The organism is Pseudoalteromonas maricaloris, from assembly GCF_024746855.1.
GTDB lineage: Bacteria > Pseudomonadota > Gammaproteobacteria > Enterobacterales > Alteromonadaceae > Pseudoalteromonas > Pseudoalteromonas maricaloris.
This window is the reverse complement of the sequence record NZ_CP024625.1, coordinates 1,135,001-1,365,686: the sequence shown is the minus strand read 5'-3', so window position 1 is coordinate 1,365,686 and position 230,686 is coordinate 1,135,001. Positions and strand designations below refer to the sequence as shown.

Below are 230,686 nucleotides of genomic sequence, written 5' to 3'. Positions count from 1 at the left end.
GCCTTTGTAGCAGCCTTTGGAGGGCATAATATATTATCGGATCTGTAATATATTTTGTTGTAATGTTGAGTTAACCTCAAGCGCTCGAGAGTTCGCTTGGAAGTTACGCTGGGCACTGATAAGGTCAACTAACTCGTTTGTGAGGTTGACGTTCGATTGCTCTAACGCCGATGAACTAATACCACCAAGCGTACCTGTGTTTGGCTCGCCTGCTAGTGGCTCACCGGAAGATAGACTTTTCTTCCACTCAGTATTACCAATCGCTTGGAGGCCCTGAGAATTCGGGAAGCGTACGAGCGCGACTTGCCCTAGGAAAGTCGAGTCACCGTTAGTGTATGAAGCTACTACTTTGCCATCAGTACCAATATCAATACCAGCTAGTCGACCTACGGTTGCACCGTCTTGTTCCAGAGCTTTCACTTCAAATCGACCTGATGAATATTGTGTCGGTAACTTCTGAGCCGTGTTTGCTTCATCACGCCAGTTAACAACAATATCATTCGGGAAGGTTGCGCCGTTTTCTAACAAGTTTGACATACCAATAGTTGGATCGACCGCATCTTGAGGACCTGCAAGACTAAGCGGGTTAAACGTCGTACCCGTATTGTTACTAAATGTCAGTGGTGAAGCTGATGGATCATCCGCTGTTTGTGAAGGAATACCACTTGCGTCAAAACGAAATACGCTTACTGGAGTGTATGGCACAGGTGGTGTAGCGGTTGGGTCAATTTGCTGCGCATTGTGGTTAAATGGCTTATCGTCCATTGTTGCGTAAGTTGACCATTCATTATCCGCCGTTTTTCTGAAGAATAGCTGCAGTGTATGTGATTCACCCAGTGAGTCATATACCGTAATTGCCGTTCTTGAGTTATACGATGCACTTTGCGTAGGATCGAATGCAATCGTAGGTGGCTGCGCCGTTGCATCTAGATTAAATGATGTATAAATTTGCGATGTTGCTCGAGGAGACCCTGATGCATCTGGAATTTGAATTGGCGATGTTGTGCTTAGACTCAAAGACGTTGTATCACCTGTTGATGGATCAACAGGGAAGCCTTGCAAGTAGTCACCTTTTGCATTCACGATAAAGTTGTCTTTATTTAATTTAAATGCACCAGCTCGAGAATACGTAAAATCCTGTGATTGAAGAGAATTTGACATGGCAAAATAGCCTTCGCCCTCAATCGCCAAGTCTAGCGAGTTCTGCGTGAACTTTAATGACCCTTGGTGAAACTGCTGCGCTACCATAGTAGTTTGTACACCATCACCATTTTTCGTTTTGCCAGAGCTAAAAACCGAAGACGCGTAAACATCAGCAAATTCTGCGCGAGATTCTTTAAAACCCGTCGTGTTCACGTTAGCAATGTTATTTGCTGTTACGTCCAAGTCTTTTTGCGCGGCGGCAATACCTGTCAGTGCTATATTGAAACTCATACTCTCACCTCTAAGTTCTTAAGGTTAATTCTTTAAAACTACTATGCTATTTCAGCAATATCAGTTAAGCGCACCGCGCCTTCTTTGGTATTAATGACGATGCCGTTAGCACCATTAACATTAACACTGTCAATATTTCTAAATGTGGCCGAAGGTAAAGTCTGATATTCACCTTCAATCATGCCTTCGGCTTTTATGGTGTATTCCCCAGGGGGCATCATCTCGCCATCTTTATTCTTACCATCCCACTCAAAACGCACAGCGCCTACACTTTGCTCACCAAACTCAAGCGTCTTAACAATCGCTCCAGATTCGTCATAAATACCCACAGATAAATTCTGCACAGGCTCTTGGACAATCACCGAGCCCTTTGTAAGTGCATCATCACCATGTTCTAACGTCGTTGATTCGAGTAATGCTTTTTTACCAATCAGCGTTGATGCTTGAAGCGCTGAGTTAGAAGTCATTGATGCAGCTAACGAGTCAAAATTCTCATTTAGCTTTGAGATCCCCTCAGCCATAGTAAAGCTTGTCATCTGCGCGATCATTTGATCGTTGTCCGCAGGCTTACTTGGATCTTGGAAAGAGAGCTGTTGAGTAAGCAGCGAGAAGAAATCTTCTTGCGATAGCTCATCTCTGGGCTTTTTCTCCTCGGCCTGTTTTTGCCTATCCCAGTAGAGTGAATCTACACCCGTTGAAGAAGTGGCATTTACATTATTACTCATCAGCTGTTACTCCCAATTTAGCGCTGGCCTAGTTGCAATGTTTTACTAAGCATTTGCTTTGCAGCGTCTGCAACTTGAACATTGGTTTGGTAAGAGCGAGAAGCAGAAATCATGTTTGCCATCTCCTCTACCACATTCACATTCGGTTTATAAATGTAGCCATTTGCGTCAGCACTTGGGTGGTTTGGGTTGTACTCAACTTGAAGCGGCTTGTCGCTTTCAACCACACCTAAGACTTTTACTCCAACTGAAGATCCCGCAACATTGTTCTGGGAAGCTGCAGCTTTGGAAAGTTCAGCGGCAAATACAGGGTGTCTAGCGCGATACACAGTATCCTGACTAGAGCTCACTGAGTTTGCGTTTGAGATATTACTTGCGGTGGTATTAAGTCGCACATTCTGTGCGCTCATTCCTGAACCCGCAATATCGAAAACGTTATATAGACTCATTGTTATGCCCCTTGCCCGCCGAGTGCCTTTTTAAGGCTACTGAACTTACCACCAAGAAATTGCAAACTGGCTTGGTACTCTAATGCATTCTGTACATACAAGTTTCGTTCCACTTGTATATCAACTGAGTTACCATCACCTGTATCTGCTTGATTTGGCGAACGATATAGCTCAGATGAATTACTCATTTTGGTACCACCAGTGAGGTGTTTTGCATCTGTTCTAACCATATCATTGCCGCTTCTTTGCATTGTCTTTGCCGCTTTTAAAGCACTAGCAAAGTCAATATCTTTAGCTTTGTATCCTGGAGTGTCTGCGTTTGCGATATTGCTTGCTAGAATTTCAGCGCGCTGTGAGCGCAGCAGCATCGTATGCTGATGTATACCCAACGCTTTATCGAAACTAATTGCCATTATCTGACTCCAAAAAATTGACTCAGGTATGACAAAGCAATCTTTAGGCCAGTTTTAAAACAAGATTTATTCATTAAATTTCAATGTTTTACATTGTGTTTTTGGAATAATTAAACTTGAGCCAATATTGATGAGTGAAATAAATAAGAGGAAGCGTCTGAAGAGTCAGCGGTTGAACTTAGAAAATCCAAGGTTAATTAGTGTAGACACTGGAACTGCGACTGAGTACAAATATTCAATACCTAATTATAGCGAACGTCCCTGCCGCTATATGTGAATATTAAGTCTTTTTCTGATAGATAATACCAGGATTACAACGGATCATATTAAAGTCGTCACTTAAACCCGCCATCGATTCTGACGCACCTAAAAACAAATAACCATTAGGATTTAACGACTGAGCAAATTGCGAAATGATTTTGGCCTTCACTTCAGGTGAAAAATAGATCAGGACGTTACGGCAGAAAATAACATCAAACTTACCCATCAACGCATAAGAATCTAGCAGGTTTAAATGTCTAAAGCTGACCATTTTACGGATCGGTTCAACTACCTTAGCCATTCCATTGCCACTATCCATAAAAAACTTCTTTCTGCGCTCAGGCGATAACCCCCGCGCCAACGCCAACGCGTCATATTCAGCATTCTTACACATATCCAGCATTGTATTAGAAATGTCCGTACCGATAATCTGAACACCCATTTTCAGCGCACCAGGGCTTTTACTCACATATTCACTCGCAGACATCGCGATTGAATATGGCTCTTGTCCTGATGAACTTGCCGCCGACCAAATCTTAACAGGGCGTCTCAAGTCTTTAAACTCTGGTAAGATTTTCGATTTAATTAGCTCGAACGGATAAGTATCCCTAAACCAAAGTGTTTCATTCGTTGTCATCGCATCCACCACAGCGGCACGCAATTGCCGCTCATGGGGACTGAGTGTCTTAGCTACTAAGGACGAAAGTGTTTCCACACCAAAGCGAGCCATCAGAGGAGCAAGCCGGCTTTTGACCAAGTACAATTTATTGTCACCCAGTACAATACCGCACTGTTGCTCCAAAAAGGTTCTAAATTGGTCGTACTCTTTTTGCTCTAAATGCTTATTTTCCAAGTGCTACCACCAGCTTTAATCACAATGAACCCATTTTTTAACCGCTGAAGCTAATTCATCTGGGTTAAACTTAGCAATAAAATCATCAGCGCCCACTTTCTCAATCATAGCCTGATTAAATACGCCACTCAGTGAAGTATGGAGTATCACATGCAATGGCGCTAATTTTGGATCAGCTTTTATTTCAGCCGTTAACGTATAACCATCCATTTCCGGCATTTCAACGTCAGAAATTAATAGCCCTACTCGCTCGGTGACATTATTTTGACAGTCCATTTCCGCAATTTCGCGAAGCCTGATAAGTGCTTCTTTGCCGTTCTTCGCAAGCTCAGTCTGAACACCTAATGGCTCCAATGCACGTTTGACCTGATTACGAGCAACCGCAGAGTCATCAGCAATAAATACAATACGTTCGCCTAAATCTTTTTGCATTTCACCATCAGAGACAATATCAGCACTGACTTCTGTGTTGATTGGGCAAATTTCATTAAGGATCTTTTCTACGTCCAATATTTCAACTAGCTCATTTTCAATTTCTGTAACCGCTGTCAAATAGGAATAACGACCTGCCCCTGATGGCGGTGGCATTATTTTTTCCCAGTTCATATTCACAATGCGTTCTACTGCACTGACTAGAAAACCTTGGACTGAACGGTTGTATTCTGCAATCACAATAAAACAGTTACGAATATCTTGAATAGGAGGTCCACCTACCGCAAGTGACATATCAATTACGGATATAGTTTGGCCTCGAATATGAGCAACCCCTCGGATAAGCGGGTTTGACTTGGGCATGCTTGTCAATGCTGGACATTGAAGCACTTCTCGGACTTTGAAAACATTAATGCCGAAGCGCTGTCGACCTTGAAGTCGAAAAAGTAATAGCTCGAGACGGTTTTGTCCAACCAGCTGTGTACGTTGGTTAACCGAGTCTAAAATACCTGCCATTTCAATCTCCTACTGTATAAACCGCTAATCGGAACGATCTTTGCTTCGACTCTGATATGGTTTACCACCCTTGATTAGGTGCAGTTATTAAAGCAGAATCTTTATACCTTGTTTCACCCCATAAGCATAGTCGAAACATCATGAGTTTGTTAAAAAAAACCCATTACATTCAGTTTTTTTGTTTGTTCGCTTATTTTATAGGCGTTGACTATGGTTATTGTCAGCAATATGACAACAAAACTTTAGAACAAAGCGCAATAGAATTTGTTGAACCAAATGTAGAGCAGGATCCCGATAGTCAGCTGTCACTGACTGCTATACCACTTGATTCAAGAATTCCAGCACGGGATTGTCAGTCACCGTTGCAATATAGTACAGCGATGGCTCCGCCTTTTGATACTCAAGTGACAGTACAAATTAGATGCAACGATACCCTCAGCTGGACTCAATACGTCCACGTACGTATCGATCACCTCTTCCCCATATTAGTTAGCGCAACCATGTTAGAAAAAGGCCGTGTTATTCAAGATGAAGATGTAAAAATAGAGTATCAGCCAAAACGTTTTCGCAGAGTTTCTTATGTTGAAGATAAGTCGATACTAATAGGTAGTCGCAGCAAACGTAATATAAGAGAAGGCCAAGCCTTTACTCAAGCCCATATCTGCATGGTCTGCAAAGGCGATACTGTGACGATTATTGCTAAATCAGGTGGACTCGTGATCAAAACTCAAGGAGAAGCGCAGCAAGATGGCAACCGTGGTGAACTGATTAATATTAAAAACTCTCGCTCTGGCAAAACCTTACGTGCTAGAGTAATAGAAGTGGAAACAGTAGAGGTGAATTTATAAAAAATTTGCTAAAGTAATACTATTAAACGCCGATAACAAGGCTGAGAGTATAATTTTATTGGGTCTACAATCATGGTTAATCAAGTTAACGGTCAGAATCAGTCTACATCCGTTGCTAATAATGTTAAGCAACAGAAAGCTGAATTGCAAAGAAATGATGCCAACAGCGCATCAGTTAAATCACCTGCTACACCAAAAGCAGCTGCGGATTCAGTCAGTCTGACTCCACAAGCGCAACAGCTGAAAACAGTCAACGAAAAAGCGCAGCAATCATCAGGCTTTGACGACAAGAAAGTCGAAGAATTGAAAAAAGCGATTGCAGAAGGCAAGTACCAAGTTGACGCGGAAAAACTCGCCAAAAACATAGCTGCATTTGAGTTCGAAATATATGGATGATTTGGTTCGGCTTTGCCACCACAAACTTTCAGAACAAATCTCAACGCTAGAAGCGATGGCCCAGCTTCTAGCGCGTGAGCTTGACGAGCTTGCGTCCCGACGTGGCGACAATTTAAAAGAAATCGCTCGTGAAAAGCTAACTCTCATTTCAAAACTGCAAAAGCTCGACAATGAATTGTCAAAAACTGAGTCTCACGTCTTTGAACACAATGAAGTAGCCCCGCTCGTCGCTAAAGTGCGAGCATTACTCAGTGAGTGCCAAACCAAAAATGAAATCAATGCTAAAACGGCTCATCAGGCCAATGTAAGCACACGTGAACTAAAAGGGATCTTAATTGGCGCACCAACTTCGATTACATATGGTCAGGATGGTAGTGTGAAAAGTAGCGACAGTGAGTTAGTACGTAACCTAAAGGCGTAGCCACGCCAGCCATATTTTAGTTTTGAAGAACAACCGAAATGAAGCGCATTAAGTAAGCAACATGCGATGGGCGCTTACTTAAAGCTGTAAGATATCTTCTTAATTTTCTGCGGCTTGACTTGAGTAATATACAAATCATAAACGCGCTTCATATCAAGCTCCAATTCCGTCGCGTAAGTATCACCAACAGCGTAACTTTTCAGCACCTTAGCCCCTCGAACGAGTCCATTCACTTGACTCTTAAGACCATCGTTTTGCGCAATAGCACCTTTTACCGTAATAGTGGATGTCAAATTTTGGCCATACAGTTGCTCAGCCAATTCACGATACGCTTCTAATTTTGAGACTTTAATAGCCATCAGCTGCTTCTCACCCGCAGTTTTACCCGGCTGAGCACTCAAAGGCGCGTACCCCACAGCCCGTAAAACAGGAAAGGTTTCCGGTTGCACCGTTTCATATTCAATGTGCTTGTCAACGAGGCTTGAACAGCCACTGAGTCCCGCTAGCGAGCAAACCATAACAACTGCACTGATAGAATTAGTGATACGCATTTCACTACACTCCGCTACAATAAATACCAATCAAAATTTAACACTTCCCCAGCATCTTGGTCTCGCAAGGGTTGTTGTGGTTTCATCTAGTATTGGCAATAAATAAAATTAACTTTCATAAAATATGATTATGCACGAACCTTGCCAAAATTTGGCACAGGTATTGCTGAGTTAAAGGGTAGTTTTTGATCTGGGCATTTAAACATGAAAAAGCAATTCGCGACCAGTCTATCATTGTTGTGTATCACCTTAACTAATCCCGCTTATGCTGAATGGTTTGAAGTTACCGGCATGGCTGACGTTAAAAATGGCGATCATCAAAAAGCAAAAAGAAAGGCCGTAAATGACGCCATCACACAAGCATTGCTGTTTTCTGGCGCTTCGGTGAGTAGTGTACAAACCGTCACCGATGGTGTGCTCACCCAAGATCAACTTAAGATCCGCTCAAATGCTGAAATCCAGAGCGCCAACGTGATTGCTGAAGCAAAAGTCGGTGACTCATGGCAAGTAACATTGCATATCGATATTACCCCACAGAGTGCTCAGTGCCCAACGAGTGCTTACAATAAACAGGTTGCAGTCACACAAAGCCAGCTAAAAAATAAACATCAAGCAACTTTAGGTCAAATTTTTGACATAAATAAAGCCGTGAGCGAGCGCCTATATCAAACAATGACCGAACAAAAGTCGAGCTTAGAACCCGTTCCCTATTTTGCACAGACCATAGATGTTAGCCGTTTTTTCAGTCAGCGTTTTGATTATAATGAACAGCTAATCGAGACCATTACAGCAAATACCAACAGCCAATTTGTACTACTGAGTCAAATTACTGATGTTGCTAGTGTCGATAAGCTTAATAGTGACCTCGCATTTTGGCAAAGCGATAAATACTTAAGAAGCTTCAAGGTAGACTTTGCGCTGTTTGATGCACTTTCTCATGAAAGGGTATGGCAAAAACAATATGCCACTCAAGGCGTGTGGCCGTTTAAGAAAACCAAATTAATTGATGTGTACAGTGAGCGCTTTTGGCAGACAGATTATGCTGATGAGATCCAAGCCACGCTGACACAAATCGCAACTGATTTAAACGCAGCGGTCGCCTGCTTACCAACCAATGGCAAAATCCTACATATCGATGATGAACAAGTCGTTATTAATTTGGGCCGTATGCATGGCTTAGAGAATGGCCAGATCCTTAACGTAGCGCATAGCAATCCGCTGACTAATGTCGATGGTAAAGTGTTTATGCATCAAATTAAAACCATCAATAAACTGCAAGTGATCCAAGTGAATGCGCAAAACGCCATTGCGGTAAATATCAGCAACCGCCCACTTCACAATGTGCAAATTAACGATTTGGTTGAAATTCAAATAGAAAATGAAAATGAGTTTGAATTGTAAGTGCTGAGCCTTCCTGTAGCAAAAGGCAAGATTTTCGATGACTTTACACCCTCTGCATCATGCTTCCATCACCCATTTACTTTGGTCATTCCACGCAGAAGTGAATACCAATGGCGTCCCCAGTAGGAATCGAACCTACATCTAAGCCTTAGGAGGGCCTTGTTTTATCCATTAAACTATGGGGACAATCTCTAAAGTCAGATAACAATCGCCTTTTTTGACCTTCACTAGCGGGATCTGCGGAACTTAATACCAATGAAAGTCGAGAATTGTTGATTCTCTGTTGTACTGCATCTCAGTGACTTCGCTTTAGTATACTGATCTTAATGAACTTTTAAAGATTAATAGTCAATTTATTCGCGGTAATAAATGAGCTGGTTCAGTAGGTGAATACGCAGCAGTTAAGACCCACTACTGCGCTATCAGTTACTTCGCTTGAGGTGTGAATAAGAAGTAGGATAGTTCTTCGTTTAATAAAACCTAAATGGTATTTCTTTTAAAAAACGCTATTTGAAGTACTACCTTGAAGCGGTCGCCTGATCATCAAGGATAAAATACGGGATGGTCACCACCGTGCTTGCGATCACTAAGTTAGTGTTAAACTCTAACAATCTTGCATTTACCTCCACGCCTCGTGGACGATAAACCATAGTGCCTGTGAGCAAATGACTGGGCGATTGCGTGTTTTTCAAGCGGCTTGTGTTACGCGAAAAAGTCAAATCACCACTGGATGTCACTTCAATTTTCCCCAATGCTTTAAAGTCTAATGCTTGATAACCCAGCTTTTGCATTTGATGCATTAAAGACTCAGCCAATTGGTTTCCTAGCTGGTTTGTATCCCTTAATGATTCATTAAAGTTGACAAAACTGGCTACCGCTATCGACTCAGGCTTTTGCCCTAACACAGTATCTGACAGTTCCAACGCAATTTGATTGGCGTAGTTAGCAATTTCTTTCCGATGACGATAGCTAATGAAGCCAATATCTTGCGATACCACAGCTTGTGAATCTTCATTACGCTCTTGCTCTTCCATCATGGCATATAATATTTCCATATCGGATTGCTGCGTTTCTGTAGATTCGGAAGCCGTCTGTTTTGTCATTTCGCAGCCACCGAGTAATGCGAGTGTCGTCGCGAATAGCACTACATTTTTCATCATCGCCTCCGAATTAGTTCGCACGCTCTATACGAATGCCATCGTATGCCGCACCATCTTGTAGGGCGTTAACTACGTTTTGCGGTAAAAAGCCTTGAGCAGAACCCACGACACTTTTACTTCTAAGCCCAACCACTCTGGCATTAACCATAACTCCACCCTGATGATTCACCAAAGTACCACCTAGCACGTACAAAAAAGGATGGTCGTCAGATAGCTCTAAAAAGTCACGGCTGAAAATAAAATCGCCTTCAGGTGTCACCCGGATATAGTCTGTTGTTTTAAAGTCCACAACAGGGATCCCAAATGCATGAAGCTCATGGATAAAGCTTTCAGCCAACTGATTACCCAGCAAGGAACCTTTATCAAATTCTTTATCTAAAAATACAAAGCTTGTCACTGCTACCGGCGTTTTCTCATTCACGTGTTTCAAGTTTGCAACCATGTCTTGCATAATAGACTGGACATAGTGAGTGACATTTTTACCAGCCATTTGCTGAGAAACAGAAAATTGCTTCATACCGTTTGGATTACTTTGATACATCGAAGATTTTTCAAAGCCATTACGCACGGGCTCAGCCTGAGCATTATCCACCGCAAAAAAGTTACTCTGAGCACAGCCAACCATCAATGAAAGCGGCAAAACCAAACTTAATACTTTTTTCATTACTTTCATCTCCACTAATATTGGCTTCGTATAATCTGACCGTCACGATTTGAGACACGCTCCGTACCCCACATCACAGCTTTAGGAATACTGATTGATGCGGCTGAAACGGCTCGATTATGTAACGTATCAACCAGCCGCGCATTGACCAAATAGGTATCTCGACTTTCTACGATTGTCCCGACCACCACGAGGTCAATTTTCTGGCGCTGATTCAGCACATTCAATTCTCGACTTAACATACTATCGGCAGAACTTTGTAAAGATAAAGCGTTTCTGAGTCGATATTCTACGACATCTGCCCCCATTTGACTTAAATGGGTCATGAGGGATTCTTGCAAGGCCACGCTCAAGCCAGAACCTTGCCCAGCAACGGTATCATCCAGCTGATTTGCTTTAAAAAAGCTCGTCACAGCAAGCGTTGAATTCGGCTTGAACGGCCGTACATACTGCCCGAGTTCCGCGGCTAACTGAGCGCCAAACCCATCTAAGTCAGGTAAGATTTCTTGCTGCTGGGTCACTTCTCTTTTGCCAACCTGTTGGCTGTTTGTACACCCCGCCAACAACATAATCACTATGAGTGCTAGATATTTCATTTCACCAAGCCCACGATAAACTTATTGGATAAAATGCAAAATACGCACCAAGTTTTAAAGTCGATGACTGGTGTAATGGCTAACCAAGCAGCTTAAACCTGCACGCTTAAGCTGCTGGCAACCTTTGTATGCAGAGGCCTTATCTGCAAATGCACCTAATTTGAGCCGATAATATTTCGTATTTTGAATATCTATTTGCTCGATATTCACTTCGCTTGTTGCAAAGTCTTGCGGTAACTTATCCTTGAGTTGCTCGTAGGTTTGCCTAAGCTTGGTATATTCCGTTGTAGAGGCCAATTGAATTGCAAATTCAGCTATCTCTACAGGCTGTTCTGGTTTCTCGGTGGGCTTTGTTTTTTGCTCTATCACTTGCTCGGGTTGCTCTGCTAAAAGCTCAGCATCCTTTTGCTTTGCAAGCGAATTTGATAGCTGCATCGCAATAACATCTAAATCTTCCTGCACTTCTTCAAACCTAGCAACCTGCTGTTTTAGCGCTCTGAGCTGCTCTACTTCTTGTTGTAAGGTGCTTACCTGCTGTTCCAATAAAGATATTTGCTTCTTCATTTGTAATGAGTCAAGTTGACTCTTGCTCGCAGTTGCTTGGCAACCACTTAACGCAACGAAACTGAGCATAAGAAGGTGCCACTTAATTGATTGCATTGTTTTCTCTTTCATAAATAGTTAAGACTTCCACTGTGCAAGAAACTTTGAAGGGAAGTAGATTTTGGCAAATATTTGCCGCATTTTGTGTGGCGTCATCTCTTAATATGAGTAAATAAGTGGCGTCGCCTTCTTTTTGCGCATACCCAAAACCACCACTTAATAACGCGGGATAACGCTTAGCCAAAATCGCCGCATACACTTTTAATATCGTTAATGTCTTGAAGCGTCCAGCTACAGCAAACTCTTGCGTGGTTGCGCGCTGTCGTTGTAGTTCGTGATTTACATCAAGCAGTAAGTCTCCCTCTGCACTTAACTCCACTTCTATCTGTTGAGTACTGGCTACCGCGAGCCTTTTCGCATCACTTATCGCTGTACGGTAAGTCCCAGGCTTCAAACCAGTAAATACATAGTAGCCGTCATATGCCGTCTGAGTGCGCGCGACTTCGTTACCCGTTTCATCAAGTAAACTCACGGTAGTGAATCCTGCAGGTCGGCGCTCAGTACCCTCATTGATTTCAACAATACCTTCAACTTCCGACGAGTTTACAAATGGTATTTCAACATATTCAATATGACCGGGTCTTGGAGTGAATGAAAAGCCATCGTTAGCGGGAATTAAAAAGGGTTCTGGGATCGTTTCTTTGTCAACAATAATATCTGTTCGTTTGTAATTAACCATTGCGGGTAATAGAGCGACACCGTCGTCGTCAGTTTTACCTTGTGCAAAGTTTTGTAATGCTTTTATAGTTACCCCCTTCAGCGGTAACTCCCCGTCGTCAAGATAGCCGTTATTATTTTGGTCGATAAAAGCACGAACCATCAAAGAGCCAAACTGCGACAAGCGTTTGCCAGTTAAAAAAACCTGATCTACGGTTTCGCCTGCTCCAATACTTACTTGTCCAGAAAGGCCTAGTTGCCAGTTATCATCGTTATCGTATTGCAAGTCTGTTAACAACCTAAACTTATCATGGTTCCAGCTCAATCCAAGTTCGGTTTTATAGTAATCTGCAGCCAAGTCTTTGTATAAGGTAATGCCAAAATCAAGCTCAGGACTTAGCTCTTTGCTCAACTCTAGCTCAGCGGCTGTAATTTCATTAGAAGGTTTTATGTCATACCAAGTAGTAAAGCGACTATATATCCCAAAAATCCTTCGCTGCCAGCGCAAGTAGCCACTCATATCGCTGGCTTGATTTGTCTGCTCTTGCCACACAAATTGGTTACTGAAAGTGCCCCAATAATTACCCGTACTAAACAGTAGCGACGCTTGCTCGGTGGTGTCTATATTAGCTCTATTAAGCTGAAAGTATTCAGCACGATAGTAAATTTTAGCGGCATCAAAAAGAGACCAATCTCCCGCCGCCGTTAATTTTATCTCGGTCGCATTTTCATCCCGTTCTATATCTTCCTTTAGCTCAAATTTAGCACCTACCTGCTGGCCAAATAGACGGGTTCGAGTATTTGCAGAGAGACGTTGGTTCGTTTCGCTCTTACTATAGTCAACATCCAGTAATAGTCGTTTATTAATATTAGTGTTAAACCCTGTAGAAAAGTATTGTTCTGAGGCGCTATTTTTTACACCTTGACGATGCTGCAAACCTGCATACACCGCAAAGTTTTTAGTAAGACCGTAGTCAAATCGACCATTTACTTGCCAGCTTGATGCTTCTGATACCGCAGTCTTGTCGCCCAGTATACTTTTGCCCGTCTCAGTAATTGATACGGCAAAAAAGCCTTCACCTTCGTTTACAGTGCTCTGTTCAACATAATAGGTCTGCACTTCTTTTGATACTTGACCTTGGCCTCCATACATCACCAGTTCAAAGGTATTTTCGCCAAATAGTAAATCAATATTTTCAAACTCATAGCGCCCAGATTGGACATTATTTTCTTGCCCTATTAGCAATCCATTTCGATAAAGCTCTACGTCCCACCCTACCTGAACAGGACCTGAGATGACAATGCGCTGACGGTTCGTACGCCTATCTAGCGGCGCGTTACTGAAGCTCACTCCTCGCCCTTCTTCATTTAGCGCATCGACTCCAACTTGAACACTCTGGACATCACCGAGCGATACCTTGGTAAAATTCCCAAACGGTAAAACATCGGCCTTTTTAGAAGCACGGTTGAGAGATAATCGTGAGCGATTAATCACATCCCCCTCTCTACCAGCAATAAAATACTGAGCTTGCCAATAGGCGATGTCTTGCGAACCAATAAGGGAATAAGACGTCTGACTAATGTCTTCAGTCAGCTGCGTATTTATCTGAGCATCCAGCACTGGTTTACCGATGCTTTGATAAGGACTTGGTCGCCACGGTAATGTTGCGCTAGCATTGCGGTCAAAACTGACAACCTCTCTTCCTAATCGCTGTTGCTGTGCTTCTATTGGCAGAATTTGCCTACTTTTAACCGTAAGAGATAAATCCTGTATATCGGTAAACAGGCTCACATCGAATAAGGTCGCAACGATATAATCGGCGAGAAATACCTCACCATTGATAACTTGAACGTCCTTATCACTCAATTGCGTTCGCTGGCCTTTGCTCTCAACTAAATGCGCTTTGGCATGAAGACTAAAGGTGTTTTCAGGAGTGAAGAACCAGCCATCAAAAGTTCCTGATACATCTTCTGATACCACAAACCCCAAAGCTGAAAACAAGCTCAAGAGTTCCACATTGACGCCTTGTTCCGACGTCACCGCGATCACTTCACCTAAATATAAATTTCCTTTATAGGCGGATAAAAACAGTTCCGCACCAACATCAACCCGAGAGACCACCCGCTCACTTTGCTGTATCGCAAGTTTTGCTTTCACTCGTTCAACCCGTTCTAATAGCTGTTGCAAAGTATCAACCTGCGATGCCATAGCAGGTTGATAGCATAGCATGCCTATTAGTAACGCGCGCCAAATAACGTGGGCTCTCATTACGTTCGCTTACCCTAAACTACAAAGATACCGAATCATCTACAAAGGTGCGGTCAGTGTACTCATCATCACCCACATACTTGATTAAGACCTTGCCTGATGGCCCGAGCTTAATTGCAGGGTCTATCAAGAATTCTACACTCCTTTGATTAAGCTCTGGATATACGGCAAACTTATTTAATACTCCGATCCGCACTGGTTTAACGTCATTTTTCCCCTGCCAATAAGCGGATAATTCGCCAAAGCTACTATATTTCCCAGTTCGATTAAGTAGTACCGTAATTGCCTGACGACCATTTTTTGCGTTGCTTACAATGACATCCTCAAGCTGTACTTGCGGGTTCGCATCACCAACTCGTAGCATCACCGGAATGCTATAACTCATCAGCACGTCAATATTGATACCTTCTTGCAGCTTGCCTTTATTATTTGGCAGCTCCCTAAAGAGCAAATGTGAGCGATACTCTCCTTGTTCCATATTCGCCCTTCTGCGTACAGCCAGCTTTATTACCTGACGCTCACCAGGCCCCAGTGTTACTTGCCTAGGTGAAATACGGATGAAATGGCTTGCAGCCATAGGGTTTATTTTTTGCTCGGCAAAGTTGGCATAACCACCTTCTTTAAGTGCTAGCTTCTCTTGAAATTCAAGTCGATAAGATTTGGTCACCTCACCATTATTAATGATTGTAACCCTCTCAATTCTCTGACGCTCTTCGAAAGCAACCCGTGTTGGGGTGATCATCAGATTGGCGCTTACTTTACAGCAACAAAACAAAAGCAGCGTTAATATTAATTTATTCATAATTTAGGGCCTGTTTATCTTTCAAGTTTGTTTTTGCAGCAGTTTGATTGCCATTTATACAAGGCAGAGCCTGCGTAGCATAGTTATTCTATGTGAGTCAGGCGATAAAGACTTTGTGCTCCTGCAAAGTCACCTTACCCCACATCCTTGTGGGGCAACACAGAAGAAATGCCAATCAAGCGCTGCCCTTTGGGTTCCCCTGAGTGCGCTTTGTTCATTGTTGCTCAACTTTTGCTTAGATTACTAGGCGGCAAATCGAGCGCCGCGACCAAAACCCACTCAGGGGAACAAAAATCAAACAGCAAAGGTCAACAGACCCTAGTAAGACAAAGTTATTTCAACGTTCAAGGTTTGCACCCCATCCGATAGCGATTTACCGTTGCCAGCAAAGCGCAATTGACCACCGACCTTAAACTCACCAGACCCAACACTATCGGTGTAAATAGCCTTCTCGTGATACAGCTCAGTCAATTGGAAGGCATCGGATGCACCAAGATTCCAATAGCCAAACCAGTCGTTGTAAACGGTAGATTGGACGCTAATTTGGCGATTATGAGGAAAATCGGTCAAGAGGATTTCTGCCGCATGACCAAACTCTACGAATAGAATATTGCTTGAGGTTTGTGGCCTAACATTAGGTTCTATCGTCACTGTGCCTGCGCTATTTTGGTCAATAATCGCAATCGTGCCAAAGCTCAATTTCTTAACGACCGATATATCTTGAGCTTTGGCCAAGTGACTGGCAAAAAGCAATGCCAGTACCATGTAACGCCACATGTTTTAGTAAGCGATTTCGATATCAACTTTACTGGTGTATACACCACCGCCATACGTATCTGTTCCAGAAAGTACTTTCGTACTTAACGTCGCACCAACTGAAAGCGTTGCGGCACCATTTGCATCAACCCTAAACTTGTTGTTTGTCACTTCACTGTTAGGCTGCGCACCGCTTACTACATAAAACTCAAAATCCTTTAAATCAAAAGAGGCATTACCTACGCTATCAACCGTAGTTGCGGCCGGAACCGTAATCGTTAACTCAGTGTTTGGCGCAGCATCGGTGATATTGATAGAGCCAGCTCCACCTGTACTAATAAGGTTTATTACTGCGTCACCAGTATTCTTAATTTCAGGATCGGTCAGTGTTGGATCCGCCTCAATCTTCATCGTGGCGACATCAGCTGCATCACCCTGCACTCGAATGATACCGAAATCAAGCGGATCACCGGCTTCAGCTGAAAATAAGTTTTTAACTTCTACTTTTACTTCAAGACGAGCAGTATCCTTAGCAATTGCTGAAGAAGTAAGTAAAGCAGCGGAAATAGAGCTTGCAATAAGCGCAGATTTAATCAGTGTTTTCATCTTTAAATTCCTTTAGAGGTCATTTTTATCATCACCGCAATGCCGTTTTTTTGGTGACTTATTGTTTATCGTTCCCAAATGGGAAAACTTTAGTAAAAATTAAAGCATTAATCTTCTACAATCAAAGCTTTGGATAGAAAATAGTCTACAGTAGATTTTTGCTTCTTGAGTTGATCTTAATCCAGAAACTGTTGCCCAATTTCGCATTTCAAACGCTTGAATTTGCAATTCTGCCTCAGAAAATATACTAGGAAACTTTCGCTTTACTGCCGCTAATAGCGCTTGATGCTGCTCAACTTGAGGCATGGAATTGATAGATAGGGGAAACAACTTGAGTTGAATTCCAGTCGTTTGATTCGCCTTTTGTTTACTCGCGGAATAACGCTTAACCTCTACGTCAATATTCGATGTTGCTTGGATATTATCGACGCTAGCTTGAGACTCTAACAAAGTCAGCAAGTTTGTGAGATCCTGCTCTAACGAGCTCAATCGCTCAATACTTTTGAGCTGCTGCGCACTTAACAGCGAAGGCTCTTTAGATGAATGACTACAGCCACCTAAGGTGATTAAAGAGCCGAGGAGTAAGAATTTAAAAAACCGAATATCCACAATAAGTTATAACAAAAATCCATTTTCAGCTATGGTACATAAATCGCGGTAAATAACCAAATGCTTTTACCGCAAATATCGGTACATTTAACTTTATGTAATTACCTTTTAGCAATTAAATCGATAAGAGAAGCAAGCTCAGTTGAATACTCGTCTCTTCTCATCGCATGCTCAACGATGGCTTTTAAATAGCCGATTTTACTTCCACAATCATGGCTTTTTCCACGTAACGAATATGCATCGACTTGCTCTTGCTCCATCAACATGGCAATCGCATCGGTCAATTGAATTTCACCACCAGCACCTAGCGGTGTTTTTGCCAAAAGTGGCCAAATAGATTTATTTAACACGTAACGACCAACAACGGCTAAGTTTGAAGGTGCACTTTGCAGTTCAGGCTTTTCGACAATAGACTGCATCGCGCCTGACTCTCCTTGCGCGAGTGCCGCTCCTCCCAAGTCCACAATACCAAACTGAGAAACGAGCTCAGGCGCTACCGCTTCTACCATCACTTGGCTATTACCTGACGCTTTAAAACGCGCGATCATATCAGCAAGATTATCTTTTGTTAGATCGCATGCAGCGTCATCGACTAATACGTCAGGCAGCATAACCACAAAGGGCTCATCGCCAATCACAGGGGCAGCGCAATTGATGGCATGACCAAGGCCACGAGCCTCACCTTGACGCACATGGATCAGCGTAACGCCTTTGGGGCATATAGATTGTACTTCCTCTAACAATTGACGCTTCACCCGTTTTTCCAGTGTCGCTTCCAGCTCAAAGCTCTTATCGAAGTGGTTTTCAATTGAGTTTTTACTTGAATGGGTTACCAGTACAATTTCTTTGACGCCAGCCGCCGCAGCTTCATCTACTACATACTGGATCAAAGGCTTATCGACAATTGGCAGCATTTCTTTTGGAATGGCCTTCGTCGCGGGTAACATGCGAGTGCCAAGACCCGCCACTGGAATAACGGCTTTCATAAATGCTCCTAAATCGCGACCGGTGCCTTTATATGCGGATGACATTCGTAGTTCACCAACTCAAAGTCTTCAAACTTAAAACCAAATATGTCTTTTACTTGAGGGTTGATCTGCATTTGTGGCTTCGCAAACGGCGCTCGGCTTAGCTGCGTTTCAACTTGTTCCATGTGGTTTAGATATAAATGGGCATCGCCGAAAGTATGTACAAAATCACCCACTTCTAAGTCACAAACTTGTGCAATCATCATCGTTAACAGCGCATAGCTTGCGATATTAAAGGGCACACCTAAGAAAATATCCGCACTGCGCTGATAAAGCTGGCAAGAAAGCTTGCCATCTAGTACATAAAATTGGAATAACGTGTGGCAAGGTGGCAACGCCTGTTTGCCCATCGCTGCATTTTCTTTCGGTGAATAGTTAGTATCAGGTAAAAGCGCAGGGTTCCAAGCACTCACAATCAGGCGACGAGAGTCTGGGTTGGTTTTGATTTGCTCTACAACGTCTTTGATTTGATCTATCACTTCACCATTTGGCCCCGTCCAAGAGCGCCACTGGCTGCCATAAACTGGCCCTAAGTCCCCTTCATCCGTTGCCCAGCCATCCCAAATGCTAACGCCATTTTCCTTTAGGTATTTGATGTTAGTATCGCCTTGCAAGAACCAAAGTAGCTCGTGGATAATCGAGCGTAGATGACACTTTTTCGTCGTTACAAGTGGGAAGCCTTCTTGCAAGTTGAAGCGCATCTGGTATCCAAAAACACTCACTGTGCCAGTGCCCGTACGGTCTTCTTTTTTTGTGCCATTATCACGCACGTGGCGCATCAGTTCTAAATATTGCTTCATTGTTCGCTACTCTTTAACTTTTAACTTGCCCGGTAGATGGGTTGCTACCTTCTCGCTTATATGCCCACACCATAAGGATAGCGCCTGCAATCACCATAGGGAGAGATAAGATCTGACCTTGAGAAATAAAGCCACCATATAAGCCAATATGTGCATCTGGTTCACGGAAATACTCGATTGAGAAGCGGAAGACACCGTAACCGGCTAAAAATAGACCTGCTACACTGCCCGCTGGGCGCGGTTTCTTCCTAAACCATACCAGCATCACAAACAATACCAACCCTTCAAAAAACGCTTCATAAAGTTGTGATGGGTGGCGCGGCTGTGGTCCGCCCGTTGGGAAAATAAATGCCCAAGGAACATCCGTTACGCGACCCCATAATTCGCCATTAATGAAGTTACCGATACGACCAGCACAAAGCCCAACAGGCACCATAGGAACGACAAAGTCACCTACCGATAAAATCGAACGTTTGTTTTTAAGCGCATACACGATAATCGCCGTGATAACGCCCAATGCACCACCATGGAAAGACATACCGCCTTGGTCCACCCTAAACAAATAAAGCGGGTTTTCAATAAAATGAGAGAATTGATAAAACAGCACGTAACCAATTCGTCCGCCCAAGATCACACCGAGCATACAGTAAAAAACTAGGTCGCCAACTTGGTCTTTATTCCAACCAGAGTTTGGTTTTTTTGCTTCTTTCCCTGCCCACCACATGGCGAACATAAAGCCGATCAAATACATTAATCCATACCAACGAACACTTAACGGTCCGATGGAAAAAATCACAGGGTCTATCTGTGGAAACTGCAAAGCCATAGCCTTTCCTTAATTCATTAACATATTGCCAGCGATAACAATGAGTAACGCCGCAAACACTTTCTTAATCGTTGTGACTGGTAAGTGGTGCGTAGCTTTAGCACCAATAGGCGCCATAAACCATGAAGTTGCCACTATACCAAACAAAGCCGGTAAATAGACAAAACCTAAAAATCCATGTTCAATATCCACATGTTGGCTGCCAGAGGCGATATAGCCAAAGGAGCCAAAGATAGCGATAACAATACCACTGGCAGACGCACATCCTATCGCTTTTTTCATATCAACAGAGAAAAATGTCAGTAGTGGGACGATTAATGCTCCCCCGCCGATACCAATCATTGCAGACAGCGCCCCCGTTACCGAGGTTAGCATCGCAAGTATCGGTCCTTGCGGTATAACTCTGGTTGATTGTGGCGGTCTTCTGGAACTCCACGCCATTTTCAATGCAATGCCCACAACACTAACCACAAAAATAATTCTGACCAGTTTTTCAGGCAACATCACTGCGGCAAAACCACTGCCCAACGCGCCGACTGCCACACCTAACATCACCCATGGAGCAATGTGCCATGGAACATTGTCATTTTTATGATGCGCTTTGGCTGAAGATGTCGAAGTGAAAATAATGGAGGCGAGAGACGTCGCGATTGCAACTAACACCACTTGATCTGTGGGTATAACATTAAATTTGGTCAAGATGACAGATAAAATAGGGACTATCAGCAGCCCGCCGCCGATACCAAGCAGACCTGCCAAAAAGCCAACTGCACAGCCGAGCAAAGCGCAAAGTACAACGATGAGTATAATAGTTTCCATCAACAAGCTCTTATTCTTATAGCGCCGTAATGGTAGCGTAAATAGCTTTAAGAAGCACCCTTTGCTTGGTGGCTGGTATAGAGTAATTCTGCAAAATGATGCTCAATCATAAATTCTTTAATAATGCGGCGCACTTGCTTAGATGAGGGTTGTGCTAAACAATTTTCAAGTAAAGCTTCCATATCCGTTACTCTCAGTCTGCGTAGCACCCATTTCACTTTGTTCAGTGATGAAATATTCATACTCAAACGGCGATACCCCATTGCAATAAGCAAGATCGCTCCCTCAGGCTCACCACCTAACTCTCCACATAGGCTAAAAGGCAGCTCGTGTAGTTCACACTGCTGTGCAATCTGGTTTAACACTCGCAATACACTGGGATGATAAGGGTCAAAAAGATCCGCCACTTGTGCGTTGGTTCTATCAACGGCTAATAAATACTGCGTCAAATCATTACTACCCACAGAGCAAAAATCGATTTTTTTCGACCACTCAGGTAACAAATACACGCTAGACGGTACTTCAAGCATTACGCCGATTTCTGGCCGGTCGATGGTATAAAAAGGATCAGCCCATTCGTCTTGCAGCTCAAAACAAGCCTGCTCAATGAGTGCCATCGCTTCATCTATTTCCTCACTATGGCCCACCATAGGCAACATGATCTGTAAGTTGCCAAGACCCGCGTTTGCTTTGATCATGGCTTTGATTTGATCCAAAAAAAGCTCGGGATGATCCAACGATACACGAATGCCCCGCCACCCTAAAAAAGGGTTTTCTTCTTTGATATCAAAGTAATCTAGAATTTTGTCGCCACCGATATCTAAAGTCCGCATCACTACGGGCTCAGGGTGATAACGTGATAGCACCTCGCGATACCAGACTTCTTGCTCCGATTGTGTTGGGAATTGGCCTTTTTGCATAAACCAAGACTCAGTACGATAAAGACCAACGCCATCGCAATAACTGGCGCTTAATGTCTCGGTCGATAGATCAAGCCCAGCATTTAAGAGTAAATTTATACGCTCACCATCGAGTGTAATAGGCGGCAAATCATGTTCCGCTTCAAACTTATCATGCAGAATGTTGTCTTTACGTTTGATTTCAACGTACTCATTGACCAACATTTGCGAAGGCGAAATATAAAGCCGCCCAGAATACGCATCCATGATCATGGACTTACCATCAAACTGTAATAATGGAATGTCTTCTATGCCCCAAATAGCGGGGACGCCCATCGCGCGAGTCAGAATGGAAGCATGAGAGTTGGCCGAGCCATGCACACTGACTACCCCTTTGAGCTTTTCTTTTGGTACTTGCGCTAACATAGTCGGGGTCAAGGTATGGGCGATTAGAATCGTATTATCTGGATAGTGTTTAACAGCTTGCTCAGTCGAGACTAAATGTTGGAGCACGCGCAGGCCAATATCATTAACATCAATCGCACGCTCTTTGATATAAGGGTCACTCATCATATCAAACTGAGCCACAAGCTTTTCGATAACAAGCTTTAGCGCGGTTTTTGCGTTCCAGCCTTGTTGTATCTCAGACTCAACTTGTTTACCTAAACTCTTGGCATCCAAAAGCTGTTGGTAAACCTCAAACACAGCTACCGCTTCTTTTGGAATATCATCACTCAGAGTTTTGGCTAAAATATGAAACTCTTGCCGAGTCGCGGCCACCGCTTGATGAAACAGCTGAATTTGCTGCTGAATATTGTCACTATGCTGCGGTTCAATACTCGCAAAATCAATATGGGGTAACACCACATAACCATCACCTAAGGCAATACCTGGTGCACTCGATACCCCTTTTAACACTGAAGTTCTGTGACTGCTTGCATCTTGTTGAAGTAAAGTTTGAATTTCGGTGTTGGCAAGCTGTGAAGCCAATTGCGCTGAAAGCGTAATAAGAAAGGACTCTTCATCATGGCTAAATACACGAGCAATCTTTTGCTGCACCACAATAACCCCAAGTACTTTACGCTGATGTACAACGGGCACTGATAAGAAAGCATTGTAGCCTTCTTCATTGACCTCAGGTGACAATTTGAATCTTGGGTGTGATTGGGCGTGGGCAACGTTAATTGGCTCTTCACGCTGGGCAACAAGACCGACTAGGCCTTCGGTAAATCCCATTCGGAATTTTCCGATTGCTTCAGGGTTTAAGCCATCCGTTGCCATCAGGATAAAGTTATCTTGACTGTAATCGGCAAAATAAACTGAGCAGCATTCAGTGTGCATGGCATCTTTGACCATAGTAACAAAGCAATTTAACGCGCTTTGTAGGTCACTTTGCTGTGCCACTGACTCAGCAATCGATCTTAACGTTGCTAACACCTGCTGCTCCTATTTTTATCGTTTTGTGCGCCAGAAATCCTTCTGCCCTTGCTGTTCACGTTTACCAAATGGCATCGCAAACGGAGCGAATTCCTTCATCACTCGACGATAGACATCACGCTTAAACGATACAACTTGACGTACTGGATACCAATAGCTGACCCAGCGCCAATCATCAAACTCAGGGTGATGCGTACGTAATAAGTCTACGTCTTCATCTTTACACCTAAGTTTCAATAAAAACCATTTCTGCTTTTGCCCGATACAAACTGGGCTTGAATCTCGTCTAATTAACCTTTTTGGTAGTTTGTAACGTAACCAATGTTTAGAACTTGCTACTATTTCAACATCTTCTGGCCTAAGTCCAACTTCTTCATGAAGTTCACGATACATCGTTTGCTCAGGTGTTTCCCCTTGATCTATTCCGCCTTGAGGAAATTGCCAAGAGTGTTGTCCGTAACGACGGGCCCAAAAAACCTGCCCCTGATTATTACAAATCACTATTCCGACATTGGCACGAAACCCTTCGGCATCAATCACCTTAGTGCCTCATTTATAAGTCGATTTTTAATGATTGTTCCACAACTCCCGCGTCACGGCAAATTTAATTCCATTCTATACCTAAATTATCTCAGCATACTCTCAACTTACCCACAACTTGTGCATAACTAAGTATTTTTCAGTTCAAATTACGAACAAATCCACAATTACACACTTCAAACCCTAGGTTTTCCACATATTCTGTGGATAATTATGTTTATAGTCTTGTATTTATCCAAAGCCATAAGATTTTCAAGCCACTCTGACTGTAGCAAAATAAAAATAACTTCATATTTATCATATAGATAATAAAGTTATTACTTTAACCATATGTTGAAATAACAAGCCGCACTTAAGTTGAGCGTAAAATAACCAACTTACTTCACCACATGATTTCTTTTATAATCGTGTTTTTAGGGGATAGACTCAGGAGTATCGCTTGCCACCAGTTACACCACCACGCTCTGTGGGCGAACTTATGCAACGTGTTGAAAACATAGCCGGCTTAACATTGGGTGAACTCGCTCAGCAGCTCTCGTTTAAAACACCACAAGACTTGCTCAAAGAAAAAGGCTGGGTAGGACAACTCATAGAAGCAGCCTTAGGTGCTACCGCGGGCTCAAAGCCTGTGCCTGATTTTGAGCATATTGGCGTTGAACTCAAGACTTTACCAATAAGCTATCAAGGCAAACCGCTAGAAACCACCTATGTTTCTGTCGTGCCGCTGACTCAGTTAACAGGATTAACGTGGGAAGCGTCGAGTGTTAAAAAGAAATTAGCTCACGTTCTTTGGCTACCCATATTAGCCGAACGAGAAATTCCTTTAATAGATAGGGTTATTGGACACGGCTTCTTATGGCGGCCAGACGCGCATCAAGAACAGTTGTTACGAAGAGACTGGGAAGAGCAAATCGAGTTAATCGCTACGGGTCACGTAGACCAAATCTCAGGGCATCTTGGAGAAGTCATGCAGATAAGGCCAAAGGCGGCAAATGCCAAAGCGCTCACCGACGCCATAGGGCCGAACGGTAAAATAGTGCAAACTTTGCCAAGAGGTTTTTATTTGAAAATCAATTTCACTCAATCGATATTAGCGCAAGAGTTTGGTGCTTAAAAACACCTGTTGACTTTTTGTACAAAAAGTACAAATGTAAAACAACCAACATCTTGTATAGATTTGGTTAACATTTATATTTTTTATAGAAGGAGACGACAATGAAATTAAAGTTCAACAAAAAATCGATTAAAGAACTTAGTGTGAACAAAACACTTGCTACTAAGATGACGCCGGCTGTTGCTGGAGGTAATGGTCCTGCAACGATGGATGATGCTTGTAATTCACTTCGAGTCTGTTGGACATTTAGAAATGGCCAAGCAAATTGTGAGATTTGGGGTGATGACCGCTAGCAATAAAAAACGCCAGTAGCTAAACTGGCGTTTTTACAATACATCAAGTAATGCTAATTACTGACCTTTGATTTCACTACGGCCTTTGTATACTGCTTTTTCACCTAGCGCTTCTTCAATACGTAGCAATTGGTTGTACTTAGCTACACGATCCGAACGGCAAAGTGAACCTGTCTTAATTTGACCTGCAGCTGTCGCCACTGCTAAATCAGCAATGGTAGCGTCTTCGGTCTCACCAGAGCGGTGTGAAATAACGGCAGTAAAGCCAGCATCTTGCGCCATTTTGATGGCATCAAGCGTTTCAGACAGTGAACCAATCTGGTTGAATTTAATCAAGATTGAGTTACCAATGCTTTCTTCAATACCACGCTTTAAGATCTTAGTGTTAGTAACAAAAAGATCATCACCCACTAGCTGAACTTTATCGCCAATTTTATCTGTTAGGACTTTCCAGCCAGCCCAGTCACTTTCGTCTAGACCATCTTCGATTGATACAATTGGGTAACGTGCTGCAAGATCGGCCAAGAAGCCTGCAAAACCTTCCGAGTCGAATGTTTTACCTTCCCCCTTTAGGTCATACTTGCCATCGACATAAAACTCAGACGCTGCACAGTCAAGTGCTAGTGTTACGTCTTTGTTCATTTCGTAGCCAGCTGCTGCAACCGCTTCAACAATCACTTCTAGCGCTTCTTCATTTGATTTAAGGTCTGGAGCAAAACCACCTTCATCACCAACCGCCGTATTTAGGCCACGGGACTTAAGTACATTTTTCAGGCTATGGAAGATTTCAGCACCCATACGTAGTGCTTCACGGAAGCTCTTTGCGCCAACAGGCTGAACCATAAACTCTTGAATATCAACGTTGTTATCCGCGTGCTCACCACCATTGATAATGTTCATCATCGGAACTGGCATTGAGTACTGACCTGCTGTACCGTTGATGTCTGCGATATGCTCGTATAGCGCCACGCCTTTGTCTTGTGCAGCTGCTTTTGCTGTTGCTAGAGATACCGCAAGGATGGCATTCGCACCTAGTTTTTCTTTGTTTTCAGTGCCGTCTAAGTCCAACATGATTTGGTCGATTGCACGTTGCTCTAGCGCGTTTTGACCTTCAAGTGCTGCCGCGATTTCGTTATTTACGTAGTTTACCGCTGTTAATACACCTTTACCTAAGTAACGAGACTTATCACCATCACGTAGCTCTAGTGCTTCACGGGTACCCGTAGATGCACCTGATGGCGCACATGCACGGCCCCATGCACCTGACTCTAGGTGTACGTCCGCTTCTACTGTTGGGTTACCGCGTGAGTCCATAACTTCACGGCCAATCACTCTAACGATTTTTGACATCTTGATTCCTCTTATTCCCAAAGTGGTGTGTGTTGCACTGCTTCTGTCGCAGGCGAATTCAGGGTCAATAAACCCGCTTTAAAGTTTGCCTTATCTCTGTTGCTTCGCAAAGTGAAGAATTTACACGTATCACATTGACGCGCCGGCAGATAAGAAAAAGTTTGGCGATAAACACTACTCTTAGCGCCTATTGCAAAACCTTCTGCAACAAAAAAGCCGTGCAAGAGCACGGCTTTTTCTTATTACGAAGATGCTTTTTGGTGGCTGTATGCCGCCGCAACAAAGCCTTCAAATAACGGGTGACCATCACGAGGCGTTGACGTGAACTCAGGGTGGAACTGAGCCGCGATAAACCAAGGGTGATCTTTATTCTCGATAATCTCAACTAGTTTCTTGTCTTCTGACAGACCAGTAAATTGCAGACCCGCTTTTTCAAGCTCAGCAACATAGTTGTTGTTTACTTCGTAGCGGTGACGGTGACGCTCAACGATTTCGGCATTACCGTATACTTCACGCACCTTAGAGCCCTCTTTTAAGTGGCAAAGCTGCGCGCCAAGACGCATAGTGCCACCAAGATCAGAGTCGTGGTCACGTACTTCAATCTTACCGTCTGCATCTAACCACTCAGTGATCAGACCAACTACTGGGTGTGGGCTTTCAAGATCAAATTCAGTTGAGTTAGCACCAGTCAGACCTGCAACGTTACGCGCATACTCGATTAACGCAACTTGCATCCCTAAACAAATGCCTAGGTATGGTACTTTGTTTTCACGTGCATATTTTGCAGCTAAAATCTTACCTTCAACGCCACGGTTACCAAAGCCACCTGGTACTAAGATAGCATCAAGGTGTTCAAGTAACTCAGTGCCTTTGCTCTCGATATCTTGAGAGTCAACATACTCAATATTCACCGTTAAACGGTTTTTCAAGCCAGCATGCTTCAATGCTTCGTTAACTGATTTATATGCGTCCGGTAATTCGATGTATTTACCAACCATACCAATTGTCACTTCACCAGTAGGATTTGACTCTTGATAAAGTACCTGTTCCCACTCAGATAAGTCCGCTTCTGGACGTTCAAGGTAGAAACGACGACAAATGATGTTATCAAGCTCTTGCGACTTCAATAACGCAGGGATCTTATAAATACTGTCTACGTCTTGTAGCGAGATAACTGCTTTTTCTTCAACGTTAGTGAATAGTGCAATCTTCGCGCGCTCGTTCGCTGGTAGTTTACGATCTGAACGACATATCAAAATATCAGGTTGAATACCGATTGAACGAAGCTCTTTCACAGAGTGCTGAGTTGGCTTAGTTTTCACTTCACCCGCAGGGCCTAAGAAAGGCACTAGCGTCAAATGCATAAACAAAGCGCTCTCACGACCAAGCTCTGTGCCTAGCTGACGAATTGCTTCTAGGAAAGGTTGTGACTCGATATCACCAACCGTACCACCGATCTCTACGATAGCAACATCATGGCCTTCCGCGCCTTCAAGCACGCGACGCTTGATGTCGTTTGTGATGTGAGGAATAACCTGAATAGTGGCACCTAAGTACTCACCTCTACGCTCTTTGCGCAACACGTCTTCAAATACACGGCCCTGTGTAAAGTTGTTACGCTTGGTCATTTTAGTGCGAATAAAACGCTCGTAGTGACCAAGATCAAGGTCGGTTTCCGCGCCGTCTTCGGTTACGAATACTTCACCGTGTTGGATAGGGCTCATGGTCCCAGGGTCAACATTGATGTAAGGATCCAGCTTTAGAATCGTTACTTTCAAGCCACGTGCTTCTAAAATAGCGGCTAAAGAAGCAGCTGCAATACCTTTACCCAAGGAGGATACTACTCCGCCCGTTACGAAGATAAATTTTGTACTCATGCGAACCCTAGAAATTTCAGGAAAATTGGAATTTAAATAAGAATCAAGACGGGGCGATAGTATAGCAAAAGCACCTAAGTCATTCCAGCTAAAAATGACTTAGCGCGGTAATATATTTTATCAGGAGGTCGTTTTAAGTAACGAACAAACCGTAAAATCAGTCTCAGTTTTTACTGCGCTGACGACGTTTCACTGTCTCCCAAGCATCATCCATCTCCTCCAAGCTCGCATCTTTAAGTGATAGTGAGGACTCATTCAAAACGGCTTCGACTTGCACAAAGCGATTTCTAAATTTCTCGTTGGCTTGACGTAGCAGCTGCTCCGGATCTCGTTTTATATGTCGGCTCACATTTACAGTTGCAAACAACAAGTCGCCCACCTCTTCCGCCGTATGTTCAGAGAGTGGATCAACTTGCAGCGCCTCGCTCACCTCTGCGACTTCCTCTTGTACTTTATCCCACGCGCCGTGGTAACTTGGCCAGTCAAATCCAAGTTTGGCTGCTTGCTTTTGAATTTTGTAGGCTTTTGATAATGCAGGCAAGCTGCTTGGAATATCTGCCGCGAACGCCCCTTGTTTTTGTGCCTGTTTTTCTTGCTGTTTAATGGCGTGCCATTGCTGTTCAAGCTCTGCTTCGCTTAAGCTTTCCTGATTTTGAAATACATGAGGGTGACGTCTCACTAATTTGTCATTGAGGGTTTGCACTATGTCAGCAAAATCAAACAGCCCCTGCTCTTTTCCAAGCTGAGCATAAAAAATCACTTGGAACAGCAAGTCCCCCAACTCTTCTTTTAAGTGAGCAAAGTCGCCTTGCTCGATAGCATCGGCAACTTCATGTGCTTCTTCTAACGTGTGAGGGACAATGGTTTTAAAGGTTTGCTTTTTATCCCAGTCGCATCCAGTGCTTGGGTCGCGCAGCTGCAACATAATCTCTAGCAGCTGCTCTATCCCCGTTGCTGTAGAAGGCTTAGAGTCGTTTGGCATCAAAAACACCTTCGATTTGCATCAATTTAGTCAGCAGGCGATGCATAGCAGAAAGGTCATCCACCTCTACCTTCATCATAAATACTGCTACGTTTTTATCGTCTTGTGTTTGTACGTTCATATTGAGCACGTTGACTTTTTCATTGGCAAGCACAGAGCTAATGTCTCGGATCAGCCCTTGGCGGTCGTGCGCTTCAATTTTTAATGTAATGGCATACGACGCTTTAACATCATCTGACCAACTGACCGCAATCTCACGCTCTGGATGTACATCCGTAATATGAGCAAACGACTCACAATCAGAGCGATGCACAGCAATACCTCGCCCTTGCGTGATGTAACCCACAATTTCATCGCCCGGTACCGGCTCACAGCATTTCGCCATATGACTCATCAAGCTGCCAACCCCATCAACGACCACGGCGTTTTTGTCGCCTTTAGTGTGTTTTGGCGAGGAGATTTTTAACTTAGGTGTATCCTCAGGTTTATCTTGAACGTAGTTCAGAAATTGGTTGATACGAATATCACCGGCACCAATCGCCACCATTAAATCGTCGAGCTCTTTAAAGTTAAAGCGGTCAATCGCAGGTTCTAAATCTTTATAGGTAATATCTAGTTTTTGCAGATGACCATCTAAAATTTCCTTACCCGCTTGAAGATTTTTGTCTCTATCTTGCTGCTTAAACCAGTGATGGATCTTACTACGCGCTCTTGAAGAATGAATATATCCCAGCGACGGGTTTAACCAATCTCGACTTGGTGAAGCATTTTTCTGGGTAAGAATTTCTACCTGATCGCCTGTGCGCAATGTGTAAGTGAAAGGCACTATTTTACCAAACACTTTTGCACCAATGCAGCGATGTCCAACATTGGAATGAATGTAGTATGCGAAGTCGAGTGGCGTCGAGCCTAGCGGCAAATCAAAGATATCGCCCTTGGGCGTGAATACATAAACACGGTCTTCGACAACCTGATTCTTCAGCTCATCTGCTATTTCACTGCCATCTACCACTTCTTCTTGCCACTGCAACAGTTTGCGTAGCCAGCTAATTTTTTGCTCGTATCCTGAGTTTCTGCCCGGCAATGCACCTTCTTTGTACATCCAATGTGCCGCCACCCCAAGTTCTGCATCTCGATGCATGGCCTCAGTACGGATTTGGATTTCTACCGTTTTGCCCTCAGGACCAAATACCACGGTGTGGATAGACTGATAGCCGTTTTGCTTAGGCGTAGCAATATAGTCGTCAAACTCTTTGTTTAAATGCCGCCAGCTGGTGTGCACAATACCCAAAGCGGCGTAGCAATCTTGAATTTCATCTACCACCACACGCATCGCGCGAATGTCGAACAACTGTTCGAATTCATAGCTTTTCTGCGCCATTTTTTTATAAATGCTGTAAATATGCTTAGGGCGACCGTAGACCTGCGCTTTAATGCCTGCATCCGCAAGTTTTTGTGCCACCGAATTAACCATATTTTCCATATAAGCTTCGCGGTCTAGGCGTTTATCAGAAAGCTTCTTGGCAATAGACTTATACGTATCCGGATGCAAATAACGGAAAGAGAGATCTTCAAGTTCCCATTTTAATTGGCCAATCCCCAAACGGTTCGCAAGTGGCGCAAAAATATTGGCTGCGGCTTTTGCAGCAACAACTCTTTCTTCTTCCGATGCTTTCTTAACCGCACGTAAATGGCAGATTTGCTCAGCAAGCTTAATCACCACGGCACGCACATCTTCCACCATAGCGAGTAACATACGGCGGATGTTGTCGACTTGTACCTTACCCGAGCTTTGGTGTGCTAAAGTGCTGATGGTGTCCATATTCTCCACCCCTCTTAAAAGCAGAGAGATATTTTTGCCAAGCGCTTCCTCTACTTGCTCAAGGGACAACTTTCCAGCAACAAAATAAGGAGTTAAAAACGCAGTTGCTAAAGATTCGCTATCAAAATTTAAGTCTGCAAGGATCTCGACCATTTCGATGGCATTATTGAGATGTTCCGTTGACTCATCCGCGGGACAAAGTTCATAGGCCTTTTGCAGCCAGTCCCTTTGATCCTCTGACAAGTTTAAGATAGTGAGTCGCGCATCAAACTCTAGTGGCAAAGTGGTTTGATGCGACTGCCGAGTAGCAACCATGTTTTGATACCTCCTTAAAATTACTTACCCGCCTCATTTTCGGGTAAATTATCTAGCCTAATGCTCGGGCAATAACGGCCTCAAAGCTCAGGTTATTTACACTGTTTTTTAAACAGCGCCATGGTTTCGATATGTCCCGTGTGGACAAACATATTCATTAAGCCAAGCTTCTCTAATTCAAAGCCTGCCTGTGCTATTACCAAAGCATCGCGCGCCAGTGTCACAGGATCACATGACACGTATAAAATACGGGTAAACTGCGTCAACGGTAATTGCTGTAGAACCTCAAGTGCACCAGGCCTTGACGGGTCAAGTACCAACACATCCAGATTTGCGTCGAACCAAGCAGCTTCTGTAATCGACTGAGTTAGATCAAAACAGTGAAACTGAACATTACTGATTTGATTAGTTTGCGCATTTTGCTGAGCCATTGCAACCGATTGCGCTTCACCTTCTACGCCAATCACATTTTTTGCTTGTTTTGCGAGCACCAAAGAGAAATTTCCCACCCCACAGAAAAGGTCGAGCACACTTTCATCGTTACTCAGCTGTAGCCAGTCTGTGGCTTGGCGCAGCATTGCTTCGTTTACAGATTGATTTACTTGAATAAAGTTGTTCAATTTAAACTCAAGTGTTAAGCCAAATTCATTAAGGTGATAGAATGGCAACTGAGAGTACACAACTGGCGTCTCGCCATCGTCAAACAGGACCTGACAATTTTTCAGCTCGTTTTGTAACGTTTCGCGAGTCAAAGCGGACAGTGGCTTTGTATGACGACACAACACATAATTATGATTGTCGGCCTGACAAAGCTGAATATGACTGATCAACCTAAACTCACTTAGCGACTGTGCAAGCGCACTTAACGTGTTAACAATACGATCAAAAGGCGACACCAATATATCACACTGCGCTATTTCGATAATCTGCTTCGACTGACTTGCTCTAAAGCCTAACTTCATGCTTTTGCTTTGTTTATCATAAATACATGCCAAACGAGCTGCACGACGATAATGAAGCTGCATAGAGGTGATCGGTGCTTGCCAAGGTAAGTGTTTAATGTTGGCAAAACGCGCAAAAAGTTTTTCAACTGCATGTTGCTTTTCATTGAGCTGACCATCAACACTTTGATGCTGCAAGCTACAGCCACCACACTGCTGGTAATGCGGGCAAAACGGCTTAACACGCTCTTTAGAGGCATTAAGTACTTTGGTCATCTTCGCTTCCAAGAGTTTAGACTTGGCCTGTACAACCTGTGCTCTCACTCGCTCACCAGTCAAGGCACCAGCCACAAAACAGACTTTACCTTCATGGCGAGCAACACCTCGCCCCTGATGATCCATTGACTCTATGGTTAATTCTATTTGCTTTGACGGCTTAGCAGCTTTCTTAGCACGAAAAATCTGTGCCATTGGGTTCCTCATTTGTTTGCTTATCACGTCGGTAAAAGATAATCTTAGTTACAGATTTCTCTGCACTTTTTTGACCCTATGACAAAATTAAACCTGCGTGACAGTATTTTACTACTCACTCTTTTGCCAACCCTTTTGGTTGGCTTGCTACTTGGTGGTTATTTTACTATAAATCGCTACGTAGAGCTTGAGGAAATTCTGATAAGTCAGGGAAATCGCATTGCAGATTCTCTGGCCATGTCAGTAGAATACCCAATAGAAAAACAAGATAAAGCGCATTTACACCGCATTTTAAGCCAAGCACACAATAAACACGCACCACTGGTAAAAAGTATCGCGCTGTTTGATAACCAAAATCAGCTTATTCTTACCAGTAATTATCATAGTGAATTCGACAAATTACATTATTTTGGTGAAGTGCAAAAGCTACAAACCACCGAAGTTACTACACTAAAAAATACCTTTGTGTTTTATTCACCAGTTAAAAACCATTTAGCCAAAAAAACCGATTGGCATAGTGCTGAACCAGCTACGCTCGCGGTTTTAGTTGTAGAGATCAGTAAAGACCAAGCGTTGATATCGCAGCAGCGCGCGCTAATCTTGAGTGCTATTGTTATTATTTTCTCCTTTTTACTTAGTGTTATGTTGGCCATGCGATTATCACGTATGCTGACCAAGCCGATTGCCAGTTTGATTTTAGCTACAGACAAACTCAACGAAGGTAAACAAGACATCGCTATCAATGAGCCGATGCGGGGTGAGTTTGAGCTGTTGCGCCAAGGCTTGATAGTGATTGGCAGAAAGATGGCCAATCAAAAAGACGAAATGCAAAAGCACATTGATCAGGCAACTAGTGATTATCGCGAAACCCTAGAGCAGTATGAAACGCAGAATATTCAGCTCAATATTGCCAAAAAAGAAGCACAAGACGCTAACCGCGTAAAATCGGATTTCTTGGCTAAGATGAGTCACGAACTCAGAACGCCGCTCAACGGGGTCATTGGCTTTACTCGTCAACTTTATAAAACACCATTAAATAAACACCAAAAAGATTATTTAGATACCATAGAGCTATCCGCAAATAGCCTGCTTACCATCATTAGTGACATCTTAGATTTCTCAAAACTAGAAGCCGGTGCTATGGAGCTGGAGAATATCCAGTTTGAATTACGCGACGCCGTTAATGAGGTCATGACCTTATTAGCGCCAAGTGCCCACGACAAACAGCTAGAGTTTTCGATTTCTGTTAATCGCCAGGTGCCGGATAACTTAATTGGCGACCCAACGCGATTTAAACAGGTATTGACCAATCTAATTAGTAATGCCATCAAGTTCACGGAGAAAGGCTCAGTCAAAGTGGATATTAACCATCGCTTGATGGATGAATCTCAATCCTCGTTGTTAGTGTCTGTCAGCGATACTGGGGTCGGTATTGCGCAGGATAAGCAAGACGCGCTATTTACACCGTTTGCTCAAGCCGATACCAGTATCACCCGTAAATTTGGCGGCACCGGCCTAGGTCTTATCATCACAAAGCACATTGTTGAGGCGATGAATGGCCGTATCACTCTGAACTCGGCACCTGGAAATGGTACCTGTTTCTCATTTAATGCCGTCTTTGCCCTGCCAAACCGTCTCTACAACGATGACTTACCAAGTAAGCCGCTGGAAAATAAGCGCGTGCTTTACTTTGAACCGCAAGAGCATACTCATCATGCTGTTATGGCTCAGCTACAAGCATGGGACATGCAAGTAACACGCTGCCTCACCGAAGAAGAGTTTGATACAGCCTTGGCGCAGGATTTTAATTACGATATCTGTCTAATCGGCTCTATGGCAAGCGTCGATCAAATGCAGACGGTTAAGAGTTACATCAAGCAAGCTCGCGGCTCCGCAGACTACTTATATTTGATGGTTAATACCGTGTCTCATAATATGCGTGAGGCGCTTATTGGCAGTGGTGCTGACGCTTGTTTAAGCAAACCGCTTAATCACAGAAAACTCTGCGAAATGCTTGCAGCACCTTATCGTTTAGACCACCCAGACATGGGTGCCAATGAAATCGAAGCTACCAGTTTACCACTTAAAGTGCTCGTTGCAGACGATAACGATGCTAACTTGAAGTTGATCTGTACTTTGTTAGATGAGCAGGTAGAGGCAATAGATACCGCACATAATGGCGCTCAAGCAGTCAGTTTATGTAAATCAAGGAAATACGACCTGATATTTATGGATATTCAAATGCCCATAATGGATGGTATAAGCGCCTGTAGAAGCATAAGAGATTCGTCCTTAAATGAGGATACTCCTATCATCGCCGTCACCGCACATGCACTTGCTGGCGAAAAAGAGCAACTGCTTAAAGATGGCTTTAGTAACTATATGACTAAACCCATAGATGAAGATATGCTCAAGCAAATTATTTGCGACCATAGCGCATCTTCACCAGTCGCGAGACAAAAAAATATCGAGAGTCATCAGCACAGCGTGCCGCCATTTAATAGCCAAATGTTAGATTGGGGATTAGCATTACAGCGAGCGGGTAATAAACCTGATTTAGCATTGGAGATGCTCAACATGCTGCTTTCTAGCGTGCCCGAAACGTTGCAGCAGTTGGAGTCTGCACAAGACGCAGAGGATCTCCCTACGCTGCTCAAAGTAGTGCATAAGTTTCACGGGGCATGTTGTTACACAGGCGTACCAACCCTGAAGAAATTGGCCGAAACCATCGAGACGGGATTAAAACAAGAAAAACCACTCAGTGATATCGAGCCTGAGCTATTTGAGCTGGTTGATGGACTCACTTTATTGCTTTCTGATTCCGAGCCCGCACAATCCAGCTGATCTTTATGTTCACACTCTTCTATTCGCTACTTTCTATGCTAACAACCATGGAAATAGCGAATAGATAGGAAATGTGACACATAGCTCCTAACACACCAGACAACGCTTCCCGACAATTTATTACACTTTCTAACAGCACTTTCCCAAGTCTTGTAACAAACTTCTTACATTCTAAATTCTCGCAATCTTTAACTTACGAAAGGAATTCTGTATGTATCTCATCAAGTCAGCTCTTACGTCTGCTGCCATCTTCACTCTCGCTTTTGCTTCTTGTAGCCACGCCATTGAAACGTCATCTGACGAATGGCAAGTTCGTCTTGGAGGAGGAGCAGCCGCTGCAGATTTGCCATGGAAAGGCATTGAAAGTGAGCTGATCTCAATTCCCATTATCGATATCCAAAAAGGAAACTGGTTTATCAACAAAGACAGCTTAATTGGCTATCGCTTTCCTATTACCGAAGATTTATCTGTCTACTCCGGATTGGGCTATCGTCAAGACGGCTATGACGGTGTGTTCCGAGATGCTAAATCCGAGGACGAGGTTTTTGAAGGGTATGACGCACCGGATGGCGATGTTACCGTTAACTATGGCGTCACCTATCTGTGGTTTACGCTCGCTGGTCACAGTGATATTTCCGATAATTCCGATTCAACCACGGCTACTTTTTCGGTATCAATCCCACTGTACAACGATGGTCGAGGATTTAAAATCTCAGCAGTAGGTAACGTAGAATGGCAGCAATCTGATTACGTCAATTATATTTACGGGGTGAGCGGGAAAAACATCGATATAAGCCGTGGTCGAGTGGGCTATTTAACTGCTGATGACGCCGTGAACTATTCGGCAGGGTTTACCGCACATTATCAGTTAAAAACACAACTCAGTTTAGTTGGTGGAATAACACGAACTAAGCTCGATGATGTTATTGCCAATAGTCCTTTGCTAGACAGAGACACCAGTGACCTCGCTTATGTTGGCCTAGTCTATCAATTTTAGGCTGTTGCCCGGGTTAAAATTAAATAAAAAACCCAAGTTAAACTTGGGTTTTTTTATCTTAATGCTTATGCACATCATCAAATAGTTTAATCGCTTTCGGCGCTTTCCGCTTCTTGATTATGTAGCTCAAGGCTTGCAGACATCGCAGCTTCACGATTAGACTTTGCCGAATCATTGCGCAGTTCATCAATGTGATTGAGGTAGTTTTGATCAACATCACCTGTGATGTATTGACCATCAAATACCGAAGTCTCAAAGCGAGCGATCTCCGGGTTTTCTTGACCAACGGCTGCAATCAAATCGCTTAGGGATTGGTAGATCAAACCGTCCGAGCCAATACTCGCATTGATATCTTCCACTTCACGACCATGAGCGATTAGCTCTGATGCAGAAGGCATATCGATGCCATATACGTTCGGGAATCTTACCTCTGGTGCTGCTGATGCAAAGTACACGTTCTTCGCACCCGCTTCACGCGCCATCTCAACGATTTGCGCTGATGTAGTGCCTCGCACAATCGAATCATCGACAAGTAGCACGTTCTTACCAGCAAACTCTCTGTCAATTGCATTAAGTTTACGACGTACAGACTTCTTACGCAGCTCTTGGCCAGGCATAATGAAAGTACGGCCAATGTAGCGGTTCTTAACAAACCCTTGGCGATAAGGAAGTCCTAGCACGGAAGCAATTTCAAGTGCGATATCACATGATGTTTCAGGGATTGGGATAACCACGTCGATATCTTTATCGCCCCACTCAGTTGCGATTTTCTCACCGAGCTTGGTACCCATATTCACGCGAGTCGCATAAACAGACATTTTATCAATGTTTGAATCTGGACGAGCAAAATATACAAACTCGAAGATACAAGGTGCAAGCGTCGTTTTAGCAGCGCAGATCTGAGAGAAAAACTCACCTTTTTCGGTTACGTAAATAGCTTCACCTGGTGCAACATCTCGCACAAACTCAAAGCCATCCGTTGCCAATGCAACACTCTCTGAAGCGAACATGTATTCCATGCCACGCTCAGTTTCTTTCTTACCGAAAACAAGCGGACGAATACCGTGAGGGTCTCTAAATGCCAAAATACCATGGCCGATGATCATCGCGATACTCGCGTAACCACCAGAAACAATAGACACAACCTCAGTTACTGCCGTAAACATATCTTCCGCGTCTAATTTCATCTTGTCTGTTTTGCCAAGCTCGTGAGCTAGGATATTCAGCAGGATCTCTGAATCAGACGTAGTATTAACGTGCCGACGCGCTTGAGTAAACAAACGCTCCTTTAATTTTTCTGCATTGGTTAAGTTGCCATTGTGCGCAAGGGCAATACCAAATGGAGAGTTTACGTAGAAAGGTTGAGCTTCTGCTGAACTTGAAGAACCAGCAGTAGGATAACGTACATGACCAAGACCAATGTTGCCCTGTAGGCGTTTCATGTGTCTTGTATGAAATACGTCTTTCACTAGACCGTTTGCTTTTCGTAAGCTAAACGTATTGTTGTCAATGGTAATAATGCCAGCCGCATCTTGGCCGCGGTGTTGCAAAACAGTTAAGCCGTCATAAATCGCCTGATTAACAGGAGATGTTCCGACTATCCCAACGATACCACACATTAAAAATTTCCTCGCCGATTAACGGTTTACTGAATCTAAAAAGCTCGAGTTATGTTCAAGATAGGAGAAAAACCACTCTATCACAAAGCCAAATTCAGGAATTAAGTTTGATGTTTTCCACCACTGCGTGTCTGGTGCACTGGTAAACGCATCAAGGAAAAAGAGTAAGGCGCTAACGACCAACACACCTCGAAGTCCACCGAATACAATCCCAAAGATCCTATCGGTGCCTGAGAGCCCAGTTCTTTGAACCAGTTCACTCAAGACATAATTAACAAGCCCGCCTAACATCAAGGTCGCAAAAAAGAGTATGGCTATTGCGGCTGCATTTCTTAAAAGGGGTTCTGAAATGAATGTTAGGAAGGTTGCGAGATATTGGTAAAAAATACTAGAGATGAAAAAAGCGCCGATCCATACGACAAGTGACATCGCTTCTTTGACAAAGCCTCGAAGCAAGCCAAAGATAGTCGATAAACCAACAATACCAAGAATGGCGTAATCAACCCAGATCATAGTAACCAATAAGTCGTTAATGTGGGGCGCATTCTAAAAGGTTTGGCATCTAAATGCCAGATCATTTTGTCACTTCAAATTGTGTCAAACGACCATTTAACTTAGTTAATTTCTTTAATTCTGGTAACTTAGCTTCAAGTTCAGCTTTATTTAAAGCTGGTCCGACAAACACTTTTGTCAGTGTACCATTGGGCGTTTTAACGGGTTTAGTAAAGGTTTTAAAGCCATTATCTGCAAGCTTCTTCGTCAATGCATCGACGTTCGACTTATGTGAAAAGCTACCAAGCTGAATGACATAGGCCATTTTTGAAAAGTTAGCAGTCTCAGGACGCGTTAATTTCGCCACCTCAACTTTGTCGGTCGTTGCGACGGGTTTCGCCTCAACGTGTGTAGGTGACGTATCTGATTGCTGCGTATTGGCTAGCGTTGTCTCTTCTGTGCCTTCTAGCTTAGCATCATCGGCGTCAATATCTTCCAGCGGCTCAGAGGGCAACTCAGGCGCAAGCTTGGCTTGCGCATCCACTTTTTCTTGCAGATCAATTGTTTTGAACTCAGGTCTTTCAGGGATCGCTTGAAATCCTTCCTTGTAGTGGACCTTTTCACCATCAAGGATATTTGGAATAAAGATCACCGCAGCTACGACGACGATACTTGTTCCAACAAGGCGATTTATAAATACTGAGTTCACAACTTTACTCTCTACTTTACATTAAATCATCTATAACTATTTTCGCCAGTACTCCATTGCCTCAGCAACGGTAAAGAACGAACCAAATATCACTAGTACCTGCTCGCTCGCAAGTGTATCGAGCTGAGTATCAAGTGCTGCTGTAACGCTATCGAATAAGGTGACATTGCAACTTGAGTCAAGCAATGGCTTAAGGTTTTCCGCACGCTCTCCACGAGGTCCAGAAAGCGAAGCGAAGCTCCAGCTATCTACATATTGGGTGACTTCTTTCAGCACACTGGCTTTGTCTTTATCCGCAAGCATAGCGACTAAGGCATGAATTTTAAACCCTTTTTGCTTGAGTTCTTGTAACTTAGTTGCCAAATATCTTGCAGACTCTGGATTATGAGCAACATCTGTATACACTAACGGCGTGGCATTGAGTTGCTGAAAGCGACCCTCTACTTGCAAATTTGCCAAACAAGTCTTCACGGCATCATAGCTAGGTAGCAACTCAAGTTTAGCTAATACCGTTAACGCTGTCGCAGCATTTTGTGCTGGAATGGCTGGTTTGTCGAAGTGCCAATCAAAATCAAGATATTGCCATCTAAACTGAGAATCTAGCGGGGTAAAATAAAAATCGCGCTTTGATAACACCATATCTGCCGCAATTTCGTTGCCATAGTCTGTAACCGTATGTGGAATATTTAAATCACCAACGATTGCAGGCTTACCACTGCGGAAAATGCCAGCTTTGTCATAGCCTACCAGTTCTCTAGTATCACCCAGATACTCTTTATGATCTAAGTCGACAGTCGTGATAACAGAGGCAAATGGCGAGACTATATTCGTCGCATCAAATCGCCCGCCTAAACCAACTTCAAGCAAAATATAATCAACCTTACAGCGCTTGAAAATACTGAGCGCACCAAGCGTACCAAACTCGAAGTAAGTTAGCTGAGTGTCTTTGCGGGTGTCGTCGAGGAATTTAAATGCATCGATATGATACTGATCTTCAAGCTCTGCCCCATTCACTCGGACACGCTCATTGTAGCGTACTAAGTGTGGTGAAGCGTAGGTACCAACCGAAAACCCTTGTGCGAGCAACAACGATTCCAAGCACCTGGCTGTTGTGCCTTTACCATTGGTTCCACCAATTAGAATTATTTTACTGAAAGGCTCAAGTAATCCGGCTTGCTCGGCAACTTGCGCTACACGCTCAAGTCCCATTTCAATGGTGGCTGGATGAATTGCTTCTAAATAACAAAGCCAATCATCAAGGCTTGATGATTGGCTAGGCTGTTTAACCGTCATAAGTTGAGTAGCTCAATTTGAAAAATTTACGCTACTCTATGCTCTTGTTCAGTGGAAGGCAAGTCCATAAACTTCGCCAAAATACGCGCTAACGTATCGCGCATTTCACGACGGTCGACGATCATGTCAATCGCACCGTGCTCTAATAAGAACTCACTGCGCTGGAAACCATCAGGTAGAGTTTCACGTACAGTTTGTTCGATAACACGTGGACCCGCAAAACCGATAAGTGCTTTTGGCTCTGCCACATTGATATCACCAAGCATCGCCAATGATGCAGAAACACCACCCATTGTTGGATCGGTCAATACAGAGATAAATGGCAAGCCTTTGTCACTCATTTTTGCCAATGCAGCACTTGTTTTCGCCATTTGCATCAATGACATAAGTGCTTCTTGCATACGTGCACCACCAGATGCAGAGAAACAGATTAATGGCATGTTATGTTCTAAACAAACGTTAACTGCATCAACAAATCTCGCACCAACAACTGACGCCATTGAACCACCCATAAAGGAGAATTCAAAAGCAACAGCAGCAACAGGAATACCCTTTACGCGACCTTTCATTGCAACTAAAGCGTCTTTCTCACCGCTTGCTTTTTGCGCTTGAACGATACGATCCGAGTACTTTTTAGAGTCTTTAAACTTTAATACGTCTTGTGGCTCATGCTCTGTGCCAAGCTCTTGACGATCTGCATCATCTAAGAAACTTTCAAGACGTTTACGTGCCGTAATACGCATGTGATGATCACACTTAGGACATACGTTTAAGGACTTTTCTAATTCCGCTTTGTATAGGATTGAATCACAATCTGTACACTTTGCCCAAACCCCTTCTGGGATCTCTTTTTTACCAGAAGATTTAGTGGTTTTAGGTAAGATCTTTTCTAACCAACTCATTTGCAACTCTCTATCGTGCTTTATTCTGTTCCGTCAGCAAAGACAGACATCTTTTCCCAATTAAATCATGATTTAGCTATAGGTGATATAAAAAACTGGTCTTAAGAGTATAAGGTACTACATAAATATGACCGTTACACTAATTCCTCAGGCAAGAATAAAGGCCCAAGCGGCATCTTTTCTATTTGCCATTGTTCAGGGTAGTCCACATCAACTAAATACAATCCGTTAGGTTTTGCCGTAGCACTTGCTAAGGTGCGGTCTTTGGCAACAAGCAGTTCCGCCATCCACTCAGGCTCTTGCTTGCCAACACCAATATCAAGTAAACAACCTGTAATATTGCGCACCATATGATGCAAAAACGCGTTTGCTTTAATATCAATGACAATATATTTGCCAATGCGTTTCACCTCTAAGTGATGGATATTACGAAACGGTGTATTAGACTGACAATGCACCGCCCTGAAAGAAGTGAAATCTTGCTCCCCTATCATCACAGGGCATGCAGCTTTCATTCTTTCAACATCAAGCTCGTGGTGAAAATGCGTTACGCCACTGCGTAAAATGCCCGGTCTGTAGGTGTGATTATAAATAACGTAGCGGTATCGACGAGCTGTCGCAGAAAAACGAGCATGAAACTCAGGGTCGACTTCTTTAGCAAATCGTACCGCAATGTCGTCGGGAAGCTGAGAGTTCATTCCTAATGTAAAAGCGCTCATATCGCGAGCAGAATCCGTGTCAAAATGCACGAGTTGACCCGTAGCATGAACCCCCGCATCAGTGCGCCCTGCGCAAGTTATCTCAACGGGATGATTACAGATATTCGATAGCGCTTTTTCTATTTCTTCTTGGACACTGCTGACATGATTTTGCCTCTGCCAACCACTATAATTTGCACCATTATATTCAATGCCTAACGCTACTCGCATACTTTTTCTATCGCAACCCATAACAAAAACGACATTTTATGCGATTGGCGATGTGAATTAAAGCGCTTAAGCTAAGAAGTAGATGATGATACCGGCCAAACAAGGCAATTACTTTGTTTGGCCGGTATCGTTGATGTGAGTATTAAGACTCTGTAAGACTTGATTTAAGCGACTTAGCCTCAGCTTGCACCGAATCTGGGCCGTTCTCAATAACATCGTTGAGCGTTGATATAGCCGAGTCATAATCTTGAATTTCGATGTAAGCTTTTGCTAGATCTAATTTAGCGGCGAATCCTTCATCCTCTAAATCAACATCCGTGGTATTTTCACCCGCTAATAGCTCTTCAAAATCGCCAAGCCCAACGTCCATATTTGCGCCAACGTAAGGTTCAACATCGCTATCAAGATCGTCGCTTTGTTCAAGTAGGTCTTCAATTTCTAAGTAGTCTTCTGAACCTTCGGTGTCCGTAGGTAGCGCTTGGGCTTCCCCTGCGACCAATTCGTCTTGTAGCAAGCTATCGAAATCGACTTCAAAATCTTCTGCATTTCCGGCGTCAAAGTCACTGGGATCGTCCAGTTCGCTAAGTAGAGCATCGAAGTCTGCTTGGGTAAAGTCAGCCATAAATTCTTTTTCAATCTCGGCTTCATTGACCTCTGGTAATTCAGATTCAGTTTGTGGCTCAGAAAGTAGAGTTTCCAAGTCATCTTCATCGTTTAACTCAGGCAGAGCCTCTTCAATTTCAAGCTCAGGCTCGTCTTCAAGCAAAGTTTCTTCATCGAAATCTGCAGTTAATTCTGGCAGCTCGTCTTCGATTTCAAGCTCAGGTTCAGACTCAAGCGTGTCGCTTTCTGCGGCTTCGACTGGTGCTTCAGGCTCATCAGCAAGCAAAGTCTCTTCATCGAAATCTGCGTTTAATCCAGGCAGCTCGTCTTCGATTTCAAATTCAGGTTCAGACTCAAGCGCATCACTTTCAGCTTCGTCGACTGGCACTTCAAGCTCATCTTCGAGCAAGGTTTCTTCGTCAAAATCTGCGTTTAATTCTGGCAGCTCGTCTTCGATCTCCAGTTCAGGTTCAGACTCAAGCGCATCACTTTCAGCTTCGTCGACTGGCGCTTCAAGCTCATCTTCGAGCAAGGTTTCTTCGTCAAAATCTGCGTTTAATTCTGGCAGCTCGTCTTCGATCTCCAGTTCAGGTTCAGACTCAAGCGCATCACTTTCAGCTTCGTCGACTGGCGCTTCAAGCTCATCTTCGAGCAAGGTTTCTTCGTCAAAATCTGCGTTTAATTCTGGCAGCTCGTCTTCGATTTCAAGCTCAGGTTCAAGCGTGTCACTTGCAGCTGCTTCGACTAGCGCTTCAGACTCATCTTCGAGCAAAGTTTCTTCATCGAAATCTGCGTTTAACTCTGGCAGCTCATCTTCTATGCCCAGTTCAGGTTCAGAGGCAAGCACGTCACTTTCGGCTGTTTCGACTGGTGCTTCTGGTTCGTCTTCAAGCAAAGTTTCTTCATCGAAATCTGCAGTTAACTCTGGCAGTTCGTCTTCGATTTCCAGTTCAGGTTCAGACTCAAGCGCATCACTTTCAGCTTCGTCGAGCGGTGCTTCAGGTTCGTCTTCAAGCAAAGTTTCTTCATCGAAATCTGCAGTTAACTCTGGCAGCTCGTCTTCAATGCCCAGTTCGGGTTCAGACTCAAGCGTGTCACTTTCAGCTTCGTCGAGTGGTGCTTCTGGTTCGTCTTCAAGCAAAGTCTCTTCGTCGAAATCTGCACTAAATTCAGGCAAATCATCTTCATCAAAGCCAGAGATTTCATCGTCGAGAAGATCGCCATCAAGCCCGTCCTCTATATCAAATTGAGCGTCATTGGATAATGCTTCTGATAATGCTTTTTCGGTTTCACTTTGCGAGTCAGTAGTTTCAAGTTCTTCGCCGAGCTCCAGCTCAGGGTAACTCTCTAGCTCTGCGCTTGGTTGCAGATCTTCTTCGTCAAGAAACTCTTCTTCTGCCAGTAAATCCACTTCGTCATTAAGTGGATCATCTCCCAGCTCAATTTCAACTTCTTCATCCGAAAAGTCGTCTTCAAGTTCAGCATCCAACTCAAACTGTTCTTCGGCTTGAAGCTCCTGTAATAGCTCATCAACACTTTTTAAATCAGGATCTTCAAATTCGCTGTCTTCGTCAGCTTGAACATTTTCATCACTAAAATCTGCTTCATTGGCTAGATCGGACTGTAATGTATCTTCCACCGGTTCTTCAGATGATTCCGGAATAGCATCCTCTTCATCCAACATACCAGACAAGTGTCCTGACTCCGTTTGCTCAGGCTCAGCTAAAGGCTGTTTAGACTCCAGTTCAGACTTGTCAGATTCTTCTTCCAGCTCCGACAAAGCATCTTCTGGCGCTTCGTCTAGTAATGCATCGAGATCGTCATCGGCCAGTTCATCAGATTCTTCTTCCAGCTCTGGCAAAACATCTTCTGATGTTTCGTCAACTAATGTATCTAGTTCGTTATTTGCCAGTTCATCAGATTCTTCTTCTAGCTCTGGCAAAACATCTTCTGGTGTTTCATCAACTAATGCATCGAGATCGTCATCGGTCAGCGCATCAGATTCTTCTTCCAGCTCTGGCAAAACATCTTCTGGTGTTTCGTCAACTAATGTATCGAGTTCGTCATTTGCCAGTTCATCAGATTCTTCTTCCAGCTCTGGCAAAACATCTTCTGGTGTTTCATCAACTAATGCATCGAGATCGTCATCGGTCAGCGCATCAGGTTCTTCTTCCAGCTCTGGCAAAACATCTTCTGGTGTTTCGTCAACTAATGTATCGAGTTCGTCATTTGCCAGTTCATCAGATTCTTCTTCCAGCTCTGGCAAAACATCTTCTGGTGTTTCATCAACTAATGCATCGAGATCGTCATCGGTCAGCGCATCAGGTTCTTCTTCCAGCTCTGGCAAAACATCTTCTGGTGTTTCGTCAACTAATGTATCGAGTTCGTCATTTGCCAGTTCATCAGATTCTTCTTCCAGCTCTGGCAAAACATCTTCTGATGTTTCGTCAACTAATGTATCGAGTTCGTCATTTGCCAGTTCATCAGATTCTTCTTCCAGCTCTGGCAAAACATCTTCTGATGTTTCGTCAACTAATGTATCGAGTTCGTCATTTGCCAGTTCATCAGATTCTTCTTCCAGCTCTGGCAAAATATCTTCTGGCGTTTCGTCAACTAATGCATCGAGTTCGTCCTCGGCCAGTTCATCAGATTCTTCTTCCAGCTCTGGCAAAACATCTTCTGGTGTTTCGTCAACTAATGTATCGAGTTCGTCATTTGCCAGTTCATCAGATTCTTCTTCCAGCTCTGGCAAAATATCTTCTGGCGTTTCGTCAACTAATGCATCGAGTTCGTCATTGGTCAGTTCATCAGATTCTTCTTCCAGCTCAGGTACTGTATCTTCCTGTGCTTCATCTAATAAAGCATCAATATCGTCACCAGCTAAATCATCGGACTCTTCTTCTAATTCCGGCAACGTATCTTCTTGCGCTTCATCTAATAAAGCATCGATATCATCACCAGCGAGAGCATCTGACCCTTCTTCTAATTCCGGCAACGTATCTTCTTGCGCTTCATCCAATAAAGCATCGATGTCGTCACCAGCAAGATCACTAGGCTCTGCTTCTAATTCCGGCAACGTATCTTCTTGCGCTTCATCTAATAAAGCATCGATATCATCACCAGCGAGAGCATCTGACCCTTCTTCTAATTCCGGCAACGTATCTTCTTGCGCTTCATCCAATAAAGCATCGATGTCGTCACCAGCAAGATCACTAGGCTCTGCTTCTAATTCCGGCAACGTATCTTCTTGCGCTTCATCTAATAAAGCATCGATATCGTCACCAGCAAGATCACTAGGCTCTTCTTCTAATTCCGGCAACGTATCTTCCTGTGCTTCATCCAATAAAGCATCAATATCGTCACCAGCGAGATCACTAGGCTCTTCTTCTAATTCCGGCAACGTATCTTCCTGCGCTTCATCCAATAAAGCATCGATATCATCACCGTCGAGCGTATCTGACTCTTCGTCAATTTCAGCTAACGTATCGTCTTGCACTTCATTTAACAGGGCATCAATATCATCACCCGCAAGCTCAGTGCTTGGTTCCTCAAAATCAGGCAATGCATCATCGTCAGCATCTTGAGAGGCATCAAGTAGCGCATCGATATCATCAGCATCGACTAAGCTCTCACTATCAAAATTACCGCTAAATTCGGGCTCTTCATCTAGCGCACCATCAAGAATTGAATCGATATCATCATCGTTTGCACCAGCATCCGCTTGCTCATCTGCGAGTTCCTCGCTCAGAGCGGCAAGGGCATCATCGCTAACATCAATTTCTTCATCTTGAGACTCATTGAACAAATCATCAAGATCGCTGTCACTTAAAATATCTTGGCCATCATCAACATCAAGCGAAACTTCATCACCAGCCTCGTCAAAGCTCTGTTGCATAAAGTCTTCGTCATGATCATCATCAAACGAAATATCTTCGTTTAGTAAGCTATCCAATTCATCTTGGTCTAACGTATCACTTCCTTCATCGAAGTCGTCATCAAGTGAGTCAAAGGTAATCTCATCGTCTTCAGGTAAGATATCGTCATCTAACTGTACGCTTGCGCCCAGTGCGTCTTCATCGTCGCCCATTCCGATATCAAGTGGGTCTGGCTCAGGGTCAAATGCAGTCGCAGCGGTTGCAGCTCCCGCCGCCGCAGTGCCTGCAGCCACCGATGGTGTTTGCGGAAGAAAATCGTCGTCATCTGTCGACGTTTGAGATTGGTTTCTTCGGCGTAGGTACATTACTAATCCAGCAATTGCCAGTAGCGCTGGTAATGTGGCAAGTAATGCAATGCCAGCTGGTGAGCTAAAGAATGTGCTTAACTCGCTACTTTCTTGCGCTTTTGCCTGAGCCGCCTGCTGGTCAATCATTTCATTTTGCAAGTCAATAACAGCCTTGAGCTGTTGCTGGATTTCGCTGTCTTTACCAAGTTGGGTACGAACCGTTTGAAGTTCAGTAGAAATAGCACCGAGCTGCTGTTTTAATTTATTGTTTTCGGATAGGATTTCTTCAACATTACGCACCGAGGATTTGAACTCTTTTTGTAAGTCCATCAGGCGCATGTCCTGTTCCATCTTTAAAGAACGCAGTTGATTAGTTAGGTCTTCTTTAGCTTCTTCTACATCGACTTTACGAGCTTGTGTAACCTTTTTTTCAGCTTCGTTTATTGCATTTGGATTCAATAATCCCTTACGCTTCATTTCCCAAAGTTTGTCATCTTGATCTGACTTCTGCTTTGCCAACTCAGGGTTTACACTGCGAATTTCATTGATGGTAGGAATACGTAAATACGCCCCATCCTGCATATGGTTGAGGTTTTTATCTAGAAATGAATTAGGATTTTTATCGTAAAGCGCCTTCATCACCTGATAAATGGTGACCGAGTCATCTGGTCGCACTTTTTGTGCTATACGCCACAATGTATCCGTGGGTCTGATAGGCCCTATTGACCGACCTTGAGCCCCATAATCAACCCCTTTAGGGCCTTTTAGCACTACCCCCTCTTGGGTATATACTGGTGTGGCAATCAGTGCGAATACAAAGATACTAAATAAGGCTAAACCGCGCATGCCGATCCTTTACTCAAATGTTTAACACCCGTTAAACGACATTTTATTATTATGGCTTTGAAGCAAGCTCTATTCCAAATGCAAACTATAAACCAGATATGTTGGAATATCCATTGCAACGTATTGAAAGTTAACATGGTTATAATGCTTTTTACTGATTCTGGAATAGTTGATATAGGTGAAGAATAGTCAAGTATTTGACCTAACGGCAAACTTCTTGGCAGAAGTTTGCCGTTATAACGCAGAATAGTAAGCAAAATTTTGCTTACTTTGCGATATCAAAGGGTGCTTATAGATAGCTTTCTATCAGGGCTTCTGCAATTTGAATGCTATTTGTTGCGGCACCTTTTCTGGTGTTGTCTGATACCACCCATAAGTTTAAGCCCAATGGATGTGAAATATCTTGCCTTACACGGCCTACATAGACGGTATCGTTACCACTTGCATCACTTACCGGTGTTGGGTAATCGTTTTCGTCTTCAATTAGCTCAACACCCGGCGCATCAGCAAGTAACTGCTTAACATGTTCAAGATCATAAGGCATGCGCGTTTCAAGATGAATGGCTTCAGCATGACCGAAAAACACGGGAACTCGAACCGCAGTAGGGTTAACCAAAACACTCGAATCGCCCAAGATTTTTTGCGTTTCCCACACCATCTTCATTTCTTCTTTGGTGTAACCATTTTCTTGGAATGCATCAATTTGAGGAATGACGTTAAAAGCGATTTGTTTGCTAAATACTTCGTTTTCCATTGGTCTTGCATTCATTAAGTTTGCAGTTTGCTTAGCCAACTCATCTACCGCTTCTTTACCTGCGCCAGATACCGCTTGGTATGTTGAAACATTAATTCTGTCAATGCCATAGGCATCATAAATTGGTTTAAGCGCCACTAGCATTTGGATTGTAGAGCAGTTTGGGTTAGCAATGATGTTACGATTTCTAAAATCTGCAAGGCTGTCTTTATTCACCTCAGGAACGACTAATGGAATATCAAAGTCGTATCTAAAATGTGAGGTGTTATCTATCACAATGCAGCCAGCTTCAGCGGCGATTGGTGCATATTTCTCCGACACGGAACCACCCGCTGAAAACAAACCGATATGGGCATTAGAAAAATCAAACTCTTCAACATCCAGAACTTCGATTTTTTCACCCATAAAGTCAATTTCTTCACCCGCGCTTCGGCTACTCGCGAGTGGGTACAATGTGTCTACAGGAAATTTTCGTTCCGCTAGTAATTCGATAATTTGCTTGCCAACAAGACCTGTTGCGCCAAGTACCGCAACATTATATTTTTGCGACATTATTTTTCCTCATTCTGTAATATACCAACCACAGCACTTAACTCTTGTGCTCAGAAAAGCCAAGTTGGTAAAGCTTTTCACTGATTGGTGAGTCATTATTGACTGCAATTGTACTAAATTCTCGACGCACGGGATATGCTTTACGCAAGGTATCAAAGCCCAATGTGTTTAGCTGTTTTCTCATGATGCCATCATCACGACGAATGTCATAAACAAGATGCGCTAAATTGACAATATCTTGCTCATTGGCAGTGCTTTGCAACTGGCAGCCAGTGACACTTGGTTTAGGGAGAAAATCACTAATCGTTTTGCTGGCTGGTAAATCGAATTCTCGGCATACAGCTTCGTATAACATTTGCGTGCCTCGCGCCTTCCCCTCTAGCGTATGGCCGGCAATATGCACAGAGGCAAAGCGAGTATATTGCAATAATGGCTGCAAAATATTCGGCTCATTTTCCCAAACGTCTAAGATCAGCTCAAGCGTTTGCCCACCTTCTATCGCGTGCAAAAGCGCTTGATTATCGATAACATCTCCACGGCTTGCATTGATTATCACCGTACCCGGCTTTAATGCCGCTATCCGCGATGCATCAAGTAGATGAACCGTTTTATGCGGGCCCTGCTTAACTAATGGAACGTGAAATGTCACAATATCCGCGCGAGCCAAAGCTTCATCTAACGCTACATGTGAATCCAATGTCCCCGCTTGCTGCCTTACGGGATCACACAATAATATCGTAAGACCAAGCCCTTTAAGCTTTGATGCTAAACACGCGCCAATATTACCAACACCAATGATGGCAATCGTTTTATCTTGAAGTGGTGTGGAGGTTTCTTGTGCGTATGCAAGTAGAGCGCTTATCACGTACTCGGCAACAGCTATCGCATTACAGCCTGGTGCGCTGCTGAACGAGATATTGGCGCTGGCCAACAATGAGGTATCAATATGATCAATCCCTATTGTCGCAGTCCCCACAAACTTCAGTTTATCGGCTTGTGCTAACAGGATCTTGTTGACCTTAGTGACTGAGCGAGTCAACAGAATATCGACGTTTTTCAGCTCGTCAGGTTGAAGGTTACGGCCATCAAACCGAGTTACCTCACCAATTTCGCAGAAGAATGACTCAACTAAGGGCATATTTTGATCGGCTAATATTCGCATGCGGGTTTCCTGTCACCTATTGTCTCGAGTACTCAGGCGATAACACATCGCCTGAGTCGAGTTTAACATGGCAAGGTAGGCGACTAATAATAAAACCTTTTATTTTGTGTCACCGCTTTATTGCAACCAAACGCTATTGCAAAAAACATCACACAGCATACAAAAACGACCGCTCCCTTGAGACTTAACCAGCCACCTGAATCAAGCAAAGGACAAAACGTCATGGCCAACACGTTAATACAACACAATAATAAAGCCCAACGGGTATAAGCTCGGTAGCCAAGTAATGCAGCAAACAAACTGCTAAAAACATTAAAAATTACCGCTTCAGGAAAGAGGTGAAAGGCCGACAACATAGCCGCAAAGGCCAAAATAGTGACTAGATAAAAAATACTCTGCTGCATCTTGTTTCTCCTTAACATGGACAGCAATATCAACCGCGACACTAGGTCGTGGCGGTAAATCCTAACTCACATAGCGACTAAGAAAATGGACTGCATTTGCTACTCCTTAGCAATTCTTAAAGCACCATTTTGTCGCTATGCTTAACCCAATTGTAGAAACATTAACGTGTATTTCAATGCAAATCAGACATGAAGTTTTGGCAATTATAATGCACATATTAGGCACTTCGCTGAAAGAAAATTCATGTGCAGTTTCGCCACATTGCACTATGTTCATTACACTTAAATATCGTTCAGTAATTAATAACGTTGAAAATCCTCTCAGGTTGTAGATGGGGTTTAGTCAAAGTAACCTTCAAATTAACAACAAGAGAGGCATGAGTCATTTAACACTCAGATTAAGTACAAACGTAAATAATATGTCACAACAAGGCATCAACTAATTCGCATAGAGGGTATGAAGACGCTTGAAATATCAGCGTTAACCAGCTAGTCTAACTGGGTGGTCAGACCTCTTATAAGGAAGAACAACATGACACTTATATTTGTTCTCGCGTTGTTAGCCTTGCTCAGTGCAGCAAGCTATCATCGCGCAAGCTGGAATACCGCTCTAGGTATTGCAGCAGTTACAATGCTAGTTGGCACCTTTGCTGGTGCGTTTGGCATTATCTCTTGGTTAATTTTCTTAGCGATTGTTATTCCGCTTTCAGTAACGAACCTGCGTCAGCAGTACATCGTGGCTCCAGCATTTAAAGCGTTCAAAAAAGTTACGCCGACAATGTCAGAAACCGAGAAGTCAGCGATTGATGCTGGTACTACTTGGTGGGAAGCCGATCTATTTTGTGGTAACCCAAACTGGGATAAACTTCATCAGTTTCCAAAGCCACGCTTGAGCGTTGAAGAGCAAGCGTTTTTGGATGGTCCGGTGGAAGAAGTATGTGCCATGCTTAACGACTGGGAAGCAACACACGAGCTGACTGACTTACCGCAAGACGTGTGGCAATACTTAAAAGACAACAAGTTCTTTGCGATGATCATCAAAAAGCAATACGGTGGTCTTGAGTTTTCAGCTTACGCGCAATCTTGTGTACTACAAAAGCTTACCAGTAAATCAACTTTACTTTCGTCTATCGTGGGCGTACCTAACTCGTTAGGCCCAGGTGAACTACTTCAGCACTACGGTACTGACGAGCAAAAAGAACACTACTTACCTCGTCTAGCAGCGGGTGATGAAATCCCTTGTTTTGCATTAACGTCACCAGAAGCGGGCTCTGATGCTTCATCTATCCCTGACTTTGGTGTGGTATGTAAAGGCGAATGGGAAGGTGAAGAAGTATTAGGTATTAGCCTAACGTGGAACAAACGTTATATTACTTTAGCACCTGTTGCGACTGTACTTGGCCTAGCGTTTAAGATGCGCGATCCGGACGGTCTATTAGGTGATAAAGAAGAGCTAGGTATTACTTGTGCGCTTATTCCTACAAACATGCCTGGCGTAAAAATTGGCCGCCGTCACTTCCCACTGAATGTGCCATTCCAAAATGGTCCTACCCAAGGCGAAAACGTGTTTGTACCACTCGACTTCATTATCGGTGGCGCAAAAATGGCAGGACAAGGCTGGCGCATGCTGGTTGAGTGTTTGTCGGTTGGTCGTGTTATTACGCTACCTTCAAACTCTGCCGGTGGTATTAAATCCCTTGCAGTTGCAAGTGGTGCATACAGCCGCATTCGTCGCCAATTCAAACTTCCTATCGGTAAGATGGAAGGGATTGAAGAGGCACTAGCGAAACTTGGTGGCTATGCGTATAGCTCTGATGCTGCGGTGACTATGTCAACTGGCGCGGTAGATTTAGGTGAAAAACCTTCGGTTGTTTCTGCCATTTTGAAGTACCACTTAACCGAACAAATGCGTGCTTCAACCATCCATGCCATGGATATTCATGGTGGTAAAGGGATTTGCCTAGGTCCAAACAACTACGTTGGCCGTGGTTACCAAGGTGCACCAATTGCAATTACGGTAGAAGGTGCAAACATCCTAACCCGTAACATGATCATCTATGGTCAAGGCGCTATTCGTTGCCATCCTTTTGTACTGGCTGAACTTGAGGCTTGTTCTATCAAAGATAAGCAAGAAGCGCTTGATAGTTTCGATAAATCCTTGATGGGTCACATCGGTTTCACTATGTCGAACTTGGTAAGAACTAAGTGGTTAGCCCTAACCGGTGCACGTTTCACCAAAGTACCATTTAACGATGAAACTGCGGTTTATTATCGTAATGCTGCTCGTTACAGTGCATCATTGGCATTAATGTCTGATATTTGTATGGCTGTATTTGGTGGTTCACTGAAGCGTAAAGAGCGTATTTCTGCACGTTTAGGCGACTTATTAAGCTACCTTTATCTGGTTTCTGCAACGCTTAAGCGCTATAACGATGAAGGTCGTCGTAAAGAAGACTTACCGTTTGTGCAATGGTCTTGTCAGGAACACCTGTACCTTTGTCAACGTGCCCTTGCTGACTTAATCAACAACATGCCTTCTGCTGCATTACGTGGTTTGTTGAAAGTGGTACTGTTCCCATTTGGTCGTCCGGTTCGTAAACCAACCGACAAAATGGAGCACAAGCTTGCTCAGCTACTTCAAGTACCTAGCGAAACGCGTGATCGCCTTGCAACACACATCTACTTAAAGGATGAGCCACTGTGCTTGCTTGGTAAGCAAGAGCAAACGCTAAAAGACATTCTTGCCGTAGAGCCGTTATTTGAAAAGGTATGCCGTGGTACTGGTAAAAAGTTACCGTTTATGCAACTTGATAAAGTAGCAGCAATGGGGCTTGAAGCAGGTGTACTGAGCGAAGACGAAGCAGCTAAATTGACTGCCGTTGAAGCAAAACGTCTTGCCGTTATCAACGTTGATGACTTTGACCCTGAAGAGTTACTTGCTGGTAAAGCAAGAACTAAGGAATCAAGTAAAGCAGACGCAGCATAACTATTTTTGTTTAGGTAGTGTTATCCATACTACCATAGCAATTAGCGTGGATATAAAGGTCAGAATTTTCTGACCTTTTTTCTTGGCAGATTAGAGCCGGGGGAACACAGCTCTAGTGATTTAAAATAAATATCGCACCTTAAACGTCACTAAGTCTTGCACTGGTTGTTGCCATAAATCGGCGACACTCCCAAACCAGTCTCTTCGCCCGACCTGCGACTTTTCAAGTGTCGAAAAGTTTGCACCTCCTCGTTGATACACTAAAAAAATATCTGAATATGCACCCATGCGATAACGCAGTTTTAGCTGGCTTGCTAAGCGCCTGTCGTCAAAACTGGTGTCACCATGAATTTCGCGAAGCTCGCCATTGGTAATTTGATAAATCGTCTTACTTTGCGCTTCAAGTATCGTCCACTGTAACGAACCACTGAGTTCAAGGTTGTCGGTGATCCGGCCATTAAATTCCAACTTATTGGAAAACTCATCTCTGTCGTATTCACTCAAGCGGTTTTGCCCGTTCGCCATCAGCCAGCCATCACCACTTCTAAAGAAATTACTCAACTTAAGGTTCCAGTTGTAATGTGGCATCCACGTCAAATCCACAGCGTATTGCTGTGCTGAGCCTGATATTCCTTCTTGGTCAAGCTCTATACTTGCTGCCCAAGAAAAATCTCCCACATAAGGGCTTTGATAAAATACTCGAGACTCCACACGGCTGGGCACCTCAAACACCTCAGTGCCTCGCCCTAAGTTGTCTTGTTTACCGCTAGTGTAATAATCTAGCCCGAGGTTGAGCTGACCACCATTTGCCAACAAAAACTGCGCTAAATATGCTTGTCTGGCCGCTAAACCTGTTCCAGCATTATTTTGCTCATGCCTCAGTGTGAGTGACTGCTTTAATCTGGTAAACCAGCTGTCTTTTGGGTGCATCGAGTATTCACCATAAAGCTCGCTCACCTGCCAGTCATTGCGTTTCATATAGCCGAGATCACGGTTATCAAATTCGTCATCCACAGCAAAATAGCGCGCAGCGAACTTCGTCTGTAAAGAAAGTTGATACTCCGCGTCTAGCGATACACCTTGACCTGTAACACTTTGCTTTTGTGTTTCTACCTCAGTTTGTAATAGCGCGCCTTTGAAAGACCAAGTATCACTACGATACTGTCCATCAAGGGCATAACTCATGGCATCGCGCTCAAGAAACGGTCGGTCTGTTTTGGTCGCAAGTACACCGGCCTGCCAATCTTGCGTGCGATAATTAGCTCTTGCTGCAAAAAACTGTTTACCAATATCGTCCGAAAAGTCCGACTCGGACACAGCAAAAGTACCAAATTGCACCGACTTTCCTTTATGTACAAATCGTAGCGCCGCATCTATGGGAGTGATTGCACGTGCACCATCATCACTTGATGCCCCTATACGACGAGTATGAATAAGCTTAGTGCTCTCAAGTGCAGCAACTTCAAAAAGGCTGATATCTTGGGTGAAAAATGGACGTTTATCGGTGCGAAGCGTTTCTACGGCTGAATAATTCACGTCAACATCATCGATATCCACCTGACCAAAGTCAGGATTCACGGCAAGACTCACCTTCTGATGATGAGAAGGCTTGTAAAACAAATCAAAGCCAACATCGGACTGATGCTGGCGCTCGGAAGGCGAAGTGCTTAGAGGTGCAAATTGAGCCTGATGCGCAAAGTAAGGCACAAATGCCAATTGAGAATGTGCGGGGATCTGTGCTGCGATCTTTGGCATAGTCAGGAAGAAATCGCTATTTGCTGTTGTATCCTCATGGTTTGCATAGATAAAATTACTTTTAAGTTCATACAACTGTACCGAAACGCCAATCTTTGTAAGCCCCTGCTCATCTCCTGGCTGAAACGACACGGTATGCCAAGGGATCAATAATTCCGTGGTCCAATACGTATCGTCAATATGATTGGCATAGTGCCAATCCCCATCCCAATCGTAATCCACGTTTAAGCTTGGGGTTACAACACCATCTTGCGAGCCGCCACCTAATGTCACCGAAAATTGATATGCACTACTACCGTCGCCTGAAAAGTCCACAACTACCCGATTGAAGTCAGCTTGCATAAAACGGTCATGGATATTGAATTGTCGCTTGCGCTCGGCTTTATTCTGAAAGTTTTTAATACCAATATAAACGCCGTCGGCGGTTGCAAAGGCTTTTGCGGTAATTTTGTCATTAGCAGATGCCAAAGTTACAGGCACAACCTGAACAAATTGTTCAAAGTGCGTGGCAGAACCCCACTGCGCTTCATTCAACTTACCATCAACCACGATAGGTTCCGCAAGTGCAGCGCCTGCCATCATGGGATAACTTAAACCGAGCCAAAATTTATTGCTTTTATTCATACATACTTTCCTCAGAGTTATGCCTGCTATTGCAACAAACTTTGCCGTAAAAAGTTCTTAACTTTTTCTGAAGAAAGCTGACTTAACCTTTATAAACATTGACTTAATCTTAAGAAACGCTAACGTTATGGGAACAATTGGTTTTGATTATTGAAATTGGTACTCGGCGTGCAGGCACAGGAAGTAGAGATGGTTTGTTTTGGACATTGGCAGTTTGATCTCCAGCAAGATTGCCTAACACATAGGCAAAGCCAAGAAACCGTAAAACTTGAGCCACAAATGGCAAGATTACTCGCGCTTTTTATTGAGCATCATAACGAAGTGCTAGAGAAATATTGGCTTACCGAGCAGCTGTGGCAACACGCGGTTGTCGAACCCAATAGCCTTTATCAGCTTCTGACTAAACTGCGAAAAGTGCTCGGGGACGACCCTAAAAACCCAATTTACATCAAAACCATTCCAAAGCGGGGCTATCGCTTCATCGCGCCACTAGAAAGGCATGAAATAGCGCCTCGTCATACGACAAAACCAGTCAAAGCAATCGCCAAGTCCCGTATTTTTTCACTCAGTGCCGTCGCAATGGCAGTGTTATGCTTTGGCGCAATCGCCTTTTTTAATCAAGCACCGACTGAAAAAACACCATCACGCTACGAAACCTCGAGCCTCAGTCATGAGCTTGGCCTTGAATTTGACGTTGATGCCCACCAAAGCAAAGATCTCATCGCCTATGTAAAAGACTTTACCCACCTTATTATTGCCAACAAACAAGGCTTTCAATTAAATGAACACCGCTTTGATTCGCGGATCAGTTTTCCAAGTTGGAGCCCCGACTCAGACAAACTGGCTTTTTGGCAATATCAAGGTAGTGGCTGCCAACTTCATGTTATGACTGCCGCAGGGCAATTTTTCCATAGCTCGCAAACTCTTCCGTGCCAAGTTGGTACTAAACCAGTTTGGAAAAGTGACAAAGAGCTTATCTTAACGTTCGGCCAATATAATGCCAAAGCAGCACACCTTTACCGACTTGAGTCCCATCAAATGGTTAAGCTGCCACTTGCTTTGGCAGCCAATGAACAGTTAAAAATGGCCCTTCGAGCGTGGCAAGACAAAACCTTTTATTTGGTTCAAGATAAACAAGGGTTAGCAAGGCTACAAACGCTTGATGGCACGGTACATCTGAAGTGGTCAGCTCCAGTCACTTCCGTTGCGTTTGATGTTTATCATCAAGCCGTGATTGCGAGTCAATATGGCAGCCTATCGCGACACTTTAGAGACGGTGACAGTCAAGCCATCAAAGAAACGGAAATTGGCTTATACACGAGCTTCTCAAGCGATAATCGCGGCGATATATTCGCGGCATTGGAGAGCTTTCAAGTTAATATCAAAGACCGAGACGATCTCCCCTTATTTTCAAGCTCAAGCATCGATTATTTACCACTGACCAACAGCTTGGGAGAAACGGCATTTATGTCGAGACGCAGCGGCGTATGCGAGGTGTATCTATATCGCGATGATAAAATCAGTCAGCTTTCCTTTCATCAGGGGCATGAGTACGTTGGTTTTTTAGTATGGAGTCCAGAGCTGAGCTATTTGGCCTCAAACCGTGATAACGATTTAGTGATATACGACCGAAAACGCCCACTCACCCAGTTCAATTCACAGCTGAGTCAGCCCGTCAAAAGCATGGGCTGGATAGATGAGCAAACACTATGGGCTTATGACGGCGAAACATTAAACCAATACAGCTTGTCTGGGGCACTTATCAGCAGCCATGACAGTACAGCTGACTTTGTCTTTTATCACCCCGAGAGACAAACTTGGTTTGTGCTACAACAAAACCTACTGCTGGAGTACGAGACGCTCTTCGAAAGCGACTCTGAAGCGTTAAATAAATATGCGCTAAGTCAAAAGCAAACCAATCAATTTAGTAACTTAAGAATTCGCGGCAACGACATCTACTGGCAATCCGCTTGGTCAAAAGAGGACTACATTTGGCAACTCACCTTGATGCCAGAGCAAAACCCTACGCTTAAAAAAGTCGGCCACTTGATTTGGCACTACGATATCGACGCGCTTGGGGATTTACTCATAGCAAAAATGGAAAGTGTAGAAGGCGATATCAAGAAACTGACTCGCCTACCTGAAGCGGCTAACTAACGATTATCGTTACAAAAGTACATACGTGGTATAGCTCAGCACTAAGGTGCTGAGCCAAGTCATAGCTAAATGCTGTGGACTTTTTAATGCACTTAACACTAAAAGTGGTAGAAAGACATAAGGTAATAGGCTCACCGCACTCAGTCCTAATAACATATAGACAGGCACTGAAAAACAGACGGCAGCCGTCAGCACAATAATCCAGATACTCTGCTTTGCCGATTGCAGCTTATCTATACTCAACCAATATGCAGTGCGGTCGTAGACTTCAGGTTTGAGATCAATGGCAAGACTCGACCACCATAATAGATTTAAAGTCACCAGACCTGGAACGTAATTTGCCATCAGATCGGGGCGCTCTGCACTTAAGATCGCGCCAAACCATAGCACCAACACACTCATCACAATGCGCCAAAGCAACACAAAATAGTGGTTGTAAGCAAAGCTCAGCCAAAATGTCGTCAACCCTTTAACCATTACCGATAACGTCACTTTACGCGGTAGCAAAGCAGCACAGCCAAACACTATTAGGTTTACAGCAATCAAATACCAAGTAATTTCGACAACAGCAAAACTGATAATAGCTGTTATCAATAACCCAATACTGGTCCCCAAGGGTCGATAAATAAAACAAAGGGCAATGAAGAATTGCGTCACCGCAAAAAACAGTAAGTGCCACGCTTGCGTGATTTTCTCAATTCCAATCGAGTAGCAGAGAATTAGCGTCATCAATAATAAGGGATGAACAACCAGTACGGACAACCCATCCGCCACTTTTTGATGGATGGCACGATGGAGGATCGTGTGATGGTAACTTCTGTGCGCTTTGTCCAAAACCGCATCTCGAAACACAAATAGAATAAAGCTTTGCGCCGCAAGTAATCCCCATGCAATTTGTACCTGTGCAATGGGATTATCACTTTCTACAATTTTACCTATACCCATAAATAGTATTGCGATAAAACCTAACAGATAAACTTGAAACAATGCAGCTATCATCAAGCCAAATTGCTGAAGTTGCTGGCCTATCGCTTGCAGCGATAGGGAAAGTGATGCCTTTCTGTAACGATAGTAATAAAGCATATTAACTACCCTGCTTTGATGTTAAGGGAACAGAATGAAATCCAACTTGTAAAAAAGGTTCAGGCTCATGACTTGTCATCAGCACCATGCCAGCGTAGTTTTGCGCGAGCTCAACGATATACTCGCAGCCTGCCGCGTCCAAAGCCGCAGTAGGCTCATCGAGCAATAAATAAGGGGTATTACGCATCAAGGCATTAATAAGCTGAAGCTTCTTTTTGTTACCAGAGGAGAGATCCGCATAGCGCGTCATTAAAAAGGTTTCAAACTGAAAGTCGTTTACCAGCTGAGAAGGAAAATCACATTGCCATGCGGTTGATGTGAGAGTTAATAACTCTTTTGCACGCAAAAAAGCAGGAAATGGAATGTTGTCTGACGCAAGTGCAACAAGTGTTTGGCGTTTATCGATTTTCTTGTCTTGTAAAAGAATGTCGCCATTGAACGCATCATCAAGTCCAGCAATCATACTCAGTAAGGTGGTTTTCCCTACGCCATTCGGTGCCGCTAAACAAATCCTATTATGGTCAAACTGTTGTGAATAATTGTCAAACAGTACCTCTTTGGAGAAGCTTTTACTTAGAGATTTTATCGTTATCATTTTGCTCTACACTATAAATCCAAATAGAGATTTATATTTATGTTTAAAAATGTAGTTGTCATAAAACTTAACTTATTACAAAAGCTAATATTTATCACCTAGTTAGAAAGTAAAATGGCGTATTTTACGTACCTTATTTTGTAACAAAGCCTTACACACTACATTTTTTAACATCTTATAAACATCATTAAGTAACCTTTCATTTTTCCATCCTATACTCTTGCTCCGAAATCGCTTGAATAACGACCTATGTTCAAAATATTGATAAAGGAGATCAACTATGAACTTTCGTATCCTAACTGCAGCCACCCTATCCCTATTAGCGGTTGCATGTTCGTCTGAAGATGTCGAGACCGCTAACTTCGGTTCTGACATCTATAAAAACCAATATAACTTGGTTAATGCCACCGATTATGAAATTGCATTTCACCTTGCTAACACTGAGCTAGACGGTGATGAACGAAATGTCGCTGACGATAAATATCGCGTCAAAGTACTAGCTTCCGGTTCAGAACCCGTACGCATAACACACGAACATAACACCAACCGTGAAATCAGTTTTTATGCTGAGTCAGTCAACAAGCTTGGCATGGTAGAACAAGAAAAAATTAAGGTAAGTAATGACCGAGATTATCACTTTGTTGTAATGCAGGATAGCAACGATACCTTAGATATAAAGGTGGTTAGAAAGTCTAAAGATGATCACGATAATAAATTTACCGTACGAGTATTAGCTTCCAAAACAATGACATTAAATATTAACGGTTCAGACGTTGAATTTGATAAAGGAGAAGTCAGTAGCTGGTATCAAGTGGATGACTGTAATCAAGATATTATGATGGGTGATGAGGTTATAAGTCTTTGCAATGCATCACTAGACCGCTCTTACTTACTCGTCGTCGGTGAAACTGGATTAATGAGCACCGTTTTAGAATACTAATTAATCATCGCTTTTGAGGCTGCCGATATTCCGGCAACCTCAACGGTTAGCCGTCTAGATTTATATTTATAACGCATTTTTTATTCACAAAAAATTCAACTTTCTGCCGAAATAAGTCAATTCTATTCATTTTCAGATCCGACCATACAAAATAGTGACATTTGTCATAAGTCAGTTTTATTAAACTTTCCACGCGCAATAAAAATAGAGTTTTAGCTTTAAAAATCAATTAATTCTTTATATCTCATAGAGATAAAAAATAGCTATTAACAACTCCATATTGCAATCATTTTATAACATTTCAATTATGTTAACGTTAGATTTAATTAACATTAAAATGTCAAATTTTTCGTGTTGACACCCTGAAAACTCGGGCTTAACCTAGCCGCCGTTCTTAAAACACAACAATCAAAAAATCACATTTAATATTTTTTATTTACAAATAAAATAATCTTGTAACAAAGATAGCGACAATAGTATCGCGACAAAGCCGACCAAGTTAACGGATTGGCACACACGGGACGTTGGTTAAGTAGTACTCGCCTCTAACAAGTATGATTGGGTTTTCTAAACAGTTTCCCGTCATACAAAAATATAAGCATTGTGAAAATCACAATCGGATTCATTATTTTAGTCAGAGTAGGAAAGTCATGAACCAGTACAACACAGAAAAGGAAGCAATTCAGGTCGAGAAAAAGCTCGGTAGTATTGTTTTCATCTCGCAAGATCAATCACTTTCTCTGGAGTCAGTGCAAGATTACGCAGCTCAGCCCTTATCCAAAGTAAAATTGGACGAGTTGGCACTAAAAGCTAGAATCGAGCAAAACCGTCAATACCTGGACAATAAATTAGCAAATCAAGAAGATATATACGGCGTGACGACTGGTTTTGGTAACTCAGCAAGTAACCGTATTTCGACTTCTCTCTCTGAAGAATTACAACAAAACCTCATTGCTTATCATGGCTGTGGCGTTGGTGACTACCTTTCAGAGTCTGATTGTGCCGCGACTTTATTGATCCGTATGAACTGTAATGCCAAAGGCTTTTCAGGCGTTAGTTGGGAATTGCTGGCGCAGATGGAAACCTTCCTAAACAACCGCATCATCCCGGCTATCCCTTCTATGGGTTCAGTAGGTGCGAGCGGCGACTTAACACCACTTTCTTATGTCGGTGCCGCACTTGGTGGTAAGCGTAAGGTGTACTATCAAGGACAACTGCGTGAAACCGCTGAAGTATTAGAAGAGCTAAACATTGCGCCATACAAGCTAAAGCCGAAAGAAGGTTTAGCTATCATGAATGGTACTTCGGTTATGTCTGCCATCGCCACGAATGCGCTAAAAGACATCCGCCGCGGCATTGATTTAAGCTGCAAACTGATCGCGCTTTATGTCGAACTTATCGAAGGTCGTGCATCGCCATTCCATAAACGCGTACACGAACTTAAACCACACCGCGGACAGCAGATCTGCGCAGAGAAAATTCTAGAGCGCTTAACTAACGTCGATCAGCGTTTAGGTCGCAGAAACCGAACCGATGACAACATTGAGTTTGGCAAGCAAGAAACGTTCAGGTTACAAGATAGCTATTCAATTCGCTGCTCTCCGCAAGTGTTAGGTCCATTAATTGATGCTGAGATGTGGGCATCACAGATCCTAACGACTGAAATCAACTCAGTGAACGATAACCCACTATTTGATGATGAGAACGACCTTATCCTCAACGCGGGTCACTTCTACGGTGGTCACGTTGCAGCGGTGTGCGATACTCTCAAACCACTCGTTGCAAACATGGGCGCGTTACTAGAGCGTGAATTAGGCATTTTGGTTGATGATCGCCTTAACGGTGGAATTTCTAACAACTTGGTTGCGCGTGAAGATCTTGGCGACAAAGCTTGGGTACACCACGGTTTCAAAGCAATGCAAATTACCTCTTCTTCTCTTGTTGCAGAAGCACTTAAAAATGCAGGACCTATGTCAGTATTTTCACGCACAACAGAAGCACTAAACCAAGACATCGTCAGCATGGGCACTATCGCTGCACGTGACCTTCGTCGTATTACAGATCTTATCAAGCCAGTTATTGCTATTCAGGCAATGGCGATCCGCCAAGCATTTTATGTTGACGGGAAAGATGCGAAAGCAGAGAAACTCAACGCGCTTTCTCGCGAGTTTTTCGACGAAATTAGCAGCAACTTCCAACCAGTCATTGAAGATAGACCGATGGATGTCGAAATCAACAATATGGTTAACGCCCTATTTAATGAGCAGTAACCCTCTCTAAGTCATTTTTGAGATGACGATAACGCTATAGCTGGCAGCTTCACTGCAGCCAGCTAGGGCTTGTTGTTGCTCAAAAACCACTAATGAGACGTAAACTACACACCAAAGAAACTAAAAAGGATATAAAAATGAGTAGCTTAGAATCAATAACACAATTTATTAAACAAGACATCATTGTAGACAATTTAGAAGTGGTAGATAGCATTGATGAAATCGAAGATGATGCTCAACTTATCGGTGACGGTCTAGATCTAGACAGCATCGAGGTGCTCGATCTTGTGGTATCTATCGAGAAAAAATACAACCTTAAGTTCAAAGATTACCCAGAACAAACCATTCAAGAAAAAATGAAAAGCGTCAGTACCTTAGCTAGCTTTGTTCACGAACAAGTTGAAGCACAAACAACAGCTGAAGCTTGTTGATCTGACCGTAACCATTTTCGCTTGGAAGGACACCATGCAAACATACAGTGCCATTCGTTCAACACTCATGCAACTGATTGAAGCTGAGTTAGAAGTAGATAAAGAACAACTAGACGTACTAAGTGACGACGCCAATTTAATTGAGGCGCCACTGTTTCTCGACTCGGTCGACCTTATGCAGTTATCTGCTGCATGTAAAAAAGCGTTCCAATTAAAAGACTTGGGCGAATTGAGCACTGTAACTTTGGCGACACTAACACGTCAAATAGCGTTAAACTTAACGCAACAAAAACAAGCAACACCCTTAGAGACTTGGGCAGATCAAGTCACCTCTCTCAAAGAGACCGATTTACTAGCACTGATACAGCGTAGTCTAGAGTGTGAGATCAACGGTCAGGCTCGTCTTATCAAAGACAGTACGCCATGCGATATCATTGTGAGCACTATGGTGTTATTAGCACACAATATCACTCCGGTATTAAGTGCGAATACAGCCGCGAACACCAATGCGTTTAGCTGGCGAGAGCTCACGCTTGCCAATCAAGAGGTGGAAATTCCGTTTCATTCCATGACGGCATTTTTACAGCACCATAGCGATAAGACAATTGGCTTTGAAACGTCAGGCAGCACAGGTAAGCCACAAACTTGGCATAAATCCATCGCCTCACTCCATGCAGAAGCCGTCACCTTTGCTGACACTTTCTCGTTTGACGCAGTAGATTATTTCTGTGCTTGCGTAGATATCCGCCACATGTTCGGTTTTATTTGGGCATTTATGCTCCCTCTGCAGCTAGGCAAACCGGTGTGTTACGAACTCGGTTCAACACCGGATTTACAACCTGTAAAAGACAAACAGGTAGGTGTGATCTTAACGCCAACTATGTTTGACTTTGTGGCCGATCAGTTAAATCAAAACCACTGTTATTTAATAAGCTCAGGTGCACCATTCAAAGGTGAGAAAGAGCAAAAACTTGCCGACCTTATTTCTTACCTATCACTTTCAATACAAGCTTTTGAAGTACTAGGAAGCACTGAAACCGGCGGTATCGGCTATCGTCCATTAGGCAACAACGAAACGCACTTTACTAAGTTCACTGCCGTCGACATTTATCAAAATGGCGAGCACAAAACCATGTTGAGATCGCCGTTTTTAGTGGCTAATTGTGAAGAGTTTGAGCTCAAAGATAAGCTGATTTTCAGCAATGAAAATCAATTCACACACGGTGGGCGCGCAGACCAAATATTTAAATATGCAGGTAAACGCTACTCGCTACAAAGTATAGAAAAAATCCTCCAAGAACGCTTTGTGGGACTTCGCCATCGCGTGTTTTTTATCGAGGACAATAACAATAATAAAGGGGGCGAGCTGGTCGCCTTTGTCGAAGGACTATCTTGCATCCCTACCCTTCAGGACATCAGAAGTTGGTTTAAAGATTTACCCACGCCGCAGGTTCATTTTTTGGCGCAATTTCCAGAAAACGAACTCGGCAAAATCACCCTCTCGGCACTACAGGAATGCGTACATGAATAATAAACAACAAACTTTCATTACTGGTTATGGTGTGCTCTGTGCAGCAGGCGAAAATCGCCAAGCGCTGCTAACTAGCATCAAGGAAAACCGCACTGGTATTGACCGCATTAATCGTTTCGACACACAGGGACTAACACACAATGTTGGGGCGCTCGCTATCAACTACGAGAACCACAGCGCAGAACATTTTGATATGGATCTGGCGAGCCAATACGCTATCCATGCCGTTACAGAAGCACTTGAGCATGCAAATTTAGCCTTAACTCAGATGGACAACACCCGTGTGGCATTTCTTCTCGGTAATGCAAACTGCGGTATGTTTTCATTGATGGAGAGCCTTAAAGGTCAGCACCAACTGGGGTTTAAGTTTTATCCACCACATCAAATTGCAACCGATGTCAGCCGCCACTTCGGTATTCAGGGCCCTGTAATGACTTTCACCTCGGCCTGTACCGCAAGTAGCAGTGCCATTGCTTTTGCAAAACAACTTATCGAAAACGACCAAGCAGATGTCGTCATTGCTGGCGGTGCGGATGCCCTGAGCGAGCTGGTTTACGGCGGCTTTCAGTCGGTACAGTCCTTGAGTCCTGAACCTTGTGCTCCGTACAGCGAAAAAATGGGATTAAGTTTAGGTGAAGGCGCAGGCTTTTTAGTATTTGAATCACAAACACATGCTAATCAGCGTAACGCAACGCTGCGATATCAGTTGCTCGCGACAGGGTCGAGCTTAGATGCTCACCACGCTACAGCGCCTAACCCCGAGGGCGATGGTGTACGCCGCGCTTTTACGCAGACATTGTCCTATGCGCCCGTTGCAGCAAGTGCTATTGAATATATCAACAGCCACGGGACTGGTACGCCAGCAAATGATGGCGCAGAACTAAAAGGGCTCCAATCAGCCATTGGTGAACAGGCCATGCGCGACGTCTCGGTTTCAAGTAGTAAATCTTACTTTGGTCATACCCTTGGTGCCGCTGGTGCCGTAGAACTTATTTCAACTTTGGTCAGCCAGGATGAAGGACTTCTACCAGCAACACTGGGTGTCGACTCAATAAGGTCGTGTTGCCAAGCGTATCAATTAGTGACAAATCAGGCCAGATCTCAGGTTGTTGATGTTTTTGCGGTGACTAACTCAGCGTTTGGTGGTCACAACACCAGCATGCTACTCAGTAAACACCAGAAAACGTCGATTAACACGGCGACAAAACCGGTGTATCTACTTGCCGCCACCAGCCTGTCTGATACTGAAGTGTACAATGCTAGACAAAATAGTACCGACCACTTTGCTGAATTTAACTTAAAACAGCAGTTCCCAGCACTTTTCCAGCGCCGTACACCGTGTGTTGCACAATTTGCCTTGGGTGCCTGTCAATTTACCTTACAAGACAGCGATCTCGATCTAGCGCAATTACCACTGCCAGAATTCGCAGCCTACTATGCTAATCCCATTGGCTCGCTGGAAACCTTAGATAAAAACCTTGCATCATTTCAAGATGGCATTGCAGAGCTAAAAAGTACGCATTTCCCCAATACCGTCGTCAATGCCACATTAGGGCAACTGGCGCTCGGCTTTGGCTTTAAAAACTCGGCCACTTGTGTGAGTGATTTAGGCAATGACTTTTTACATGCACTTTGGAGCGCAGCACTTGATATGCGTGAAGGTCGAAGTCGATATGCGATGGTATGTAGCTCGCAAGACGATACTGCGCTCTCGCAGCAAGTCTGGGCTGCACATCAATTCCAAGCAGATATCGGTCATTATTCCAGCGCAGCACTCTTGGCAACCAGCGAGGTGTTACCGGCAGGCTACCAACCTCTCGCAGAAATTATTGATTTCATTCAAATCAATGATGCGCAGCAGCATCAAGCACTAGACAGATTATTGGCAAGCAATGCTAGGAAGCTAAGCCAAGTGGGCAATGTCGTGTTAAGTACTCATCACGACGAAGCGTTTGCCACCATTGCCGCAAGCTTGGACAGCCATTTACCACAAGCTCAACTTATAAAATATCAACCACAAAACATGCCTCTACACAGTACAGAATTAGCAGTGCGTGCGCTAATGCATGCACTCAACACCCCAGCTGGTGATACCGAGTTAGATCAAACCCTACTCCTAAGCGTTAATCTCGCGGGAAGTATGACGGGATGTATTTTACGAACAGTAAGGAAATAAGATGACGACCGTGATCGAAGTGAAGAACTTAAGGAAGGTCTACAAAAGAACACGAAAAGTTGCCGTCGACGACGTCTCTTTTAGCGTTAGCGAAGGCGAATGTTTTGGACTCCTTGGGCCCAATGGCGCCGGAAAAACCACGACGTTGGAAATACTTCAGGGCTTGCGTAGTGCAACATCAGGTGAAGTGACGTTATTCGGTCTTAATTGGAAGCAACACGAAACCAAACTTCGCAGCCTTATGGGTGGCGTGATGCAACACAATAACCTCTACGAAAAACTCAAAGTAAAAGAGTGCGTCGAGCTATTTGCCAGCTTTTACCCAAGCTACACGCCAATTGATACGCTGCTTGAGCGCTTCAATTTAAGCGAGAAAAAGGACGCTTGGCTAAGCGAGCTCAGTGGTGGACAAAAGCAACGCGTATTTTTGGCGATGGCAGTGGTTGGCCAGCCCAAGTTGGTGTTTTTAGATGAGCCAACTACGGGACTTGACCCCACGAGTCGCCAAGAGTTTTGGCACATCATTAAAGATCTCAAAGAAGCCGGTACCTGTGTGATGTTAACGACGCACTACATGGATGAGGCAGAGTTCTTATGCGACAACTTAGCCATCATTAATTCAGGTCAAATCATAGAGTCAGGCGCGCCAAGCGACATTATTAATCGCACCTTTGAGACTCCGGTGATTAAAGAACCCAGAAAAGCCACACTCAACGACGTATTTTTGAAACTCACAGGTTCCACGATGGAGAGGGAAAGTTATGCCTGAGTTAAGTCAAACTAAGCTATATCCATTTTGGCAATTAATGATGGTCAATATTCGACCTTTTTTCCGTGATAAAGCGGTATTGCTATGGACATTCGGTTTACCTATTTTCATCGCCCTATTGTTGATCCAAGCCTTCTCAGGTGGACCAAAAATGTCACCTATGAATGTGGTGGTGATGCATGGCGAGCAAATTGAACAGAAATGGCTAAAAGCGATGGAAGAAGATCCACTCGTTACCGTTACCCGCCTCTCACAAACCGATTCAATTGTGCTGGAAGACAGTTTTGCTTCTGCTCAGCTGGCGGAAGTGATCAGCTCACCAGGCTCGGTGCTACGTAAGCTGCAAAATGAGGTGAGCCCTGAAGTCTACCTTGCCCCCAACGCTATGTTTTCTACTCATAACTCCGATGAGTCGTTAATGGCACGTAACTATCTATTGCGTCTTAAAGCGCAAGCTAACGGCGAAGAGATGCGAAGCAATGTCATTAGCGTCAAAGGTTATCGTTACACTGACTGGTTGATCCCTGGGATCATCGTGTTACAAGTCCTTGGTTTAGCACTGGTGTCGATTGCCAACAGTTTAGTTTCGGACAGACAAAACGGCTTTTTTAAACGTCTACGCCTTTCTCCTTTCAAGCGCCGTGATTACATCATTGGGATCGTACTCGCACGCTTATTCTTACTGGTGTTCCAAATGCTGATTCTGTTCGTCGCCTTTCACTTTTTATTTGGTTACACGCTGCAAGGAAACGTGCTGGATATCATTGCGGTAATGGCACTCGGTTCATTTTGTATCTGTATGCTCGGCGTGTTGGTCGGCGCCCGTAGCCAACGGGTTGAAGTCTCATCAGGGATAGCTAACTTACTTTACTTTCCGTTGATGTTCTTATCAGGCATTTATTTCGACACTGCTAACTTTCCCACTCTACTGCGAGAAATAGTTTCGTTACTGCCAACCACTGCGTTTTTGGATGCACTGCGCTTAGTCGCAAACCAAGGCGTTGAACTGGCTGCGGTAAGTCGTCAATTGATTATTTTAGGCGTCACCAGCGTGGTGTTCTTCCTCATCGTTTACTTCTGCTTTGACTGGGGAGATGAAAAATCATGATCACCGATAACTTGCCGCACAAGGCACCATTTAAGTTTGCAGACAAGATAATCGAACACTCTCCAGGAGAGATGATTGTTGGATTGAAGTTCGTCTCGCATAACGAGCCTGGCCTGCAAGGACATTTTCCGGATGAGCCTATTTTCCCAGGTGTGTTAATCATTGAGACCATGGCGCAGATCAGCGGCTTGTGCTGCAACAACACGCACACAGGAGGCATGCTGTCTTCCATAGAAAGAGCCAAATTTAGTCGCCCTGTTCGCCCCGGTGAAATCATTAAAGTAACGGCAAAACTAGAAACTGAATTTGGTGCGATGGCACGCTTTAAAGCACAAGCACACGTTGAAGATGAGTTGGTTGCAAAAGCCGAACTCACGATTGTTTACACGGATTAAGGAACTTGGTTGTGTTAACTGGAAAGACAGTAGTAGTGACTGGCGTATCCAAAGGGATAGGCAAAGGGATCGCACTCGCCTTTTTGCAAGGTGGTGCTCGAGTATACGGTATTTGTCGCACACAAACCCCCATCGCGGAGTTACATAAACCTGAGTATCAAGCTCGTTTCACTCAACAAAGCGGCAATATTACCGACAGTGAGTTCGTCAATTCCGCTATTCGCCAAGCGATAAGCGACACGGGTCGGGTTGATGTGTTGGTGAATAATGCTGGGATCACGGATGATAGCTTGTTCTCTCAGATGTCGTACGACGCTTTTCATAACGTGTTAGATATCAACTTCAAGGGTACATTGCTGTGTTGCCAAGCGGTATTGCCAGTCATGACTAAGCAAGGTGCAGGCAAGATTATCAACATGGTGTCGCAAAGCGGAATAAGCGGACGAGAAGGCCAAGCCAACTACGCGACCTCAAAAGGCGCAATTATTGGCCTCACTCGGACTATTGCACGGCAATATGGTCACTGTGGTATTTACTGTAACGCACTCGCTCCGACGTTTATTGCAACCGATATGATTGATGATATTCCCGCAAGCATTATCAACCCGGTGCTTAAACATACCGCACTAGGTCGTGTTGGGAGTGTCAAAGAAATTGCCGATGCCACGCTATATCTCGCTTCTAGCGCCTCAAACTACCAAACTGGAAATGTGCTTCGTTTGGATGGAGGGCTTGCGGTATGAATGCTCAAGCGTTTATTTTACTTTATCCAACAAGTGAGTTTGATAGCCACTTCGTTACCCATTTGCTGTCGCAAAAACATCCGTTACTCCTTATCAATGCAAGTGCTGAAGTGCTCGCGCATAATCCAGAAGCGAGCCATATCCAACTTTGCGCTCCCCTCTCGGAGTTAAATACCAATGCATTACTAGATTGGTTTGAAATCAATAATAATCAGCAAGAAGTGATGGTACTGCATTGTGCCAATCGCCTTGATGAAAGCAACCTACTCGAAGACATTGCCGTTGGTGAGCAAGTGATCGCACGCCTAGAAAGCGCATTTTCGGCACTCAGAGTCATCGCCGACAACCTCAGAGTGAGTGGTGGAAACCTCGTCTTTTTAACGCAATCCGACACCTTAAATTACGAGTTAGAGGCCACCGCTAGTGTCTGTAACCACGCTCATAACGCATTGATGATGACGCTCGCGCGCGAATATCAAGGTAGCAAGCTGGCAGTTAACAGTTTTGTGTTACCGCTACTGGCTACCGATAGCAAAGCCGCAAGGATCCAAAAGCGCAACCTAAAAGGAGGCGTACTGGGTGCACGACCTGCGGTATACAGCTATCAAGACTTGGTGGAATACCTAGTCAACTTTATGAAAACCAACTCCATGCTCACCGGTCAATCCATCGCATTCACACCAACGCTGGAGCTCAAGCTATGATGCCGGTTGACTTATACTGTTTCCATCACGCAGGTGGCTCTTCTTTGTTTTTTAGGGAATGGGCCAAACATTTACCTGCGCATTGGCAACTCCACGGCATCGACTTACCGGGCCGTGGTACTAAAGCAGGTATGCAATCTTTACGGGACTGGGATGAGGCACTTGGTCACCTAAGTAGTAGCACGCAACTTCAGCCGCGTAGTGAGCGGCTGTGCGTTTTTTTTGGTCACAGCCTTGGCGGAATGGTGGCTTATAAGCTTGCCGATCATCTTGCTAAACATGCACTGACAACACCGGATTTACTCTGTCTATCTGGGTGCCGCGCGCCAAGTATTCCCTCAGCTACCCAGTACTCAAAATTGACTGACTCGGACTTGCTCACGACTTTATATCATCTCGACATGCTGCCTAAACATCGATTAACGAAGGATGTAGAAGCGGTTGTGGCTGCCATGTTTAAAGACGACTTTATGTTAGCCGAGCAACCCGTCAGTACAGACATTACGTTGACGATGCCGGTCGAACTGATCCTCGCCACACAAGATCACTTGGTTAAGCCTGAGTCACACCAAGCTTGGTCTGAGTACTGCGAGAACCATTTTCAGCACCATCATGTCGATGGTGGTCATATGTATTTACAACAACGCCCAACGCTGGCGTGTGAGGTGATTGTCGCCGCAGTAGCGCGACACCTAGCACGCTTGCAGCAAACAAAATACCAAAAAGCAAACTGGCAAAAGCCGTTGTGTTAAGGCGAAAAAACAAGGATCACGCAATGAACTCACTGTCCAATTCCGCCAATTTCAAGTCTCTGACAACGAGGCAACTTCACGTATGGCAAGCCCAACAGCTTGATTTGGCAAATCCAGTATATAACATCGCTTGCGCGGTACAATTTACCGGCGGGCTCACACCCGAGGCACTAGAGCAAGCCTTGGTGTTGCTATTTGCAAGGCACCCTGTTTTATCGAGTCGTATTGATGAGGCTCAAGGCGAACCACAACTCGAATTATTAGCCAGTGCCCCTAAGTTATTAGCCGTGCCCGATGAGCTTGCCGCTTTTAGTGACTCTATCACCGCCAAAACCTTAATTGAGCAAGCCATCGATATCACTAAAGAGACCTTTCAATTCTACGCTTGTAGCTCGGAAACTCGGTTGCTATTGACCATCAAAGGGCATCACATCAACTGTGACCAGTGGGCATTGCAAGTACTGATGAGCGATTTACTCGCATGTATAGAAGCGGTGCTTGATAACTCTGAACTTGATCTCGCCCCCCTTGATTATCAAGTGATGTTTGAAGAAAAGCCTGAGCGTGCAGCAACCTCACAAAAGAGCGAACTCTATCCTATCGATTTTTACCAGAGTAATACTGAGGCACTAGCGCACCATTATGACGGCATCGCGTTTCGTGAAGAAAATCCAGAGGCACTCAAACAAGTAAAACAGGTGGCCTCTCAAGCTGGTGTTACGAGTTTTAGCGTCGTGCTTGCCAGCGTCTTTTTGACTTTATTTCATACCACTGGGCAAACCGATTTGACCATAGGGATCCCGATGGCTCGCCGCACCCGTAAAACACGCGCGATCTTAGGTCATTACTCAGACGTTGAAACGGTTTCTATTTGCGATATTGAGCAGTACACAGGTGCATCGCTTATCAGTGAAGTCAGTAACCAGCTCACCCAATTACTGCTTTCAGGAAATAATAATAAAGACGCTGCAAAGCATATTAATGTCACCTGTAACTACTTAGCCAAGCTAAAAAGCAATGGCATTCGTCCAGGGATCACCCCGTTGATGATTGGTCGCCAAGGGTACGAACTTGCTTTGGGCACAGCGGGAGATACCATTATCAAAGGGGTATCCATTGAGCCTGGTGTTTCACAATTTGATATCGAATTTACGCATTTTGAAACAGAAGGAGGCCTTTGTCGTAAAGTGGTCGCCGCTAAGTCTGTCTTTTCTCGCGTGGCAATGACACGGATCACCGATATTCAGGCGCGCTTTATTGAATTACTTACCCACTCTAGCGACCTTAATATTGCCGAACTGCCGGTACTGGATGAAGAAGAGCAAAAGCTTATCTTGGCGCGCAGCAATCAAGACAATGAAACGTTCTTTTCCGACACCACTTTAAATCACTGGTTTGAACAAACGGTAAGTAAGCACCCAGATCAAATCGCGCTACAAACCCAAACACAATCTATCGATTATAAAACCCTTAACGCCAGAGCCAACGCCCTTGCCTTGCATTTACGGGAGCAATATCAGTCTCAGTATCAACAACCCCTCACTGCCGATACGTTAATTGCGCTGTACATGCAGCCTTCTATCGAGATGCTGATTGCAATTCTTGCTGTCACTAAAGCGGGGGCGGCATATGTGCCGCTGTCTCCCGACCATGCCAGCGAGCGAACAACCTTTATTCTAAGTGATACCAACCCAAGCCTGTTGATCGTCGACGAGCAAGAGTATGCCGCCGCACAAGACAAATGCAGTTTGGCGGAGGTGGCTTGCCCATTAATTACGCCACTTAATGCCCAGCAACAAAGCGACACAGTACCTGCCATCAGCCAATCACCGCAGGACTTGGTATACATCATTTATACCTCAGGTACGACTGGCCAACCAAAAGGCGTGATGCAAACTCATGAAAACGTCGCTCGATTGTTCACGGCGACGGAGCAAGATTATGGCTTTGACCATCACGATATCTGGGTGCTTTACCATGCCTATACTTTTGACTTTAGTGTATGGGAAATGTGGGGTGCCCTACTTTATGGCGGTAAACTCTGTATTCCTGACAACAGCCTGATCCGCGATTTTGAGGCCTTTGCAGACTACTGCTCAGACAATCAAGTGACTGTGCTTAATCAGACTCCTGCCGCATTCTATGAATTTAGTGCAGCGGCACTAAACGCAAAATTGAATTTTGACAAACTGAGGTATGTGATTTTCGGCGGTGACAAACTCAACCCCGAAATGCTCAACCCTTGGTGGAACTGCTACGGCGATGAACAGCCGCTATTGGTCAACATGTATGGGATCACTGAAACCACGGTGCATGTCACCTATAAAGCACTCACGCAACAATCAAGTTCTAAAGCCTCTCATATCGGTAGACCCATATTAGATATGAAAGCGTACGTGCTAAATTCCAAATTGCAGTTGGTCGAACCCGGCGCCTGCGGTGAGTTATATATTGGCGGTGCGGGTCTTGCTCGTGGTTATTTAAACCGCGAAGCGCTCAGTCAAGAACGCTTTATTAGCAGCCCATACGCAAGCGAACAAGACATTCAACAAGGACGAGCCAGACTGTATAAGACCGGTGACTTGGCAAGACGCCTACCGGATGGTGAGTTGGAGTATATCGGTCGTAACGATAATCAGGTGAAGATCCGTGGCTACCGTATTGAACTGGGTGAAATCGAAAGCGTGATCAACCAATTGCCAGAAGTTGCCCAAGCGGTGGTTATCGACCGTACCTTACAAAGTGTTCCCTACCTAGCCGCTTATATTAAGTTTAAGCCACAACATCACGGCCAAACTGCCCAAGTGAAAGCCCACGTAAGTCAAGCGCTCCCCAGTTATATGCAGCCAAAAACGTGGACTGAGCTTGCGGAAATACCTTTGACTGGCAACGGTAAATTAGACCGTAAAGCGTTGCCAGAGCCTGAATTGGTGAGCCAAAGCGAATATGTGGCGCCGCAAGACGAAACGGAAGCGCAACTGTGTGAAGCATTTAAAACTTTGCTTGGTGTTGAGCAAGTGAGCACCAAAGATGATTTCTTTGCCATCGGCGGCGATTCTATTCTCACGATTCAACTCGTTGCTTTACTCAGAAAGCAAGGCATTGAACTGCAAGTAAAAGATATCTTTGACTGTCCAACTGCAGCGGCGTTGAGTCAACGTATTGTTAGCGTACAAGCGACTCAACGAGAGATAACACAAGAGCAAGGCCTACTGAGCGGACGCTTTGATCTACTGCCAATTCAACAATGGTTTTTCAATAAAGCACTACCGGAGGAGAATCATTGGAATCAAGCATTTGCAATTAGGATCCCAAGCGGCTTTAGCCAAATTCAATTACAAGAGGCACTACACAGTTTAAGTGATCAACATGATATGTTGCGCACAACCTTTATGGAATTTGAAGGCCATATTACGCAAGAATATAACGATGTTAGTACGATGGCGCCACTCAACGTCCTTAACGGCAAGTCACACGATGTACAAGCAGAGCTCAACGCGCGACAAAGCCAGTTCGATATTTGTAATGGCCCACTTTGGCAAGTTACACATATCGAAGCGTTTTGCGAAGACTACGACCTGCTTCACTTTGCGCTTCACCACTTAATCATTGATGCGGTTTCTTGGCGGATCATCGCGCAAGATCTGCAAACCCTTTTAGCACAAGGTGAGTTGCTGAGTAAACGCACCAGCTATCGACAGTGGGTAGAAATGATGCAAGCTTACCCGGCAGCACACCCACAAGAAATGGCATTTTGGCAGCGTTTAGCAACCAACTTGCCAAGCTATCCGCCAAGCATGGCTGCAACACCGTCAACCGCGTGGTTAGAGCTAGACGCGCACACCACGGCCCGCTTAATACGTGACGCGAATGCTGGCTTCAATACGCAAGGTGAAGAGTTACTACTGGCAGCTTTGTGCCAAGCATTGAGTAAAACCTTTAAGCAAACTCAGCATGCTATCACGTTGGAAAGTCATGGTCGTGAAATGTGGCGTGATGATGCTGATATCAACCAAACAATTGGCTGGTTCACTTGCTTGTACCCGCTACGCCTGACTCAACAAGCGACACTAAGCGACACCATTATTGATGCCAAAGAAGCGCTACGCCAGATCCCAAATAAAGGTCTTGGTTTTGGTAGTGCACAACTGCAAGACACCAGCTTAACGTTGCCAAGTATCAGCTTTAACTACCTGGGCCAAATGGGTGGGCAAAGCGATGCGCTTTGGCAGATAGACAACCAACTGCAAACCGAGACAAGTTCTGCACAAAACGGCTCGGATCTGATCCTCGATATCAATGCGCTAGTTCAGGGCGAACAACTCAGGATCAAAGTGGATTCATTACTAGATGGCAATCTTACCGATGCCTTCGCTACTCACTTAACACAAGCGCTGCATGATGTATTGGATACGGCGCTCGAGGCGAAAAAGCGCGGCGGTGTAAGCACCCCTAGCGACTTTGGCGCGGGCTCACTTTCTCAGGATCAACTAGCTGCACTGCAATCCCAGTTAAGTGAAACACAACTAGAACAAACCACGACTCAGTCTGAAAAAACACAAGAATTAGAGATTTAAACCATGTTGAATTTATGCCAATCACTTGCAAAGGATAACATTGCGCTTTGGGCCAATGGAGACAAACTTAAAATTGTCCATGGTGAGCAAGGACTCAGCCAACAATGGGTTGACTACCTCAAAGCAAATAAAGCCGCATTATTAGATTACCTTGTATCGCAGCAAGTTTTTTCCGAACAAGACTTTGAACAGTTACTAGCGACTGAGCATAAAAAGGCATCTGAGATCCGTGCCATCTTCGATGCTAACAGTATGCAAAAAGGTTTTGTTTATCATCATCTTGCCCAACCAAATGACGATGCTTACCGCGTTCAGTTAGTCATCGATTACCATCAAGCACTCGATGTCGATGCTTACCAACAGGCTTGGATCTTGGCATCAATGCGTTACCCTGCGCTACGTACCGCGTTCAACTGGGAAAATGAAATCATCCAAGTGATCAAAGGAGGGGCCGGATTTACCCCAAATCACTTCAGTTTTCAAGACTTCAGTACGTTAGACCACATTGAACAACAGACACGTATCGATAAGCTCATTCACGACGACCGTAATACACCTTTCGATTTGACTCAACCGGGATTAATGCGTTTTGCTATCGTTAAACGCGCTGATGCACATTACACCCTAATTAAAGCAGAACACCATAGCATCAGCGATGGCTGGAGCTTTCCGGTGATGCTGCAAACCGTGCATCAAAACTACGCCAAACTAACCAAAGGCGAGCCGGTCATTGTTGAAGAAGAAACGGCTTACCTACAAACACAAGCGCGCTATCAGCAAAATCAAAAATCTAGCGATAGATATTGGCAAAACCAAAAGGCACAATTTGGTGAGCCCAATGATATCAACCGCTTATTGAGTAAAAATATTGACCAATCTGGCTCGTCACAGATCCAAAAAGCAGCGGCGAGCGAATTAAAGCTCTCTTCAGAGCGCCATCAACAGCTCAAAGCATTTGCTAAACAACACGGACTCACGCTGAACGTCTTAATGCAATTTGCTTGGCATAAAGTACTGCAATATTACTGCGACGCTGAGCAAACCATAGTAGGCACAACGGTCTCGGGTCGTGAACTACCCATTGACGGGATCCATGCCAGTGTTGGTTTATATATCAATACCCTACCTCTTTCCCTTGATTGGCAAGAAACGGCCAGTATTCGCACCCAGCTTACAGCGCTGAAAGAAAAAATTGCAGAACTTAACGGCAACAGCAGTGTTTCACTGTCGCAACTACAAGAGCCGAATACTCGCCTGTTCAACAGTCTATTTGTATTTGAAAACTATCCGACGCCAGCGGGACAAGACGTACTCGAATGGTCGTTCGATAAGATGATTGAAAAAGTAGACTATCCGCTCACCATCAGCATTGTTGAACAACAAGATATCTTGCTACTTAAGTTGAGCTTCTGCGAAACCATGCTGGCACCAAGCAAAGCACAGCGATTGCTCACCCAAATGACATTGGTGTTAGATGCCATTATTGCTGATGAAAACCAGCCGCATAGCCAAATTTCTTTGTTAAGTAATGATGAGCGAGCACCAATGGTTGAGATAGACGAGCATGCGGATTATTTGCACTCTACTATTCATGAATTGGTTGCTCAGCAAGCACAAAAAACGCCAACTCGAATAGCGCTAGTTGAAGACGAAATGCAGCTGACCTATCAAGAATTAGAACAAAGCGCGAATAAGCTTGCCGCCTACATTAAAGATCATGTGGACGTTAGCGCTAGCCATCGCTTTGTTGGGCTTTTCTGTGAACGCTCTATTGCAATGGTAATCGCAAAACTGGCTATCCTAAAAGCGGGTTGTGCTTATGTACCGCTTAACCCTGATTATCCAGATCAGCGCATTGAGTATATGCTCAACGACACGCAACTTGGTTTGATTTTAACACAAAGCGAGCTGCGCCCGCGTATCGAAACACTCGTTGCAAATTGTGATGCAGAGCCGCAAATTACTTGCTTAGATAGCTTGTCTTTGTCTGATGCAGCGCCCGTACTGTCAGGTGCACATGCGCAAACCGAAGCCTATGTGATCTATACATCGGGTACGACAGGTGAACCAAAGGGCGTGGTCGTTCCACACCGTGGCGTTGTTTCTTTGGTACAAGATACTGATTTAATAAACACGTCAGAAAACGACGTGTTTATTCACCTATCTAATCCAAATTTTGACGCCGCAACGTTTGAAATTTGGACACCACTGATAAACGGCTGCAAATTGGTTGTAGCAAGTGCGCAACAAGGCGCGGATCCTGACAGCCTATCAAGGTTAATTAAACAACACGGTGTTAGTGTACTTTGGCTAACGCGCACACTGTTTGATTCGCTATATTTACAACAACCTGATATTTATGACAATGTCCGCTGCGTACTAACAGGCGGTGAGGCAATCACTCCAAGCATAGTCAAACGCATTCTCGCCAGAGATACGCGACCAGAGTTGGTGATCAACGCGTATGGCCCAACTGAAAGCACGACATTTACCACTTTCTATCCATGCGCCAATATTGATGGCCCGGTGCCCATCGGCCAAGCCATTAATCATCGCCAAGTATTATTGCTTGATAAATATCTTAATCCAGTGCCATACGGCGCGACAGGCGAGATATTTATAGCAGGAGCCGGACTTGCATGTGGCTACCTTAATAAACCCGAAATGAGTGCTGCGCGCTTTATCGATAACCCCTTTGCAAGCGCAAAGGCCAAACAACTCGGGCTAGATAAACTGTATAAAACGGGAGACTTAGGACGTTGGTCCGAGTCTGGCGTACTAGAGTTTTTAGGCCGTAACGATCACCAAGTGAAGGTCCGCGGGTTTAGGATTGAGCTTGCTGAAATAGAAGCACAACTCAACGAATTGGCGCAAGTGAAAGTCGCCGCTGTGGTGGTATTCGAACAAGCGGGCAACAAGCAACTTGCCGCATATGTGGTACCAGAGCACGGCGAGTTAGACCTAAATGCAGTAAAACAGGAACTGGCTCAGGTTTTACCTAGCTATATGATCCCAAGCTACTTTGAAGTGATGTCGGCGTTACCGTTTAACAACAATGGTAAGCTGGATCACAAGCAATTGCCTACTCCAACCGTGGTGGATGAAGACAACTATCAAGCACCGAGCAGCGAATTAGAAAAACAATTGTGTGGTATTTGGCAGTCAGTATTGGGCCTAGAGCAAGTGGGCGTTAATGATGACTTTTTCAAAGTCGGTGGCGATTCTATTGTCAGTATTCAACTTGTGTCTGCGCTGCGTAAAGCTGGCTTTAACCTTCAGGTTAAAGACATCATTGACGCCCCAAGCGTGGCAGCGCAGGCCTATTTAATTCAACACGTTAGCACTGAAACCATTGAACTTATCACGGAGCAAGGTAGGTTAAGTGGTGAGTTTGCACTACTGCCTATCCAACAGTGGTTTTTCGATTTAGGGCTACCAAATCCACACCATTGGAACCAAGCATTTACCCTTAACTTACCTGAACACATTGAACACCCGGGGCTGACTCAAGCTATTCAAGCGCTGAGCGAGCATCATGACATGCTACGTTGTCACTTTGTTCAGACCAGCAACGGGGTAAAACAAGCGTACCAAGCGGCAATAGAGCTTGAAGTCCCATTACTTGATGCAACGGCTCTGAGTAAAGACGCGTTATTTAACGAATTGACCAAACTACAAAGCCAATTTGATTTATTCAATGGCCCCCTGTGGCAGGCAGCGTTGGTGAAAACGGCCGAGGGCAGTCAGGTATTCTTTGCCTTCCATCATGCCATTATTGATGTGGTATCGTGGCGGGTGTTAAGCCAAGACTTACAAACCCTATTAAATGGCGAAACGCTGACAGACAAACTCACCAGCTATCGTCAATGGGTAGATGCCATTGCCACCTACCCTGCGACTCACCCAGAACAGGCACAGTATTGGCAGCAAGTACAAAAAAGCTTTACCAGCCAACCTACTTACTCAGCGCAGTCACAATACAGCATAAGCTTTGAACAAGAGACGACCGAAAAGCTGCTACGAGATGCCAACCTTGGTTTGAATACTGACATTAACGACTTGCTTTTGGCGGCACTCAATATTGCCCTACACAGCACTTTTGACAGTACCGTTAATCATATTCAACTTGAAGGTCATGGTCGTGAAAATATAGATCCGCGCTTGGATGTGTCGCAAACCTTAGGCTGGTTTACCAGTATGTATCCTGTGCGCCTTGAACATCACGACGACGTGATTGCAACCATCGCAAACACCAAAGAAATGCTGCGCCAAATCCCGGATAAAGGCGTGGGTTATGGCGCTTTTGTGCAAGCAGGCAAAGTCAGCGCAATTCGCCCTCAGGTGAGCTTTAACTACCTAGGTCAATTGAATCAGCAACAACAGCAAAGCCGAGACTGGCAGCTGGATGATACTCAAGCAGGCTATGTGATGACTGCGGCAAACGCTCAGGCTGACAATGCACTGCTACTCAACATCAATGGCGCAGTTCGCGGTGACAAGCTTCACTTTGATGTGGTTTCGAGGTTGAACCAATCACAGTCGCTGGCATTTGTTGAGCACTTTGAAATGGCGCTTCACCAGGTCATTAATGCAAGCTGCGAACTAGCCGTACAAACACCGCAGCAAACTCCTAGCGATTTGGGGTTAAGCGACTTGTCTTATGGGCATTATCAAGCGCTGAGCAAGCACTATAATATCGAAGCACTTTACCCAGCAAATAGCTTGCAACAAGGCTTTATCTATCATGCTGTTAACTTCCCAACGGATGATGCCTACCGAGTGCAATTGGTCATGGATATTGAACAAGCGCTAGAGGTTGAACACTTTATTCATGCCTGGCGTTTAGCGTCGCTTCGCTTCCCTATTCTACGCACCGCTTTTGATTGGCAAGAATGTCTACTCCAAGTGGTGTGTCGCGACGCCAGTATTGATGACAGTCACTTCACCATAGTAGATCTATCATCCCTTGACGAGCACGGCCAACAGCAAGCCATCAGCAAAGCTCAAGCCGCAGACCGACAAGTTCCGTTTGACCTAAGTCAACCGGGGCTTATTCGCTTCACCTTGTTTAAGCGCAGTGAAAACCTCTACACACTTATCAAAACCGAGCACCATGCCATTAATGATGGCTGGAGTGGACCGTTAATGCTGCAAGCTGTCGCGGGGTATTATCGCCAGCTTTGTGCAGGGAAAACACCAGAGGTGCAAGCGCAGCAAACCTATTTAGAGGCGCAAGCTTATTACCTTAAAAATACCAAGCAAACTCAAACATACTGGCAGCAACAACAAGCCGAATTTGACACCGCAAACGATATTAACTTGTTGCTTGGTGGCCAATATGACTTGTCGCAAAGTCGAATTGTTGAACAAGTGCAATCGGTACAGTTTAGCCTTCAAGGCGAGGCGTTTAGGTCGCTACAACATACTTGTCAACAAGCTGGCGTAACCCTCAACGTTGCATTGCAATTTGCTTGGCATAAGTTACTGCAAACCTATTCTGGTGATAGCCAAACGATTGTTGGTAGCACAGTTTCCGGTCGTGAAATTCCAGTCAATGGGATTGAACAAGCGGTCGGTTTGTTCATCAACACCTTACCTTTAGTGGTGAATTGGCAAGCAGAAGCAAGTTGTAATGACATTCTCAAAGCCATTCAAAAAGGCGTAGCTGCACTCAATAGCCACAGCGACATGAGCTTGTCGAAACTGCAACGTGATGGTCAACGCTTGTTCCATACCCTCTTTGTATTTGAAAACTACCCGACTCCAGAAAATACCGGCAGCTGGAAGTTTAGAGAATCAATAGAAAAAGGCGACTATCCGCTTTCTGTGGTGGCTCAAAGCGAGCAAGACCGCTTAGACTTTGTGATGCATTACAACGGGGAATGGCTGAGCACCGCACGGGCAGAGTGGATCCTTGACCAAGTACAAGCTATTTTGGTTCAGCTTGGGGAGCGACTGACACAAAGCCATCAAAGCATTAGCTTGGTCAATAACCAAATGCAGACAACGCTAAGCCAATGGCACAACAACGCCGAGTCGTTTGCCACCGATAAAGATCTGGCCAGCTTAGTAGAGCAGCACGCCGCTAACACCCCAGAGCAAGCGGCCATGTTAACCAGCAGCGGTGAAACGCTGTCTTATGCCGAAGTGAACGGTAAAGCCAATGCCCTTGCACAGCAAATCCTTGCTCAGCACCCCAAAGCCCAAGCTGGCCTATTGCCTGCCGATACCCCTATCGCTCTCTACTTTTCTCGCAGTAGCGAGATGCTTATTGCTATTTTGGCCGTGCTCAAAGCCGGTGGTGCCTATGTGCCTGTTTCACCGGATTACCCAGAAGCTCGGGTTGAGTTTATTTTAACCGACACCAACACCGACTTAGTGCTAACGCAGGAAAGCCACTTGCCATCTCTTGAGCCTGTACTTGGAAAAGCCACAGCGCTCGGCGTGAAGGCGCTCGGCGTAAACACCCATGCGCTGGCGGTGGAGCACGAGAACTTAGTGCGTCCAACCGCGTTGGCTAACTTGGCTTATATCATCTACACCTCAGGGACAACCGGACAACCAAAAGGCGTAATGCTCACGCAGCACAATGTGCTTTACTATCTTCACGCCTTAACCAGCCAGTTAGGTGACAAGTATCGTAATATCGACTTTTCTTCTAACTACTGTTTTGACCTGTCGGTGACCACCACCTTATGCCCGCTCCTTGCTGGACAAACGGTGTGTGTCTATGAAGGCGATATTCTTGATGCCGCCGCTTTTAGAGCTCACCTAAATGCCGCGAACGTTGGCTTTGTGAAAACCACACCCAGTCTTGCCATGGCGCTATTGCCTGGCAGCGATGCACAAGTTGATGCCCTAATGCTCGGTGGTGAGGCGCTGACTGAGCAGGCCATTGCCGCATTAAGCGACCATGTGAACGCTATTTTCGATGAATATGGCCCCACGGAAGCCACAGTCGGTGCGATGCTCGCGCAGGCCTATCCACGTCTTCATCAAGGCATAGGTAAAGCCTACCCTAACGTTAATCTTCATGTGTTATCTGAGTCGCTGCAGCCCATGCCCATTGGTGCACCTGGTGAGTTGTACATTTCAGGCCTTGGGGTTGCCCGTGGTTACTTAAACCGCCCTGAGCTCAATGCCGAGCGTTTTATTGATAACCCGTTTAGTCATGACCCCGCCCATAGCAAGCTTTACAAAACCGGTGACCTTGCCCGTTTCCTAGACAACGGCGACTTGGTGTACCTTGGTCGCAACGATGAGCAGGTGAAAATTCGTGGTTATCGTGTCGAACTAGGCGAGATTGCCGCTGCTATTGTCGACCAGCAAGGCGTACAAAACGCAGTGGTGATTGATGTGCCTGCACCGCAAGGCAAAGCGCTGGCCGCTTACCTTGTTGCAGAGCCTGACCTTGAAATTACCGAATTAAAGCTCGCCCTAAGTGCTGCTTTACCTGAATACATGGTGCCAAGTCACTTTACCTTAATCGAGCATATTCCACTTACGGGTAACGGTAAGCTTGACCGCAAGGCACTCCCTGCGCCAGAGCTTCAAGCCGACAACCTTTATGTGGCACCACGCAATGCCTTAGAGACCCAACTTTGTGAGATTTGGCAGCAGGTACTTGGCCTTGAACAAGTGGGCATTGAAGATAATTTCTTCAGTATCGGGGGGGACTCTATCTCGGCTATCCGGTTGATGAATGCATGCAATAAAGCACTGGATTTAAACATCCCAATTTCAGCCTTGTTTGAACATACCCATATTGCCGCAATCGTCGACAACTTAGAGACGCTGAGTGTGGATATCGAAATTAAAGCAGACTCCGGATCACAACAAGAACAAACTAATAGCATGAGGATTTAACCATGTTGTCATTGCTCGCTGAACTGAAAGATCACAATCTCTCAATCTGGTTGCAAGACGGCGGACTAGAGCTGTCATTTGGCGCGCAAGCGCCAGATGCTGCGCTTGTTGCAAAGTTAAAGTCAAACAAAACGCAGCTAATGGATTACCTTGAAGCAAAAGCAATTTTTTCAAAGGATGCATTTAATACACTGCCAGAATTAAACCGCCATCCGCTTTCATTTGCGCAAGAGCGTTTATTATTTATCGAACGGTTAGAAAATGGCACTAACGCTTATCACATTCCGTTTTTGGTTAAACTCTCTGAGCACACAGAGCTTGCGCGATTAACGCAAGCACTAAATATCGTGTTAGATAGGCATGAAGTACTTCGCAGTGTCTATCGTCAAGACGAGCAAGGCCACGACTATCAAGAAGTGTTGAGCGCTTGTATTGAAATTACGCCTAGCCCTGTGGCTGACTTAGCTGCGCTTAATACGGCCGTTAAACAAGCGATCAGTACACCATTTGACTTAGCCAATGAGCCTATGTTCAAGGTTTGCTGTTGGACAGTAGGCGCTGAACGTTACGTGCTATTTATGTGGCACCACATAGCGTTTGACGGCTGGTCCACCGAAATCTTTATGCGTGAGCTACACCAAGCCTATTTTATGCTAGCTTCAGGCAAAACGCCTGAGCTACCAGCGCTTGAGTTACAGTACCAAGATTACGCAAAATGGCAGCGCGAGTACCTTAGCGGCGATACCTTAACTAAGCTTTTAGACCACTGGACTGATGCACTTGCAGGCGCTGAGCAGCTTGAATTACATTCGCCACTACCAAGGCCAAATGAATATCAATATCACGGTGCAGACCACCGTATTCGTTTGGGTCAGGAACGAAGCGAAGCCCTAAAGGCCATAGCCAAAACGCAACAAACCAGTCTTTATGTAGTACTGCTCAGCAGCTGGGCATTGACATTACAAGCAACCAGCGGTCAGTCAGATTTAATCATAGGTACACCATCTGACAACCGTCATCTAAGCCAGACACAAAATCTTATTGGCTTTTTGGTCAATAGCTTAGCCCTGCCAGTTCATATTGATAACGCACTCGACTTTAATGCCTTAATTCAACAAGTGCACCAAACCCTAAAAGCGGCAAAGGCGCACCAAGATCTGCCATTTGATAAATTGGTCGACGCCCTAAAATTACAACGGGATCCGTCTCGCCATCCGCTATTTCAAATGATGTTTTCACTTGAACAATTTAAAAATAATAGTGATGACAGCAGCCAACAGCTGTTTACGCCAGTGGATGAGTCACAAGTAAAAGCGCTCCATAAAGTGGCAAAGTTCGACATTAGTTTGCTGCTACAAAATGGGGACGAAGAAGTATTTGGTGATATTAACTACGCCACTGCGCTATTTCCAAGCGACTGGATCGCAACCCTTGCTGAGCGCTTTATCAATATTATCGATCAGGTGATCGCCAGAACCGCACAGCCACTTGCAAAAGTAGCCCTACAAAATAGAACTGAGACTGACACAATACGTGCTTGGCATGACAACGCAGCATCGTTTGCCATCGATAAAGATTTGGCCAGCTTGGTAGAGCAACACGCAGCTAATACCCCTGAGCTGACGGCCATGTTAACCAGCAGTGGTGAAGCACTGTCTTATGCCGAAGTGAACGGTAAAGCCAATGCCCTTGCGAAGCAAATCATTGCTCAGCACCCCAAAGCCCAAGCAGGCCTATTGCCTGCCGATACCCCTATCGCCCTCTACTTTTCTCGCAGTAGCGAGATGCTTATTGCTATTTTGGCCGTGCTCAAAGCCGGTGGTGCCTATGTGCCTGTTTCACCGGATTACCCAGAAGCTCGGGTTGAGTTTATTTTAACTGACACCAACACCGACTTAGTGCTAACGCAGGAAAGCCACTTGCCATCTCTTGAGCCTGTGCTTGGAAAAATGGCGGCGCTCGGCGTGAAGGTGCTCGGCGTAAACACCCATGCGCTGGCGGTGGAGCACGAGAACTTAGTGCGTCCAACCGCGTTGGCTAACTTGGCTTATATCATCTACACCTCAGGGACAACCGGACAACCAAAAGGCGTAATGCTCACGCAGCACAATGTGCTTTACTATCTTCACGCCTTAACCAGCCAGTTAGGTGACAAGTATCGTAATATCGACTTTTCTTCTAACTACTGTTTTGACCTGTCGGTGACCACCACCTTATGCCCGCTCCTTGCTGGACAAACGGTGTGTGTTTATGAAGGCGATATTCTTGATGCCGCCGCCTTTAGAGCTCATCTAAATGCCGCGAACGTTGGCTTTGTGAAAACCACACCCAGTCTTGCCATGGCGCTATTGCCTGGCAGCGACGCACAAGTCGATGCCCTAATGCTCGGTGGTGAGGCACTGACTGAGCAGGCCATTGCCGCATTAAGCGACCATGTAAACGCTATTTTCGATGAATATGGTCCAACGGAAGCCACAGTCGGTGCGATGCTAGCACAGGCCTATCCACGTCTTCATCAAGGCATAGGTAAAGCCTACCCTAACGTTAATCTTCATGTGTTATCTGAGTCGCTGCAGCCCATGCCCATTGGTGCGCCGGGTGAGTTATATATTTCAGGCCTTGGGGTTGCCCGTGGTTACTTAAACCGCCCTGAACTCAATGCTGAGCGCTTTATTGATAATCCATTTAGTCACGACCCCGCCCATAGCAAGCTGTACAAAACCGGTGACCTTGCCCGCTTCCTAGACAACGGCGACTTGGTGTATCTCGGTCGTAACGATGAGCAGGTGAAAATTCGTGGTTATCGTGTCGAATTAGGAGAGATTGCTGCAGCTATTGTCGACCAGCAAGGCGTACAAAACGCAGTGGTGATTGATGTGCCTGCACCGCAAGGCAAAGCGCTGGCCGCTTACCTTGTTGCAGAGCCTGACCTTGAAATTACCGAGTTAAAGCTCGCCCTAAGTGCTGCTTTACCTGAATACATGGTGCCCAGTCACTTAACCTTAATCGAGCATATTCCACTTACGGGTAACGGTAAGCTTGACCGCAAGGCACTCCCTGCGCCAGAGCTTCAAGCCGACAACCTTTATGTGGCACCACGCAATGCCTTAGAGACCCAACTTTGTGAGATTTGGCAACAGGTACTTGGCCTAGAACAAGTGGGGATTGAGGATAACTTCTTCCAAATCGGCGGCGACTCAATTGTCAGTATTCAGCTGGTTTCACGCTTAAGAGAAGCTGGGTTAACGGTACAAGTTAAAGAGATATTTGCCGCCCCAACTCCCGCGCGGCTGGCAAAGCTTATCAGTGCGAATGGCGACAAGAAGGTTACGATAAAAACCGAACAAGGCCAGCTTGAAGGCGAGTTCGATCTGCTGCCTATCCAGCAGTGGTTCTTCGCAAATCAGTTTGCTAACCCCGCACACTTTGCCCAAACTTTTGCCACTGTAATGCCAAGCGCAATCAGTGATGAGAGATTAGTTGAGCTATTGTCCGAGCTTGCTGAGCAACATGATGTGCTACGCCTTGTTTTCAATCAAAAGACGGCGCACATTACCCAGCAGTACCAACAAAATAATACCATGGCACCTCTAGTTAAACTTGATGCAGACACACTTAGTGACGACGAGCTTGCCAAGCAATTAACCCGCTTGCAGTCACAGTTTGAGTTAAATTCAGGCCCTTTATGGCAGCCAATTCGTGTCAAACGCCAAAGCCAAGATGTATTGGTACTGGCCTTCCACCACCTGATCATTGACTTTGTCTCTTGGCGGATCCTAATTGAGGACTTAAATAGCCTTTATCAAGGCAAAAAATTGGCGCAAAAAACCTCAAGCTATCGTCAATGGGTTGAGACCTTAGCCCAATATGCACATGTTCAAGCCGAACAAATCGATTACTGGCAAGAAGTACTTGATACTTGTCAAACACACTTAACAGCGAAGAACACACCGACAAACCAAGTGATTAAACTTGACTCTGCATTTACACAAACGCTGCTGTTTGACGCTAATCAAGGCTACCACACAGAGCCTCGAGACCTTGTCGTCGCCGCACTGTCCCTAACTCTCGCTCATATCACTGGTAGTAATGATCAGGTTATTGCGCTTGAAGGACATGGTCGTGAACACATCTCCGAAGATATAGATCATTCACGCACCGTTGGCTGGTTTACGTCATTATATCCACTAGCACTCCATGCGGGTTCTAGTCTCGAAAGCGCTATTGTCAATGCCAAAGAGCAGCTGCGTAAATTGCCAGACAATGGCGTTGGTTTTGGTCAGTTCTACTTTTCCAAACAAGTGACGGGGACTTTACCAACCGTTGCATTCAACTATTTAGGCCAAATCGGTGGCACAAAAACGCAGCAACCCAGTGGTGACTTCTACTTAACTGAAGCCATTACAGGTCAACCAGTCGCAAGCGAAAATAATGGTCATTACGTTCTTGATATCAACGCGGCTATTATTCATGGTCAGCTTGTCTTAAATTGCACCACGGCATTGTCTGAAACCGAATTTGCCCTATTCCAAAGTCAGTTCACTGCCAGTCTACAAGCGGTGCTGGACACGGCATTACATACCAAAGCGCTTGGCGCCAAACAAACGCCGAGCGACTATAACCTGACAGGCGTCAGCTTCGCCCACTTAGATGCACTGCGCACACGCTACGACCTAGCCGCGGTTTATCCCGCAACAAACTTGCAGCAAGGTTTTATCTTCCACCAGCTTAATAGTCCAGAAGATACCGCCTATCGGGTGCAGTCACAGATGCAGTATTTCGATAAAGTTGACACTGCGCTTTACTGTCGTGCGTGGCAACTAACCTCACTGCAATACCCAGCGCTGCGCTGTGCTTTTGATGTTGAAGAAACCATGCTGCAACTTATCGTAGATCACACCTGTGTTGATGAAGATAACTTTAGCGTGATTGACATCAGCCACTACTCAAAAGCAGAACAACAAGCACACATAGAAAAGCTTGCAAACCAAGTGCTAAATCAGCCATTTAATTTTGCAAGACCGGGGTTATTTACACTGCATTTGGTAAAACGCGGTGAAGCGCATTATCACCTAATAAAAACAGAGCATCACAGCATTTGTGATGGCTGGAGTGGCCCGTTAGTTATGCAGACCGTTCACCAGAACTATACGCAATTACTACAAGGTCGAGAACCTGTTTTACCGGTGGATAACGCCTATTTAGATGCCCATGCTTACCTAAGAGATAATCAGGCCGCCACCAAAGCATTTTGGCAATATCATGTCGCTGATTTATCACAGGCAAACGATCTTAACACCCTGTTTAGTCACTCAACAGATTTAGAAACGCTCCGTCATAATCATGAGCCGCAGACGCTGCATTTTGCTCTACCAAACGAGGCGTTAAGTAAGTTGCAGCAAGCGTGTCAGCAACATTCTGTCACGCTCAATGCTGCGGTACAATTTGCCTGGCATAAGCTTATCCAAATCTATACTCGCGACGAATTTACTTTAGTAGGTACAACTATCGCAGGTCGTGACTTACCAATTGACGGCATAGAGCAAAGTGTTGGAGCTTACATCAATACGCTACCGCTTTATCTTGATTGGCCTACAGATGCTACCATCGCGCAACAACTCGAGAAGATCCAAACTGCCATTTTGGACTTAAATAGCCATGCGAATGTGTCACTTGCGTCACTGCAACAAGGTGGTAATCGGCTATTCCAAAGCCTAGTAGTTTTCGAAAACTACCCAAGCCTTGAAAATGAACAAGCAGAGGCACAACAAGCTCGCTGGCAGTTTGACGCAGCACCAGAGCAAGTTGAATACCCACTTGCATTGATAGCAAAGGAGCAAGGAGAGCTACAATTTGAGCTAATGTACGACGCCAGCTTGCTTTCGCCTGCACGTGCCGCACAACTGCAATCTCAACTGCTACTTATCCTTAAGCAAGTCGCTGACAATACTCACTTACCTCATCAGCACATTGAAATTGCTAATACAGTGGAAAAGGCCCGTATTCTCAACGAGTGGAATAAAACCGAGCGCAAGTCATGTGGCTTCGAGAACTTCAACGACTTATTTAGTGAAAGAGTCGCCGTATTCCCGGATGCAACGGCTGTGGTCTGGCAAGATGAAGCACTAAGCTATCAAGCACTCAACCGCCAGGCTCGCCAGCTTGCCCAGCAATTATTGATGATTAAGGCTGAAGTTTACGGCAACGAGTATCAAGGTGATTTCCCAGTCTTATTGCTGCATGAAAAACAGTTGGATTCTATCGTTGCGATCCTCGCTATTCTTAAAGCAGGCGGTGGTTATGTTCCTGTATCACCGGAATTTCCTGACTCAAGGATTGAATATATTGCCAAGGACTGTGGTGCGAAAATTGTGGTCACCCAATCGGGATTAATGGATAGAGTTGCGAGTACAACACTTGCCTCACTGACACATGTACTCAGCGATGCACCAATGGAGGAAACAAGCTTAGACCAAGCGGTATCGGTGAGCACGTCTGATTTGGCTTATATTATCTATACCTCTGGTACCACAGGTAACCCTAAAGGCGTAGAAATCAACCATGCGGCACTATTAAACTATGCCACGGACGACCACTTTATCGATCCCACACAACTGAGCAAGGTCCTTAGCTTATCGAGTATTAGCTTCGACGCGTTTATTTTTGACTGCTTTGTCACACTCAGTAATGGCGCAGCACTACACCTGATAGATAAACAGACTCAACTTGATCCAGAACGACTGATTGAATACTGCCAAGCACAGCAGATTGATACGTGTTTTGTAACCACTGCGCTATTTAATCGTTTAGCTAGCGAAGACTTCTTCTTACACGCCGGACTTAAACAGATTAATTTTGGTGGAGAGGCGGTCGACTTAGCTATGGTTGAGCGAGTAAAGCATCAAGCGCCAGAGCTGATGCTTTACCACGCCTATGGCCCAACAGAGACCACCGTTTATGCGACTTGCTGCTTACTCAACTCTGTAAATCACGGAGCACCTATTGGCCGCGCTATTGCCAATAAATCTGCTTACGTGTTGTCACCTGCTGGAAAAATACTTCCACCGGGCGTGGCAGGAGAGCTTTATATTGGCGGCGCGGGTATGGCAAGACGCTATTTACACCGTTCAGATTTAACCGAACAAGCATTCTTAGTTAATCCGTTCGCATCGGATAGATACCTCGCAAGCGGTTGGAACAAAATGTATAAAACGGGAGATTTGGTTAAATGGCGTGAAGATGGCTTATTAGAGTATGTTGGTCGTAATGATTTTCAGGTGAAAATTCGTGGTTACCGCATCGAACTTGGCGAGATTGAAACTGCGATTAAGCAACAACCGCAAATTCATACTGCGTTTGTAAACGTGAGTGAACAAGATGGGGTTAAACGTATCGTGGCCTACTTGGTCATGGCAAATACTGAGTCACTAGATGAGGCGAAGCTCAAGCAAACACTCTCTCACATGCTACCGAGTTATATGCTGCCAAGTGCATACGTCACATTAGACGCCCTACCGGTTACGGTGAATGGCAAGATTGATGCCCGAGCACTACCGCAGCCCGATTTTAGCCAAACTGAGACTCACCATGCTCCAAACACAGAACAGCAAAAGCATATCGCTAAAATCTGGTGTGCTGTATTGGGAATTAAGCAGATTGGCTTGGAAGATAACTTCTTCCATATTGGTGGTGATTCAATCATGAGCATTCAGCTCATGTCGGCTCTCAAACGTGCTGGCTACTCGCTGTCGACCAAAGACATATTTACGTATCCAACCCTAGAAGCGCTTTGTGCATTTTTGGCAAATAATGAACGGGTAGAAATCGAGGCTGAACAAGGTGAGCTCAGCGGAGAAATCAAGTTATTACCTATCCAGCAATGGTTCCTCAACTCCCATTACCGTCATAAAGCGCATTTTAATCAGTCGGTCATGCTCGCACTTCCGCACAATACCACGCTGGATACTTTGGAGCGTGCACTTGCGCAGCTGCATCAACAACATGACATGTTGCGCGCTCAGTTTAGCAAAACCGAGACTTGGCAATCCCAATATCAAAGTGTTGCTGCTTGTCCAACACCAAAGCTTATCCATTTGGACACCTCGGGGCTTGATGAGCAGCAAACCGCTCTGGCGTTGAGTAAAATACACGCCCGTTTTGAACTCGGTTCAGGTGCTTTGTGGCAACCGGTTTTACTCAGCGATGATACGCCGCTAACTAGGCTTGCACTTATCGTTCATCACCTTGTTATTGATGGTGTTTCGTGGCGTATTTTGGTCGAAGACTTAAGTCGCTTGCTGCAAGGCGACACCTTAAGCGACAAAACCAGCAGTTATCGCCAATGGTCAGACGTTGTGGCCCTGCATCCTTTTGAACAACAAATACCGTATTGGCAAAATGTGCTAAGCACACAACAAAACGTACCTTACGGTAAATCACAACAGCGTCTTACGCATCAATTTGATACTCAGCTTACTGAGCAATTGCTACGCCTTGCTCCTGCTGGGTTTAACACAGAAATCAATGATCTCTTAATGAGTGCGTTTACTCGGGCTTGGTGCAATACCTTTGCTACAAACTATTGCCATCTCACGTTAGAAGGCCATGGCCGAGAACATCTGAGTGACCATATTGATACCTCAAGAACACTAGGCTGGTTTACTAGTATGTTTCCGGTTGCTCTGAAAAATGACACGGATTTATCGACGCTGATTATTCAAAGCAAAGAAACGCTTCGTGCCATTCCAGATAAAGGGCTAGGCTTCAGCGAGTTGGTCAGACGTGGGGAATTTTCCTTCAATCAGTTACCTAAAGTTAGCTTTAATTACTTGGGACAACTTGATAGCAACAATGATGCACAAGATCAGGGCATACGAATGCTAAATGCACACTCAGGCGATGCCAGCAGCAAGGATAATCAGGATGAAATGGCACTCATCGTTAATGCCGAAGTGCGTCAAATGAAACTGCAAGTGAGCATTGCAAGTCAGTTAGATGAGACGCAAACCACCGCATTCATAGAGCAGTTCGATGCTGCCCTTCGAGCCGTCGTTTCACATTCGATTACAGCCGCAAGTCCCCAAGGCATAAAAACCCTAAGCGATATTGAGATCGGCGTATTGGTGAATGAAGCCGATGCTCCTATTGAATGGTTTTTCTTCCCTCCGGGTGGCGGTGGTGCTGAGAGTTACTTGCAATCCATTGCTCCCAAGATTTCCGCGCCTTGTTATTGCTTCAATAACATCTATGCCGCACAGGAAAAACCAAAGGGCTCGCTCGCCTATGACTATTATCAGTTCCAAACATTGGCGTTGCAGTATGCTATTCATCTTAAAAAGCTAAAGCCTAGTGGTCCTTATCGGATTTTTGGTTGGAGTTTTGGCGCAACGCTGGCACTTGAGGTTGCCAAACTGCTGCAAAATGAGGGGGACACAGTCGAACACTTGGTGTTCGTCGACCCTTGTTTTGACTATGCCGCGATGCATGATGAAGTTTTTGCTCTACACCCAGAGTTCAGTCATCTTGAGCCCGATAGAATTAATTATCACTACCAAAATGATCCGGCATTTTCTAGCACCGCAAAGGTGACGCTATTTAGTGCTGGTTGTGCGGTTGAAGTGGCTCAGTCGGATAGCCTAGAGTTGCAACTTTCCAGTCATATAATCAACCGATATATTGATAAAAATCAAAATCTTATCGAAGAAGCAATGCAACCCAGTCAGGTTCAAGTGTTCACCATGAAAGGGTCGCACAACAGTTGGGTAAAAACACCGGAAGACTTAATAAAAATGTCAGAAATTATGAACACTCTTTAACATTTTATTCGTTAATATAATGTTAAATTGGATTTCTAGAGTGAGGCATTAAAGGGAACTCCCCTCTTCACTCTAGGATTAATTAATTGCCACATTTTCTCACAATATATGATTAAGGAATTACAAAATGGCTAAGGAAAATGTAGATGTACTTATTATCGGCGCTGGACCTGCTGGGACAATGACCGCTGCAAAGCTAATTCAAGCAGGATTAACCGTGAAGATCGTTGAACGTAGCCACTTTCCGCGCTATGTCATCGGTGAAAGTCTTCTACCACAAAGTATGCAGCATTTGGAAGATGCTGGATTTATGGATGCGTTAGTTGCACGCAATTACCAAAAGAAAATCGGTGCTAATTTTAAACAAGATGACTTCCAAGAGTTTTTCGATTTCTCTAAAAATTACACCGATGGCTGGACATGGACATGGCAAGTTCCAAGAGATGACTTTGACAATGTACTGGCTGAAGAAGTGCAAAAAATGGGTGCCCCTATCGAATTTGGCACTTCAGTAGTCGATGCCAACATGGATCTAGAAGAGCCTATCATTAAGGTAGTCAATGAGGCCGGTGATGTGCAGGAAATTCAAGCCAAATTCGTTGTTGACTCAAGCGGCTATGGCCGAGTACTCGCAAACCTGCTTGATTTAAATGAACCTTCATCAGCGCCAACTCGCGCAACTTTGTTTGCGCAATTTAAACCTGCTGATGGCATAGAGACTGGGGCTGAAAACAATAAAGTAACGATTCTGGTTCACGAAGAGGATGTATGGGTTTGGCTAATACCTTTCTCTGACGGTCGTGTTTCAGTCGGTTTTGTTGGTAACCCTGAGTATTTGGAAAGTGCCCAGGGCGATGCTAAAACACGCTTTTTAACCTACCTTGCGCGCGATCAACATGCATCAGCAATGTTGGAAGGAATGGCGCTGTGTATGGAGCCAAAGGAAATCAAAGGCTACTCAAAAGGTATTAAACAACTGTTCGGCAAAAACTTTGTGCTAACCGGTAACGCTAGTGAATTTATTGACCCTGTATTTTCAGCCGGTGTTATGTTTGCGATTGAGTCAGGCGCGCGCGCCGCTGATCTCATAGTCGCTCAGTTAAATGGCGAGGAAGCAGATTGGCAGCAAGATTATGAGGCGCATATGCTTAAAGGTATTGCTGTCATGCGCACCTACATTGAAGGCTGGTACGACGGACGTTTGCGCCGCCTATTTTTCTCAGACAACAAGCCTGAAAAAATTAAGAGCCAAATCACTTCTGTGCTTGCGGGCTATGTATGGGATGAGACTAACCCATTTGTAAACCGCAGCGAGAAAACCCTGAACCTGCTATCTGAACTCCATAACAACCCTGAAATGGCGTGATTTTAGCTTTTTAGACCGGCGTGGGAATAGTTTCTCACGCCACATAATATACTAACAAAGATGCGTTTCAGTAGTAGTGAAAGTAGTTGTGTGATGCCTATAGTTTCCCGAATTGATGATTAAGCAAAGTGGGAGAATTTTATTGTAGGCCGACCATAGATGTGGCACTTGGCGCTTTAAAGGACTTAGACAATGAAAACTAACTTTGTATACACTGCTGCACTTTCTGCGTTATTAACAGGCGCTGCACTTGCAACTCCCGCGCAGGCCGCTGAATATAAAACAATTCTAATTCATGGCTTTCAAGCAGACCAACTTAACCGCCCTAACAGTACCAATGTCGAGCTTGAGGGTGAAGAATATTGGTCATCTTTTTGGATAAACCACGCTGATGAACGTATTGATTGGCCTTCTTATGAACGTTTGCAAGGCAAAATCGCAACAGATTATATTTGGCCAAAGCTAAAAGCATTTGCAGAAAATGGCACTTGTAATCCTGGCTGTGTCTTTGTTACCCACTCAACGGGTGATTTGGTTGCGCGCTATATCTTAGATAATCAAGCAACTTGGCTTGAAAATGCGGGCCTTCAACCACTTAATATCGTTGCTACTTTTGACCTTGCAGGTGCGGGTGGCGGAAGCGAACTCGCAGACACTGCTATCAACGCTGCGACTTCTGGTGGTGTAGTTGGTGAACTAACTCGCCAAGCTGTTGAGGCTTGGCTTGGTAGCATGCCTGAAGAGTTTGGTATCATGTGGGATTTAAAAGTAAATAACGCGCGACAAGTTGCTCAGTACCCAAGTGACAACGCACCTCGCCTACGTTTCGTCGCTGATGCAAGCGACTACTACGGCCTCACTTCAGGTTTCTTACCAGGTAATGATGATGGTGTTGTATCAACACACTCTTCTTGTGGTGCATCGACAAAAGGTGACTTTGGTAGTTGTAGTACAAGCGTTGCTATCAACGGTCAGCTAGCCTCTCAAGATGATGCAGTAACTAGCTTTATGCCATACCACTACCCATTACTAATGAGCGCGGAATATAGCCACGGTAACCTGCCAGATGCTGGATACCAAGGCAAAGTAACAGCGGCTCGTACTCAGTTTAACGCGGGTTATAAAACAATTAGCTACAACACCTATGAAGAAACAACGGGTAGCTGGTTTTGGAAAAAAACTTACCGTTATGTTAGCGAGTCTAACTCACAAAGCTTTTCACAGTTAATACTAAACTCACTGTAACTTAACGGTTATTTTGCTAATTTCTATACCCAAGGGACTGCTTCATGCAGTTCCTTATATTAACCGAGTATTGCTATGAAAAAGTTTTTGTTGATTAGTGTCATTCTTATTGTGGTCTGTATCACTGCAGGCTATTTTGCCTTGCAGCGCGAAGCTCTACCCTCACCTGAGTTACCAGCACCACAAGTCACCACAGCTATTTTGACACCACCAACAACGCAACCCACTACACCTAAAACTGCGATAACACAAAAACAATCACTGGTTGAATCACTACCACTGGCACAAGCTGCGCAAACAGCTGCGGCACATTATGAGTATAGTATTTCTCTACCTCCTTATTCACAGCCCCTTGGCAAAGGTGATTTTGATAGGCTCAATCCAAATCATTTTTATGCCGTCGAAATGCCAATTGAAGAAAATAACGAACAGGTGTCTTTGTCGCTGAATCAATATCGCTTTGTGCACCCCGCTACTATCGAGATAAGTTTATCTGGTAGTCAATTTTCTAATGCAACCGCAACGATACTCGACCCTACATCACAGCAAACCTTATCCACCACCCGCCTCAAAGAGTCTGATGGTATTTGGCTTGGTGCAGTCGATGGCGAGACAACATGGCCTCAAGAGCTGAATGTCGTCGTGCGTGCTAAGCCAAGCTCGGCTAAGGCTGTTGCATTAACGGCAAGTATCCGTTATTACCAACCCAGCGCCACACTGCTCGCTATTGCTAAACCTTACCCCGAGCAAGCAGACTTGATAATTCCGTTGCAGCTTGAAGTAAAGCAAAGTGGTACTTATCGTATCCGTGCAAACCTATTTACTCGCGATGGCACACCAATCAGTCATGTGGTTGAAAAACAAAAGTTAAGCGAAGGGAAACAGGTATTCAACTTAAAAGCACATCAGTCGGTGCTTGCTCCTTTTTCAGCTAAATCCGGTCCATCGCAATTCACGTTAAAGACATTTGTGATTGAGAGAATGTCGCCAATGCCCGGAGAGCTTGCGCAGTTTGGTGATAGCAAAATAACCGAATACCACATCACTGATTTCTACTTTGACGCACTGGAGAAGCGCCCATATCAGCCCTCGGCTGCCGAGCGTCAACGTCTGGGTTACTTGCAAAAAATGGCGGGTAAGTAAAGTAACTAACCTTTGCTTCGGATAATTAAACGGTGACCCTTTTTAGGTCACCGAGTTAGCTAAGCTATATCGCTTCAGCCGTCGTCTTAGGCTTCAGCTCAGCAATGCGATAAAACCCAAGCGCGGTGATAGATACTAAGGTCATGATGATAAACAGCATCATGCCGGAGTAAAAATCTAATATAAGTCCGCCTAAAATGGGTGCTAATGCATATCCTAATGAACACAAGCCAGCAGCACCAAAATAGCTAGCTTTCAGGTTATCTGGTGCCAACCTGTCAATATAGACATTGATGTTAGTAAACATAATTGCTTCGCTCAGACTCAACACCATCATGGCTGCAATCCACCCCCAGATATTTTGCACATCATTCAAGGCCATCATGACTTGTGAAATGATCAATATCACGCCACCCGCATAGAGTCTATTTTCAATACGCCAATTACGCATCAGATGTAGTAATGGAAACTGACAAACGATGATCACACTAGAATTTGCGATGATTAAGCTAGAAATTAGCCAAGCCAGATCGGGGACCTCTGCACGCGTCAAATACTGCACTAAGCTAGAGTCACATTGCGCATAAACCAAATACACTAAAGTTGTAGCGATTAGCACAATTAAAAAGACTTTATCTTTTCGTAAGATCCCCAGCCATTTTGCAAACTTGGGTACCGACTGAGCGGCCGACTGCAAAGCGAAAGTCTGCGCTTCACTCAGTTTAGGTCTAAAGTAAAGCAGCGCGAGCAACAAACCAATATACGAAATACCAGTATAGATAAAGCTAAACTGCTCACCATTAAGCCCCGCCCATAGCCCGTACAATGGTCCTAAAGCCGCCCCCACATTCACGAGAAAATAGAGTAAATGCAGTGCAAGCTCTCTGTCTTTTGCGTCGGCGAGTTCTTCAGTAAGTAATGCTTTACTAGGCGCATCCCAAAGCGTCCTAGGTAGACAAGCTAAAAACACTGAGGTTGCAAACAACCACAACGATTCAGCCACAGCCAACAGTGAAAAAGAAATCACACCAACAAACACTGCCGTGTAGAGCATTTTGGTGCGACCAAAGCGATCAGCGAGATTCCCCGTATAAAACCCCAAAAATACGGCAAAAGTCGCTGACACCGTCAGCAATAAACCGACCTCTGTTGCACTCAGTCCATAATTTTCGTAAAGAATAACAGCCAAAAAAGGCCATACCATGTAGTAACTAGCGCGAACGAAAAAGTTACCAACAAGCATTACCCAAACTAAAGGTGTAAAGCGCTTTAACCGCTCAATTGCAGAGCTATTCTCCATTGATGTTCCTTGATTATTATTGATTTACGCAGAACCCTAATTCCTAAACCTTAGTTTAGGTCAAGCGTTTAACTGCATTCTATTATCTTGGAAACTGGAACTCTATAAAGAAAAAATGACGTTATTTTAGCGTTATTTAGTAAGAAAAAATTTCATCCTTGAAATCACAAAGGGAGATAAAACTAAATCAATGACATTAAGCGTTAAAACCGCTTAACGTAGAACACATTTAAAAAATCAAGACCGGGGTTGTGGTCGCTCAAACCTGCATTAGAATAATGCAGATATCGGATCCCAACTTTAGTACTGGGATTCAAATTAACACTAAGCCCAATGCGGTCTTCAAACTGATAGTGAACACCAATGTCTTTGCCCGCAAATCGAGTATCACTGACGTAGGTCATGCCAATCCCAAACTCAAAATTTACCGGCTTTCCAGCAAACTCGGTCAGTGGAACACTAAGCACTGGTGACAGTGCAATAGCAAACGTCGTGTCTGAGCGTTTTGGTTTGCCGTATTCCCAATAGTTGGTGCTCAACTCAAAATAAACATAGGCACCTTCGCCAAAACCATAATCCGCTAAACTATAATGCAAGGGACGATACCCAAGCCGCAGTCCTTTTACATCCCCCTCTCCCATCACATAATCAACTGCAACTTCACTAGCATGTGAGTAAGTAGACACAAACAACATAAGCAAGAATAAAACTAAGCGCATAACAACTCCTCTACAACAAGAGCAATTTTACGCCGTTATTTAATTCTTAAAAGACACCAAAAAACCATATAATAATTGCCAATAAAGCACCAATATGGAATTTTAATGGGTACATTAATTTAACCAAAACCAATAACAAATTATGAGTTATACTGTTAAAAACGATCTTGAGAATGTGGTATGCAGTATATAATTGGGAGCGTTATAGGGATATTTAGTGTATTTAGTGCCTTAGCCGCAGCACCGACAAAAGTAGATATCTATACCGAGCATTTTCCTCCGTACCAGATAGAGCAAAAGAACGGCACCATTACTGGGCTTGCCACTGATATCGTACGCCTCATTATGTGGGAAGCAGAGCTAAGTTATCAAATTTATATGTTGCCTTGGACTCGCGCAAAAGCCTTCTCCAAAAAATCCCCTTATTCATTGCTCTACTCGATCGCCAGAACGGAGCAACGTGAAGAAAACCATGTCTGGATTGCGCCACTTTGTGAGCTAAAGGTCGCCTTTTATAAGCGTGCTGATATCGCCGATCAGCAAGAGTGGGAAATATGGAAAATCAAACAACATGTTGTCGCTGTTGCGGCCGATCAACTTTCCGAAAACTATTTAAAAGCACAAGGCTTTATCGCCGATAAGAACATGCTATCAGTAACTAGTTTGAGTCGTGCAGGTGAGCTGCTTGAAAGAGGTAGAATTGACTTTATTTTTGGTGCCGAAAATTTTGTGGATAGAATGGCTGCTAGAATGGGTTTAGTGGAGCAATGGGACAAAGTGCTAGAAGTTCCAGAGTTAAGTAAAACCCTCTATTTAACCGCCAACCCCAGCGCCCCTCCAGAATATATAAATCGGCTACGCGCCGCCGCTGAACGAGTACAGATGCAACGCAAAAAGGTTGACGTCGGCTGCCCCATAGACGAGTAATTCATCGTTTGCTACTGAACTTTGTACGTCGCTGTGATAGCATCTCAAAAATTGTATACTTTATTCAAAATAAAAATGAAAGTACTCACAGGATTGGTATTACTCATGCTCTTTGTAGCATGCGAAACGTACGCGAGCCCAAAAATCATCAACGCGGTTTCACGCTTTGGTCACCCTCAGGTAATGAAGCCCGCAGACAAGTTTGGCCATAGTCCCTATTCACCACTGTTTGATAACGGCGCATGGCATGGTCACTTACTTCCTGATAGCGCTGCGGAATATGGTGGTTTCACGGGTAACGCGATTATCACCGAAGAGTATTTAACGTATTTATTTGAACGTATTGAGCGCCTACAAATTTTTTATGGTGAGACCAAATTGCAATTTGATGCAGCACTGTACAGCCTGCCCGGAGAGCTGGTGCAAACGCTTAGACATGAGCTCGCGACGGTGACGATCCGCTTACGCTTTGTTAGTGAGCGCGTTTCTCTTATTCAAACCACTATTCATACAAAGCAACGACTTACTTTAAAATTGGACGGCAAATTACTCCACCAGCTTAATGATCAACAAACACTGGACCAACAATACCCTAAGCTCGCACCAACTATGGTTGCCAGCGAAAGTGGGATCAGTACCACTTTTGGTCGTGTTCGCGATCCGTGGGCGCTTCTGACCTCTGGTAGCAACGAGTACTCAATCACCCGCACAATCCCTTTCAAAAATGTGGTGGCAAACAACCGTTATTATAGCGAGACGCAAACTTCTGGTGGTCTGCAGTTTTATACCGCAATAAGCTATGTCCACAATCAACAAGAGCGCATAAAAACAGCAAAGGCCGTTGCCAAAATTCTCTCATCCCCAGTTACGTATTGGCAACGCTCTAAAGCTCGCTGGACGGGCTATTTAGCACGCTATCAAACCTTACCACGAGATAAACAAACATTGGCGATAAAAGCCGTTGAAACCCTCATTGGTAACTGGCGATCTCCTGCAGGGGCAATCGCGTTTGATACCGTATCGCCTTCGGTCACTGCTCGCTGGTTTTCCGGCAATTTAACTTGGCCTTGGGACAGCTGGAAACAAGCATCAGCACTGAGACTATTTGCACCAGATTTAGCCAAGGCCAACATTGATGCCGTATTTTCCTATCAAATAGCAGCGAACGATCCTGTGAGACCCCAAGATAAAGGCTTATTACCCGATTTAATTGGTTATAACCTGCCACCAGAACGCGGTGGCGATGGCGGTAATTGGAGCGAACGGAATTCAAAACCCTCGCTGGCCGCTTGGGCGGTGTTGAATACCTACCATGCCAGCAAAGACAAAGCTTGGCTTGCACAAATTTACCCTAAACTTGTCGCCTATCGTGATTGGTGGCTGCGCAACCGTGATCACAACCAAAATGGTATTCCTGAATTTGGTGCAACCATAGATAAACACCATAATAATCAAGCGGGTGAGTTGTTATTTTATCTACATGAAGGAAAGCAAAAGCATGTCCGCTTTGGGCTAAAAGCCTATCGCGATGCGCAAACACAAGGTAAACAGATAAGTATTCCCGCACAGACCGCAGCGTCATGGGAGTCTGGAAGAGACGATGCTGCTAACTTTGGTTTTATCTCACCACAGCAGCTTGAGATCTATGTGAAACAAGGTGGCAACGCTAAAGACTGGCAAGTCGAATTTGCTAGCAATAAGGACGCCCAAGGCCATCTGCTAGGCTACTCTTTGATGCAAGAATCGGTTGATGGGGCCAGTTATTTTTATTCTGACACCAAAAACTTGAGTATTATCGCCAATATCTTGGCTAAGCCACGGGAAGCCAAAGCCTTTTCAGCACAAGCAAAGCAAGTCGCCGATTATATAAACCGCTGCATGTTCGACGATAACAGTGGATACTACTACGACATTCGCATTGCCGCATCACCGCTTGAAAATGGCTGTGCAGGGCAACCAATCATTGAACGTGGTCGCGGCCCAGAGGGTTGGGCTCCGCTCTTTAATCAGGTAGCAACAGCGTATCATGCTAAACGCGTCTCTGAAGTAATGCTCAGCCCCAGTGAATTCAACACCTATATTCCTCTGGGCTCTGCATCCCAGACCAACCCTGCATTTGGCGCAAACATCTATTGGCGTGGTCGTGTCTGGCTTGACCAATTGTATTTTGGCTTGATGGGACTACGCTATTATGGTTATGAAACTGAAGCGAACACTTTGCTTCAGCGATTTATGCAAAATGCGGATGGTCTACTGCAAAACGCGCCTATTCGCGAAAACTACAACCCACTCACCGGCGAGCAGCAAGGTGCACCGAACTTTTCATGGAGCGCGGCCCATATTTTGCTCATGATAGAAGCATTTGAGATGGACAAGCCCAAAACACCAATTAAAGAAGAAAAGCTAGTTTCGCAGCAAACCACCACAAATTAGCTAGCAATTCAGTGATGATCCGTCTACATTTTTTAAATGATACAAAAACAAAATTAGACGGATCGCAATGAGTTGGTTTTACCGTATTTACCACTTTGCCCTAAAGTGCATTGTTATTTTTATCGGGATCCCGAACCCCAAATTACATCAGGGAAAAACGGGGTTGTTAGACGCCATTGAGGCGCTGGGGTTAAAAAGTGGAGATAACGTCTTAGTCGTGACCGACCAAGTGCTGCTCAAACTCAACTTGCATCAGGTTGTGGAAAACACACTACGTGAGTCAGAGTTAGTCACGCATTATTACGCAGATGTTTTACCCAACCCAACCATAGCAAACGTCGAAGATGGTCTAAAGGTCTACCAACAGCATCAATGTAAAGCAATTATCGCGCTTGGCGGTGGCTCGGTACTCGATACGGGCAAGCTGATCGGCGCTCGGGCTGTCAAGCCAAACAAACCGGTGACTAAACTCAAAGGGTTATTTAAAGTCTTAAAACGCCTACCGCCGAATATCGCGATCCCAACAACAGCAGGAACCGGCTCGGAAACCACCGTTGCCGCCGTCGTCAACGATCCTAGCAATCACGCCAAATATGCCGCGACTGATTTTTGTTTAGTGCCACACCATGCCGTGTTATTACCGGAATTGACCACAAGTATGCCCGCACATATCACCGCGACTACAGCAATTGATGCACTAACCCACGCCATTGAGGCACTACTGAGCATTAACTGTCTTAAGTTTAGCCGCGGTCGTGCTCTTGAGGCCTGTAGAGCTATCTTTGAATATTTACCCAAAACGCAACAAGACCCACAAAACTTAGAAGCAAGAACACAGCTACTACTCGCTTCCCATTACGCAGGACAAGCTTTTACCAGAACCTCTGTCGGCTACGTGCATGCAATTTCACACCAATTGAGCGCTCAATATGGTACGCCACACGGGCTTGCCAACGCAGTGTTACTCATGCCCGTGCTAACCTGGTATGGCGAGCGCATTAACCAGCAACTCGCGCTCATCGCCAGATACTGTGGATTAACCTCGTTAGACTATCCCATCGAGCGCCAAGCAGATGATCTTTTAGAGCACATTGAGCGCTTACTGCTTGATTTACATATCCAAACCACGCTCGCCGAAGTACTTCCTGATGATGCTGCACTACTCGCAGAGCTGGCGCTAAAAGAAGCACATCCGGATTATCCGGTGCCCCATTTTATGGATCCCAGCGCCTGCCAACGCATTATAAAAGGTATCGCTCCTACGCCTTAATAAGCACTGCGCTTAGTGTTTGGAACCAAAGCAATTTAAAATAAAGCTAAGTTTTTTCATAACCTTACAATAAAACATTAAGTAAAAGCACTAAAGACATAAAACCTATTAACGAACAGTTAAAAGCCGACAAACGCAAACGAAAACAATTCTCAATAACAATTTTTAATGCTAGTATGCGCGACTTTTGAAAAGCAAACTGGTGTATTTTGGAACGTTATTACTCAGAAGTATTAAGTTATATCGCTCGTTCAGTGGGGTGCAAAGACAAGGCTCAAAATATAGTCCAAGAGGCGTATACCCGAATACTAAGTTATAAAAACAGCAATCCAAAGCAGGATAACACGCAAGAGCGCGCACTATTTTTTAAAGCCGCGAAAAACATTGTGATTGATCAGTATCGCAAAAATCAAACCGTTGCTGAGCCCGACGACTTCGAATTAGTCGCGCCAAGTTATTATGAGCCCGAGGCTAAGCTCGCAAGTCAACAACAACTGGCATTACTTAATCGAAGTATCGACTCCTTACCCCTAAAAACTAAGCAAGCATTTGTGCTCTATAAATTTAAAAACTTAAGCCAGCCACAAATAGCAGAGCAAATGGGGATATCTGTCAGCATGGTCGAAAAACACTTGGCAACTGCCATGCTCGCTTGCTGTAACGCATTACAAAAACAATAAGAGAATCGCAATGGACCGTCACAATGTATCAATACAACAGCAAGTAAACCACTGGCTGGAACTCGAAAGGCAAGGGCTCAATAAAGCGCAGCAGCAAGCGCTCAGTCGCTGGCTTGGTGAAAGCCGTGCGCACCAAACAGCCTATCAAGAAAGTAAACAGGTTGAGCGACTGTTATCGCAATTTTCAGAGCAAGACATTGCACAATTAGAGAACCCAGTTACACACTCTAAGCTTAAATCAAAGACAACTCAGCGGTACTTCGCCATTGCTGCATGCTTTGCACTTTTTGCGTTGAGTTTCCTTGGTTATCAAACGTGGTTCTTTCAAGTAAACAAAGACACCTTTCACGCCAGCTATCAGTCACCTCGAGGCGAATTACGCACTATCTCACTGCCCGATAACTCTCTACTGACCTTAGATGCCAAAACCTCCCTCGCTGTTGATTTTGATGGCAATCGGCGCCGTAATAACCTATTCAGTGGACGCGTATTGTTTGACGTTGCCAGTGACAAAAGCCGACCATTTGTTATCAGTGCCGGCAGCACAAAGATTACCGTATTAGGTACCCGCTTTTCAGTTGATAAAAAAGCCAATAGCGTTCGCATTGTAGTGGATCATGGCCGTGTAAACGTGCAAAGCCGACATCAGCAAATAACGTTGACAAAAGGTCAAATGGCGGTTGTGGGCAGTGACGGTATTGTTAAGACTAAGTTTGATCCAAACCTCAATCTCGTCGATGCATTTAAGCAAGGGCGATTCGTGTTCGACAATGCGCCACTCAACGAAGTATTTGAGGAATTTAAACGACATCATGCGATAAGTTACACCTTAAGCACTCAATCAACTGAGCAATTGGTAATTTCGGGTACTTTTTTAGCATCAGAGCTCGAAAGCTTTTTAAACTTACTTCCACATGTTCTCCCTGTAGAAGTTAAAGAATCTAATAATCATATAGTTATAGTTAATTCTCGATGACAAGATAAAAATATTCAAATTTTTATTGAGGAGTTCTCATTCTCATTCGTTTTCATCTTAGGTAATTTATTTGGACGCATCACAATGAGAACTCGCTCTGTTTTAAACACAAGACTCACTCCCTTAGCATTTGCACTCGGGCTTAGCCTGAGCCTGCCTGCAACCGCGCAGAGTCAAGTTGCTATATATCAATTTAATCTCGCGCAGCAACCTATTAGCCATACCTTAACGCAGGTAGCTGAGGCTGCGAGTATGAATCTAATTGCCGATGCGAAACTCTTAAATGGCCTGCAAGCCCCAGTACTTAAAGGAGAGGTAAGTTTAACCGAGGCGCTAGAGCGTACATTGAAAGACAGCCCGCTAACGGCGAGTATTATTGACAATAACATCGTTATTAAAGCGGCGATTAGCGAGTTAACGTCAGCAAAAGACCAATCCAACAACACTCAGGCTAAGCACAAGCAAACACCAAATCCGCAAGATAATATTGAAGTCATCACTGTCAAAGGCGATAAACTCAATCTTAATCGTGAACAGATTGCTCGAACCAAGGGTTTATCTAACTCGGATATTTTCTCGACATTTTCTGGTATAGAGGCAAACAATATTCGAAACGAAGCAGGCGCACTTGATATTGGTATTCGCGGCGTGCAAGGCGAAGGCCGAGTGCCGATTTTCATCGACGGTAGTTTGCAATCAACGCACACAAACCGAGGCTATATGGGTTCTTCTGACAGAACCTATATCGATTCAAACTTGATAAGCTCGGTAAATATCGAAAAAGGCGCATCGGCCAAAGCATCACCTTTTGGCTCAGGTGCAATCGGCGGAACAGTCAATATCCGTACCTTAGGCACACAAGATATTCTCCAAGACGGTCAGAATCTTGGCGCTTTAGTTAAGGTAAATACGCACAACAATAATAGAACACCTGAAGTACCTGAAAGCTTTGGCCTGCAAAGTTATTACGAAATCAGCAACCACAATGACACGCTCGACTTTGCAGGCGGTGGGTTTACGCTAGCAACCGCTTATCAACAGGATAACTTACAAGCGGTACTCGCTTACAGCAAGAAAAAGGTTGGTAACTACTTTGCTGGTAAAAATGGCTTTAACGACTTTGTTGAAACCAAGGAGTACGTACGTTGGGTGCCTTCAACTGAACACCAAGGGCAATATGATGAAGTCACAGTAGTCGACTTTATCCCACCTCCGGTTAACCAAAATGGCGAAGTCGTCAATACAAGCTTTGAAAGCGACTCATATCTTGCCAAACTAACTTATGCGTTTACGGACGAACAATCGTTAGAGGTGAATACACGCTACCATAAGCAAGAAGCGGGAGAAATGCTGGCCACCTACTGGTACAAACAAAGAGCCGGTGACACCAAGTTTTGGAAGGTGATAGATGAAAATGGCCAAGAACAATGGATGTCCGAAGAAATTCCAGAAGGTGTAGAAACCATGCCGCAGTGGGCTCCGGGCTCTGCTTTGGTAAACAGTGCCAGTGCGTTATACCGTTTTTTACCGAGTGATAACTCATTAGTCGATCTTAGTGTTAACGTTTGGCGTACCAGTGCGAGGTTACAGCAATATAATGCGCTTGGCAGTAACCTGGGACAAAATGCGGGGCAATATTTTCACCGTTATAACAATAAGCGTCATGGGATAAGTGCGTTCAATACCTCTGCATTATCGCTGGCCAGTACACCAATTACTTTGACGTATGGCCTATCTTGGCAGGTTGAAAAATTAAGCCCTCATAAAGACTGGAAAGACAATTTTAATCGAGACTGGTACCCTGCTGACTTCAATTTAAAAGCGACTTCGCGACACGGTAAGCAAACAAAGCGAGCATTATTTGCCAATGCCAATATCGATCTTGCACCGGTAGAGCTTGCGCTGAACGTAAACCTTCATGACTCGGTAAACGAGGACTATCAAACAGGCGAAAAGCTTACATTTGATGCCAAAGCGGATGTGACTGTACAAGCAAATTATCAACTGCTTGATAATACAGTAATTAAAGCCAAATATAGCAACGCATATCGAATGCCAAACCTGTACGAAACAACGGTTTCTAATGAGGTATTTTCTTACTCAAGTGACTACCCGATCACCCCTGAAAAAACGAAATCGTATGATATTGGCTTTGAGAGTGACTTTAGCAACTTACTCAGCCACGGGGATAAGCTAATTATCTCGGCGGAGTACTTCTACACCAATATTGAAAGTATGTTAGCAACAGGCTTCTTGCCTAAACCCGAAGCACCTTCATGGGATCAAAAGTTCACTTTTACCAACTATGATCAGTTTGAACTGCCTGGCACGGAGTTTGGCCTTCATTACCAAAGCGACTTATTTTACAGCAGGTTATCTTACACAAAATACACCGACGTCAAAATGTGCTCACGCTTAATGGCTGAGGCTGCAGGTGTTGATACTTGTAATACGACCGGCTTTGCGGGGAGTTTAACACCACTTCGTGTGCCTCCTGAAAAAAGCTATATCGCAACGCTTGGTATGACACTCTTTAACGACACAATTGATACGGGTTTTACCTACAAAAAACACTCTGAGAAACATCACCCAGGCGGCTTTTTGGCAGGGACTGGAGTAACTGCGCTTGAGTATATTCCAGCAGGCTATCAGCTCGACTTTTACCTTGATTATATCTTTAGCGATAGCATCAAAGGCAACCTAGCGATCACCAACTTGACCGATCAGTATAAAGTTTCAAGCGGCTCGATCGTTGCGATGCCTGAACCTGGCCAGACCATTTCAATTGGCTTAGAACTCAAACTTTAATCAACACTTAGGCGCTGTACTTTTGCTTAAAGACAGCGCTATATTTTTACATCACCTTGGAGCATCAATGACTACCGTTACCTCTGCACTTTCTCGAGCGCAAAACTTAAAACATGCAACTGCAGATACCCACGACAATGTAGACAAATCCATTATGGCGCAAGACCCATTCGCCAATACACAAAGCTATCTCGATTTCTTAAGACTACAGTTTTATTTTTTAAAAGATGTGAGCGCTCTTTATGAACACCCAGAGTTGTCGGCGCTTATTCCTGATTTGGCCGCGCGCCGCCGCTTAGGTTTGCTTGAACAAGACTTTATCGACCTTGGAACCACCATCCCTACTCCCTACTTAATGCCAGAAGTAACCAATCATACCGACGTCGCCAAAGCCCTCGGCTGGCTGTATGTGGTTGAGGGCTCAAAGGTAGGTGCTGCCATGTTGGGTAAACAAGTTGGGGCCAAGCTCAATTTTGATGCGCAGCATGGAGCTAGATATTTAGCAGGCCCAGGAGCTGGTCGCGGCAGCGCTTGGCGAGAGCTTGTGCAAATCATAGACGCAATTGAATTGAGCGAACAGCAAGAACAGGCGCTAATTGAAGGTGCTCGTCAGGCATTCACCCGTTTCCAAGCATTTCAGGCACACGTTTATTCATGATGTTTAAAGCCGCCTTAGCCAACTATAAAAAAATAGCCCTACTGCTATGCGGATACCTATTTGTAGCCCTCGGTGTTATTGGTATTGTTTTGCCCGTCATGCCAACCACTGTGTTTTTTATTCTGGCTTTGGCGTGCTTTTCAAAAGCTTCTCCTAAGCTTGCCTTGTGGCTGCTAAATCACCCAAGGTTTGGCGCTTCATTAACGCAATGGAAGCAATATAAGGTCATTCCGCTTAAGGCCAAAATCATGGCAACAGTGGGCATGGCTGCAAGTTATGCTTTACTTATTTTGCTCTCACCAGCGGCTTGGTTGGCCTGTGTAGTTGGCAGTATAAAAATCGCAGTGATGTCTTATATTTATTCCAGACCATCAAAGCGTGTGTAATACCAATTTACATTTTTACAATTTAAAACGCTCAACCAGTGTTGCTAGACGATGCGAGAAGCTACTGAGCGACTCGCTGCCTTTCGCCAAGCTTTGCATCGCCTGAGCGTTGTCGTTTGCGGTACTTTGTGCATCTAGCATCACCTGCTCAATTTGCTGACAATCCGTCGCTTGGTGATCAGCGGCTTGGCTGACTTCTTCACTCAACTGCGTAACCTGTAAAATAGCGTTGGCAATTTCATCCATAGCACTGGCAAGCGCCTCACTTTGTTTAACACATGAGGCAACATCACGTTGGCCGGAATTAATGGCCTCAGAGGCGGTATGTGTATCCTGTCTCAGTGCTGCGATCATTTGGTTAATTTCATTAGTCGACTCTTGCGTCCTTGACGCAAGCGTTCTAACCTCATCGGCGACCACAGCAAACCCTCTTCCCTGCTCACCAGCACGGGCTGCCTCAATTGCTGCGTTTAGCGCCAACAGATTGGTTTGCTCAGCGATAGAAACAATGGTATCCAAGATACTGCCGATATTCTCGCTATGTGTGGTCAACTTGGTCATGCTCTCTACCGCTTCACTCATGCGCGTGCTGAGCGATAGAATATGTTCTTTATTGTCTTGTGTGTATTTACTGACCTCGGTTTTATGCTGGTTAGCGGTATGGATGCTCGCGAGGCTATCTGACGAGCGTTCGGAAACCGCCAAAGCACTGGCTGAAATACTTTGTGCTAAGCGATTGGCATTATCCATGCGGCGCATTTGCTCAGTCGCATTATTGGCTATTTGTTTACTTTCGCTTAATGATGACTCCGATAGCCCTTCTAACTCATGAACCTGACTATTGATTGACTCTAGCAAAGCACGGAGATTGTCTTTAACCTGATTGATATTATCAATTAACTGACCAAATTCATCATCACTGCGCTTACTCATTTGCTTCGAAAAGTCTCCAGCAGCAAGATATTTAAGCATTTTATTCACCGCAGCCAACGGCCCAAGCATTGCCCGGCTGGTTGAAACCGAGATAAACGCACCTAAAGCAATAAAGACAATCACCAATAAGATGGCGGTATTTTGCGCCCGCTCGATAAGGGTTTCAGCATTATTTTGAGAACGATTAAACGCCGCATTGGCGCTTTGCTGCATTTTCTCAAGCTCGGTTAAAATGGCAAACGCATGTTGCTCTGACTGCTTATATAACATTGCAGCTTGCTGCTGCTGACGCAGTTTCTCTTGTACCGCAACATAAAGATGACCTGGCTCACCCAGCTTTTCTCTGAGCTTAGTCATACCCTCACTAAACTGATTTAACAAATCATCTGCATCCATACCATAGGCTTGGCGCTTCAAAAACGTTAAGTTGTTTTCAATATTATCTAACAAAAACAGCATGTCTTGCTGATGCTGATCAACTTGCTCTAGCGTTAACCCGCTGATCCGCTGACTGTTGTTTTCCAAGGTAAACAACATGTCGTCAATACGAACGCCGGTCCCAACCATTTCTTCCAACTGCCGTGTTTTGTCTGTCTCGATTAACTCAAGATCCAGCATGGCATTGCTGGCCTGTTCTTTATCCTGTTTAAGTGCTTGATATTGAGATTGGATCCGTTGCTGCGCCTGTACAACGTCTGCCTTAGCCTGCAACATTTGTTCTGCGGCACGACTGAGCTGCTCACCCAGCGCCAGAGTTTGCTTTAATGGTGTGACAAATTCAGGCATGGCTTGCGTCAATGACGTTAAGTGCTGCTGGCGCTCAACATACAGTTGCTGCTGTGAGGTAAATTGCTGTCGAGCCCGATTAATATCTTGCTCGCTTTCGAGGGTATAAGCTTGGGAAATCAATTTGCTGAGCTTAAGCTGCTCAAGTTGCAAGGCGTCAGCACTGCGCTGAATAGGTAAAGTGACTTGCCCCATATTTTGATTAGCTGACTTTATTTGCGCCAATGCTAGATAGGCAAGCACGCACGCAAGTAACAGCAGCACGCCTAATGCACTAAAGCCTAAAGTAATTTTTTGTTTTATTGTTAGTTTACTTAGCATAATGTCATTGCTCTATTTTGAGTAAACAAACTATGTTACAAACGAGATAAAAAACCAAGTAAATACTCTAAAAATTACCAACATACCTTTTAAAAAGGTAGCTTCAAATTTGCAGATTTGCTTACTTAGTTTTTGATTTTATTTTTAGTTTTAGCGATCATAGCAGTTAGGAGTTGTATTACTTAAGCGCATAACAAGATGAGAGAAACCGCAATCAACGAAGCAAAGGCCTTATGCCAAAGCCATAAGAGCGCATTTTTATCTACCTTCTCTAACAATCAAAAGGGTTTTCCGTTTTCTTCTATCGCTCAATATGTTTTTCTTGAAGATAATCACTTTTACTTCTTTATTAGTGATATCGCCCAGCACACCAAGAATTTAGCCAAGCACCCGGCACTTTCGTTTATGGTGCTTGGTGATGGCGCGGTTGAAGATGTTGAAAATGCGCGAGTTACTATTCTTGGGCATGCACACAAACTGCCAAGAGCGGATAGCGAAAGCCTGATTGCACAATTCGTAATAAAGCACGAAAAAGCTCAGCAATATGCCATGCTCGGTGATTTTCACCTGTGGCGAATTGAAGTGGCTAGGGTTCGATATGTAGGCGGTTTTGGCCGTGCATTTTGGCTAGAAAAACAGGAATGGTACTAAACAGCAAAAGCGTGTTCAAACTCGCTTTCTCGTCCAAGCGATTGATTGGTCATGTCAGCCAAGGTTTTGCGCCAGAACCCGCACGAACTTTCAATCTTATCTTGCATACGTACTTTCCAACGACCTTTGTATACCGACCAAATGTGTGCCATAAACTCAGTGGCATAACGCTTTCTGCGCTCGGTAGGGGTTATATAAAGCGCGCAGACTTCAAACTCTCGGCGGTTTGAAATACCAATTACGGTAAAGCCAACCAGCTTACCATCTGCATAAAAAAGATAAGCGATATTGGTTGCGCTACACAGTTCAAACGAGCCCACTTGCTTTTGATAATGGCTCGCTTTTAGCAAATGTGTAAAAGTCTGCTCGCTGTATTTATCAACTCGAATTAACTCTAGTTCAACCACTTTTCTAATCTCCCGCTTGGTGTACGGTTGATCATGCTTAAAGTTTGTGGGCGAATTGTGAAGTTTAAAAAAAACACCAATAAAGTATTTTAACAATTTAATTTTATTTGAATTTTAGCGGCTTGACCTTTAACCAAATTTCCAGCGCAATCACCTTTTCACTTGGCGAGCCTCCATTTTCTTGTGAAATTACTTCAGGATAATGTTCTATTAAGGGCGCATCTTCCGGCTCGTACCCGCTTTGTGGCAGCCACTTTGCAAAAATATCTAATTGGAAACTCAACAAGTCTTTAATTGCTCCACGGTAGTCAAAAATTGCGTATATTCCGGCACTGAGCACATTGAGTTGATATGGCCGAGTCACCGCAGATTTTAATTCATCGTTAATCACAATTGCGCCATCGTAACGCGCTTTATCTAGTGGCGTAAAAACGGGATTATCATGACCAAAACCAAACTTTTGTACTTGGCTATAATCCAGTCCATGTGCACTAGCCCACGCTGCAAGCTGCTGCCAACAGGCGCTAATTCCTTGCAATTGGTAGCCTTGTGACGCGCGTAATGTACATAAGGGTAGCTGTGAAATAGAGTGTAGTTTAACCGGCTGAATAACACTGTGTCGCTCAGCTCTTAATGCGTGTATCCGGGTAAGTTGTGTCGTGTTAAAGGCCGGCTCAATGTTATTTTTTGCCACCAGCTTCCTTAGTTGTTCTGTTTTTCGCACACTTGATGGAGTCACACCAAAGTGCTCTTTAAACGCTCGCGAAAAGTTTGCGCTACCAGAAAAACCAAACTGTAGCGCAATATCTGTCACACTGTACGCTTCGGCTAGCAACAGCATATTGGCCGCGCGTTCTAACCTCACGCGATTAGTGTAATGACTCAAAGACTCACCAATCACAGCTGCAAAAATGCGCTGGAAATGAAACTTAGAAAAATGGCTAAGTTTCGCCGCTTGCTGTAACGAAAGCGGCGAACTTGGATTGCTATGCACCCATTCAATGACAGGTTGTAACCGCCCTAAATATATCTCTTCAGCGCTTAACTTTTGCTCAGTTGATTGATGCAAGCTGTATCTCTCCCGATTGGCTCTTAGCTTGTTGATAGTGTCGCCAGCACAGTATCAGTGTTAACCCTGCCGCTATAAAGTCAGCCCCCACAAGCGCCATAAATACACCATTTAAGCCAAAATAGTGTGGCGCAATAACAATTAATGGAACTAGAATAAACATCACCTTCAAGGCACTGTAAAAACAAGCGCGTTTGGCATCACCTTTCGCTTGATAAAATCCAGACGCTAAAATTACCACACCAAACAGCGGCATCCCCCAAAGTGCTGAGCGAAAAACGCGCTCTCCTATTTCGAGAAATTCACTCGCTTCGGTAAACAGGCTCAGCCATAGCCTCGGCAATCCCATCAACCCTAGCGTCAATAACAGCGCAAATCCTGTCATACCTAAAAAAGCAACACGCGTACACGCTTTTACTCGCCCACTATGTCCTGCCGCTAAGTTATAGCCGACGATAGTTTGAAATGCGATCAACATTGCAATCGCAGGTAGAATTGCGAAATTAATAATACGTCCCAGCATGCCGTGGGCGACTACCCAATTTTCGTTTGCAAAAGTCAACAGCTGCCAGTTAACCACCGCAGTTTGCACGCCAAGGCAAAATTGCGTGATCAAGATAGGCATACCGATTGCGAGGATCGGTAGCCAAGCACGAGGTTTCCAACACACCTTAACCGCAAGCAAGTCACTACGCTTTCTTTTGAGCTGAAGCGCAATAATCAATGCCCCCAATTGCGCTGCGATTGTCGCATATGCCGCACCTGCAACCCCCAAACCAAATTGCGCGATAAATAGATAATCAAGTAGTATATTGAGCACAGCTGAGACTAATAACAACAGCATCATCAACTGCGGTTTACCCTGACCACGGAACATATCAGCCACAATAGGTAATAAAACTCCAGTAATGGCACAAAGATATAACGGCTGTATGTAGCTAAGCGCATCCTTTACAAAAACCGCTTCCACTTGCAAAAGTGATAAGAGCTCAAGTGGATAAAGCCAACCAAGTACCAAGAATACCACGCTAACTATACCGCCAATTATCAGTCCATGGCCGATAACCTCCGCGGCTTTATCTACTTGCTTTGCTCCGATTAACCTTGTCATAGTGGCCGCCATGCCTGCAGATATCATAGCGGTTAGCGCTATCATTAACACCTGCAGCGGGTAAATCATAGCCACCGCGCCAAATGCCATCTCTGACACATAGCGACTAATAAACCAGCCGTCGACCAAGGCATATAAACCCACAACGAGTAAACCGATACAAATGGGAATACAGGTTCGAATAAACAGCGCTAATATGGGCATCTCAGCGAGCTGCACGAGTCCTAATTGATTTTTATCTTTCATGTAAACTAATCCTCAGTTGCCATAACATGGCAAGGTAAAACTACTTATCTGGAGAGGTTACAAATTCCAAACAAAGATAAATATTCAAATATTGCGAAGTTGATGAAATTGACGCACAAAAACTGGCATAACAAAAAATCCCGCTAAGATAACATTCTTTTACAACTCTATTTTGTTCCTAAGTTAGTATATTTTGTAACCTCTACTTCTTTGATTCACTTTTGAAAGGATTTTACTATGCGTTTAGGATTAACTATTGCAGTTGCAACTATTACCCTACTAACTGGTTGCGGTGGCTCTTCAACTGACTCACAAGACCAAGCACCACCACCCAAAACGGTCACGCCACCACCCACTCCCACAGAAAACAAACTCAATATCACGGCACTGGACCAAAACAATCATGTTTACTCGAGCGACTTGGGTTACACCACAACTTTGGAACGCGTCTTCAACTTAAAAGACAACAAACTATTAGTGCTCGGAGAAACATCAAGTGTTGAAGAGCTAGGTAATAAAGAAGGTTTTTATGCGATCACGAACCTAGATGGTCAAACTTATCAATATGAACAAACGCAAGAAGGATTTGTTGATGCCTGTGTTTTTGACTCAGGAGAATACGTCATAGGCCGATTTAAACGTGAAGATACTGATCAGTTCAGTGTACAACTTGAACGCTACGATGGCTCTGGTACTTTGCTACAAAGTGCTGAAATGAAGGCGTTATCAATGGACGTTAAATATGATATCCCAGCTGATAAGAGTGCTTGGCTTAAAAAGCCATTCACTATCATTCCGACAGACAATCCATTGAGTGAAATTCCATACACGCAAACTAGCATTACATGGTGGCGCTTTAACAATGTAAAATTCTCCTGCCATGACAACAACTTGTACGTCAGTTATAACAACGGAGGTCAAAAGATTGCGAAATACGACGTAAACCTCCAACTTAAGTGGCAAAAGCTGATCGATATTCGTTACTGGGCTAACAGTTCGCGCGCTTCTGAAGCAATTGAAATGGCGCTCTCTGAGAATGGATTTTTATACACAGTGCAAAATATTAGTACTGATGCAATTCCTGCCTACAATCATAAATTTTCGACCAACCATGCGATACCCGATAACACAGAGCAAAGTGCGATGCACATGATTGTAAAAACCTTTAATGTAGACGGCGAACAACTCAATGAACAATTTATCAGTGATACTGACTCATCGTTAGTTGAGGATGTTCAAGTACATCAAGACAGTGTATTTGTTGGTGTATCGGCACGCCGCAGCAAAACGGGTAAAACAAGATATTCAAGCGAATGGGATATTGGCTTAGTAAAAATTTCCCATGGTGAAAGGGCTGCTGAGCGTTATTGGTATGACTTAGATAAAGAAGATGTGCTACGTGGAGTAAAGATCAGCAACGGTACATTATTTGTGTACGGCCACACTGGTGGTGTACAAGTGGACACAAATAGCTGGGTTGAACATAGCAAGGCGTTTATTGGGAAAATCAACCTTGAAAACCTAGCCGATATTGCTGTTGAAACCACTAGCACAGCACGTTCCGCCAGTTTCCAAGATTTAACCATTCAAAATGGCGTGTTAAGCGCTGTGGGACTTGAGAATGCGCCCATGACACATTCTACTGATATCTCTATGGCGGGTTTGTTCATTAAAAAAACACTCGACGATTAGACCTGCCAAGTGGTGATAACGACCAAGTTATCACCACTTATTATTAACGCGAAAGCAAAGTAACCACAGCTTGAGCCCCTTTATTGTCCGGTAAATTCGCTAAATGCAACTCCCCTTGCTGATTACGAATAAGCTCTCTGCTCAACACCAAGCCGATACCCGAGCCATTTGGTTTAGTGGAATAAAATGGTACAAAAAGGTTATCTGGATTGGCGATACCAGCGCCGTTATCTTCTAGGGTAAAGCGCCAATTTTTTGGTTTATCTAGGGTTAGCGTAATACCATCATTCCCCGCAGATTGATTTGCTTGCTCAGCATTATTGACAAGGTTGATCATAGCCTGCGTTAGCTGAGCTTCATCACAATAAACCAAGCCTTTATTAAGCGCCTTTATCTCAACACCAGGAAATAAAGCTTGCCAGCGCGATACCAGCAACTCTACCTCAATGCTTTGCATATCAACGGGTGGAAGCTGCGCTACTTGTGCGTAGTTTGCAACAAATTGCTGTAAATGTGCGGCACGGTTTTCTATTACCCCGAGCATAGTTTGCTGCATCTCAGGTGAAATGATATTGCCATCTTGTTGTAGAGATTGCGCCATTGAGTAGACCGGAGTTAAGGTGTTTCGCACCTCATGATTGAGTACCGATAGTAGCTTTTGCCATACCTGCTTTTCATTATCTCGCAGCGCTTGCTCCACCGAGAAAAACACCAATAATTGATAGGCTCGCTGCCCCCGATATAGTTTATGAGCCGCAATGCTAAATCGAGAGATGTGCTGCGTATGCTGCCATTGTTCATCCACATACTGAAGCCCCAGTGCTTTCACATGTGCACCGTGTACCACCTGCTCTGGATACACGGTATTCATGGCATGATTGGCAAAATACACATGATGATGCGCATCAATTACCACTATTGGCAGGGTGAGTTCGCTAATAAAATTAAATACAAAAGCTTCATTCTGACCATATTCTTGACGCTTTTGCTGTAATCGCTTGGCAGCTTCTTTGAGCTCGGCCTTGAGCAATTCAACCCGACCCTCGCGGTATTGCGCTAACTGCCATACACCAAACTCTTCATTGGTCACACCGTCCAATTGGACAGCCAAATTTTCAAGCACCTGCATTACTGCCCGATAGCCGTAACTCAGTGCGAATACAGAGGGGAGCATCACACCGAGCAACAAAGTGATTGCACTTAACAGCGTAAGCTTAAAATAGTAGATCATCCCAAGCGCGAGCATAGCAAGTGTAATTATAGGTATCGCAAAGCCCACCAGTAACTTGTGCTCAAGTGATGTCAGCTTAGCCATCAAGCTCTGCCTTTGGGCTAATATCATGCTTTTCTAGGCGTCGATAAATTGCAGATTTACTCAAGCCCAAAAACTCTCCAGCGGCCACTACATTGCCATCAAAATGGCGGATCGCTCTTGCAATCATGCGTTTTTCGGCTTCTTCAAGGCTCAAAAGTGGGATCTCTTGCTCTGGTACACCTTCCTCAAGCTCAATATCATCCGCAGTTATCTCAGGCTGAAGTCCTAAGATCACTGCTCGTTCAATGACATGAGATAGCTCACGAATATTACCAGGCCAGCTGTAACTCAATAGTTTGTCCAGCGCCTCTGCAGTTAGCGTGCGCTCCCGCCCGGTATCATTACCATGGCGCCTAGTGTGCTTTGCTAAAAAATGGGCTGCTAAGCTTGGGAGCTCTGCTAATCTCGCTCTGAGTGGTGGCACCTTTAGCACCACCGTATTTAAGCGATAAAGTAAGTCCTGACGAAACTGCCCAGCGTTAATCGCTTCTGACAAATCCGTATTAGTGGCAGACACGATCCGCGCATTACTGCGGCGCGTTTCAGAATCTCCCACAACTTCATATTCACCCGTTTCGAGCACGCGTAATAGCTTGCCCTGAAGTGGCAGTGGCAAGCTGCCGATTTCATCTAAAAACAAAGTGCCATTTTCAGCCATTTCAAACCGTCCAGTACGGCTTGCTTTTGCATCGGTGAATGCGCCTTTGCAATGGCCAAATAACTCACTTTCAAATAATTCCGTTGGAATAGCGGCCATATTCACGCTCACAAAAGCGTGCTCAGAGCGACCGCTCTTCTCATGAATATATTTAGCCAACTGACTTTTTCCGCAGCCATTTTCTCCCAGAATAAGCACGTTGGCATTGGTTTTTGCAACGCGCTGAGCTTGTTGAAATAACTGAGTGGTTGCGTTATTGTCTGCGTGTGGTTCATGTGATGACGATAGTGCTTCAGCACTTTTGGTGTAGCGTCTAACGGTGTTCAGCAGTCGCTGGTTTTGCCAAGGTTTTTCAATGAGGTCACATGCGCCCAACTGCATTGCTTGGACCGCAAGTTCAACCTTGGCCCACGCGGTAATAACAACCACAGGCACACTTATTTGCGCTTGTCTCAACCAACTAAGAAATTGCAGCCCTTCTTTTCCTGAGGTTGTATCTCTATTGAAGTTCATATCAAGCAAAATAAGCGCAACGGGCTGCTCCGATAAAATAGCTTTAGCTTCATCAGGGTGTGCGGCTTCAAGACTCATAAAACCATGACTTTGTAGCACTATGGTGGCTGACATTCGCACGTCAGGGTTGTCGTCGATGATTAAAACTGGCGTCATCACTTCCTACTTATATTCTGTTTGGGCTTACGCCCAAACTTTAATGTTTTAATGCTCGCATTGGTGTCGAATTTATTAACTGTCTCATTGGGTAAATCGCCGTGGCTAACGCAAAAGCCAACATGGTAACAATCACTACAAACAACCAGCTGGATTTTGCCAACAGCCAATCTGACGAAACACTTATATAAAATCCCGCAACAACCATAATGGCAGCCAACATCGCCACTAGCATAGGTGCGATGGTATCTGACAATAACAACCGATATAAGCGGTGTCGTTTGGCACCAAGTGCCATTCGCATCCCAAACTCGTAGCGTCTTTGTTGAAAGCTATAGTTAAGCACACCGTAAATGCCCACCCCAGATAACAACAAACAAAAACCACAAAGCGCAAAGCTTAGCAGTAAAGTCAGGCGCTCCAAATAGGTAATGCTCTGATATGTCTTTGTTAAGTTTGAAAAACGCCATATTCCCGCCTGACCATTCACGGTGCTGATGGCATTTTGGATCTGAGCGCGAGTAAGTGATGCTCCCGGTTCCATTTCTATCATAAATGGATATCCCAAAGGCAGCGCGGGTAGCCAAACGGTTTTACCTTGAAGTTTATGATGACGTTTAGGGTGATTGAAGTTTTTTGAAATACCTACGATTTCAGCAGGTACATCTGGGTTAAAAATAAAATACGTTTCACCAATCACATCACCGCCAGGCTTTAACGCCTGTGCCGCAGCCCAAGAAACAATAGCCTCTTCCTTTTCGCCTCGAATTGCAGCTTCGCTAAAAGTGCGTCCGGCAACGAGCTCAAGCCCAGTTAATGCAAAATAATCCGACCCAACGTTACCTCTAACCATGCTCGGTGTCCATTCACCCGCCATATCTTGCATAGCAACCACAGGGACATCGCTTTGTAATGGACTTTCTCCATGGGCGACGCCTAACACGCCTGGAATGTTAGCCAACGCGAGTTTGAATCCTTCAATATTGGCGTAACGCGCGGGAAATGGAGTGGGATCTGCAGGAATATGTAGCATCACGCTATACATATTGTCCAACTTTGTTCCGAGCGGTCTAAGCAAGGTATCGGCGCTTTTACATAGCACTAAGGTCGCCCCAAGTACCAGCACTGTGGTAAAAAACAGCTGTACCGCAACCAGTGTTTTTGTCGTCGCTATGCGTACCGCTTTTACGCTGCCCTTACCTGACGACTGCATGCTTTGTTTTAGTTGGCTAAAATCAATCATGCGTGAGGTGACAAACGCAAACAATAAAGCCAATAACAGTGCGGTTAGGATAGCACTGAGCAGCACTGTGGTATCTAAGGTTAAAGTGTCAATCAGCGGCAAATAGCCACTGGTGAGCAATTTAACTAACCTCAGCTCCCACGCGGCGATAAATAACCCCACCAGCACAGCGCCTGACACCAATAACAGCGCTTCTAGCAAAATGCCACGAAACAACAACTTACGCTTCGCACCGAGCATAGCTTGTAAGGCCAGTTGCTGTTGGATGGTGTGAGCTCGAGAGATAAACAAATTACTCACATTAAAAATTGCGATGAGCACCAAGCATGACACACTCAACAACACGATAATGGCAAGCTTGTCATGTCCCGCCAGTTCTACGTCACGGTACGAACGTACTATAGGTTCAATATCAAGTAACGCTTCGTCAGCCGATTTCCATTCGCTTTGGTGCAGTTGAGCATTTTGATATAGCTGCTCTGCGAGGATATCCTGACCACTATTGACTGGTAATATCGCCAGTAACTTCAAGTTGTTTAGTCTGCTACTCCACGGATGATACTCGCCGCGCTGATCACCAAAAAATCGCTCATCTTCAGAGAAACTAAGCCACAGCGCCCCATTTCCTTCACTTAAAAAGTAAGGATCACCATGCGTACGTGCAGCAACACCGACGATGGTGTACAGTCTGCCAACAATCCGCAGACTCTCCCCAAGCACATTGTCATCACCATTGAAGTATTGTTGCCAAAGTTGATAGGAAATAATGACCTCTGGATTTTTCTGGCTAATGCTTTTCGTCGGCGTTAGGTATCGCCCCAGTGCTAGCGGCATTTTCACCATACTAAAATAATCCGAACTTGCAAAAGTCAGCGTAAGCTTTGGCTTGCCAGCTAGATTTTCAACCACATCAGAAAAGCTACTGATCAGAGCTCGTTTTTCATACATGGAGGGGGTCTGATACCAGTTCAGCATATTTTGAAAGCTTTGCAGCCCTTCAGACACCCTATCTTGATATACGTTTTTTTGTTCTACCACCACAAATCGTGATTCATTTTCAATCTCAAGCGGCTTAATAAAAAAGCCACTAAACAGACTCAATGCGACAAAAAAGCAGCTTAACGCGAGTGCCAACGTCAGTACTAACGTGATACAAAAATTCGGTACTTGAAGCAAACTTTTGATTGCCAGCCCTAGTTGACGCCGAAGTTGCAAAAACCCCATTACACCACCTCCGCAGTACAAATATCGCGTTTTGCAACGCTTGATGAAACCTGTACACCATCTAAAAGCTGAATTTGCCGCTTGGCATAACCTGCATAGCGAATATCGTGCGTCACCATGCAAATGGTTGTGCCTTGCCTATTCAACTCCCCCAGCAAGGCCATTACCGCATCACCATTTTTAGAATCGAGGTTTCCAGTTGGTTCATCAACTAATAAGATACTTGGCTCGCCTGCAAGCGCACGCGCAATAGCCACTCGCTGTTGTTGCCCACCAGATAGTTGGTTTGGTTTATGTTTTGCTCGGTGAGACATTTCAACTTGCTTAAGTGCGCCCATCACACGGCGCTCAATTTCGTCAGTCGCAAGCGCAGGCTCACGATATTGAAGCGGTAAAGCCACATTATCAAATACTGTTAACCCATCGAGTAGATTAAATGACTGAAAGACAAAACCGATATGCAAATTACGCAGCTCTGCTTGCGTGTCTGCATCTAGCGTACTGGTTTCTATATCTTGGATGCGATAGCTGCCTGAAGTGATGTCATCTAATAGTCCAAGAATGCTCAATAGAGTGGATTTTCCCGATCCTGAAGGACCAGTTATCGCAACGTAATCGCCCCTTTCAATTTCAAGGTTAATGTTGCTAATGGCGTGAGTTTCAACATCCTCGCCAAAGAACACTTTGCTCACTTGATGTAATGCCAAAATTGTCTTGTCCATTTGTTCTTCCTTTACCGATTGAGTGATTTAATTGTTATTTTTTCTAGGTGCTGGTAGTCAGACATTTCTGACACCACCACTTGCTCACCGGATAAACCGCCTTCAAGTACTTCTATGGCATTGCCGGCTAGTTTACCAAACTTAAAACTTTTTTTGATAAGCATGTTGTTTTGTTTATCTAAAACGAATAATTGACTATGAGATTGTGGAGTTACACGCGGTGGCTTGATCAGTGAAAGTGCGGCTGTCTTTTTTGCTGTAAAAATTTGCCCTTCAACAGTCAAAAGTGGGCGAGCATTGCTTGGCAGCTCTCCAAGTAATGTCAGTTCTATCGCAATACGCCCGTCTTGTACGATGGGCACAATGCGGCTGACCTTAGCCTCAACCTGACCAACAAAGGTGTCTACTACTGCTCGTTGACCTAAGATAATCTCGCTTGCTTCTCGCTCTGGCACCAGTAAGTCGGCTACCAAAGTTCGCTCACTACCCACCACGGCTAGCGCCTGCCCGCGTGTAATTGCTTGACCTTGACTGACATGTACTTGCTGCAACATGCCGCTGATCCCCGCAGTGACTTGTAATTGCTCCACCGCCTGAAGCGCGACCTGATAGCTCAGCTCATATTCTTTTAATAGCTCTAGCTCAATCTCAATTCTTTGCTTATGTAATGCACTGGTTTGGCTAAGCTGCTGCTGAGCGAGCTTTACTCGCTCACTTAACTGAGCGACAGTTAAGATTGAACGCTGATGATCTAAGCTTGAAACTATGCCTTGGGTGACTAGTTGGCGCTCAGCCTGCTCTCGCAATTTGGCATTTTCAAGCTCACTGCTGAGTAGAGTATTTTGCCCTTTCAATACAAGTCGCTCACTTTCTTGGCTTAGCCTTAACGCTTCAACATTGGCTTTTTGCCTAGCGAGTACTAGTCTTTCTCGGTGGAGTTGCTGAGTTAACTCAGGATTGGTTAACTGTAAAATAACGGTGTCTGGCTCTACCCTGCTGCCAGGAAGATGCAGTACGGTTTCAACTTGCGCTGCAAATGAGGTCGTGATCTCTCTACTGATCTTTGAGCGTAATCGGCCATAACCTTTAACACTAAACTGTATCGGTCCGGATTGAACGGTGGCAAATTTAAGCTTTTTTGCATCTATTTGCTGGTCGTGAGGCACAATCCATACGCCCATTGCAGCAAGCAAAATAAGGGTCGTTAACAGCCACCACCGACGAAATGGCTTTTTAGCCGTTTTGGCAAGGCTAGTGTGAATATCCATCGAATTACCATGTTATTATTTTTATACGGTAATACGATATTTAGGCCAAATTTAACCTATTGATTTTTATAAAGTTAAAATAATTCGCCTGTATGAACTTTCCCTAACTTGGGACTGTGTAATATCAGTTGTGGGAAACCTGCCGCTCAGCAAAGAACAACAGGTTCAGATAGCCTATTTAATTCGCCAAATTGCTTTAAAGGTTTTACTCGCCAAATAGAAAAATAACAGCGGCATCAATACTAACTTCAGTACCAAAAGCGATACCACGTTTAAGAAGTCGATAAAGAGTGACTCAGCAGCGTCGAGCATATCGCTAATACCACTAGAAACCGCTTTAATTGCTCGGCTTAGCGTTCCCTCATTGCTACCGTGAAGCTGCTCATTGAGCTTTTCGATTGCGTGTTGATGTTGATCTTTTTCTCTATTGATAAGCGCTATTTGAGTGTCGAGTTTTGTTTTATCGCTGGCCAATCGCTGTTGCTTTTCAATCAGTGGCTTAGCCTCTTCACTTTTGGTGAATGTTAGCCACTCGGATAAACTTCGGTTCGCTTGAGCCGCTTCAATATCACCTTCCAAAGCGGTAATTTCAGCATTAATCTCGGTCGCTTCACCATGAAGACGGATCTGTTGTTTCGTCAATAGCGCTATTTGCTCACTATGGCTTTGCTTTTGACTGGCGATTTGAGCCTTTATTTTTGCACTTTGCGTGCTGGTCTTTGTTGCTTGAGATTGAAAGAAGTCAACACTGCTCGACACCACTTCACTTTGTTTATTTATTTCTTGGTCCAGTAACAGTTGGCTAGTGAGACCCGTCGATAGAATTACAAACGGAACCACAAAACGGATCAGTAGCATCGTGGCTAATATTTTAGTCCTTACCGTTTGCCAAAGTCCTAGATAGCAGCACACGAAATATCCAATTACGGTGACGGTAAAAGCAACACTGAATAACATATGGGTGGAAATAGTGTAGAGAATACGTTGGATAAACAAAGAGCCAATGGCTAGTTGCATCACATCAGAAATGTATTCAGCTAAATCATTGATAGGGTCGAGTAGCTGTGCAGGCTGAATGCTTGCAACACCAATCCCAACCTCGGCAGATTGCAGCAAAGAAATAGCGCCATTGACCGTACGTGCTGAAGCATAGACAAGCGAAGACTGCAGTAGCGCATCATCAATAAAGGTCATCATGGCGGTATTAAACTCTGGCAGCCAACTTATCACCACAAGGATGGCCAACAGAAAATATAATGCTATTTTTCCACTTTTTGCTTGCATATCAGCCTCAGCCTTTTAGCAGTTTTATTAAGCTTTGTTTGCTTGCTCTAGCACGGTAATAGTGCGCTCAATGAAGCGGGTAAGCGCCCGCTCTGGAAGAAAAGGTTGTCGCCCTTCAAGATTAAACTGTGATAATAAGCGCTTAATCTTTTCATCGTTCTTTATTTGCTCAACCGACTTACCCGCCTGATTCAAAATCTTCACTCGCTCAACCAAAGCGAAAGTTTGAATTCTATGTTGTTCGAGTTCACGTTTCGATGTGGGTTTGCCATGACCTGGCACAATCAGCGTATTTTGATCGCCAATCGACAAAATCAAATAGACTGCTTTATTAAAACCCGTTAAGCCCCCAGCATAAAATGTTGGATGCCAGTTTGTGGTGTAAATGTCCCCGGTGAACAAAATATTGCTCGTGGGGTGATAGAGGATGTTGTCATTGGCGGTATGTGAGACTGCTTGAGTATGCTTTATCACCCCAAGCTCCTTTAACCCTTGTGGGCTCTCAACAAGTGTAAAACCTTGTTGTTGGAAAAAAGCATTACCACCGGTGTGATCTGAATGACTATGCGTATTTAGCAGGTATTTTTTCTCGGTCTGAAAGCTATTCTTTATCAAATCATTGAGCTTTGGCAAATCCGCATCTTCAGCTGTGGGGTCAATGATCACCACTCCCCTGTTCGTTGCAAAGATCCCAATGTTTGTGCCATAACTTTTATCTCTAACGACTTTTGCTGTGTCAGATTGATAAAGCACTTCAAACTCACCGCTATAAGTTGGCTGAGCAACAATTAAGCCCAATAAGATGAACCCCGTAATAGACCGCATTTCACACTCCTTTCTACATTAGACTGTTCACGTTATAGCCATTATGACTTCTTTACAAGCCTATTGCTCCACCAGCCTACTTTCCTCTCGGTTTTATGGAGCGGCCAGGCTTTTCCTCGAGCGGTTTATCTGGCCATCTGTGTTTTGGATATCGACCACGCATTTCTTTGGCCACCTCAAAATAAGAAGTTTGCCAAAAGTTGCTTAAATCGCTGGTGGTTTGGATTGGCCTTTTCGCTGGAGATAACAGCTCAAATCGCACTGCGACTTGACCGTTGGCGAGCGTTGGCGACGTCAATTGACCAAACATTTCTTGTAACACCACAGAAACGGTTGGCCCTTGGTGCTCATCGTAGCGGATCGCGACTCGCTTATCGCTTGGCGTAACATAAAACTCAGGTGCTTGCGCTTCGAGTTGCTGTTGCTGCTCCCAAGTGAGTGTCGCTTGAAGCAGGTTAAAAATATCCAGTTGCTTCAGTTGTTTGATAGTATTTACGCCCGTCAAATAGGGCAATAACCAAGTATCAAGCTGCGCTATCAAACTTGCCTCAGAGATCTGTGGGAAGGTATTCAAGTGCTCACTTAACCATTTAGCTCGAGCGAGCCAAGCGTGACTTTTTACCGACCAATTGAGCAAACCAAGCCCTTCCGATGTGAGAATATCCTTCACACATTGGGCAAACGCTTCTTTGGGGATCTGACTCAGGTTTTGCTCTTTTAATACCAGAGCATGATATTTAACTTGTTGCCGGCCCTGAATCGCCTCTTTTTTACTATCCAGTTGATACTGCACCACCTCACTCAAATATGGCGCCAGTTGCTCAAGTAATGTGCCCTTTTCGATTGCGCAGCTCAGAAATACCAAGCCATCCTTATTTTTGCCATCCACATCACAAACAATCAAATAGGCCTGACCTTGCAGCGGATCGCCGTCACGTAATGTTACTCCCCGGCCATTCGCAAGCAAGTAGCGGTTATCCCCTTGAGGACGTTTTTGCGCAGCTCTGTCGGGAAAGGCATGGAGCAATAAAGTAGGCACTAAGGTTTGAATATCTACAAGGGTGAATGCTTCACTCTTGAGACTAATTCCCAGTTTGTGTGCAAATGATTTGGCCAATTTTACGGCCTGCTCTGCGGCAGCTCTGTGCAAGCGATATGCTTTGGCGGCACGGGTACGGTCTTGCACAAACTCAATCAACGCCAATACTCGCTCACATATATCGCTTGTGTTGGCTTGTACTACAATATCGCGCTCGCTCAATATTGCCGCCAAAAAACAAGCAAGTTGTTGCGAAATTAGCGTCTCACATCGTAGCAACATGCTGGCAAGACGAGGCGAAACGCCTAGTTGTAGTGCACGTTGCCCAGCAGTTAACACTTTATTATGCGCATCGACCAAGCCAAGCGACTGATTCAATTGACAGGCCACCAAAAAATGTTGCATCGGTGGCGGTGTTAGCCAATTCGCGTCCTTGTATTGTGTCACTCCCCACGCGCTTAGCTCTAACGCTAAGTCAGAAAGGTCAGTGGTGGTTATTTCTTCTGGCTGAAAGTCACTTAAATTATTATGCTCACTTTCGCGCCAAAGACGTAAACAATGGCCCGCTTGTAAACGACCCGCACGCCCTGCACGTTGTGTTGCTGATGCCTTTGAGATCATCACCGTATCGAGCCGCGAGAGACAGCTTTTAACGTCATAGGTTAAGCGTTTTTCAAGGCCAGAATCTATAACCATAGTGATCCCGGCTATAGTCAAACTGGTTTCAGCAATATTGGTCGCAAAAATAACACGTCTTGATGCGCTGGCGCTTTTACTGAGCACCTTTTCTTGTTCAGATAAGGGTAATCCGCCGTACAAAGGCAGAAGCTCAACATTACTTTGGTCAAGCACTTGGCACGCTTCAATACAGCGCTGAATATCAGCCTGCCCGGGGAGAAATACCAATACATCGCCATCGCTTTGTAGAGTGAAAGCATGGCGCAGCGCACTTAACACCTGATCTGCCAAGTAACGACTCGCTTTACCGACGTACTCAATTTCGACAGGATAGGTTTTACCAGGGCAAGATAACCTTGGTGCGCCATCCAGATAATTCGATAATAGCTCAGTGTCTATCGTTGCAGACATCACTAGTAATTTGAGGTCGTCACGATATGCTTGTTGCACTTCAAACGCGAGCATTAAAGCTAAATCCGCATGAATCGAACGCTCATGAAATTCATCGAAGATAATAAGCGCAACATCACTGAGTTCAGGATCCGCTTGAAGACGGCGAGTCAATACGCCTTCGGTGACGATTTCCAAGCGGGTGTTGGATGAAACACGTTGCTCGTTTCGAATTTGATAGCCGACTCGCTCGCCGACCGATTCTCCCAGTTGTTTGGCTAAATAGGTCGCAATAGATTTTGCTGCCACACGACGTGGCTCAAGCATAATTATTTTTTTACCCGAAAAAATATCAGCTTGCAGTAAACGCAGCGGCACTAAGGTCGATTTACCTGCGCCGGGTTCGGCCTGTAATACCAAACGGTTATCATTGGTTAAGGTGGAAATGATCTCGGGGATGAAGGCTTCAATCGGCAGCAAAACTATAACGCTTTATTATTCTATCTTGCTCAATATGATACACCTAAACTGGATGTCTCCAAACAGCCGAATTCGCTTATCGGGTATTACAAGCATAAATAAGATCGGATAGATTTGACCACGTTTTTAATTTGCCCGCTTGTAAATATGAGCGTAGGTTTTGCACCACGTGCTCTGCCGGACTTTGCACTTCCTCGTCTCCAGTGTGGACACCAACCCAAGCATTACGATGAGATTCCTTCGCTAGATATAAACCACCGTCGGCTAACTCCAACACGTGCTCCCAGCTAAGCTTATCTGGTTGCGTTGGATCAAACGGGAATGGAGCAAAACCAATTGAGCAAGTACAGTTGATAGATTGATCGTTCACCACAAATGGATAGCTCTCCACTTGGCGACGGATCCGCTCTGTCACTTCGTGCGCAGCCGCTCTGTCCATATCCGGCATCACCAGCAGAAACTCTTCTCCACCCCAGCGCACTATAATATCTGACTCACGTGTGCATTGCTTAAGGATTTCAGCAAAATCTTGCAGCACGATATCTCCTGCTGCATGACCAAAACTATCATTGATATTTTTAAAGTGATCGATATCAATAATCACAAAAATCAGATCGGTATTTTGTTGCAATTCAGGTGCTTTCCATCTTTGTTTGTATACTTCAATGGTGCCATCAATGACGCTAAAAAAGTGATGCCGATTGCTCAGCCCAGTTAAGCTATCGGTGAAACTGAGAGTTTGCAAACGTTTGTTTCGCTCAGCCAGTTCCTCGGTCCGCTGCGCAACCTGACTCTCTAACAGCTTAGTGTATCGACGATTCTGCCAGCGCCAATAAAAAACCAGCAACAAAGTAAATGCAAGCAAGGCTATCAACAACCAACGCTGCTGACTTAATCTTGCGTTTTCTATCTGTTGCTGATGCGCCATAATCTGCTTTGCCTGCTGGGCATTGTCTCGCTCAAGCTCATTAAGCGCCTGCTTTTGTTGCGCAAGAGAATATTGCGCTTCTAGCTTAAGAAGTTTGTTATTACGCTTTTGCAAATTCAGTGACTGCTCAGTAACGGCATAGCGTTTTAAATAACGATGCGCTTGCTGATAGTCTCCAAGCTGGGCATAGGCTGAAGCCAGTATCCATTGCAACTGAGATTGAAAAAGTAAAAAACGTGTGCCGAGTGTATCTCTCAGCCCTGCCTGAGCTAAATCAATTGAAACTGCAAAATCACCACTTTGTAAAGCGACTCTGGCACGCTGCACCGCTGCCATAATCCGCATTCTTTGGTTTTGAACCAAATAACCTGCATTGTCTAACTCATCTAGAATTTGTTTAGCTGGTAAATATTCACCGAGCTGTAAATGAGCCCACGAACGCGTCAGCTTTAACTGCGCTAGTGTCTCCTGTCGAATACCTGAAATCTCTGGTACGAAAGAAGACTTGAGCGCTAAACGATAAGCGCCCTTATCCATATTCAAGCGCGACTGCCATAAACTAATATCGGCTTTTATCTGGGCATTATCATCAATTTGCTCAGCCAGCAATGAGGCTTTATCTAAATAACGCTGTGCTAACTCATAGCTCTCTAAGTCAATATCAAGGTGAGCGATGGCGAGATAGGTGTTTGCCTTTAAAAATGTATTGTTATCGGCTTCAGCCAACTGCAATGCTTGTTGGTGCAAGTCCAAACCATCCTCAAACTCACCAAAGTGTTGAACTATACTACCTTCTAACAGTAATGCTTTGATTTGCAGCGGCTTATTACCTTGTGCACGCGCTTGTTCTCGCAGCGCTCTGATGTCCGGTAATAAAGACAAGTCATAATCTTGTTCAGCCGACATTTGTAGCGCATTTAAATTGCGCTGTATTTGTTCCGATGATTCGTAAGCAAAACCACAAAATGTAATTAGCGCACTTACCAATATGCAAAGCGATACCACAGCTGGCTGCATTAGTCTCCTCCCACCAGCATTTCAGCGTTAGCCACCTGCCAATTCGCCACTTTTTTGTTGATAAAGCCAGATTCTGTCAACGCCCGTTTTAGCACGCCTCGTCGTTTAAGTATTTTTAACCCACGATTGAGTGCCGCAAATATTTGCACGCCTTCAGGATGGTTTTTACTGACGACAAAATGCCGAGAGTCTGGCAAGACAACCTTAATATTTTCGATTGGGACATATTCTTTACCTTCAAAATTTAGAGTTAAAGAATCACTCACGCTAAAATTAATCAACATAGTGTCAACGACATCGCTTTCTACCATTGCCAACATGGTTTCCCACGGGCCAATAAAACTCACCATGTGTAAGTCTGTATTCATCAAGGCACGCCAATCCACTTCCCATTGCGGGTTAGAAACAACATTCAGCTGCCGAAGCTGTGAAAGCGGCGTTTGCTGCAGTGCGACGTTACGCTTGGTGACGTAAAGCCCTGCTTCGTAATCTCCTACTTCAACAAGCGGATCTGAGATAAATAATGAGCCGCGATAGTCCACGATATTTTCATGCCAAACACTGCGAGCAAGGATTAAGCTTTCCCCAGCGATCAGATCAGAAAACTCTAGAATATTAACCGATGGTTTTGGATTAAATACGACTTTACGTGTTTCACCACCAAGAAATAGAGCCTGCTGTAATAGTACCATTTCGATGATTTCAATATGAGAACCTTTGGTGGTAGGAAAGAAAGACTCAACGTCTAAGACGTCACGACCAGCAAGAAAGTGCTCATAACGCTGACTGAAATTTTCGCTACTGATAATATCAACAACCAGCTGATTGCTCCCCCAACAGAGATTGGAAATAAAAAGGAGTGAAAACAGCCACTTCATCTTCATTGTTGAGTAAAGCCTTATTATTAACAGTTATTCAATTCAGTATACTTGAATTTAGCTCGCTCTGTTAACCACTAAACAACATATTCTAATGAATTTGGATTTGAAATTTATCAACCCGCAAATAAGCGTTAAAACTCAAAAAGTGAAGGCAACAAAAAACCTAGGTTACCTTAGGGCCTGTTTATCTTTCAAGTTTGTTTTTGCAGCAGTTTGATTGGTATTTATACAAGGCAGAGCCTGCGTAGCATAGTTGCTCTATGTGAGTCAGGCGATAACAAAGTAGAAATGCCAATCAAGCGCTGCCCTTTGGGTTCACCTGAGTGCGCTTTGTTCATTGTTGCTCAACCTTTGCCTAGATTACTAGGCGGCAAGTCGAGCGTCGCGACCAAAACATACTCAGAAGAACAAAAATCAAACAGCAAAGGTCAACAGGCCCTAGTCTTGAATTAAGTTAAGCTAGGCTTCAATTCGGCTATTATGCGGGTTCATATCCTAAGTTAGGACCAAGCCAACGCTCCGCTTCTTCTAGCGACATCGCTTGACGCGCTGCATAATCTTCTACTTGGTCTCTTTGAATACTCGCAACGGCAAAGTACTTAGAATCTGGATGTGAGAAATACCAACCCGACACTGCCGCTCCCGGCCACATGGCGTATGAGCTAGTCAGCTTCATACCAATACGGTTTTCGACATCTAACAGCTGCCAAATTTTTTGTTTTTCGGTGTGTTCAGGGCACGCAGGATACCCTGGCGCTGGACGGATCCCTTGATAGTTTTCACGGATAAGCTCTTCGTTACTTAGCGCCTCATCCGCTGCAAATCCCCAGTGCACTTTACGCACTTGTTCATGCAAGTATTCAGCAAATGCCTCAGCTAAGCGATCTGCGACCGCTTTAATCATGATCTTGTTGTAGTCATCTTGCTTAGTATCAAATGCATCTGCTAAGTCATCTTCTTCAAGACCACCAGTAACGGCAAATGCACCGAAATAATCAGGTGTGCCTTTAGGTGCAATATAATCCGACAAACAATAGTTAGGGAAGTCGGTTTTTTCGGTTTGCTGACGTAACTGACATGACGTAACCAAGACTTCGCTGCGCGACTCATCGGTATAAATTTCAATATCATCACCCACGCGGTTAGCAGGGAACAACCCAATTACACCCAGTGGCTGCAAAGTACCCTCTTGTTCTAACTGATCTAACATGGCATTGGCATCATGAAACAGTTTTTGCGCCTCTTCACCAACCACTTCGTCTTGTAGAATACGTGGATATTTACCGGCCAATGACCAGGTCATAAAAAATGGCGTCCAGTCGATATAATCGCGTAGCGTTTTAATGCTCACGTCTTTAAATTCAGTGATCCCCAACTTACTTGGGACCGGTGGCGTGTAGCTTTGCCAATCAAGTTTTACCGCATTATCGCGAGCTCGCGCCAAGGTAACCGGTTTTGAGCGTGGCTTTTTACGCGCTTGCTGCTCTCGTACTTTGACGTATTCATCCGCGGTTTTTGCCAAAAATTCAGGCTTTTGTGTTTTACTTAACAGGCTAGATACCACACCAACCGCACGACTGGCGTTATTGACGTAAATCACACCTTTATCATACTGAGGTTCAATTTTAACTGCGGTATGGGCTTTCGATGTGGTAGCACCACCAATAAGCAATGGAATATCAAAGCCTCGGCGTGTCATTTCTTTAGCGACATGCACCATTTCATCAAGGGAAGGCGTAATAAGGCCAGACAAGCCAATGACATCAGCATTTTCATCAATGGCCGTTTGCAGAATTTTCTCTGCCGGCACCATCACACCCAAGTCCACAACTTCGTAGTTATTACATTGCAGTACCACGCCCACAATGTTTTTGCCAATGTCGTGTACATCGCCCTTAACCGTGGCCATGATCACTTTACCGTTACTAGAGCCTTCTTCTTTTTCGGCCTCAATGTAAGGGTCAAGATAGGCAACCGCGCGCTTCATCACTCGAGCAGATTTTACCACTTGAGGCAGGAACATTTTGCCCGCACCAAACAAGTCGCCAACCACGTTCATGCCATCCATCAGAGGCCCTTCAATCACTTGAATTGGCTTATCAAACTGTTGGCGACAGGCCTCGGTATCCTCGTCGATAAACTCGGTGATCCCTTTAACTAAGGCGTGCTCCAAGCGTTTTTCAACTGGCCAAGAACGCCACTCTAAATCTTCCTGTTTTTCGGCTTGCGCCATGCCCGAGTATTTAGGCGCGATTTCAACCAATCGCTCGCCAGCACCGGCGTCGGTATTGAGGATCACATCCTCAACGGCATCACGGAGCTCTTTTGGAATATCGTCATACACGGCTAACTGACCCGCATTGACGATCCCCATATCCATGCCCGCTTTAATCGCATGGTAAAGAAACACAGAGTGGATCGCTTCACGCACCGGGTTGTTACCACGAAAAGAGAAAGAGACGTTCGATACGCCCCCTGACACTTTACAGTGCGGCAGGTTTTGTTTAATTCTGCGCGTGCCCTCGATAAATTCTACGGCGTAGTTATCGTGCTCTTCGATACCCGTAGCGACCGCGAAAATATTCGGATCAAAAATAATGTCTTCTGGCGGAAACCCAAGCTCGTCAACTAAGATTTTGTAAGAGCGCTGACAGATCTCAAACTTTCGTTCTGCGGTTTCCGCTTGACCAACTTCATCAAATGCCATCACCACCACAGCAGCACCAAAGCGCTTGATGATTTTGGCTTGGTGGATAAATGGTGCCTCACCCTCTTTTAAGGAGATTGAGTTTACAATGGCTTTACCTTGAATACATTTTAGGCCCGCTTCAATGACTTCCCATTTAGAAGAGTCGACCATGATGGGGACTTTAGAAATATCCGGCTCTGACGCTATCAGATTAAGAAACTTCACCATCGCAGCTTTTGAGTCCAACATGGCTTCATCCATGTTGATATCGATCACTTGCGCGCCGCTTTCAACCTGCTCTCTGGCAACATCCAGCGCGATTTCGTAATCTTCTTCTAAAATTAAGCGCTTAAATTTTGCCGATCCCGTTACATTGGTACGTTCACCGACATTGGTAAATACTGCTGTTTGTGTCATGGTGAATTCCTAATTTAAGTTACAGGCTTCAAGACCTGCCAAACGCATCCGCACTTCGATGTTAGGCAAGCTACGCGGCTGGGTTTGCTCAAGGCCTCTCGCGAAGGCGCGAATATGTTCAGGCGTGGTGCCACAGCAACCGCCAACAATATTGATAAACCCTTCGTTACCCCAATCAATAATCTCTTTTGCCATGTCGTCGGCTTCTAGGTCGTATTCACCAAACTCGTTAGGAAGCCCTGCGTTTGGATGCACAGAGGTAAAGGTCTCACAAACCCGTGACAGCTCTTCTACATATTGTCTTAATAAGTCTGGGCCTAGCGCGCAGTTGAGGCCGATAGAGATTGGCTTAATATGGCGAATGGAGTTATAAAACGCCTCGGTGGTTTGCCCTGATAGCGTGCGACCGGAAGCGTCGGTGATCGTGCCCGAGATCATAACAGGCAGAGTGACGCCCGCTTGCTCGAAGGCTTCTTCTACGCCGTAAGAAGCGGCTTTGGCGTTGAGCGTATCAAAAATAGTTTCAATTAAAATAAGATGAGCACCACCCTCGATAAGAGCAAGCGTTGATTCAACATAGGCTGCAACCAATTTGTCAAAAGTAATATTGCGAAAACCAGGGTCGTTTACATCTGGAGAAATTGAACAGGTTTTTGACGTTGGACCAAGCACACCAGCCACATAGCGAGGTTTGCTAGGATCTTTGGCGGTAAATTCATCACATACCGCACGTGCAAGCTTCGCCGATTCAAGATTAATCTCACGGCTTAGGCTTGCCATATCATAATCTTCCATCGAGATGGTGGTAGCATTAAAAGTATTGGTTTCAATGATATCCGCGCCAGCAGCTAGATAATCGCGATGGATCTGTTTGATTATCTCAGGCTGCGTCAAACTTAACAGATCGTTGTTGCCTTTGATAAGGACATGCCAATCTTTAAAGCGCTCACCACGATAGTCTTCTTCTTCTAATTTGTGCTTTTGGATCATGGTTCCCATTGCACCATCTAAGATCAGAATACGTTGCTGCATCGCTTGCTTAAGCTGCTCTGCTATTTGCTCACCGTTTACGGCTACATTACTCGGCATAATTGTTAGTCCTTACATCTTGGCTAACTAAGTTAATATCATAAGGTGTGGTTTGGTAAACATAGTAGTTTAACCAATTTGAGAATAACAAGAATGCATGGCTTTGCCATGTCTTAGATGGACGTTTGCTGGTGTCATTCTCAGGGAAATAGTTCTCAGGTTGCGGTGCGTTGGCCATTTTTTCACAATCGCGAAGATATTCTTTTTGTAGCGTATCGGCGTCGTATTCAGGGTGACCGGTAATATATACTTGGCTACCTGAGTGATTTTTAATTAAGTAAGCGCCTACTTTTTCAGAACCCGCTAACACCACTAGGTCTTTACACCCGTTAATTTTATCGATGTCGATGTGGCCATAGCGTGAGTGTGGCACCAAAAACTCATCATCAAAACCGCGAGTGAGCGCCCCGTGGTCAAAATAACAGTGGTGCTTAAATACGCCACACAGTTTGTCATTTTTGAGTGCTCGCTTTAACCCATAATGGTGATACAAACCGGCATGTGCGGCCCAACAAGAAAACAGGGTTGAAGTAACATGGTGCTCAGCCCAATCAAAAAACGCCTGTAATTCCCGCCAATACACCACATCGACATATTCAAGATGCGCCAGCGGCGCACCGGTGACTATCAAAGCATCATAGTTTTGATCTTTCACATCCGAAAAATAGCGGTAAAACATATCTAGATGTTGCTCTGAGTTTTCAGAGCTACGGTGGGTGTCCAGTCGCAACAAATCAACATTCACCTGCAAAGGGGTATTTGCCAGTAATCGGATAAATTGCACCTCAGTCTCCACCTTATTCGGCATCAAGTTTAATATCGCGAGCCGCATTGGGCGGATCTCTTGCGTTGATGCACGACTTTGTGGCATCACGAACACATTTTCATGACGCAATTGGGCAATGGCTGGGAGTTCGTCGGTGACGGTGATTGGCATGCGCTGCTCCAGACTAATCGAATGGCATTATTATGGACAAAAACTGGAAAATTTCAACCTCTAGATGTATGGACGTCTAAACATTTGTAATAATAATTTGATGTCTCACCTCTCACTGATTATTTCAATTTATGTATACTTGCCACCATATAAATAAACACAAGAAACTTGATATTTATGATTGGTATTGGCGAAGCGGCAGCGATTGCGGCGGCTGGGGTATGGGCTGGCTCAACCATACTGTATAAACGATTTAGCCATCACCTTAGTCCATTTGAGTTGAACGTTAGCAAAGGCGTCATCGCTTCTGCTTTGATGATCTTGTGTTTGATCATCGCAGGTGATGCTATGTACCCGACCTTACTCTCGAGCTGGGGCTGGCTGATAGCCAGTGGGGTACTGGGCATAGCAATTGGTGACAGCGCCTACTTTGCCGCACTTAGAAATATAGGTCCTGCTCGCACTTTGGTTATTGAAAGTCTTGCACCTGCCATCGCGGGGATCTTAAACATTGTACTTCTTGGTGTTTATCTCAGCGCATCCGCTTGGATCGGCATTGCAGTGACGACTGTTGGCGTGATGCTAGCGATTAAGCCAAGTAGAAGCCAGCCAGTGCTAGACAAAAAACATTATCTCTTGGGAGTCTGCTTTGCACTCACGGCTGCCATTTGCCAAGCGGCGGGTATGGTACTTTCCAAAGGTGCGCTAAATAACGAAAGCATTAGTAGTTTGTGGGCGGCACTTATCCGCTTGGGATCCGGCACCCTATTTGTGGCCTTTATTGTTGTTTGTTTGCGATCACAAAGCCTGTTTAAAGCACTCACACTTAAACAAATCGACGGTAAAAACTGGTTATTCGTTGCAGTGTTTTTTGGTACCTTTATTGGGCTGTGGCTACAGTTGATTTCCGTTAATCATACTGATCCCGCTATCGCACAAACCATCTTTGCAACGGCACCGCTCATGGTCATGACGATTGGGCTACTGCGCAGAGAAGCTATTACTAAGTCTATGATGTTTGGAGGCCTAATTGCTTTGGCTGGGGTATTTTTATTGCTAAAAGGATAGCCAATATACACACTTAATATGTGTGCATATTGGCCTCCATCTAATGCGTTGTCTGCAACCGCCTGACCGTATCAAGTGTAGTCTGGTCATACTGATAAATTTAAACATTTGGTGCTAACCAGTTGTGAAATCCAAAAAAGTAGTCGACCTGAGATTTATTAAAGGCAGACACGACTTTTTGTTACCACTATATTAATATGTAAAAACAATGTATCCAGACTAATATTTATGCCTTTGCTTGCTTTGCTTTTAGCTTTACTGCTCGTTGTGTTACCGGCGCATGGTTCAGAATGCCCAAGTGCCAATAATGCTAACCTCACAAGCCAAATTTTGTCTTGTAAGCAACATCTTGAAACGCTTGAACCCAACGGAGCTCAAGCTTTTGATGCACACCTTGAGCTTGCTAGCTTGTATCGTCGAGCGGGTGACATAAAGCTCAGCAATCAAATTCTGGATGAGTTGATAGCATGGAAGTTAACCACACTCCAACGCTTTCAGGCGTTAAGACAAAGTGGTATTAATCGTTACCGCCAGCGCAATTATATTCAAGCGCTGGAGAGCTTCCACGAAGCGCAAACGCTTGCGGCTAAGTTGCAACAAAACGAACTCCTGGGTAAATCGGCAAACGATTTAGCTAATGCTTATCAGGCACTAGGAGATTTAGACACTGCCCTTACTTTATTTTTAGAAAGCTACCAAATAGCGAAAGCAACAAATGACCTGCAGAGGCAAGCGATCACGCTTAACAATTTAGGGAATGTATCGAGGGATATTAATCAGTTGGATGATGCCATTCTATCGTTTCGTCAAGCCCATGCGCTCCACCAGCAAGCGGGCGACCAGGTCAAAGCGAACCACACCTTGCTAAGCATCGCGGAAGTCTTCTACAAAAAGCGCGACTACAACAAAGCAACTGAAATCATTGAAGATTTACTTCAACCTTTGACACAAAGCGGCGCCTATACCCAATTGTCTCGAGCCTATTTATTATTGGCCGAAATTGCCATTGCTCAAAACCATATCACTCAGGCACAACAGCAACTCGATTCATTCAAACGTACTCGGCAACTAATTCAACACGGTAAAGTTGATCAGCGAGCTCTGCTTATTGAAGCCAAACTCAAGCAGCTTGAGGGCGAAAACCTAACTGCACAAACGTTACTTAAACAGGGGCTTGAAGCACATAATCAGCAAAATAGTCAGCTTACGGAGTTATTTTACATTGCCTTATTGCAGTCCCAACTACAAACACACGCTTATAAAGAAGCGGTAGAGACCGCACAGCGTTATAATGACTTGCTTAAAAGTAGTCGTGTGCAGAGTGAAAATCTTTATCAATTTCGCCTTCAAAGCGCTAACGTCTTGGCCACGCCTAAGCACCAAACAGAGACAAGTATTTTGTCTCATGTACTCGTCGGGTTTATCGCATTTGTAGTGGGTGTGCTGTTTACTTACTGCATTATTCACTATACCGCCCGTACCAGCACTCATGGATTGCACAGTAAACATACGAGCATTGACGAACAGGCCGCTAGACAATTGATGGTTGAGGTAATGACACTCACTTTGACGCTTTGGGAACAAAGTAGTGGCAAAACCCGTGTCGAATTAGCGGAAGAAAGCAAAGTATGGAAAGTGAATATCGATGATGGTCGCTTACGAGTGCGTACTCTTGAACGCTATCTTAATATCAAAACGCTGCCCAAAAAGCCGCGTATTCGAAATATTGTTACCACGGCACAATATGTACTCACTCAATGCCAAGACGCTAATTTCGATACTGCACCTCTTTGTGAAAAAGTTGCACAACTGGAGCAAATCTTAGCGTGCTCCAACGCTACTTGATGTCTACAACAAAGGGGCGTTCGCCCCTTCTGGTATTAACAGGCCCTAGTTAACCGTGGCGGTCTCACATAAATAACATGCTAAGGTCACGCCCATACCGGCCTCATACTCTTGGTGATGACGGTCTCCTTTAAATTCAAAAGGCCCTTCAAAGCGTGGATACACTGCCATATCAGGCTTTAAGCTATTACTAAAGCCTTTCATATTTTGATGTAGAGATTGACACATTTTATTACCCATATCATAAGCAAGCCGCCAATCATCAAACTGGCCACAATCTAGTTGTGGTGTAATGCGACCAGAAATACTCTGCTTAGGACTGGTACAAACGTTACTTCCTTCACTGTGTAAATATTTAAAGGTTCCAGCAGTTAATGTCATTTTACCTAGCAGAATCGTTTGCCGCTTTGGACATTTCGCCCCATCAGCAACTTCGAGCTGCGCTATCATTTCTGGGCTATGGGCTTGTACAAAGCTCGCAATCAAAGTTGCTCCCAATACTATTACTCGTCTCATAACTGTCTCCTTATTGGTTATGACACCGTTATTCGATTGCGAATGTACTCACGCTGAGACTCCAATAACGGCGATAGCAAAATCCTGCCTCAAGCGAATATTGATTGCAGCAAAAGTTACGGGGCAATTGGGTAAATTCGGGTAAAAATATAAGCAGACCTTTGATATTTAAGTTTTTATTTACCACAGCTTGATATCAAAACTTACCTAACCCAAGGCGTCCGTTTAATATCAAAGGTTTTACCCAAGTTGACCCTAGCTGGCCCTACAACCTCCTATTCAATCGCTGAAAAAGTTTCCAACATCACAAGGCAAGTTAACAATGCATGAGGCATGTTGACTCAGCACAACGATGAAGGAATAGAAAAATGAAACAGAGAAATTTCACCCCAAAATTAGTCAGCCTAGTTACCAGCACGTTGTTACTGGGTAGTATTTCGCTACAAGCCGCAGAAGAATATGGAGAAATGGCTCCCTCTCAAGTAAGCCCAGAAGCGTGGCAAGCCATTTCAAACTGGTCTCAAGACCGTGTTTCCTTGCTTGAATATATCTCCGACAACGACGAAGAATATGAATTAGACCGCTACGTCGATAGCTTGATCCGCGACTATCGAGATGGCGAGATGCTAAGCCAAGCAAAAGCTATCGATCAAAACGTGTTATCAGCATGGGAAAATGCTTTTACCGAGCAAGCGCCTGAAGATAACTTTTTCTTTACTCGATATCTTATTCAATTTAAACCGACGGTATTCGAAAAATGGACACAACAGCAAAAAGTGCCAACGCTCAGCCAACATTTAGAGCTAAATGCACCGCAGCTATACAGCACTTGGCACAAGGAGTACGCAGCTCCTAAACGTAAAGGGCTCTCGGTACTTGAATACGATAGGACGCTACCGTCAGATATTCTTGCCGAATTAAAAGAATTGCTGACTAAAAAACCCATCTTCGGACCTAAGTCACAATGCTCATGTCAGATGGTGACCCCTTCAACCAGCACAGGCCAAGTGGTAACTAACTACCCATCAACCCAAACGCCTTGGAGCACATCCACCAGCGATGGTAGTGGTTTTTCTAAGCACCATGCTTATGTCAATACCTCAGCCTACGGCGCCTTTCACTCAGCTAAGGGGAAACGTTGGTCAAAAAATAAAGCACTCAGTTTCGACAACACCTCAGCCCATAACTCGACAGAGTTCCACGTCAAAATGTTGTGTGCAGACACTGGGGGATTTGCATGTAATCAAAGTAATGCCTGTTCGGGCAATTTAGAAGTCAGAGGCACTTATTCAGCTCGCTACCATGTAACCGGGCAAGCTAAAAAAATCTGGTCAAAAGGTACCAACTCACATGCAACTGACGGCGCAAAATTTGCGGTCGATTTGCCAGGAGCGGCACCTGAAGTCATCTTGTTTAATAAAGCCGGTGGCGCAGCCATGGGATACAACACCACATGGAATTTAAACTCCACCATTGGAGTCGTCAAAGCGGCACTTGGCATTACTTCAGCCATCGTCAATGGCAACCCTGGCAGCTTGCTGGACGGTCAATTGGCCGATGCGCTTATCACCAACTTGGCAGGCATGATCACGCGTTCGGGTAATCAAGCCAGTGTTACCACCACAATGCGCGCGCGCTTTGATTCGTCCGATGTCAGTCCTTTTCTGTTGCAACCCAATGAAGTGTATCACTTTACCCTTGATTCAAAAGGTCGGGTGCAAGCCAGAGGCTACGGTGGTTATTCGGACAGTCATTACGAATATGGTAGCTCAGGCGCGGTGATGTATGCGGCAAATCACTTTACCTGTGGCAGCAATGTCAATGCTCCAGCACCAACAGGGTTATGGTTCTATTCGTCACAATCCGGTCCTGATAGCGACGCGTCGTTACGTAGTGACGTTGAAAACTGGCTCTCTGTCCAACTCAACAAACCCGTTAATGCGGGCCAACGCCAAGGCATCATTCACTAGGTTTTTGTTAAGGGTGGCTATGCGCTGCCCTACTCCAATAAGGAAAGATTATGAATAAGTTCATCGCCACCACGCTTACCTGCTGGGCTTTGTCTTTAAGCGTTAACGCCTCAGCAGAGTCAGAGCACTACGACACATCAACCCTACCGCTATTATTTCACGCTGGTCAACAAGGTTATCAAGCCCTTTCACCTTGGTATTCTTTTCAATATCAGGACCAAAGGATCACCTTACAAACATGCGCAGAAGATGCCTGCAAACAAACGCTGCAATTTCCCCAATTAGAGCAAACCGCACCATTCAATAGCGAGACGTATGAGCCCAGCTATCAAGGTGAAGCTGGAAACATGAAAAAGTTAGAGAGTTACTCTCAACTCCAGCTCGGTTATCTAAAAGAAAACAGACTCTATGCCAGCGGCAATCAACGGCGCTTACTGTTCACGTTACAACTCGCGTCGGGTAAAGCTGAGTTACCCTTTGTGTTTAATGATAACTATGACGAATCTCTGACAAAAGACAAGTCATCCCTTACTCGAAGTTCCCCCTCCTGCGCCAAAGCCTGTAATACCACTTGGCAAGCATTTAGCGTGGATAAATCTGGCCAATATAGTCCGGCTATTTTTGTTCGAGATGAAACCGGAAATTGGCTTATTCAAAGTACTCGCGACGCCATTCGCATTGAACTTACCACCTTAATCGGACAATATCAGCCGCCGGCGCTGCGCCATCACCACAATGACACCACACAGTCTAGCTATTCATTGAATGACGATAGTTTAATTGTTACTCGCCAAGCTGATAGCGTATCTCGCCACACCCTTAATCAAACTCAGGTTGTTGGCCTAAGTGATAAGCATTGGTTGCTGCTTCAAAATACCGACCTCACCCTCACGGATACCCGCTCAAATATACAAGCCAAGCGTCCAATCGCACAACTTGAGCTATCACGCTTACTAGCAAGCTATCTTGATAACGATCGCTTATATCTATTGGGATTATCACCAAGAGACGCTGTGATTATACCATCGCAGCAAACGATTATGACGCAGTATCCAAAGCTTCATGAAGACGCCCTCGTTGCCACCTCTCTACTAGAACTAGATTTAGGGCTACAGGTTATTTCGGCCACAACGGTATTTATTCCTGACACCGAGTTTGCTGATATTCGCATTACTCGCAATGCGTGGGGAATATTGGTTAGCTCCGGCGAAGTTTCGGCACGTTCAACAACACATGCGTATGAAAGCAACCAATCGGCATCTGCAATGTCTGGCTGCCCGATGATAGCCAGTGGTTATGGTTATGGCTTGCTATGCTGGAAGGCATTAAATAACCCAACACTCACCTATACTCCCAATGCCGCAAGCACAATGATCCCAACGACGGTAGTTGACAACACAACGCCAAATCTAATGAATCAATTAGAAAACAATCAATATGGGATTATTTTTAAAAGTGGGGCAACGCCAACCGATCCGGGTGGAGTGTGGACTCATCCAGATAATGTTGCCACCAGTAAGGAAGATTTAGGATTGGCAGTGGCCATGTACCATTATCGCTGGGGTTCACCTGTCGCGGCAAATATCGTCTACCCATCAGGAAGCCCCGCACATCCTGTGATGTTTAGAAAGGTTGAGTATCAAGCGGCGAATAGCAGTAATTTGCCACATAATGTTTGTAATCATTTTGCTGCCAGCTCAGGTTATCCTGAGTATCAGGCGGCTGATGCTTGTATGACACAGCCAGGTTTTGGCCTATTTAGCCTCGAAGATCTTACCTTCGACCGTTGGCAAGGGGGGAATTATTATCCGAATCAAACAGTCAGCGGGCAGGATAATTCTTGGTTTCCTTGGTATACCAACTTTGTTGGCGATCCACCGGTAACAGAAATCTTTGAGCAGGCCTCGAGTGCTGAAATGCTTGCACGGCTGCAATTTAACCTAGCGCAGTTTGGTAAAATCAACCAAGACACTTATGTTAACGGCACACGTTTTAGCCAAGACACAGTCACCGGCTTCTACCGCTGCAGCCACCAATAATCAGCTAAGAATAAGGATATTCGTATTCGAGACTCGCAAATTGTTAACAATGCATTAAACTTCATTCAACTGTTCAAAAAGGAATGAAGTCATGCGCATCATCATCGCCATTGCGACGCTCAATTTAATTGCTTGTAGCAGCACGTTTGCAGTCCAACAAGCGAATACCAAAGTATTAGGCGCTTACTCAATGTTCGCGCCTTCCACTACTGAAGCCCCAAATATCTACGCGCGCGTCGTTGTTGACGGCGTGCTCAGCGACGCCAATCAATGCCCAAGCTTGCTCTTTGGTAAAAAATCCATGCCGATGCAGTTGCGAGCAATGCGTCCAGACCAAACACACTTTCCGGTTTCAGTATGTGAAGCAAAAATCTCCCCAAACACGGTTTATACCGTCAGTGGTAGCCAGTTCTCGTTAGCGCCTGTGACATTCGATCCGAATAAAATTGCGGTTTTTGGCGATACCGGCTGCAAATCATCAGTTTGCGAAAACAACTCTGCCGCCGAGCCGTTTAAAACCCTCGCAGAGCAAGGGGCAAAGCAACAACCACAATTGTTGCTCCATATGGGGGATTTCAACTATCGAGGCACGGGTGGTGCGATTTCTGGTGATACCTATGCTTATGACGCAGGCGATGGTGGATATGGTGGTACTAGCTGCGGTCTCAACGATACCTACTACAGTCAAAACGCGTTAAATAGCCCAAGACCAGATACATGGAGCAACTGGCAAACCGACTTTTTTGCCGCAACAACGGATCTTTCAGCAACCGCACCATGGATTTTTGCACGAGGCAATCATGAACTTTGTAGCCGCGCAGGAATTGGCTGGTTTTACTTTTTTGGCCCGGGAGCCAACCTTCCTGATGCCATTGAGCAAAAGCAATGTCCTGCACAGGGGGATTATAATCAACCGCCACAATCTGCAAGTGCCCATATCATTGTGCAAAACTCCTATACCATCAACTTAAAACCGCTCAGTGTGTGGGTAATGGATAGCGCCAATGCCTGTGATGCCAGTGCAGACAATGGCCTAACAAAAGTCTACCAACAGCAATATCAACGACTTAATGTCAGAAGCGAACTACTCAAAGCCAAACCCATGTGGATTATGAGCCACAGACCCATCTGGGGCGTTGAAGACCCGACAACCAAAGACACACTAAACGTGATGTTGCAAACCGCGCTGAAGAACACCAGACAAGGTAAATTGCCTGAACACGTAACTTTATCACTCGCAGGACACATGCATATTTATCAGTCTTCAACCTTTGCCGCCAGTACCGCTCGTCCTCCGCAAATTGTTGTCGGTAATAGCGGTGTCAGCCTTAGTGATACCAACGCCTTTAGCGAATTTGATTATGCACTTGATAGCCAAAACGCAATCGTTAATGAGCAAGGTAAGTTCGGCTTTTTATCAATTAAGCTTGGCAAAGATGGCGCGTGGCAAGGGGAGTTTTTGGATGAAAGTGGTGCCGCTTTTCTAACCTGCGGCAGCGAAACTATAGATAAACAAGCGGTATGCCGCGCGAAGTAAGCGCGACTTTTACATCCTAATCACTGACAACTTGAGTTGCTCGCCTTTTATCATCGTGTTTTTGATACCTGGCGAGTAACACCACGGTAGCAGCAGCGACCACTGCAACCCCAAATCCAAGATCCACGGTAAGGTGTTCAACGACCCAGCCGGTCAACGCAGCCCCACCTGCGATCCCTACACCAAGCCCAGTAATTAGCCAAGTTAAGGCTTCAGTGAGTAAGTGTTTTGGTACGCTTTGCTCAACCAGACCCATGGCAATGATCATGGTTGGAGCAAACGCGAGTCCCGAAATAAACATCACTACTGCCAGACCATAAACGTGGTTAACACTGAGTAATAGCACGCTCGCGATCAATGTGAACATCGCAAAACGTACAAGCAGTACTGGCATAGACAGACGCCACTTAATGGCCCCAAATCCAAACCCAGCGATACAAGAACCAAGCGCGTACATCGACAATACTAAACTGGCCGCAATTGGCATCCCTTGCAGCTGAGCAAAAGCGATACTTAATACATCGATAGCACCAACTATTACACCGAGCGCCAATAACACCAAACTAAGCAACTTAACCGTGGAGTTAGCCAGTGCGGAAGTTCGGGTCTGATTTTCACTTTGTTCTATTTTTGGCTCAGTGTCCTTTTGCGACACCAACCAGATACTGCCTATCACAAACAAAATAACCGCTAGCAACGGACCGGCTTGAGGAAAGAGCAAGCTGCTCAATGCAATCGCAAGTGGAGGTCCTATCACAAAGGTAATTTCATCCAGTACCGACTCAAAAGAATATGCCGTATTAAGTAAGCCTTGATCTGATTGTATCGCGCTCCACCTGGCCCGAACTAAAGCCGGAACACTTGGCATAATGCCCGCACACATGGCTAAAACATAGAGACTCCAAAGTGGCGCTTGCAAGTGGCTTAGGAGCAACAATGCCAGCGCAGATATTGCACTAAACAAAACCGCAGGGATCACAACCTTGCGTTGCCCTACCCTATCAATCAGTCGCGACAACTGCGGCGCAGCAAATGCCATGGTGAAGGTAAATAGCGCAGCAATGGAACCTGCAATCCAATATGAGTCATAGAGTTGCGAAAGCATGGTGATTAACCCAATCGCCATCATAGAGAGCGGCATACGAGCAATAAAACCAGCACAGCTAAAATGCTTAGTTCCTTTTGTCTTAAAAATTTCGGAGTAAGGATTATTCATTGATCTCTCCTTGAGATTATTTTCACATACAGTATGTATGTGAAAATAATTGACATACACACTGTATGTCAATTATAAATTGCGTAGTTTTTTAATAAGGATCGCAAAATGACAACAAGAAGCAGCATGATGGAGAAAACCCGCAGCGAGCTATTGGCCCAAGCCAGAGTGCTTTTTGCAAGTAAAGGATTTGCAGGGACGGCATTAGAAGAGCTAACAGCGGACGTAGGACTCACTCGAGGAGCGCTGTATCATCACTTTGGCAACAAAAAAGGGTTGTTTTACGCGGTAGTACAGCAATTAGATAGTGAAATGGATCTCCGGCTCCGTGATATTGAACGTAGTGAAACCTCACCTCAGCAAGCGCTTTTGAAACGTGCAGAAACTTACTTGGATATGGCTACGGAGCCCGAGATACAACGTATTATATTACGTGATGCGCAGTCGGTATTAGAGCCTGAACAACTCGAAAAGGCAGCGTCAGGGTGTGTGGCATCAATCACGCAGTTACTAAGTGCAATCGCACCGCAACAGAGTCCTCAAGCGCATAAAACCAGCGCTCAATTTATCAATGGTGGATTAACGAGTCTCGCGCTTTGGATTGCAAATCATCAAGTACCCGAGCAAGCCGTAGATGATGCAAAACGTACCGCATACGAATTATTAAACCGTATTATGCCAGCTTAGATTTTACTTAATAAGAACATCACGCCCGAATCATTCGAACTGTTCTAGCGTATGCATAAGACTAAACGGATGCTGTAAAAAACTCGGCTTGGTAGGTTCTATTGCGAACACTTTCTGGTAGCTGGTTAAACTCCAACTCCGTTTCAACATAATCGAAATAAACGCTGGAGCTTACCGTGTTTAGCGCATTCACGAACCTTAAGACTCCTGACTGCTTTTGCACCGCTAAATTCGCGGCAACAAGTCTGGCGAATTCGCCATATTCTTCGGCTTCACATTCCCTTTTTTGGTGAATATAAAAATAAGATAAAACGATACCTCGCTGCTGCGAGGTAATATTAAGACTGCGCAATTGCTCTTCTGTAATAGCACGCTCACTTTCGCATGCCGCTTTTCTATCACCCAGTTGTGTTACGCTATTTAACAGCTCACTAAGCAGCGTCTTTTGAACTGGTTCAAGTTGTTCGACTGGATATTCAATAGTCGGCGTAAGATCTACTGACATTGATTCAGCGTTCGCTTGTTGTGCGAATACAAGTCCAAACAATATCGAAATGAATAACTGGCGATTCATCAATTATTCCTTCTATCGTTCGAATCCGTAGATCTGCTCTATGCTTTTAAGATAATTAAAGTTGATCTGAAGAAAACCCGCCTTTAGTGTGGCCTTTTTTACCGTCTCAGGTAAGGCATTAAACCTCGCTTCAGCTTCAATAAAGTGTGCATAGCGAGAAGAAGACGCAGCATTGATGGCCTCTAAAAAGGTGAAATCACTATGCTGCCCTTTCGCTGCATGATTTACGACAAGTAACTTTGAAAATTCACTAAACTCTGCTGATTCGCACTGATTTTTGTTAAGACCGTCAAAGTAATGAAGAACTAAGGGGTAGTGCTTCATATTGATTTTTAGCGGGCTCAATTGCGACTTGTTCAACACATTATCCACGTTCTCACATTCCTTGCGCTTACTCTGTAATCGGTTATAGCTCTCTATAAGCGCTGACATTGCCCGTCGTTCAAAAACTTCTATTCCAAAATTGTCCAGTAGCGTGTTGAGTTCGCTGGGCTGCACAGGTGGCTTGTTAAGTATCTCTTGATAATCAGGTGTAGCAGCCACTGTGCTCACATTTAGCAATAAGCCCGCGACTAAGAATGCTGAGGATAAATTCACTGTAAAATTCCTTTTCAATCATATTATTATAGTTTCTGCAGCATACAGGCCCTGCAGAGGCATGGCCTGCAGCACTGGTTTATTCCATCACACTGTCAAGCGTAGCAAATAAATTGAAGTTCTTGTTTAAGTAGTCAGCGTTAAGAGCTGTTTCTCGAACTTGTTTCGGTAAGAGATTAAACTCGGCTTTAAACTCCCTAAAATCACCATAAAGGCGAGATGATAAAATGTTCATAGAATTTATTAGCTCAACACTTTTTGGCTCTTTTTGAACAACCAAATTGACCGCAAGTAATCTCAAAAAGTGCTCATACGCTGCTCGCTCACACCGACTTTTGTTTACACTATCGACGTAAAATAACACTGTTACGTAATGTGTTTTGTCAATGCTCAATGCATCCATTTGTTTTACTGTAAGTGTGTTGTCGACAGCTCGACAGCTCATTCTTCTTTTATGTAGCGAGTTATAGCTTGATAATAACTCCATCATCGTCGCGTGCTCACTCGACTTTAAATCAAACTCACTCTGTAAAGAAGTAAACTCTGATTCGCTTAGCGGTAGCTTGTTATACAATTCAGTGTAAGTCATTGAAGTTTTGGCATTAACAATACCCATAGCAGCGACTGATAGTAGCGCTATTACTAAATGCTTTATTAAGCTTCGTGTCCTTTTGATGTCACTTTCCAAAACTCCCTCCTGTTAATGACCGATCTTCAAAATATAGTCGCCGCAATGATAAACTATGTATTTTTGGCGCTAGAGCAACACCATTCATCTCGGTTTACGCTAAGTCGCCTTACACGAGGTTATTTTACGAAACGCTACAACAACTTATTCGTGAAACCCAAACAGTATCAAAACGAATAAACGAGATTTCACCACAGACACCTTTAATCACTTAGATGTCAAAACTGGCAATAAGCTTTCAACATAATTAAAGTTGTTTTTTAGAAAATCAGCTTTCAGCGCAGCCTCTTTCACGGGTTGGGGTAAGGTATTGAATGTTTCATCGGCTTCCATGAACTCCTTGTAACTGAGAGAAGGTACTAGGCTCATTAACTTTAGCCTATCGAAGCGTCTTTCATCTTTTAACATTACATAACTGACAGCAAACCTCCGTGAAAAATCACTAAACTCCGCAGATTCACACTGATATTTGTTTAAGTAGTTAAAATAACTGAGTACAGGAAGATAGTAGTCTACCTCAATGTTGAGCGTGCTAAATTGCGAGTTGTTTAGAACAGTCGTAACCTTGTTGCATTCTTCACGTTTGCTGCGCAGTCGGCGATTGCTTTCATCTAGCTCGGCCATAACCTGCAGCGCAAGAGCTTGCCTATCAACGTCACTCTGTATCGTGGGGAATTCACCAGTCAGCGGTTGTAGTTGACTAATCACATATTGATTGTTGGGTGCGGCTGAGGCTGTACTTATATTTACCAATAAGCCAACGACCAGCAGTAATGGGGATAAACTCATTATAAATTCCTTTTAAATGATGTGTTGTAAGCATATACAACTTGCAATAAATAGACAATGAACAACAGCGTGGCCTATCAGCCACGCTTAGTTAGTTTACAGTCTGCTAAAAATCATAGCTAAAACTTAAGCTGTAATTTCTCGGCGCACCATAGCGATACTGATCAAAGAAGCCAATTTGGCTGTAGTACTTTTCATCGAAGAGGTTTTCTACGTTGAGTTGTAGCGCCATATTGTCTGCGAGTGCGTAGTTTGCCATCAAGCTAACCAATGCATAGGCATCTTGCTCTAGCCTATCGTTGCCCGTTACTGAATAAGTGTCATCCTGCCAGTTCACGCCACCACCAATCGTCAACTCAGGTAAAGCATTCACAAATTGGTAAGTCGTATACAACTTAAATTGCTTTCTTGGGTTATCCGTATTTACTTCAACGCCATTGGCATCTTCTGCTTTGAATTGTGAATAACCCAAATGCACATCAAAACCGTCAGTTAACTGACCCACCACTTCAAATTCGAAGCCTTTACTGGTTGTGCCTTCAGCAGCATATTGCGCGACTGTATTTACCGAACCCGGAACTATGTATCCAACATCATCTTGAGCTAAATTATCTTGTTCGATTTGGAAAATCGCCAGTGTTGTTTGCAGCATGTCGTCTAGATAGGTGCTTTTTAGCCCCACTTCGTATGATTTTCCTTTGATTGGATCAAGGAAATCACCATTACGGTCTTGGGCATTTTGCGGCTGGAATATTTCAGTGTAACTTGCATACACTCGCTGCGTTGTCGACAAGTCGTACAAGGCACCAGCGTAAGGTATAAATACGCCATTGTCGCCAAAATCAGTGATGACGCCATAGCTTTCGCCTTCGCGCTCCCAGCTCGACAACCGACCACCCGCTATTACTTTAAGTTCATCGCTAAGATTTAGCCTTGTTGCGGCGTAAAACCCTTTTTGCTCGGTATCCATATCTTGAGCAACTGAGGTTTCTGTGCCCCACGTCGGCTCAGGGAAATTGCCGTCCCACTCGTAAAAATTGCCAACTGGCAAAAAGGCATTATCGAGCGCAGCGAAAGTGAGTGTATCGGCACTTTGCTCACTGTAAAGCGCGCCAGTTACGAAATCATGCTCACGACCGGCGAGTTGATAAAAACCTTTAAGCTGGATATCAAAGCTGTCTTGGTTACTTTCACCTGTACTTTTATAAGGCCAAGAAGCTAAGCCCTCACCCGTTGTTTTATCCAACGTGCCGAATAAATACAGCAGCTCTGTATCTTGCTCGTATTTCAGCTTGTTGTAATTGGCAACCAGTTCCCAGCCATTTGCAAAGTTGTGACTAAAGTTCACAAAAGCATTGGTGCCAGTAGTTTGCCACTCTGTCCAATTTGCAGCCGTGGTTTTTTCGACTTCCCAGTCTGTTTTACTTCCATCGGTAAAGAAAGTAGGTAGTGCCCCCCAAGTTGGACTGGTAGGATCGTTACGCTGATAGCTAGCACCAACGCGGATCGTCGAATGCGTGCTTAAATCCGCTTCTAGTACCCCATAAAGCACGGTACTTTCGTCAGAAAAGAGATCTAAATACGAGTCACCTTCTTCATACTTCGCCACCACACGTCCACGCACACTGCCATCGTTAGTTAATCCATTGGCAATGTCTACCATCACTTCTTTATTGTTCCAGCTCCCCAAAGAGACACTAGCAGACCCTTTGAGGTCGGTGCTATTTGCATGTTTGCGTACTAGGTTAATAGAAGCTGAAGGATCGCCCGCGCCGGTTAATAACCCCGTTGCACCACGCACAAACTCCACGCGCTCATATATCGCAACATCCGCGATGGTTTCACCTGAATCCCCCGCCAAACTCCATGACAAAGGAACGCCGTCAATTTGATAATTGGTAATGTCAAAGCCACGTGACTGCAACGTATTACGAACATTATCAACTTCTTTCGCTGACACCCCAATCGCATTTAATACGGTGTCGGTCAACGTATCGAGCTTTTGCTCTTTGATCCGTGCAGCGGTAATAACGCTAACAGATTGCGGCGTCTCAAGAAGAGATAACCCTAAGCCAGTTGCGGTGTCTATCACTTCATTGACGGTGTATTTTCCCGTCACAACTATTTTTTCAATTTCTTCATTATCTTGCTGTGCTGCTTGCACCTGTAATGCTGACGTGCCGAGCGCTGCCATAACAGCAAATGAGAGCGTTTTGAGAGGCAGAGTGTTCACTGGGTTCATCCTAATATTGTAAAAATTGAAACGATAATAATGCAGATGATAACCATTAGCAATAACATTAAGATGAATTACAACCAGTTTCGAACCCGATTTAAGGAACGTTCCCAAAAACAGTAACTAACTAATTTAAAACAATTTTCCCATAAAGGAAACGAGTAATATAAACCGCTAAACGAATAAAACATGCCATTTAACGCACATCCAAATGAATATAATTGCTATTTACACTTTTAAAAAGATATACTTTATTTACATTTTTGCGCAAATACTCCCTCAGCTTTAATTTGTCGCCGTCATTCAAAAAACTAGGAACACACAATGGCAAAGAAAATAAGCAACAAGTTTTGGTTTCAGTTGCATGGTTGGTTTTCACTGCCAATATGGCTACTGTTTTGCTTTATTTGTATCACAGGTACCATTTCCGTTTTCAGCCATGAACTTACATGGCTTACCAACCCTGATTCTCGGGCACATAACCCCAGTCAAGTAAGTGAGATGTCAGCGGGCTCAGTGTTACGCGCGTTTAAGGATGAGCACCCAAGTGCAGATGTCATGGGGCTCAATGTGAGAGAGCCCTATTTGACCTACGTGGTGATGTTTACCGACGTCGACAAGCCCTATGCGCTTGCATACGTAAACCAGTACACAGGAGCTGTTCAGGAAATAAATGACGGCAATACGTTTATTAATTTTATGCGTTCACTACATGGCTGGCTGCTATTTCCATGGCAAAATGGCTATAGTGTTGGTTACTATTTAGTGGCGTTTATGTCACTGATCCTATTGGGCGCGTTGATCACAGGCCTGGTGGTATACAAAAAGTTTTGGTTAGCGTTTTTTCAGTTTAAGCTGCGTAAATCACAAGGTGGTCGCACCCTTGCCGCTGACATCCATAAACTCAGTGGAGTATGGTCGCTTTGGTTTATGGCCGTAATGAGCCTTACCGGACTGTGGTATTTAACGCAAGCGGTGCTGTGGCATGCTGGTGTTGAACTCGAACATCATGAAACATTAAATGCAGCGAATATACCCAACTCAACAATAAACGCGAATGCAGTAGAGACCAGTGTTGATCTAGCGCTCGCTGAAACCCAACAACAGTACACTGACTTTCGCCCAAGTTACATCATGCTACCTGAGCATAACCGCGATACGCTTAAAATCAGTGGCGCAAACGACTATGTACTCTATGACGATTACAGCATTAATATTGCCTACAACACTTGGAATGATACAGTCGTTCATCATGCAAACCCTGATTCAATGACAGGCTTACAAACGGTTATGCACATCACAGATCCACTGCACTACGGCACCATTGGAGGGATCTGGACAAAAGTCATCTGGTTTATTTTTGGCTGTATTTTATCCGGGATGTCAGTTACCGGATTTATCATGTATCAGCTTCGGACCAAACGCGCGCGTAGCCAAGAACGAAGCAATGCAAGACAACTAAAAGCACAACAAGGGTAAATCGCCATGAATGCAGTCAAACGCTTTATACAACACAATAAATATTGGTTAAATGCTCTATTGCTGGTATTGCCAGCTTGGTTTTATTATCAATCATTACATCCAGAATTTCCCGCTCCATTGGCGGAGCAAACACTTGGAAAGTACAGCATTACACCAATGCCTTTTGACGACAAGCCGCCATACATCCACGATAACTTATACGTCAAAGACTTCTTATTGCTATTTAATAAAGGCGATGTTGATTCTATGCGTCAAGGCTATCTCAATATCGGCCCCAACGCGATGCCACTTGCACAGCTTATGGAGCATGAGCTCGGGATCCTTCACGGCACAAAACACGGTCAACACGTACATGCTTTAGCAAAGAAAACATTATCAAAAGACGACAGGGTTTGGCTGACGATTGAAACTTGGCAAGGCGAAGTCATCGTCATGAATTGGCCACTGCCAGAGTATTTAATCAAAGAAAGCGCATAGAAAAGGGGCATCTCGCCCCTACTCGATTTGACTTACACTTAGGACTCAATGGAAATCAGGATATTATACCAGTTGTATTAAGTAAATGATCTATCTTGAAGCGGGGAAATAGCTTTAGTAGCAAGGCAAAAATTTTGCTATTTAGTTGTTCTAAATGAGAAATTTTTAACGTAGCTAATATGCTATTTCACCCTTCAAATTGATTAGAGAATTAATTCAATTGGTATTAGTACCCCACCGCAGCGCTATCTGCACGCCTTGGATCTGAGGAGCCAAATAGACCTTTCTCGGTAAGCAAGATTGACTGGGTTGAGCCCATCGCATTCTGCTCTGAAAGTGTGTGTCCTTTGTTTTCAAGTAGACGTCGAGTATCCACATTTAAGCTACGTTCAATACGAATTTCATCTGGTAACCATTGGTGGTGAATACGCGGAGCCACAGTTGCTTCTGCGATATTCAAGCCATGATCAATAACATTCATAATGATTTGCAGCGTGGTGGTGATAATACGCGAGCCACCTGGGCTACCCGTTACCAAAAAGGGTTTACCCTCTTTCATTACAATCGTCGGTGTCATCGAGCTCAGCGGGCGCTTCTTGCCTTCAACAGCGTTAGCTTCTCCACCAACCAAACCAAAACCGTTTGGTGTGCCGGGCTTTGCCGAGAAATCATCCATTTCGTTGTTAAGTAGAATGCCTGTGCCAGCCGCGACAATACCTGAGCCATAGCTAAAATTGAGCGTGTAAGTGTTACTCACCGCATTGCCCCACTTATCTACCACAGAATAATGCGTGGTTTGGTTACTCTCATAAGGTAATAATTTACCGGGCTTAACCTCACGGCTTGGCGTCGCTTTGTCTGCGTTTATTTGTTTACTGCGCTGCTTTGCATATTGCTTATCCACCAATGCTTTAACGGGTACGTCGTAGAAATCGGGGTCGCCCAAATATTCACTGCGGTCAGCATACGCACGCTTCATGACCTCAGCCATTAAATGGACGGTAGCAGCGCTATTATGCCCAAGCTCACCAATAGGATATTGCTCCAGCATGTTCAGCATCTCTATGATATGCACACCACCAGATGAAGGAGGCGGCATAGAAACGATGTCGTAGCCGCGGTATGTGCCTTTTACCGGCTCACGCTCTACCGCTTTATAGCCTTTTAAATCATCCAGCGACATAATGCCACCAGCTGCTTCTACCGCAGCAACAATTTTCTTTGCTGTCTCGCCCTGATAAAAGCCCGCGCTGCCTTTTTCAGCGATCAGCGCTAAAGAGTGGGCAAGATCTGCTTGCACCAGCCATTCATTTGGCTTGTAGCTGCTACCATCTTTTTTATAAAACACAGCCTTAGACGCCGGCACACTCAGCATTCGTTCTTTAATGTAACTATGAGAAAGCGAATTAGCTAAATCAGAGGTCACTTTAATGCCATCTCGCGCCAATTTTATTGCAGGCTGAATAACTTGGTTAAGTGTCATGGTGCCGTATTTTTCGAGTGCTAACTCCATCCCCATAACAGTTCCGGGAACACCCACGGCAAGGCCGTGCTGAAGGCTTAGCTTTGGGTTTACCTCGCCATTTTCATCAATAAAGATATCTTTGTGCGCACGGCTCGGTGCCATTTCGCGATAATCAATCGCGATGGTTTTATTCTCTTTTGCCAGATGCACTAGCATAAAGCCACCACCGCCGATATTTCCGGCCCTTGGCAAAGTCACTGCAAGACTAAAACCTACTGCGACAGCCGCATCAACAGCATTACCTCCTTGCTTTAAAATCTCCACCCCAACCTGACTGGCAAGTGCCTCTTGGCTAGATACCATGCCATGCTCAGCCCATATTGGCTGTGCTGTGGCTTTAGAACTAAATATTGGTGACTCGTCAGCTTGCGCCGTGTTACCAAACGCAACACCCACGCACAAGGAAACAGAGCAAGTCCACACCAAGGCTGTTAATTTACGCATCTTCATCCCGTTTTTTAATTATTCTCATGTTGCAGTGTTGCATGATTAAAAAGACCAAACAATATCGATGCGTTGGGCGGCTGACAGTGCAAATTTACATTACACCATAGTTACTGCACTCAAGGCTAACAAGCAGCATGTTGTCGAACGTTGAAGTTACACAGGGTTGAAATAAGGCAATTAAGAAAAACATAAATTTAACTTTTAAAGAACATATTTGACAAATAATTTATATTGGGTACAGTCAATAATGCAGTTTATTTTTTGTACGACAACTCAAGCTTTCACAATAAGGAAAATAAGATGAAATTGACTCTAACAAAAAGAAAGATAAAACAACTGAACCATACTGCAGGCTTGGAAAAAGCCCAAACACCAAACATCGCGGGAGGTTATTTAACCGCGGGTTGTGACAGAGAAATAACCGAGTTATGCAACACGAAAGCATTTGGTTCTTGCTATAACTGTGGCTCTCTTCGCTGTTAATACGCTTTCTTACCACCCAAAGGAAATGAAAAATGAAAATTAAACTAAATAAAAAGCCGCTTAAAAACTTAAACAATGCTCAAGCTATTACACCACAAGCGACCCCCCAAATTGGTGGTGGTGTAAACCGTTTAACTGATTTGGACTGTGTACCAACTAACCGCCACGATTGCCGTACAGGTGCTATCTCTTGTTACGGTGATCACGACTGCGCTTTCACCAATAGACAGTATATGTGTGATTAATTTTTTTTAGGCCCGTACTTGGGCCTACTTTGGAGTCTCGACCTACTTAAAACACTAATCCTAGCTCACGTAACTCGCGTTCAGCTTGAGCCGCATTAAAGAACTGAATGCCATGTAACCCAACCTGCTTTGCACCTTCGACGTTCGCTAAGACATCATCAAGAAAAACACAGTCACCTGCCGCCAGTTGGTAGCGCTCCAGTAAATGAGTAAAAATAGCTTTGCCGGGCTTCATGCAGCCAAGCTCAGCAGAAATAATTTCTCCGTCAAAGTGTTGCCAGAAAGTATGACGCGCTTTTAGGTGGCTCACAATCTCGTGCACATTATCGGTTAGGGCATAAGCACTATATCCAGCCTCCTTTAGGCGCTGCATCAGTGCAAGCGTGCCATAAAGTGGGATCAGTGATTCTTTGATATAAAAGAACAGTTCGTCAGCTTGCTCAGAGGTTAAGTGACAGGTTTGCATAAAAGCGTGCTTGGTGTCTGCTTCAGTCAGTTCGCCTCGATTAATCGCAAACCAAATCTCACTGTGGAACAGCTGCTTAGCTAGACTCTCAACGTCGCATTGGTTGCCAAAGGTAAGCCGAACTATCTCCTCCGGTGACCACCTCACAAATACGTTACCGACGTCAAAAATTACGTGTTTAATATTGCCAATTGCCATCCTTGAACCTCTTTAGTTAGTTTAAATATGAGCGTTTATTATGCATATCTTTATCACTTACGCACGGCTAATTCGTTAGACTTCATTGAAATAAAATCAATCATGCATTTGTTGTAAATACTCGCTAAAAAAGGTTAGAAAAGCTTTGACTTGGCGAGGTTGGAACTGCCTAGATGGATAAATCGCTTGCAGCGCGACTTTATCTGAGTCCGTTGGACTAAATCCCAATGTTTGAGTTGGCAACAACTCCACCAATCGCCCCGCTTTAATATCTTTGTGAACATCCAACCATGACTTAATGGTGATCCCAAGCCCCTGAATAGCCCAGTTTCGCAATACTTCTCCATCTGAACTCACTAAACAGGTAGGCACGGTTTCAATGATGGTAGCTTGCGTGTCTCTGTCAATAAAATACCAATCGTTTAGCGCCTGTCCTGCTCTTTCCAGTACTAAACAGCGATGGCGCTGTAATGCTTGATAGCAATCTGGTGTACCATACTGTTCGAGATAGTTTGGGGCAGCCACCAGCATTCTGCGGTTGTTTAACAGAGGCCGAGATATCAAACTGCTATCATTTAAATTACCATAACGAATGGCGATATCAGTGCCAGACTCAACTAATTTGACCAAGCCCTCCCCCAAGCTCAAGTTAACCACCACCTGTGGATGCTGCGTGGCAAACTCCGCAACGGCGGGAACCACGTACTGACGGCCAAAGTCTGAGCTTGCTGCAATTTTGAGTGTGCCTCTCAAATCGGGATCGGCATCTTGCAGTAGTGCCTCCGCCGCCGCGACCTCCTCAATGACTCGCACACAGCCCTGATAAAACCGCTCTCCCGCTTCTGTCAGTTTGATACTTCTGGTGTTTCGAGTAAGTAAACGGGTTTTATAGTGCGCTTCAAGTGCATTGATCCGTGCGGTCATGCTCGCTGGAGAAAGCCCTAATACTCGCCCTGCCGCAGCTAAGCCATCAGAGCGCACCACTTGAACAAAAAGCGCCATATCGTCTGCTTTGCTTTTCATTATTCACCTTTTATGAAAAGTAATTTTATATAAAAGCCAATTATCAAATATTAATAAACAAATAGACTGTTCTCAACGCATAAATCGCTAACACCAATGGAGGTAACACACCATGCAGTTAGATCACTTTTTGTTTAGAGCACATGACATGGCAAAAATGGCGACCTTTTTTGAGCAGGTGCTTAGGCTTAAAGAAGGCTTACGTCCACCTTTTCCATTTCCAGGAAAGTGGTTCTATGGCGACCAACAGCAACCTTTCATTCATCTGGTTGAACAATCACCACATACCCAAGCACAGGCTGAATACCTTGGTTCTGCGCAAAACACAAACATGAGTACTAGCAACATAGATCATATTGCATTTCGTGGTGACGATTACCCTGGGTTAATCGCCCGACTAGAGCATTTTGGCATTCGCTACGTGGAACGAGATGTCCCTATTAGCAATGAGCATCAGGTTTTTATCTTTGCACCTGAATCTCTAAAAATTGAAGTGCTGTTTCCACGCCACATCAACTCACTTGTCCAATAATTAGGAGAATACTATGTCTGATCCATTGTTATTTACGCAGAAAAAACTCGGTAATTTAATCTTACCAAATCGCATTTTGATGGCACCAATGACCCGCTCTCGAACAACACAACCGGGAGATATTCCAAACCAGTTGATGGCAAAGTACTACGCCCAACGCGCTTCGGCAGGGCTTATCATTAGTGAAGCCACACAAATCTCTTGTCAGGGCAAAGGATATTCATTTACTCCCGGAATTTATACTGCTTCGCAGGTTGCTGGATGGAAAGAAATCACCCATGCAGTCCAGCAAAAAGGTGGCCGTATTTTCTGTCAGCTTTGGCATGTCGGTCGTATGTCTCACTCCACTTTTCATGAAGATGGCCAACCCGTCGCCCCCTCAGCACTGGCGCCCGACGCACAAGTGTGGGTGGTCAATGAAAAAGGAGTGGGTGAAATGGTCGATTGCCCAACACCACGCGCACTGGCAACCCAAGAAATACAGAGCATAGTCGAAGATTATGTCCATGCGGCTGAGAATGCCATGATGGCGGGGTTTAATGGCGTCGAGATCCACGCTGGTAATGGCTACTTAATCGACCAGTTTTTACGCCGCAGCTCTAATCAACGCCATGATCAATATGGTGGCTCGAAGGAAAACCGAATTCGCTTTGCGGTTGAAGTTATCACTGCGATTAGCCAAGCAATTGGGCCTGAAAAAGTAGGGATCCGGTTAGCACCTTTTATTACCCAACGTGGCATGCAAGACGAAGAAGCCATTGATACTATTTTGCTCGCCGCGGAGCACTTTAACCGCTTAGGCATTGCCTATGTACACTTAGCTGAAGCGGACTGGGATGATGCGCCGGTCGTGACGGAGAGTTTTAGGCAAGCACTAAGAAGAAAATTTCACGGCGCCATTATTGTGGCGGGAAATTACGAGCCAGAGCAAGCCGAAGCCCTTATTGAACAAGGTCTAGTTGACTTTGTGGCTTTTGGTCGCAAGTTTATCTCCAACCCAGACCTCATATATCGTCTAACTCATCAATTACCTTTGAGTCCAATCAACCCTGATGCGCCTTTGTTTGGTGGTAGCGAGCAGGGCTACACCGACTATGCAGATTTTCAACAATTAAGAGCAAAAGGTGCAATATGAAGCCATTATTACTGAACTTATCCCTAGCCTCCATGGCATTACTCGGTGCAACCAATGCAATTTCAGCACCTGAGTTTACACTAGAAAGCCCAGATCTTGTTGCCGAAAAATCTATTCGACCATTTCAATACTGGGATCAATTTGGCTGCGAGGGAAACAGCACACGGCCAACCTTAGTTTGGTCAAATGCACCTAAACAAACCAAGAGCTTTGCGGTGACGTTTTACGATCAAGACGCGCCAACCGGCAGCGGATTTTGGCACTGGCAAGTGTATAACTTGCCCAAAGACACGACTCGGCTTGCAGAAACTTTACCAAGCCAAGCCATTGAAGGTAATACGGATTTAGGAAAACCTGGGTACTTTGGCCCGTGCCCACCTATTGGCCGCAAACATAAATACACCTTTACCGTGCATGCGCTAGATGTAGATACACTCCCCGTGCCAGCTGGTGCAACGGCACCACTTACTGGATTTTTTATCCACCAGCATAGCTTAGCGCAGGCAACACTTTCTGTGTATGCCGGCCCAAGAGCCGCAGGAGAATAACCATGCGTACTACGTTGACCACAAGTATTCGAGCACTACTAACAGCAACCGCCCTGCTTACAGGCACAGCCCACGGCGCTGAAATAGAGTCTGGCCAATACTGGCCTGATGATGCTCAATTGGTGATCTCTGTCTCCATGCAGTTTGAAGCAACCGCGCAAGACCCAAGCGATCCTGGGCCATTTCCTCAGCAAGAAGCGGGCTATCCCGACACCGTCGCTCCTACTTGGTATCAGTATGGCATGAATGAAGGGATCCCACGATTGCTTAAGCTTTGGGATAAGCACAACATCAAAGTGACGTCCCACATGGTAGGAAAAGCTGCAGAGCTTAACCCTAAACTTGCCAAAATGGTGGCAGAAAAAGGGCATGAAATTTCAGGTCATGGACAAAATTGGACACCACAATACTCGATGACACCCGAAGAAGAACGAGCGTCTTATATTCACAGTGCAGATGTGCTTGAAAAGATCACCGGGCAAAGACCAAAAGGCTTTAATGCATTTTGGATGCGCCACTCTGAGCAAACTCTAACTATTTTGCAGTCCCTTGGATTTATCTATCATATTGATGATTTATCTCGGGATGAGCCTTCGTTTACCCCGGTCAATGGCAAGCCCTTCGTGGTGGTGCCTTATACCTTTAGAAATAACGATATCGTGCGCTATGGCGGCAGCTCCGCAATGACAGCAAAAGCCTATTTACAAGAGTTAAAGGACGAGTTTGATGTGCTTTATGAAGAAGGAAAATCCCAGCGCCGGATGATGTCTATCAGTGCACACGACAGGCTCGCAGGCAGCCCTGCTCGCGTAAAAGCACTTGACGACTTTATTCGTTACGCTAAATCGCACCCAAAGGTTAAGTTTATGCGCAAGATAGACATAGCCAAATGGACTCTAAAGCAACAAGACGTACCAACCAACCCAGAACGTGTGTTTTAGAGGTGCTAGGTAATGATTAAACATGCTTTAATTTTAGCGCTAAGTGTCAGTGCGACACTAGCATTAGCGGCACCCAATGAGGAGTTACCCGTAGCAAAGGTTGCGCAAATTTGTGAATCAGCACAATGCCAAATAGCCGCGAATGCCGCATTGCAATACGCTGCTTTTTGGCACAGTGGAGACACTAAGTTTGCAAGACAGGCACTAAGTAACGCATTTACTGATATGACATTACCAAGAGGTAGAAAGCAAGGCTTGAAAGGCGTGCTAGAAGCCTCATCAGGATTTCGTCGCGCAGTGCCAGACCTGAAAGCAGAAGTCGAACACTTACTAGTCAGTGGTTCATTTGTCACGGTACGACTACGTTTCTTTGGACACTTCAGCGGCAAATTTGGTGAGCACCAAGGAGCAGGTCAAGCCATTGATTTCCGAGCTGTCGATGTTTACTACGTTGATGGTGAGAAAATCACTAAAAATTGGCATCTAGAAGACTACCATACGCTCTTTGAACAAATGCAGATTAGCGAATAAACAATTATTGTCATAATACCGAGGCTCCGACTTGGAGCCTATTTAACAACGCGCTTGTATTCTACATTCCTTTAAATCAATTGATTATATACAGTTTTTATCAACAATCTGTTCTAATACGGTCACTAAATTAGGTATTAGCAAAAGTAGATTTATCGCAGTGCAATCAATAAACCAACTTTCTCAACAGTTCATTTCCCTGTGTAAAGATAAACGTAAACTCTCAGATCACACCTTGAAAGCATATCAAATTGACCTAAAGCAGTTTATGCAGGCACTTGATGAAAATAAAAGCATTAAAGATATTAGCAAAGTAGACTTATCACAGTTCCATCAATTTCTAGTTGATTCCGAGCTATCAAACACATCAATAAAGCGCAAAATGGCGTGTGTAAGGGCTATGTTCCAGTGGCTTGAACGAGAGGAATTCATCGAGCTTAATCCTTTTCATAAATTCCAGCTAGACATTAAGCTACCCAAAAGATTGCCAAGAAACGTACCACACTCAGACTTGAAACGCTTGCTCAAACAAGCCAGAAAAAACTGTAAAAACTTATGGGTAGAATCATCAAACACATATAGCGTCAGTCAAAAGCGCATGCTAAATGAATTTACTTCACTCATCGCGTTAGAACTTATGATTAGCACAGGGATCCGAGTATCTGAGCTTGCTGGAATTTGTTTAACTGACATCTATATCAACGAAAAGAAGATTAAAATCTTAGGTAAGGGAGCCAGAGAAAGGTTTGTGTATCTCACAGACCAAGAAATAGCCAAATTACTCAAGAACTATATTGAAAGCCGCGCTATTTGCGCACCACATTGTGATCATTTACTGATTAATAGCCGCGGGGAACCCGCCTCAACGCAATTCTTACGCAAACTAATCAAAAAACTTAGTCAACAAGCATACACCCAACTCAAAGTCACTCCACACATGCTAAGACACAGCGCGGCATGCGAACTACTTGAATCAGGCCTCGACATTCGCTTCGTCCAACGGTTGCTTGGACACAGTAGTATCTCAACCACGGAAATTTATACCCATGTGACCGACAACGCGCTGCAAAAGAAGATCACTAAAGCCAATGTAAGGAAACGAATTGCTAGTTAGTAAGGATAACTACTAATTATGAATCTCAATTCACACTATTCATTAGAAAGAGTTGTGAGCTCTAAAGATCAAAAGTATATCGAAGGATTATCGATATACTCTAGGTACACACACCCTGCTCTTAGAACGGAAACTAATACAATTACTTATTGGCTAGATAACTATAACAAAAAGTTTGATGATGAGTTCCATGTCCTTGTTTTTTCAAATAATGAAATAGTTATTGGCTATACTCAACTAACCTATTTTGTTGAAGAAAATATAGTTGTTATTGACTATATATCCATAGATGAAAGATATAGGAAGAACAACACCTTTTTTTGATGAGTCATTTGATATTGTAATATGTGTAGGTTCGGTACTAAATTATGTTGATGCACAGCTTGCTATTAAAGAGCTTAATCGAGTAACAAAAAAAGGTGGAGCTTTAGTTTTAGAATACGAAACTAGTAATAGTTATGAATTTATATTTACAGACAAGTACAAGGAAAGTGTAACTCCGATCCACACCTTTTATAATGGAGAAAGCGAACATCTTTGGCTTTATTCTATTGATTACATAAACTCAATTTTACACAGTTTTAACTTGTTAGAGAAAAAGAGCAACTCGATACATATCATATCCACACTGCTCTTACGAAGTACAAGTAACCCGAAACTATCTTCCAAACTCTCCAAGTTAGATCCTTTTTTTCAAAGGGTTAACATACTAAAAAGAGCTTTATAGCACCGCAAAGACGTCTCTCGTTGATGATGTTTATTTTAAAGGTGGAAGTGATAAAGCATATGAAAGTATAGTAAAGACAACAACTGCACAACCTACTCAACATTTAGGTCTGTCGGTGAAATTGACTTTTTTATTTTTGGTATTAGCGTTATCTATTTCTGCTTTTTTAATAAAAAAGCAGAAATAGATAAAGATGATTTCTTTTACTTTTATGGTTTTCTTTCCGTTAGTTTCGTCTTTTTTCTTTCTTTGTTCTCGTCGCGTGCACTGGAGGTACTAAAAGTTGTATCTAAAACCTTCAGCGACATTTTAAAAGGAAAGCCATAAAGTTACATCCACCTCTTTTTAGTATGTTAACCCTTTGAAAAAAAGGATCTAACTTGGAGAGTTTGGAAGATAGTTTCGGGTTACTTGTACTTCGTAAGAGCAGTGTGGATATGATATGTATCGAGTTGCTCTTTTTCTCTAACAAGTTAAAACTGTGTAAAATTGAGTTTATGTAATCAATAGAATAAAGCCAAAGATGTTCGCTTTCTCCATTATAAAAGGTGTGGATCGGAGTTACACTTTCCTTGTACTTGTCTGTAAATATAAATTCATAACTATTACTAGTTTCGTATTCTAAAACTAAAGCTCCACCTTTTTTTGTTACTCGATTAAGCTAACTCTACAACGGAAAAGCTTGAGCTGGGAAATTTAGTACCGAACCTACACATATTACAATATCAAATGACTCATCAAAAAAGGTGTTGTTCTTCCTATATCTTTCATCTATGGATATATAGTCAATAACAACTATATTTTCTTCAACAAAATAGGTTAGTTGAGTATAGCCAATAACTATTTCATTATTTGAAAAAACAAGGACATGGAACTCATCATCAAACTTTTTGTTATAGTTATCTAGCCAATAAGTAATTGTATTAGTTTCCGTTCTAAGAGCAGGGTGTGTGTACCTAGAGTATATCGATAATCCTTCGATATACTTTTGATCTTTAGAGCTCACAACTCTTTCTAATGAATAGTGTGAATTGAGATTCATAATTAGTAGTTATCCTTACATCTTTTTCTATGTCAAATAAAACCAGACCACGAACCAAACTGCAACAAAAGATTACATAAATTCAACAAAAATACTGTGCTAACTCATCCCAAAACCACAATTTTTATTTTCGAAACCGCAAAAAGCACTCCTTCCCTGCAAACAGAGAAAGTAAAAAATCCAATAATTTCAGTGAATTAAATTTTGGCATGTGACTTGTTATCTACTGAGTAATAACAACCTTCATTCCACCAGAGATATCAACATGGATATACAAGTCGAACATAAAAAACGCAACAAGGTTAACTGGTTGTGGGCTGTTGGCGGAACTATTTTCGCCGTAGTTATTATATGGCTGCTATTACAACCCTCAGCGCAGGCATCTTTGCCTATGGCAAAAACATGGATTGCGGAGGTCCAGCAAGGGGATTTAGAGGTCAGTGTATCTGGATATGGTCAGCTTAAATCGAGAACGCCGCGTTTGATAAGTGCCGCAAGCGATGCCACGGTTGAAGAAATTTTGCTGCGCCCAGGTGCACAAGTTAACCCCGACAGCATCATCATGAGGTTACAAGATGCAAATTTGGCCCAATCTTTAAAAGATGCCAAACGCAGTTTGGCGCAATCGCAAGACCAATATCTACAGCTCGATATCAATCAACAACGAGAACTGCTGTCTCATCAGGCGGATTTGGAAGTTCTGAGATCTGAGTTAGAAAGTGCCGAGCTGGAGGTTACCGCTCAAGGAGAGTTGGTTGAAGATGGGGTTGTTTCTAAACTCGACTACCAACGCGCGGTACTTACCCATCGCCAGCTGAAACGTCGCATTAATATTGAACAACAGCGAATATCACAATTGCAGACCTTACACAAAGCCAACCTGCAGCTTGCGCAGTCAAATATTGATGCCAGTAATGAAGCATTTTTATTGGTGCAAGATAGGGTGAATAAGCTCACTGTACGGGCTGGGATCAAAGGAGTATTGCAGCAACTTCATGTGGAACTTGGACAAAGTGTCTCTCTTGGCACTCAATTGGTGTTAGTTGGTAGCACCACAGATTTATATGCGCAATTGCAGATCCCACAAGCCTATGCCCAGCAAATAAAGCTGGCTCAGCATGTGAGCATCAATACCCGTAACGACTTAATTGAAGGCCAAGTGTCGCGCATTAATCCAATGGTACAAAATGGCAATATTGAAGTTGAGGTGACACTGCCTAAAAGTCTGCCCGCGAGTGCTCGCCCCGAGCTAAATATTGAGGGAAAAGTCTCTATCGACAAATTGAGTTCCGCACTGTTCATCGACAAACCCGTCGGTGCAAAACCTTATAGCCAAGCAACCTTATATCTTGTTGATAAAGAAAAACAACAAGCCCATGCAATTCAAGTACACTATGGCGCAGAAACGTCACAGCACATTCAACTACTCAGTGGCGCTTCGACAAATCAGCAGTTTATTTTGTCAGATATGACATCTTATGCCGACGCACCCGTAGTGACTTTGAGCAAATAACAAACCAAAGGAAGAACAATGAATAATAAACACGTTATTGAACTTAAAAACATCACTAAAAAGTTTGTCCTCGGCGGAATGGAAACACTGGCACTGCGTGGCGTAAACCTCAATGTGGCGCAGGGCGAATATCTGTCAATTTCAGGCCCATCAGGCTGCGGAAAATCAACACTTCTAAGTATTCTTGGTTTATTAGACAGCCCAAGCACCGGCACCTACACAATTGCGGGTAACGATGTCAGTAACCTTGACGTTAACCAAAGAGCCACACTAAGAAATAAACATATCGGTTTTGTGTTTCAGTCATTTAATCTCATTGATGAATTGAACGTCTTTGACAATATCGCCTTACCTATCAAGTACAGTAGCACCGCTCTTTCAAGTACTGCGTTAAAAGAACGGGTAATGACTTGCTTGGAGTTAGTACAAATGACCCACAGAGCAGAACATAAGCCCAATCAACTGTCAGGCGGACAGCAGCAACGTATCGCCATCGCCCGTGCACTCGCCAATCAGCCAGATATTCTGCTTATTGACGAACCTACAGGAAACTTGGACTCAAAAAATGGCGATGCGGTAATGAACATGCTGAGCGACCTAAACACCCAAGGCACAACCATGTGTATGGTTACCCACGACCCTAGGTATGCAGACATGGCAAAACGTAAACTGTTCTTGTTAGATGGGGTGATGGTGGATGAAATGAATTTGGAGATGGTGGGATGATAAAAGAGGAATGTAAGCTCGCACTGTCAAATCTTAGGAAGCTTCCGGGATTTAGTCTTACCGTACTTGTCACCCTAGCATTAACCTTAGCAGCGCTAACGGTAGTGATTAATATCAACCATAGATTGATCACACAACCGCTTCCCTACCCTGATGCAGATAAGCTGTGGGTGACCGATCAAAGCGAAACCATTAATGGAGAAACCCAATATGGATTCCAACTGCTCTCCACCCAGTTTCAACTCTATCAAGATAAGCAATTTATCGACAAAATGACGATGATGCATTTCGTATCATCTCGTTTTATGGACATTAAGGATATGCCCACGGTAGACATTATTCGAGTGACTCCCGAATTCTTTGAGTTGTTAGGTACGCCACTGCATCTTGGTCGCGCGCTAAAGCAAGACGAAGGCGTCAGCGATGAACAAAAAGTTTTAGTCCTGAGTTACCAGTCTTGGATAACGCACTTTAATGCAGATCCAGATATCGTTGGTAGCTACACCTCCATAGATCGTGAACGCTATCAAATTATCGGAGTAACGGGAGAAGCGTTTGAAGTGCCTGAGATCTTTGGTGGCTTTCCCGTTAGCGGCTTTAGTAGCTTTCCGGAGCCTGTCACCACCACCTCGCACTGGAATAACATCAGTAGCCAGTTTAACGGTATCGCTCGACTGAAAGCGGGTGTAAACATAGAGCAGATGAATCATGCGCTGGGCGAACAGATTAACACGCTTTACCAATCCCGTGAAAACGTAGCGCCTAACACGCGAATTGGCGCTCAGTTTACACCACTGCGCGACAAAATCGTTGCGCGAAGTGATGAACTCGCCATTACCTTGTTGTTCTCAGCAGCGGTGTTGGTGCTTATTGCCCTGACCAATGTGGTTAATTTATTTCTCTCAAGGGCTGCGCAAAAACAGCGCACCATGGCAATTCAAGCGGCACTGGGGGCAAAGCCTACTCACATTTTTGTCAGTATGTTTTGCGAAAGCGCCCTGTTAGTGGGCGCAGCGACTATACTCGGGTTATTGCTTGCCGAGTGGTTGAATGTTTGGTTAGCAAACGACTTGAGCTATTTATTTAGTCGCATGCAGGGCTTAACTCTGGACTGGCCGACCATAGTGGTTGCTTGTGTACTGAGTCTGATAATAGCGCTACTCATCGCCTGGTTTACCAGCAAACAAGTAAACTATCATGCCCTGACAGATGCGCTACACAGCAGCGGTAAAGGCACTGGCGCGCAAATTTCCAAGCGTACTCGTCAAGTGTTGGTGGCATTACAAGTATGCTTTGCCAGTATTTTACTCTTTCTAGCGGCCAACAAATTAGTTCCCGCATACGCGCAAATGACTCATCCCACAGGGTTTGATACTGAGCATTTGTACTATGTTCGTATCGATGGTAGTGCCACAGAAATCGATAACTTTGAGCTTGGCAAACAAATCAAACAGCTTTTAGCCAATCAAGCGAGCATCGCATCGGTATCAGCAAGTTACACTTCACCACTACAAATGGGATGGCAAAACTATTTGTATGATCAAAATATCGCGCTGATCGGTATCGTCAGTTTGTCCTTTTACGACGAAGACGGTTTCACTGCGCTTTCACTGCCACTTGAGCAAGGAAGCCGGTTTACACCAATCATGGCCTCAGGCTCAGACAACAATGAAATAATTCTCTCAGCCTCACTCGCTAAGCGTTTGTACAAAGATGAAAACCCTATCGGTCAAACCCTCTATGCTGACAGAGAGGTGCCAAGAAAAGTGGTTGGGGTTGTGAGTGATATTTACGTGCCTACGGGCAACCGAGGCTATACCTTAGAGCGCTATTACTTGCCTGTCACTGAAGGCAGCACATCTTTTATTATCAAGGGGAATGCGGAGCTGTCTAAAGCCCAATTAACTCATGCTCTCAAGGCCATTCATCCGAGTCTAAACTTTGCTTTTTTTGAGCCTGTAGATGACATGCTAACCCAAAGGCTAAGACAAACTTGGCTGCAAGCAATGTTGACTGTCGCCCTATTAGCCCTTACCTTAAGCCTAGCTGGCGCAGGGATCTATGGCGTGCTCAATTACAGCGTACAAATGCGTCGCTATGAGCTTGGCATTCACTTGTCGTTGGGCGCACATACACACAAACTGATAGCACAAGTGCTCAAGCAGAGTCTAACACCGGTAATGATTGGCCTTGGAGTGAGTGCATTAACCGTTGCAATCGGATATGGGATACTCATAAAGATAAGCACAACTGCTATTTCCATGAGCTGGTTCGCCGTTATCGTGACAATCCCTATCATGCTGCTGATTGCGCTCATCGCAAGCTATTTACCTGTGCAAAGGGTGATAAGCCAAGATCCCATTAAAGCGCTAAGAAACGAATAAGTTAATAATAACAACAGGAATGAGTAGGCAAAGCGTGGCGTGTAAACTCCCTTTGCCTACAACACACTATGCAAGGTTCAATTTTAATCGTTGATGACAAGGCCGATATCCGCCTTAGCTTACAGTTTTTGCTAAAAAACCACGGTTTTACCATTTTCCAAAGTAGTAGTCTCGATTGTGCCGCTAAGCAGCTCAATGCGCACGACATTGATATTGTACTGCTAGACATGAACTATGAATTCGATACAACATCCGGCGATGAAGGTCTCGCTTTTTTGAGTCAGTATGCAAGCCAAAGTAGCACAACCTTTATTGCGATGACTGCTTGGTCTAGCGTCGAACTCGCCGTCGAAGCCATGCAGCGCGGCGCCAAAGACTTTTTTGCCAAGCCTTGGGACAACCACGCTGTAGTAATGATGGTGAAAAAGCATTTAGGGCTAAAGCAAATCGCTGCAAAACAACAACCTGCTTCCCCCCAACAAACCACAGCTAAAATAGCGCCAAATGCAGAACCAGCTGATGCATTACTCTGGTTAAGCCCTACGATGCAAGCGCTAAAAAGCCAACTTGATCGCATTGCCAAAACCAAAGCGAATATATTGCTTAGAGGAGAAAATGGTACGGGAAAATCACAAATTGCCAGCTACATCCACCAGCAAAGTAACATCACAGGCAACTTTGTGAGCACCAATATGGCGGCCATTCCAGAGTCACTGTTTGAAAGTGAAATGTTTGGCCATGTGAAAGGTGCGTTTACTGACGCTAAACAGGATAGACAAGGTCGTTTCTCAATGGCTGAGCAAGGGACTTTGTTTTTGGATGAGGTTGGCACACTCACAGAGCCTCAACAAGCGAAGCTACTACGAGTATTAGAAACAGGGGAATATGAAGCTGTTGGCTCAAGCAAAACACAGCATGCAAGCTGTAGAATTATTAGCGCAACTAATGCAGATTTAGAGGCGCAACAACAAGCAAGTCAATTTCGTAGTGACCTGTATTTCAGACTAAATACAATGGAGTTTGAGATCCCACCACTGCGCTTGCGTCGTACAGAGATAATTCCGCTGGCCGACTTTTTTATTCAAAAGCACGCAACAACCTATGAATTAGACGTAAAACCCTTGTCTCATGCAGCACAAACAAGACTACAAAATTACGCATTCCCGGGTAATATCCGTGAACTTAGTCATATGATGGAACGTGCGATTTTGCTGTGTGATGGCACTGAAATTGAAGAAAGCGCGCTTTCTTTAAAATCGGTGGCAACCACAGAGCAGAGTGAGCCCGAAATGATGACGCTAGATCAAGCCGAGCAAAAGTTGATTAAAATGGCGCTGTGCCAATGCCATGATAATGTGGAAGATGCTGCTGTTTTACTTGGGATCAGTAAAAGTGCGCTATATCGTCGCCTTGATAAGTTCGATATTAAAACGCGATGAGCTTGCCTATGAAAAAGCCTAACTTTGAACAGACTATCGAGATTTTTTGCCTGGTTATTTGGTTGCTGTTCACCGTGCTCAGCGCTTTTTTTATGGTCATCCTTGAGGTCTCAACACTCAGTGTTATCACCTACTTTATCCTTATCCTTTGTCCGCTCGCATTGCTGTTGTATCATTTTAAACAGCACCTGATACAACCTTTTTATCACCTCTCAACCACCATAGAGGCGATCAAAAACGAAGAGTATGGGCAGCGCTTTTACACCTCTGACAGCTCAGGCATTCTTCACAGTTTGCAGCAAGAAACACAGCAATTATGTCAGCAGCTGCAATCATTCAAATCAGAGCGAGACCACCAGGCCATATTACTATTTAGACTCATTGAACAACTGCCCAGCCCCATCGCAATTTTCGATAACGATACTGCACTGGTGCATGCCAATGAAGCCTTCTCAAATTGGATTGGCAAACCATGGCAAAGCCTACGTTTATTAAAAGCGCATAAGTTCAGCCTTGAGTATCATAGTGGCCATTGGCACTTTAACCACCCTACTCTCGGTGATGAGTGGCAGCTTCGCTATAGCGAGCTTACCATTGCAAGCATGCAGGCGCACTTAGTGATCCTGACCGATGTGCAAGCGGTTGTCAGTCAAGCTCAGCGCGACGCTTGGCAAAAAATGATCAGAGTGCTCAGCCACGAGATTCATAATTCTCTCTCGCCGATTAAGTCACTTGCTCAAACCTTGATAGAAATTCCCACCACGCAAGAAAATCAAGCCGATTTTGAACAAGCGCTTGGCGTGATTGTGCAGCGCAGCGATGGCCTGATGTCATTTGTTAATCGCTATGCAAGCGTTGCAAAACAGCATCAACTTCATATAGAAGCGATATCCATAAATGACTTACTAACACCGCTCGTAGGGCTTTTCGACAATCGCGTGAGATTAACCATTGAACAGAACTTTACGCTGCAAATTGATCAAAGCTTACTTGAGCAAGCACTTGTAAACCTGATCAAAAATGCCTTGGAAGCGGGAGGTAAGCGCAATGCTGTTTACGTCAAAGCATATCACAATCATAAATTCGCAGGTATTGAAGTACTCGATGAAGGGCATGGCATAAAGAACGCTGACAACCTATTTGTACCTTTTTACACCACTAAAGCAGCGGGTAAAGGGATTGGGCTCATCTTAGCTAAAAATATCGTTGAACAGCATAACGGAAAACTGAGCTTAACCAATCGTAAAGATGCACAAGGCGCAATTACTCACATTCAGCTTCCATTGGCGGCAGCGAATAGGTGAGTGTTCACCGCCACTTCTAGACGACATTTATTCAGACATTTTAAGCATCGCAATCAACTGACGGCCAGCAGCAATGGTATTGGTTTCACCACTATAGATGTTGTCGCATTCTTTCGATTCAAACTTTGCTTTAGTCCAAACAAGTAATAATACGTGTTAACCGATTAACTTTGAGCCCTCGTAAAAGTGCTGTCGATGCTCAAGGTAGCGCATCCACACTCTATCCATTTGCGACTGATATAGTTTTGCGCCATGTTTGTAATCCATGCCGTGCAACAGCAGCATATCCGCAAGTTGCATGCTGCTAGTCATGGCATGCAACATGCCTTGCGAAGAGAGCGGATCAAAGCTCATGCTCGCATCACCCACCGCATACCAACCATTTGCTGCGCAACTATCCAAACGGGCCGAATTTGCACTTACCATAGGATGTAGGTGTGCTGTTTCTATATTCACCAAGTCCACTAAGGTGTTAAATCCCCTCACCGGCTTTACTTTTGCTAAAAAAATCTCGAGCGTTGGTGATGTTGCACTTTTTGATCGCATCAGCGCAAGCCTGCCAAGAAAACACCCGAGGCTGCATATTGGGGTCGAGTGAAGAGCATGCCGCGCTCGGCGCACTATACCACCAGCCATTTTCTTCATCGCTTATCACCGCAAACTGTTTCGTCGTGGCAACCTCTGCGGTAAGCCACAGTGCCATTTGCTTATCAAACTGTTGTAGTTTTGCACCGAGTCGCCTCGCTAGATGACAGGCGCGACCGGTGGCATCAATAAGCAGTGTTGTCGTGATAGACATGTCAGTGTCGCAGCCTTCAACCCTAACCTGCCACCCTGATTGTGTTTGCACCACATCAGTGAGCTTTGTAGAAGATAACAAAGGGATACCACGAAGCACTAATTGATCACGAAGCTGCTGTTCAAAATGCTGCCGATGAATGTGCCACCCCAAACCATCGGGGTTTTTAACGTTATCCACTATGGTAGGCGATTCACTACCCCAAAACGAAATCATACCGTGACAAGTGAGATGTTCCGGGCTTTGTAGTAAGTGCAACAGGTTAAGCTTTTTGAGAATTCTAGAGGCCGCTGGCGGTAAACACTCGCCCACTTTGTCTTTAGCTGTAGCGAGCTTATCGACTACTATCACCTGATAGTGAGGATGCAAAGCAAGTGCAGCAATGCATCCTGCCAATGCCTGCACCTACAATGACAATATCCGATTTCCTTTCAGCCATATTAGCCCTTATTATTTGCGATTCCGGCGATGTGCTTTGTCGGTTTGTGACAAATCAGGACGACAATCTCGCATGCTTTCGTTATTATCCGCAGCCAGCAGTTTTTCCGCTTTGACTGGTGTTAACCCTACTTGCATGGTGGTTGGAAAACCCAGTTACGCCTTTTTCTGTCTTCGGTAATACCACCGCCAATTGACCAAACCCAGTGATCATACTGTTGATCTGCTCGATATAGTTGGTTGAAGGGCCTATCGGCAAATCGTTTAGCCACAGCTCCCGGTCATTAAATGCTGCTTGTCGCTCTGCAAATGGCTTTGTTTCATCGACTACTCGGTGATAGTTTTGCTCGCTAAGCATATTATTTGGCACTCGTGCAGGCCAAAAAGGTCGGTAAATAAGGGTCGTACGCTTCATTGTAGCCATCGCGACAACTCGCGGTGTCTGTTTGCCAAGGAATGGCCATCCAACGCGTAATGCCACCAGCAACCTGCCCCGTTTTTAACGGGCCGCTCGAATGCAGCGCGATTTCTGATGTCATTTCCACGCCATAATTGGTGCCGTGGGTCGGTGCAGTATCCTCTGAATGCTTAAGGCGGAAAGCTTCGCTATACATGCCCGCTGTACGCATTGGCCAAGTCATTTCACATCCAGGGTGGAAAGCATCCGCTAAACAGAACTCCATCGCCGCTTTAGTTAACATATCTGGTTGCTCAGCAACCGGAATTTCATCAATGCTGGTTGGGGGGCAATAACAAGGGTCGTAATCAGAATCAAATTCGCCATTCGACCACTGCTGTAACATATTCAACTGAATTTCTGTGAGGGTGACAAACTGCCTTGGCGAGTCATCGGCATCTACACTCATCGCATCGCCGTACAACCAGGGCCACAACTGCGGAGCTGGTAGCGGCAAATTTAGGGTTCCAACTATGTTTTTCATCCGCCGTGGTGACTTTTTCTATCTGTCTAAAGTTATTAAAGAGATTACGTCTTGCTTCTTGCCATGTGCGTGAGTTGTCATTTTAAACGGCTGAATCCAAGTCTCTGAAGTAAAATCAAAGGGGCTATTCCAGCCAAACCCTGCGGCAAATCCCGCATTAACCCATTGTAAATCGGTTAACCTTTGGAAAATTGGCAGAATGTCCTTACTAAAGGAAGGCTTACCCTTAGGTGCTGGTAGCATCTTGGCGTCAACTGCAACCTGACGCATTAAATCCCACATGGTTCGCGGAGATTTTTGCATTGGCGCGTAATCTGGTGGCGCACAAATAACCCATGCAGGTTTCACATCAAGTGCTTTGCCTTGATATTTCACCTCAGCAGTTACAGGGCCGTCCGAAGTATCGTCGTACCAGCCTTCATTATTACCGAACGTGATCGCCTCGTGGCCTTGAGGATTTTCTGACACCCCGTGTCCACCAAGCATAAGTAAGCGGCCCTTATCGTCGGTACGCATTTCGCCTAAGTACACTTTTTTACCGGCAAAGCGTCCTTCAAAGCGACTACAACCGCACCCAGAAGCAATACCACTGATCTGCTGCGCCCCACCATCAATGAGCAAGCTGTTACGGTCGTTTACATTGAGGTTGCGTAGTAAACTCGGCTCGGCTTCAGCCGCCTCTGGAATATCCAACGCTAATTGAAACTCATACCAAGATGCTTTTTGATTAGCCAAGCGAGCATGCCAAATGATAGAAGCACCATCGTCGCAAGTAAGCTCTTTAACGATGTTGCCCTCAGCGTCCAATCCATAAATACGAAAACGCGCGGCTTGGCGCTTCAACGCTCCCGTGCTATCGCGATAGTAATTCATATCTCTTGGAATGGCGGTATCGACCTCAGGGCCAATAAAGAATTCATCAGGGCTGTTACCAACCCGCATTACTCCAATGGGTGGGTATATTGCAGCTGAAACAATGGGATTTTGATTGCAGTGATGTGACATGTTGTAATCCTTTTTGCAGTGGTTCAATTCATGAAGCATTACTGCAGTGTAGAAGCTATTTCTGACTTACACCATTACATCGAATTACAGGTAGGAAAGAGGCCAGAGCCTCAAAATGAGGATGGCCCACATGGAGAAAGGGTGATATCTCATCTGTGATGGATGAGATAAAAGTACACCCTGTGCGGGACACAGGGAGAAAGGAAAAAATTAAGGAAGGAAGCGCTCAACACGATAATCGCTGACGCCTAATATAAAAAGTGTGGGATTTAACTTAACCTAATGCTTCGCATACTAAATAGCTTTTAAAGCCGGCGTGATTAATTACATGTTTGACCTCACAGACAAACCAGTCACCGTTGAGATTATCATCAACCTCTTCGATAGTTATCACGCCACCTGCTAATAAATTAGGGTCGCCAACCACACAAAGCTGCACACTGGTATGCGCTCGATTTAAACGCTGTAACATGGCCGTCGCCGCGGTTTGTGCTTCGGTTTCATTAGGATAAACGTAAGAGAGTGTCGTGTTAGGTGAACCGCCACCGACACTTACCAATGTTTTTTGCGCTAACGCTTTATCGTAAAAATAAGCTTGCACCCCTTTGACTAACTTGTTGTGGTTAGCATTAAGCTGCCATGAAACCAGCTGCTTTTTACTTACCGTCACGCTAGGTAAAGCTTTGCCAGTTAACGACTTCCCGGTGCCTTTAGCCATAAAGATAAGCTTGTCATCCGCAATCTTCATGATTGCATCAAACTGCACGGCAAGCTTGCTTAGCAATTGCATATCGCTTTCACTTTGCTCAATGTGCGGTATTTCTCGGCCCTGAAAAGCATCACCTATTTTTGCCTGTAGTCCATACTCACCAGCAATGTCTTGGATAAGCTTGTCCAGCATCAGCGGCTCATCCTTCCCCAGCTCTGGCCACGAACGTATTTTTAATGCCTTAAAATCTTGATCCCACAGCACTTTATTACCATAAAATGTCAACGAGCGATTGGGGCCAGTCAACTCATAAGCGCCCACTTCGAAAATACCTAATTTGGTTGAAGGAGCACTCTGATCTTTGGTGCCTTCTTTATATCCCATCGCAATTTCTAGTTGATCCGTTGGTGCGGGTAAGGCAATGGGCGCGTCAGCTAAATTGTCAAATCGTACATAGCAGGTATCACTCGCCAGTCCTGTGCGTGTTGTAACACTGAGCTCAGCCAAGCGGTTCTTCAGTGTTTTTGATACCTCATTGCCATTTGCTTTAATAGAATAATGCGGTTGTAAGTCCATCTTAATCCCAAATATTGATCACTTTAGACACAGTAGGTTTTGCGATTTCGGGAAGAAAAATACTGATCTGCTCCGAATAAATTGGCCCAAGCTCTGCCAAGCCATGATTGGCTTCTAGCACCTTTTCTACCATGCCACTACTGCGGCCATAGTGCTTAAAACAGATGAGATCGAGACAATCGCCATCTCGCGTAATATAAGTTACCCCTTTGCTCATAACGACTCCTTAGCACTCAGCGCGCTTAATAGCGGCTGAGCTCCATTGAAAATTGGATTTCTCGTGGGATACCATCATTAAAAAATAAGGTCCGCGTTTCACTTATCCGTTTGATGACCCACTTACCCATCACGCGCCCTACGCTTGGACTAGATTTCCCACTTTCTTCAACATAGCCAAGCGTCATCGGCTCCCCTTTGGCGGCTTCATCTCTCATCATGTCTAACTGCTTCAAGCCGTTATCCACAATTTGCGGGAAGATCACCCCTTCAATGTTTAAGGTTTGCTCTCCTACGCCAATAAATTGCATCGGCGGAGAGTCCTTATCAGTCTGAGATTTGTGGGCTTCCCAGCGATATTGAGAATCGTACTGGAGCTTATTAAACGCTGCGGTGCTTACTGAAAACTTGTAGTCTCCCAGTTGCATCATATGTTTAGCATGATTAACTTTGCTCATTTAGTCCTCTATCGTTATGCCACTTGATTGTAATATCGAGCACTAAGCTCTTGCTCTGCTTGTTGCTGCTGCTGATCCAACATTTGCTTCACTTGCTGCGCAACCTCATAAGCCTGTTGGCCATCTTTTGCATTGACTGTAATATTAGCGTTCACCGTTACCGATGCAGCGCCCGCTTGCGGCGCCGATGAATATTCAGATGCTTTATTCGCACTCGCATTCAGTTGATTTAAACTATTTAGATCTGGTGCTTTAGCCTCATTGGTAGCTGATGTTTTGTCATCGCTAAACCAACCTTTAATGGCATCACCAACCATGTTGTTGGTAAGGTAACCCGCCATAGGGGCCACCATTCTTACATAAGGATTTTTGCTTTTTGACAGTGCACCAGATACAGCGTCGGCAGAAAACATGCCGCCTAGCGTGCTACCAATACCAGCCGCTTTTTCTTTAACAGAAAGCCCATCATTATTGAGCGTTTCCCATACCGTGTGTGCGTTTAGCGCTCTGCCTGCCAAATCACCCGCCTTGCTGACGCCGTGAATTTTGCTGGTTGTCATCCCCTGATTAGCAGCAAAGGCAGCGGCCGTGCCTGTGGCTAAATTCAGCTCATTAATGACATTATTTTTAACAAAGTCGAGTGCGTTATTTTTTGTTGCTTCACTGTTTTGAGGCGTACTAATCGCTGCCGTTTTGCTGTCTGTTTGCGCAACGTTTTCCTCGCCTTTTGATAACCAACCGCCGAGAGTGTCGCTAATTAAGCCCAGCGGCCCCATGGTGGCAAAACTCGTTGCGCTATCGAGCAAGCGCTCTGTCACCGAAGGGCTCGAGGTACCTGAAGCTGAGTCCTGAGCATCGTCAGAGAACCAACCACCAAGTTTGTCACCAAACCAACCACCGATTGACTCACCGCCCATCGCGCCGAGTGCACCACCGACTAAGCCACCGATTGCAGTGCCAACCACAGGAACAACCGAGCCAATTGCCGCGCCTGCAGCGGCGCCAGCGAGTGCGCCACCTGCGCCACCGGCAGCCGCTCCAACCTGAGTGGTTTTTTCTTTAGTCGTTAACGTGTCATCGGTTAATGCCGTGAACGCATCGAATGCCCCTAACGCCACGCTAAGCGGTGCAGCCGCACGCCCAAGTAACTTTTTAGACCCCTTAAATAACTGACCAAGTTTGCCACCTTTAGCTGGAGAGAAACTGCCAAGCTTTTGATAACTAGCATCATTTGCGGCAGCCATCATTTTGACTTTTTTGGCTTTTGCATTGGACTTTGGTTGCGATGCTTGATTATCTAACTGTGCTTTTACGCTGGGGGCTTTCCCGCCGTCTAACAGTTTCAAAGCGGGTTTATTAGCGCCTCGTTTGTTGCTTTTGCGCGGCTTGTGCTCGCGATCCGCCGACGCTTCTTGTTTATCCGCTAGATTAGAAGACCTAGCTCGCTTGTTACGCTTTCTGCCTCGCTTCTTGCGTCCTTTTTTACGCGTAGACTTCTTCTTCTCAACATCACTTTCTAACTCAGCAAACGACTCGGATAAATCATCGCTAATACCGTCTAATCCAAACTCACCAAATAAATCTGGTAAGCTGTTGGTAAGTGAAGATAAATCTCCCTTGAGAACGCCTTTTAAATCAATATTGGAGAGTAGATCAGCGTGTTGCTCTAGTACACTTGCCGCATCGTTTAGCCCAAATGCATTCAACAATTCAGGTCCTGCGCTTACAAGGGACTTGATGTCGCCCCCCAAAATCGCGTCGACATCCAGTTTTTCTAATGCCGGTAATGCGCCTTCGAGTACGCCAGCTGCACCGTCTAATTCAAATGCCTTTAGTAATGAAGGACCTGCCGCCATAAGGCTCGATACGTCACCACTGGCAATTTGCTTGAGATTCAGTTGTTTTAAGCCAGGAACCGCAGCTTGTAGCTTATCCGCAGCATCGCCAAGTTCAAATGCTCTAAGCACTTCAGGTGCGGCATCCACTAAGCTGCTCAGCTCACCATCCATTAAGCCCTTAAAATCGAGTTTTTCAGCGATAGGAAGAACTGAACCAAAAGCCTGTGATGCACCTTGCATATCCAATGCATCTAATAATGCCGGAGCACTTTGTAGCAACGACTGGATATCACCATCCGCAATTGCGCCCAAGTCCAATTGTTGTAGCGCTGGCAAAGCCGCAGATACCGAGTTTGCGGCACCATCAAGTCCCGCCGCCTCAAGTAGGTTTGGTAACGTTGCGGCCAACGACCCCAGCTCACCATTAGCAAGCCCGGCTAAATCAAGTTGTGCAAGCGCCGGTATTTCTTGCGCAAGAGTTTGGTTCAATGCCTTAAGATCAACGGCTTCTAGCAAGCTTGGTAAAGCCTGCTGCAAACTTTGTAAATCGCCTTGAATAAGTCCAGGAATATCCAATTGATTCACAGCTGGCGCAAACTGCGTGACCACATTTGCCGCATCGTCAAAGCCAAATTGAGTTAATAACGCAGGAGCAGCTTCTGTTAGTGAACCAAGCTCTCCTTTGAGTACCTCTGCAAACTCAATATTGCTCAACAAATTGCCTGTTTCGAGCAGCTGCTTTGGCAAAGCAGCCAAATCTAAACTCGATGCAAATTCCGGCAAAGCTTGACCCAGTGACGCTGCATCTAGGCAAAATTGCTGCTGAGCATCGATTACAGATTGGCCTTGCTTGGATGCATTTGTCGCCGCAGTCACGGCTGGTGCAACGGAAATTGCGTTAAAAAGTGAAGGAACGTGTTCGGCTAATGCCGCCAACTCAACTTGTACGGTTTGGCTTGCAGCGCTGAAATCTAGTTCAGCAACCCGTTCAAACAAGCCACTTATCGCATGCTGTAAAGAATCGGGCAACGCCAACATAACCTGTTCAGCCTGCTGCACCAACTGGCTACTAGGCACAGCATTTTCACCAGTGGCAGGTGCCTGAAACTCAGGTACTGAGAACGGAGCCTGTGGACTTAACACCGCGCTGGCATTAAGTTGAGTCATGATGGAGATTAATTGCTGGATCTGCGCACTAGTCGCTGAATTGGCATTGAGCTTTGCAACTAGACTACCTAAATGTGCAACTTGGTTAGCAAGCGAAGTTACCTGTGGCAACTTATTTTTGACTTTGTTCGCCTCTCGTGAACGAACCTGTTTACCTTGTTTTGTCATGGCGTTACCTGAGGAAAATAGAGAAAAGTGAAACGCTTTAGCTTAAGCTGAGGCCTAAGCTAAAGCGTCTAAAGTATGGGAATGCGCCCCTTAAAGGGTTAAGGGGCGGTTGCGGTCATCGGTTTAGCCCGCTTCTGTCGCTTGTTTGTAATCAAGCGCTGCTTCAAACCACTCGATGAGTTCGTCTTCGGTCAGCGCGTTGAGTTCGGCCAAGCCCCAGCCAGTATATTTGGCCAGAGCGATAACCATGGCTTTTAAGCGCTTTGGCGGGACACGAGAAAAGCTTGTAGCGTTTCTCGCAGCTTCACAAAATCACTCCAATCAAGCTCTTCGATGATATCTGGAGAAACTTCGCATAAGTGCGAGAAATAACGAATTTCGCTTTCAGACTCGCTGATATCCGCTCTATCCACCATTAACCGATCGCGTACTTTTGGTCGTCTCATTGTAAGTTCTGCATACTCATGCCCATCGACCGTAATTGGGAATGCTAAGGTAATGATTTCTTTCATGGATTAAGCTCCGATTGCTGCGCGAAGTGCTGCCATTTGGTCCTTACCATTAACGGTACGAACGTCGTTGTATAGGTCAATTTCGTAAATCACATCTTGACCGATCTGTAGCTTGTACTTCTGAATTGCATATTGCAGCGTAAGCTTAGCTTCCTCGCCATCTTTCCAGCTGCCCATATCCACTTCTTTGAAGAAGCCTTCAAGCGTTACCACCACTGGTACTGGCGCTTCGCCTTGCGCTTGGATAGCACCACGAGCCGTTAACGGCGTTGTTGCACCGCTCCAATCGCCAAGTAGCTTCATCATGTCAGCGTTGTATTCAAGTAACGTGATTGTGCCTTCTAGCTTTTCAAGTTGGCCAACATCAAGCTCAACCGGCGCTTGGAAACCCGACGTCACTTCGCGAGTTTTTACGGTTACTTTTGGTAGCTGGATTTCATCAGCGATACCTAGATAGCCTTTACCATCTACAAACAGCTTGAATTTTTTAAGAATTTTTGGAGAGATTGCCATTATACGATTTCCTCTAGGTAGTTGTTAGTTAGAATACTCTTGAAGGTGATGTGCTCAGCCGGTGTTGGCGGCGTGAAGTCAAAGCTAAAATATACTTTACCCGCTTGAATATTGGCCGGTGTGTTTAACTCTTCATCAGCCCAAATTTGACCGCCAAGAATTGCACCTTGTGCTTTTAAACTATCTAGGTATGACTGAACACTTTGCGTAACATCTTCGATGTAAGTTTTGGTGATATTGCGGTCAACTGCCCACATGTGCGCACGCAGTAGTGAGTCGTTGATCATATCTGCGGTACGTACCACTGACAGGAATGCCCATTTAGGGTCGTCAGAACAAGTACGGTTACCCCAAAGCTTAAAGCCGTTTTGACGAATAATGGTCGACACTTCTTTTTCGTTCAGCATATTCGCACGTGCGTTAGCATCGCCCAGCTGGAAGTCGATCGGACGTGCAGTTGCCACAATACCGTTCATATTGGTATTACTTGGGCTCCACCAAAAGCCTCGGTCGTTGTCCGACTTAGCAATCATGCCCGCAACACGTGCACTTGCAGGTTCAACTTCTGTTTTGCCATCGCGGAATACTTTGACATGAGGGTCAACAACGAACACACGACGCGAACCAAAGTCTGCACGATATGTTTTTGCATCCTCATCGTTGGTGTTTGGACCATCTGCGATGATAACCGCACGAAGACGCTCAGCCACGTTCACAAGTTCTGTAATAACTGGGTTACGATTACCTTCAGGGCGTTGATGTGCATAACCTGGCGCCACAAGAATACGTGGTGTTACGCCAAGTACAGACTCAGCACCAAGAAAAGCTTGTACACCTTCATAAGAACCGTCTGCTGCCACACCGCCAACCATGTTTGACATGATTGCCGCTTCATCAGCACCATCGACACGAACCACAACGACTACCGCACCAGCTTGGTCAAAAATACCGTCCATTGCCGCAGGCAGTGTTCCTTCTGTACCCAACGGTGCAGCTTCAGCACGTTTACCAGCAACCAATACAGGTGTGTTAAGTGGAAACTTTTCTGGATCTGCACTAGGTGCAGTACCAATCACACCAATTACTGAGCTTTTTACTGTTTTGATTGGACGCGTGCCGGATTGCGCCTCAATGACTTCTACACCGTGTAGAAATTTTGACATAGTTATCTCCTTTAAAGACATGTCAGTTAGAGAATAAAAAAGGCCATACAAGCTGCCTTGTATGGCCCTAAAAACTTCATATAAATTAGAGTTTGTTGACCTTATACCTTACGGATAAGGTGGATAAAAAATGACTTAGATTTGGATACCCTCGATGGTGACAGGCTCCCCGTTGATTAAATACAATCCTTTTATTTCGATAGACAACTTGCCCTCTCCTGCTGGGTGTACTGCAACACCATCAAGTTGAAACCGTGGTTCCCACTTCTCCAGTGCATTGGCGATGGTCATAGTGATATCCCCCACCAGAGAGTGAGAAAAAGGTCTATCTACAAGCTCATATAAGCCGCAGCCATAATCGCGTCGCATCACGCGACTGCCAAGCGGTGTGGTCACAATATCGCGAATACTCTGTTTTAGATGCTCAACACCACCGAGCGGCTTGCCCGTTTTGGCATTCATTCCTATCATGACGACTCCTTAAGTCACTTTGTAAATTCCCGCGCTGGAGCCTCCTGATACAGGAACCTCCGCAGCCTGAGTCATATGTTCAACTACGGCTTTAGCAATCGCAGTAGCCAGCTTGCCAGCTCCTGCATGCGCACCTGCCAACACAAAACCCTCAGCTTCAAGCTCCGCTTTGATCATGTTTTCTAATGCATTTGCATCTAATGCCATGTCACTTCCCCGCTGTAACTGTAGACGAGCCGTCACCATGTGGACTGCCAGTAAAATGACATACATGTGCCGTAGTCACACAAGGTGAGCCACCATTTAAGGCAATACTTGCTCCTTCAACACTGACGTCCCCCCCCGCTTGAACAGAAGCACTTCCATCACACTTCAAAGTTGCATCTTTTGCACTCAACACAGTCGCATTAGCTTGTGTCTCTACTCGGATGTCTTTGGCTGTTGTAATATTCAGCGTCCCTGCAGAAAGCACATCCACAGTGGCATCCGCTCCTTGAATATCAATCAAATAACGATGACTCTTCCGGTCATACGTGATTGAGCTGCCATCTTGATATTGAACCTTATGAACATCAGGGCGATTTTCAGGCGTTACTCCCAATTGTTTTGGCGCAAACTTTTGACTATACAAGCTGCCAAGTACCACTCCCTGGGAAGTATCTCCACAGGGAGATAACACCATCACTTGCTCACCAACTTCAGGTGCTTGCCAAGTCATATCATGAGCAGCTTGCGCCGTTAGCCAAGGTAACTTTGCCGTGATCCAATCACCCATTTTGACCTTGACGGTCGCCGTTTCGTAGTCCACTTCATGCACCGTTCCTAGGCTAATTAGCTTAGTAAGACGCTGCTGTAAGTCGGACACGGCTAAGTCTGAAAAATGTTGATTCGCTATCACGCTATCGGTCCTTCTTCTGGAGTTTTATAAATTAAGTGATGCTCGCCACCATGCGGGCCAAGGTACACTTCTGTTATCTCAACACCGGCCTCCTCGGGATACTCAACTTGGTAATAAAACTGCCAAGTCAGCGTCGCCTTAGCGAGCATTGAATTGACTTGGTTGCTATAACTAAAACTGCTTTTTTCGCAAATAAAGTGTTGCCAAGGAACGGGCGTTTCGTCCTTTATAATCGAAGCCTCAGCGGCACTGACCAAGTTATCCAATCGCGCTATCAACGCAGAGGCATCAGCCTCTTCAAGCGCCAGTTCAAGCTGCAAAGTTATCACTCGTCTGTCGAGTGCATTTGGGCTCAGGTTTTTATTGTACGCAGGCCCATAAGTCACGCCTTTGTCGGCGCCTTTCGCTTGCAGTTCACTGGCTTGTCGCTCAGCGATTGGGATTAGGGTAAGCTGTGCACGCTCTGTTAAATCCGGTTGTGGCTGGCTTGCTTTTAGTAAATCAACTTGAGCAAGCTCAGACAGACCGGCACTCAGGCACGCCAACACCTTAGCTATCAAGGTTTGTCGATGCATAGTTGTGCTCTCAAATTATAAATTGGCTAGATTAAAAAGCCTAAGATGGACGAAACGCCCGAAAGAGGGTTAGAGACTTTAGAGTTCAGGTTTTGCCGGCCAAACCACTTGATCCGGAGATTCAGACTGGTTAGGCAAATTTCTTAATTGTGTTCGATAATCGTTGAACTCTGCACGTTTGCTTTCACTAAGTGGAGAATCTGATACTTGCGTCCAATCTGTTTCAACGAGTAGTCGGTTTCGAATATCTCTGATTTCATTCCATTGCTTTTGTGTAAATAGTTCATTTTCCATAATTAATTACCTCGAATATATCTATTAGGAACAACGCTGTTATGCACTTCAGTTATCGGCGGTAGGTAATAATTTGTGTCACCAATTTTTTCGACAACTTGTGTTTCGGCTTCGATTATTGATCGCTTAGAATATCGACCAGAGGTATAGAGTAGATACGAATAACCTCCTCTCAACCAAATAGAAGACGTATAAGGTGTAGACGCGCCTAGCACTTTCGCAACAAAAGGATGAACTGAGAATGCGTGCGCCTTTTGAATCGCAAAGTGGAAATCTCCACCGCTTGACCAATTCTGTAGCTGAACTTGAAACTCTAATAACCCCTTACTGTCCCCATCTAAATGAACGTACCTTTCTAGGCGTACATCAAGCATTTTTGGGTGATGAAAGCTAAGAGCATAAAATGTGTTTTCATCTAGGTGTTTGAGATCAATGATTTCTTTCGATGAATCGCCTTCTAGACGCTTGCTAAACCTATCATCTGCGTTTTCTCTAAATTCTGAAAACTGCGTCTGTGCCGTGTTAATAGCTTGAGAAGTTTGGCTTTTAACATCTGTCACCGTTTCCGATAAAGTACTTTGAATAATCCCAACCTGATCTTCAACAGTTTGGCACAGTGCATTGGCACGTGTGGCAACCTGGCTCAGGCGCTCCGTCATGGTTAAATTGTCATTTGACATAGTGTTTCCTTATTGATGCTCAAGATTGGTTAATCTAATTTCTTGATTGGTTTGGCGGTTCATGGTGTCTAGCTGTACCGTCGTCACGTTGGCAAGTTCTGCGTTAAATAAGCCATGGAATGCTGCTACGCGATTATCTAGCCGAGCGGCATGTGTTGTATCTAATCGTGTCACTTCACTGGTGAGCAATTGTTGCAGCTCACTTAGCGCTGTTTCCTGTTGTTGCAAACGAAATTCCTGTTTGATTTGCCGATGCATCGTATCTAGCTGCGTAAGCGTCATTTCGGCCAGCTCTTTGTCAACAATCAGATTAAGATTGTCGACCCCCAGCTTTACCTCGATACTCTCACTGGGCAGTTGTGCCAAACTTAACGTTAACCACTGTAGTACTTTGACGTCAGGTGTGCGGTAGCCAAGTGTGGTGTTGGCTTTTGAGTAAACTCCCAGCAAAATCAGCTCCGGCTCACCACTTGCGTCTACTTCGCCGCTATCTAAATAAACGCCAATTTCTCTGATGGCATATTCAAGTGGTGCGTCGAATTTGCCTGCAATTTTAAGGCTCGTACTTTCACCGTCTTGATAGTCGCTGTCGGCAATAGCTACACGCTCTTTAAGGCTGCGTAGCTCAGTTTGATTTTGTGATGGCGTATAAGCGGCATCGCCAAACGCCATATGGCTGATTTGTCCCTTAAAGCCTCGCGCTTGAGCGCTGAGTAGGGCATCAAGTCCCGCATGGGTAAACTGCAGCGTTAGTGCAGACATTAAGTCGCTCCTTGTAAATGATAATGTTGATATTGAAGTCGGTGCATACCACTGGCGAGTACCACTCCTTGCATTAACTCATCAGGATGAATGCCTATTCCTTGGCTGGTATGCATTTGTGCATTCAGCTGTTTTGCAACCGCAAACACACCTAAACTTGCCTGCGTTTCACTAGGTAAAACGCCTGCGCCTTCGGTATTTAGCATTTGATAGCCATAGTGATTTATATGGCCACATGCCCCCAATACGGCTTTGCCTTGCTCAGGTTTTACCCCTAACCCCAACACTTGGGTATTGCTCAAACCCAAAGGCGCTTTGCCAAGACCTGCCGCACCAATTTGCTCTTTAAGCGCAATACCCAATTGTAAATCAATATGGATAGCACCGCGTTTCACTGCGTTTACCACACGGCGAATACGTTTGAGCATCTGGGAGGTCAACAATCCTTGTTGTCGGTCGTCCAAATTCTGATTAATAAGCGCCCAGATCTGCACAGTGCCAGGCAAACCATCTGTCTGCTGCCACCATTCCTTGATCTCGGTTTCAATATTGAGACTATCGAGCGCTTTTTGTAGTGCAAATGGGGTTCCCTTGCACTGATGAACCGTGAACGCATCCGTAATGACTTGGCGTTTAATCGCCACAGGCCAATGTTCATCCCACTCATCCACTGAGTAGTTCCACGCCAAAAAAGGCAATAAAGGCTCAGGACAAAGGTCGGGTTGCCAAAGACTCGTTAAGAGCAGCCGTGTATCGTTCAGTACACAAGCATCACGCAATTGGGTTCGTGCTTCATCATCCTTGAGGGAGAGCCCACTTAGTCCGACACTTATCGCTAACCGCTCAAGTGCATCTCTTGGGAAAAACACTTGAGAATAAATAATTGGCAGCAGCTTGTTGCTTGATAAGCGTTTAAGTGCGCTGCGTACATCAAGGCAGCCGACCTCCGTCAACGAGAGATAACGCGCAATTTCCACTAGCTCATCATCGCTGCGCTGCTCAAGTTTTAAGGCCGCTAATAAACCCGCTCGGATAGTTCGAGGCTTGGCTTGCAGCTCTGCTAACCACTGCTCCAACGTTGACGCATTGTGAGGTAAAAGCTTAGTCATCCTGCCCCCTCACCTTTACCCGCAAATCCATTTGCTGACAATACGCCACCTCAATATCTAGAGGTATAATGTCTTCACTTGGCGACTCCAACCTGATGTTCTCGACACCGGACAAAAACAAAGCGTTGCTAATGCCCGCTCGCGTGATCTGCCGACCAAGCTGTCGCCTTTCTGTTAAGTAAGCGTCGAGCGCGGCTGAGGCACTGTCCACAATCACCTCAGGCGACGGGCCAGGTAAAATCTCAAGTTCCGCTGCAATGTTAAACGTCAATATCTGTGGCTGCTTGATTGTGACTCTATCGCCAAGCGGTCTCACTTTAGAGACTTCGGGCTGAGTTGACGATTCAGGGGTAAAGGCGACGTGTAATTTATTCAGCAGCTCCGTGCTTAGCGTACCTTTCCCTATTCGACTCAAGGCGGTTAGTTCTATTTCACATGGCCTCGGACTATGAACTTGCACATCGCAAATCTCATTACTCACCGACAATGCATGAAAGCGATAAGAGGCCGCGCTCCCTGCGGTATTCAGTCCATCAAACGCCAGTTGCGTTCTCGCTCTTAAACGCTCATCCCCCTCATTCCCAAGCCTTGCAACATTAAACCTCGCTGCTATTGCGTCTAAGTCACTCCCTGAAGCACTCGCGAGCAAGTTCGCTTCTATTGCGTCATTTAGCATGCTTTGCTGAGTCAGTCCTTGATATGCCATGACTTCTAACAACTTAGTCAGAGGTTCACTTTCCAAGTTTACTACTTCTTGGAGTGCGTTATCCTTTTGCAGCAATGCTTGCTTTAATGCTTCTAGACGCTGCTCAAAGTTTAAAGGTTTTAATACTTTAGGAATGGGCAACTGCGATAAGTCCAACCGCTCAAATGCCATCATCACCTCCTCGCTTTGCGCCATAAAAAAACCCACAGCAAACACTTGCTTGTGGGCTTTGAAGATTGGAAACCTGTGCTTGTTAACTTTCTCAAGCATAGGTCTATCTTACTGGTTTTTAGGGAGTAAAACAGGTCAATCCTGACCGGTTGGAGACATATAGTAAATTCCTAGTCCCATTCCCATAAGTTAATACCTGTATAATATTCAATAATACTTGCCAGCCAATTATCTATTTCTGATATTGGCCAATATACCTTTGAAATAGGCACATCCCTACCAATAGGATCGCTAGGTTCATTCTGTCTATCTCCGAGCATGGCAACCGTATCAAATGAGATAACCTTTGGATTCAATCGCATGGTACTAAATGGCATAAATACACGATAAGGTAAGATAAAAGTTTTTACTGGACTTGTTGCTGAGTTTAAGTGAAATTCAGGACCAAACCTTAGCTCAACCTTTAGCTGACCAAACTCCTCATCAGGTTTGCATTGAAGTAGAGACACTAAACCATTGACAAAACTATGAGGTCCTCTGCCAAAACCATAATCTTCAGCGGCTTCAATATCAATAGTCAGCGTTGTCAAATCTACAGGGATTTTCTTACCCCTGCCTGCAATTTGACCCGATAAATACAGTTGATTATTTTGAACTACAAAATAGCCAAAATAGTGCTCTATTGGCAGTGACAAAGAACGTACAATTCGACCATTTAATAAATTGACAGAGATTACTTTTGAAAACTCCGACGCAGTATTACGCTCTTTAAACGTCAATAAGACATAATTTTGACCATCTAATTGATAAAAAAATACGTCTTTTTGAAGTACACCATTACTGTCTTCCGAATAGATTTTTTGCCATAGTTCAGTAGTTTCATGATAATAGTAAACTGCATTATGGGCTATAAACAAACAATGGCCTTTTTGATACGGGTTGTTTATATAAGTTCGATCTTTATATTGGTTCTGCAAATCTCCAACGGTTTTCAAATCGATTGACTTTGGCTTATAGAAAGGGAAATCGCTACTTGTATCGTCATAATCAGTTAATACATTACTCATGCTAAAATCCACCCTCCTTGTACAAATATAAAGTCACGTTGTGTATTCGGTATTGTCATATGATATTCAGATCCCGCTTCCTCACCACGCCCAATTGATTGCCCACTTGGGGGGCACACTTTGGCAGGAGATGCTTTACTTGCCCCCGCATTGCTCAGTAGCTTCACCGTAATATGTGAACCTTCAGGCGCTGTTTGTGGCAAATGTAAGGTACAAGCCGTTGCAAACAAATATGTACCACCTGCAACCGCCCCCATGTCGTTTTCAACTACTTGATAAAACCCCATCAAAACCGGCACACCACCAAGTGTTTCGCCATCACCGACATAAAGCTGCTTTGTGTCTGTCGAAAATCCTGGTTCGCCGTTGCCAAGTACAGTTTGTAATCGTGTTGCTTCTGGGCCTCTTCTAAACTGGATCCGTCGCCCCATTAAAATACTCCCCCGTCAATATCGCCGCCTTCAACAGCGAGACCCAATGAACTAACCCAGTCTCGTACCCAAGCGGTGGTTGCAATATTAGTGCTATTATCTGAGCGTGCCCGTGTAGGTGATTTTGGCGTACCGGTGAACATAGGTGAGGTAAACAGCTGTGATTTCGATAAGTTATCAACTTGGCTTAGGCCAACATCTGCTTTGTTAACCGTTACAGCCCCTGTTTTACCGTTTACAGATAAAACATTATCTGTTGGTGTGCGCAGCAGCACCCAGTTTGCTAATACATTCGCAGGTGTCGACTTGAGAATATAAGATTTGTTCTCGTCGGTGCGAATCGCCAAGTCACCAGGCTGTGCATTTAGCGCTAACATGGCAGATTGACTGGCGACCTCAAACGGCTCACCTATTGCAAGACTGGGTAACACATTTTCAGGAATTTTACCGGTACTGTCTAGCAACAACACATGGTTTGCGCCGCTACCTGCATCACGATGAATAGCACTACCAAGGGTGGTGAAAATATCCACCCCTCCAGGGGTTGTGCCATCACCGATAAATAGTTTTTTGCTGTCGGTCAACCATATTGGTTCACCATTACTCGGCGTGACATTGGTGCGGTTTGCCGCAGGTCCGCGCCTAAACTGAATTTTGTTCGACATTAAATACTGCCTCCGTCTAACGAGGGAACATTGGGGTAAGAATCAGAAAATGCGCCACCATCAAGAGATAGTAAGCCTACAAATTTATTAATTTCATTATTTACATAGTCTTGCGTGGCATACACCATAGATGGATCTATTTTTAAATTCACCATTTCTGACTGCACCACATCAATCACCGCTTTTATTCCAAGCTCAGCACTGGCGTTGTCTTCAATACTAGGCTTGTAAGTTTCAGGGTATTTAACAATGGCAAATGCTTGATCGTCTTCAGTGTAAAAAGCGGCTTCACGAACATAAAACCCACCTTCCGTGGCAGGGACAATACCGATGATCTCAAGCATTGCAGGATTGTTTTCTAGCGTTTTGGAGCTATTTATCAGTCCTCTAAATCGCTCACTCGTGAGATGCTCCGCATCAGGTAAAATATTGCCATCACCCACGGCAAATTTGACTAAGTTGATTTTAACGCCAGTACCAATGGCATTGGCTATTTTAGCGCGACCCGCTGGTGTCAGCATGGTCCAGTATTGTGGTTGGGGCATAACTACTCCGAGGGTAAATATTGGTATAACTGCAAGACTGACTGGCTACCACAAAACGCATACTGGTATTGCTTACAATCTCGCTGGCATAGTATGGATAGACAGTGACAGAAGCACCAAATAGCGCTGCTGAAGCCAGCTGAATTTTTGCTGTAGATAATAAACTGAGCGATAAATTAAACTGAATACTATGGCGTTTATTCGCTGAGATGGTTTGAAATATCTGCTGATATAACGACTCATTGAGCCCCCTATCAGACACCGCAACATCAATAGCGATTGTCCCGGCAGGGCCTTTAGGTACTTGTTCAAACCATTCTGTGATACGGGTGTCATATCCAAAAGGCGCTAACGCGTTAATAATGGCAAAACGCGTCCCAAGGTGTTTGTGTTGTTCATAGCTTTGCGCAATGATCTGCCGTTTTATAGACTCTGGCCACTGCTCATCCCACTGCGTAACACTTTGGCTCCACGCCAACCAAGGTAATAATTCGATTGGGCAAGTCTCAGGTTGCCATAATGTTTCTAGGCAATTTGCAGCTTCATTCAGCACAGTAAAAATTGGGGATTGAGTGGCTTGTATTTGCTCAATCAGCTCAGTTCCTCGGTGTACTGGTTTACTATCACTCACACATCACCTTCAAATATCAAGCCAGCGATGCCATTTTCACACCAAGGGACTTCATGGCTCGCAATTATGACATTCTCACTCGGTGCAGCGAGTACAACATCTTCCACACCGCTACTATATAAAGTGGCAAACAGTGCTGAGCGCTTTATCGCAGTGCCCATGACACTGGTTTGTGCAAAGAAATCTTTTAAATTGGCCAACACTTGTGCTTTAACTTGTGCTTTGCCTGGTCCCGGGGCTAGTTGCACTCGGGCATTGATGGTATAGGGCTTCACTGTCACTGGCACAATTTCAACTCTGTCACCAATGGGCCGCACTTTTTGCAATGCAAGCACATCAGATACGGTATCAGCCGCATCTGCTTTGAGTCCAAACGTTGCTCTGAGCTTGTTCAGTAGTGCGTCTGAAGGTATACCGTTGGCTGATTCATGACTCAAAATGGTCAACACTACATGGCAAGGTGAAGGACTTGTAACATGAACATCTTTGACGCGACTATCTGCAGAAAATGTATGATAGCGATAACTTTCAGCTGTTCCAGCCGTATTTAGACTATGGAATGCTTGTTGTATTCGGTGTCTAAACCGTTCATCTGACTCTTCTGGCAAACGGCTTACACCATAACGCGTTGCAATATGGTCTAGGTCACTATTTGTTGCTGTCGCCAACAAGTTACCTTTGACGGTGTCATTTATTCGTCCTTTAAGCAGCATGCTGTGATATGCAAATGTATTGAGTAACTGTGTTAAAGGCTCTGATTCTAGCTCTAGCGTCTTACTAACATCTGGAACTAACTCACTCAATTTACTTTTCAACTGCTCCAGAATTTGTTCATATTCCAGATTTTCTAATAGCTCTGGAGGTGTTAGCTTAGATAAATCGATTAACTGAGATGATGGCATGGCACTCTCCGGTACTAAACAGAAAATAAAAAACCCACAGCAAACTCTTGCTTGTGGGCTTTGGAGATTGGAAACCTGTGTGCTTGTTAACTTTCTCAAGCATAGGTCTATCTTACTGATTTTTAGGGAGTAAAACAGGTCAATCCTGACCTGCTGTGAAATTATTAGAACGCAATCACAAACTCTAGTAATTCAGCTTGAGAGGTAAGGCTAAGCACCGCAGCTTCTAACTCACCGCTTTTTTCACGCACCACTTCTCTTTGCTGCAAAATGGCGAGTAGGTTTGCACGCTCTGTTGCTGCACCTTCTTCATTACCGTTCAAACGCTCACTCAACTCACGCTCTTTTGCGCGCTCTACTCGCCACTGCTCTGATTGCAATTTGCTATAGGCGAGTTGCTTTATGCGCGTAATAACTTGCTGTTTTAAATACTCAACTTCAGAGTTTTCTTCAGTCTCTAACTGAGCTTCAGCTATAAACTGTGCTACCGACTCTTTATTCCATTGCTCACCCGTTTGCGGGTGTACCAACCAAAAGTTACCCGCAATAGACATCCCTTTATTATTGTCGTAATAAATATTCATTTTCACTCCTTAAATCGCGCGACAGGTTCTGGCGAGGCCATACTGGTTATATAGGTAGTGCTCATTAATAACACCGATATGTGAGTATGGATTCATCGCTTGAATGGCTGTTGCCATTATGCCTCCATCATACCCTACGCTATCGGCCTTAGAACGATAGCAATACGAACTCAGTAACTCGCCATCTAGTGTTTCCATAACCACATTCACTTCACCTTCACTATTCTCTGTACCATTTGAACTTTGTGTACGGTATGGCTCACTATTACTGGTAAAAATATAATTGATGGGCTGAAGCTTCTGCTCTTCGGTAAAGAGATAATGCGCATTAAATTTGTCACCTGCCATTTTTACTTCACTACCGAGTAAACCAAAGTAACCGTAGTAGTTAGATGAATAGCTCGACATCGCCGCTTCGCTGTGGTTATAGCGATTTATTCCATGCGGCTGCGCTAAGGTATTTGCGATAAATACCATCGTTGTAAAGTCACCGCTATCCACATAATTCTGATATTCAGTTGCATTCGCGATGGCGATGTTAGTAATGTGATTGCCATCACGATACTTTTCCACAACCAAGTTAGTACCCGAGTCGATAACCACTAAGCAGTGCTTTTGGTTGTTATACAACACAGCCACCTCGTTATGGTTGTAGCTGGACCGCGTTGGAATACCAAATTTATCTCGGGCATTGAGATCTTGCTTTGGCAAAGTACGCGAGGTAAATCCCTGCCCTAAAACAAAGATACCACCATACTCCGTCGCATTCGCTGACTGAGACTCTTGGGTGCTATATACGATTTCAAAACTAACATCATTAGGTTGTGCTTTTAACCCCAGTGGCACAATGGCACTTGCGCCGTGTTGATACACCTTAGTCGCAGGGTTTTGCTCAAAGGCATTATTATGGACAAAGCTTGATTTTAGTACGGTGGATGACGTGCCATCTTGGCTAATTTGTAAATGATCTAAACGACATGTGTCCGTTGCGGCATTTACGGTATAACTTGGTCGAGTGAGATAGGAAGTACCATCACTATTATAGATAGCCAAAACCGATGTGGAGCGGCGGAAATTGACATTATTATTCGCCGTATCAATATTTTTTATCGCGAATAAGGTTTTTGGTGTTGCAGCAGTGTTATTCGCGACCACTTCATTAATTTGTTGCGTCAATGGACCTATTTGATCCAGTAGCGCTAGTTTTGCAGCCCTGGTAACCAGCTCAGCGGTCGACGCGGTTAAATCAGCTTTAGCAGAATCAATATTGTTGATCGCTGAAGTTGCAACCTGTTGCAATAGCTGGGTTGAGTCATCCAAATGTTCCTGTGCAACGGCCACAACGGCTTGTTCAAGCTTAGCGTTATCTGTGAGCCGCGCTATTGCATTCGTGACTAAGGTTTGCTCCTCTGCACTCAGCGGAGTGCTGCCGTTCATATCAGCGACCAGTTTGTCAACCATTACCTGAACGGCTTGTTGAATTGTTGCCATAATTTCCTCTTATAAATCCTTTAAATTGGTAGCAGGGTTTCACCCAACACTTGATTGAGCCGAAGCCGTCTAAAGCGCTTGTCGATATCTACTTGAGCTTGTTGATGTGCCAGTTGCTGCTGATGGATATCTGCATCAATTGCCTTAAGCGCATTGATCAATCGCTGTACGTCTTGTTCAAGTAGATTATCTGGGTGAGGGAGTGGATATTGCTGAAATGGAGTAAATTGGTTGATGTCCACAACTTCTCCTACAAAGTAAATGTGCGTAGATTTCGTACTCTAGGGCGCTGTGCAGGAGTCCCCTTCAGTACCAGTTTCACCCGTGTTGTGGCGGTATCAACACCGTTAAAGGTGTAGTTGAACTGCTGCCAACCATCGTTCAGTACTGAACTGCTATCCAGTGCAAGCGGTAGCCAAACATCCCCTTTTTGCATCAAGGCTTGTACTTCTGAGTGGCTTTGAATATTCGCTTCAAAGCTCACCGTTAAATCACCGCCTAAACGGCAGCGCAGCTCACGAGAGATATAGTCTCCAGTTTGCGCGACTTGCCCGTGAACACACTGGCTGCCCGCAAAAAGTACTGGCGTTAAGTTTTGTGTTCCCGTCAATACAGCAGCGACCTTCACCTTGCCTGTTATGGTTTCTCCAAGCGTACTTGGTTGCCACTCTTGAACGCTTAGCACTTTTTCTTTATTGCCAGTAGGGTAAGTGAGTTCAAAGGTAACTTGAGTATCTGCACTTGGGCGCTGGACTACAGCTAAGAGCATTAAATCCGTTACTTGCTCAACCTCTACCTCGCCGAGTTCAATCCGTCTACTTTGCTCTGTGAATTTGGCAGCCTTTAATCTAAATGTCAGATCTTTATCCTGATGTGGCGTCCAGGTGCTAGCGTTGCTTGATGATAACAACACTCCTACTTGATACGGCTGAGAGGTAACCCAGTTATGCGCCTGATCAAGCTTACCGAGCTCTGCAATAGCAACACTGTGCTCGGCCCCATCAGTTAACACAACCAACGCATATTCCTGATCGGCATTTAAAAAGGTTGGAGTAAAGGTAAACAGTGTCGGTTGGTCATTTAGCTTTATCTCATCGCTGCTTATTTTGCTACTTGCCAGCACAGTTTGTGTAGGAATACCTTGTACTACTTCACGAATTTGAACTTCTACCGCCTCCTGTCCTTTGGCGGTAAACCATAATTCAACACCGGCAATAAATCGCGATTGCTCCAAAATAAAGGTTTGTGCGAGTGGGTCAAAACGCTGAGTAATAATGCTATTTACACGCCTCAATGTTTCCACTTCAATCACGCCACTACCTGTATAACTAGCGCTTCCTGCCGAACCTTGCTTACCAATAAACCGCACCAATTTAGTTCCGGCGGGAACATTATTTGGCACTTTAAATCGACCTGCTAATTCACCGCGTGTATTTGCTTGGATCATGCTTGCACCTCTGAAATAATTTCAATGCCATCGAATAACAGTGAGTCCAGTTGCTCACCTGAATCAAACCCAGAGATAGCAAAGTTGACCCAACGAGTGCGCAAGAACTCCGCTTGCTGACGGCGCACACCAACTCGCTCAGTACTCGTTTGAGTAATAACGCGACGAACACGCCCTCCACCGCTAGTTAACCTGCGAGTAATAGGGCTTGTCCACTGAGTCTGGGTTTGCGTCCAATGATCAACACTTGGGGTTAACGTGACATCCGCAGGCAGTGGTTCAAATGCCATATAAGGATTAATTTTCATCTCCCCAGTACGGCTTTCTTGTATTAAGACGTCTTCGAGTTCGTACGGTAATGTCTGGACTTGTGGTTGTGACAACTGAGTTATTTCTGCGGCCATTGGCAGCATAAGTTCGCCATCCACAATAGCAGCGCTTTGCTCAAGTCCAATATCGCGCATATCGTCATCTAAAAACGGGTCAACAAACACGCCGTATTTGCTCGCAGGTGACTGGGCATTGGTATCGTTACGTAGGCGTTCAATGGCCAACAATTGGTATAAATCTGAGATCTGCTGTTGCATCAACGCAAGATCTGTCATTTGTACCGCTTCAATCGCAATATTTTGGATATGCGGCGGCGCACTCCCCCAGTGTTGCTGCACTTGGGCAAGCCCCAGGTGTTGATGAGGCACTAAAGGTGCTTGCGGGTTGATTCTGTCGGGTGCACCTTTGATCCGCTCAACATGACCATTGGGGGTAAGCACGAGCAGGTCGATACGTGGCATAAACCAGTGATAATCGACGACCACAAGGCCATTTTCGAGCATTTCTTCAGCTTCGTTTAACTGCTGCTCGAGCCAAAACCCGGTTTCGTCGGCATCAACTTCAATTAGTCGGCGATAAGTATAAACCACGTCATACGACGTGCCTGACGCCGGCTTATTGCCACCATCACGCCAACTAATATGATTGCGGGTAAAAATAAAGTCGATACCTTGCTGATATTCAATGCCACCTTGTGAGATCTGCAAAATTTCAATGACAGAGTCATCATCAAAGGGATCGGTGTTTTGGCCGGTTTGCGCGTGGCCTCGAGTCAGAGAGGTACGCTTTTTCACCTCAGCAGTCACCTGATCAATGCGCTGCACCGGTGCAAAGTCTAAATCGACTCGCATAGCGCCTTGGGCATTAGCACTAAATCGGCTCGGCTCATTGATCACCTCACGCACATCGGGGTCGTTCGGCAGCGTAACAGGCAGTGCGGTGTTAAACGCTATTTCATAGCCATTGATATGCGCTTTTCCCTCTTGCACATTAAAGTGCTGGTGGCTTGCCGTGCTCTCTCGATAGCTGACATTGAGCCCGCTCACCACATAACTCCCGCCGTTTGACTCGCGGTCGTAACGCGCAAGTGCGCTGGTAATTGAGTCTAGTTGTGGTGGCGGCTGCTTAACGATAAGCGTGCCATGATCGATTTGGTAAACGGGAAAAAAGTCGCTATTGGGATAGTCAAGGCTGTCGCTCAGCCCCCAACGGCCCGAGATTTTCAGTCGCGCGGCACCCGCTTCGTCAAAATTGTGTGCACCAATGGCTGGATCTCTAAGTGTTGAATCTTCAAGCTCTGTCACCACTTCCTTTGCTAACCACACCCCGACAATTTCGAGTTTATTTAGCGCAATCGCTAACTGTTTGGTGTCGACCTCATGTACCGCGCCCTGTAAATATACTGAGGATGCGCCAATGGTTGCAACGGCATGAGCTTGGTCAATAACCACCTCGCCCCCCTTAACCACATCCCCATCTTTCATCAATACATCAGCGATGCCTTTTAGATGGTGCTGAGACTGCAGTTGTAGATCGTTGAGTTCACGACTTTGCAACCCTTTACTCGCTCGAAACAATAGCTGGCTGTAACGCTTTGCAGGATCAAACTGCTGGTAATAATCTTTTATCATTGCTTTCTTCTTAAAAACTGATCACAAACTCAAACGTTTCGCGTACCCCTTGGTCGCGAAATAGCGCCGTGCGATGCTCAAGCAAAATAAGCTCACCTGCCTCTGCAACCTCGTCTGGTAAGAGGTAATATTTTCCAGCTGGAATGCCCGTTTTTGGTGTCGTACCAAGCATTAAGCCAAGCTCGCGAATATGCTCACCTAAGCCATCTTCGAAGTCGTAGGTGAATTGGCAATACAGATGTTGGCTGGCGGTGTCGCTTAAGCGGAACTTTCCGGTTGGTACCTGAATTTCGCCTTGTTCATCTGGCTCACAAAAGCGAATTTGCTTTGCCTTGCGATAACCAATGAGATTAGTGAGTTGTGTGGTATTGGTAGGGGTTGGCGGCAAAGTATTATCCCAACTTGATGCGCCGTTACCCCATGCCAAATAAATAGCCTGCTGCTGCATTAGCCGTGCAAGCGCCTTTCGGCCTTGAAGTGTTAAAGTGGCCAAGGACTGCTCCTTAAAGAAATGAAACCGAGCTAAAAATTAAGCTCGGTGAGAAGGTAGAGGTTTAGTAAGGTTCAATCCAGAGGTCGGATTGCTGCTCTGCGGCAAGTAAACAAGCTTGCGTAAGTTGTGCTTTGGTTACTTCGGCCACATTGTTATTAGCAAGTACCCAGCGCTGTGTGTCACTGTCTGTCATCAGTAGTATGGCTCGAACCATACGTTGCTGACTTTGTTCGTCACCATCAAACACCAGACCATCAACTTCAACGGCGATTGACGCCACATTCGCTGCACGCTGACTTTTAAAGCGTTCACGTTTGGTGTCTGCAATTTGTTGTTCAGTATGCGCAAGGGTCGCAGGATGGTGATAAGCCATTCGCGCTTCGTCGTCGTACTCTATGCGCGATTCAACAGTTTCAGTGGTTAATGCTAAATCCACCTCCACATGCTCAACACGATAGCAAGCTCTTCTCACTTGCAAGTCCAGCATAGGCTCCGCTGGTAGTGGCGGCACAGGCATTAGTTCATCTGGGTTAGCGGCATTGTGCGCTTGCGCCTCAGCTATCTGTGCTTGCACTTCTGTCGTTTCAGTCTGCCACGCGGCATGCGCCTCGCGATATGCGGCTTCTTCTTGCTCAATGGCAAGTTGTAGCACCTCGTCAATCTGCTCTTGAGGGTGACGCAGCATTATTTTTGTTTGCACGTCCGTATAGCTCAGCGTTAAGGCCTCTACTGCATCAGCCGTGAGGTTCTCAGCCTCAGTATTCATTACAATCTCCTTATCCATTGTGTGCAATCCCTATTGGGAATAGGGTGTGATGGCAGAACACTTTGACGGTATTGCCGTTGAGATCGGTTTTGGTGTTTTCGCGATCGATAATTGGGATGGTTTGATCGTCGCCCCAGTCATTGTTGTGAACTCTAATGAGTGAATATTCTACGCCTGAACTTGTCATGATGCGGCCGTCATTTGCTACGCGATAGCCATCAAATGCAGACGCTGAAAAAGTGAAGTTCAACCTATCTTGTACCGCAATGACAGGTCTGTTTAAGTGACCGTTATCAAACCCTTGCAGCCTGTATACCTTCCCTTTAACAACGCTCGCCTCAACGCCGGCTTCAATGACTTCAACATCACTTAGATGAATTGATTTATATTTGAGTTCCGTACCATGAAACTGTAAATACAGCAGCCCGTTCTTTTCAGTAATTGTCGATAACGCTTTTACTGCTGGCGAATTATCATTTGGAACATCAAGATTTAATGGTTCATGGATTGGTTCATCACCTGCACGAGATGTCCATCCAAGGGTTTGGTTTGGGCTATAATAAGCGTGCTTTGAAACATTAAGATGCTCTTGAAAGTATGCACTGCTATTACGTTTGCCTACTAACCCTGTAAGGCTGGATTGCAATCGATTTCCATATTGATTCAAATATGCTTGGGTCGCATAGACTCGCCCAATATCCCCACAGATCGCTGAGTTTGTTGCTGCATGAGTGAACACGGAGTCTGACTCATACTGCAACAATGCCACGGCATTGGCATTCCAGCTTACTGAATTTATATTTTTTACAGGATCAAACTGCACATTATTTTTAACCCAAGTTTGTCCCTGGTCGATAGTAAAGGTTGCTGATAACGTATCACCGGATAGTTTCCGATTTAGTGGATAGCCAGCTGTCCCGTCTGGTAACTTTGGTATCCATTGACCTTGTACACCATCAGGAAATGTAGATTTAAAGTTATCAGGCGTAGCAACAATGTCAGTCCAAGGCAAAATATCAAATTCTGCATTACTTTGATCTGTAGGAAATAATAGCTCAGCCTGTATTGTTGATGCTCTACCTGTATTGAACCAATTTAAATTTCCCGTGTTTGGGTTAGTAAGGGCAATCAAGTTGCCATTTCCCTCAATAGAGAATTCATCCAAAACCAACCATTGATTGAGAGTGACGCCACCAGCAAAAGTAGTTAAGTTTGTATTCCCCTCGTCAGTAAACTTTATTGCAATTGGAGATGCTTTAAATTTAGTTTGGTTTGGGTAGCTTGAGATTAATCTGCTACCGTTGTATAGTTTGTCGTCTCCAATTAAGCTGCCTTCCGATTTAGGGTCTTTTTGAAACAAATAAATAGTGACAGCTGAGTCATAGCAGTTACCTGATTTTAACTTGGTAAATGGAAGCGTTTCCTTACCTCTGAATTTAGCTGCAATAACATCTCTTAATTTATTTTCTCTGAGTTTGTTTACATCGAGTTTATTTGCATTAATACGTAAATCTTCAACTTGCCCAGCATAAATTGCATCATAGAACTTATACTGGTCAACTCTTCCGCTATATCTTTCGTCTCCCGATATAGAGCCGATTGTCCCTAGAACATCACTTACTCCACCACTTTGATACCCTGTAAAATAATCTTTTACCGCTGTAGACTGTTTTGCTTCCGGGATATGCCAGCTTCTCCAGCCATTATGGGCGCTATTTACGAGCTTTCCTGTTCCCATGGGATTATAAGTTGGGTGATAAGCCCCTTGGTTTAAACGCTGTACAAGGGCTATTGGTAAGGCATAACACAGTCCTTTGTGACCAAATTTATTGCTATTTATACCTTCAACGGCATGGAATACACCAAGATCGCTTTTTAAAAGAGAGTAGGCGCTTTTCGATGAAAAGTAACCATTTGAGGTACGGTGAGAAACGTATGAATTCGTTTCCACTTTAATGCCTTGCTTGCCGACACGATAGTTTAAGTCGTAACATAGGACGCCTGCAGTATTAGCTCTTATTGCTCTCCAATCATTCCCAAGCCCCTCAATCACCCTAACCCGATATCTAACCTGAATATACGCTTTGGCTTCTGGGTCGTAGTAAATATTATGCTCGGGTTCTCCAAGGAAAATAGCCTTTTGCGGCTCCGTTAGCGATGACCATTTAACGCCATATCCCTTTGTACCAGTATCCCATTCACCAAATGCTGAGTACCCCTGAGCAACGAGGTTATTGCGAAGGGCAATGCCCTTATAGTTATTTGCGCCATATTGCACATTCCCTAGCGGATACACGACATCTTTATCTGCAATTTTCTCATGCCAAGATTCCAGAAATGCTAAGTCTTTACGAGAGGTGATCACCTTATTGGTCTCGGTTTCTGCTGCAAATGCGGTTGCAGCATCGTTGTGCTGGGTGACGGTGCCAGACGCTGAATCATAGGTTTTGGTGCCATCTGGGGCCATCGGAAATCTAACTTTATTAATTATATAAGATCGAGCACAAGCAACATTTTCCAATTTATGGGATACACCATCAACTACTGCTATAGGGTAGTCTGTTAGCGATATGCCTTTGGAGTTTACATCTTTACCACTACGGCCGAGGAAAAACGTATTTCGCTCTGGGGATATGGCCTGCCATATACCGTCATTGATATTACAGTTTTCATCTATGGATTCTTTTCCCCACTCCACAAACCCACTTCCCGCATATTGCTGTTTACGCATGTCGCGCAGTGCATCAAACTGGGCTTTGGTCATTACATGGGGATGCGGGTTAACGCTTTGCGCATCTGCAATCAGTGATTTAAGTGTTGGCAGTGTATGGCTGTTGCCATTTAGATCTTTGAGGTTGACGCTGCCAGACTGAGTTTGCCAATCATTCAGCGCTTGGTTGTTCTGATTAACCGTTTGATAGGTTTGGGCAATATCTTGCTTAACCTGATCAATTTCTTGTAAGCCTTCGGTGATATTGTTGGCAAGTTGAACACTTGCTTCGGTTTGCTCAGTTGCGGCCTGTTGCAACTGGGCAAGTTGTGATTCTATGGTCATGTATTATCCTATGTTTGCTTTTCTTAGGCGCATCGCCAGTTGCATGGTTTGGTTGGCTTGCTGGATCAGACTTTTACCTTGTCTAAGATGTGCATACACAGATGTTGCCAGCTCTTTTGCCATAAAAATATTGGTGTTAAGCACGCCTGTTTCAAAACTGACTTGCTGTGCAGGCAGCGCTGCGAGGTTAAGCGAAATGACCTCTAACCAGGCTACGTCTTTGCTTTTACGATTCAGCACTTCACCCCCTGCGCTATATACCGCAACTAAGGTGCTGCCAGACCAAATTCCTAATTCTTTAACTGGGTAATCGGCTTCCCCCTCAAACACGGCGCTAAAACGCACTTGTGTTGCAGTGAGTTGCTCCGCCTGTAAAATCGGGACCTTTTGGCGCTCTTGTCGTAACTGAGTTTGCAAGTGAGACGCGATATAACCTGCGCTTCCTGCGGACAAATGCGTCAACGTAAAAGCTTGCCCTTGCTCTAGCGCCTGCGTCAATTTGGCAAGCCCCGGTGTCGTCCATACAACAGAGGCAAATTGTGATGATTGCATTGAGAATTCCATTTATTTGAGGAGTGCTATTCTGGGAGTACCACTTGGAAACGACTACAATGAACATTAAGCCGTCCAGTGGTGGCGAGCGCAGTTGAGAGCGGCATCATTTGACGGTGTTGCCAATGTGCAGTCGTTGCATGAAGCGGCTCACCAAAAAACGCATCGGCTTTAGTCCAGCTTTGTTGCCACTCACCCTGCCACGAGCGTGTTGACCACACGCGATGCTGCGAAAGCAGCCTGATTCGGGCTGAGCTCACAGGCAGTTGTGAAGGCTCTTTGTCACTGAGCTTATATTCACTCAAGCGTTTTGTGGTGAGGTAATGACTGCGCTGACTATGTGTTCTACTGAGGTGTGCAGCGGCATTCGTCACGTTATGACTCACACCTTGCTGATGGCTGCGGCCAAAGCTGACTTTGCATAGCGTGTTATCGCCATCATGAAATGGCACGCCAGAAACATCAGATAGAAGCGCCCCAAAACCACTTTGAGATAACTTCAGTTCACGCACATCATAACCATGATAAATACGTGAGAGTTTGGCTCTTACTGGGGCTGATAGTCCAAGCAGCTGATGTATATCTTTCAGCGCCTTGTTCCCCGGGATTTTGCCAGATGCCAATTGATAGCGATAAAAGTGGCGTCCGGGTTTATCAACCTCAAGCTCAGCCTCGTCAAAGTTAAGCCAATTGAGCGCGATGTCTACACTTTTTGGTGTACCACGAAGTCGCTGCCAAACCAGACCTTCCTTGATGGTTTCGCGAAGATCTTGGCTGTAGGGCAAAATAGCTTCTAAGCCATACTCCCAAACGAGCCACATCAGCAAGTTGTCGTGCGGTTCGGCCTTAAACCCAGATAACCTTGAAATACCCGAATGAATATCGTCACTCACGGCAACACTTTGCTGCAATCGCCGTTGCAGCAAAGTGTGATTAGAAGGTAATAACGTCATCTTAGCCTCGCTTTAATGTCAGCGAGATTGACTTGGGCATAACGTACTGATGGGCTGCCACATCAATTAACTGTGTTGGAGCAAGCAGTTCGATATGCCTAATTCCCGTACTATGTAATTGTGCATGCAGCCAGCTTGGCGTTAAATCCCAGCCAAGTGTCGTGATGTTGAGCCAGTTGTCTTGCAACGTTTGCTCCAGCTTATTGATAATAAGTTCAGAAGCATGAGTATTGAGATAAAGCTCAGCTTCAACATCTACCCAAACGGGCTGTGCAAGTTTGACCTCTAACGTGTCTGTTAGCATTTTCACCGAGTCGTCAAATAGCCTCTCTTTCACTTGTGCTAAAACCTGTTCTGCATCAGTGTCAAACTTTGCGAGTACCGTTACCACCACCAGCCCGTCCCCAGGGCTTTGCACCGACACATCCTTGATAAATCCCGGTGCAGCTTCAATGGCTTGATGACGATAATGCGCCGCACTACCTGCCGTACTGGACGCTATGGTGCTGTTGCGAATACGCATTCGTAAGGTTTCGTCATGCTCATCGGGCAACCGAGCCACCCCATAAAAAGCGCCAAGATGCTCAAGATCGGCGCCTTGGCTGGTGGCTAACAAATTCGCCGCCGCGGCTTCATTGACGCGCTGTCGTAATAACAGCTCGCGATAGCTTTCAACTTGCAAACAAATCGCAAGCGGCGAGCTTTCGAGCGCTAACGCTTCGGCATATTCAGGTGCAAGTTCGATAAAACGTTGTTTACGTGCTTGGAATAAGCTTTCGAAATCAAGTGGTTCAAGGATATTTGGCGCAGGCAAAGTGGAAAGATCGATTGATTGATTTGCCATAGAGTGCCTTATTCTGAGGAAGTTAAAATGCTTGCAACACCAGTGGCGCGAGATTCAATTTCTTGGTAAACATTTTCAGCACCTTTACCTTGATAGGGAAACTGAATTTCATTATTCAGCACTTTTGAGGTTAATGTACCTAGGCTGTCACGCCCCTGTAATGCCGCTGCACGCATCTCGGCAAGTGTTGTTGCTTTGCTGAGACCATCAAGCAGCTTAATAAACTCAACTAATACTAGGTGGCCTGTATCTGCAGTAGTCCCAATAATAGATTCTACATCCGCCACAGCTCGGTTTATTTGCCCGCGCTTTACTTGCTTGTCTAGGTACGCAAGTGTCGCTAAATGATCTTGTTGTGAAGGAATTTGTTCTTGCATAATTACACCTCGATTCTTGGATAGTTAATAACACGGTCAACAGCAAAAGTGGCGTTACCACCAAATTCAACGATGTTTTGTGGTGTTTTGTCACTGCCAACGGGCGATGGGAGCATGTTAATAAAGCGAACAAATAACATTGAATAAGGGTGCAGACCATGAAGCTTAATTGTGTCAATAGTCTGGGTGGTTGCACATGCATTCCACCCACCAGTAATTTTTGGCTGAAGGCCTAAACGCTCAACCTCAGCGTTAATCTGGTCACTTGTTGCTTCATAATTTGCTAATACAAATTGAGGAAAGCTTCTAGACCAATCATGACTATATTGATCTTCTTCACTGTGACCAGGTGCATAACTATAACTACGAGTCAGATGTACTTTGGTAAGTGCCTGAGGGGCTGGATAGGTGTAGTAACCCTGCGTAGCGATAGGTACTTTCACCCATTTTGAAATATGTGGTGCTTCAGGTTCAGCTTCTATATTTAACGAGCTCTTAGAATGATCCGCCCTATCATAATAATTAATTCGCAAGTCAGAATGGCTATCTGCAAAGTTGAGGATCGCTTGATCTGTTTTTGCTCCTGCCAAAACAATCGCTTCGCTAATATCTTGCTGCGCATCACTTAGTGCATGATTAATCTCCCCCATTTTGCCAACCACGGTTTGTGTGAGGGCATTATTTGAATCGATTAATTTGCCGTTCTCGGCTTGCAGTGCGGCGATGCGCTGCTCTAATGTCATTGGCTGATAATCCGCCATATTACACTCCTAGCTGTAGTAGTCTGTTGTTGAATTGAATTTGTCGGTGATTCGCTTGAATTTGTGCACTCAGTTGTTGGGTTTGTGCCACCAGCATGTCGAGAAATTCACCGGCATAAAAAAGCGTTAAATCGCCTGTAGTATTAATCGTGATAGCGTCTACGGGTGCAGCACTTAACAGCAGATCAAACCCTTGTACAATTTGTGCAATGGGTGTTTGATAAAAAAGTACATTTTGCGGGTGAGACCAAACGGCAAACAAAGTGCCATCGGCAAGATAAAAACCCACTTCGCGCACCGCGTACTCAGCATCGTCAATAAAATGTCCGGTAATATGAAATTGCCCGTCACCAACAACTTGCCCGCCGGCAATCGCCACTCGATTTTTTTCACCTCGCAGCCTAGTTTGGCTACGAGACGGCGTATAGCCAGAAGTGCCTACCGCAATCGCGCTAATATCAATGGTAAAACCATTGGCTTTGGCATTAACGGCCGCGTTTAATCCCGCCTGCGTAATAAGCGGCGTAAATTGTTCCATGAGTCATTCCTTTAGAGTCTGTTAATCTTCAAGTTTGTTTTTGCAGCAGCTTTGTTTAGGTATTAATAGCAATAAAACGACTGTCGCTGGATTTGAATAGCAAAAGGCGCTGCGTGAACATACAGGCTGGAAGCACTTTTAAGATCAGAGCGCACTTCACCGGATATTTTGCCCACCCCTTGCAAAACAGAAGTTCCAGCAAGATACGACTGGCTTAAATTTGCAACATTATCTGTTTGTTGAGGCATCCATGTTCGCTGGAGGCTCGCAGACTGACTGACGGTATTGAGTGATAAATTTGCACTTTGCTGTACACCTACACGCAAACTAATTTGGCTGCGGCATGGTTTTGTCATCACCACAGCTTGCCAAAGTTGTGCTTGCAACTTAGGAGTCAGTAGCGTGCTGCCTGCTGGGTCTAGGTTCTGAGCGGCCAAAGCAATGATCTGTGCAGAATGCGGCGTAAACGCGTGAGGATTTTCTTGTTGCCACCACTCTTTAAGCTCAACTTTTGCAGCTAGAGTGGAGAGCGCGCTTTTTATTGCACTAACCGTCCCTTTTATTCGATGATCGGGCACGCTATTCGCTATAATCTTGCGCTTCACTTCAATTGGCCAAGCGCTATCCCAAAAGTCCACACTGAGTGCATCCGCAAGCCAAGGTAAAAAATGCTCGGGACATCGCCAGGGATCCCAAAGACTACCAAGTGGAACAGGAGTCGCGGAAACTTTGCTTAGCGCCTTTGCCAGCGCATGCTCAAGCTTAGTACTTGCGTGCGGTAATAGTGTATTAAATATCTCTTCCTGCAATGTTTATCTCCACTTGTGTACAAAACGCAGCCTGCCAAGGGGTATTGATAATGTCGGCGGTGGGTGAGAGCAGCTCAACACGTTGCACACCAGCTTGGTGTAGCGCACTGTAAAGCCCAGATAAACGAATATCATGATTAAGTTTATGATGTGTTTTTAACCATTGCTGCACGCTTTGCTCCACCGTAGATCTCACTTTTTCTTCATCGGGGCCTGGATATAAATAAAGCGTGGCGAGGAGGGTAAATTCTTTTACCTCTGCTGAGAGTACTCGTGGCCTATCGGTCAAAGGCCTAATATCTTCTTGAAACAAATGCTCTGTAATTGCTGTGATTTCGTCTTGATTTGGTATGCCATTGCCTCTATCTGTCAGCACCGTTATGGCAACATCTCCCGGCGCGGCATCTAGAAGCCTAGCGGCATGGGTACAATGCAGTAATTTCGTATGCACTGGTACTAAGTCTGATAATGGCGGCTCGACCTGAAGCAGCTCAAATTCGGGAGACTCAACAAAAACATCCTTAACTTGAGGTAAGGCTTTAAGCGTGTGAAAACAATAAGCACCAATTGGCCCTGCTGTACTAAACCCTTCTAGTGCCAATTGAATACGCGCTCGAAAGCGTTCGTCACTCTCCCCAGCTTCTCGTATCACCGCAAAACGATTCCCCAAATAATCGAGTTCACTGCTCGTGGCTTTTGCCAGCAACACCTGCTGCGCGCCTTCATTAATCCGTTGACGTAATAGCAGCTCTCGATAAGCAAAGACTTCCATCAGCTTGACGATGGGGTCGCCAGGTAGTAGCTCAGAAAGTTCTGGGCAGGCGTGCTCTACGGCTTGCTTTAGCTCGTTATAAAGCTTTTTAAATTCAACGGGTTCAAGTAAATCGGATGCGGGTAATTGACTAAGACTGACCGCACTGAAGTTAGTTAAAGACATAATGGGGCCTGTTATAAGGCACCCAATCAAAAATGACTGGGTGCTTGTGGTAGGTATGTTTAAGCGTTACTTTGCAGTGCTTGGCTTACGCCATTTGCACGCTCGGCGATTTCGTGCATCACCTGTGCTTCGCCTTTCACTTGATACGGAAAAGTTAAGCTTCCCGATTGCACATCAGCGTGAATATGGCCAATTTTATCTTTAAGTCCACTCACAGAAGCTCTAACGTCATCCAGTGATTGCGCGGTGCTAAGTGAAGTAACCAAACTGCTCAGCTCTTTCAACAGTAATTGTGCCGTATCTGCCGTTGTACCGAGCAATGTGTCTGTGTCTGCAACTTGTTGAGCAATTTGCTCACGCGCAGACTGCTTGCTCTGCAGTGCTGTCTCAACTGCGCTTAGCTCTAATGTGAATGTTGTTCCCACCCCAAATGTATCTTCAACAAATTCTTGCGTTACCAGATATGGGGTATTAGCGTCATAAAACTTATCAACAACTTGGTTATTTACTATTAGTTTTGCCATTTTTATTCTCCTTAACCGTAAGCATTTTGTGTAGCGTCACCTAAATAGGCGAATTGTCCCCAGTCATCCAAAGGTACTTCTCCTGTCACAACGGCAGGAAGGGCTATTTGAATCACGCCAGTTTCATCTTCAGGCTTACCTTGACCATGAACAAAAGGGTGACAGTGGCTATATTTATTTCGACCGAAATAAATGGTTTTACCACAAAGCTTCGCTTCTTGATTTGCCTCTAAACCCTCACACCAAAACCCATTGGGTAGTACTCCACTTATATGTTTTACGATAGCCGCGACAGTGACCAAAGTTGGTGCTCTAAAGTACTGGTACATTAAATAAGCAAATAGATGTGCACTCTCGCCCCGGCGGTTTGGGTAATATTCCAGCTCCCAAATATTAAATTTACCTGCAAAGTATTTGGTGTCGGAATTAATTGCTCGTAAAAACTCTCTTGCGAGCGGTGTTCTTTGGTCTGTTTCGACTCCGGTTGTAACTGTTTCTAAAAGTCTTGCTTCTTTTACATAACCACCACTCCAAGAGTGTGGAAAAGTGCCTGCCTCATTGGGAATTAATGCTTGGTTTTTAGTCACGCGAAAATGCGACTGCTTTTTGCGGGTAGAGTCAAACCTTTGATCTATTTTGCCTAACTCCGCGTTGACTTTATTTTTTGCATCAACAACGCTGCTAGTTAAAGTCGCCGTAATATCTTGAATTTTATTATCGACGGTTGCGGTGAGGTCGTTTGACGCCTCAATCAATTTGGCAATATCTTGTTCTAATGCCATATTTTTTCTCCATATGGTTAATACGATTTGTAAAAGGAATACTGAGTGTTATCTCAGCGGTAAATCAGGCACAAAAAAGCCCACCGAATGGTGGGCTTAATAGCCTAAAGTCGTTGTAGATTGGTGTTATTGCGGTTTTGGATAACGGTTTTTAATGGTGCTTCGCGCTTGCAGCCACGCAGTTTTTGCCGCTTGTGCGGCTTCACTCGTTTCACCAAATTCGGCCATTGCCGCTAGATAATCGAAGGCAAGACCATCTGACTCGCTCTGGTAAGCAAAACTTCTAGCATGCATACATTGCGCTGCAAGCTGAGCCTGCTTTGCCTCAGCTAAAATGCTTGGAATGTCAGCACTGGCTACTCCCAAGTCTGCCAGTGTTTTTTCATCTGCCGGTACATTAATCAGTTCATCATCACCGATTTTTAAGGTTTTAATTTCCATTGTGACTCCTTTAAGCTGTTGGTGGTGTATATGGATGGTTTGCGTATGGAATAGCGCTTAGTGTTGGGGCTAAACGCTCGGCAAATGGAATTGGCTCTGCGTACCAACGAACTGTCCAATTATCCCAGCTTCTTGCATATAGATTCCGTCTTTCTTGATCGCTACCGTCATGGAACCATACGTCGCCTTTCCAGTTTTTAATAATTCGATATTTAAGACCGCCACCTCTTAAGTAAACCCCGCAATGAGTAGCACAGAATGCACCAAAGGCACCTTCTTCACCGCCACCATATAGATCTAAACTTGAGTCAACTTTCTCGCGTTTACAGTACATAGCAAAACTGGCATGGCTTACGGTAGGGTTATAACGCTCATGAAAGCGCTTAACGTGTAGAAAATTTGCATCACCGTGCCAAGCTGATGCATTTCCCTCCAACTCAAGTAAAAGTGCCGCTTGATGAGGACTTGTGGTGTTTAAGGGTTGTGTGTCGCTATTCCAAGAATACTGGCGAGCAATCGTTAACTTACTCACTCCCGCGGCATTACCAGGAAAACGCCACCACACCGGATAAAAATAATCCTTTGAACCCCCGATAAAAATATCCTGAACATAGCGTGTTTCTGGCATCGCCTCTTGAATAAATTTGTCGACATCTTGCTCTTTTTTCGCAATACGCGTGTCAAAGGCAGCCATTTGGTTATCAAGCTGCTGCGCCTTGTTATCCACCACCGCCGTTAAGGCATCGGTAGACTGAATGAGATTAGCAATATCTTGTTCTAATGCCATGAGTTGCTCCTATAAAATTCCTTTGTCCATCAACTCAAACTTCTGTTTAAGATGACGAGTCATATTGTTAATTTGCGCAGCGCCTAGCTTGGCAAGTTCAGGGGCGATAAGAATATTTAGATTAACGCCGTTATCGACGATGGTAACTGCGTCGGCAGGCACGCCCGTTAGCACCAAATCAAAAGCAAGAAGTAAATCGACTTCCGCCGATTTATAAGCAATAGGTCTATCTGGTGAAGAATACACCGCAAATAGCACCTCTTGTGTTTGGCCATTTGCTTCGCTTTCGATATAAAAGCCCACTTCATTGACCCAAAAGTTATGATCGGTATCATCAATCACACTCATATGGATTTGGGCATTACCCTTATCTTCGCCACTTGCCACCATAATGCGGTGGACTTCTTGTTGTAGCTGGCGGCGGCCTTGATCTGGCGTATAATTACCAGTGCCAAGCCCTACCTTGCTGATCTTCGCTTGAAAGCCATTTTTTTGGGCGTTAAATACTGCTTCCAAACCCGCGGTGGTGATGGTCGGCCGTAAAATCGTGCTCACAGCACCTGTCTCCTTTTGTTGAGTGATATCAACCCGCATCAATACACAACTCATTTGATAAGTTGGTTTATTAAGCACATTGATATGAAATGACAGCAATGGGTTTTATACCAATAGGTACTACCGCTGGGTAAACGCTGATGACATCAATTGAAGTGTTTATTTGCTATTCCAATAGCGGTTGTAGGCTAAATTGCTGCGATGATTAATACCAATTTGCTTAATTAAGTGAGCTATTTTGAGGCGAGAAAATCTTGTCGATAACTCCGCTACCGCGTCCTGCTATCACTAAGGTACCTACATCCATGTAGGCAAGGCGAAAATTTTGCTATTTAGTTGTTCTAAATGAGAAATTTTTAACGCCGTTAGCGTCAGATTTACTCCTTCAAATTGAGCACGTATTAAGACAAATTGGTATAAGTGTGGCAGTAGAATCTAGCCACTTGAAAACGACGATTAGTAAAGTGCAAAGTGCTCGCAAGTTCCGTCGTAAAGTCAAACTTGGCGGCAGGCAATCTTTGCTCATTGGTTAAATAAATTCGGCTAACCACATGACGACGGTTATTTAAGTGAAGCCCTACTCGCGCAGAGCTTTGTAAATACGCATTCACATGCTGGCTTTTCATATATCGACCAGTTGCTGCGATTTGTTTATTGCTTGCCAATGCAAATGCCGCTGATACGGTGGCAGCGGGTGCTTTTACGGCCTCAGTTTGCGCTGACTTTCTCGCAACCTGCAAACCACTGGCAATAGAGGCAGTTTGCAGTGTTAGGCTCATTTTGGCACCAACTAGAAAATCGAAGTGGGCACGTTTTGGTTTAGTGCTATCAGTAACATCTTTAACGGCTTGGTAAAGCTCTGGGCTTAAGATCACAGCGTCACTGGTATACGGAATTTCATTCGCCCACGCGATAAACATAAAGGTATGCGGCTGCTTTGATTGATAAGGCGCCAGTGCTATATCATCAATTTCTTGAAACCATTCAAAAAACTCAACACTTACCCCTAGCGCTGCCAATGCTCGCTTTACCGAGCCAACCGTGCCTTTGTGCTTATGTACTTTGACCGAATTGGCGATAAATGCCCGTTTAGTATCTACCGGCCAGCTTTCATCCCACTCATCTACTGATAAAGACCATGCAAGCCAAGGTAATAAAGCCTCTGGGCAGGTCTCTGGGTGCCATTGCTTGCCCACATATTCTGGGATAGTTGGTGTTACCTCAAGCTTACTCGGTAAGTCTTCAGCTTGCTCAGCAATAGTGCGAACCAGCTTTGATGTGCCAGGTGGCAGTAATTTATGATAACTTGTCATAGCTCACCTTACTCCGTTGAAAAATGTAATTGCACATCGCGACAGTAAGCTGCATTTTTAGCACTTGGTGAGAGGTCGTCATGCATCGAGCGAAGCTTCACTTTTCTTACTCCTCCTTGATGCAAGGCATCAATAAGTCCCGAACTGGGTACTTCTTTCCCGAGCAAGTAATGCGATTGAATAAAGTTTTCAATTGCACGATGGATGGACACTTTAACCTGCTCCGTATTAATACCTGCATTAAAGTAAATATCGGCTTCAATCGTGTAGGCCGTTGGCTCTACCAAATGCACGCGTACAAGGTCCGTAAGCGGTCTAACATCTTCGTCGTTGAGATAACGTAACACCTCCGTTCTTAGTGCTTCTTTATCTTCCAAAGTCACCACATCAGCAACTGGTAACACATGGACTTCAACAATACCCGGCAACGTTGATTCAACAAATACGTCTTTCACTTTTGCAGAAGCGGTAAACGCGTGGTACTGATAAGCACCTGATGTGCCTCCCATTGAATGACTTTCAAGAGAAAGTGGGATCCGCAAACGATAGCGTTCATCCGATTCCGCTTCTTCTCGCGCCACACCGAACAAAACACCCAAATGATCCAAATCACTGCCCGTGGCATATGCCACCATCACAGATTGTGCGGCGTCATTTACACGCTGTCTCAGTAATACCTCGCGATAGGCAAAAAGCTCCATCAGCTTTATTGCTGGATCTGAGGGAAGAAATGGATAATCTGGAAACTGCTGTTGCAATTGCGCTTCTAATTCCTGATAAATAGCTTCATAGCTGACTGTCTCCAACACATCAGGTGCAGATAGGCGCGTCAAATCGATAGCATTATTCATGCTACTCTCCTTTTAAATGGGGTTGGATAAAGAAAGCCAATACGGCCGATAATAGCGGCGCTACGGACCCACTCTGCGGGCACCGAGCAACGTATCTAATTTTTTATCTATAGAATCTAAGCGCTTTTCGATGCGCTTTTGGTCTTCTTGGCGAATTTGCTTGAGGTGGTCAAGCTCTTGGGAGTTTGTGGTGATCCTTTTATCTAAGTCGCCAAGGTAAATAACACCAGACACCAACAGCGCAATGGTGGTGAGAATGTGGGCCAAATTAAACTCCTTTTTCATTTGCCATTGTTCAGGATGATTCACTTGCTGACCCCTTTTACTTTCTCAACGGTTCTAAGCCCTGCAAGCCCTAACATGGCAAGCGTAAGCTCTAACATCACATCCAGCGGCAACTCAGGCGTACCATGTTCAGGCATTAACCACTGTAGAATTGGATTAATCACGAACGAAAACAAAAAGCCTAGACCACACACCCACATCAAAAAAGGCCTCGCCCCCGCAACAAACACACTGCGATGCGCTGCTTGAACTTGATTGATCTGCGCTTGTACTAATGCATGCTTTGCTATTAGTCTCGCCTTTAAATGCTCTTGCTTGAGTACTTCTTCTTCACTGGTAAACAATTCATCAAGAATATTGCCAATTGCTTCTATCGGAGCCACTGTTTTTGCAGAAAATAGGCTACCTAATAGACTCATGATTGCCATTCCCCAGAGATCATCTGTTGAGCAAGCTCTTGCGCGCGATTAGGCACTTGTCTTGCCCATCGGCTATCTAACATTTCAAGCGCAGCGGTATCAAAATCACCTTTTTCGACCGCTTGTAACATTCGACTAAAGTTAAGTAACCCTGTGATCCCTAAGTTAAATGCCATATTTACCAGCACCGCCATCCGTGCATCATTGCAGTGTTGGGTTGCAATCCTGCGCGCCACCGCCGCTTTGGCATTTTCTACATCGCTCGCAAGTAGTGATTCTGCTTCTTCTTCATCAATCCCCTTATCATCGAGATTTCGACCATAGCCAATAGTCAGCTTTCCCGCGGTACAAAGGTAAGGAAATTGGCGAAACCCCTCATGTTTTTTGAGTTGCTCTACTGTATTCATTACGGACATACAATTCCCCTTTATTGTTGCTAATGTGTCGACATATTAACCATCAAGCTTTGCTCAGCTTTCAATAACCAAAACTCCATTGAACGCTTGCTGTCAAAACCCAATGTTTTTGCTGCATCGACCACTTTGTTATGCATCATGTATTTAGCTCGGATTGCACGCTTACATTCTGGTCTAAGTAACTCAATTGATGCGGTAAGTTGAGCAATTTCATCTGGCACATGCATCTGCTCTGCACTCACGTATTTGCTTGATGAACTGCCAATAGCTTCAGTTGCAGCTTGACGGCTAAAGCCCTTACCTAGCTCTTTACTACACCAAAACTTACCCCAGCGCTTAAGGGCAGTACGTACCTGTTTAATTGTCACTTGCTTGTTGGTCATGGATTTTTCCTATCACTTCTAAAATATCGAGTAAGTACACATCTTCAACTAGGCCAATAACATCATTCCAGCGTGGGCTATATTCCCTATTTTCCCATCGTCTTAACGTACGCTCCTCAATACCATAATGAGCGGCTGATTCAGCTTGCGTGTAACCTCTGAGCTTTCGCGCAACACGAAGAATTTCGGCTCCTGTTGGAGCTGGTTTGCTTTGACCCACCAGTCTGGATGTGGTTGTGTTTATAAGTGTCATTGTTCTCCTTACCTCAAAAAATAAACACGACTAGTGAAAATTTGTTCTGCTTAGCTGAATGGGGATCGCTGAAAAGCGAAAACAACGTAGCCGTTCATCCTTGCCATCGAGTTCTTAGTTCCGGTAAAAACCCACCACACTCGTTAACATTTTCATCTAATAACTTTCTTCAGCGTAGTGATATAATAGCGATTCCTCGGATTGGAAACAGGTCAAAAATGACCTATGAATGATAAACTTACAATTAAACACTGGATAAATAAACAGGCCAATTATTTAACTTATTAAAAGGTAAATAAAAAATTACAATAGTTAACTTAAACTAGCTTGGGCATTGTTTTTTCCTCGTTCTGAACTATCAACATTGCAGCACTGGAAGGCTTTCTCTAAAATACATCTAAATTAAAAAAGAGATTGGAAACTCATGGCTCAATATATTTATACCATGTCGCGGGTGAGCAAAGTTGTGCCACCTAAGCGCACTATTCTGAAAGACATTTCTTTATGCTTTTTCCCTGGCGCTAAAATTGGTGTTTTAGGTCTTAATGGTGCAGGTAAATCGACCCTACTTCGTATTATGGCGGGTGTGGATAACGAATTCGAGGGCGAGGCACGTCCGCAACCTGGTACTAAGATTGGTTACCTACCGCAGGAACCTGTACTAGATGAAAGCAAAACCGTTCGTGAAACGATTGAAGAAGCAGTTGGCGAAGTTAAGCGCGCCCTGAATCGATTAGACGAAGTGTACGCAGAGTACGCAATGGAAGACGCTGACTTTGATGCGCTAGCTAAAGAGCAAGGCGAATTAGAAGCTATCATCCAAGCACATGACGGTCACAACCTAGATAATGCGCTTGAGCGCGCTGCCGATGCGCTTCGTTTACCAGAATGGGATGCGAAAATTGAGCACCTATCAGGTGGTGAAAGACGCCGTGTTGCTATCTGCCGACTGTTACTTGAAAAGCCAGATATGCTGCTTCTTGACGAACCGACTAACCACTTAGATGCCGAGTCGGTTGCGTGGTTGGAGCGCTTCCTTCATGACTACGAGGGCACAGTGGTCGCGATCACCCACGACCGCTACTTCCTAGATAATGTAGCAGGCTGGATTTTAGAGCTTGACCGTGGCCATGGTATTCCGTGGGAAGGTAACTATTCTTCATGGCTTGAGCAAAAAGATGCACGCTTGAAGCAAGAAGAAAAATCAGAGAAAGCACGCCAGAAGTCGATTGAAAAAGAACTTGAATGGGTACGCTCAAATCCGAAAGGTCGCCAAGCTAAGTCTAAAGCACGTATGGCGCAGTTTACCGAGCTTCAGCAAAACGACTATCAAAAGCGTAACGAAACCAATGAGCTATTCATTCCACCTGGTCCTCGCTTAGGCGACCAAGTGATTGAAGTGAGCAACTTACGTAAGAGCTTCGGTGACAGATTGTTGATTGACGATTTGAACTTCAACGTACCTAAAGGTGCAATTGTTGGGATCATCGGTGCAAACGGCGCGGGTAAGTCAACGCTGTTTAGAATGCTAAGCGGTCAAGAGCAGCCAGATAGTGGTAACATCACTATTGGTGAAACGGTTGAAATCGCCACTGTTGAACAGTTCCGTGATGACATGGACGGTAATAACACCGTATTCCAAGAGATCTCTAACGGCCAAGACATTCTTAAAATTGGTAACTTTGAAGTACCAAGCCGCGCATATGTTGGCCGCTTTAACTTTAAGGGCAATGACCAACAAAAGTTTGTAAAAGAGCTTTCTGGTGGTGAGCGCAATCGTCTGCACTTAGCAAAACTACTAAAAGCAGGCGGTAACGTACTGTTGCTGGATGAACCAACCAACGATCTCGACGTTGAAACGTTACGAGCGCTAGAAAATGCGATTTTGGAATTCCCGGGCTGCGTTATGTGTATCTCGCACGACCGTTGGTTCCTAGACCGCATCGCGACCCATATTCTAGATTACCGTGATGAAGGCCAAATCAATTTCTTTGACGGCAACTACACTGAATACGAAGAGTGGCTGAAGAAGACCTTTGGTGCTGAGGCGGCAGAGCCTAAACGTATCAAATACAAGAAGATTGGCTAATAAGCCTATCGACAATGATAATCTGAGGCTCCTCGTTAGGAGCCTTTATTATTTTTAATACCTGCTTTTCTTTATTCATGCCGCACTATGGAGGTACGTAGCAAATCAAACTGCAGCAGCAATCCTATCCAAGCCAGCGTAATTTATTGTCATTTTTTAGTAGCGAGCACAATGATATAAGCTATTCTTTACCTATACGGACTATTAGGATCAGTAATGAAAGAACGTCGACGTTTTTCCAGAGTTATTTTTTCAAACGAGGCTCAGTTTATGGCCTCAAGCGGTGATTTTAGCTGCGAAATCTTGGATTTATCGCTCAATGGCGCGTTACTCACCCTGCCCGATGGCTATGTGCCACTCAAAAACGACCCAGCAAGTTTAAACTTTTACCTACCAGGGAGTGATATCCAAATTACGATGGAGGTAGAGGTTCGTCATGTTGAAGAAGGTCATCTAGGTGTACATTGCCGCCAAATCGATCTCGATAGTGTGACGCATTTAAAGCGCCTTATTGAACTTAACCTTGGAGATGATGATATACTACATCGCGAGCTGGAGCAGCTCACCTACGATGATGATTAATATCTATCGGATTTCAAATTCGATGCTATAACAAAGAGAGAATTATGATTTTGGATTCTTTACAAGGATTTGTCCCTTTTATTACCTACTTCGGTCTTGCCTACTTACTTACCTTAGTCTTTTTATTTATTTACTCCAAAGTTACCCCTTATTGTGAGTGGAAACTAGTTAAAGAAAACAACCCTGCTGCTGCAACTGCGTTTAGCGGTACCTTAATTGGTTTTGTTTTGCCTATCGCCAGTGCCGCAGTCAATGCAGTATCTCTTATTGATTTTGCCGTTTGGGGTGTTATTGCGGGAGTCATGCAGTTAACTACCTTCTTCATGGTAAGGCTGTATATGCCAAAGCTATCTGAGAAAATCGAAAATAATCACATCAGTGCAGGTTTGTTTTTAGGTGGTGCCTCGCTTGCGACCGGAATTTTGAATGCCGCTTGCATGACCTATTAAGGAGTCAAGATGAAAAGGAGTAGAACAATCAAATTGACTTTATTAATGGGCGCCACAGGAGGGTTGACTGCGTGTGGTGATAGCGACGAATCAGCGTTACTTTTTAAAGACATTGATGAATGCACATCATTCGGTATTGAAGAAGAAGCATGCCAGTTTCAATACCAACAAGCACTCGATAGCCATCGCCAAGAAGCGCCCAAATATGCCTCTGAGCAGTTGTGCGAAAGCGACTTTGGCTTTGATCGCTGTGAAAATTCGAGTGGTGGGATCTGGCGTCCAATTATGGCAGGCTTTATGGTTGCTGCACTTGCAGAAGCAGTAGACGAAGGCCTAGACATGATGAAAAAGCGCAAAAAGAAGAAAGCGGCTTACTTAAGCGGCATTTATTATTCGGGCGCAAAGCCACTGTATCGCTCTCGTGATGACTTTTTTAGCTACCGAAATGCGCAAAACGGGTTTGTCGCATCTGCAAAATCATCGGGTACAACATCGGTTAAAAGCTCAACTATAAATTACAAACCGCGCGCCAGCTCAGTATCACGCAGTCGTGGTGGATTTGGTCGCACAGCTTCTCGTAGTAGTGGTGGCAGTTGGGGCAGTTAAGCCAACCTTCTCTTGATAAAAGGTAAGCCGAGGTTCACTCGGCTTTTTATTACATATTCTGTAATTTACCAAGTATCTATGCAATTGGTATTATACCAATTGAATTAATTCTCCAATCAATTTGAAGAGTGAAATACCATATTAGCTTCGTTAAAAATCTCTCATTTAGAACAACTAAATAGCAAAATTTTTGCCTTGCTACTAAAGCTATTTCCCCGCTTCAAAATAGCTCATTTACTTAATACAATTGGTATTAGACGGATCGATTTTACACTTATGTTAAGAATTTCTATTGATGAACGCCCACACTGGCGTGAACAAGCAAAAGCCCACGGCTTTGAATTTCATACTATGTATGGTGAAAAGTATTGGGACGAAAGTGCATATTATCAATTTACGTTAAAACAAATTGAGCAAGACTTGGAAGACCCAAGTGATGAACTCCACCAAATGCTCTTACACCTTGTCGATTTAGTGTGTAATGACGAGTCACTTCTGCAACAGTTTGCTATTCCAGAGTCTCAATGGGAATTAGTGACTCGCTCATGGCGTCGTCGAGACCAAGCACTATATGGTCGCTTTGATTTTAGTTACGATGGTAAGTCACCAGCTAAGCTGCTGGAGGCCAATTACGACACGCCCACCAGCTTATTCGAAACGGGTTACTGGCAGTGGCTATGGCTTGAAGAACAGGTAAAAGCCGGTAAGTTACCGCGTAATGCGGATCAATTTAATGGCCTTCAAGAAGCGCTGATAGAGCGCTTTTATCAACTGCATAAATTCCACCGTGGTGCTCCCCTACACTTTTCTTGCTGCAAAGAAAGCATTGAGGACTTGGGCACCATTCAATATATGCGCAGCTGCGCGATGGAAGCTGGACTCAAAACGAAACAAGTTTTTATCGAAGATATCGGATTTGATAACCAACACTTTGTCGACCTTGATGATTCAAAAATTCAATGGATGTTTAAGCTATACCCGTGGGAATTTATGTTTCAAGATGAATATAGTGAACAATTATCGGAAGCAAAAGTGCAATGGCTAGAGCCTGCTTGGAAAGCGATTTTATCTAATAAAGCAATCTTACCTTTGCTATGGCAAACCTTTCCCAATCACCCAAATCTGTTACCAGCATACTTTGAACAGGACAAGCATAAAATTGCAAGCAGCGAGTCCGGCTATGTGAAGAAGCCGCTATTTTCTCGTGAAGGCGCGAATATTGAGATCCGAAAAGATCAACAGCTGCTTGCACAGTCTGCTGGTGGATATGGCGAAGAAGGTTATATTTATCAAGCTTACTCACCTTTACCCAAATTTGCGGACTTCAATACGCTCATCGGCTCATGGATTGTCGGTGATAAGGCAGTTGGAATTGGTGTCCGTGAAGATAAAAGTCTGATCACCCAAGATCTTAGCCGTTTTTTACCCCATATCATTGTTGGCTAAATTCATCCGCTCCCCTAAACAAGTTAGTCGGTATGGAACAAATATGTTCCATACCTCAAATTAGTGTTCAGCCAAGAATAAAAGCATATTAAATTCATGCCATTCGTACTTTTTAGACAAACACTTGGCAAAACCCGCCGCAAAAATTAACACAAACTTAACCAGTGTACTAAAGTAGTATCTGGGTTTTGCATCAGGCTGAGAAAGCAATACTTGGCTTGTTGCAACAAATTTTTGGAAAGTGCACTCAACAGGTTGGAGTGCATAGATACATTATAGATCACTTAGCGAGCTAGGAAGTAATACCAACTGGTATAAAAGCAGTCAGCCTCAAAGTGTGAGACATAGTCGACTAAGGAACTCACATGACTCACTACAAAATAGGTACAGACATCAGTCAAAAACTCATTCCAGATGCGGTGAAAGTCGCAGTGATAGGGGCTGGTATGTCTGGTTTGTATAGCGCTTGGCGATTACAGTGCGAAACAGACATTGATGACTTCTCCATTTTTGAGCGCAGCAACCGCACAGGTGGAAGATTAGACTCAGATCTTATCCATTTCAGAGATAACCGCGCAGGAGCAAAGCCTGACAGCACCATTACAGTCAAAGAAGAACAAGGTGGTATGCGGTTTCTATTTGAGGGTATGGATGACCTAATGGCCCTCTTTCTAAAGTTAGGCCTAGAAGATCAGATAGTCCCGTTTCCCATGAATAGCGGAGGCAATAACCGACTCTACTTTCGCGGTACCAGCTTTTCGGTAAACGATGCCGAACAAGACGACTATCATATTTGGTCAGCACTTTATAACCTCGACCCAAACGAGCAAGGTGTTAACCCCAAAGACATTATTAATGTTGTTTTTAATCGTATCTTGCAAGTGAATCCACAGTTCGATTCAAGGCCAGAGGTTCGCGGTCCAGAGTTTTGGCAGGATTTCCGTCTGCAATGTCAATGGCAAGGTGAGCCGCTATATAATTGGTCTTTGTGGGATTTACTCACTGATATGGGTTATAGCCAAGAATGTATCACCATGCTGTATCGTGTTTTGGGCTTTAATGGCACCTTCTTATCGAAAATGAATGCGGGGGTTGCCTATCAGCTTTTGGAAGACTTTCCTGCAGATGTCGAATTTAGAACCTTTAAAGACGGCTTTAGCACCCTGCCAAACGCGCTGGTGGATAAAATAGGTAAAGAGAAGATTTACCTGCAAACGAGCATCGATAGCATCGCCTTCGATAAAGCAGACAATCTATATGTACTTAAGTACACCAAAACCGAGCAAGACGGAAAAATAAGCGAAGGAACATTTAAAGCCGAAAAGCTTATTTTAGGGCTACCAAGGCTCGCGCTTGAAAAGTTGTTCATAGCGTCGGATGTATTCAAACAACTACCAAAGCAGCGGCGCGATGCGTTATGGGATACATTGCAAAGCACAAGCAACCAACCGCTCCTGAAGATTAATTTATACTACGACACTGCATGGTGGGGAACCGGCATGACAGGACGTCCAGCTGTCAGCTTTGGACCTAACTTTGCCGATTTACCAACGGGTTCTGTTTATCCCTTTTATGCTTTAGATGATGAGCTTGCAGCCGCGCTTATGTATAACGAGCGTCATGCAGAGCCTAACTCTGAAACCCAACACAAACTCGAAGGGATAGAAGCAGCTAAATACAGTCGTCCAGCCGCATTGACTATTTACTGTGATTATTTAAATATTAATTTTTGGAGTGCACTGCAAAACAAAGGTGAGCTTTATCATCACCCTCGTGAGTCGGAACTCGTCGAGTCTATTCCCAGTGATATTTTTCCAGCCTCAGAAGCGGTTGTACGACAAGCGACACAATTCTTTAAAGACATTTTTAATACGCACTATGTCCCACAGCCCACCCTCACTAGCGCTCGAATTTGGGAAGGGAATGTGAATTTCAATGTCCCTGAAAATCTTCAATTTGGTTTTGGTGTACATCAATGGGCAATTGGTGCGAATGATAAAGACGTCATCGAAGATTTAGTGGAGCCGTTGCCAAATCTGTTTACCTGCGGTGAAGCTTACTCTGATTATCAGGGCTGGGTAGAAGGCGCGTTACGTTCGACAGATTTAGCGCTACAAAAAGGGTTTGGTTTAGCGCCGCTAAGTGAGGTCTTTGAAACAGACCAAGGCTGTAGCTCGTCAGAAGCAATACAAATCGCCTATCGGAAAATTGCTAATGAAATGATTATGGAATATATCGATCCTAACTTTTCGCCAAACACTAAAGACAAAGTAACGCTTGCTGATGCCAATAGTGTGCTTGGCGTCAACCTCAGTTATTTCGATAAGCCCTAACCCGCCTCTCTAGTAACGAGGAGTTTTTTACTCCTCATTATCCCTACCTTGCAGAACTAATTGATAGTTCTCGACCGACTAGAACCGTTCCGGCGTACTTCAAGTTACCCTAAGCTCCGCTGATCTGAGCCCTGTGATAAGTATTCTACGCTTTTGTGATAAAAACGTGATAACTCCGTGAGCCTATCTCAATATCTTGCAGCCATGATAAGGAGACTGTTAATCCTAATAAGAAGAGTACATCATGAAAGCAAAAATCCTGACAACATTAGTCGCTACGTGTTTATCAAGCGCTGCGCTGGCACAAGACCTTGAAGTAAAAATCACTAACCTCTCTCACGGTATTTACTATACGCCTATCCTTGTGGCTGCTCATAATCAAGATACCGCTCTTTTTAAACTCGGTGAGCAAGCTTCTGAAGCATTGCAAGCCATGGCCGAAGGCGGTGACATTTCAGCTTTAGGACAAATCCTCGAAAGCTCAAACGCCAATATGGTCGCCAACACAGCTGAGGGGCTACTTGAACCCGCTAGCTCTACAATGGCGATGATATCAACCAGTGAGGGAAATACGCATCTTTCAATTGTGGCAATGCTACTTCCTACCAATGATGGATTTGTAGGATTAAATGCGTGGCCTATTCCAAGCGCTGCCGGCACCTATGAAGTTTACCTTAATGCCTATGATGCGGGTACTGAAGCGAATAATGAACTGGTTGTCGAAGGCTCTGGTGCACCCGGTATTTTAGGGATCCCAGCATCGCCAGGTGCAGCTCCTGGAACTCAAGGTGCTGGTGTCACAGCAAGTGAAGAAAACACCATGGTCCATATTCACAGAGGCAACGTAGGTGACGCTGAGCAAGTCGGCGGTAATAGCGATCTGCATAATACCGTACACCGTTGGTTAAATCCCGTAGCTAAAGTAACAGTAACCGTAAAATAAGGGGGAGCTATGAAAGCGAAATTAGCATTAATCGCCATGTCTGCGCTCCTGCTCAGTGCATGTGGAGACAATGACAATGATATGGTGATGCCAGAGCTTCCGGTTGAGCCAGAGCCGGTTGAGTATGAGTTTGCCATCACCATCACGAACCTTACACATGCACAGCCAATGTCACCAATTGCAGTGCTGCTTCACCAGTCTGGTCATTACTTTACCGTTGGCATGCCAGCAAGTGAAGCATTAGAGCAACTTGCAGAGGGCGGAAATAACAGCGACATCATAGCCGAAGAGATGACACAAGCATCCGTCTCAACGGATGGACCTTTAGGCCCCGGTGCGACAACCAACCTTTCCATCAAAACTACTGACCTTTCTGAGCTTAAGTTATCGCTATTAACCATGATGGTGAATACCAATGATGGATTCTCCGGTCTAAATGCTATAGACGTCTCTGCGCTGCCAGTAGGCGAGATGCAAATGTATCGAACACTTGCCTACGATGCTGGCACTGAGCTGAATAGCGAAGCCGCGGGAACCATACCAGGCCCAGCAGACAGCGGTGAGGGCTTTAACGCAGAGCGCAACGATAATCACAACATGGTGACGATGCACAGTGGTGTAGTTGGTAGTGATGATGGACTCCAAAGTTCAACGCTCACTAGTGTCCATAAATTTGATAACCCACTGCTTGCAGTCACTATCGAGAGAGTTAAATAGCCTATGCGCAAACGTCTGCCATAGGCGTTTGCGCTTTCATAAAGGGCTATTTATGTTAGAAAACGTGTTGCTAGTTGAAGATGATTTAGACATAGCGAGATTACTCCAAGTGCATTTAGAGGAGTTAGCTTTAGAGGTAACGCATGTTGCTGACGGCAGCCAAGTATTGTCGACTGCTAAAGCGAACGATTTTGCCGTGATTTTACTGGATTTAATGCTACCTAATATGGATGGACTAACCCTTTGTCGAGAGCTTAAGGCGCTTTACCCTATGAGTAGTGTCATCATCGTCACCTCAAAAAGTAGCGATATCGATAAGATCATTGGACTAGAAGTTGGTGCGGACGACTATATATGCAAGCCTTTCAATACGAGAGAGTTGCAAGCAAGAGTGAAAGCCCAGCTACGCCATGTCAGGCAACTTAAGCAACCAATGCAGACTGAAAATGCGGACTTCCCGAACAATAAAATTGCAGTTGGGAGCCTAGTTATCGATGCCTGTTGTCATGAAATTTCGTTGGCTAATGTTAGATTAGACCTTACCGCAACCGAATTTGAGCTGCTGCAGTTTTTTGCTAAACACCCAAATCACGTGTTTTCTCGAACCCAGTTATTAGAATCAGTATGGGGCTACCAACACTCAGGATACGAGCATACCGTTAACTCCCATATTAATCGTCTGAGGGCAAAGCTTGAAGCTATTTCAAATAATACGGTGATAGAAACAGTGTGGGGCGTTGGTTACAAATTAAATTCAGCCTCTCTTAACGGGCAAAGCGTATGAAGCTCTCACTCTACAAAAAACTCGCACTGACCTTATTTGTCACTTTCGTTGTCATTGCAGCGATTTTTGTGTGGTGGACTCAAGCGCTATCTCAAGTCTCTAAATCTCAAGCAGAACAACAATTACACCTCGCACTTGCGACCCACCTTGTTGACGATAACCCCCTGATAAAAGAGGGAGTGTACGACTATGATGGTTTGAGTAATCTATTTCACACCTTGATGATCCTAGGCCCCTCATTCGAGTTTTACTTTGTCTCCCCTGAAGGTAAGCTATTAACTTACTCTGCAGCCCCTGGAGAGGTTAAACGTCAGCAAATTGATGTTACCCCGTTAAAAAAACTCCTAAAGAGCGATAGCCAACTACCTGTATTTGGTGACGATCCTAGGAGTGTTAACGGCAGTAAAATTTTCTCTGTGGCCCCTGTATTTAATCAAGATATTTTGCAGGGTTATCTATATATCATCATCGGCTCGTCAAAATACGATAGCATTATTGAGCAACTAAAAAATTCAGACAAGATAATGCTTGGGGTAAGTTGGTTATTAGGCACTTTGTTCTTTTTGCTGGTTGTCGTCTTGCTACTGCTTAATAAAATCACCAAGCCCGTGTCCAGACTGACTCAATATATAGATCAAGTCAGCCAAAACCATTTTAATATTAGTCCTGATGCCCAAATAAATTGGCCCGAAGAAGATGATGAGATCCATCAGCTGGGTCGCAGCGTCAATGCTATGCTGGATAAAATTCAGCAGCAATTAACCACACTTAGCCTCAAAGATGAACAACGTAAAGAATTGCTTTCACAGCTAAGCCACGATCTCCGCACACCACTTGCCTCGCTTAAAGGTTACATTGAACTGATAGAAAAACAAACGAGTGACAAAAATATCGTTTCGCACATCGAAATTGCCAGCAAAAATATAAATCAGCTCAATCATCTTATTGCACAAATTTTTGAACTCGCTCATCTAGAAGCTGGACATACCAAACTTCATATTGAGCCCTTTAATCTACTTGAACTTATGTATGACGTTGCAGCTAAGTTCAAGTTGAAAGCTGAAGCCAACCAGTTACAGATAGCAATATCCCCACCTCAAAGTACATTGGTGATTAACTGTGACATAGGGAAATTAGATAGAGTGTTGTCAAACTTAATAGATAATGCAATTAGACACACAGAGGCTAGCGGAGTAATTAGTTTGGTACTAGAAGAGCATGAGGGTTATGCACATATTAAGGTAAATGATACGGGCATTGGGATCAGTGAGCTGGATCTACAACATATTTTTGATGCAAGCTTTCAAGCCAAAAATAGTAATAGTAATCGTAAATTTAATGCGGGTCTTGGTCTTGCGATTACCAGTGAGCTTATCAAATTACTCAAAGGACGGATCAGTGTAGCAAGCGCACTCAATGAAGGCTGCCAATTCACCGTCATTTTGCCTTTGAACAAATAAAACTCGGAGTAACTAGCTCCAATTAGGCATCTACTAGTCTGGGCTTTTACTTAAAGTACACTTTCAATATATTTTCAATGTAAATATTTTCTGGCTTTCTACTCAAGTAAACTACATTTTAATTAAGAGTAAAATAACACAATAATTAGTTGCAAGATAATACGGAAAGTTTGCTATGCCAGTCGTCTCTATGCGTAACTTTATGAACCACATTGGAACTGCCAATGATGGCTTTCGCCAGAATGCTTCCTCGCTGAACAATATTATTCTATTGCTAGGTGGTAATGCGCAAAACAGCCCCAATAATCGAAATATCAATAATCGGACAGCCGAAAATATAGAGGGTGAGATCCACGGCCTGCCAGTTGATAAACTTCTAAAATATCAAACTGCATTAGTGTATTTAGGCAACGCATTAAATATCGATAGCTTTGCCCGTCCAACGAATTACAACATGGCTTTTCATGGTTTTGAGTTGCAATGGTATCAATTTCGAGATCCCACCCATGGCTTGATAAGGATTGATAATGCTAGGTATATTTTTAAGCATCAATTCACATTTGACAGCACTAATGGTGATGTTAACACCTTTACACACTGCCTAACTAGAGAGCATGTCTGGTACCCTACCGCTAGGGCTTATGATCCACCTTTTAACCAACTATTAAGCAGAGTACCACAAAGTTTTTTATGCCTCAAAATGGTTCTCAAAGCGCCTCCGTAACTGACGATCACTCAACATTCAATCCTGATTATATTGTGAGACGCCCGCTAACCATGGGAAGAACCATTGATATCCGTCAGCGCTATCAATACAAACAACCCGGCCGGCAGTGGCAGAATATTACTGGCGCTTCATATATTTTGAAAAAAGGTGTCCGATGGGAGATGAGTGGTGATCCTTGCTTTTTCTTCTCTAAACAAAACTATGCACCAGAAAATCCTAATGCATATCACTTTGAGGTAGAAATCGCACTAGGGAATTCACCATTGGCTACTTTAAATAGACTCCCATCACGAGGAGCTACATCGCATAACTCTATGAACAGACAACGTGAGATAAGGGTGATCGCCGGCGGCTCATAGTGATGAGACATTACGTAGATGGAAAGGCGCTAACGCAATATTAAAGTAATACCAATTCGCTTAATTAAGTGATCTATTTTGAGGCGAGAGAACCTGGTCGATAACACCGCTACCGCGTCCTGCTATTGCCTAGGTACCTACATCTATGTAGGCAAAGCGAAAATTTTGCTATTTAGTTGCTCTAAATGAGAAATTTTTAACGCGGTTAGCGTCAGATTTGCTCCTTCAAATTGAGCAAATATTAAGGCTGATTGGTATTATGCTTTGGTGGGAGCGAGTTTATCTCGCGATGTACTGAAGCCCAAATACAAAAAACCCGTTACATTGCTGTAACGGGTTTCTTTAATTAGGCCCTGACGATGTTCTACTTTCACATGGGTAATCCACACTATCATCGACGCTGTTTTGTTTCACTTCTGAGTTCGGCATGGGGTCAGGTGGTTCCAAAACGCTATGGTCATCAGGAAAATACTGTTTTTTAGTTTTTATTTTTATATTAAATTTGGCCCTGGCGATGTTCTACTTTCACATGGGTAATCCACACTATCATCGACGCTGTTTTGTTTCACTTCTGAGTTCGGCATGGGGTCAGGTGGGTCCAAAACGCTATAGTCACCAGGAAAACTGGGTGCAAATGTTTAATGACATCGTGCCTCGCACGAGCATTCCATTTGCGCAAGGTGAACCGATTTCGCGATACCGCTGAGGTTGGTCACCTTGTTTAATTCTTAAATCCGGAAAAAGCTATTAAATTCTTTTGTCTACTTTAGTCTATTAACTTCTGTCACTTATAAACCACTTTGGCGTTGTATGGTTAAGCCTCACGGGTAATTAGTACGAGTTAGCTTAATGCCTCACAGCACTTCCACATCTCGCCTATCAACGTTGTAGTCTTCAACGGCCCTTCAGTTGACTCTAAGTCAAAGTGAGAACTCATCTCGAGGCCTGCTTCCCGCTTAGATGCTTTCAGCGGTTATCAGTTCCGAACGTAGCTACCGGGCAATGCAATTGGCATCACAACCCGAACACCAGCGGTTCGTCCACTCCGGTCCTCTCGTACTAGGAGCAGCCCCTCTCAATTCTCAAACGCCCACGGCAGATAGGGACCGAACTGTCTCACGACGTTCTAAACCCAGCTCGCGTACCACTTTAAATGGCGAACAGCCATACCCTTGGGACCGACTTCAGCCCCAGGATGTGATGAGCCGACATCGAGGTGCCAAACACCGCCGTCGATATGAACTCTTGGGCGGTATCAGCCTGTTATCCCCGGAGTACCTTTTATCCGTTGAGCGATGGCCCTTCCATTCAGAACCACCGGATCACTATGACCTACTTTCGTACCTGCTCGACGTGTCTGTCTCGCAGTTAAGCTTGCTTCTACCATTACACTAACCGTACGATGTCCGACCGTACTTAGCAAACCTTCGTGCTCCTCCGTTACTCTTTGGGAGGAGACCGCCCCAGTCAAACTACCCACCAGGCACTGTCCTCAACCCCGATTCAGGGGCCTAAGTTAGAACATCAACACTACAAGGGTGGTATTTCAAGGTCGGCTCCACAGAAACTAGCGTCTCTGCTTCAAAGCCTCCCACCTATCCTACACATGTAGGGTCAATGTTCAGTGCCAAGCTGTAGTAAAGGTTCACGGGGTCTTTCCGTCTAGCCGCGGGTACACA

At 44.6% G+C, this 230,686-nt stretch carries 197 protein-coding genes, 1 tRNA gene and 3 rRNA genes (1 of these 201 only partly in view); 71 read left to right on the top strand and 130 right to left on the bottom strand.

Features of this window, described 5'->3' with window-relative positions; translation table 11 throughout:
- Positions 1-33 precede the first annotated feature (33 nt).
- The 6 genes from flgE to CTT31_RS05755 all read right to left on the bottom strand — a co-directional run bounded on the left by flgE (position 34) and on the right by CTT31_RS05755 (position 5,083).
- On the bottom strand, positions 34-1,434 hold the full coding sequence (flgE, locus tag CTT31_RS05780) for a flagellar hook protein FlgE (RefSeq protein ID WP_039492582.1): 1,401 nt from the start codon (positions 1,432-1,434) through the stop codon (positions 34-36).
- Between the two features lie 41 nt (positions 1,435-1,475).
- The gene (locus CTT31_RS05775) at positions 1,476-2,159 is read right to left on the bottom strand and encodes a flagellar hook assembly protein FlgD (RefSeq protein ID WP_010606303.1); all 684 of its coding nucleotides are present in this window, start codon (positions 2,157-2,159) and stop codon (positions 1,476-1,478) included.
- A gap of 17 nt (positions 2,160-2,176) precedes the next feature.
- On the bottom strand, positions 2,177-2,608 hold the full coding sequence (gene flgC, locus CTT31_RS05770; RefSeq protein WP_010369286.1) for a flagellar basal body rod protein FlgC: 432 nt from the start codon (positions 2,606-2,608) through the stop codon (positions 2,177-2,179).
- 2 nt (positions 2,609-2,610) lie between these two features.
- Entirely contained in the window at positions 2,611-3,021 is a 411-nt protein-coding gene (flgB, locus tag CTT31_RS05765) for a flagellar basal body rod protein FlgB (protein WP_017218088.1), read from the bottom strand.
- Between the two features lie 280 nt (positions 3,022-3,301).
- Complete coding sequence (locus tag CTT31_RS05760) at positions 3,302-4,135, bottom strand: CheR family methyltransferase (RefSeq protein ID WP_045961733.1); 834 nt, start codon at positions 4,133-4,135, stop codon at positions 3,302-3,304.
- A gap of 15 nt (positions 4,136-4,150) precedes the next feature.
- Complete coding sequence (locus CTT31_RS05755) at positions 4,151-5,083, bottom strand: chemotaxis protein CheV (protein WP_010606301.1); 933 nt, start codon at positions 5,081-5,083, stop codon at positions 4,151-4,153.
- A 140-nt stretch (positions 5,084-5,223) separates the two neighbouring features.
- Here CTT31_RS05755 and flgA point away from each other — a divergent pair, with 140 nt between their 5' ends.
- The 3 genes from flgA (at position 5,224) to flgN (ending at position 6,748) form a co-directional block, all read left to right on the top strand.
- Positions 5,224-5,931 carry a flagellar basal body P-ring formation chaperone FlgA gene (gene flgA / locus CTT31_RS05750; RefSeq protein WP_010369295.1) on the top strand — a complete coding sequence of 236 codons (708 nt, stop codon included), beginning with the start codon at positions 5,224-5,226 and terminating at the stop codon, positions 5,929-5,931.
- Positions 5,932-6,003: 72 nt separating this feature from the next.
- A complete protein-coding gene (gene flgM / locus CTT31_RS05745; RefSeq protein ID WP_010369298.1) occupies positions 6,004-6,327 on the top strand; it encodes a flagellar biosynthesis anti-sigma factor FlgM in 324 nt (107 codons plus the stop codon).
- Positions 6,320-6,748 (top strand): flagellar protein FlgN, encoded by a 429-nt coding sequence (gene flgN, locus CTT31_RS05740; protein WP_260492174.1) that lies wholly within the window; start codon positions 6,320-6,322, stop codon positions 6,746-6,748. The genes flgM and flgN overlap by 8 nt, the downstream gene beginning before the upstream one ends.
- A 74-nt stretch (positions 6,749-6,822) precedes the next feature.
- On the opposite strand, the gene CTT31_RS05735 is transcribed toward flgN, so the two are convergent.
- Positions 6,823-7,299: an LPP20 family lipoprotein gene (locus CTT31_RS05735; protein WP_039492591.1), complete on the bottom strand. Its 477-nt coding sequence runs from the start codon at positions 7,297-7,299 to the stop codon at positions 6,823-6,825.
- 204 nt (positions 7,300-7,503) lie between these two features.
- Here CTT31_RS05735 and CTT31_RS05730 point away from each other — a divergent pair, with 204 nt between their 5' ends.
- Entirely contained in the window at positions 7,504-8,700 is a 1,197-nt protein-coding gene (locus CTT31_RS05730) for a flagellar assembly protein T N-terminal domain-containing protein (protein WP_211859530.1), read from the top strand.
- Positions 8,701-8,811: 111 nt separating this feature from the next.
- Here CTT31_RS05730 and CTT31_RS05725 read toward each other — a convergent pair.
- From CTT31_RS05725 to rppH, 16 genes are all read right to left on the bottom strand, one after another.
- Positions 8,812-8,886 (bottom strand) — tRNA-Arg (locus CTT31_RS05725).
- Positions 8,887-9,218: 332 nt separating this feature from the next.
- Complete coding sequence (locus CTT31_RS05720; RefSeq protein ID WP_260492173.1) at positions 9,219-9,860, bottom strand: FlgO family outer membrane protein; 642 nt, start codon at positions 9,858-9,860, stop codon at positions 9,219-9,221.
- Positions 9,861-9,870: 10 nt separating this feature from the next.
- Positions 9,871-10,524 carry a FlgO family outer membrane protein gene (locus CTT31_RS05715; RefSeq protein ID WP_017218092.1) on the bottom strand — a complete coding sequence of 218 codons (654 nt, stop codon included), beginning with the start codon at positions 10,522-10,524 and terminating at the stop codon, positions 9,871-9,873.
- Positions 10,525-10,538: 14 nt separating this feature from the next.
- On the bottom strand, positions 10,539-11,120 hold the full coding sequence (locus tag CTT31_RS05710; RefSeq protein ID WP_211859529.1) for a FlgO family outer membrane protein: 582 nt from the start codon (positions 11,118-11,120) through the stop codon (positions 10,539-10,541).
- Positions 11,121-11,174: 54 nt separating this feature from the next.
- Complete coding sequence (locus CTT31_RS05705; protein WP_260492172.1) at positions 11,175-11,780, bottom strand: SPOR domain-containing protein; 606 nt, start codon at positions 11,778-11,780, stop codon at positions 11,175-11,177.
- Positions 11,767-14,709, bottom strand: a complete 2,943-nt coding sequence (locus tag CTT31_RS05700) for a hypothetical protein (RefSeq protein ID WP_260492171.1) — start codon at positions 14,707-14,709, stop codon at positions 11,767-11,769. The genes CTT31_RS05705 and CTT31_RS05700 overlap by 14 nt, the downstream gene beginning before the upstream one ends.
- 19 nt (positions 14,710-14,728) lie before the next feature.
- On the bottom strand, positions 14,729-15,511 hold the full coding sequence (locus CTT31_RS05695; protein ID WP_211859527.1) for a fimbrial biogenesis chaperone: 783 nt from the start codon (positions 15,509-15,511) through the stop codon (positions 14,729-14,731).
- Between the two features lie 318 nt (positions 15,512-15,829).
- Positions 15,830-16,276 (bottom strand): DUF4402 domain-containing protein, encoded by a 447-nt coding sequence (locus CTT31_RS05690; RefSeq protein ID WP_130164505.1) that lies wholly within the window; start codon positions 16,274-16,276, stop codon positions 15,830-15,832.
- 15 nt (positions 16,277-16,291) lie between these two features.
- Entirely contained in the window at positions 16,292-16,873 is a 582-nt protein-coding gene (locus CTT31_RS05685) for a DUF4402 domain-containing protein (protein ID WP_211859526.1), read from the bottom strand.
- Between the two features lie 99 nt (positions 16,874-16,972).
- On the bottom strand, positions 16,973-17,482 hold the full coding sequence (locus CTT31_RS05680) for a hypothetical protein (RefSeq protein ID WP_211859525.1): 510 nt from the start codon (positions 17,480-17,482) through the stop codon (positions 16,973-16,975).
- A 101-nt stretch (positions 17,483-17,583) separates the two neighbouring features.
- Positions 17,584-18,468 (bottom strand): UTP--glucose-1-phosphate uridylyltransferase GalU, encoded by an 885-nt coding sequence (gene galU, locus CTT31_RS05675; RefSeq protein ID WP_211859524.1) that lies wholly within the window; start codon positions 18,466-18,468, stop codon positions 17,584-17,586.
- Between the two features lie 8 nt (positions 18,469-18,476).
- Positions 18,477-19,310, bottom strand: coding sequence for a thymidylate synthase (locus tag CTT31_RS05670; protein WP_039492613.1), 834 nt, complete (start codon positions 19,308-19,310; stop codon positions 18,477-18,479).
- A gap of 13 nt (positions 19,311-19,323) precedes the next feature.
- On the bottom strand, positions 19,324-20,136 hold the full coding sequence (gene lgt / locus CTT31_RS05665; RefSeq protein ID WP_260492170.1) for a prolipoprotein diacylglyceryl transferase: 813 nt from the start codon (positions 20,134-20,136) through the stop codon (positions 19,324-19,326).
- Between the two features lie 9 nt (positions 20,137-20,145).
- The gene (locus tag CTT31_RS05660; RefSeq protein WP_010369329.1) at positions 20,146-20,955 is read right to left on the bottom strand and encodes a sulfite exporter TauE/SafE family protein; all 810 of its coding nucleotides are present in this window, start codon (positions 20,953-20,955) and stop codon (positions 20,146-20,148) included.
- A gap of 47 nt (positions 20,956-21,002) precedes the next feature.
- Complete coding sequence (ptsP, locus tag CTT31_RS05655) at positions 21,003-23,291, bottom strand: phosphoenolpyruvate--protein phosphotransferase (RefSeq protein ID WP_017218101.1); 2,289 nt, start codon at positions 23,289-23,291, stop codon at positions 21,003-21,005.
- A gap of 15 nt (positions 23,292-23,306) precedes the next feature.
- Positions 23,307-23,831 carry an RNA pyrophosphohydrolase gene (gene rppH / locus CTT31_RS05650; RefSeq protein WP_010369331.1) on the bottom strand — a complete coding sequence of 175 codons (525 nt, stop codon included), beginning with the start codon at positions 23,829-23,831 and terminating at the stop codon, positions 23,307-23,309.
- A gap of 439 nt (positions 23,832-24,270) precedes the next feature.
- On the opposite strand from rppH, the gene mutH reads away from it, so the two are divergent.
- Both mutH and CTT31_RS05640 read left to right on the top strand, forming a co-directional pair.
- On the top strand, positions 24,271-24,945 hold the full coding sequence (mutH, locus tag CTT31_RS05645) for a DNA mismatch repair endonuclease MutH (protein ID WP_045989510.1): 675 nt from the start codon (positions 24,271-24,273) through the stop codon (positions 24,943-24,945).
- Positions 24,946-25,046: 101 nt separating this feature from the next.
- Positions 25,047-25,238, top strand: coding sequence for a hypothetical protein (locus CTT31_RS05640; RefSeq protein ID WP_211859521.1), 192 nt, complete (start codon positions 25,047-25,049; stop codon positions 25,236-25,238).
- 57 nt (positions 25,239-25,295) lie between these two features.
- Here CTT31_RS05640 and eno read toward each other — a convergent pair whose 3' ends face one another.
- The 5 genes from eno to rlmD form a co-directional block, all read right to left on the bottom strand.
- Positions 25,296-26,588 carry a phosphopyruvate hydratase gene (eno, locus tag CTT31_RS05635; protein WP_010606280.1) on the bottom strand — a complete coding sequence of 431 codons (1,293 nt, stop codon included), beginning with the start codon at positions 26,586-26,588 and terminating at the stop codon, positions 25,296-25,298.
- 242 nt (positions 26,589-26,830) lie between these two features.
- Positions 26,831-28,465: a CTP synthase gene (locus CTT31_RS05630; protein WP_010369341.1), complete on the bottom strand. Its 1,635-nt coding sequence runs from the start codon at positions 28,463-28,465 to the stop codon at positions 26,831-26,833.
- A 163-nt stretch (positions 28,466-28,628) separates the two neighbouring features.
- Positions 28,629-29,447, bottom strand: coding sequence for a nucleoside triphosphate pyrophosphohydrolase (mazG, locus tag CTT31_RS05625; protein ID WP_260492169.1), 819 nt, complete (start codon positions 29,445-29,447; stop codon positions 28,629-28,631).
- On the bottom strand, positions 29,431-31,584 hold the full coding sequence (relA, locus tag CTT31_RS05620; RefSeq protein WP_260492168.1) for a GTP diphosphokinase: 2,154 nt from the start codon (positions 31,582-31,584) through the stop codon (positions 29,431-29,433). The genes mazG and relA overlap by 17 nt, the downstream gene beginning before the upstream one ends.
- A gap of 92 nt (positions 31,585-31,676) precedes the next feature.
- Entirely contained in the window at positions 31,677-32,996 is a 1,320-nt protein-coding gene (rlmD, locus tag CTT31_RS05615; protein WP_211859519.1) for a 23S rRNA (uracil(1939)-C(5))-methyltransferase RlmD, read from the bottom strand.
- A gap of 78 nt (positions 32,997-33,074) precedes the next feature.
- Here rlmD and barA point away from each other — a divergent pair, with 78 nt between their 5' ends.
- Positions 33,075-35,840, top strand: coding sequence for a two-component sensor histidine kinase BarA (gene barA, locus CTT31_RS05610; RefSeq protein ID WP_260492167.1), 2,766 nt, complete (start codon positions 33,075-33,077; stop codon positions 35,838-35,840).
- A gap of 211 nt (positions 35,841-36,051) precedes the next feature.
- A complete protein-coding gene (locus tag CTT31_RS05605; RefSeq protein ID WP_130126609.1) occupies positions 36,052-36,837 on the top strand; it encodes a MipA/OmpV family protein in 786 nt (261 codons plus the stop codon).
- A gap of 86 nt (positions 36,838-36,923) precedes the next feature.
- Here CTT31_RS05605 and purF read toward each other — a convergent pair whose 3' ends face one another.
- The 10 genes from purF to CTT31_RS05555 form a co-directional block, all read right to left on the bottom strand.
- On the bottom strand, positions 36,924-38,456 hold the full coding sequence (gene purF, locus CTT31_RS05600; protein ID WP_010369357.1) for an amidophosphoribosyltransferase: 1,533 nt from the start codon (positions 38,454-38,456) through the stop codon (positions 36,924-36,926).
- An 18-nt stretch (positions 38,457-38,474) separates the two neighbouring features.
- Positions 38,475-38,969: a CvpA family protein gene (locus CTT31_RS05595; RefSeq protein ID WP_010369359.1), complete on the bottom strand. Its 495-nt coding sequence runs from the start codon at positions 38,967-38,969 to the stop codon at positions 38,475-38,477.
- A gap of 61 nt (positions 38,970-39,030) precedes the next feature.
- Positions 39,031-39,657 (bottom strand): SPOR domain-containing protein, encoded by a 627-nt coding sequence (locus tag CTT31_RS05590; RefSeq protein ID WP_039492635.1) that lies wholly within the window; start codon positions 39,655-39,657, stop codon positions 39,031-39,033.
- Between the two features lie 36 nt (positions 39,658-39,693).
- Positions 39,694-40,950 (bottom strand): bifunctional tetrahydrofolate synthase/dihydrofolate synthase, encoded by a 1,257-nt coding sequence (gene folC / locus CTT31_RS05585; RefSeq protein ID WP_260492166.1) that lies wholly within the window; start codon positions 40,948-40,950, stop codon positions 39,694-39,696.
- 26 nt (positions 40,951-40,976) lie between these two features.
- Entirely contained in the window at positions 40,977-41,852 is an 876-nt protein-coding gene (gene accD, locus CTT31_RS05580) for an acetyl-CoA carboxylase, carboxyltransferase subunit beta (RefSeq protein WP_017218111.1), read from the bottom strand.
- A 134-nt stretch (positions 41,853-41,986) separates the two neighbouring features.
- The gene (gene truA, locus CTT31_RS05575) at positions 41,987-42,781 is read right to left on the bottom strand and encodes a tRNA pseudouridine(38-40) synthase TruA (protein WP_017218112.1); all 795 of its coding nucleotides are present in this window, start codon (positions 42,779-42,781) and stop codon (positions 41,987-41,989) included.
- 142 nt (positions 42,782-42,923) lie between these two features.
- Positions 42,924-48,452 carry a FimV/HubP family polar landmark protein gene (locus CTT31_RS05570; protein WP_260492165.1) on the bottom strand — a complete coding sequence of 1,843 codons (5,529 nt, stop codon included), beginning with the start codon at positions 48,450-48,452 and terminating at the stop codon, positions 42,924-42,926.
- Between the two features lie 289 nt (positions 48,453-48,741).
- The gene (locus CTT31_RS05565) at positions 48,742-49,758 is read right to left on the bottom strand and encodes an aspartate-semialdehyde dehydrogenase (RefSeq protein WP_039496085.1); all 1,017 of its coding nucleotides are present in this window, start codon (positions 49,756-49,758) and stop codon (positions 48,742-48,744) included.
- 37 nt (positions 49,759-49,795) lie between these two features.
- A complete protein-coding gene (locus CTT31_RS05560; protein WP_211859516.1) occupies positions 49,796-50,920 on the bottom strand; it encodes a 4-phosphoerythronate dehydrogenase in 1,125 nt (374 codons plus the stop codon).
- Between the two features lie 83 nt (positions 50,921-51,003).
- The gene (locus CTT31_RS05555; protein WP_010606266.1) at positions 51,004-51,324 is read right to left on the bottom strand and encodes a DUF6419 family natural product biosynthesis protein; all 321 of its coding nucleotides are present in this window, start codon (positions 51,322-51,324) and stop codon (positions 51,004-51,006) included.
- A 532-nt stretch (positions 51,325-51,856) separates the two neighbouring features.
- On the opposite strand from CTT31_RS05555, the gene fadE reads away from it, so the two are divergent.
- Positions 51,857-54,310 carry an acyl-CoA dehydrogenase FadE gene (gene fadE, locus CTT31_RS05550; protein ID WP_211859515.1) on the top strand — a complete coding sequence of 818 codons (2,454 nt, stop codon included), beginning with the start codon at positions 51,857-51,859 and terminating at the stop codon, positions 54,308-54,310.
- A 120-nt stretch (positions 54,311-54,430) separates the two neighbouring features.
- On the opposite strand, the gene CTT31_RS05545 is transcribed toward fadE, so the two are convergent.
- Complete coding sequence (locus CTT31_RS05545) at positions 54,431-56,689, bottom strand: DUF5916 domain-containing protein (protein WP_211859514.1); 2,259 nt, start codon at positions 56,687-56,689, stop codon at positions 54,431-54,433.
- A 150-nt stretch (positions 56,690-56,839) separates the two neighbouring features.
- Between CTT31_RS05545 and CTT31_RS05540 the strand changes: the two genes are divergently transcribed.
- The gene (locus CTT31_RS05540) at positions 56,840-58,846 is read left to right on the top strand and encodes a winged helix-turn-helix domain-containing protein (protein ID WP_249122473.1); all 2,007 of its coding nucleotides are present in this window, start codon (positions 56,840-56,842) and stop codon (positions 58,844-58,846) included.
- A gap of 9 nt (positions 58,847-58,855) precedes the next feature.
- Here CTT31_RS05540 and CTT31_RS05535 read toward each other — a convergent pair whose 3' ends face one another.
- Entirely contained in the window at positions 58,856-59,929 is a 1,074-nt protein-coding gene (locus CTT31_RS05535) for a DUF6136 family protein (RefSeq protein WP_211859513.1), read from the bottom strand.
- Position 59,930: 1 nt separating this feature from the next.
- Positions 59,931-60,524 (bottom strand): ABC transporter ATP-binding protein, encoded by a 594-nt coding sequence (locus CTT31_RS05530; RefSeq protein ID WP_211859512.1) that lies wholly within the window; start codon positions 60,522-60,524, stop codon positions 59,931-59,933.
- Between the two features lie 280 nt (positions 60,525-60,804).
- On the opposite strand from CTT31_RS05530, the gene CTT31_RS05525 reads away from it, so the two are divergent.
- The 17 genes from CTT31_RS05525 (at position 60,805) to CTT31_RS05445 (ending at position 98,355) form a co-directional block, all read left to right on the top strand.
- Entirely contained in the window at positions 60,805-61,464 is a 660-nt protein-coding gene (locus CTT31_RS05525) for a hypothetical protein (RefSeq protein ID WP_010606260.1), read from the top strand.
- 650 nt (positions 61,465-62,114) lie between these two features.
- On the top strand, positions 62,115-63,734 hold the full coding sequence (locus tag CTT31_RS05520) for an HAL/PAL/TAL family ammonia-lyase (protein WP_010606259.1): 1,620 nt from the start codon (positions 62,115-62,117) through the stop codon (positions 63,732-63,734).
- Positions 63,735-63,871: 137 nt separating this feature from the next.
- Positions 63,872-64,165: an acyl carrier protein gene (locus CTT31_RS05515; protein ID WP_017218121.1), complete on the top strand. Its 294-nt coding sequence runs from the start codon at positions 63,872-63,874 to the stop codon at positions 64,163-64,165.
- A 34-nt stretch (positions 64,166-64,199) separates the two neighbouring features.
- Positions 64,200-65,696 (top strand): AMP-binding protein, encoded by a 1,497-nt coding sequence (locus CTT31_RS05510; RefSeq protein WP_045965009.1) that lies wholly within the window; start codon positions 64,200-64,202, stop codon positions 65,694-65,696.
- Positions 65,689-67,872: a beta-ketoacyl-[acyl-carrier-protein] synthase family protein gene (locus tag CTT31_RS05505; RefSeq protein WP_260492164.1), complete on the top strand. Its 2,184-nt coding sequence runs from the start codon at positions 65,689-65,691 to the stop codon at positions 67,870-67,872. The genes CTT31_RS05510 and CTT31_RS05505 overlap by 8 nt, the downstream gene beginning before the upstream one ends.
- 1 nt (position 67,873) lies before the next feature.
- On the top strand, positions 67,874-68,641 hold the full coding sequence (locus CTT31_RS05500) for an ABC transporter ATP-binding protein (RefSeq protein ID WP_010369407.1): 768 nt from the start codon (positions 67,874-67,876) through the stop codon (positions 68,639-68,641).
- Positions 68,634-69,749: an ABC transporter permease gene (locus CTT31_RS05495; protein WP_010369409.1), complete on the top strand. Its 1,116-nt coding sequence runs from the start codon at positions 68,634-68,636 to the stop codon at positions 69,747-69,749. Before CTT31_RS05500 ends, CTT31_RS05495 begins: the two co-directional genes overlap by 8 nt.
- Positions 69,746-70,144 carry a 3-hydroxyacyl-ACP dehydratase FabZ gene (gene fabZ, locus CTT31_RS05490; RefSeq protein WP_260492163.1) on the top strand — a complete coding sequence of 133 codons (399 nt, stop codon included), beginning with the start codon at positions 69,746-69,748 and terminating at the stop codon, positions 70,142-70,144. The genes CTT31_RS05495 and fabZ overlap by 4 nt, the downstream gene beginning before the upstream one ends.
- Before the next feature lie 11 nt (positions 70,145-70,155).
- Complete coding sequence (locus CTT31_RS05485; protein ID WP_017218125.1) at positions 70,156-70,887, top strand: SDR family NAD(P)-dependent oxidoreductase; 732 nt, start codon at positions 70,156-70,158, stop codon at positions 70,885-70,887.
- Positions 70,884-71,591, top strand: coding sequence for a hypothetical protein (locus CTT31_RS05480; RefSeq protein ID WP_045965006.1), 708 nt, complete (start codon positions 70,884-70,886; stop codon positions 71,589-71,591). The genes CTT31_RS05485 and CTT31_RS05480 overlap by 4 nt, the downstream gene beginning before the upstream one ends.
- The gene (locus tag CTT31_RS05475; RefSeq protein WP_045965004.1) at positions 71,588-72,343 is read left to right on the top strand and encodes a thioesterase II family protein; all 756 of its coding nucleotides are present in this window, start codon (positions 71,588-71,590) and stop codon (positions 72,341-72,343) included. Before CTT31_RS05480 ends, CTT31_RS05475 begins: the two co-directional genes overlap by 4 nt.
- Before the next feature lie 23 nt (positions 72,344-72,366).
- Positions 72,367-76,920 (top strand): non-ribosomal peptide synthetase, encoded by a 4,554-nt coding sequence (locus tag CTT31_RS05470; RefSeq protein ID WP_260492162.1) that lies wholly within the window; start codon positions 72,367-72,369, stop codon positions 76,918-76,920.
- Between the two features lie 3 nt (positions 76,921-76,923).
- A complete protein-coding gene (locus CTT31_RS05465; protein ID WP_260492161.1) occupies positions 76,924-84,786 on the top strand; it encodes a non-ribosomal peptide synthetase in 7,863 nt (2,620 codons plus the stop codon).
- A gap of 2 nt (positions 84,787-84,788) precedes the next feature.
- Positions 84,789-94,601 carry a non-ribosomal peptide synthetase gene (locus CTT31_RS05460; RefSeq protein WP_260492160.1) on the top strand — a complete coding sequence of 3,271 codons (9,813 nt, stop codon included), beginning with the start codon at positions 84,789-84,791 and terminating at the stop codon, positions 94,599-94,601.
- Positions 94,602-94,728: 127 nt separating this feature from the next.
- A complete protein-coding gene (locus tag CTT31_RS05455) occupies positions 94,729-95,967 on the top strand; it encodes an NAD(P)/FAD-dependent oxidoreductase (RefSeq protein WP_045988380.1) in 1,239 nt (412 codons plus the stop codon).
- Between the two features lie 192 nt (positions 95,968-96,159).
- Positions 96,160-97,212, top strand: coding sequence for a hypothetical protein (locus CTT31_RS05450; protein WP_010604068.1), 1,053 nt, complete (start codon positions 96,160-96,162; stop codon positions 97,210-97,212).
- Between the two features lie 75 nt (positions 97,213-97,287).
- On the top strand, positions 97,288-98,355 hold the full coding sequence (locus CTT31_RS05445; protein WP_260492159.1) for a hypothetical protein: 1,068 nt from the start codon (positions 97,288-97,290) through the stop codon (positions 98,353-98,355).
- 64 nt (positions 98,356-98,419) lie between these two features.
- Here the strand turns inward: CTT31_RS05445 and CTT31_RS05440 are convergent, their stop codons facing one another.
- Both CTT31_RS05440 and CTT31_RS05435 read right to left on the bottom strand, forming a co-directional pair.
- Positions 98,420-99,655, bottom strand: a complete 1,236-nt coding sequence (locus tag CTT31_RS05440; RefSeq protein WP_069022654.1) for an MDR family MFS transporter — start codon at positions 99,653-99,655, stop codon at positions 98,420-98,422.
- A 203-nt stretch (positions 99,656-99,858) separates the two neighbouring features.
- Entirely contained in the window at positions 99,859-100,374 is a 516-nt protein-coding gene (locus CTT31_RS05435) for an acyloxyacyl hydrolase (protein WP_045961557.1), read from the bottom strand.
- A 180-nt stretch (positions 100,375-100,554) separates the two neighbouring features.
- Here CTT31_RS05435 and CTT31_RS05430 point away from each other — a divergent pair, with 180 nt between their 5' ends.
- The 8 genes from CTT31_RS05430 (at position 100,555) to CTT31_RS05395 (ending at position 110,512) form a co-directional block, all read left to right on the top strand.
- Entirely contained in the window at positions 100,555-101,301 is a 747-nt protein-coding gene (locus CTT31_RS05430; protein ID WP_211859504.1) for a substrate-binding periplasmic protein, read from the top strand.
- A 105-nt stretch (positions 101,302-101,406) separates the two neighbouring features.
- Positions 101,407-103,734 carry an alpha-glucosidase gene (ygjK, locus tag CTT31_RS05425; RefSeq protein WP_260492158.1) on the top strand — a complete coding sequence of 776 codons (2,328 nt, stop codon included), beginning with the start codon at positions 101,407-101,409 and terminating at the stop codon, positions 103,732-103,734.
- Between the two features lie 67 nt (positions 103,735-103,801).
- Positions 103,802-105,004: an iron-containing alcohol dehydrogenase gene (locus tag CTT31_RS05420; protein WP_260492157.1), complete on the top strand. Its 1,203-nt coding sequence runs from the start codon at positions 103,802-103,804 to the stop codon at positions 105,002-105,004.
- Positions 105,005-105,213: 209 nt separating this feature from the next.
- Positions 105,214-105,684 (top strand): sigma-70 family RNA polymerase sigma factor, encoded by a 471-nt coding sequence (locus CTT31_RS05415; RefSeq protein WP_211859502.1) that lies wholly within the window; start codon positions 105,214-105,216, stop codon positions 105,682-105,684.
- Positions 105,685-105,694: 10 nt separating this feature from the next.
- Positions 105,695-106,660: a FecR family protein gene (locus CTT31_RS05410; protein WP_260492156.1), complete on the top strand. Its 966-nt coding sequence runs from the start codon at positions 105,695-105,697 to the stop codon at positions 106,658-106,660.
- Positions 106,661-106,744: 84 nt separating this feature from the next.
- Positions 106,745-109,468: a TonB-dependent receptor gene (locus CTT31_RS05405; RefSeq protein WP_260492155.1), complete on the top strand. Its 2,724-nt coding sequence runs from the start codon at positions 106,745-106,747 to the stop codon at positions 109,466-109,468.
- A gap of 67 nt (positions 109,469-109,535) precedes the next feature.
- Positions 109,536-110,126: a biliverdin-producing heme oxygenase gene (locus CTT31_RS05400; RefSeq protein WP_039491166.1), complete on the top strand. Its 591-nt coding sequence runs from the start codon at positions 109,536-109,538 to the stop codon at positions 110,124-110,126.
- Positions 110,123-110,512, top strand: a complete 390-nt coding sequence (locus tag CTT31_RS05395; protein WP_260492154.1) for a YbaN family protein — start codon at positions 110,123-110,125, stop codon at positions 110,510-110,512. Before CTT31_RS05400 ends, CTT31_RS05395 begins: the two co-directional genes overlap by 4 nt.
- A 15-nt stretch (positions 110,513-110,527) precedes the next feature.
- Here the strand turns inward: CTT31_RS05395 and CTT31_RS05390 are convergent, their stop codons facing one another.
- A complete protein-coding gene (locus CTT31_RS05390; protein ID WP_211859499.1) occupies positions 110,528-112,552 on the bottom strand; it encodes a methyl-accepting chemotaxis protein in 2,025 nt (674 codons plus the stop codon).
- Positions 112,553-112,750: 198 nt separating this feature from the next.
- Between CTT31_RS05390 and CTT31_RS05385 the strand changes: the two genes are divergently transcribed.
- Complete coding sequence (locus CTT31_RS05385; RefSeq protein ID WP_039491160.1) at positions 112,751-113,203, top strand: HugZ family pyridoxamine 5'-phosphate oxidase; 453 nt, start codon at positions 112,751-112,753, stop codon at positions 113,201-113,203.
- On the opposite strand, the gene CTT31_RS05380 is transcribed toward CTT31_RS05385, so the two are convergent.
- The 3 genes from CTT31_RS05380 to CTT31_RS05370 form a co-directional block, all read right to left on the bottom strand.
- The gene (locus tag CTT31_RS05380; RefSeq protein ID WP_249122471.1) at positions 113,200-113,610 is read right to left on the bottom strand and encodes a GNAT family N-acetyltransferase; all 411 of its coding nucleotides are present in this window, start codon (positions 113,608-113,610) and stop codon (positions 113,200-113,202) included. The genes CTT31_RS05385 and CTT31_RS05380 overlap by 4 nt on opposite strands.
- Before the next feature lie 103 nt (positions 113,611-113,713).
- Positions 113,714-114,679: an AraC family transcriptional regulator gene (locus CTT31_RS05375; RefSeq protein ID WP_211859497.1), complete on the bottom strand. Its 966-nt coding sequence runs from the start codon at positions 114,677-114,679 to the stop codon at positions 113,714-113,716.
- Complete coding sequence (locus tag CTT31_RS05370) at positions 114,663-116,036, bottom strand: MATE family efflux transporter (protein WP_260492153.1); 1,374 nt, start codon at positions 116,034-116,036, stop codon at positions 114,663-114,665. The genes CTT31_RS05375 and CTT31_RS05370 overlap by 17 nt, the downstream gene beginning before the upstream one ends.
- Positions 116,037-116,273: 237 nt before the next feature.
- Here CTT31_RS05370 and CTT31_RS05365 point away from each other — a divergent pair, with 237 nt between their 5' ends.
- Entirely contained in the window at positions 116,274-117,728 is a 1,455-nt protein-coding gene (locus tag CTT31_RS05365; protein WP_260492152.1) for a hypothetical protein, read from the top strand.
- A 43-nt stretch (positions 117,729-117,771) separates the two neighbouring features.
- Here the strand turns inward: CTT31_RS05365 and CTT31_RS05360 are convergent, their stop codons facing one another.
- The 13 genes from CTT31_RS05360 to CTT31_RS05300 all read right to left on the bottom strand — a co-directional run bounded on the left by CTT31_RS05360 (position 117,772) and on the right by CTT31_RS05300 (position 137,481).
- Positions 117,772-119,043 (bottom strand): sensor histidine kinase, encoded by a 1,272-nt coding sequence (locus CTT31_RS05360; protein WP_260492151.1) that lies wholly within the window; start codon positions 119,041-119,043, stop codon positions 117,772-117,774.
- Complete coding sequence (locus tag CTT31_RS05355; protein ID WP_211859493.1) at positions 119,036-120,370, bottom strand: sigma-54-dependent transcriptional regulator; 1,335 nt, start codon at positions 120,368-120,370, stop codon at positions 119,036-119,038. The genes CTT31_RS05360 and CTT31_RS05355 overlap by 8 nt, the downstream gene beginning before the upstream one ends.
- Positions 120,371-120,410: 40 nt before the next feature.
- Positions 120,411-122,837, bottom strand: a complete 2,427-nt coding sequence (locus CTT31_RS05350; protein ID WP_260492150.1) for an ABC transporter permease — start codon at positions 122,835-122,837, stop codon at positions 120,411-120,413.
- Positions 122,837-123,559, bottom strand: coding sequence for an ABC transporter ATP-binding protein (locus tag CTT31_RS05345; protein ID WP_045988311.1), 723 nt, complete (start codon positions 123,557-123,559; stop codon positions 122,837-122,839). Before CTT31_RS05345 ends, CTT31_RS05350 begins: the two co-directional genes overlap by 1 nt.
- 11 nt (positions 123,560-123,570) lie before the next feature.
- Entirely contained in the window at positions 123,571-124,827 is a 1,257-nt protein-coding gene (locus CTT31_RS05340; protein WP_260492149.1) for an efflux RND transporter periplasmic adaptor subunit, read from the bottom strand.
- Positions 124,828-125,001: 174 nt separating this feature from the next.
- Positions 125,002-126,111, bottom strand: coding sequence for a hypothetical protein (locus tag CTT31_RS05335; RefSeq protein ID WP_260492148.1), 1,110 nt, complete (start codon positions 126,109-126,111; stop codon positions 125,002-125,004).
- Between the two features lie 27 nt (positions 126,112-126,138).
- Positions 126,139-126,936, bottom strand: a complete 798-nt coding sequence (locus CTT31_RS05330; RefSeq protein ID WP_260492147.1) for an MBL fold metallo-hydrolase — start codon at positions 126,934-126,936, stop codon at positions 126,139-126,141.
- A 76-nt stretch (positions 126,937-127,012) separates the two neighbouring features.
- Positions 127,013-129,523: an ATP-dependent helicase HrpB gene (hrpB, locus tag CTT31_RS05325; RefSeq protein ID WP_260492146.1), complete on the bottom strand. Its 2,511-nt coding sequence runs from the start codon at positions 129,521-129,523 to the stop codon at positions 127,013-127,015.
- Between the two features lie 76 nt (positions 129,524-129,599).
- Complete coding sequence (locus CTT31_RS05320; RefSeq protein WP_211859487.1) at positions 129,600-131,468, bottom strand: GGDEF domain-containing protein; 1,869 nt, start codon at positions 131,466-131,468, stop codon at positions 129,600-129,602.
- Entirely contained in the window at positions 131,468-132,352 is an 885-nt protein-coding gene (locus CTT31_RS05315; protein ID WP_130164554.1) for a type 2 periplasmic-binding domain-containing protein, read from the bottom strand. Before CTT31_RS05315 ends, CTT31_RS05320 begins: the two co-directional genes overlap by 1 nt.
- 475 nt (positions 132,353-132,827) lie before the next feature.
- Positions 132,828-135,455 carry a methionine synthase gene (metH, locus tag CTT31_RS05310; protein ID WP_260492145.1) on the bottom strand — a complete coding sequence of 876 codons (2,628 nt, stop codon included), beginning with the start codon at positions 135,453-135,455 and terminating at the stop codon, positions 132,828-132,830.
- Positions 135,456-135,464: 9 nt separating this feature from the next.
- Positions 135,465-136,544, bottom strand: a complete 1,080-nt coding sequence (locus CTT31_RS05305) for a homocysteine S-methyltransferase family protein (protein ID WP_211859485.1) — start codon at positions 136,542-136,544, stop codon at positions 135,465-135,467.
- Positions 136,534-137,481: a homoserine O-succinyltransferase gene (locus CTT31_RS05300; RefSeq protein ID WP_211859484.1), complete on the bottom strand. Its 948-nt coding sequence runs from the start codon at positions 137,479-137,481 to the stop codon at positions 136,534-136,536. Before CTT31_RS05300 ends, CTT31_RS05305 begins: the two co-directional genes overlap by 11 nt.
- 177 nt (positions 137,482-137,658) lie before the next feature.
- On the opposite strand from CTT31_RS05300, the gene CTT31_RS05295 reads away from it, so the two are divergent.
- Both CTT31_RS05295 and CTT31_RS05290 read left to right on the top strand, forming a co-directional pair.
- Positions 137,659-138,549, top strand: coding sequence for a DMT family transporter (locus tag CTT31_RS05295; protein ID WP_211859483.1), 891 nt, complete (start codon positions 137,659-137,661; stop codon positions 138,547-138,549).
- A gap of 228 nt (positions 138,550-138,777) precedes the next feature.
- The gene (locus tag CTT31_RS05290; protein ID WP_260492144.1) at positions 138,778-140,394 is read left to right on the top strand and encodes a soluble NSF attachment family protein; all 1,617 of its coding nucleotides are present in this window, start codon (positions 138,778-138,780) and stop codon (positions 140,392-140,394) included.
- 45 nt (positions 140,395-140,439) lie between these two features.
- Here the strand turns inward: CTT31_RS05290 and CTT31_RS05285 are convergent, their stop codons facing one another.
- Positions 140,440-140,910, bottom strand: a complete 471-nt coding sequence (locus CTT31_RS05285; protein ID WP_039491112.1) for a hypothetical protein — start codon at positions 140,908-140,910, stop codon at positions 140,440-140,442.
- A gap of 368 nt (positions 140,911-141,278) precedes the next feature.
- Here CTT31_RS05285 and CTT31_RS05280 point away from each other — a divergent pair, with 368 nt between their 5' ends.
- The 3 genes from CTT31_RS05280 to CTT31_RS05270 all read left to right on the top strand — a co-directional run bounded on the left by CTT31_RS05280 (position 141,279) and on the right by CTT31_RS05270 (position 146,456).
- Positions 141,279-142,880: a hypothetical protein gene (locus tag CTT31_RS05280; RefSeq protein WP_069022702.1), complete on the top strand. Its 1,602-nt coding sequence runs from the start codon at positions 141,279-141,281 to the stop codon at positions 142,878-142,880.
- A gap of 50 nt (positions 142,881-142,930) precedes the next feature.
- Complete coding sequence (locus CTT31_RS05275; RefSeq protein ID WP_260492143.1) at positions 142,931-144,919, top strand: hypothetical protein; 1,989 nt, start codon at positions 142,931-142,933, stop codon at positions 144,917-144,919.
- A 91-nt stretch (positions 144,920-145,010) separates the two neighbouring features.
- Positions 145,011-146,456: a metallophosphoesterase gene (locus CTT31_RS05270; protein ID WP_260492142.1), complete on the top strand. Its 1,446-nt coding sequence runs from the start codon at positions 145,011-145,013 to the stop codon at positions 146,454-146,456.
- A gap of 16 nt (positions 146,457-146,472) precedes the next feature.
- Here CTT31_RS05270 and CTT31_RS05265 read toward each other — a convergent pair whose 3' ends face one another.
- Entirely contained in the window at positions 146,473-147,672 is a 1,200-nt protein-coding gene (locus CTT31_RS05265; protein WP_260492141.1) for an MFS transporter, read from the bottom strand.
- A gap of 108 nt (positions 147,673-147,780) precedes the next feature.
- On the opposite strand from CTT31_RS05265, the gene CTT31_RS05260 reads away from it, so the two are divergent.
- Entirely contained in the window at positions 147,781-148,359 is a 579-nt protein-coding gene (locus CTT31_RS05260; RefSeq protein ID WP_260492140.1) for a TetR/AcrR family transcriptional regulator, read from the top strand.
- Between the two features lie 61 nt (positions 148,360-148,420).
- On the opposite strand, the gene CTT31_RS05255 is transcribed toward CTT31_RS05260, so the two are convergent.
- The 5 genes from CTT31_RS05255 to CTT31_RS05235 all read right to left on the bottom strand — a co-directional run bounded on the left by CTT31_RS05255 (position 148,421) and on the right by CTT31_RS05235 (position 153,249).
- Positions 148,421-148,933, bottom strand: coding sequence for a hypothetical protein (locus CTT31_RS05255; RefSeq protein WP_260492139.1), 513 nt, complete (start codon positions 148,931-148,933; stop codon positions 148,421-148,423).
- A gap of 12 nt (positions 148,934-148,945) precedes the next feature.
- Complete coding sequence (locus CTT31_RS05250; protein ID WP_260492138.1) at positions 148,946-149,530, bottom strand: hypothetical protein; 585 nt, start codon at positions 149,528-149,530, stop codon at positions 148,946-148,948.
- A gap of 79 nt (positions 149,531-149,609) precedes the next feature.
- Positions 149,610-150,218 carry a hypothetical protein gene (locus CTT31_RS05245; RefSeq protein WP_260492137.1) on the bottom strand — a complete coding sequence of 203 codons (609 nt, stop codon included), beginning with the start codon at positions 150,216-150,218 and terminating at the stop codon, positions 149,610-149,612.
- A gap of 207 nt (positions 150,219-150,425) precedes the next feature.
- A complete protein-coding gene (locus CTT31_RS05240; protein ID WP_260492136.1) occupies positions 150,426-151,007 on the bottom strand; it encodes a hypothetical protein in 582 nt (193 codons plus the stop codon).
- 106 nt (positions 151,008-151,113) lie between these two features.
- Positions 151,114-153,249 (bottom strand): TonB-dependent siderophore receptor, encoded by a 2,136-nt coding sequence (locus tag CTT31_RS05235; protein ID WP_370649632.1) that lies wholly within the window; start codon positions 153,247-153,249, stop codon positions 151,114-151,116.
- Positions 153,250-153,567: 318 nt separating this feature from the next.
- Here CTT31_RS05235 and CTT31_RS05230 point away from each other — a divergent pair, with 318 nt between their 5' ends.
- The gene (locus tag CTT31_RS05230; RefSeq protein WP_260492134.1) at positions 153,568-154,722 is read left to right on the top strand and encodes a PepSY-associated TM helix domain-containing protein; all 1,155 of its coding nucleotides are present in this window, start codon (positions 153,568-153,570) and stop codon (positions 154,720-154,722) included.
- A gap of 6 nt (positions 154,723-154,728) precedes the next feature.
- Positions 154,729-155,202, top strand: coding sequence for a hypothetical protein (locus CTT31_RS05225; protein WP_211859473.1), 474 nt, complete (start codon positions 154,729-154,731; stop codon positions 155,200-155,202).
- A 226-nt stretch (positions 155,203-155,428) separates the two neighbouring features.
- Here CTT31_RS05225 and ggt read toward each other — a convergent pair whose 3' ends face one another.
- On the bottom strand, positions 155,429-157,171 hold the full coding sequence (gene ggt / locus CTT31_RS05220; RefSeq protein WP_211859472.1) for a gamma-glutamyltransferase: 1,743 nt from the start codon (positions 157,169-157,171) through the stop codon (positions 155,429-155,431).
- A 303-nt stretch (positions 157,172-157,474) separates the two neighbouring features.
- On the opposite strand from ggt, the gene CTT31_RS05215 reads away from it, so the two are divergent.
- Both CTT31_RS05215 and CTT31_RS05210 read left to right on the top strand, forming a co-directional pair.
- Entirely contained in the window at positions 157,475-157,657 is a 183-nt protein-coding gene (locus CTT31_RS05215; RefSeq protein ID WP_010604114.1) for a hypothetical protein, read from the top strand.
- A gap of 32 nt (positions 157,658-157,689) precedes the next feature.
- Positions 157,690-157,902, top strand: coding sequence for a hypothetical protein (locus CTT31_RS05210; RefSeq protein ID WP_010369567.1), 213 nt, complete (start codon positions 157,690-157,692; stop codon positions 157,900-157,902).
- 46 nt (positions 157,903-157,948) lie between these two features.
- On the opposite strand, the gene CTT31_RS05205 is transcribed toward CTT31_RS05210, so the two are convergent.
- Positions 157,949-158,566 (bottom strand): HAD family hydrolase, encoded by a 618-nt coding sequence (locus CTT31_RS05205; protein ID WP_211859471.1) that lies wholly within the window; start codon positions 158,564-158,566, stop codon positions 157,949-157,951.
- Positions 158,567-158,662: 96 nt separating this feature from the next.
- A complete protein-coding gene (locus tag CTT31_RS05200) occupies positions 158,663-159,589 on the bottom strand; it encodes a LysR family transcriptional regulator (RefSeq protein WP_130126649.1) in 927 nt (308 codons plus the stop codon).
- A gap of 112 nt (positions 159,590-159,701) precedes the next feature.
- Between CTT31_RS05200 and CTT31_RS05195 the strand changes: the two genes are divergently transcribed.
- From CTT31_RS05195 to CTT31_RS05165, 7 genes are all read left to right on the top strand, one after another.
- On the top strand, positions 159,702-160,121 hold the full coding sequence (locus CTT31_RS05195; RefSeq protein WP_260492133.1) for a VOC family protein: 420 nt from the start codon (positions 159,702-159,704) through the stop codon (positions 160,119-160,121).
- Positions 160,122-160,134: 13 nt separating this feature from the next.
- On the top strand, positions 160,135-161,256 hold the full coding sequence (locus CTT31_RS05190) for an alkene reductase (RefSeq protein WP_260492132.1): 1,122 nt from the start codon (positions 160,135-160,137) through the stop codon (positions 161,254-161,256).
- Entirely contained in the window at positions 161,253-161,804 is a 552-nt protein-coding gene (locus CTT31_RS05185; protein ID WP_039491078.1) for a YbhB/YbcL family Raf kinase inhibitor-like protein, read from the top strand. The genes CTT31_RS05190 and CTT31_RS05185 overlap by 4 nt, the downstream gene beginning before the upstream one ends.
- A gap of 2 nt (positions 161,805-161,806) precedes the next feature.
- Positions 161,807-162,745, top strand: a complete 939-nt coding sequence (locus tag CTT31_RS05180; RefSeq protein WP_260492131.1) for a polysaccharide deacetylase family protein — start codon at positions 161,807-161,809, stop codon at positions 162,743-162,745.
- A 12-nt stretch (positions 162,746-162,757) separates the two neighbouring features.
- The gene (locus tag CTT31_RS05175; RefSeq protein WP_260492130.1) at positions 162,758-163,276 is read left to right on the top strand and encodes an ester cyclase; all 519 of its coding nucleotides are present in this window, start codon (positions 162,758-162,760) and stop codon (positions 163,274-163,276) included.
- A gap of 160 nt (positions 163,277-163,436) precedes the next feature.
- A complete protein-coding gene (locus CTT31_RS05170; protein ID WP_138583737.1) occupies positions 163,437-164,390 on the top strand; it encodes a tyrosine-type recombinase/integrase in 954 nt (317 codons plus the stop codon).
- A 289-nt stretch (positions 164,391-164,679) separates the two neighbouring features.
- On the top strand, positions 164,680-165,117 hold the full coding sequence (locus tag CTT31_RS05165; RefSeq protein ID WP_260492129.1) for a class I SAM-dependent methyltransferase: 438 nt from the start codon (positions 164,680-164,682) through the stop codon (positions 165,115-165,117).
- Between the two features lie 667 nt (positions 165,118-165,784).
- Here CTT31_RS05165 and CTT31_RS05160 read toward each other — a convergent pair.
- Positions 165,785-166,159 (bottom strand): hypothetical protein, encoded by a 375-nt coding sequence (locus tag CTT31_RS05160; protein ID WP_260492128.1) that lies wholly within the window; start codon positions 166,157-166,159, stop codon positions 165,785-165,787.
- 265 nt (positions 166,160-166,424) lie between these two features.
- Between CTT31_RS05160 and CTT31_RS05155 the strand changes: the two genes are divergently transcribed.
- The 5 genes from CTT31_RS05155 to CTT31_RS05135 all read left to right on the top strand — a co-directional run bounded on the left by CTT31_RS05155 (position 166,425) and on the right by CTT31_RS05135 (position 173,525).
- On the top strand, positions 166,425-167,672 hold the full coding sequence (locus tag CTT31_RS05155) for an efflux RND transporter periplasmic adaptor subunit (RefSeq protein WP_211859465.1): 1,248 nt from the start codon (positions 166,425-166,427) through the stop codon (positions 167,670-167,672).
- 18 nt (positions 167,673-167,690) lie between these two features.
- On the top strand, positions 167,691-168,398 hold the full coding sequence (locus tag CTT31_RS05150; protein ID WP_039491072.1) for an ABC transporter ATP-binding protein: 708 nt from the start codon (positions 167,691-167,693) through the stop codon (positions 168,396-168,398).
- Positions 168,395-170,782, top strand: coding sequence for an FtsX-like permease family protein (locus CTT31_RS05145; protein WP_211859464.1), 2,388 nt, complete (start codon positions 168,395-168,397; stop codon positions 170,780-170,782). Before CTT31_RS05150 ends, CTT31_RS05145 begins: the two co-directional genes overlap by 4 nt.
- A gap of 68 nt (positions 170,783-170,850) precedes the next feature.
- Complete coding sequence (locus tag CTT31_RS05140; protein WP_017218958.1) at positions 170,851-172,221, top strand: sigma-54-dependent transcriptional regulator; 1,371 nt, start codon at positions 170,851-170,853, stop codon at positions 172,219-172,221.
- Between the two features lie 8 nt (positions 172,222-172,229).
- Positions 172,230-173,525: a sensor histidine kinase gene (locus CTT31_RS05135; protein ID WP_260492127.1), complete on the top strand. Its 1,296-nt coding sequence runs from the start codon at positions 172,230-172,232 to the stop codon at positions 173,523-173,525.
- A gap of 156 nt (positions 173,526-173,681) precedes the next feature.
- Here the strand turns inward: CTT31_RS05135 and CTT31_RS05130 are convergent, their stop codons facing one another.
- The 56 genes from CTT31_RS05130 to CTT31_RS04855 all read right to left on the bottom strand — a co-directional run bounded on the left by CTT31_RS05130 (position 173,682) and on the right by CTT31_RS04855 (position 216,512).
- Entirely contained in the window at positions 173,682-173,981 is a 300-nt protein-coding gene (locus CTT31_RS05130; protein WP_260492126.1) for an NAD(P)/FAD-dependent oxidoreductase, read from the bottom strand.
- 16 nt (positions 173,982-173,997) lie between these two features.
- A complete protein-coding gene (locus tag CTT31_RS05125; protein WP_260492125.1) occupies positions 173,998-174,720 on the bottom strand; it encodes an NAD(P)/FAD-dependent oxidoreductase in 723 nt (240 codons plus the stop codon).
- A 127-nt stretch (positions 174,721-174,847) separates the two neighbouring features.
- Positions 174,848-175,132 carry a hypothetical protein gene (locus tag CTT31_RS05120; RefSeq protein ID WP_260492124.1) on the bottom strand — a complete coding sequence of 95 codons (285 nt, stop codon included), beginning with the start codon at positions 175,130-175,132 and terminating at the stop codon, positions 174,848-174,850.
- A complete protein-coding gene (locus CTT31_RS05115; protein ID WP_260492123.1) occupies positions 175,122-175,628 on the bottom strand; it encodes a LodA/GoxA family CTQ-dependent oxidase in 507 nt (168 codons plus the stop codon). Before CTT31_RS05115 ends, CTT31_RS05120 begins: the two co-directional genes overlap by 11 nt.
- 93 nt (positions 175,629-175,721) lie before the next feature.
- On the bottom strand, positions 175,722-176,708 hold the full coding sequence (locus CTT31_RS05110) for a LodA/GoxA family CTQ-dependent oxidase (protein ID WP_260492122.1): 987 nt from the start codon (positions 176,706-176,708) through the stop codon (positions 175,722-175,724).
- A 274-nt stretch (positions 176,709-176,982) separates the two neighbouring features.
- Positions 176,983-177,993: a phage late control D family protein gene (locus tag CTT31_RS05105; RefSeq protein WP_260492121.1), complete on the bottom strand. Its 1,011-nt coding sequence runs from the start codon at positions 177,991-177,993 to the stop codon at positions 176,983-176,985.
- A 1-nt stretch (position 177,994) separates the two neighbouring features.
- Entirely contained in the window at positions 177,995-178,210 is a 216-nt protein-coding gene (locus CTT31_RS05100; protein ID WP_010378405.1) for a tail protein X, read from the bottom strand.
- Positions 178,211-178,235: 25 nt separating this feature from the next.
- Positions 178,236-178,667: a phage tail protein gene (locus tag CTT31_RS05095; RefSeq protein ID WP_010378403.1), complete on the bottom strand. Its 432-nt coding sequence runs from the start codon at positions 178,665-178,667 to the stop codon at positions 178,236-178,238.
- Between the two features lie 14 nt (positions 178,668-178,681).
- Positions 178,682-181,840 (bottom strand): phage tail protein, encoded by a 3,159-nt coding sequence (locus CTT31_RS05090; RefSeq protein WP_260492120.1) that lies wholly within the window; start codon positions 181,838-181,840, stop codon positions 178,682-178,684.
- 123 nt (positions 181,841-181,963) lie between these two features.
- A complete protein-coding gene (locus tag CTT31_RS05085) occupies positions 181,964-182,089 on the bottom strand; it encodes a hypothetical protein (protein ID WP_017218950.1) in 126 nt (41 codons plus the stop codon).
- Between the two features lie 5 nt (positions 182,090-182,094).
- Positions 182,095-182,352, bottom strand: coding sequence for a phage tail assembly protein (locus CTT31_RS05080; RefSeq protein ID WP_010378399.1), 258 nt, complete (start codon positions 182,350-182,352; stop codon positions 182,095-182,097).
- Positions 182,353-182,355: 3 nt separating this feature from the next.
- Positions 182,356-182,865, bottom strand: a complete 510-nt coding sequence (locus CTT31_RS05075; RefSeq protein ID WP_010378397.1) for a phage major tail tube protein — start codon at positions 182,863-182,865, stop codon at positions 182,356-182,358.
- Positions 182,865-184,028: a phage tail sheath subtilisin-like domain-containing protein gene (locus CTT31_RS05070; RefSeq protein ID WP_045988655.1), complete on the bottom strand. Its 1,164-nt coding sequence runs from the start codon at positions 184,026-184,028 to the stop codon at positions 182,865-182,867. Before CTT31_RS05070 ends, CTT31_RS05075 begins: the two co-directional genes overlap by 1 nt.
- Positions 184,029-184,163: 135 nt before the next feature.
- Positions 184,164-184,499 carry a GPW/gp25 family protein gene (locus CTT31_RS05065; RefSeq protein ID WP_017218947.1) on the bottom strand — a complete coding sequence of 112 codons (336 nt, stop codon included), beginning with the start codon at positions 184,497-184,499 and terminating at the stop codon, positions 184,164-184,166.
- Positions 184,500-184,508: 9 nt separating this feature from the next.
- Positions 184,509-184,706 (bottom strand): hypothetical protein, encoded by a 198-nt coding sequence (locus CTT31_RS05060; RefSeq protein ID WP_017218946.1) that lies wholly within the window; start codon positions 184,704-184,706, stop codon positions 184,509-184,511.
- A 1-nt stretch (position 184,707) separates the two neighbouring features.
- Positions 184,708-185,397, bottom strand: a complete 690-nt coding sequence (locus CTT31_RS05055; protein ID WP_069020243.1) for a phage baseplate assembly protein V — start codon at positions 185,395-185,397, stop codon at positions 184,708-184,710.
- Positions 185,394-185,972: a hypothetical protein gene (locus CTT31_RS05050; RefSeq protein WP_260492119.1), complete on the bottom strand. Its 579-nt coding sequence runs from the start codon at positions 185,970-185,972 to the stop codon at positions 185,394-185,396. Before CTT31_RS05050 ends, CTT31_RS05055 begins: the two co-directional genes overlap by 4 nt.
- 78 nt (positions 185,973-186,050) lie before the next feature.
- Positions 186,051-186,266, bottom strand: a complete 216-nt coding sequence (locus CTT31_RS05045) for a tail fiber assembly protein (RefSeq protein WP_099031049.1) — start codon at positions 186,264-186,266, stop codon at positions 186,051-186,053.
- Positions 186,267-186,268: 2 nt separating this feature from the next.
- Positions 186,269-186,946 carry a hypothetical protein gene (locus CTT31_RS05040; protein ID WP_130164592.1) on the bottom strand — a complete coding sequence of 226 codons (678 nt, stop codon included), beginning with the start codon at positions 186,944-186,946 and terminating at the stop codon, positions 186,269-186,271.
- Positions 186,947-186,955: 9 nt separating this feature from the next.
- On the bottom strand, positions 186,956-187,708 hold the full coding sequence (locus CTT31_RS05035; RefSeq protein ID WP_211859457.1) for a phage tail-collar fiber domain-containing protein: 753 nt from the start codon (positions 187,706-187,708) through the stop codon (positions 186,956-186,958).
- Positions 187,708-188,817: a phage tail protein I gene (locus tag CTT31_RS05030; protein ID WP_260492118.1), complete on the bottom strand. Its 1,110-nt coding sequence runs from the start codon at positions 188,815-188,817 to the stop codon at positions 187,708-187,710. Before CTT31_RS05030 ends, CTT31_RS05035 begins: the two co-directional genes overlap by 1 nt.
- The gene (locus CTT31_RS05025) at positions 188,810-189,793 is read right to left on the bottom strand and encodes a baseplate assembly protein (RefSeq protein ID WP_260492117.1); all 984 of its coding nucleotides are present in this window, start codon (positions 189,791-189,793) and stop codon (positions 188,810-188,812) included. The genes CTT31_RS05030 and CTT31_RS05025 overlap by 8 nt, the downstream gene beginning before the upstream one ends.
- 71 nt (positions 189,794-189,864) lie before the next feature.
- A complete protein-coding gene (locus CTT31_RS05020; protein ID WP_260492116.1) occupies positions 189,865-190,761 on the bottom strand; it encodes a hypothetical protein in 897 nt (298 codons plus the stop codon).
- Positions 190,758-191,192: a hyaluronate lyase N-terminal domain-containing protein gene (locus CTT31_RS05015; protein WP_069020255.1), complete on the bottom strand. Its 435-nt coding sequence runs from the start codon at positions 191,190-191,192 to the stop codon at positions 190,758-190,760. The genes CTT31_RS05020 and CTT31_RS05015 overlap by 4 nt, the downstream gene beginning before the upstream one ends.
- Positions 191,192-191,857, bottom strand: a complete 666-nt coding sequence (locus CTT31_RS05010; protein WP_017218937.1) for a hyaluronate lyase N-terminal domain-containing protein — start codon at positions 191,855-191,857, stop codon at positions 191,192-191,194. Before CTT31_RS05010 ends, CTT31_RS05015 begins: the two co-directional genes overlap by 1 nt.
- Entirely contained in the window at positions 191,857-192,402 is a 546-nt protein-coding gene (locus CTT31_RS05005; RefSeq protein ID WP_083229855.1) for a phage tail protein, read from the bottom strand. Before CTT31_RS05005 ends, CTT31_RS05010 begins: the two co-directional genes overlap by 1 nt.
- Positions 192,353-193,033: a phage tail protein I gene (locus tag CTT31_RS05000; RefSeq protein ID WP_260492115.1), complete on the bottom strand. Its 681-nt coding sequence runs from the start codon at positions 193,031-193,033 to the stop codon at positions 192,353-192,355. The genes CTT31_RS05005 and CTT31_RS05000 overlap by 50 nt, the downstream gene beginning before the upstream one ends.
- Positions 193,030-193,935 (bottom strand): baseplate assembly protein, encoded by a 906-nt coding sequence (locus CTT31_RS04995; protein ID WP_260492114.1) that lies wholly within the window; start codon positions 193,933-193,935, stop codon positions 193,030-193,032. Before CTT31_RS04995 ends, CTT31_RS05000 begins: the two co-directional genes overlap by 4 nt.
- Positions 193,936-194,099: 164 nt before the next feature.
- Positions 194,100-194,519 carry a hypothetical protein gene (locus CTT31_RS04990; RefSeq protein ID WP_260492113.1) on the bottom strand — a complete coding sequence of 140 codons (420 nt, stop codon included), beginning with the start codon at positions 194,517-194,519 and terminating at the stop codon, positions 194,100-194,102.
- Positions 194,520-194,528: 9 nt separating this feature from the next.
- On the bottom strand, positions 194,529-196,010 hold the full coding sequence (locus CTT31_RS04985) for a hypothetical protein (RefSeq protein WP_260492112.1): 1,482 nt from the start codon (positions 196,008-196,010) through the stop codon (positions 194,529-194,531).
- 20 nt (positions 196,011-196,030) lie between these two features.
- Positions 196,031-196,252, bottom strand: a complete 222-nt coding sequence (locus CTT31_RS04980) for a hypothetical protein (RefSeq protein ID WP_069020265.1) — start codon at positions 196,250-196,252, stop codon at positions 196,031-196,033.
- Positions 196,253-196,260: 8 nt separating this feature from the next.
- Positions 196,261-197,457, bottom strand: a complete 1,197-nt coding sequence (locus tag CTT31_RS04975) for a hypothetical protein (protein WP_260492111.1) — start codon at positions 197,455-197,457, stop codon at positions 196,261-196,263.
- A complete protein-coding gene (locus CTT31_RS04970; RefSeq protein ID WP_260492110.1) occupies positions 197,454-199,418 on the bottom strand; it encodes a DUF4815 domain-containing protein in 1,965 nt (654 codons plus the stop codon). Before CTT31_RS04970 ends, CTT31_RS04975 begins: the two co-directional genes overlap by 4 nt.
- Before the next feature lie 10 nt (positions 199,419-199,428).
- Positions 199,429-199,911 carry a hypothetical protein gene (locus CTT31_RS04965; RefSeq protein WP_069020271.1) on the bottom strand — a complete coding sequence of 161 codons (483 nt, stop codon included), beginning with the start codon at positions 199,909-199,911 and terminating at the stop codon, positions 199,429-199,431.
- A 61-nt stretch (positions 199,912-199,972) separates the two neighbouring features.
- A complete protein-coding gene (locus CTT31_RS04960; RefSeq protein WP_249122465.1) occupies positions 199,973-200,677 on the bottom strand; it encodes a DUF4376 domain-containing protein in 705 nt (234 codons plus the stop codon).
- Positions 200,678-200,687: 10 nt separating this feature from the next.
- Positions 200,688-203,732 (bottom strand): coiled-coil domain-containing protein, encoded by a 3,045-nt coding sequence (locus CTT31_RS04955; protein ID WP_260492109.1) that lies wholly within the window; start codon positions 203,730-203,732, stop codon positions 200,688-200,690.
- A 3-nt stretch (positions 203,733-203,735) separates the two neighbouring features.
- Positions 203,736-204,284: a phage tail protein gene (locus CTT31_RS04950; RefSeq protein ID WP_260492108.1), complete on the bottom strand. Its 549-nt coding sequence runs from the start codon at positions 204,282-204,284 to the stop codon at positions 203,736-203,738.
- 26 nt (positions 204,285-204,310) lie between these two features.
- Positions 204,311-205,237, bottom strand: coding sequence for a phage tail protein (locus tag CTT31_RS04945; protein WP_260492107.1), 927 nt, complete (start codon positions 205,235-205,237; stop codon positions 204,311-204,313).
- 1 nt (position 205,238) lies between these two features.
- On the bottom strand, positions 205,239-206,081 hold the full coding sequence (locus tag CTT31_RS04940; RefSeq protein WP_260492106.1) for a baseplate assembly protein: 843 nt from the start codon (positions 206,079-206,081) through the stop codon (positions 205,239-205,241).
- An 8-nt stretch (positions 206,082-206,089) separates the two neighbouring features.
- Positions 206,090-206,458: a hypothetical protein gene (locus tag CTT31_RS04935; RefSeq protein WP_260492105.1), complete on the bottom strand. Its 369-nt coding sequence runs from the start codon at positions 206,456-206,458 to the stop codon at positions 206,090-206,092.
- Between the two features lie 2 nt (positions 206,459-206,460).
- A complete protein-coding gene (locus tag CTT31_RS04930) occupies positions 206,461-207,219 on the bottom strand; it encodes a hypothetical protein (RefSeq protein WP_260492104.1) in 759 nt (252 codons plus the stop codon).
- A gap of 1 nt (position 207,220) precedes the next feature.
- Positions 207,221-207,757: a phage tail-collar fiber domain-containing protein gene (locus tag CTT31_RS04925; protein ID WP_069020287.1), complete on the bottom strand. Its 537-nt coding sequence runs from the start codon at positions 207,755-207,757 to the stop codon at positions 207,221-207,223.
- 62 nt (positions 207,758-207,819) lie between these two features.
- Entirely contained in the window at positions 207,820-208,566 is a 747-nt protein-coding gene (locus CTT31_RS04920) for a phage tail protein I (protein WP_260492103.1), read from the bottom strand.
- Complete coding sequence (locus tag CTT31_RS04915) at positions 208,547-209,503, bottom strand: baseplate assembly protein (protein ID WP_260492102.1); 957 nt, start codon at positions 209,501-209,503, stop codon at positions 208,547-208,549. Before CTT31_RS04915 ends, CTT31_RS04920 begins: the two co-directional genes overlap by 20 nt.
- Before the next feature lie 59 nt (positions 209,504-209,562).
- Positions 209,563-210,027 (bottom strand): hypothetical protein, encoded by a 465-nt coding sequence (locus tag CTT31_RS04910; protein ID WP_260492101.1) that lies wholly within the window; start codon positions 210,025-210,027, stop codon positions 209,563-209,565.
- Between the two features lie 11 nt (positions 210,028-210,038).
- Positions 210,039-210,809, bottom strand: coding sequence for a hypothetical protein (locus tag CTT31_RS04905; RefSeq protein ID WP_260492100.1), 771 nt, complete (start codon positions 210,807-210,809; stop codon positions 210,039-210,041).
- Between the two features lie 126 nt (positions 210,810-210,935).
- Positions 210,936-211,250, bottom strand: coding sequence for a hypothetical protein (locus tag CTT31_RS04900; RefSeq protein WP_260492099.1), 315 nt, complete (start codon positions 211,248-211,250; stop codon positions 210,936-210,938).
- Positions 211,251-211,260: 10 nt separating this feature from the next.
- Positions 211,261-212,037 (bottom strand): phage tail protein, encoded by a 777-nt coding sequence (locus tag CTT31_RS04895; RefSeq protein ID WP_260492098.1) that lies wholly within the window; start codon positions 212,035-212,037, stop codon positions 211,261-211,263.
- A 9-nt stretch (positions 212,038-212,046) separates the two neighbouring features.
- Positions 212,047-212,592 (bottom strand): phage tail-collar fiber domain-containing protein, encoded by a 546-nt coding sequence (locus CTT31_RS04890; RefSeq protein WP_019647288.1) that lies wholly within the window; start codon positions 212,590-212,592, stop codon positions 212,047-212,049.
- 401 nt (positions 212,593-212,993) lie between these two features.
- A complete protein-coding gene (locus tag CTT31_RS04885) occupies positions 212,994-213,905 on the bottom strand; it encodes a phage tail protein I (protein WP_260492097.1) in 912 nt (303 codons plus the stop codon).
- A gap of 8 nt (positions 213,906-213,913) precedes the next feature.
- On the bottom strand, positions 213,914-214,756 hold the full coding sequence (locus tag CTT31_RS04880; protein ID WP_260492096.1) for a baseplate assembly protein: 843 nt from the start codon (positions 214,754-214,756) through the stop codon (positions 213,914-213,916).
- 60 nt (positions 214,757-214,816) lie between these two features.
- A complete protein-coding gene (locus CTT31_RS04875; RefSeq protein ID WP_010378331.1) occupies positions 214,817-215,065 on the bottom strand; it encodes a hypothetical protein in 249 nt (82 codons plus the stop codon).
- Positions 215,062-215,469, bottom strand: coding sequence for a 3TM-type holin (locus tag CTT31_RS04870; protein ID WP_017218912.1), 408 nt, complete (start codon positions 215,467-215,469; stop codon positions 215,062-215,064). Before CTT31_RS04870 ends, CTT31_RS04875 begins: the two co-directional genes overlap by 4 nt.
- Positions 215,457-215,876: a glycoside hydrolase family protein gene (locus tag CTT31_RS04865; protein ID WP_017218911.1), complete on the bottom strand. Its 420-nt coding sequence runs from the start codon at positions 215,874-215,876 to the stop codon at positions 215,457-215,459. The genes CTT31_RS04870 and CTT31_RS04865 overlap by 13 nt, the downstream gene beginning before the upstream one ends.
- A 20-nt stretch (positions 215,877-215,896) precedes the next feature.
- Entirely contained in the window at positions 215,897-216,259 is a 363-nt protein-coding gene (locus tag CTT31_RS04860) for a hypothetical protein (RefSeq protein WP_039496108.1), read from the bottom strand.
- Positions 216,234-216,512: a helix-turn-helix domain-containing protein gene (locus CTT31_RS04855; RefSeq protein WP_010378322.1), complete on the bottom strand. Its 279-nt coding sequence runs from the start codon at positions 216,510-216,512 to the stop codon at positions 216,234-216,236. Before CTT31_RS04855 ends, CTT31_RS04860 begins: the two co-directional genes overlap by 26 nt.
- Positions 216,513-216,936: 424 nt before the next feature.
- Here CTT31_RS04855 and ettA point away from each other — a divergent pair, with 424 nt between their 5' ends.
- From ettA to CTT31_RS04795, 12 genes are all read left to right on the top strand, one after another.
- Entirely contained in the window at positions 216,937-218,601 is a 1,665-nt protein-coding gene (gene ettA, locus CTT31_RS04850; RefSeq protein WP_010604458.1) for an energy-dependent translational throttle protein EttA, read from the top strand.
- A gap of 216 nt (positions 218,602-218,817) precedes the next feature.
- Complete coding sequence (locus CTT31_RS04845) at positions 218,818-219,183, top strand: PilZ domain-containing protein (protein ID WP_010378318.1); 366 nt, start codon at positions 218,818-218,820, stop codon at positions 219,181-219,183.
- Between the two features lie 44 nt (positions 219,184-219,227).
- Entirely contained in the window at positions 219,228-219,632 is a 405-nt protein-coding gene (locus CTT31_RS04840; protein WP_069020306.1) for a DUF350 domain-containing protein, read from the top strand.
- A gap of 9 nt (positions 219,633-219,641) precedes the next feature.
- Entirely contained in the window at positions 219,642-220,238 is a 597-nt protein-coding gene (locus CTT31_RS04835) for a DUF1190 domain-containing protein (protein ID WP_069020308.1), read from the top strand.
- 276 nt (positions 220,239-220,514) lie between these two features.
- Positions 220,515-221,684 (top strand): glutathionylspermidine synthase family protein, encoded by a 1,170-nt coding sequence (locus CTT31_RS04830; RefSeq protein WP_260492095.1) that lies wholly within the window; start codon positions 220,515-220,517, stop codon positions 221,682-221,684.
- A gap of 365 nt (positions 221,685-222,049) precedes the next feature.
- On the top strand, positions 222,050-224,017 hold the full coding sequence (locus tag CTT31_RS04825; protein ID WP_260492094.1) for an FAD-dependent L-amino acid oxidase: 1,968 nt from the start codon (positions 222,050-222,052) through the stop codon (positions 224,015-224,017).
- Between the two features lie 244 nt (positions 224,018-224,261).
- Positions 224,262-224,960, top strand: coding sequence for a spondin domain-containing protein (locus tag CTT31_RS04820; RefSeq protein ID WP_260492093.1), 699 nt, complete (start codon positions 224,262-224,264; stop codon positions 224,958-224,960).
- 9 nt (positions 224,961-224,969) lie between these two features.
- Positions 224,970-225,677, top strand: coding sequence for a spondin domain-containing protein (locus CTT31_RS04815; protein WP_260492092.1), 708 nt, complete (start codon positions 224,970-224,972; stop codon positions 225,675-225,677).
- A gap of 52 nt (positions 225,678-225,729) precedes the next feature.
- Entirely contained in the window at positions 225,730-226,461 is a 732-nt protein-coding gene (locus tag CTT31_RS04810) for a response regulator transcription factor (protein WP_260492091.1), read from the top strand.
- Positions 226,458-227,921, top strand: a complete 1,464-nt coding sequence (locus CTT31_RS04805) for a sensor histidine kinase (protein ID WP_260492090.1) — start codon at positions 226,458-226,460, stop codon at positions 227,919-227,921. Before CTT31_RS04810 ends, CTT31_RS04805 begins: the two co-directional genes overlap by 4 nt.
- Positions 227,922-228,111: 190 nt before the next feature.
- Entirely contained in the window at positions 228,112-228,645 is a 534-nt protein-coding gene (locus CTT31_RS04800) for a hypothetical protein (protein WP_211859426.1), read from the top strand.
- A complete protein-coding gene (locus CTT31_RS04795) occupies positions 228,612-229,007 on the top strand; it encodes a hypothetical protein (protein WP_260492089.1) in 396 nt (131 codons plus the stop codon). Before CTT31_RS04800 ends, CTT31_RS04795 begins: the two co-directional genes overlap by 34 nt.
- A gap of 351 nt (positions 229,008-229,358) precedes the next feature.
- On the opposite strand, the gene rrf (CTT31_RS04790) is transcribed toward CTT31_RS04795, so the two are convergent.
- The 3 genes from rrf (CTT31_RS04790) to CTT31_RS04780 all read right to left on the bottom strand — a co-directional run.
- A 5S ribosomal RNA gene (gene rrf, locus CTT31_RS04790) occupies positions 229,359-229,472 on the bottom strand.
- Positions 229,473-229,513: 41 nt separating this feature from the next.
- Positions 229,514-229,627: ribosomal RNA gene (gene rrf / locus CTT31_RS04785) — 5S ribosomal RNA — on the bottom strand.
- 190 nt (positions 229,628-229,817) lie between these two features.
- Positions 229,818-230,686, bottom strand: a 23S ribosomal RNA gene (locus tag CTT31_RS04780) (it continues 2,015 nt past the right edge of the window).

What these genes read in the sequence shown, in the direction of transcription:
- metH (WP_260492145.1), bottom strand. Translation starts at nt 135,455, where the DNA reads ATGACACAAACAGCAGTATTTACCAATGTCGGTGAACGTACCAATGTA.
- CTT31_RS04950 (WP_260492108.1), bottom strand. Translation starts at nt 204,284, where the DNA reads ATGCAATCATCACAATTTGCCTCTGTTGTATGGACGACACCGGGGCTT.
- CTT31_RS05260 (WP_260492140.1), top strand. Translation starts at nt 147,781, where the DNA reads ATGACAACAAGAAGCAGCATGATGGAGAAAACCCGCAGCGAGCTATTG.
- CTT31_RS04935 (WP_260492105.1), bottom strand. Translation starts at nt 206,458, where the DNA reads ATGCAAGAACAAATTCCTTCACAACAAGATCATTTAGCGACACTTGCG.
- CTT31_RS05160 (WP_260492128.1), bottom strand. Translation starts at nt 166,159, where the DNA reads ATGAATCTCAATTCACACTATTCATTAGAAAGAGTTGTGAGCTCTAAA.
- CTT31_RS04930 (WP_260492104.1), bottom strand. Translation starts at nt 207,219, where the DNA reads ATGGCGGATTATCAGCCAATGACATTAGAGCAGCGCATCGCCGCACTG.
- CTT31_RS04995 (WP_260492114.1), bottom strand. Translation starts at nt 193,935, where the DNA reads ATGCCATCATCTCAGTTAATCGATTTATCTAAGCTAACACCTCCAGAG.
- barA (WP_260492167.1), top strand. Translation starts at nt 33,075, where the DNA reads ATGACAAAATTAAACCTGCGTGACAGTATTTTACTACTCACTCTTTTG.
- CTT31_RS05045 (WP_099031049.1), bottom strand. Translation starts at nt 186,266, where the DNA reads ATGGAAAATGAACTATTTACACAAAAGCAATGGAATGAAATCAGAGAT.
- CTT31_RS04955 (WP_260492109.1), bottom strand. Translation starts at nt 203,732, where the DNA reads ATGACCATAGAATCACAACTTGCCCAGTTGCAACAGGCCGCAACTGAG.
- CTT31_RS04845 (WP_010378318.1), top strand. Translation starts at nt 218,818, where the DNA reads ATGAAAGAACGTCGACGTTTTTCCAGAGTTATTTTTTCAAACGAGGCT.
- CTT31_RS05145 (WP_211859464.1), top strand. Translation starts at nt 168,395, where the DNA reads ATGATAAAAGAGGAATGTAAGCTCGCACTGTCAAATCTTAGGAAGCTT.
- CTT31_RS05135 (WP_260492127.1), top strand. Translation starts at nt 172,230, where the DNA reads ATGAAAAAGCCTAACTTTGAACAGACTATCGAGATTTTTTGCCTGGTT.
- CTT31_RS05155 (WP_211859465.1), top strand. Translation starts at nt 166,425, where the DNA reads ATGGATATACAAGTCGAACATAAAAAACGCAACAAGGTTAACTGGTTG.
- CTT31_RS05040 (WP_130164592.1), bottom strand. Translation starts at nt 186,946, where the DNA reads ATGTCAAATGACAATTTAACCATGACGGAGCGCCTGAGCCAGGTTGCC.
- CTT31_RS04835 (WP_069020308.1), top strand. Translation starts at nt 219,642, where the DNA reads ATGAAAAGGAGTAGAACAATCAAATTGACTTTATTAATGGGCGCCACA.
- CTT31_RS05720 (WP_260492173.1), bottom strand. Translation starts at nt 9,860, where the DNA reads ATGATGAAAAATGTAGTGCTATTCGCGACGACACTCGCATTACTCGGT.
- CTT31_RS05105 (WP_260492121.1), bottom strand. Translation starts at nt 177,993, where the DNA reads ATGGACTTACAACCGCATTATTCTATTAAAGCAAATGGCAATGAGGTA.
- CTT31_RS05545 (WP_211859514.1), bottom strand. Translation starts at nt 56,689, where the DNA reads ATGAATAAAAGCAATAAATTTTGGCTCGGTTTAAGTTATCCCATGATG.
- CTT31_RS05180 (WP_260492131.1), top strand. Translation starts at nt 161,807, where the DNA reads ATGCGTACTACGTTGACCACAAGTATTCGAGCACTACTAACAGCAACC.
- CTT31_RS05295 (WP_211859483.1), top strand. Translation starts at nt 137,659, where the DNA reads ATGATTGGTATTGGCGAAGCGGCAGCGATTGCGGCGGCTGGGGTATGG.
- CTT31_RS05085 (WP_017218950.1), bottom strand. Translation starts at nt 182,089, where the DNA reads ATGGTTATCGCTCTGGCCAAATATACTGGCTGGGGCTTGGCCGAACTC.
- lgt (WP_260492170.1), bottom strand. Translation starts at nt 20,136, where the DNA reads ATGGCTTTGCAGTTTCCACAGATAGACCCTGTGATTTTTTCCATCGGA.
- CTT31_RS04905 (WP_260492100.1), bottom strand. Translation starts at nt 210,809, where the DNA reads ATGGCATTAGAACAAGATATTGCCAAATTGATTGAGGCGTCAAACGAC.
- CTT31_RS04895 (WP_260492098.1), bottom strand. Translation starts at nt 212,037, where the DNA reads ATGGCATTAGAACAAGATATTGCTAATCTCATTCAGTCTACCGATGCC.
- CTT31_RS05280 (WP_069022702.1), top strand. Translation starts at nt 141,279, where the DNA reads ATGAAACAGAGAAATTTCACCCCAAAATTAGTCAGCCTAGTTACCAGC.
- CTT31_RS04975 (WP_260492111.1), bottom strand. Translation starts at nt 197,457, where the DNA reads ATGATCCAAGCAAATACACGCGGTGAATTAGCAGGTCGATTTAAAGTG.
- truA (WP_017218112.1), bottom strand. Translation starts at nt 42,781, where the DNA reads ATGCGAGTAGCGTTAGGCATTGAATATAATGGTGCAAATTATAGTGGT.
- CTT31_RS05595 (WP_010369359.1), bottom strand. Translation starts at nt 38,969, where the DNA reads ATGATCTGGGTTGATTACGCCATTCTTGGTATTGTTGGTTTATCGACT.
- CTT31_RS05345 (WP_045988311.1), bottom strand. Translation starts at nt 123,559, where the DNA reads ATGGACAAGACAATTTTGGCATTACATCAAGTGAGCAAAGTGTTCTTT.
- CTT31_RS05340 (WP_260492149.1), bottom strand. Translation starts at nt 124,827, where the DNA reads ATGGATATTCACACTAGCCTTGCCAAAACGGCTAAAAAGCCATTTCGT.
- CTT31_RS05230 (WP_260492134.1), top strand. Translation starts at nt 153,568, where the DNA reads ATGGCAAAGAAAATAAGCAACAAGTTTTGGTTTCAGTTGCATGGTTGG.
- CTT31_RS05410 (WP_260492156.1), top strand. Translation starts at nt 105,695, where the DNA reads ATGGACCGTCACAATGTATCAATACAACAGCAAGTAAACCACTGGCTG.
- CTT31_RS04795 (WP_260492089.1), top strand. Translation starts at nt 228,612, where the DNA reads ATGCCTCAAAATGGTTCTCAAAGCGCCTCCGTAACTGACGATCACTCA.
- CTT31_RS05570 (WP_260492165.1), bottom strand. Translation starts at nt 48,452, where the DNA reads ATGCGCGGTTTAGCCTTATTTAGTATCTTTGTATTCGCACTGATTGCC.
- CTT31_RS04885 (WP_260492097.1), bottom strand. Translation starts at nt 213,905, where the DNA reads ATGACAAGTTATCATAAATTACTGCCACCTGGCACATCAAAGCTGGTT.
- CTT31_RS04940 (WP_260492106.1), bottom strand. Translation starts at nt 206,081, where the DNA reads ATGGCAAATCAATCAATCGATCTTTCCACTTTGCCTGCGCCAAATATC.
- fabZ (WP_260492163.1), top strand. Translation starts at nt 69,746, where the DNA reads ATGATCACCGATAACTTGCCGCACAAGGCACCATTTAAGTTTGCAGAC.
- CTT31_RS05370 (WP_260492153.1), bottom strand. Translation starts at nt 116,036, where the DNA reads ATGAAAGATAAAAATCAATTAGGACTCGTGCAGCTCGCTGAGATGCCC.
- CTT31_RS05565 (WP_039496085.1), bottom strand. Translation starts at nt 49,758, where the DNA reads ATGTCGCAAAAATATAATGTTGCGGTACTTGGCGCAACAGGTCTTGTT.
- CTT31_RS05305 (WP_211859485.1), bottom strand. Translation starts at nt 136,544, where the DNA reads ATGCCGAGTAATGTAGCCGTAAACGGTGAGCAAATAGCAGAGCAGCTT.
- CTT31_RS05360 (WP_260492151.1), bottom strand. Translation starts at nt 119,043, where the DNA reads ATGGCTAAGCTGACATCACTTGAGCACAAGTTACTGGTGGGCTTTGCG.
- CTT31_RS05015 (WP_069020255.1), bottom strand. Translation starts at nt 191,192, where the DNA reads ATGGGGCGACGGATCCAGTTTAGAAGAGGCCCAGAAGCAACACGATTA.
- CTT31_RS05070 (WP_045988655.1), bottom strand. Translation starts at nt 184,028, where the DNA reads ATGTCAAAATTTCTACACGGTGTAGAAGTCATTGAGGCGCAATCCGGC.
- eno (WP_010606280.1), bottom strand. Translation starts at nt 26,588, where the DNA reads ATGTCAAAAATCGTTAGAGTGATTGGCCGTGAAGTTATGGACTCACGC.
- CTT31_RS05530 (WP_211859512.1), bottom strand. Translation starts at nt 60,524, where the DNA reads ATGATAACGATAAAATCTCTAAGTAAAAGCTTCTCCAAAGAGGTACTG.
- CTT31_RS05690 (WP_130164505.1), bottom strand. Translation starts at nt 16,276, where the DNA reads ATGGTACTGGCATTGCTTTTTGCCAGTCACTTGGCCAAAGCTCAAGAT.
- CTT31_RS04960 (WP_249122465.1), bottom strand. Translation starts at nt 200,677, where the DNA reads ATGAATACTGAGGCTGAGAACCTCACGGCTGATGCAGTAGAGGCCTTA.
- mazG (WP_260492169.1), bottom strand. Translation starts at nt 29,447, where the DNA reads ATGCCAAACGACTCTAAGCCTTCTACAGCAACGGGGATAGAGCAGCTG.
- CTT31_RS05210 (WP_010369567.1), top strand. Translation starts at nt 157,690, where the DNA reads ATGAAAATTAAACTAAATAAAAAGCCGCTTAAAAACTTAAACAATGCT.
- CTT31_RS05395 (WP_260492154.1), top strand. Translation starts at nt 110,123, where the DNA reads ATGATGTTTAAAGCCGCCTTAGCCAACTATAAAAAAATAGCCCTACTG.
- CTT31_RS05500 (WP_010369407.1), top strand. Translation starts at nt 67,874, where the DNA reads ATGACGACCGTGATCGAAGTGAAGAACTTAAGGAAGGTCTACAAAAGA.
- CTT31_RS05255 (WP_260492139.1), bottom strand. Translation starts at nt 148,933, where the DNA reads ATGAATCGCCAGTTATTCATTTCGATATTGTTTGGACTTGTATTCGCA.
- CTT31_RS05715 (WP_017218092.1), bottom strand. Translation starts at nt 10,524, where the DNA reads ATGAAAAAAGTATTAAGTTTGGTTTTGCCGCTTTCATTGATGGTTGGC.
- ettA (WP_010604458.1), top strand. Translation starts at nt 216,937, where the DNA reads ATGGCTCAATATATTTATACCATGTCGCGGGTGAGCAAAGTTGTGCCA.
- CTT31_RS04945 (WP_260492107.1), bottom strand. Translation starts at nt 205,237, where the DNA reads ATGACGTTATTACCTTCTAATCACACTTTGCTGCAACGGCGATTGCAG.
- CTT31_RS05390 (WP_211859499.1), bottom strand. Translation starts at nt 112,552, where the DNA reads ATGCTAAGTAAACTAACAATAAAACAAAAAATTACTTTAGGCTTTAGT.
- CTT31_RS05465 (WP_260492161.1), top strand. Translation starts at nt 76,924, where the DNA reads ATGTTGAATTTATGCCAATCACTTGCAAAGGATAACATTGCGCTTTGG.
- CTT31_RS05350 (WP_260492150.1), bottom strand. Translation starts at nt 122,837, where the DNA reads ATGGGGTTTTTGCAACTTCGGCGTCAACTAGGGCTGGCAATCAAAAGT.
- CTT31_RS05535 (WP_211859513.1), bottom strand. Translation starts at nt 59,929, where the DNA reads ATGCTTTATTACTATCGTTACAGAAAGGCATCACTTTCCCTATCGCTG.
- CTT31_RS05405 (WP_260492155.1), top strand. Translation starts at nt 106,745, where the DNA reads ATGAGAACTCGCTCTGTTTTAAACACAAGACTCACTCCCTTAGCATTT.
- CTT31_RS05460 (WP_260492160.1), top strand. Translation starts at nt 84,789, where the DNA reads ATGTTGTCATTGCTCGCTGAACTGAAAGATCACAATCTCTCAATCTGG.
- CTT31_RS05445 (WP_260492159.1), top strand. Translation starts at nt 97,288, where the DNA reads ATGAAAAAGTTTTTGTTGATTAGTGTCATTCTTATTGTGGTCTGTATC.
- folC (WP_260492166.1), bottom strand. Translation starts at nt 40,950, where the DNA reads ATGACGGTTAAACAGCCTAGCCAATCATCAAGCCTTGATGATTGGCTT.
- CTT31_RS05705 (WP_260492172.1), bottom strand. Translation starts at nt 11,780, where the DNA reads ATGCAATCAATTAAGTGGCACCTTCTTATGCTCAGTTTCGTTGCGTTA.
- CTT31_RS05435 (WP_045961557.1), bottom strand. Translation starts at nt 100,374, where the DNA reads ATGCGCTTAGTTTTATTCTTGCTTATGTTGTTTGTGTCTACTTACTCA.
- CTT31_RS05365 (WP_260492152.1), top strand. Translation starts at nt 116,274, where the DNA reads ATGCGTTTAGGATTAACTATTGCAGTTGCAACTATTACCCTACTAACT.
- CTT31_RS05020 (WP_260492116.1), bottom strand. Translation starts at nt 190,761, where the DNA reads ATGAGTAATGTATTAACTGATTATGACGATACAAGTAGCGATTTCCCT.
- flgB (WP_017218088.1), bottom strand. Translation starts at nt 3,021, where the DNA reads ATGGCAATTAGTTTCGATAAAGCGTTGGGTATACATCAGCATACGATG.
- CTT31_RS04805 (WP_260492090.1), top strand. Translation starts at nt 226,458, where the DNA reads ATGAAGCTCTCACTCTACAAAAAACTCGCACTGACCTTATTTGTCACT.
- CTT31_RS04880 (WP_260492096.1), bottom strand. Translation starts at nt 214,756, where the DNA reads ATGAATAATGCTATCGATTTGACGCGCCTATCTGCACCTGATGTGTTG.
- fadE (WP_211859515.1), top strand. Translation starts at nt 51,857, where the DNA reads ATGACACTTATATTTGTTCTCGCGTTGTTAGCCTTGCTCAGTGCAGCA.
- CTT31_RS05140 (WP_017218958.1), top strand. Translation starts at nt 170,851, where the DNA reads ATGCAAGGTTCAATTTTAATCGTTGATGACAAGGCCGATATCCGCCTT.
- CTT31_RS05450 (WP_010604068.1), top strand. Translation starts at nt 96,160, where the DNA reads ATGAAAACTAACTTTGTATACACTGCTGCACTTTCTGCGTTATTAACA.
- CTT31_RS04810 (WP_260492091.1), top strand. Translation starts at nt 225,730, where the DNA reads ATGTTAGAAAACGTGTTGCTAGTTGAAGATGATTTAGACATAGCGAGA.
- CTT31_RS04985 (WP_260492112.1), bottom strand. Translation starts at nt 196,010, where the DNA reads ATGGCAACAATTCAACAAGCCGTTCAGGTAATGGTTGACAAACTGGTC.
- CTT31_RS05480 (WP_045965006.1), top strand. Translation starts at nt 70,884, where the DNA reads ATGAATGCTCAAGCGTTTATTTTACTTTATCCAACAAGTGAGTTTGAT.
- CTT31_RS05315 (WP_130164554.1), bottom strand. Translation starts at nt 132,352, where the DNA reads ATGAAGATGAAGTGGCTGTTTTCACTCCTTTTTATTTCCAATCTCTGT.
- CTT31_RS05560 (WP_211859516.1), bottom strand. Translation starts at nt 50,920, where the DNA reads ATGCGAATATTAGCCGATCAAAATATGCCCTTAGTTGAGTCATTCTTC.
- CTT31_RS05430 (WP_211859504.1), top strand. Translation starts at nt 100,555, where the DNA reads ATGCAGTATATAATTGGGAGCGTTATAGGGATATTTAGTGTATTTAGT.
- CTT31_RS05165 (WP_260492129.1), top strand. Translation starts at nt 164,680, where the DNA reads ATGAAAGATATAGGAAGAACAACACCTTTTTTTGATGAGTCATTTGAT.
- CTT31_RS04870 (WP_017218912.1), bottom strand. Translation starts at nt 215,469, where the DNA reads ATGGCAATCATGAGTCTATTAGGTAGCCTATTTTCTGCAAAAACAGTG.
- CTT31_RS05630 (WP_010369341.1), bottom strand. Translation starts at nt 28,465, where the DNA reads ATGAGTACAAAATTTATCTTCGTAACGGGCGGAGTAGTATCCTCCTTG.
- CTT31_RS04990 (WP_260492113.1), bottom strand. Translation starts at nt 194,519, where the DNA reads ATGAATATTTATTACGACAATAATAAAGGGATGTCTATTGCGGGTAAC.
- CTT31_RS05175 (WP_260492130.1), top strand. Translation starts at nt 162,758, where the DNA reads ATGATTAAACATGCTTTAATTTTAGCGCTAAGTGTCAGTGCGACACTA.
- CTT31_RS05300 (WP_211859484.1), bottom strand. Translation starts at nt 137,481, where the DNA reads ATGCCAATCACCGTCACCGACGAACTCCCAGCCATTGCCCAATTGCGT.
- CTT31_RS05400 (WP_039491166.1), top strand. Translation starts at nt 109,536, where the DNA reads ATGACTACCGTTACCTCTGCACTTTCTCGAGCGCAAAACTTAAAACAT.
- CTT31_RS05265 (WP_260492141.1), bottom strand. Translation starts at nt 147,672, where the DNA reads ATGAATAATCCTTACTCCGAAATTTTTAAGACAAAAGGAACTAAGCAT.
- CTT31_RS05475 (WP_045965004.1), top strand. Translation starts at nt 71,588, where the DNA reads ATGATGCCGGTTGACTTATACTGTTTCCATCACGCAGGTGGCTCTTCT.
- CTT31_RS05060 (WP_017218946.1), bottom strand. Translation starts at nt 184,706, where the DNA reads ATGGCATTAGATGCAAATGCATTAGAAAACATGATCAAAGCGGAGCTT.
- CTT31_RS05285 (WP_039491112.1), bottom strand. Translation starts at nt 140,910, where the DNA reads ATGAGACGAGTAATAGTATTGGGAGCAACTTTGATTGCGAGCTTTGTA.
- CTT31_RS04970 (WP_260492110.1), bottom strand. Translation starts at nt 199,418, where the DNA reads ATGATAAAAGATTATTACCAGCAGTTTGATCCTGCAAAGCGTTACAGC.
- CTT31_RS05290 (WP_260492144.1), top strand. Translation starts at nt 138,778, where the DNA reads ATGCCTTTGCTTGCTTTGCTTTTAGCTTTACTGCTCGTTGTGTTACCG.
- CTT31_RS05115 (WP_260492123.1), bottom strand. Translation starts at nt 175,628, where the DNA reads ATGAGTGTAGATGCCGATGACTCGCCAAGGCAGTTTGTCACCCTCACA.
- CTT31_RS05080 (WP_010378399.1), bottom strand. Translation starts at nt 182,352, where the DNA reads ATGAAAGAAATCATTACCTTAGCATTCCCAATTACGGTCGATGGGCAT.
- CTT31_RS04900 (WP_260492099.1), bottom strand. Translation starts at nt 211,250, where the DNA reads ATGGAAATTAAAACCTTAAAAATCGGTGATGATGAACTGATTAATGTA.
- CTT31_RS04820 (WP_260492093.1), top strand. Translation starts at nt 224,262, where the DNA reads ATGAAAGCAAAAATCCTGACAACATTAGTCGCTACGTGTTTATCAAGC.
- CTT31_RS05695 (WP_211859527.1), bottom strand. Translation starts at nt 15,511, where the DNA reads ATGAATAAATTAATATTAACGCTGCTTTTGTTTTGTTGCTGTAAAGTA.
- CTT31_RS05470 (WP_260492162.1), top strand. Translation starts at nt 72,367, where the DNA reads ATGAACTCACTGTCCAATTCCGCCAATTTCAAGTCTCTGACAACGAGG.
- purF (WP_010369357.1), bottom strand. Translation starts at nt 38,456, where the DNA reads ATGTGTGGTATCGTTGGGATAGTCGGAACATCTCCTGTTAATCAGGCG.
- CTT31_RS04915 (WP_260492102.1), bottom strand. Translation starts at nt 209,503, where the DNA reads ATGTCTTTAACTAACTTCAGTGCGGTCAGTCTTAGTCAATTACCCGCA.
- CTT31_RS05005 (WP_083229855.1), bottom strand. Translation starts at nt 192,402, where the DNA reads ATGCCCCAACCACAATACTGGACCATGCTGACACCAGCGGGTCGCGCT.
- CTT31_RS05100 (WP_010378405.1), bottom strand. Translation starts at nt 178,210, where the DNA reads ATGAGCAAAGGGGTAACTTATATTACGCGAGATGGCGATTGTCTCGAT.
- CTT31_RS05195 (WP_260492133.1), top strand. Translation starts at nt 159,702, where the DNA reads ATGCAGTTAGATCACTTTTTGTTTAGAGCACATGACATGGCAAAAATG.
- CTT31_RS04865 (WP_017218911.1), bottom strand. Translation starts at nt 215,876, where the DNA reads ATGTCCGTAATGAATACAGTAGAGCAACTCAAAAAACATGAGGGGTTT.
- CTT31_RS05510 (WP_045965009.1), top strand. Translation starts at nt 64,200, where the DNA reads ATGCAAACATACAGTGCCATTCGTTCAACACTCATGCAACTGATTGAA.
- CTT31_RS05355 (WP_211859493.1), bottom strand. Translation starts at nt 120,370, where the DNA reads ATGACGCCAGTTTTAATCATCGACGACAACCCTGACGTGCGAATGTCA.
- CTT31_RS05385 (WP_039491160.1), top strand. Translation starts at nt 112,751, where the DNA reads ATGAGAGAAACCGCAATCAACGAAGCAAAGGCCTTATGCCAAAGCCAT.
- CTT31_RS04855 (WP_010378322.1), bottom strand. Translation starts at nt 216,512, where the DNA reads ATGACACTTATAAACACAACCACATCCAGACTGGTGGGTCAAAGCAAA.
- CTT31_RS04815 (WP_260492092.1), top strand. Translation starts at nt 224,970, where the DNA reads ATGAAAGCGAAATTAGCATTAATCGCCATGTCTGCGCTCCTGCTCAGT.
- CTT31_RS05205 (WP_211859471.1), bottom strand. Translation starts at nt 158,566, where the DNA reads ATGGCAATTGGCAATATTAAACACGTAATTTTTGACGTCGGTAACGTA.
- CTT31_RS05495 (WP_010369409.1), top strand. Translation starts at nt 68,634, where the DNA reads ATGCCTGAGTTAAGTCAAACTAAGCTATATCCATTTTGGCAATTAATG.
- CTT31_RS05050 (WP_260492119.1), bottom strand. Translation starts at nt 185,972, where the DNA reads ATGCATCGACAAACCTTGATAGCTAAGGTGTTGGCGTGCCTGAGTGCC.
- CTT31_RS05505 (WP_260492164.1), top strand. Translation starts at nt 65,689, where the DNA reads ATGAATAATAAACAACAAACTTTCATTACTGGTTATGGTGTGCTCTGT.
- CTT31_RS05150 (WP_039491072.1), top strand. Translation starts at nt 167,691, where the DNA reads ATGAATAATAAACACGTTATTGAACTTAAAAACATCACTAAAAAGTTT.
- CTT31_RS05335 (WP_260492148.1), bottom strand. Translation starts at nt 126,111, where the DNA reads ATGCAAGCAAAAAGTGGAAAAATAGCATTATATTTTCTGTTGGCCATC.
- CTT31_RS05030 (WP_260492118.1), bottom strand. Translation starts at nt 188,817, where the DNA reads ATGACTAAGCTTTTACCTCACAATGCGTCAACGTTGGAGCAGTGGTTA.
- CTT31_RS05710 (WP_211859529.1), bottom strand. Translation starts at nt 11,120, where the DNA reads ATGAAATATCTAGCACTCATAGTGATTATGTTGTTGGCGGGGTGTACA.
- flgN (WP_260492174.1), top strand. Translation starts at nt 6,320, where the DNA reads ATGGATGATTTGGTTCGGCTTTGCCACCACAAACTTTCAGAACAAATC.
- CTT31_RS05330 (WP_260492147.1), bottom strand. Translation starts at nt 126,936, where the DNA reads ATGCGGTCTATTACGGGGTTCATCTTATTGGGCTTAATTGTTGCTCAG.
- CTT31_RS05275 (WP_260492143.1), top strand. Translation starts at nt 142,931, where the DNA reads ATGAATAAGTTCATCGCCACCACGCTTACCTGCTGGGCTTTGTCTTTA.
- CTT31_RS05640 (WP_211859521.1), top strand. Translation starts at nt 25,047, where the DNA reads ATGAAATTAAAGTTCAACAAAAAATCGATTAAAGAACTTAGTGTGAAC.
- CTT31_RS05090 (WP_260492120.1), bottom strand. Translation starts at nt 181,840, where the DNA reads ATGACAAAACAAGGTAAACAGGTTCGTTCACGAGAGGCGAACAAAGTC.
- CTT31_RS05270 (WP_260492142.1), top strand. Translation starts at nt 145,011, where the DNA reads ATGCGCATCATCATCGCCATTGCGACGCTCAATTTAATTGCTTGTAGC.
- CTT31_RS05735 (WP_039492591.1), bottom strand. Translation starts at nt 7,299, where the DNA reads ATGCGTATCACTAATTCTATCAGTGCAGTTGTTATGGTTTGCTCGCTA.
- rlmD (WP_211859519.1), bottom strand. Translation starts at nt 32,996, where the DNA reads ATGGCACAGATTTTTCGTGCTAAGAAAGCTGCTAAGCCGTCAAAGCAA.
- CTT31_RS04910 (WP_260492101.1), bottom strand. Translation starts at nt 210,027, where the DNA reads ATGGCAAAACTAATAGTAAATAACCAAGTTGTTGATAAGTTTTATGAC.
- CTT31_RS05775 (WP_010606303.1), bottom strand. Translation starts at nt 2,159, where the DNA reads ATGAGTAATAATGTAAATGCCACTTCTTCAACGGGTGTAGATTCACTC.
- CTT31_RS04840 (WP_069020306.1), top strand. Translation starts at nt 219,228, where the DNA reads ATGATTTTGGATTCTTTACAAGGATTTGTCCCTTTTATTACCTACTTC.
- CTT31_RS05190 (WP_260492132.1), top strand. Translation starts at nt 160,135, where the DNA reads ATGTCTGATCCATTGTTATTTACGCAGAAAAAACTCGGTAATTTAATC.
- CTT31_RS05025 (WP_260492117.1), bottom strand. Translation starts at nt 189,793, where the DNA reads ATGCTTGAGAAAGTTAACAAGCACAGGTTTCCAATCTTCAAAGCCCAC.
- CTT31_RS05555 (WP_010606266.1), bottom strand. Translation starts at nt 51,324, where the DNA reads ATGCAGCAGAGTATTTTTTATCTAGTCACTATTTTGGCCTTTGCGGCT.
- CTT31_RS04860 (WP_039496108.1), bottom strand. Translation starts at nt 216,259, where the DNA reads ATGACCAACAAGCAAGTGACAATTAAACAGGTACGTACTGCCCTTAAG.
- CTT31_RS04925 (WP_069020287.1), bottom strand. Translation starts at nt 207,757, where the DNA reads ATGGAACAATTTACGCCGCTTATTACGCAGGCGGGATTAAACGCGGCC.
- CTT31_RS05420 (WP_260492157.1), top strand. Translation starts at nt 103,802, where the DNA reads ATGAGTTGGTTTTACCGTATTTACCACTTTGCCCTAAAGTGCATTGTT.
- ggt (WP_211859472.1), bottom strand. Translation starts at nt 157,171, where the DNA reads ATGCGTAAATTAACAGCCTTGGTGTGGACTTGCTCTGTTTCCTTGTGC.
- CTT31_RS04825 (WP_260492094.1), top strand. Translation starts at nt 222,050, where the DNA reads ATGACTCACTACAAAATAGGTACAGACATCAGTCAAAAACTCATTCCA.
- CTT31_RS05730 (WP_211859530.1), top strand. Translation starts at nt 7,504, where the DNA reads ATGAAAAAGCAATTCGCGACCAGTCTATCATTGTTGTGTATCACCTTA.
- CTT31_RS05525 (WP_010606260.1), top strand. Translation starts at nt 60,805, where the DNA reads ATGAACTTTCGTATCCTAACTGCAGCCACCCTATCCCTATTAGCGGTT.
- CTT31_RS05240 (WP_260492136.1), bottom strand. Translation starts at nt 151,007, where the DNA reads ATGAGTTTATCCCCATTACTGCTGGTCGTTGGCTTATTGGTAAATATA.
- CTT31_RS04800 (WP_211859426.1), top strand. Translation starts at nt 228,112, where the DNA reads ATGCGTAACTTTATGAACCACATTGGAACTGCCAATGATGGCTTTCGC.
- CTT31_RS05455 (WP_045988380.1), top strand. Translation starts at nt 94,729, where the DNA reads ATGGCTAAGGAAAATGTAGATGTACTTATTATCGGCGCTGGACCTGCT.
- galU (WP_211859524.1), bottom strand. Translation starts at nt 18,468, where the DNA reads ATGAAAGCCGTTATTCCAGTGGCGGGTCTTGGCACTCGCATGTTACCC.
- CTT31_RS05215 (WP_010604114.1), top strand. Translation starts at nt 157,475, where the DNA reads ATGAAATTGACTCTAACAAAAAGAAAGATAAAACAACTGAACCATACT.
- CTT31_RS05035 (WP_211859457.1), bottom strand. Translation starts at nt 187,708, where the DNA reads ATGTCTGCACTAACGCTGCAGTTTACCCATGCGGGACTTGATGCCCTA.
- CTT31_RS05520 (WP_010606259.1), top strand. Translation starts at nt 62,115, where the DNA reads ATGAACCAGTACAACACAGAAAAGGAAGCAATTCAGGTCGAGAAAAAG.
- CTT31_RS05440 (WP_069022654.1), bottom strand. Translation starts at nt 99,655, where the DNA reads ATGGAGAATAGCTCTGCAATTGAGCGGTTAAAGCGCTTTACACCTTTA.
- CTT31_RS04830 (WP_260492095.1), top strand. Translation starts at nt 220,515, where the DNA reads ATGTTAAGAATTTCTATTGATGAACGCCCACACTGGCGTGAACAAGCA.
- flgM (WP_010369298.1), top strand. Translation starts at nt 6,004, where the DNA reads ATGGTTAATCAAGTTAACGGTCAGAATCAGTCTACATCCGTTGCTAAT.
- CTT31_RS05700 (WP_260492171.1), bottom strand. Translation starts at nt 14,709, where the DNA reads ATGAGAGCCCACGTTATTTGGCGCGCGTTACTAATAGGCATGCTATGC.
- accD (WP_017218111.1), bottom strand. Translation starts at nt 41,852, where the DNA reads ATGAGTTGGTTAGAAAAGATCTTACCTAAAACCACTAAATCTTCTGGT.
- flgC (WP_010369286.1), bottom strand. Translation starts at nt 2,608, where the DNA reads ATGAGTCTATATAACGTTTTCGATATTGCGGGTTCAGGAATGAGCGCA.
- flgA (WP_010369295.1), top strand. Translation starts at nt 5,224, where the DNA reads ATGAGTTTGTTAAAAAAAACCCATTACATTCAGTTTTTTTGTTTGTTC.
- CTT31_RS05110 (WP_260492122.1), bottom strand. Translation starts at nt 176,708, where the DNA reads ATGTCACATCACTGCAATCAAAATCCCATTGTTTCAGCTGCAATATAC.
- flgE (WP_039492582.1), bottom strand. Translation starts at nt 1,434, where the DNA reads ATGAGTTTCAATATAGCACTGACAGGTATTGCCGCCGCGCAAAAAGAC.
- CTT31_RS05075 (WP_010378397.1), bottom strand. Translation starts at nt 182,865, where the DNA reads ATGGCAATCTCTCCAAAAATTCTTAAAAAATTCAAGCTGTTTGTAGAT.
- CTT31_RS05660 (WP_010369329.1), bottom strand. Translation starts at nt 20,955, where the DNA reads ATGGAAACTATTATACTCATCGTTGTACTTTGCGCTTTGCTCGGCTGT.
- CTT31_RS05185 (WP_039491078.1), top strand. Translation starts at nt 161,253, where the DNA reads ATGAAGCCATTATTACTGAACTTATCCCTAGCCTCCATGGCATTACTC.
- CTT31_RS05235 (WP_370649632.1), bottom strand. Translation starts at nt 153,249, where the DNA reads ATGAACCCAGTGAACACTCTGCCTCTCAAAACGCTCTCATTTGCTGTT.
- CTT31_RS05515 (WP_017218121.1), top strand. Translation starts at nt 63,872, where the DNA reads ATGAGTAGCTTAGAATCAATAACACAATTTATTAAACAAGACATCATT.
- CTT31_RS05670 (WP_039492613.1), bottom strand. Translation starts at nt 19,310, where the DNA reads ATGAAGCAATATTTAGAACTGATGCGCCACGTGCGTGATAATGGCACA.
- CTT31_RS05065 (WP_017218947.1), bottom strand. Translation starts at nt 184,499, where the DNA reads ATGATAGGAATGAATGCCAAAACGGGCAAGCCGCTCGGTGGTGTTGAG.
- CTT31_RS05200 (WP_130126649.1), bottom strand. Translation starts at nt 159,589, where the DNA reads ATGAAAAGCAAAGCAGACGATATGGCGCTTTTTGTTCAAGTGGTGCGC.
- ygjK (WP_260492158.1), top strand. Translation starts at nt 101,407, where the DNA reads ATGCTCTTTGTAGCATGCGAAACGTACGCGAGCCCAAAAATCATCAAC.
- CTT31_RS05685 (WP_211859526.1), bottom strand. Translation starts at nt 16,873, where the DNA reads ATGAAAACACTGATTAAATCTGCGCTTATTGCAAGCTCTATTTCCGCT.
- CTT31_RS05605 (WP_130126609.1), top strand. Translation starts at nt 36,052, where the DNA reads ATGTATCTCATCAAGTCAGCTCTTACGTCTGCTGCCATCTTCACTCTC.
- CTT31_RS05095 (WP_010378403.1), bottom strand. Translation starts at nt 178,667, where the DNA reads ATGAGCAAAGTTAATCATGCTAAACATATGATGCAACTGGGAGACTAC.
- CTT31_RS05225 (WP_211859473.1), top strand. Translation starts at nt 154,729, where the DNA reads ATGAATGCAGTCAAACGCTTTATACAACACAATAAATATTGGTTAAAT.
- CTT31_RS05755 (WP_010606301.1), bottom strand. Translation starts at nt 5,083, where the DNA reads ATGGCAGGTATTTTAGACTCGGTTAACCAACGTACACAGCTGGTTGGA.
- CTT31_RS05320 (WP_211859487.1), bottom strand. Translation starts at nt 131,468, where the DNA reads ATGCAGCCAGCTGTGGTATCGCTTTGCATATTGGTAAGTGCGCTAATT.
- relA (WP_260492168.1), bottom strand. Translation starts at nt 31,584, where the DNA reads ATGGTTGCTACTCGGCAGTCGCATCAAACCACTTTGCCACTAGAGTTT.
- CTT31_RS05010 (WP_017218937.1), bottom strand. Translation starts at nt 191,857, where the DNA reads ATGTCGAACAAAATTCAGTTTAGGCGCGGACCTGCGGCAAACCGCACC.